Origin of the sequence: Streptomyces katrae, assembly GCF_000717655.1 — a bacterium.
Classification (GTDB): Bacteria; Actinomycetota; Actinomycetes; order Streptomycetales; family Streptomycetaceae; genus Streptomyces; species Streptomyces katrae_B.
In genome coordinates this window covers 113,006-339,758 of the sequence record NZ_JNZY01000001.1, presented here as the reverse complement: position 1 = coordinate 339,758, position 226,753 = coordinate 113,006, and the positions used below count along the sequence as shown (strand labels likewise).

213 protein-coding genes and 7 pseudogenes (2 of these 220 cut by a window edge) are annotated in these 226,753 nt (G+C 71.7%); 99 read left to right on the top strand and 121 right to left on the bottom strand.

Translation table 11 applies throughout. The annotated features are described in order from the left end of the window. Positions 1-333, top strand: the 3' end of a protein-coding gene (locus IF09_RS0101650) for an alpha/beta hydrolase (protein ID WP_051831992.1). Its footprint begins 1,263 nt before the window's first position; only the last 333 of its 1,596 coding nucleotides appear in the window; the start codon falls outside the window, past its left edge; its stop codon occupies positions 331-333. 52 nt (positions 334-385) lie between these two features. Here IF09_RS0101650 and moeZ read toward each other — a convergent pair whose 3' ends face one another. From moeZ to IF09_RS0101615, 7 genes are all read right to left on the bottom strand, one after another. Then, positions 386-1,564, bottom strand: coding sequence for an adenylyltransferase/sulfurtransferase MoeZ (gene moeZ / locus IF09_RS0101645; protein WP_030291201.1), 1,179 nt, complete (start codon positions 1,562-1,564; stop codon positions 386-388). 78 nt (positions 1,565-1,642) lie between these two features. Continuing rightward, positions 1,643-2,392, bottom strand: coding sequence for a spherulation-specific family 4 protein (locus IF09_RS0101640; RefSeq protein WP_030291199.1), 750 nt, complete (start codon positions 2,390-2,392; stop codon positions 1,643-1,645). Beyond that, entirely contained in the window at positions 2,380-3,435 is a 1,056-nt protein-coding gene (locus tag IF09_RS0101635) for an NAD-dependent epimerase/dehydratase family protein (protein WP_030291197.1), read from the bottom strand. The genes IF09_RS0101640 and IF09_RS0101635 overlap by 13 nt, the downstream gene beginning before the upstream one ends. A gap of 124 nt (positions 3,436-3,559) precedes the next feature. Then, positions 3,560-4,456: a hypothetical protein gene (locus tag IF09_RS0101630; RefSeq protein ID WP_051831991.1), complete on the bottom strand. Its 897-nt coding sequence runs from the start codon at positions 4,454-4,456 to the stop codon at positions 3,560-3,562. Then, the gene (locus tag IF09_RS0101625; protein WP_078612992.1) at positions 4,453-6,201 is read right to left on the bottom strand and encodes a DUF3492 domain-containing protein; all 1,749 of its coding nucleotides are present in this window, start codon (positions 6,199-6,201) and stop codon (positions 4,453-4,455) included. Before IF09_RS0101625 ends, IF09_RS0101630 begins: the two co-directional genes overlap by 4 nt. A 273-nt stretch (positions 6,202-6,474) precedes the next feature. Continuing rightward, on the bottom strand, positions 6,475-7,614 hold the full coding sequence (locus IF09_RS0101620; protein WP_078613008.1) for a DUF3152 domain-containing protein: 1,140 nt from the start codon (positions 7,612-7,614) through the stop codon (positions 6,475-6,477). 347 nt (positions 7,615-7,961) lie between these two features. Next, complete coding sequence (locus IF09_RS0101615) at positions 7,962-8,948, bottom strand: alpha/beta fold hydrolase (protein ID WP_030291182.1); 987 nt, start codon at positions 8,946-8,948, stop codon at positions 7,962-7,964. A 145-nt stretch (positions 8,949-9,093) separates the two neighbouring features. On the opposite strand from IF09_RS0101615, the gene IF09_RS0101610 reads away from it, so the two are divergent. The 4 genes from IF09_RS0101610 to IF09_RS0101595 all read left to right on the top strand — a co-directional run bounded on the left by IF09_RS0101610 (position 9,094) and on the right by IF09_RS0101595 (position 10,997). Beyond that, complete coding sequence (locus IF09_RS0101610; RefSeq protein ID WP_030291180.1) at positions 9,094-9,309, top strand: hypothetical protein; 216 nt, start codon at positions 9,094-9,096, stop codon at positions 9,307-9,309. A 203-nt stretch (positions 9,310-9,512) separates the two neighbouring features. Next, positions 9,513-10,169 (top strand): TetR/AcrR family transcriptional regulator, encoded by a 657-nt coding sequence (locus IF09_RS0101605; protein ID WP_030291179.1) that lies wholly within the window; start codon positions 9,513-9,515, stop codon positions 10,167-10,169. Between the two features lie 167 nt (positions 10,170-10,336). Next, on the top strand, positions 10,337-10,564 hold the full coding sequence (locus tag IF09_RS0101600; protein ID WP_030291177.1) for a DUF3107 domain-containing protein: 228 nt from the start codon (positions 10,337-10,339) through the stop codon (positions 10,562-10,564). 130 nt (positions 10,565-10,694) lie between these two features. After that, positions 10,695-10,997, top strand: a complete 303-nt coding sequence (locus IF09_RS0101595; RefSeq protein WP_030291175.1) for a hypothetical protein — start codon at positions 10,695-10,697, stop codon at positions 10,995-10,997. A gap of 134 nt (positions 10,998-11,131) precedes the next feature. Here the strand turns inward: IF09_RS0101595 and IF09_RS0101590 are convergent, their stop codons facing one another. Further along, entirely contained in the window at positions 11,132-11,890 is a 759-nt protein-coding gene (locus IF09_RS0101590) for a ferritin-like fold-containing protein (RefSeq protein ID WP_030291173.1), read from the bottom strand. A gap of 452 nt (positions 11,891-12,342) precedes the next feature. Here IF09_RS0101590 and IF09_RS0101585 point away from each other — a divergent pair, with 452 nt between their 5' ends. The 3 genes from IF09_RS0101585 to IF09_RS46205 all read left to right on the top strand — a co-directional run bounded on the left by IF09_RS0101585 (position 12,343) and on the right by IF09_RS46205 (position 15,640). Beyond that, positions 12,343-14,430 carry a DEAD/DEAH box helicase gene (locus IF09_RS0101585; protein ID WP_030291172.1) on the top strand — a complete coding sequence of 696 codons (2,088 nt, stop codon included), beginning with the start codon at positions 12,343-12,345 and terminating at the stop codon, positions 14,428-14,430. A 103-nt stretch (positions 14,431-14,533) separates the two neighbouring features. Then, on the top strand, positions 14,534-15,391 hold the full coding sequence (locus IF09_RS0101580) for an alpha/beta fold hydrolase (RefSeq protein ID WP_030291170.1): 858 nt from the start codon (positions 14,534-14,536) through the stop codon (positions 15,389-15,391). A 96-nt stretch (positions 15,392-15,487) separates the two neighbouring features. Further along, positions 15,488-15,640: a hypothetical protein gene (locus tag IF09_RS46205; RefSeq protein ID WP_166663124.1), complete on the top strand. Its 153-nt coding sequence runs from the start codon at positions 15,488-15,490 to the stop codon at positions 15,638-15,640. Positions 15,641-15,721: 81 nt separating this feature from the next. Here IF09_RS46205 and IF09_RS0101570 read toward each other — a convergent pair whose 3' ends face one another. From IF09_RS0101570 to IF09_RS0101555, 4 genes are all read right to left on the bottom strand, one after another. Further along, a complete protein-coding gene (locus IF09_RS0101570; protein ID WP_030291168.1) occupies positions 15,722-16,327 on the bottom strand; it encodes a MarC family protein in 606 nt (201 codons plus the stop codon). Positions 16,328-16,388: 61 nt separating this feature from the next. Continuing rightward, the gene (locus IF09_RS0101565; protein ID WP_030291164.1) at positions 16,389-17,255 is read right to left on the bottom strand and encodes a PHP domain-containing protein; all 867 of its coding nucleotides are present in this window, start codon (positions 17,253-17,255) and stop codon (positions 16,389-16,391) included. A 118-nt stretch (positions 17,256-17,373) separates the two neighbouring features. Then, complete coding sequence (locus IF09_RS0101560) at positions 17,374-18,015, bottom strand: DUF6758 family protein (RefSeq protein WP_037633637.1); 642 nt, start codon at positions 18,013-18,015, stop codon at positions 17,374-17,376. 61 nt (positions 18,016-18,076) lie between these two features. Then, complete coding sequence (locus IF09_RS0101555) at positions 18,077-18,661, bottom strand: suppressor of fused domain protein (protein WP_030291161.1); 585 nt, start codon at positions 18,659-18,661, stop codon at positions 18,077-18,079. 377 nt (positions 18,662-19,038) lie between these two features. Here IF09_RS0101555 and IF09_RS0101550 point away from each other — a divergent pair, with 377 nt between their 5' ends. Then, positions 19,039-20,154, top strand: coding sequence for a magnesium and cobalt transport protein CorA (locus IF09_RS0101550; protein WP_030291158.1), 1,116 nt, complete (start codon positions 19,039-19,041; stop codon positions 20,152-20,154). 55 nt (positions 20,155-20,209) lie between these two features. Next, entirely contained in the window at positions 20,210-20,722 is a 513-nt protein-coding gene (locus IF09_RS0101545) for a hypothetical protein (RefSeq protein ID WP_030291156.1), read from the top strand. Between the two features lie 37 nt (positions 20,723-20,759). On the opposite strand, the gene IF09_RS0101540 is transcribed toward IF09_RS0101545, so the two are convergent. Continuing rightward, entirely contained in the window at positions 20,760-21,548 is a 789-nt protein-coding gene (locus tag IF09_RS0101540) for a hypothetical protein (protein ID WP_234320852.1), read from the bottom strand. A 216-nt stretch (positions 21,549-21,764) separates the two neighbouring features. Here IF09_RS0101540 and IF09_RS0101535 point away from each other — a divergent pair, with 216 nt between their 5' ends. The 3 genes from IF09_RS0101535 to IF09_RS0101525 all read left to right on the top strand — a co-directional run bounded on the left by IF09_RS0101535 (position 21,765) and on the right by IF09_RS0101525 (position 24,924). Next, positions 21,765-23,036 carry a magnesium transporter MgtE N-terminal domain-containing protein gene (locus tag IF09_RS0101535; protein ID WP_030291154.1) on the top strand — a complete coding sequence of 424 codons (1,272 nt, stop codon included), beginning with the start codon at positions 21,765-21,767 and terminating at the stop codon, positions 23,034-23,036. A gap of 121 nt (positions 23,037-23,157) precedes the next feature. Further along, a complete protein-coding gene (locus IF09_RS0101530; protein WP_030291152.1) occupies positions 23,158-23,721 on the top strand; it encodes a DUF1003 domain-containing protein in 564 nt (187 codons plus the stop codon). Between the two features lie 87 nt (positions 23,722-23,808). Beyond that, complete coding sequence (locus IF09_RS0101525; protein ID WP_030291150.1) at positions 23,809-24,924, top strand: Mrp/NBP35 family ATP-binding protein; 1,116 nt, start codon at positions 23,809-23,811, stop codon at positions 24,922-24,924. Positions 24,925-24,982: 58 nt separating this feature from the next. Here the strand turns inward: IF09_RS0101525 and IF09_RS0101520 are convergent, their stop codons facing one another. The 5 genes and pseudogenes from IF09_RS0101520 to sigE form a co-directional block, all read right to left on the bottom strand. Continuing rightward, positions 24,983-25,747, bottom strand: coding sequence for a hypothetical protein (locus IF09_RS0101520; protein ID WP_030291148.1), 765 nt, complete (start codon positions 25,745-25,747; stop codon positions 24,983-24,985). A 165-nt stretch (positions 25,748-25,912) separates the two neighbouring features. After that, positions 25,913-26,356 (bottom strand): sec-independent translocase, encoded by a 444-nt coding sequence (locus tag IF09_RS0101515; RefSeq protein ID WP_030291146.1) that lies wholly within the window; start codon positions 26,354-26,356, stop codon positions 25,913-25,915. A 106-nt stretch (positions 26,357-26,462) separates the two neighbouring features. After that, the gene (locus IF09_RS0101510; RefSeq protein WP_030291144.1) at positions 26,463-27,791 is read right to left on the bottom strand and encodes a trypsin-like peptidase domain-containing protein; all 1,329 of its coding nucleotides are present in this window, start codon (positions 27,789-27,791) and stop codon (positions 26,463-26,465) included. A 335-nt stretch (positions 27,792-28,126) separates the two neighbouring features. Beyond that, positions 28,127-28,585, bottom strand: a pseudogene (locus tag IF09_RS39820) (zf-HC2 domain-containing protein); the annotation flags it as partial. Then, positions 28,582-29,361: an RNA polymerase sigma factor SigE gene (sigE, locus tag IF09_RS0101500; protein WP_199920381.1), complete on the bottom strand. Its 780-nt coding sequence runs from the start codon at positions 29,359-29,361 to the stop codon at positions 28,582-28,584. The pseudogene IF09_RS39820 and the gene sigE, both read right to left, overlap by 4 nt. A gap of 217 nt (positions 29,362-29,578) precedes the next feature. Between sigE and IF09_RS0101495 the strand changes: the two genes are divergently transcribed. Next, positions 29,579-30,241 (top strand): O-methyltransferase, encoded by a 663-nt coding sequence (locus tag IF09_RS0101495; protein WP_030291138.1) that lies wholly within the window; start codon positions 29,579-29,581, stop codon positions 30,239-30,241. A 26-nt stretch (positions 30,242-30,267) separates the two neighbouring features. Here IF09_RS0101495 and IF09_RS46705 read toward each other — a convergent pair whose 3' ends face one another. Beyond that, complete coding sequence (locus IF09_RS46705) at positions 30,268-30,630, bottom strand: phosphatase PAP2 family protein (RefSeq protein ID WP_234320850.1); 363 nt, start codon at positions 30,628-30,630, stop codon at positions 30,268-30,270. 423 nt (positions 30,631-31,053) lie between these two features. Next, positions 31,054-31,221 carry a DUF3117 domain-containing protein gene (locus IF09_RS42505; RefSeq protein ID WP_003966491.1) on the bottom strand — a complete coding sequence of 56 codons (168 nt, stop codon included), beginning with the start codon at positions 31,219-31,221 and terminating at the stop codon, positions 31,054-31,056. Between the two features lie 333 nt (positions 31,222-31,554). Between IF09_RS42505 and IF09_RS0101480 the strand changes: the two genes are divergently transcribed. Beyond that, the gene (locus IF09_RS0101480) at positions 31,555-32,358 is read left to right on the top strand and encodes an enoyl-CoA hydratase/isomerase family protein (protein ID WP_030291136.1); all 804 of its coding nucleotides are present in this window, start codon (positions 31,555-31,557) and stop codon (positions 32,356-32,358) included. Between the two features lie 32 nt (positions 32,359-32,390). On the opposite strand, the gene IF09_RS0101470 is transcribed toward IF09_RS0101480, so the two are convergent. Then, complete coding sequence (locus tag IF09_RS0101470) at positions 32,391-32,966, bottom strand: DNA-3-methyladenine glycosylase I (RefSeq protein WP_030291134.1); 576 nt, start codon at positions 32,964-32,966, stop codon at positions 32,391-32,393. Then, positions 32,963-33,310, bottom strand: coding sequence for a DivIVA domain-containing protein (locus tag IF09_RS0101465; protein ID WP_030291133.1), 348 nt, complete (start codon positions 33,308-33,310; stop codon positions 32,963-32,965). Before IF09_RS0101465 ends, IF09_RS0101470 begins: the two co-directional genes overlap by 4 nt. Positions 33,311-33,392: 82 nt before the next feature. Here IF09_RS0101465 and folP point away from each other — a divergent pair, with 82 nt between their 5' ends. Next, positions 33,393-34,253: a dihydropteroate synthase gene (folP, locus tag IF09_RS0101460; RefSeq protein ID WP_030291132.1), complete on the top strand. Its 861-nt coding sequence runs from the start codon at positions 33,393-33,395 to the stop codon at positions 34,251-34,253. 69 nt (positions 34,254-34,322) lie between these two features. On the opposite strand, the gene IF09_RS0101455 is transcribed toward folP, so the two are convergent. Together IF09_RS0101455 and dapE are read right to left on the bottom strand one after the other, a co-directional pair. Then, on the bottom strand, positions 34,323-35,081 hold the full coding sequence (locus IF09_RS0101455) for a TIGR00730 family Rossman fold protein (RefSeq protein WP_030291130.1): 759 nt from the start codon (positions 35,079-35,081) through the stop codon (positions 34,323-34,325). A 64-nt stretch (positions 35,082-35,145) separates the two neighbouring features. Next, entirely contained in the window at positions 35,146-36,225 is a 1,080-nt protein-coding gene (gene dapE / locus IF09_RS0101450) for a succinyl-diaminopimelate desuccinylase (protein ID WP_030291128.1), read from the bottom strand. Positions 36,226-36,311: 86 nt separating this feature from the next. On the opposite strand from dapE, the gene IF09_RS0101445 reads away from it, so the two are divergent. Both IF09_RS0101445 and IF09_RS0101440 read left to right on the top strand, forming a co-directional pair. After that, a complete protein-coding gene (locus tag IF09_RS0101445) occupies positions 36,312-37,268 on the top strand; it encodes a hypothetical protein (protein ID WP_030291126.1) in 957 nt (318 codons plus the stop codon). A 239-nt stretch (positions 37,269-37,507) separates the two neighbouring features. Next, positions 37,508-37,903, top strand: coding sequence for a hypothetical protein (locus IF09_RS0101440; protein ID WP_030291124.1), 396 nt, complete (start codon positions 37,508-37,510; stop codon positions 37,901-37,903). An 88-nt stretch (positions 37,904-37,991) separates the two neighbouring features. Here the strand turns inward: IF09_RS0101440 and dapC are convergent, their stop codons facing one another. Further along, complete coding sequence (gene dapC, locus IF09_RS0101435) at positions 37,992-39,086, bottom strand: succinyldiaminopimelate transaminase (protein ID WP_030291121.1); 1,095 nt, start codon at positions 39,084-39,086, stop codon at positions 37,992-37,994. 122 nt (positions 39,087-39,208) lie between these two features. Beyond that, the gene (gene fdxA / locus IF09_RS0101430) at positions 39,209-39,535 is read right to left on the bottom strand and encodes a ferredoxin (RefSeq protein WP_030291119.1); all 327 of its coding nucleotides are present in this window, start codon (positions 39,533-39,535) and stop codon (positions 39,209-39,211) included. Between the two features lie 117 nt (positions 39,536-39,652). On the opposite strand from fdxA, the gene IF09_RS0101425 reads away from it, so the two are divergent. Continuing rightward, complete coding sequence (locus tag IF09_RS0101425) at positions 39,653-40,639, top strand: GNAT family N-acetyltransferase (RefSeq protein WP_030291117.1); 987 nt, start codon at positions 39,653-39,655, stop codon at positions 40,637-40,639. Then, on the top strand, positions 40,636-41,427 hold the full coding sequence (locus IF09_RS0101420; RefSeq protein WP_030291115.1) for a transglutaminase-like domain-containing protein: 792 nt from the start codon (positions 40,636-40,638) through the stop codon (positions 41,425-41,427). The genes IF09_RS0101425 and IF09_RS0101420 overlap by 4 nt, the downstream gene beginning before the upstream one ends. A gap of 56 nt (positions 41,428-41,483) precedes the next feature. Here the strand turns inward: IF09_RS0101420 and IF09_RS0101415 are convergent, their stop codons facing one another. The 23 genes and pseudogenes from IF09_RS0101415 to IF09_RS0101300 form a co-directional block, all read right to left on the bottom strand. Further along, entirely contained in the window at positions 41,484-42,101 is a 618-nt protein-coding gene (locus IF09_RS0101415; protein WP_030291114.1) for a response regulator, read from the bottom strand. Beyond that, positions 42,098-43,258 carry a sensor histidine kinase gene (locus IF09_RS0101410; RefSeq protein ID WP_030291112.1) on the bottom strand — a complete coding sequence of 387 codons (1,161 nt, stop codon included), beginning with the start codon at positions 43,256-43,258 and terminating at the stop codon, positions 42,098-42,100. Before IF09_RS0101410 ends, IF09_RS0101415 begins: the two co-directional genes overlap by 4 nt. A gap of 4 nt (positions 43,259-43,262) precedes the next feature. Continuing rightward, positions 43,263-44,018, bottom strand: coding sequence for an ABC transporter permease (locus IF09_RS0101405; protein ID WP_030291110.1), 756 nt, complete (start codon positions 44,016-44,018; stop codon positions 43,263-43,265). After that, positions 44,018-44,964: pseudogene (locus IF09_RS39810) on the bottom strand (ABC transporter ATP-binding protein). The gene IF09_RS0101405 and the pseudogene IF09_RS39810 overlap by 1 nt, the downstream one beginning before the upstream one ends. 167 nt (positions 44,965-45,131) lie before the next feature. Further along, complete coding sequence (locus tag IF09_RS0101395; protein ID WP_030291108.1) at positions 45,132-47,105, bottom strand: peptidoglycan binding domain-containing protein; 1,974 nt, start codon at positions 47,103-47,105, stop codon at positions 45,132-45,134. A 205-nt stretch (positions 47,106-47,310) separates the two neighbouring features. Beyond that, positions 47,311-47,694, bottom strand: coding sequence for a DUF6113 family protein (locus tag IF09_RS0101390; protein ID WP_030291106.1), 384 nt, complete (start codon positions 47,692-47,694; stop codon positions 47,311-47,313). Beyond that, a complete protein-coding gene (gene mshB / locus IF09_RS0101385; protein WP_030291104.1) occupies positions 47,691-48,587 on the bottom strand; it encodes an N-acetyl-1-D-myo-inositol-2-amino-2-deoxy-alpha-D-glucopyranoside deacetylase in 897 nt (298 codons plus the stop codon). Before mshB ends, IF09_RS0101390 begins: the two co-directional genes overlap by 4 nt. Positions 48,588-48,611: 24 nt before the next feature. Continuing rightward, complete coding sequence (locus IF09_RS0101380; protein WP_030291103.1) at positions 48,612-48,806, bottom strand: hypothetical protein; 195 nt, start codon at positions 48,804-48,806, stop codon at positions 48,612-48,614. A gap of 366 nt (positions 48,807-49,172) precedes the next feature. Next, positions 49,173-50,243 carry an ABC transporter ATP-binding protein gene (locus IF09_RS0101375; RefSeq protein ID WP_037633628.1) on the bottom strand — a complete coding sequence of 357 codons (1,071 nt, stop codon included), beginning with the start codon at positions 50,241-50,243 and terminating at the stop codon, positions 49,173-49,175. Beyond that, the gene (locus IF09_RS0101370; protein ID WP_030291099.1) at positions 50,236-51,210 is read right to left on the bottom strand and encodes an ABC transporter ATP-binding protein; all 975 of its coding nucleotides are present in this window, start codon (positions 51,208-51,210) and stop codon (positions 50,236-50,238) included. Before IF09_RS0101370 ends, IF09_RS0101375 begins: the two co-directional genes overlap by 8 nt. A gap of 11 nt (positions 51,211-51,221) precedes the next feature. After that, positions 51,222-52,166: an ABC transporter permease gene (locus tag IF09_RS0101365; RefSeq protein ID WP_418953010.1), complete on the bottom strand. Its 945-nt coding sequence runs from the start codon at positions 52,164-52,166 to the stop codon at positions 51,222-51,224. A 49-nt stretch (positions 52,167-52,215) separates the two neighbouring features. Beyond that, complete coding sequence (locus IF09_RS0101360; RefSeq protein WP_030291095.1) at positions 52,216-53,139, bottom strand: ABC transporter permease; 924 nt, start codon at positions 53,137-53,139, stop codon at positions 52,216-52,218. Between the two features lie 30 nt (positions 53,140-53,169). Beyond that, entirely contained in the window at positions 53,170-54,804 is a 1,635-nt protein-coding gene (locus IF09_RS0101355; protein WP_030291093.1) for a peptide ABC transporter substrate-binding protein, read from the bottom strand. 190 nt (positions 54,805-54,994) lie between these two features. Continuing rightward, positions 54,995-55,895 (bottom strand): annotated as a pseudogene (locus IF09_RS39805) (GNAT family N-acetyltransferase). A gap of 193 nt (positions 55,896-56,088) precedes the next feature. After that, the gene (locus IF09_RS0101345; protein ID WP_037633625.1) at positions 56,089-57,141 is read right to left on the bottom strand and encodes an ABC transporter ATP-binding protein; all 1,053 of its coding nucleotides are present in this window, start codon (positions 57,139-57,141) and stop codon (positions 56,089-56,091) included. After that, positions 57,134-58,189, bottom strand: a complete 1,056-nt coding sequence (locus IF09_RS0101340) for an ABC transporter ATP-binding protein (RefSeq protein WP_030291089.1) — start codon at positions 58,187-58,189, stop codon at positions 57,134-57,136. Before IF09_RS0101340 ends, IF09_RS0101345 begins: the two co-directional genes overlap by 8 nt. Positions 58,190-58,202: 13 nt before the next feature. Then, positions 58,203-59,159 (bottom strand): ABC transporter permease, encoded by a 957-nt coding sequence (locus IF09_RS0101335; RefSeq protein ID WP_030291087.1) that lies wholly within the window; start codon positions 59,157-59,159, stop codon positions 58,203-58,205. Then, the gene (locus IF09_RS0101330; protein ID WP_030291085.1) at positions 59,152-60,099 is read right to left on the bottom strand and encodes an ABC transporter permease; all 948 of its coding nucleotides are present in this window, start codon (positions 60,097-60,099) and stop codon (positions 59,152-59,154) included. Before IF09_RS0101330 ends, IF09_RS0101335 begins: the two co-directional genes overlap by 8 nt. 94 nt (positions 60,100-60,193) lie before the next feature. Next, on the bottom strand, positions 60,194-61,816 hold the full coding sequence (locus IF09_RS0101325) for a peptide ABC transporter substrate-binding protein (RefSeq protein WP_030291083.1): 1,623 nt from the start codon (positions 61,814-61,816) through the stop codon (positions 60,194-60,196). A 905-nt stretch (positions 61,817-62,721) separates the two neighbouring features. Further along, the gene (locus tag IF09_RS46700) at positions 62,722-63,207 is read right to left on the bottom strand and encodes a hypothetical protein (RefSeq protein WP_234320848.1); all 486 of its coding nucleotides are present in this window, start codon (positions 63,205-63,207) and stop codon (positions 62,722-62,724) included. Next, the gene (locus IF09_RS46695) at positions 63,150-64,601 is read right to left on the bottom strand and encodes an AfsR/SARP family transcriptional regulator (RefSeq protein WP_234320847.1); all 1,452 of its coding nucleotides are present in this window, start codon (positions 64,599-64,601) and stop codon (positions 63,150-63,152) included. Before IF09_RS46695 ends, IF09_RS46700 begins: the two co-directional genes overlap by 58 nt. Before the next feature lie 44 nt (positions 64,602-64,645). Further along, complete coding sequence (gene typA, locus IF09_RS0101305; protein ID WP_030291075.1) at positions 64,646-66,550, bottom strand: translational GTPase TypA; 1,905 nt, start codon at positions 66,548-66,550, stop codon at positions 64,646-64,648. Positions 66,551-66,878: 328 nt separating this feature from the next. After that, positions 66,879-69,311: an ABC transporter family substrate-binding protein gene (locus IF09_RS0101300; RefSeq protein ID WP_030291074.1), complete on the bottom strand. Its 2,433-nt coding sequence runs from the start codon at positions 69,309-69,311 to the stop codon at positions 66,879-66,881. A 348-nt stretch (positions 69,312-69,659) separates the two neighbouring features. Here IF09_RS0101300 and IF09_RS0101295 point away from each other — a divergent pair, with 348 nt between their 5' ends. The 6 genes from IF09_RS0101295 to IF09_RS0101270 all read left to right on the top strand — a co-directional run bounded on the left by IF09_RS0101295 (position 69,660) and on the right by IF09_RS0101270 (position 76,810). Beyond that, complete coding sequence (locus IF09_RS0101295) at positions 69,660-69,890, top strand: hypothetical protein (protein WP_030291073.1); 231 nt, start codon at positions 69,660-69,662, stop codon at positions 69,888-69,890. Positions 69,891-70,007: 117 nt separating this feature from the next. Continuing rightward, positions 70,008-70,829 carry a hypothetical protein gene (locus IF09_RS0101290; RefSeq protein WP_030291070.1) on the top strand — a complete coding sequence of 274 codons (822 nt, stop codon included), beginning with the start codon at positions 70,008-70,010 and terminating at the stop codon, positions 70,827-70,829. Position 70,830: 1 nt separating this feature from the next. Continuing rightward, positions 70,831-72,777, top strand: coding sequence for a fumarate reductase/succinate dehydrogenase flavoprotein subunit (locus IF09_RS0101285; protein ID WP_030291068.1), 1,947 nt, complete (start codon positions 70,831-70,833; stop codon positions 72,775-72,777). After that, a complete protein-coding gene (locus IF09_RS0101280) occupies positions 72,774-73,547 on the top strand; it encodes a succinate dehydrogenase/fumarate reductase iron-sulfur subunit (protein ID WP_030291067.1) in 774 nt (257 codons plus the stop codon). The genes IF09_RS0101285 and IF09_RS0101280 overlap by 4 nt, the downstream gene beginning before the upstream one ends. A gap of 408 nt (positions 73,548-73,955) precedes the next feature. Next, the gene (locus tag IF09_RS0101275; RefSeq protein ID WP_078612989.1) at positions 73,956-76,061 is read left to right on the top strand and encodes a TPM domain-containing protein; all 2,106 of its coding nucleotides are present in this window, start codon (positions 73,956-73,958) and stop codon (positions 76,059-76,061) included. 32 nt (positions 76,062-76,093) lie between these two features. Then, entirely contained in the window at positions 76,094-76,810 is a 717-nt protein-coding gene (locus tag IF09_RS0101270) for a PspA/IM30 family protein (protein ID WP_030291063.1), read from the top strand. A gap of 152 nt (positions 76,811-76,962) precedes the next feature. Here the strand turns inward: IF09_RS0101270 and IF09_RS0101265 are convergent, their stop codons facing one another. From IF09_RS0101265 to IF09_RS0101235, 7 genes are all read right to left on the bottom strand, one after another. After that, positions 76,963-79,584, bottom strand: coding sequence for a SpoIIE family protein phosphatase (locus IF09_RS0101265; RefSeq protein ID WP_030291062.1), 2,622 nt, complete (start codon positions 79,582-79,584; stop codon positions 76,963-76,965). A 149-nt stretch (positions 79,585-79,733) separates the two neighbouring features. Beyond that, a complete protein-coding gene (locus IF09_RS0101260) occupies positions 79,734-80,162 on the bottom strand; it encodes an ATP-binding protein (protein ID WP_030291061.1) in 429 nt (142 codons plus the stop codon). 163 nt (positions 80,163-80,325) lie between these two features. After that, positions 80,326-80,757 carry a (deoxy)nucleoside triphosphate pyrophosphohydrolase gene (locus IF09_RS0101255; RefSeq protein WP_051831990.1) on the bottom strand — a complete coding sequence of 144 codons (432 nt, stop codon included), beginning with the start codon at positions 80,755-80,757 and terminating at the stop codon, positions 80,326-80,328. 30 nt (positions 80,758-80,787) lie between these two features. Then, positions 80,788-80,973, bottom strand: coding sequence for a hypothetical protein (locus tag IF09_RS0101250; protein ID WP_030291059.1), 186 nt, complete (start codon positions 80,971-80,973; stop codon positions 80,788-80,790). Between the two features lie 394 nt (positions 80,974-81,367). Then, positions 81,368-82,120, bottom strand: a complete 753-nt coding sequence (locus IF09_RS0101245; RefSeq protein WP_030291058.1) for a GntR family transcriptional regulator — start codon at positions 82,118-82,120, stop codon at positions 81,368-81,370. A gap of 150 nt (positions 82,121-82,270) precedes the next feature. Next, positions 82,271-83,398, bottom strand: coding sequence for a DUF4190 domain-containing protein (locus IF09_RS0101240; RefSeq protein WP_030291056.1), 1,128 nt, complete (start codon positions 83,396-83,398; stop codon positions 82,271-82,273). Between the two features lie 124 nt (positions 83,399-83,522). Next, a complete protein-coding gene (locus IF09_RS0101235; RefSeq protein WP_030291054.1) occupies positions 83,523-85,106 on the bottom strand; it encodes a S8 family peptidase in 1,584 nt (527 codons plus the stop codon). Between the two features lie 210 nt (positions 85,107-85,316). Between IF09_RS0101235 and IF09_RS0101230 the strand changes: the two genes are divergently transcribed. The 3 genes from IF09_RS0101230 (at position 85,317) to IF09_RS0101220 (ending at position 88,382) form a co-directional block, all read left to right on the top strand. Continuing rightward, on the top strand, positions 85,317-86,426 hold the full coding sequence (locus IF09_RS0101230) for a threonine synthase (RefSeq protein ID WP_030291049.1): 1,110 nt from the start codon (positions 85,317-85,319) through the stop codon (positions 86,424-86,426). A 167-nt stretch (positions 86,427-86,593) separates the two neighbouring features. After that, complete coding sequence (locus tag IF09_RS0101225; protein WP_030291047.1) at positions 86,594-87,403, top strand: isocitrate lyase/PEP mutase family protein; 810 nt, start codon at positions 86,594-86,596, stop codon at positions 87,401-87,403. Positions 87,404-87,446: 43 nt separating this feature from the next. Continuing rightward, the gene (locus tag IF09_RS0101220) at positions 87,447-88,382 is read left to right on the top strand and encodes an EamA family transporter (protein WP_030291045.1); all 936 of its coding nucleotides are present in this window, start codon (positions 87,447-87,449) and stop codon (positions 88,380-88,382) included. An 18-nt stretch (positions 88,383-88,400) separates the two neighbouring features. Here IF09_RS0101220 and IF09_RS0101215 read toward each other — a convergent pair whose 3' ends face one another. The 4 genes from IF09_RS0101215 to IF09_RS0101200 all read right to left on the bottom strand — a co-directional run bounded on the left by IF09_RS0101215 (position 88,401) and on the right by IF09_RS0101200 (position 92,134). Beyond that, the gene (locus IF09_RS0101215; RefSeq protein ID WP_030291043.1) at positions 88,401-89,198 is read right to left on the bottom strand and encodes a trypsin-like serine peptidase; all 798 of its coding nucleotides are present in this window, start codon (positions 89,196-89,198) and stop codon (positions 88,401-88,403) included. Next, positions 89,195-90,262, bottom strand: a complete 1,068-nt coding sequence (locus tag IF09_RS0101210; RefSeq protein WP_234320846.1) for an alpha/beta hydrolase — start codon at positions 90,260-90,262, stop codon at positions 89,195-89,197. Before IF09_RS0101210 ends, IF09_RS0101215 begins: the two co-directional genes overlap by 4 nt. Positions 90,263-90,461: 199 nt before the next feature. Beyond that, positions 90,462-91,547: an alpha/beta hydrolase gene (locus IF09_RS0101205; protein ID WP_051831989.1), complete on the bottom strand. Its 1,086-nt coding sequence runs from the start codon at positions 91,545-91,547 to the stop codon at positions 90,462-90,464. A gap of 149 nt (positions 91,548-91,696) precedes the next feature. Continuing rightward, entirely contained in the window at positions 91,697-92,134 is a 438-nt protein-coding gene (locus IF09_RS0101200; protein WP_030291039.1) for a MarR family winged helix-turn-helix transcriptional regulator, read from the bottom strand. 79 nt (positions 92,135-92,213) lie between these two features. On the opposite strand from IF09_RS0101200, the gene IF09_RS0101195 reads away from it, so the two are divergent. Continuing rightward, positions 92,214-93,224 (top strand): SMP-30/gluconolactonase/LRE family protein, encoded by a 1,011-nt coding sequence (locus tag IF09_RS0101195; protein WP_037633609.1) that lies wholly within the window; start codon positions 92,214-92,216, stop codon positions 93,222-93,224. A 104-nt stretch (positions 93,225-93,328) separates the two neighbouring features. Here IF09_RS0101195 and IF09_RS0101190 read toward each other — a convergent pair whose 3' ends face one another. Together IF09_RS0101190 and IF09_RS0101185 are read right to left on the bottom strand one after the other, a co-directional pair. Beyond that, the gene (locus tag IF09_RS0101190; protein WP_030291036.1) at positions 93,329-95,500 is read right to left on the bottom strand and encodes a DEAD/DEAH box helicase; all 2,172 of its coding nucleotides are present in this window, start codon (positions 95,498-95,500) and stop codon (positions 93,329-93,331) included. Positions 95,501-95,576: 76 nt separating this feature from the next. Beyond that, the gene (locus IF09_RS0101185) at positions 95,577-96,023 is read right to left on the bottom strand and encodes a copper-binding protein (protein ID WP_030291034.1); all 447 of its coding nucleotides are present in this window, start codon (positions 96,021-96,023) and stop codon (positions 95,577-95,579) included. 141 nt (positions 96,024-96,164) lie between these two features. Between IF09_RS0101185 and IF09_RS0101180 the strand changes: the two genes are divergently transcribed. The 3 genes from IF09_RS0101180 to IF09_RS45420 all read left to right on the top strand — a co-directional run bounded on the left by IF09_RS0101180 (position 96,165) and on the right by IF09_RS45420 (position 97,706). Further along, positions 96,165-96,734, top strand: a complete 570-nt coding sequence (locus IF09_RS0101180) for an RNA polymerase sigma factor (protein ID WP_030291032.1) — start codon at positions 96,165-96,167, stop codon at positions 96,732-96,734. Then, the gene (locus IF09_RS0101175; RefSeq protein ID WP_030291030.1) at positions 96,731-97,420 is read left to right on the top strand and encodes a zf-HC2 domain-containing protein; all 690 of its coding nucleotides are present in this window, start codon (positions 96,731-96,733) and stop codon (positions 97,418-97,420) included. Before IF09_RS0101180 ends, IF09_RS0101175 begins: the two co-directional genes overlap by 4 nt. 109 nt (positions 97,421-97,529) lie before the next feature. Further along, positions 97,530-97,706, top strand: a complete 177-nt coding sequence (locus IF09_RS45420) for a hypothetical protein (protein ID WP_158709893.1) — start codon at positions 97,530-97,532, stop codon at positions 97,704-97,706. Between the two features lie 67 nt (positions 97,707-97,773). Here IF09_RS45420 and IF09_RS0101165 read toward each other — a convergent pair whose 3' ends face one another. The 4 genes from IF09_RS0101165 to IF09_RS0101150 form a co-directional block, all read right to left on the bottom strand. Beyond that, positions 97,774-98,178 (bottom strand): hypothetical protein, encoded by a 405-nt coding sequence (locus IF09_RS0101165; RefSeq protein ID WP_158709892.1) that lies wholly within the window; start codon positions 98,176-98,178, stop codon positions 97,774-97,776. Continuing rightward, on the bottom strand, positions 98,171-101,413 hold the full coding sequence (locus tag IF09_RS0101160) for a M36 family metallopeptidase (RefSeq protein ID WP_158709891.1): 3,243 nt from the start codon (positions 101,411-101,413) through the stop codon (positions 98,171-98,173). Before IF09_RS0101160 ends, IF09_RS0101165 begins: the two co-directional genes overlap by 8 nt. Before the next feature lie 131 nt (positions 101,414-101,544). Further along, entirely contained in the window at positions 101,545-102,126 is a 582-nt protein-coding gene (locus tag IF09_RS0101155; RefSeq protein ID WP_030291024.1) for a hypothetical protein, read from the bottom strand. 290 nt (positions 102,127-102,416) lie between these two features. Then, positions 102,417-102,668 (bottom strand): hypothetical protein, encoded by a 252-nt coding sequence (locus IF09_RS0101150; RefSeq protein ID WP_030291022.1) that lies wholly within the window; start codon positions 102,666-102,668, stop codon positions 102,417-102,419. A gap of 108 nt (positions 102,669-102,776) precedes the next feature. Here IF09_RS0101150 and IF09_RS0101145 point away from each other — a divergent pair, with 108 nt between their 5' ends. Then, entirely contained in the window at positions 102,777-103,358 is a 582-nt protein-coding gene (locus IF09_RS0101145) for a Uma2 family endonuclease (RefSeq protein ID WP_030291020.1), read from the top strand. 111 nt (positions 103,359-103,469) lie between these two features. Here IF09_RS0101145 and ychF read toward each other — a convergent pair whose 3' ends face one another. Continuing rightward, on the bottom strand, positions 103,470-104,558 hold the full coding sequence (gene ychF / locus IF09_RS0101140) for a redox-regulated ATPase YchF (protein WP_030291018.1): 1,089 nt from the start codon (positions 104,556-104,558) through the stop codon (positions 103,470-103,472). 159 nt (positions 104,559-104,717) lie between these two features. Here ychF and IF09_RS0101135 point away from each other — a divergent pair, with 159 nt between their 5' ends. Further along, the gene (locus IF09_RS0101135) at positions 104,718-105,242 is read left to right on the top strand and encodes a DUF6542 domain-containing protein (protein ID WP_324606832.1); all 525 of its coding nucleotides are present in this window, start codon (positions 104,718-104,720) and stop codon (positions 105,240-105,242) included. Here the strand turns inward: IF09_RS0101135 and ppgK are convergent. After that, positions 105,239-105,985: a polyphosphate--glucose phosphotransferase gene (ppgK, locus tag IF09_RS0101130; protein ID WP_030291014.1), complete on the bottom strand. Its 747-nt coding sequence runs from the start codon at positions 105,983-105,985 to the stop codon at positions 105,239-105,241. The two genes, IF09_RS0101135 and ppgK, sit on opposite strands and share 4 nt — an antisense overlap. Positions 105,986-106,011: 26 nt before the next feature. Further along, positions 106,012-107,016: a 4-hydroxy-3-methylbut-2-enyl diphosphate reductase gene (locus IF09_RS0101125; protein ID WP_030291012.1), complete on the bottom strand. Its 1,005-nt coding sequence runs from the start codon at positions 107,014-107,016 to the stop codon at positions 106,012-106,014. A gap of 86 nt (positions 107,017-107,102) precedes the next feature. Here IF09_RS0101125 and IF09_RS0101120 point away from each other — a divergent pair, with 86 nt between their 5' ends. The 4 genes from IF09_RS0101120 to IF09_RS0101105 all read left to right on the top strand — a co-directional run bounded on the left by IF09_RS0101120 (position 107,103) and on the right by IF09_RS0101105 (position 110,847). Further along, entirely contained in the window at positions 107,103-108,473 is a 1,371-nt protein-coding gene (locus IF09_RS0101120; RefSeq protein WP_106974964.1) for an APC family permease, read from the top strand. A gap of 109 nt (positions 108,474-108,582) precedes the next feature. Beyond that, on the top strand, positions 108,583-109,830 hold the full coding sequence (gene xseA / locus IF09_RS0101115; protein WP_030291010.1) for an exodeoxyribonuclease VII large subunit: 1,248 nt from the start codon (positions 108,583-108,585) through the stop codon (positions 109,828-109,830). A gap of 55 nt (positions 109,831-109,885) precedes the next feature. After that, the gene (locus tag IF09_RS0101110) at positions 109,886-110,131 is read left to right on the top strand and encodes an exodeoxyribonuclease VII small subunit (RefSeq protein WP_030291008.1); all 246 of its coding nucleotides are present in this window, start codon (positions 109,886-109,888) and stop codon (positions 110,129-110,131) included. Between the two features lie 125 nt (positions 110,132-110,256). Next, positions 110,257-110,847 (top strand): malonic semialdehyde reductase, encoded by a 591-nt coding sequence (locus tag IF09_RS0101105; RefSeq protein ID WP_030291006.1) that lies wholly within the window; start codon positions 110,257-110,259, stop codon positions 110,845-110,847. A gap of 108 nt (positions 110,848-110,955) precedes the next feature. Here IF09_RS0101105 and IF09_RS0101100 read toward each other — a convergent pair whose 3' ends face one another. Continuing rightward, positions 110,956-111,480 (bottom strand): DUF4245 domain-containing protein, encoded by a 525-nt coding sequence (locus tag IF09_RS0101100; RefSeq protein ID WP_234320860.1) that lies wholly within the window; start codon positions 111,478-111,480, stop codon positions 110,956-110,958. Between the two features lie 212 nt (positions 111,481-111,692). Between IF09_RS0101100 and glpX the strand changes: the two genes are divergently transcribed. Then, the gene (gene glpX / locus IF09_RS0101095; RefSeq protein WP_030291004.1) at positions 111,693-112,724 is read left to right on the top strand and encodes a class II fructose-bisphosphatase; all 1,032 of its coding nucleotides are present in this window, start codon (positions 111,693-111,695) and stop codon (positions 112,722-112,724) included. 94 nt (positions 112,725-112,818) lie between these two features. On the opposite strand, the gene IF09_RS0101090 is transcribed toward glpX, so the two are convergent. Further along, a complete protein-coding gene (locus IF09_RS0101090) occupies positions 112,819-113,217 on the bottom strand; it encodes a WhiB family transcriptional regulator (RefSeq protein ID WP_030291002.1) in 399 nt (132 codons plus the stop codon). A gap of 223 nt (positions 113,218-113,440) precedes the next feature. Continuing rightward, on the bottom strand, positions 113,441-114,136 hold the full coding sequence (locus tag IF09_RS0101085) for a DUF1707 SHOCT-like domain-containing protein (RefSeq protein WP_030291001.1): 696 nt from the start codon (positions 114,134-114,136) through the stop codon (positions 113,441-113,443). 151 nt (positions 114,137-114,287) lie between these two features. On the opposite strand from IF09_RS0101085, the gene IF09_RS0101080 reads away from it, so the two are divergent. Together IF09_RS0101080 and IF09_RS0101075 are read left to right on the top strand one after the other, a co-directional pair. Next, on the top strand, positions 114,288-115,955 hold the full coding sequence (locus tag IF09_RS0101080; protein ID WP_030290999.1) for a fumarate hydratase: 1,668 nt from the start codon (positions 114,288-114,290) through the stop codon (positions 115,953-115,955). A 391-nt stretch (positions 115,956-116,346) separates the two neighbouring features. Next, positions 116,347-117,120 carry a glycerophosphodiester phosphodiesterase gene (locus tag IF09_RS0101075; protein WP_030290998.1) on the top strand — a complete coding sequence of 258 codons (774 nt, stop codon included), beginning with the start codon at positions 116,347-116,349 and terminating at the stop codon, positions 117,118-117,120. A 92-nt stretch (positions 117,121-117,212) separates the two neighbouring features. Here the strand turns inward: IF09_RS0101075 and IF09_RS0101070 are convergent, their stop codons facing one another. Then, the gene (locus IF09_RS0101070) at positions 117,213-118,742 is read right to left on the bottom strand and encodes a ricin-type beta-trefoil lectin domain protein (protein ID WP_030290995.1); all 1,530 of its coding nucleotides are present in this window, start codon (positions 118,740-118,742) and stop codon (positions 117,213-117,215) included. Between the two features lie 105 nt (positions 118,743-118,847). Between IF09_RS0101070 and IF09_RS0101065 the strand changes: the two genes are divergently transcribed. The 4 genes from IF09_RS0101065 (at position 118,848) to IF09_RS0101050 (ending at position 125,427) form a co-directional block, all read left to right on the top strand. Beyond that, positions 118,848-120,251 (top strand): class II fumarate hydratase, encoded by a 1,404-nt coding sequence (locus IF09_RS0101065; protein ID WP_030290994.1) that lies wholly within the window; start codon positions 118,848-118,850, stop codon positions 120,249-120,251. A gap of 103 nt (positions 120,252-120,354) precedes the next feature. Then, entirely contained in the window at positions 120,355-121,050 is a 696-nt protein-coding gene (locus tag IF09_RS0101060; protein WP_030290992.1) for a DUF402 domain-containing protein, read from the top strand. A 798-nt stretch (positions 121,051-121,848) separates the two neighbouring features. Further along, complete coding sequence (locus IF09_RS0101055) at positions 121,849-123,909, top strand: SpoIIE family protein phosphatase (protein WP_234320859.1); 2,061 nt, start codon at positions 121,849-121,851, stop codon at positions 123,907-123,909. A gap of 57 nt (positions 123,910-123,966) precedes the next feature. Next, a complete protein-coding gene (locus IF09_RS0101050; RefSeq protein ID WP_030290987.1) occupies positions 123,967-125,427 on the top strand; it encodes a catalase in 1,461 nt (486 codons plus the stop codon). Between the two features lie 68 nt (positions 125,428-125,495). Here IF09_RS0101050 and IF09_RS0101045 read toward each other — a convergent pair whose 3' ends face one another. Then, a complete protein-coding gene (locus IF09_RS0101045; protein ID WP_030290986.1) occupies positions 125,496-127,733 on the bottom strand; it encodes a transglycosylase domain-containing protein in 2,238 nt (745 codons plus the stop codon). 230 nt (positions 127,734-127,963) lie between these two features. Here IF09_RS0101045 and IF09_RS0101040 point away from each other — a divergent pair, with 230 nt between their 5' ends. From IF09_RS0101040 to IF09_RS0101030, 3 genes are all read left to right on the top strand, one after another. Next, the gene (locus tag IF09_RS0101040) at positions 127,964-128,875 is read left to right on the top strand and encodes an SPFH domain-containing protein (RefSeq protein ID WP_037633598.1); all 912 of its coding nucleotides are present in this window, start codon (positions 127,964-127,966) and stop codon (positions 128,873-128,875) included. Between the two features lie 29 nt (positions 128,876-128,904). After that, positions 128,905-129,162 (top strand): hypothetical protein, encoded by a 258-nt coding sequence (locus IF09_RS39795; RefSeq protein ID WP_037633712.1) that lies wholly within the window; start codon positions 128,905-128,907, stop codon positions 129,160-129,162. Positions 129,163-129,315: 153 nt separating this feature from the next. Continuing rightward, positions 129,316-130,635, top strand: coding sequence for a serine hydrolase domain-containing protein (locus IF09_RS0101030; RefSeq protein WP_078612987.1), 1,320 nt, complete (start codon positions 129,316-129,318; stop codon positions 130,633-130,635). A 176-nt stretch (positions 130,636-130,811) separates the two neighbouring features. On the opposite strand, the gene IF09_RS0101025 is transcribed toward IF09_RS0101030, so the two are convergent. Then, the gene (locus IF09_RS0101025; protein ID WP_030290980.1) at positions 130,812-131,759 is read right to left on the bottom strand and encodes a hydrogen peroxide-inducible genes activator; all 948 of its coding nucleotides are present in this window, start codon (positions 131,757-131,759) and stop codon (positions 130,812-130,814) included. A 136-nt stretch (positions 131,760-131,895) separates the two neighbouring features. On the opposite strand from IF09_RS0101025, the gene IF09_RS0101020 reads away from it, so the two are divergent. Together IF09_RS0101020 and IF09_RS0101015 are read left to right on the top strand one after the other, a co-directional pair. After that, positions 131,896-132,450, top strand: coding sequence for a peroxiredoxin (locus IF09_RS0101020; protein WP_030290978.1), 555 nt, complete (start codon positions 131,896-131,898; stop codon positions 132,448-132,450). Positions 132,451-132,453: 3 nt separating this feature from the next. After that, on the top strand, positions 132,454-132,990 hold the full coding sequence (locus IF09_RS0101015) for an alkyl hydroperoxide reductase (RefSeq protein ID WP_030290977.1): 537 nt from the start codon (positions 132,454-132,456) through the stop codon (positions 132,988-132,990). Between the two features lie 78 nt (positions 132,991-133,068). Here the strand turns inward: IF09_RS0101015 and IF09_RS0101010 are convergent, their stop codons facing one another. The 5 genes from IF09_RS0101010 to IF09_RS0100990 form a co-directional block, all read right to left on the bottom strand. Next, the gene (locus IF09_RS0101010; protein WP_158709890.1) at positions 133,069-133,587 is read right to left on the bottom strand and encodes a hypothetical protein; all 519 of its coding nucleotides are present in this window, start codon (positions 133,585-133,587) and stop codon (positions 133,069-133,071) included. 148 nt (positions 133,588-133,735) lie between these two features. Beyond that, a complete protein-coding gene (locus tag IF09_RS0101005; RefSeq protein WP_030290973.1) occupies positions 133,736-135,145 on the bottom strand; it encodes an AI-2E family transporter in 1,410 nt (469 codons plus the stop codon). A 108-nt stretch (positions 135,146-135,253) separates the two neighbouring features. Beyond that, positions 135,254-135,970 carry a transglycosylase SLT domain-containing protein gene (locus tag IF09_RS0101000; protein WP_199920386.1) on the bottom strand — a complete coding sequence of 239 codons (717 nt, stop codon included), beginning with the start codon at positions 135,968-135,970 and terminating at the stop codon, positions 135,254-135,256. A 406-nt stretch (positions 135,971-136,376) separates the two neighbouring features. Continuing rightward, positions 136,377-137,693, bottom strand: coding sequence for a PhoH family protein (locus IF09_RS0100995; RefSeq protein ID WP_030290969.1), 1,317 nt, complete (start codon positions 137,691-137,693; stop codon positions 136,377-136,379). Between the two features lie 384 nt (positions 137,694-138,077). Next, positions 138,078-138,839: an isoprenyl transferase gene (locus tag IF09_RS0100990; RefSeq protein WP_030290967.1), complete on the bottom strand. Its 762-nt coding sequence runs from the start codon at positions 138,837-138,839 to the stop codon at positions 138,078-138,080. A gap of 129 nt (positions 138,840-138,968) precedes the next feature. Between IF09_RS0100990 and mgrA the strand changes: the two genes are divergently transcribed. Next, positions 138,969-140,006, top strand: a complete 1,038-nt coding sequence (mgrA, locus tag IF09_RS0100985; protein WP_030290966.1) for an L-glyceraldehyde 3-phosphate reductase — start codon at positions 138,969-138,971, stop codon at positions 140,004-140,006. 131 nt (positions 140,007-140,137) lie between these two features. Here mgrA and IF09_RS44390 read toward each other — a convergent pair whose 3' ends face one another. After that, entirely contained in the window at positions 140,138-140,629 is a 492-nt protein-coding gene (locus tag IF09_RS44390) for a prepilin peptidase (protein ID WP_418953007.1), read from the bottom strand. Positions 140,630-141,495: 866 nt separating this feature from the next. Between IF09_RS44390 and IF09_RS0100975 the strand changes: the two genes are divergently transcribed. From IF09_RS0100975 to IF09_RS0100965, 3 genes are all read left to right on the top strand, one after another. Continuing rightward, positions 141,496-141,873 carry a DUF192 domain-containing protein gene (locus tag IF09_RS0100975; protein WP_051831988.1) on the top strand — a complete coding sequence of 126 codons (378 nt, stop codon included), beginning with the start codon at positions 141,496-141,498 and terminating at the stop codon, positions 141,871-141,873. A gap of 59 nt (positions 141,874-141,932) precedes the next feature. Continuing rightward, the gene (locus IF09_RS0100970; RefSeq protein WP_030290959.1) at positions 141,933-142,550 is read left to right on the top strand and encodes an SMI1/KNR4 family protein; all 618 of its coding nucleotides are present in this window, start codon (positions 141,933-141,935) and stop codon (positions 142,548-142,550) included. Between the two features lie 310 nt (positions 142,551-142,860). Then, positions 142,861-144,144 (top strand): ABC transporter substrate-binding protein, encoded by a 1,284-nt coding sequence (locus IF09_RS0100965; protein ID WP_051831987.1) that lies wholly within the window; start codon positions 142,861-142,863, stop codon positions 144,142-144,144. 171 nt (positions 144,145-144,315) lie between these two features. Here the strand turns inward: IF09_RS0100965 and IF09_RS0100960 are convergent, their stop codons facing one another. Next, the gene (locus IF09_RS0100960) at positions 144,316-144,924 is read right to left on the bottom strand and encodes a hypothetical protein (protein ID WP_030290955.1); all 609 of its coding nucleotides are present in this window, start codon (positions 144,922-144,924) and stop codon (positions 144,316-144,318) included. Positions 144,925-145,066: 142 nt separating this feature from the next. Between IF09_RS0100960 and IF09_RS0100955 the strand changes: the two genes are divergently transcribed. Next, positions 145,067-146,245 carry a serine hydrolase domain-containing protein gene (locus IF09_RS0100955; protein WP_051831986.1) on the top strand — a complete coding sequence of 393 codons (1,179 nt, stop codon included), beginning with the start codon at positions 145,067-145,069 and terminating at the stop codon, positions 146,243-146,245. Here the strand turns inward: IF09_RS0100955 and IF09_RS0100950 are convergent. The 3 genes from IF09_RS0100950 to IF09_RS0100940 all read right to left on the bottom strand — a co-directional run bounded on the left by IF09_RS0100950 (position 146,236) and on the right by IF09_RS0100940 (position 149,385). Next, positions 146,236-146,559, bottom strand: coding sequence for a hypothetical protein (locus IF09_RS0100950; RefSeq protein WP_030290953.1), 324 nt, complete (start codon positions 146,557-146,559; stop codon positions 146,236-146,238). The genes IF09_RS0100955 and IF09_RS0100950 overlap by 10 nt on opposite strands. Before the next feature lie 100 nt (positions 146,560-146,659). Next, positions 146,660-147,514, bottom strand: a complete 855-nt coding sequence (locus IF09_RS0100945) for a polysaccharide deacetylase family protein (RefSeq protein WP_030290948.1) — start codon at positions 147,512-147,514, stop codon at positions 146,660-146,662. A gap of 287 nt (positions 147,515-147,801) precedes the next feature. Further along, the gene (locus IF09_RS0100940; RefSeq protein ID WP_030290946.1) at positions 147,802-149,385 is read right to left on the bottom strand and encodes an MDR family MFS transporter; all 1,584 of its coding nucleotides are present in this window, start codon (positions 149,383-149,385) and stop codon (positions 147,802-147,804) included. A gap of 119 nt (positions 149,386-149,504) precedes the next feature. Between IF09_RS0100940 and IF09_RS0100935 the strand changes: the two genes are divergently transcribed. After that, positions 149,505-150,083, top strand: a complete 579-nt coding sequence (locus tag IF09_RS0100935; protein ID WP_030290944.1) for a TetR/AcrR family transcriptional regulator — start codon at positions 149,505-149,507, stop codon at positions 150,081-150,083. A gap of 133 nt (positions 150,084-150,216) precedes the next feature. Here IF09_RS0100935 and IF09_RS0100930 read toward each other — a convergent pair whose 3' ends face one another. After that, on the bottom strand, positions 150,217-150,765 hold the full coding sequence (locus tag IF09_RS0100930) for an ATP-binding protein (protein ID WP_234320845.1): 549 nt from the start codon (positions 150,763-150,765) through the stop codon (positions 150,217-150,219). A 208-nt stretch (positions 150,766-150,973) separates the two neighbouring features. On the opposite strand from IF09_RS0100930, the gene IF09_RS0100925 reads away from it, so the two are divergent. Next, positions 150,974-151,825 (top strand): helix-turn-helix domain-containing protein, encoded by an 852-nt coding sequence (locus IF09_RS0100925; RefSeq protein WP_030290940.1) that lies wholly within the window; start codon positions 150,974-150,976, stop codon positions 151,823-151,825. An 11-nt stretch (positions 151,826-151,836) separates the two neighbouring features. After that, positions 151,837-152,028 carry a hypothetical protein gene (locus IF09_RS0100920; protein WP_030290938.1) on the top strand — a complete coding sequence of 64 codons (192 nt, stop codon included), beginning with the start codon at positions 151,837-151,839 and terminating at the stop codon, positions 152,026-152,028. 164 nt (positions 152,029-152,192) lie between these two features. Here the strand turns inward: IF09_RS0100920 and IF09_RS39785 are convergent, their stop codons facing one another. Together IF09_RS39785 and IF09_RS0100910 are read right to left on the bottom strand one after the other, a co-directional pair. Then, positions 152,193-152,825: an alpha/beta fold hydrolase gene (locus IF09_RS39785; protein ID WP_234320844.1), complete on the bottom strand. Its 633-nt coding sequence runs from the start codon at positions 152,823-152,825 to the stop codon at positions 152,193-152,195. Between the two features lie 87 nt (positions 152,826-152,912). Beyond that, a complete protein-coding gene (locus tag IF09_RS0100910; protein ID WP_030290936.1) occupies positions 152,913-153,338 on the bottom strand; it encodes a nuclear transport factor 2 family protein in 426 nt (141 codons plus the stop codon). A 109-nt stretch (positions 153,339-153,447) separates the two neighbouring features. Between IF09_RS0100910 and IF09_RS0100905 the strand changes: the two genes are divergently transcribed. Together IF09_RS0100905 and IF09_RS0100900 are read left to right on the top strand one after the other, a co-directional pair. Next, positions 153,448-154,005, top strand: coding sequence for a TetR/AcrR family transcriptional regulator (locus IF09_RS0100905; RefSeq protein ID WP_030290934.1), 558 nt, complete (start codon positions 153,448-153,450; stop codon positions 154,003-154,005). Between the two features lie 40 nt (positions 154,006-154,045). Beyond that, entirely contained in the window at positions 154,046-154,492 is a 447-nt protein-coding gene (locus IF09_RS0100900; RefSeq protein ID WP_030290932.1) for a hypothetical protein, read from the top strand. Here the strand turns inward: IF09_RS0100900 and IF09_RS42490 are convergent. Continuing rightward, positions 154,489-154,749, bottom strand: a pseudogene (locus IF09_RS42490) (OmpA family protein); the annotation flags it as partial. The gene IF09_RS0100900 and the pseudogene IF09_RS42490 sit on opposite strands and share 4 nt — an antisense overlap. A gap of 9 nt (positions 154,750-154,758) precedes the next feature. Here IF09_RS42490 and IF09_RS0100895 point away from each other — a divergent pair. Next, positions 154,759-155,424: pseudogene (locus IF09_RS0100895) on the top strand (glycosyl hydrolase family 18 protein); the annotation flags it as partial. Between the two features lie 140 nt (positions 155,425-155,564). Beyond that, positions 155,565-156,902, top strand: coding sequence for a M14 family metallopeptidase (locus tag IF09_RS0100890; RefSeq protein ID WP_030290929.1), 1,338 nt, complete (start codon positions 155,565-155,567; stop codon positions 156,900-156,902). A 47-nt stretch (positions 156,903-156,949) separates the two neighbouring features. Here IF09_RS0100890 and IF09_RS0100885 read toward each other — a convergent pair whose 3' ends face one another. Beyond that, on the bottom strand, positions 156,950-158,497 hold the full coding sequence (locus IF09_RS0100885; RefSeq protein ID WP_030290927.1) for a tetratricopeptide repeat protein: 1,548 nt from the start codon (positions 158,495-158,497) through the stop codon (positions 156,950-156,952). Between the two features lie 233 nt (positions 158,498-158,730). On the opposite strand from IF09_RS0100885, the gene IF09_RS0100880 reads away from it, so the two are divergent. After that, positions 158,731-158,910 (top strand): hypothetical protein, encoded by a 180-nt coding sequence (locus tag IF09_RS0100880; protein WP_030290926.1) that lies wholly within the window; start codon positions 158,731-158,733, stop codon positions 158,908-158,910. Between the two features lie 9 nt (positions 158,911-158,919). Here the strand turns inward: IF09_RS0100880 and IF09_RS0100875 are convergent, their stop codons facing one another. Both IF09_RS0100875 and IF09_RS0100870 read right to left on the bottom strand, forming a co-directional pair. After that, entirely contained in the window at positions 158,920-159,330 is a 411-nt protein-coding gene (locus IF09_RS0100875) for a RidA family protein (RefSeq protein WP_030290924.1), read from the bottom strand. After that, entirely contained in the window at positions 159,327-160,109 is a 783-nt protein-coding gene (locus tag IF09_RS0100870) for an IclR family transcriptional regulator (protein WP_030290920.1), read from the bottom strand. The genes IF09_RS0100875 and IF09_RS0100870 overlap by 4 nt, the downstream gene beginning before the upstream one ends. 125 nt (positions 160,110-160,234) lie before the next feature. On the opposite strand from IF09_RS0100870, the gene IF09_RS0100865 reads away from it, so the two are divergent. The 5 genes from IF09_RS0100865 to IF09_RS0100845 all read left to right on the top strand — a co-directional run bounded on the left by IF09_RS0100865 (position 160,235) and on the right by IF09_RS0100845 (position 165,100). Then, positions 160,235-161,515, top strand: a complete 1,281-nt coding sequence (locus tag IF09_RS0100865; protein ID WP_030290919.1) for an alanine racemase — start codon at positions 160,235-160,237, stop codon at positions 161,513-161,515. Positions 161,516-161,522: 7 nt separating this feature from the next. Then, positions 161,523-163,094: an N-acyl-D-amino-acid deacylase family protein gene (locus IF09_RS0100860; RefSeq protein WP_030290917.1), complete on the top strand. Its 1,572-nt coding sequence runs from the start codon at positions 161,523-161,525 to the stop codon at positions 163,092-163,094. Positions 163,095-163,177: 83 nt separating this feature from the next. Then, the gene (locus IF09_RS0100855) at positions 163,178-164,188 is read left to right on the top strand and encodes a YdcF family protein (protein ID WP_030290915.1); all 1,011 of its coding nucleotides are present in this window, start codon (positions 163,178-163,180) and stop codon (positions 164,186-164,188) included. Between the two features lie 87 nt (positions 164,189-164,275). Beyond that, positions 164,276-164,461, top strand: coding sequence for a hypothetical protein (locus IF09_RS0100850; RefSeq protein ID WP_030290913.1), 186 nt, complete (start codon positions 164,276-164,278; stop codon positions 164,459-164,461). 162 nt (positions 164,462-164,623) lie between these two features. Continuing rightward, positions 164,624-165,100 (top strand): nitroreductase/quinone reductase family protein, encoded by a 477-nt coding sequence (locus IF09_RS0100845; RefSeq protein ID WP_030290908.1) that lies wholly within the window; start codon positions 164,624-164,626, stop codon positions 165,098-165,100. Positions 165,101-165,159: 59 nt separating this feature from the next. Here the strand turns inward: IF09_RS0100845 and IF09_RS0100840 are convergent, their stop codons facing one another. Then, positions 165,160-165,636 (bottom strand): macro domain-containing protein, encoded by a 477-nt coding sequence (locus IF09_RS0100840; protein ID WP_030290906.1) that lies wholly within the window; start codon positions 165,634-165,636, stop codon positions 165,160-165,162. Between the two features lie 310 nt (positions 165,637-165,946). On the opposite strand from IF09_RS0100840, the gene IF09_RS0100835 reads away from it, so the two are divergent. Together IF09_RS0100835 and IF09_RS0100830 are read left to right on the top strand one after the other, a co-directional pair. After that, the gene (locus tag IF09_RS0100835; RefSeq protein WP_030290905.1) at positions 165,947-167,158 is read left to right on the top strand and encodes a pyridoxal phosphate-dependent aminotransferase; all 1,212 of its coding nucleotides are present in this window, start codon (positions 165,947-165,949) and stop codon (positions 167,156-167,158) included. Between the two features lie 100 nt (positions 167,159-167,258). Then, entirely contained in the window at positions 167,259-167,678 is a 420-nt protein-coding gene (locus tag IF09_RS0100830) for a hypothetical protein (RefSeq protein ID WP_030290904.1), read from the top strand. A 184-nt stretch (positions 167,679-167,862) separates the two neighbouring features. On the opposite strand, the gene IF09_RS0100825 is transcribed toward IF09_RS0100830, so the two are convergent. Continuing rightward, on the bottom strand, positions 167,863-168,297 hold the full coding sequence (locus IF09_RS0100825) for a hypothetical protein (RefSeq protein WP_158709889.1): 435 nt from the start codon (positions 168,295-168,297) through the stop codon (positions 167,863-167,865). A gap of 143 nt (positions 168,298-168,440) precedes the next feature. Here IF09_RS0100825 and IF09_RS0100820 point away from each other — a divergent pair, with 143 nt between their 5' ends. The 4 genes from IF09_RS0100820 (at position 168,441) to IF09_RS0100805 (ending at position 172,968) form a co-directional block, all read left to right on the top strand. Beyond that, positions 168,441-169,517 (top strand): substrate-binding domain-containing protein, encoded by a 1,077-nt coding sequence (locus tag IF09_RS0100820; protein WP_030290898.1) that lies wholly within the window; start codon positions 168,441-168,443, stop codon positions 169,515-169,517. 13 nt (positions 169,518-169,530) lie between these two features. After that, positions 169,531-170,718: a toxic anion resistance protein gene (locus IF09_RS0100815; RefSeq protein ID WP_030290896.1), complete on the top strand. Its 1,188-nt coding sequence runs from the start codon at positions 169,531-169,533 to the stop codon at positions 170,716-170,718. Further along, entirely contained in the window at positions 170,715-172,340 is a 1,626-nt protein-coding gene (locus tag IF09_RS0100810) for a substrate-binding and vWA domain-containing protein (RefSeq protein ID WP_051831984.1), read from the top strand. Before IF09_RS0100815 ends, IF09_RS0100810 begins: the two co-directional genes overlap by 4 nt. Positions 172,341-172,425: 85 nt before the next feature. Then, positions 172,426-172,968 (top strand): hypothetical protein, encoded by a 543-nt coding sequence (locus tag IF09_RS0100805; RefSeq protein WP_037633591.1) that lies wholly within the window; start codon positions 172,426-172,428, stop codon positions 172,966-172,968. A 118-nt stretch (positions 172,969-173,086) separates the two neighbouring features. Here the strand turns inward: IF09_RS0100805 and IF09_RS0100800 are convergent, their stop codons facing one another. Further along, positions 173,087-174,913 carry a phosphoenolpyruvate carboxykinase (GTP) gene (locus IF09_RS0100800; protein WP_030290887.1) on the bottom strand — a complete coding sequence of 609 codons (1,827 nt, stop codon included), beginning with the start codon at positions 174,911-174,913 and terminating at the stop codon, positions 173,087-173,089. 240 nt (positions 174,914-175,153) lie between these two features. Between IF09_RS0100800 and trhA the strand changes: the two genes are divergently transcribed. After that, on the top strand, positions 175,154-175,834 hold the full coding sequence (gene trhA, locus IF09_RS0100795; RefSeq protein WP_106974969.1) for a PAQR family membrane homeostasis protein TrhA: 681 nt from the start codon (positions 175,154-175,156) through the stop codon (positions 175,832-175,834). Positions 175,835-175,894: 60 nt separating this feature from the next. On the opposite strand, the gene IF09_RS0100790 is transcribed toward trhA, so the two are convergent. The 6 genes and pseudogenes from IF09_RS0100790 to IF09_RS42485 form a co-directional block, all read right to left on the bottom strand. Continuing rightward, a complete protein-coding gene (locus tag IF09_RS0100790; protein WP_030290882.1) occupies positions 175,895-178,348 on the bottom strand; it encodes a galactose oxidase-like domain-containing protein in 2,454 nt (817 codons plus the stop codon). Between the two features lie 38 nt (positions 178,349-178,386). After that, on the bottom strand, positions 178,387-179,610 hold the full coding sequence (locus IF09_RS0100785; RefSeq protein WP_030290881.1) for a glycosyltransferase: 1,224 nt from the start codon (positions 179,608-179,610) through the stop codon (positions 178,387-178,389). A gap of 6 nt (positions 179,611-179,616) precedes the next feature. Continuing rightward, on the bottom strand, positions 179,617-181,350 hold the full coding sequence (locus IF09_RS0100780) for an ArnT family glycosyltransferase (RefSeq protein WP_078612986.1): 1,734 nt from the start codon (positions 181,348-181,350) through the stop codon (positions 179,617-179,619). Continuing rightward, positions 181,347-182,672: a glycosyltransferase gene (locus IF09_RS0100775; protein WP_051831983.1), complete on the bottom strand. Its 1,326-nt coding sequence runs from the start codon at positions 182,670-182,672 to the stop codon at positions 181,347-181,349. The genes IF09_RS0100780 and IF09_RS0100775 overlap by 4 nt, the downstream gene beginning before the upstream one ends. 236 nt (positions 182,673-182,908) lie before the next feature. Next, positions 182,909-184,963, bottom strand: coding sequence for a thioredoxin domain-containing protein (locus IF09_RS0100770; protein WP_030290876.1), 2,055 nt, complete (start codon positions 184,961-184,963; stop codon positions 182,909-182,911). A 341-nt stretch (positions 184,964-185,304) separates the two neighbouring features. Continuing rightward, a pseudogene (locus IF09_RS42485) lies at positions 185,305-185,921 on the bottom strand (transposase family protein). Between the two features lie 463 nt (positions 185,922-186,384). On the opposite strand from IF09_RS42485, the gene IF09_RS45415 reads away from it, so the two are divergent. The 3 genes and pseudogenes from IF09_RS45415 (at position 186,385) to IF09_RS42475 (ending at position 188,179) form a co-directional block, all read left to right on the top strand. Next, a complete protein-coding gene (locus tag IF09_RS45415) occupies positions 186,385-186,852 on the top strand; it encodes a hypothetical protein (protein WP_158709888.1) in 468 nt (155 codons plus the stop codon). A gap of 203 nt (positions 186,853-187,055) precedes the next feature. Further along, on the top strand, positions 187,056-187,634 hold the full coding sequence (locus IF09_RS42480) for a hypothetical protein (RefSeq protein WP_234320843.1): 579 nt from the start codon (positions 187,056-187,058) through the stop codon (positions 187,632-187,634). Then, positions 187,631-188,179, top strand: a pseudogene (locus tag IF09_RS42475) (transposase family protein). The gene IF09_RS42480 and the pseudogene IF09_RS42475 overlap by 4 nt, the downstream one beginning before the upstream one ends. A 157-nt stretch (positions 188,180-188,336) precedes the next feature. On the opposite strand, the gene IF09_RS0100760 reads toward IF09_RS42475, so the two are convergent. Beyond that, a complete protein-coding gene (locus IF09_RS0100760; RefSeq protein ID WP_030290874.1) occupies positions 188,337-188,957 on the bottom strand; it encodes a hypothetical protein in 621 nt (206 codons plus the stop codon). Positions 188,958-189,008: 51 nt separating this feature from the next. Beyond that, the gene (locus IF09_RS0100755) at positions 189,009-189,731 is read right to left on the bottom strand and encodes a DUF4344 domain-containing metallopeptidase (RefSeq protein WP_078612984.1); all 723 of its coding nucleotides are present in this window, start codon (positions 189,729-189,731) and stop codon (positions 189,009-189,011) included. Between the two features lie 146 nt (positions 189,732-189,877). Here IF09_RS0100755 and IF09_RS0100750 point away from each other — a divergent pair, with 146 nt between their 5' ends. Then, a complete protein-coding gene (locus IF09_RS0100750) occupies positions 189,878-193,117 on the top strand; it encodes a tetratricopeptide repeat protein (protein WP_030290870.1) in 3,240 nt (1,079 codons plus the stop codon). Positions 193,118-193,223: 106 nt separating this feature from the next. On the opposite strand, the gene IF09_RS0100745 is transcribed toward IF09_RS0100750, so the two are convergent. Then, on the bottom strand, positions 193,224-193,454 hold the full coding sequence (locus tag IF09_RS0100745; RefSeq protein WP_030290865.1) for a hypothetical protein: 231 nt from the start codon (positions 193,452-193,454) through the stop codon (positions 193,224-193,226). 2 nt (positions 193,455-193,456) lie between these two features. Further along, positions 193,457-194,338 carry a mycothiol conjugate amidase Mca gene (gene mca, locus IF09_RS0100740; protein ID WP_037633585.1) on the bottom strand — a complete coding sequence of 294 codons (882 nt, stop codon included), beginning with the start codon at positions 194,336-194,338 and terminating at the stop codon, positions 193,457-193,459. A 120-nt stretch (positions 194,339-194,458) separates the two neighbouring features. Here mca and IF09_RS0100735 point away from each other — a divergent pair, with 120 nt between their 5' ends. Together IF09_RS0100735 and greA are read left to right on the top strand one after the other, a co-directional pair. Further along, complete coding sequence (locus tag IF09_RS0100735; RefSeq protein ID WP_030290861.1) at positions 194,459-194,884, top strand: DUF4307 domain-containing protein; 426 nt, start codon at positions 194,459-194,461, stop codon at positions 194,882-194,884. A gap of 136 nt (positions 194,885-195,020) precedes the next feature. Continuing rightward, positions 195,021-195,518 carry a transcription elongation factor GreA gene (greA, locus tag IF09_RS0100730; RefSeq protein ID WP_030290859.1) on the top strand — a complete coding sequence of 166 codons (498 nt, stop codon included), beginning with the start codon at positions 195,021-195,023 and terminating at the stop codon, positions 195,516-195,518. 67 nt (positions 195,519-195,585) lie between these two features. Here greA and IF09_RS0100725 read toward each other — a convergent pair whose 3' ends face one another. The 3 genes from IF09_RS0100725 to ilvA form a co-directional block, all read right to left on the bottom strand. Continuing rightward, complete coding sequence (locus IF09_RS0100725) at positions 195,586-196,443, bottom strand: ABC transporter permease (protein ID WP_030290857.1); 858 nt, start codon at positions 196,441-196,443, stop codon at positions 195,586-195,588. Next, complete coding sequence (locus IF09_RS0100720) at positions 196,440-197,519, bottom strand: daunorubicin resistance protein DrrA family ABC transporter ATP-binding protein (RefSeq protein WP_030290855.1); 1,080 nt, start codon at positions 197,517-197,519, stop codon at positions 196,440-196,442. The genes IF09_RS0100725 and IF09_RS0100720 overlap by 4 nt, the downstream gene beginning before the upstream one ends. Before the next feature lie 201 nt (positions 197,520-197,720). After that, positions 197,721-198,956 (bottom strand): threonine ammonia-lyase, encoded by a 1,236-nt coding sequence (gene ilvA, locus IF09_RS0100715; protein WP_030290851.1) that lies wholly within the window; start codon positions 198,954-198,956, stop codon positions 197,721-197,723. A 291-nt stretch (positions 198,957-199,247) separates the two neighbouring features. Here ilvA and IF09_RS0100710 point away from each other — a divergent pair, with 291 nt between their 5' ends. The 3 genes from IF09_RS0100710 (at position 199,248) to IF09_RS0100700 (ending at position 200,515) form a co-directional block, all read left to right on the top strand. Further along, positions 199,248-199,769, top strand: coding sequence for a MarR family winged helix-turn-helix transcriptional regulator (locus tag IF09_RS0100710; RefSeq protein ID WP_051831981.1), 522 nt, complete (start codon positions 199,248-199,250; stop codon positions 199,767-199,769). Between the two features lie 69 nt (positions 199,770-199,838). After that, positions 199,839-200,267, top strand: a complete 429-nt coding sequence (locus IF09_RS0100705; RefSeq protein WP_030290840.1) for a sigma factor-like helix-turn-helix DNA-binding protein — start codon at positions 199,839-199,841, stop codon at positions 200,265-200,267. Beyond that, entirely contained in the window at positions 200,264-200,515 is a 252-nt protein-coding gene (locus IF09_RS0100700; protein ID WP_030290839.1) for a hypothetical protein, read from the top strand. Before IF09_RS0100705 ends, IF09_RS0100700 begins: the two co-directional genes overlap by 4 nt. 42 nt (positions 200,516-200,557) lie before the next feature. Here IF09_RS0100700 and IF09_RS0100695 read toward each other — a convergent pair whose 3' ends face one another. Beyond that, positions 200,558-201,715: a cystathionine gamma-synthase gene (locus tag IF09_RS0100695; protein ID WP_030290837.1), complete on the bottom strand. Its 1,158-nt coding sequence runs from the start codon at positions 201,713-201,715 to the stop codon at positions 200,558-200,560. A gap of 83 nt (positions 201,716-201,798) precedes the next feature. Between IF09_RS0100695 and IF09_RS0100690 the strand changes: the two genes are divergently transcribed. From IF09_RS0100690 to IF09_RS48405, 4 genes are all read left to right on the top strand, one after another. Then, entirely contained in the window at positions 201,799-202,905 is a 1,107-nt protein-coding gene (locus IF09_RS0100690) for a hypothetical protein (protein WP_030290835.1), read from the top strand. 158 nt (positions 202,906-203,063) lie between these two features. After that, positions 203,064-203,729: a peptide-methionine (S)-S-oxide reductase MsrA gene (gene msrA, locus IF09_RS0100685; protein ID WP_030290833.1), complete on the top strand. Its 666-nt coding sequence runs from the start codon at positions 203,064-203,066 to the stop codon at positions 203,727-203,729. Between the two features lie 108 nt (positions 203,730-203,837). Next, positions 203,838-204,191, top strand: coding sequence for a hypothetical protein (locus tag IF09_RS0100680; RefSeq protein WP_030290831.1), 354 nt, complete (start codon positions 203,838-203,840; stop codon positions 204,189-204,191). Between the two features lie 115 nt (positions 204,192-204,306). Beyond that, positions 204,307-204,459, top strand: a complete 153-nt coding sequence (locus IF09_RS48405; RefSeq protein WP_418953006.1) for a hypothetical protein — start codon at positions 204,307-204,309, stop codon at positions 204,457-204,459. Positions 204,460-204,469: 10 nt separating this feature from the next. Here IF09_RS48405 and IF09_RS0100670 read toward each other — a convergent pair whose 3' ends face one another. Then, on the bottom strand, positions 204,470-205,516 hold the full coding sequence (locus tag IF09_RS0100670; protein WP_030290829.1) for an NAD(P)-dependent alcohol dehydrogenase: 1,047 nt from the start codon (positions 205,514-205,516) through the stop codon (positions 204,470-204,472). 164 nt (positions 205,517-205,680) lie between these two features. Here IF09_RS0100670 and IF09_RS0100665 point away from each other — a divergent pair, with 164 nt between their 5' ends. Next, a complete protein-coding gene (locus IF09_RS0100665) occupies positions 205,681-206,604 on the top strand; it encodes a helix-turn-helix domain-containing protein (protein ID WP_030290827.1) in 924 nt (307 codons plus the stop codon). Here the strand turns inward: IF09_RS0100665 and IF09_RS0100660 are convergent. The 3 genes from IF09_RS0100660 to IF09_RS0100650 all read right to left on the bottom strand — a co-directional run bounded on the left by IF09_RS0100660 (position 206,594) and on the right by IF09_RS0100650 (position 209,387). Continuing rightward, positions 206,594-207,565, bottom strand: a complete 972-nt coding sequence (locus tag IF09_RS0100660; RefSeq protein WP_051831979.1) for a GNAT family N-acetyltransferase — start codon at positions 207,563-207,565, stop codon at positions 206,594-206,596. The two genes, IF09_RS0100665 and IF09_RS0100660, sit on opposite strands and share 11 nt — an antisense overlap. A gap of 97 nt (positions 207,566-207,662) precedes the next feature. Beyond that, entirely contained in the window at positions 207,663-208,934 is a 1,272-nt protein-coding gene (locus tag IF09_RS0100655; protein WP_030290824.1) for a L,D-transpeptidase, read from the bottom strand. Positions 208,935-209,081: 147 nt separating this feature from the next. Beyond that, entirely contained in the window at positions 209,082-209,387 is a 306-nt protein-coding gene (locus IF09_RS0100650) for a hypothetical protein (RefSeq protein WP_030290823.1), read from the bottom strand. Positions 209,388-209,533: 146 nt separating this feature from the next. Between IF09_RS0100650 and IF09_RS0100645 the strand changes: the two genes are divergently transcribed. Continuing rightward, entirely contained in the window at positions 209,534-209,896 is a 363-nt protein-coding gene (locus tag IF09_RS0100645; protein ID WP_030290821.1) for a hypothetical protein, read from the top strand. Positions 209,897-210,022: 126 nt separating this feature from the next. Here IF09_RS0100645 and hutH read toward each other — a convergent pair whose 3' ends face one another. The 5 genes from hutH to IF09_RS0100620 all read right to left on the bottom strand — a co-directional run bounded on the left by hutH (position 210,023) and on the right by IF09_RS0100620 (position 215,851). Next, a complete protein-coding gene (gene hutH, locus IF09_RS0100640) occupies positions 210,023-211,564 on the bottom strand; it encodes a histidine ammonia-lyase (protein ID WP_030290819.1) in 1,542 nt (513 codons plus the stop codon). 84 nt (positions 211,565-211,648) lie between these two features. Further along, on the bottom strand, positions 211,649-212,764 hold the full coding sequence (locus tag IF09_RS0100635) for a GGDEF domain-containing protein (RefSeq protein WP_030290817.1): 1,116 nt from the start codon (positions 212,762-212,764) through the stop codon (positions 211,649-211,651). 86 nt (positions 212,765-212,850) lie between these two features. After that, positions 212,851-213,633 carry an enoyl-CoA hydratase/isomerase family protein gene (locus IF09_RS0100630; RefSeq protein ID WP_030290816.1) on the bottom strand — a complete coding sequence of 261 codons (783 nt, stop codon included), beginning with the start codon at positions 213,631-213,633 and terminating at the stop codon, positions 212,851-212,853. A 24-nt stretch (positions 213,634-213,657) separates the two neighbouring features. Further along, the gene (locus tag IF09_RS0100625; protein WP_030290814.1) at positions 213,658-214,842 is read right to left on the bottom strand and encodes an adenylate/guanylate cyclase domain-containing protein; all 1,185 of its coding nucleotides are present in this window, start codon (positions 214,840-214,842) and stop codon (positions 213,658-213,660) included. A gap of 130 nt (positions 214,843-214,972) precedes the next feature. Next, complete coding sequence (locus tag IF09_RS0100620) at positions 214,973-215,851, bottom strand: biotin--[acetyl-CoA-carboxylase] ligase (protein WP_030290812.1); 879 nt, start codon at positions 215,849-215,851, stop codon at positions 214,973-214,975. A gap of 131 nt (positions 215,852-215,982) precedes the next feature. Here IF09_RS0100620 and IF09_RS0100615 point away from each other — a divergent pair, with 131 nt between their 5' ends. The 4 genes from IF09_RS0100615 (at position 215,983) to IF09_RS0100600 (ending at position 218,706) form a co-directional block, all read left to right on the top strand. Then, positions 215,983-217,578, top strand: coding sequence for an acyl-CoA carboxylase subunit beta (locus IF09_RS0100615; RefSeq protein ID WP_030290811.1), 1,596 nt, complete (start codon positions 215,983-215,985; stop codon positions 217,576-217,578). A gap of 15 nt (positions 217,579-217,593) precedes the next feature. Then, the gene (locus tag IF09_RS0100610) at positions 217,594-217,800 is read left to right on the top strand and encodes an acyl-CoA carboxylase epsilon subunit (protein ID WP_078613001.1); all 207 of its coding nucleotides are present in this window, start codon (positions 217,594-217,596) and stop codon (positions 217,798-217,800) included. Positions 217,801-217,895: 95 nt separating this feature from the next. Further along, positions 217,896-218,027, top strand: coding sequence for a morphogenic membrane protein MmpB (gene mmpB / locus IF09_RS47845; RefSeq protein WP_267882133.1), 132 nt, complete (start codon positions 217,896-217,898; stop codon positions 218,025-218,027). A gap of 61 nt (positions 218,028-218,088) precedes the next feature. Beyond that, positions 218,089-218,706 carry a Maf family protein gene (locus IF09_RS0100600; RefSeq protein WP_030290809.1) on the top strand — a complete coding sequence of 206 codons (618 nt, stop codon included), beginning with the start codon at positions 218,089-218,091 and terminating at the stop codon, positions 218,704-218,706. On the opposite strand, the gene IF09_RS0100595 is transcribed toward IF09_RS0100600, so the two are convergent. Continuing rightward, on the bottom strand, positions 218,687-219,202 hold the full coding sequence (locus IF09_RS0100595; RefSeq protein ID WP_051831977.1) for a hypothetical protein: 516 nt from the start codon (positions 219,200-219,202) through the stop codon (positions 218,687-218,689). The genes IF09_RS0100600 and IF09_RS0100595 overlap by 20 nt on opposite strands. 387 nt (positions 219,203-219,589) lie before the next feature. Between IF09_RS0100595 and IF09_RS0100590 the strand changes: the two genes are divergently transcribed. Then, on the top strand, positions 219,590-221,344 hold the full coding sequence (locus tag IF09_RS0100590) for an acetyl/propionyl/methylcrotonyl-CoA carboxylase subunit alpha (RefSeq protein ID WP_030290806.1): 1,755 nt from the start codon (positions 219,590-219,592) through the stop codon (positions 221,342-221,344). 182 nt (positions 221,345-221,526) lie between these two features. Here the strand turns inward: IF09_RS0100590 and IF09_RS0100585 are convergent, their stop codons facing one another. Both IF09_RS0100585 and IF09_RS0100580 read right to left on the bottom strand, forming a co-directional pair. Beyond that, a complete protein-coding gene (locus IF09_RS0100585; protein WP_078612981.1) occupies positions 221,527-222,477 on the bottom strand; it encodes a DeoR/GlpR family DNA-binding transcription regulator in 951 nt (316 codons plus the stop codon). A gap of 175 nt (positions 222,478-222,652) precedes the next feature. After that, the gene (locus IF09_RS0100580; RefSeq protein WP_030290802.1) at positions 222,653-224,092 is read right to left on the bottom strand and encodes an NAD(P)H-quinone dehydrogenase; all 1,440 of its coding nucleotides are present in this window, start codon (positions 224,090-224,092) and stop codon (positions 222,653-222,655) included. A gap of 196 nt (positions 224,093-224,288) precedes the next feature. Here IF09_RS0100580 and IF09_RS0100575 point away from each other — a divergent pair, with 196 nt between their 5' ends. The 3 genes from IF09_RS0100575 to IF09_RS0100565 all read left to right on the top strand — a co-directional run. Further along, positions 224,289-224,726 carry a gamma-glutamylcyclotransferase gene (locus IF09_RS0100575; protein WP_030290800.1) on the top strand — a complete coding sequence of 146 codons (438 nt, stop codon included), beginning with the start codon at positions 224,289-224,291 and terminating at the stop codon, positions 224,724-224,726. Positions 224,727-224,886: 160 nt separating this feature from the next. Further along, the gene (locus IF09_RS0100570) at positions 224,887-225,693 is read left to right on the top strand and encodes a purine-nucleoside phosphorylase (protein ID WP_030290798.1); all 807 of its coding nucleotides are present in this window, start codon (positions 224,887-224,889) and stop codon (positions 225,691-225,693) included. A 50-nt stretch (positions 225,694-225,743) separates the two neighbouring features. Next, positions 225,744-226,753 carry the 5' portion of a phospho-sugar mutase gene (locus IF09_RS0100565; protein ID WP_030290796.1) on the top strand. It continues 646 nt past the right edge of the window, so 1,010 of the gene's 1,656 nt are visible here — the first part of the coding sequence; the start codon lies at positions 225,744-225,746; the stop codon falls past the right edge of the window.

The following is a 226,753-nucleotide window of genomic DNA, read 5'->3' as shown; positions in this document are numbered from 1 at the left end:
ACCGACTGGCCGGTCCCGGGCGCCTGGGAGACCCCGGACGTCTCGGCCCCCGGCGCCGCGCCCGTCCTGGTGATCGGCAACACCGGCGACCCGGCCACCCCGTACGAGGGCGCCCGCAAGATGGTGGAGCGGCTCGGCCCCGGCGTCGGTGTGGAGCTCACGTACAAGGGCGAGGGGCACGGGGCGTACAACAGCGGCGACAAGTGCGTGCAGCAGGCGGTGAACTCCTACCTGCTGGACGGGAAGGTCCCCGCCGCCGACACGGTCTGCACCGCTTCGCCGAACCCCTCCGGGACTCCCGTCGCACCGGAGCCCCGGTCACAGGGCGCCTGACGCACCGGGGGGCCGTTCCGCGGCTGCGCGGAACGGCCCCTCCGGGACGTGACTAGTAGACCGGCTTCTCGGGCTCGATCTGGTGGACCCAGCCGATCACGCCGCCGCCGACGTGGACCGCGTCCGCGAAGCCCGCCGACTTCAGGACCGCGAGGACTTCCGCACTGCGGACACCCGTCTTGCAGTGCAAGACGATGCGCTTGTCCTGCGGGAGGTCCTGGAGGGCGGTGCCCATCAGGAACTCGCCCTTGGGGATCAGCTTCGCGCCGGGGATCGACACGATCTCGTACTCGTTGATCTCGCGGACGTCGATGATCTCGATCGGCTCGTCGTTGTCGATCCACTCCTTGAGCTGCTTCGGAGTGATCGTGGAGCCGAGCGCCGCCTCCTGCGCCTCCTCCGACACGACGCCGCAGAAGGCCTCGTAGTCGATGAGCTCGGTGACCGTCGCGTTCGGGCCGCACACCGCGCAGTCGGGGTCCTTGCGGACCTTGACCTGGCGGTACTGCATCTCCAGGGCGTCGTAGATCATCAGGCGGCCGACCAGCGGCTCGCCGACGCCGGTGAGGACCTTGATGGCCTCCGTCACCTGGATGGACCCGATGGAGGCGCAGAGCACGCCCAGCACGCCGCCCTCGGCGCAGCTCGGGACCATGCCCGGCGGCGGGGGCTCCGGGTACAGGCAGCGGTAGCACGGCCCGTGCTCGGACCAGAAGACCGAGGCCTGGCCGTCGAAGCGGTAGATCGAGCCCCACACGTACGGCTTGTTCAGCAGTACGCACGCGTCGTTGACGAGGTAGCGCGTGGCGAAGTTGTCCGTGCCGTCGACGATGAGGTCGTACTGGCTGAAGATCTCCATCACGTTCTCGGCCTCGAGCCGCTCTTCGTGAAGGACCACGTTCACGTACGGGTTGATGCCCAGCACGCTGTCACGGGCGGACTCGGCCTTGGAGCGGCCGATGTCCGACTGGCTGTGGATGATCTGGCGCTGCAGGTTCGACTCGTCGACCTCGTCGAACTCCACGATGCCCAGCGTGCCCACACCGGCCGCGGCCAGGTACATGAGGGCGGGGGAGCCGAGTCCGCCCGCACCCACGGCCAGCACCTTGGCGTTCTTCAGGCGCTTCTGGCCGTCCATCCCGACGTCGGGGATGATCAGGTGACGCGAGTACCGGCGGACCTCGTCAACGGTGAGCTCAGCAGCTGGCTCGACCAGGGGTGGCAGCGACACGGGGACTCCAGGGTCATCCCCGCGGGCGCGGGGAGCATTTGTAGGTTGTTCTGTCGCGTAACACTGCCACGCCCCTTTTCATTCCGAGACACCCGTCCCGATCCGCGAGACGATTTCGTCCCAGTACGCGGGCATCGAGGCCCACGGATCGCGCCCGGCGGCGCCTCCCCGGTCCGTGAACCAGACCGTGCCGGCGCCCTGCCAGCGGGCGATCCGGACGGCCTCCTCCAGGTGCGTCCGCGGCACCCCGTGGACCAGGTGGCAGAAGCGCTCGGGCGGGTACTCGGCGGTCCACTCCGCCACCTGCGACCAGCGGTAGTCCGCCCAGGCCCCGGAGAAGGTGACCAGCTGGTCGGCCGCCTCCGCATAGCCCTGGTGCGGGTGCGTGCCGTGTCCCAGCACGATACGGAGGCCGTCGCCGAGCCCGCGCAGGGTGTCGGCGACCCGGCGCACCTCGGCCAGTTCGGCCTCGTCCGCCGGGGCGTCGGCCAGGTAGAAGCCGCCCACCCGGTACCAGTCGAGGAAGCGGTGGGCGTCGGAGACGAGCTCGCCGAACGACCGCGTCCCGTCTCGCATCGCGAGATGACCGAGCACGGTGCCGCCGGCCTCCCGGAGCTTGGCGGCAGCCTCCGTGCAGTGCGGGTCGGGCCGGCCGCCCGGCCCGTCCGTGACATTGAGCACCGTCCAGTGCAGCGGGGTCCCGGGCCGGGTCAGCTCGGCCCATTCGACCGGGGCGAGCAGCGGGTGGGCGTAGCCGGGGGCGCCGAGGCCGAGGCGGCCCGCCCCGGTCGCGGCGGCCGCCGTGGCTGCCGTCGTCAGATGCGGCACGCCGCCTCCATCCAGATGTCCGCGAGGGACTCCTCCAGGTTGATCCGGGGCCGCCAGCCGAGCCGGTCCCGGGCCGTGCGCACGTCGGCCTGCTGCCAGGCGCCGCAGCCGTCGGGGTACGGGTACGCCGGCGCCGCGCCGCCGGCGGCGAGCTGTTCGGCCGTCGCCTCGGAGCGCGGGGCGCCGATGGCGGCGAGCCCGGGCGAGCGGCCCTGGGGCCCGAGCCCGTGGCCGACGCCGTGCCCGGCGCCGTGACCGGGTCCGTGGCCGTGTCCCTGCCCGTGCTGCGGTACGTCGAGCTCGTGCAGGGCGCCTCCGTACCCGGCGACCCGGGCCAGTACCGCCGCCGCGTCGCGCAACCGGACCGCGCGCCCGGTGCCGATGTTGACGACGCCCTGGGCGGCGGAGAGCGAGGCGGCGTGCACGGCCCGCGCCACGTCCCGTACGTCCACGAAGTCGCGCTGGACCCCGAGCCCGCTGAGCTTGAGCTCGCCGTCCCCGTTCTGCATCGCGCGCCGCATGGCCTCGGCGAGCCGGCCGAGCGGGGATCCGGCGGGTGTGCCGGGTCCGACGGGCGAGAAGATCCGCAGGACGACCGCGTCCAGCCCCGAGCCGAGCACCAGCTCGGTGGCGGCGAGCTTGCTCACGCCGTACGGTCCGCCCGGTCTCGGCACGGCGTCCTCGGCCGTGGACGATCCGGGCTGGCTGGGACCGTACTCGGCAGCGCAGCCGAGCTGGACGAGGCGGGCCCCGCAGCCGCTGCGGCGCAGGGATTCACAGATGGTGGCCACGGCGACGGTGTTGTGCCGGGTCAGCTCCCGGGCCCCGCCGCGGGTGGCGCCGGCGCAGTTGATGACGACGCCCGGATGGACGGCGTCGAGGAACCGGGTGAGGGCGCCGGGGCTGCCGGTGGCGAGGTCGAAGCGGACGTCCGCGTCGTCGCCGCGGCCGAGGGCGGTGAGCTGGACGGCGGGGTCGGCGAGCAGCCGGTCGGCGACGTAGCGACCGAGGTATCCGTTGGCTCCGATCAGCAGCACCCTCATCGCGCGGTCCCTCGGTTGGTTGGCTGGCCGGTCATCCTGTGTCTCCTTGGTCGATGGGCAGGGGGGTCGGGGGTAGGGGTGGGTACGGCTCCGGAAAGCGGCGGCGGTAAGGGGACGCTCCGGCTCAGGACCGGGCGTGCGCGGACGCGCGGGACAGCACGAGGACGGCGTGTACGAGGAGCCCCGCGGCGGCGGCGGTCACCGCCGGCGGGGTCGGGACCAGGGCGAGGGCCAGGGCTGCGGCGACGGGCCCGCGCGGGGCGCCGTGCACGAGCAGCAGCCGGGTCAGGAAGAGCAGTACGGCGAGCGGTACGGCCACGCCCGGCGGGGTCCCGGCGAGCGCGGCCGCCCCCGCGGCGGTCGCGGCGAAGGCCAGGGCGGTCGCGACCAGCAGCGGCCGGGCCCGGTCGGCGAAGTCCTCCAGGGCGCGGCTGGCGGCGAGCCGGCTCCGGGCGCGGGCGGCGTACGCGGCGCCGACCAGGTGGCCGGGGGCCGCGGCCAGTGCGAGTCCGACTCCGAGGGGCGTCCCGTGGCGGTGCACCGCCCAGCCGACGACGGCCGCGGCGAGCAGCAGCGCGGCGTACGGGAACCGCCCCGCGGCGGCCCGCCCCGTCCGCCGGGGCCACACCAGGGCGGCGACGGTGGCGAGTACGGCGACGGGCCCGGCGTACGGAACCCCGGCGGCAGCCGCCCCGAGCGCGAGGGCCCCGGGGAGCAGGGCGTACCCGAAGCCGCGTAACGCCCGGGCGTCGGACGGGCGGACGGCACGGGGCGCGGCCGGCTCGTCCCCGCGCGGGGTGCGGGCGTAGAGCTCCTCGGCCAGCGAGAACACGTCCCGGTGCCGGAAGCGCGCGGCGGTGCGGTCGGTGATGCCCTGCACCTCCAGCCCGGCGGCGATCTCCAGCGGGTCCACGGCCCGCTCGCAGAGCGCCCGGTGCCGGTGCAGCAGTGTCTTGACGGGATCCCCGCCGGCCCTGCGGCGGGGGGCCGGGGCGACGGGGGCGGCTTCGTCCAGGGTCATACCGTCGCCTCCGTGGTCGTGGTGGTGGCCGGGGTCCGGGCCTGAGCCGGGCCGGCGCCGCCCGGAGCCTCGCCCGCGCCCGGACCCGCGCCCGGCGCGCCGGCCGGGGCCGCCGGTGCCCGGTCCGCAGCCGCGGCCGCAGCGGCCCAGGTGGGGCTCGTCCAGTGGCCCGGGACCCGGGCCTCGGGGGGCTGCTCGAAGGGGATCCCGCCGTCGGGCCGTGCCGGTCCGCGGGCCAGCAGCCGCAGGTAGATCTCCTTGAAGGCGGCCACGTTCTGCTCGACGGTGAACAGCTCCAGGGCCCGGGCCCGGGCGGCCGCGCCGAGCCGTTGGGCCCGCTCGGGGTCCCTCAGCAGCGACAGGCAGGCGTCGGCCAGCGCCCGCGGATTGCGCGGCGGGACGACGAGGCCGGTGCCGCCGATGACCTCGCACACGCCGCCGACGTCGGTGGACACGGTGGCCCGGCCGCAGAGCATCGCTTCGGCGAGGTTGATCGGGAAGCCCTCGATCACCGAGGACAGCACGACCACCCGCCCGCAGCCGTAGGCGTCGGCCGGCGAGGGGGCCTCGGGCCCGCCGATCTCCTCGAAGGTGACGGGGTTCTCCCCGGCCGTGACGGCGTCGGCGGCCTCGTCGGGGAAGAGCTGCGCGGCGAGCGAGCGGCAGTCGGCGAGGTAGCCGGGGACCACGGCGGTCGCGAAGATCCGCAGCCGGGTGTCCGGGGCGGCCCTGCGCACTTCGGCGAAGGCGTGCAGCAGCGCGATCAGGTCCTTGGCGGGCTCCATCCGGCCGACCCAGACCAGGGTGTCCGGGTCCCCGCAGTCCGGGTCCTCGCCGACGGCGGCGAATCGGTCCGCCTCCATCCCCGGGTACACCGTCTGCAGCCGGTCCCGTGTGGCGCCGCAGCGCTCCTGCCAGCGCCGGGCGTGCGCGTTGCCGGGGGTCAGGAGGTCGGCCCGGGCGTAGATCTCGGCCGCCAGCCGCATGTGGAAGGCCGCGAGCAGGGCCCGGACGGCGGGCCGGGGGGCGCCTCGGCCCGCTCCCGTGCCCCCGGGGCCTCCCTGCCCGGGGGAAGCGTCCGCCGAGTGCTCCAGGTAGTGGGCCCGCAGCTGGACCCCGTACTCGGTGACCAGCAGCGGGACCCCGAAGAAGCGTTTGGCCAGCAGGCCGGGGAGCGCGGCCACCCCGCCCGCGGCCGCGTGGCAGACGTCGACCTCGCGCAGGTCCTCGTACCAGTCGAGGGACAACGGCCGCAGCAGCCGCTCCAGTTCGTCGACGAAGTCCAGCAGGTCGGCCACCTGGGCGCGCTGGACGGAGCGCAGCGCGCCGGGGGCCCGGCAGGCCGACTCCACCGTCCGGACCGCGGTCTCGGAGCGCAGGGCCGCGTACAACCCGCCCTGTTCCCGGGCGAGTTCGGCGAGCCCGTACAGGCCGGCGGCGAAGCGCTCGGGCTCGCCCGCGCAGATCCCGCGGACCAGGTCCTTGAAGCACTCGGCGAAACGCCGGCGCTCACGCCGGGAGTACGTGCGGCCGTCGTCCGCCGGGGCCCAGAGCGGGGCGGTCCAGACGCGGGTGACGTGCTCGGGGAGGACGACCCGGCCGCGCTCCTCCTGCTCGGCGCTGCGGCTCAGTGCGTAGAGCTCGAACTCGTGCTGCGGCAGCCCGCGGACCAGCCGGTCGCACCACAGCCTCGCCTCTCCCGTCGCATACGGATAACCACCTTCCGTGAGCAGTCCGATCCGCACGAGTGGCACCCCCGATCTCCCGTCCAGGCGGTCGCCGTCTGTCCGGTGACCCGCCGCGGGAAACTCAAGCGGATATGCCGATGACGCGACGGACGGTTGTCCGTCGCGCCACCGGAAGGGGTGAAGAGTCGTAACTTTCGCCTGCGGCCCGCGTTCGAGCGCGCTACAAAGGGCCTGCGGCCCTCGTACCTCTCGCGCCCCTCACGGCTCTCCCGCTCGGCGCGGAGCGGACGGGCCGGGCCCGACACGGCGGCAGCTCGCCGCCCCCGGTGGTCAATTGCCGGGGAACACCCAGGGGTTGGGCTTGCACTGGATGCCGCCGATGTCCAGCGACTTGGTCTGCTGCTGCATGATCGGCGCGAGCGAGCCCGGAGTCTGACAGTTCACGTGCCCGTGCCCGAGCCGGTGTCCGACCTCGTGGTTGATGAGCATCTGCCGGTACGCGAACATCTGGTCCGCGCCGTACGTCGGCGAGCCCTGCGCCCAGCGGAACGCGTTGATCATGACCCGCTCGGTGGAAGCGGAGTCACAGCTGACGTTGTCGACGGTGGTGTCCAGACCGGACTTCTCGCACCACACGCCGGTGGTGCCGGGGCTGGCCAGCGTGATGACGAAGTCGGCCTCGCCGCCGGGCACCCGCTCGAAGGTCTTCGTCCCGCCGTGGCCCCAGCTGCGGTCGTCGTTGAGGGTGCGGTGGACGGCCTCGGCGAACAGCTGCGCGTCCAGGCCGAGCCCCTGCTCGACGTCGACCCGGTAGCGGATCTTCTTGCCCTTGCCGGGCGCCGGAGCCACACCGGGGACGGTGTCGAAGGTCCCGGGTCCCTTCAGCTTCTCGTCGATGGGCAGCTGCTGGGCCATCTTCTGCTCGTACGAGAGCTCCACGGCGGGTGCGGCCGACGCGGCGGGTGCGGCCGGGGTCGCCCTGCCGTCGGAGCGGGAGGCCGGGGACCGGCCGGGCTCGGCGCGCTTCGGGTTGTCGCCGGCGGCCCGGGCGGTGGGCGAGGAGCCGCTGTCGCCGTCGGTGGCCATCTGCACGGCGACGACGACGGCGAGCACGGTGGTGACGGCCGCGGCGGCCATTCCGGTGTACGCACGCACCTTTCGCCCGCGACCGGTCCCGGTCTGCTCCTCGCCGGGTTCGGCGGGGGCGGCGGGCGCGGCCGGAGCCAGGGGCTCTGCAGGCGCCACCGGCGGCGCCGCAGCAGCCGCGGTCATCGGCGCACGGGGTCCCGGCACCAGGCCGTGCGTGCCGGTGGAGGTGAAGGGGTCGGCCGGGGGCTGCGGGAGGGTCACCTGCGGGAAGCCGACCGCGGGGGTGCCGAAGGCCGGCGTGTCGCTGTCCATGACGGCGGCGGCCGAACGGCGCGCCCGCGGTACGCCGTGCCAGTCCCCGTAGACCGCGTCGGGCCCCACGCCCCAGGCGCCGCCGGGCTCGCGCTGCTCGGGGTGGCCGCCGCGCGGTTCCTCGTACGGGAACTGCTCCTCGTGCGGGAGGGCCTCCTGGTGTCCCGGGGCCTCCTGGTGCCCCTGGTGTGGCGGGTACCCGTACCCCTGGTACGGAGTGTGCTCCTGGTGCGGAAGGCGCTCCTCGTACGGAGGGTGCTGCTCCCTATACGGCGGGTACTCGGTGTACGGCGGCTGCTCCCCGTACGCCACGTGCTCCCCGGACGGGAAATCCGCTGCGGGTTCCGCCACCGGTGCCGGGCGGACAGGGGCGGGGGCCGGAGCGGGCCCCTTGCGACTATGTCGTCCCACGGTCCTCAGCCTCTGCCGTCTTCGGTTTCGGTATCCCGGTCGGTGTCGTGCAGCAGCTCCCGGAAGGCGTTCGCCACGACCTCTGGGTATTCCATCATCGCCACGTGGCCGGCCTCGGGCAGGGTCAGCAGCCGTGAACCCCGGAAGGACGCCGCCGCCTTCTGCGCCATACGGTACGAGACCAGCTGGTCCCGGCCACCGTAGACCAGCAGGGTCGGCGCGAGTACCCGCTGTGCCTGGCGCCACAGCCCGTGCTGCCCGCCGAGGGTGTAGGCGTCGACGATGCCGCGCGAGGACCGGGTCATCGCGTCCCAGAAGTACGGCAGGGCCATCCGCCGCTCCATCTCCGCGACGGCGTGCCCGAAGCCCTCCGGCGTCACCCGTGAGGGGTCCCCGTAACAGAGGACGGTCACCCCCCGGGTGCGTTCCTCGGCCGTCAGCCCGCGGGTCAGCCGGCCGAACAGGGAAGCCATCCCGGGAACGGCGAGCAGCGCGGTCGGCACGGCCGACCTCTGCACCCGCAGCTCGGGCAGCGCGGGCGAGACCAGCGTGAGCGTGCGCACCAGGTCGGGGCGGACGGCCGCGACCCGGGTGGAGACGGCGCCGCCGAGGGAGTTGCCGAAGAGGTGCACGGGGCCCCGGCCGGCGGCGTCGAGGTGCCGGATGACCGCGCGGGCCAGCGCCGTGACCGAGTAGTCCCGGTCGGCGGGCGGCGGGGACCAGCCGAAACCGGGCAGGTCGAGGGCCTCGCCGTCGACGGTGTCCGCCAACTGCAGCATGAGGTCCGACCAGTTCGTCGACGAACCGCCGAGTCCGTGTACGAACAGCGCGGGGGGCAGATCCGTGCGCCGCGGGGGCCGCGACCGGACGGCGAGCTCCAGTCCGGGCAGCACGGCGGTGCGCAGCTGCTCCCCCTCGGCGACGTGGACGGCTCCCACCTGGGGGGACGGCTCGGATGTGGATCGCACACCCGGCAGCTCGGTCGAAGACATGCGGCCAATGTTACGAGACGATCACGTCCGGACTCTTGTGTTCGGCGTCACAGATGCATGGGATCCGCGTAGCGGGGTATTCGCGATCCTCCTAGGCTCGTACATAGGGCAGGCCCACGAGGGGTGAGGGAAGAAGGGGAGCCACATGACCGTCGACCCCGCAGAGCCGGAAACCTTCCAGGAACGATTCCGGGAAACCCTCGATGCCGAGGCGCCCGAGGCCGATGCGGCGGAGCAGCTGGCCGAGTTGCAGCCCGATGACGACGACCGGGTCACCGGGGTGGACCGCGACGAGGCTGCGGACGGGGACGCCGTCGAGCAGGCGCGGGTGGTGACCCTGGACGAGGACGACTACCGCTGACTCCCCCGGGGCCCGGCGGCCCCGGAGGCGGCCCCAGCTCGAAGCTACCGCGCGGTACCCGTGCCGAGCACCGCTGACCAGCGCCTCCGGGCGGTCCGAACAGCGAGAAAACTCGGCTTCGACCCTACAGATTCGGTTACCGAAAAGTACGATGGCGGCGCGGCGCAGAGCGCACTGTGTTCTTAGAGAAAGTGGGAGGCGGCGTGACAGCCATCGAGCAGACGGAGGCAGCGCGGCCCCGGGGCACGCGACTGCCGCGCCGAGCCCGACGCAACCAGCTCCTGGGCGCGGCCCAGGAGGTCTTCGTCGCGCAGGGCTACCACGCGGCGGCGATGGACGACATCGCCGAGCGTGCCGGAGTCAGCAAGCCGGTGCTGTACCAGCACTTCCCGGGCAAGCTCGACCTCTACCTGGCGCTGCTGGACCAGCACTGCGAGGCCCTGCTGCTCGCCGTGCGCACGGCGCTCGCGTCGACGACGGACAACAAGCTGCGCGTGGCCGCGACCATGGACGCCTATTTCGCGTACGTGGAGGACGAGGGCGGCGCGTTCCGGCTGGTCTTCGAGTCCGACCTGACCAACGAGCCGGCGGTGCGCGAGCGCGTCGACCGTGTCTCGCTGCAGTGCGCCGAGGCCATCTCCGACGTGATCGCCGAGGACACCGGCCTGTCCAAGGACGAGTCGATGCTGCTCGCCGTGGGCCTGGGCGGGGTCTCGCAGGTCGTGGCCCGTTACTGGCTCTCCAGCGAGAGCCCGGTCGCCCGCGACACGGCGGTGGGTCTGCTGACCTCCCTGGCCTGGCGCGGCATCGCCGGCTTCCCGCTGCACGGCACGGAGGGCGGGCAGGCGGCGCAGGCCTGACCTCGTCCCGTCGGGCCGGCCCGCCCCGTCGGCCCGACGCGGTCTGACGTGGCCGCTGTTCGCTGCGAGCGTGTCCGGACCGCCGCATTCGCGTCCCCTCTCCGGGCTAATGTGGACCGGTACGGCGCGGCTGATCGCGCACAACCGACCATCGGAGGGACAAAGCCGTGGAGGTCAAGATCGGCGTGCAGCACGCACCCCGGGAGATCGTGCTGGAGAGCGACTTGAGCGCCGAGGAGCTGGAGCGCATCGTCACCGCCGCGCTGACCGGTTCGGAGCCGCTGCTGAGCCTCACCGACAACAAGGGCCGCAAGGTCCTGGTGCCGTCCGACCGCCTGTCGTACGTCGACCTGGGCGAGCCGAGCGTGCGCAAGGTCGGTTTCGGCGCGCTCTGACGCAGCGCGACCGGCGTCCGAGAACTGGGTGGAACGGCCCGGTGGTTGATCCCACCGGGCCGTTTCCCTTTCTTCCGCTTCGGGTAGGACCGCAGTGAACCGGTTTGCCCCTGACCTGCGGGAGGCCCACATGCTGCTGATGGAAGCGCTCGGCTCTGCCCTCCTGGGCCTCGCCCTGGCCGGAGTGGCCGTGCGGGTGCTGGCACAGCGGCTGCCGTCCCCGAGAGTGGTGCTGGTCAGCGGGATGCTGGGAGCGCTGTTCGGGGCCTATCTCACGCAGTTCGCGCTCGGCCCGGGGCACAACACGCTGACCGCGACCCTCATCGGCTCGGTGCTGGTGTCCGCGGTGGTGCTGTCGCTGCTGCTGCGTCCCGGCGGAGGGCCCCGGCGCTCATCCCACCGGGCTCCGTTTTCGCTCCCGTCGCAGGGCTGACCGGTCCCCGGACTCCTCTGGCCCCTCGGACTCCTCGGACTCGGACTCCTCTCAGTGACCACGTACGTCGGCCCCGTCGCGGGATTCCGCGCCGGGGCCGACGTACGGGCACGTGGGGACGAGCAGGTAAACGATCAGGCGGCGAGGCCCAGTGCGGCCATCCGCTTCGTGTGCGCCTTGGTGATCCGGGTGAACATCTCGCCGACGGCCGCCAGGTCGAAGCCGGCCGCCATCCCGTCCACGCCGCCGACCAGCATCGTGGAGAGCGCGTCGCGCTCGGCGACCACGCGCTGCGCCTGCGAGAGCGCCTCGCCCATCAGCCGGCGGGCCCACAGTGCGAGCCGGCCGCCGCAACGCGGGTCGGCCTCGATGGCGGCGCGCACCTTCTCGACGGCGAAGCCGCCGTGGCCGGTGTCGTCCAGCACGCTCACGACCAGGGCGCGGGTGTCGGTGTCCAGGTGGCTGGCGACCTCGCGGTAGAAGTCGCTGGCGATCGAGTCGCCGACGTAGGCCTTGACCAGGCCCTCCAGCCAGTCCGACGGTGCGGTCTGACGGTGGAAGTCGTCGACGCCCTTGGCGAAGGGCTCCATGGCGGCGGTGGGCTCGGCGTCGATAGCCGCCAGCCGGTCGCGCAGCCGCTCGAAGTGGTGGAACTCCGCGGAGGCCATCTTCGCGAGCTCGGCCTTGTCGTCGAGGGTGGGTGCGAGCTTCGCGTCCTCCGCGAGGCGCTCGAAGGCCGCGAGTTCTCCGTACGCGAGTGCGCCCAGCAGGTCCACGACGGCGGCCCGGTACTGCGGCGAGGCGGAGGCGGTCGCCCAGTCCTGGGCAGCGATCCCGGTCGCCTGGGCGGCGGCGCCGTCGTCGGAGGGCGATGCGTTTTCAACGGTCGACATGCTCCGCACAATAGCCCGCCGGAACGCCCTGCAAGGCACCGCATGCGGTCACCAGCGGTCCGCCCAAACGCGGCTACCAGGTGAATTCACCCGACACAGCTGCGCGATTCCGGGGTACAGTGGTAATGCGCCTGCCGGATACTCGGCGGGCCATCCGAATGAGGATGCCCGGTCGGTGGCCCGATCGGCTCCACCCGACCGCCCTCGGCGTGATGCGTACGTCCATGCGTACCGCCTCTCCACGAGGGGCCCCCTCAGCGGCACAAGCGCTTGAGCGAAGGCTAGTGGTCCCGCGCAGCTTCGTATGTACGTTGCAGTACTGCAAGCCAGGCACGGTACGACCCCCCTCGCCGCCTCGCGCCGCGTCTCACAGAAGAGGCAGCACCCTGACTACGTTCCGAGACCTCGGGATCTTTCCCGAGACGGCCGAAGCCCTTGAGGCCGTCGGCATCGTGTCCCCCTTCCCGATCCAGGAGATGACCCTCCCCGTCGCCCTTTCCGGCACGGACGTCATCGGCCAGGCGAAGACCGGAACCGGCAAGACGCTCGGTTTCGGCCTTCCGCTGCTGGAGCGGGTCGTCGTCCCCGCGGACGTCGAGGCCGGCCGGGCCACGCCCGCGCAGCTCACCGACTCCCCGCAGGCCCTCGTCGTCGTCCCGACGCGCGAGCTGTGCACCCAGGTCACCAACGACCTGCTGACCGCGGGCAAGGTCCGCAACGTCCGCGTCCTCGCCATATACGGCGGCCGCGCGTACGAGCCCCAGGTCGAGGCGCTCAAGAAGGGCGTCGACGTGATCGTCGGCACCCCGGGCCGCCTGCTCGACCTGGCCGGTCAGCGCAAGCTCGACCTGTCGCACGTCAAGGCCCTCGTCCTGGACGAGGCCGACGAGATGCTCGACCTGGGCTTCCTGCCCGACGTCGAGAAGATCATCAACTACCTGCCGGCCAAGCGTCAGACGATGCTGTTCTCGGCGACCATGCCGGGCGCGGTCATCGGCCTGGCCCGCCGGTACATGACGCAGCCGACGCACATCCGCGCCACCTCGCCCGAGGGTGAGGGCGTGACCGTCGCCAACATCAAGCAGCACGTCTTCCGTGCGCACAACATGGACAAGCCGGAGCTCGTCTCCCGCATCCTGCAGGCCGAGGGCCGCGGGCTGGCCATGATCTTCTGCCGTACCAAGCGCACCGCGGCCGACATCGCCGAGCAGCTGGAGAAGCGCGGCTTCGCGTCCGGAGCCGTCCACGGCGACCTGGGCCAGGGCGCCCGCGAGCAGGCGCTGCGCGCGTTCCGCAACGGCAAGGTCGACGTGCTGGTGTGCACCGACGTCGCCGCGCGCGGCATCGATGTCGAGGGCGTCACCCACGTCATCAACTACCAGACGCCGGAGGACGAGAAGACCTTCCTGCACCGCGTGGGCCGCACCGGCCGCGCGGGCAACAAGGGCATCGCCGTCACCCTGGTCGACTGGGACGACATCCCGCGCTGGCAGCTGATCAACAAGGCGCTCGAGCTGGACTTCCACGACCCGGTCGAGACGTACTCCACGTCTCCGCACCTGTTCGAGGAGATGAACATCCCGGCCGGCACCAAGGGCATCCTGCCGCGCGCCGAGCGCACGCGGGCCGGCCTGAAGGCCGAGGACCTCGAGGACCTGGGCGAGACCGGCGGCCGCGGTGGCCGCGGTGGCCGTGGCCCGGCCGCCGCCGCTGCTGCTGCTGCAGTGGTCGAGGACCGTCCCGCCCGTACGCGCACCCCGCGCCAGCGCCGCCGTACGCGCGGCGGGGCCGAGCTCGGTGCCGAGGACGCTGCCGTCACCCCCGTGGTCGAGGCCGAGGCCCCCGAGGCTCCGGCCGGCGACGAGCCGCGCAAGCCGCGGCGCCGCCGGACGCGTTCCGTGACGACGGCTGTCGCCGCTGCGGCTGCCGTGGCCGAGGCGGCCCCGGCCGCGACGGTCGTCGAGGCCGCCCCGGTGGCCCCGGTCGTCGTCGAGGCTCCCGCCGAGGAGGCCCCGGTCAAGGCGCGCCGGACCCGGACCCGCAAGGCCGCCGAGGCGCCGGCCGCAGCCGAGCCGGAGGCCCAGCAGCTTCCGCCGGCCGAGCCGGTCAACGCCGAGCCCGTCAAGGCCGAACCGGTCAGGGCCCGCCGGGTCCCGACCCAGAAGCCGGTCCTCGCCCAGGTGACCCCGATCGCCGAGGCTCCGGCCGCGGAGACGGTGGTCAAGGCCCGCCGGACCCGGACCCGCAAGGTCGTCGACGCGGCCCCGGAGCCGGACTTCCAGGTGGCCCCGCCGGTGGAGCCCCCGGTGAAGGCCCGCCGCACCGCCACCACCCGGACCCGCAAGGTCGCGGAGGCCGCTCCGGTCGCCGAGGCCGCCGCGGTGGCCGAGGAGGCCCCGGCCAAGCCGAAGCGCACCCGGACCCGCAAGGCCGCCGCTGCCGTCGTCGAGGCTGCGGCCGCGCCGGCCGCCGAGGAGGCCCCGGCCAAGCCGAAGCGCACCCGGACCCGCAAGGCCGTCGCGGAGACCGCGGAGGCCTGATCCCCCGCTCCGCCGTCCGGTGGCCCCGGTCCCCTTCCCAGGGGGCCGGGGCCATCGGCGTACCCGGGCTGGACAGGCCCTTACGGGCCGGTAACCTCTGGCCATGAGCAAGCCGCCCCGCCTCACGCTGCCGTCCGGTGCCCGCGCGCACGTCCTGTCCACCGCCCGCGGCGGGTTCGCCGTGCACGAGGCCGGCGAGCCGGTCCGCGGCACCGCCCTGCTGGTCCCCGGTTTCACCGGCAGCAAGGAGGACTTCATCGGCCTCCTCGAGCCGCTGGCCTGCGCCGGGTACCGGGTGGTCGCGGTCGACGGGCGTGGCCAGCACGAGAGCCCCGGACCGCGCGAGGAATCGGCGTACGCGCTGGAGGAGCTGGCGCTGGACGTCCTCGCCCAGGCCGCCGCGCTGGGCGGGGGTCCGGTCCACCTGGTCGGCCACTCGCTGGGCGGGCTGATCGCGCGGGCCGCCGTACTGCGCGACGCGGCGCCCTTCGCCTCCCTCACCCTGATGAGCAGCGGGCCCGCCGCGATCTCGGAGGCGCAGCAGGAGCGCACGAAGCTGCTGGTCGCCGCGCTGGAGGCGATGCGCGAAGACATGGCGGGCGTCTGGACGGCGATGCGGTCGTTCGACCCCGAGGACGCGGTGCCCGACACCCCCGAGCTCGCGGAGTTCCTGCGCGGGCGGTGGCTGGCCACGGTGCCCGAGCAGCTGATCGCCACGGGCCGGATCCTGGTCTCCGAGCCGGACCGGGTGGACGGACTGCGTGGCGTGGACCTGCCCAAGCTGGTGCTGTCCGGCGAGGTCGACTCGGCATGGCCGGTCCCGCTGATGGACGACATGACACATCGACTGGGCGCCGAGCGGGTTGTCGTACGGGGTACCGAGCACTCCCCCAATGCGGAGAACCCACAGGTCACAGCGGGTGCGCTGGCCACGTTCTGGGATGCCCACCCCCAGGTTTAGTTAGCGAATGAAAAAATTTCCTTAGCGTAGGGAATGTTTGCCTCTTACACTTCGTTGGAACAGTGCAAGGAGAACACTGACGAAGGGAGAAGCCCCATGCGCTTCGAGATTCTGCGCCTGGACGATGTCGACGGATCCGCCGTGGACAGCACCGTCGTGGACGCGGCCTCCGTCAACCGGATCGTGCAGCAGGCGGCCGCCGTAGGCCAGCGCATTCTGATCCGACCGGCCGAGAGTGCGTCCTCCTGACACCTCCGCACAAAGACGTCGACGCCCCCGCACCGATCCGGTGCGGGGGCGTTCGCGTACGCGGAGCCGGCCGGGCGCCGGTCAGGCGCCGTGCACGACCTGGAGCACGCCGTTGATGATCTGCTGGACGGCGATCGCGGAGAGCATCATGCCGGCGAGCCGTGTCACGAGGACGACGCCGCCGTCCTTGATGACCCGGATGATCACGAGCGAATAGCGCATCGTGAGCCACAGCACGACGTGCATGGCGATGATCGCCAGCCAGACCGAGACCTGGCCGGTGACGCCGTCCGCCTTCTGCACGGCGAGGATGACGGACACGATCGCACCGGGACCGGCCAGCAGCGGCATGCCGAGCGGGACGAGGGCGACGTTCACGTCCTTGGTCTGCTTGGGCTCGTCGGTCTTGCCGGTGAGCAGGTCGAGCGCGATGAGCAGGAGCAGCAGACCGCCCGCGATCATCAGCGCGGGGACGGAGACGTGCAGGTAGTCCAGGATCTGCTGGCCGCAGACACCGAAGACGGCGATGACGCCGAAGGCCACGCAGACGGCCTGCCAGGCCATGCGGCGCTGCACCTTGGCGGGGCGGCCGGAGGTCAGGGCGAGGAAGATCGGCGTGATCCCCGGGGGGTCCATAATCACAAAAAGCGTGAGAAATAGGGATCCGAAGACGGCGAAGTCGAACACAGTGATGCCTTGCAGGAGAGAGGGGTGTCACGAAGAAAGAAGAAGGGGCGGCGAGACGCGGTTACGCGCCGTTCGCTCCGCCGGCGCCCGGAACGGGGAAGGCCCCCGTCGCGCGGCGCGTGATCTCGCCGTAGATCTCGGGGTCGGTCGTGTACTCCCCGAGGCGGCAGGTCTTGCGGCTGCCGTGGTAGTCGCTGGACCCGGTCGCGAGGAGTCCGAGGTTGCCGGCCAGGGCGCGCAGCCGCGCGCGCGTGTCGGGGTCGTGGTCCATGTGGTCCACCTCGATCCCGTCCAGGCCTGCGGACGCGAGCTCGGCTATCGCGGACTCGGGCACGCACCGGCCGCGCTTGACGGCTGCGGGGTGCGCGAAGACGGTGACCCCGCCGGCCGCCTTGACGAGGCGGACGGCCTCGAACGGGTCCAGCTCGTGCTTCTCGGCGTACGCGCGGCCGCCGTCGGCCAGCCAGTCCGGCGTGAACGCGTCGGACACGGTGGGTACGACGCCCAGCTCGACGAGCGCGGTGGCGATGTGCGGCCGCCCGACGGAGCCTTCGCCGGCGATCCGGGACACCTGCTCCCAGGTGACGCCGACGCCGAGCTCCCGGAGCTTGCCGATCATGGCGTGGGCGCGCGGGGTGCGGTCGTCGCGGACGAGCTCCCGCTCCCGCGCCAGTGCGGGCTCCTCGGGGTCGAAGAGGTACGCGAGCATGTGCATCCCGATGCCGTCGAGCCGGCAGGACAGCTCCATGCCGGTGACGAGGGTGAGCCCGTGCGGCACCGCGGCGAGGGCTTCGGCGTATCCCCCGACGGTGTCGTGATCGGTGATGGCGACCACGTCCAGCCCGGCGGCGGCCGCATTGCGGACCAGCTCGGCGGGGGTGTCGGTCCCGTCGGAGGCCGTGGAGTGGGCGTGCAGATCGATGCGCACGGCCGGGGCTCCAGGGGTCTCGCGGGTACGGGGGGACACCCCAGGATACCGCCCGCCTGCCGCGCGGGCGCCACGCCACCCGACGCCCGGCCCCGGCAGGGGCCTTGGGGATGTCCGGCTACGGACCCAGGACGCGCGGGCTCAGGGCGCCGCACGGGAGGAGTTCGACCTCGGCGCCCGCGTCCCGCAGGTCCGTCAGCACCAGTTCGTCGTACATCAGCAGGCCCGACTGCTCCGGCCAGACCACGGCCCACAGCCACAGCCCGCGCGCCTCGCCGGCGAACACGGCCCGGTCCTCCGGGGCTCCCTTCACGTGCCACAGCGGCGTCGGGCGGCCCGCCGCGACGACCTTGGCGTGCGGAGGGGCCGAGACGTCGATGTACGTACCGGGGTCGGGCCCGTCGATCCCCGCGTAGCGCGCGCCGAGGCCGACCCCCAACTCCTCGGCGACCAGCAGCAGCTCCCCGATCCCGCCGAGCGGTCCGGGACCCGAGCAGGCCACCGCCGTCGCGCGGCCCCCGCTGCGGTCGTCACCGGCCGCCGCCACCCCGGTGAACAGCCACCCCACCGGCAGCGGCCACGGCATCCACACCGGCACCTCCGCCCGGTTCACCACGACGCCCAGGCCCTCGACGCTGGGTGGGATGACGGGCTGCAGGGGGTGCACCGTGCCATGCACCGCACACTGCCACGAGTCGGAGAAAAGCCCGGGCGCCCTGACCCGGCCACCGCACTTCGGGCAACTTGGTTCGCCCCTCATAAGAAGCCACGCTCCTCCCCGCCCGGCGCCCCGTCAAGACACGATCACCCGTCCGGATGTCTCAGTCCAGCGCCACGGCGGTACGAAGAGGATCCCGCAGATCCGTGCCGTGCGACAGCCAGCGTTCCTGCAGCGCCGCCGCGCCGTGCACGCGCTTCCACGCGGCCTCGTTCGCCGTCATCGGCAGGAGGGGGAGGAAGTGCACCGGGTCCATGGGCGCGTCGAGTTCCAGGTCTTCGACCAGTCCGCCCGGCTCCGCGACGAGTACGGAGGTGAAGGGCGCCCCGTCCCACAGCGGGCCGCCGACGTCGAGCGAGGCGCCGGGGGCCACGACCAGCCCCTCCACCTGCGGCGAGGCGCCCAGCACCGCCAGGGGCCGCAGCAGCTTGTCGGTGGGCGCCAGGCCCGCCCGTACGGTCAGCACGAGCTCGGCGCGCGGTCCGCGCAGCGGGTCGGCGACCACGGCGGTCGGGTCGGCCATCGGGTGCGCGGACATGCCGAGGGTCGCGTACCGCACGAGGTCGCCCTCGGCGAAGCGGAGTACTTCGATGCGGTCGGTGCCGAGGAAGGTGACGGCGGCGCGGGCGTCGGGTTCGCCGAGTGCGCTGCGGAGCCGGGCTTCGACGAGAGCCAGAATTTCTGCCATGAAGCGAGCATAGAACTCGTATGAGGCGGGTAAAGGGCGGGTCTTGACCATCCGTCGGCTGATAATGTTGACCGCTGGTCGGGGCCACACTCCTGAGGAGTTGTTTCGGGGCGTCCGACGACAGGACGTCCTCCACGGGGGACCGGCCGGAGGAGGTGGGGCTGCAATGGATCGAAGTCGATCGTGCAGTACCAACCGCTCTTCCACTCCCGGTACGGGCACGTTCCAGCCCGTTTGATCATCTGATCAGTCGAAGAGCGACGGCAGAACTTTGTCCTCCCGTCCTGTTCCTTCCGTCTGCCCGGCCCTGCCCGCCGGCGGCGGCGGAAGGCCTCCCACCCGTACGGTCCGCAGCCGTGCGTGCGAAGGAGCCTGCCATGTCGATGCTGCCCTACCTGCGTGCCGCCGTACGTCCGGCCCTGCGCAGGTCCACCCCGGCCCAGCCCGGCTACGACACCACCCGCGACCCGTCCGCGAGCAGTGCGGTCGTCGACTGCGCCGTGTACCGCGACGGCCGACGCGCCCTGGGATCGGCCCGTCTGACGCCGCGTGAGGCCATGGCCCGGGTGCGCGAGGGCGGTGGCTTCGCGTGGATCGGCCTGCACGAGCCGACCGAGGCGGAGTTCGCGGGGATCGCCGCCACGTTCGGGCTGCACCCGCTCGCCGTGGAGGACGCGGTGCACGCGCACCAGCGGCCGAAGCTGGAGCGCTACGACGACACGCTCTTCACCGTCTTCAAGACCATCCACTACGTGGAGCACGCCGAACTGACCGCCACCAGCGAGGTGGTGGAGACCGGCGAGGTGATGTGCTTCACCGGCCCGGACTTCGTCATCACGGTCCGGCACGGCGGCCAGGGCTCCCTCAAGGGGCTGCGCCACCGGCTCCAGGACGACCCCGGGCTGCTGGCCGTGGGCCCTTCCTCGGTCCTGCACTCCATCGCCGACCACGTCGTCGACGGGTACATCGCGGTCGCGGCGGCCGTCCAGGACGACATCGACGAGGTGGAGAGCGCGGTCTTCGCCGCACCCGCAAAGGGCGGTGCGCGCGGCGGCGACGCGGGTCGCATCTACCAGCTCAAGCGCGAGGTACTGGAGTTCAAGCGGGCCGTCGCCCCGCTGCTGCGGCCGATGGAGCTGCTGAGCGAGCGCCCGATGCGGCTGGTGGACCCGGCCATCCAGAAGTACTTCCGCGACGTCGCCGACCACCTGGCGCGGGTGCACGAGCAGGTCGTCGGCTTCGACGAGCTGCTGAACTCGATCCTCCAGGCCAACCTGGCCCAGGCGACGGTCGCCCAGAACGAGGACATGCGCAAGATCACCTCCTGGGCGGCGATCATCGCCGTCCCGACGATGATCTGCGGGGTCTACGGGATGAACTTCGAGCACATGCCGGAGCTCCAGTGGCGCTACGGCTATCCGATGGTGATGGCGACGATCGTCGGCATCTGCTTCACCATCCACCGCGCCCTGCGCCGCCACGGCTGGCTTTAGAGGGTGCCTTGAGGCTTCGCCGTCGGCTCCGGGGGCACCCCCTACTCTGGTGCGCATGACTCTCAGCACGCTCGACCTGGCCCTCGTCGAGGAGGCCACCAAGAAGTCCGGCCTGATCTGGGTCCGCGGCTCCGGGGCCGACCGGGCCCTGTGGCACGCCTGGGTGGACGGCGCGGCCCACGTGCTGGGCGACGGCCCCGGTGAGCAGCCGTTCCCGGGTCTCGCGGACGGCGCGGCCGCCGAGGTGACCGTACGCAGCAAGGACAAGGGCGGCCGGCTCGTGGCCTGGACCGCGACCGTACGGGAGCTCGCGCCCCGCGGCGAGGAGTGGCAGGCCGCCGTCGCCGAGCTCAAGGGGAAGCGGCTGAACGCGCCCGACTCGGAGGAGATGACCGAGCGGTGGGCGCGCGAGTGCCGGCTGCTGCGGCTCGAGCCGGTGACGGCGAGCACCGACCTCCCGGGCGGATCGCTTGCCGCGGCCCCGCTGGGCTCGCCGGCGGTCACCCGCCGCCCCATCCCGGCCGCCCTGCCGAAGCTGCTGCTCAAGCGGAAGAAGGCGGCCCGCTAGGGACGGTCCTATTTCTTGGGGCCTTCCGGGCGCTCGGCTACTTCGTCGGGTTCGACCCCTGGCCGGAGGCCTTGCTCGGGGCCGGGGCGGGCGCCCCGCCCTGATCCTTGGTCGTCGGCATCTGGGACCCGTAGTCGACCGTCTGGTCCTGCGCGGGTGCCTCCAGCGGGAACGCCTTGCCCCACTCGGCGAGGTCGACCCGGCCGGCCCCGCCGGCCCGCTCCAGGCGCAGCGGGTACGGGGTCCCCTCCAGGGAGACCGACAGCTTGCCGCCCTTGCCCTTGTCCGCCGTGACCAGGACCGCTCGGGTGGGCCCGACCTTGGTGTAGTCGCCCTTGGCGAGCTTGCCGTCGAGTCCGAGCAGCCCGTCGAGCAGGACGTGCATGTCGGTGAACCCGCGGAACTGCTTGTACGTGGGGTCGCTCTCGGGCACCTTCACGTACTTGTCGCCGAGCTTGCCGGCCGAGTCGGACTTGCCCCAGAAGGCGGCACTCGCCTTGAGGTAGAGCTGCTCCCCGACCCGCAGCACCTGGAAGGTGTCCTCCTGCGACTTCACCTCACCGGAGCCGCCGTCCTTCCCCAGCCGCATGTCGAGCGTGAAGGACTTGCCGCCGCTGACGAGCGTGCCGGACAGGTGGACCGAGTCTGCGGCGCCGGCCGCGGCCTTGGCCTTGTCCTCGATCTGGTCGGCGGAGAGCTTGCCGACCCCGTTGGTGCCCTCGTCGGGGTCCGCGCCGCAGCCCGCGCCGGTGACGGCCAGGCCCGCGAACAGGACACCGGCGAAGGCCGCCCGGCGCAGCCGTGCGGCGGGGAGGTAGGCGGTCACGGGCAGGTGCCTCTCGTCGTGCGTCTTCGAGCAGCAGGCAGCGTACCCGCCCGTAGCGACCGTGCCGGGCGGGTGGTCGGCCTACCCGGGCACGCCCGGCCGGCCCGCCTCCCCAGGCTGCGCACGGGCGGACCGCCCCACCAGGACGGTCTCCCGCGGCACGGGCTAGCCTGAGGGGCGGCAGGACTGAGGATCGACGCTCTAGGAGGCGCTCGCATGGCTGGTGGCGCCCCGCGGATCTTCGTCTCGCATCTGTCGGGTGTGCCCGTTTTCGACCCCAACGGCGACCAGGTCGGCCGCGTCCGCGACCTCGTCGCGATGCTGCGCGTCGGAGGCCGTCCGCCGCGGCTGCTGGGCCTGGTGGTCGAGGTGGTCAGCCGGCGCCGGATCTTCCTCCCGATGACCCGGGTGACGGGCGTGGAGTCGGGTCAGGTCATCACCACCGGCGTCGTCAACATGCGGCGCTTCGAGCAGCGGCCCACCGAGCGGCTGGTCCTCGGCGAACTGCTGGACCGCCGCGTGAAGCTGGGCACCACCGGCGAGGAGGTCACCGTCCTCGACGTGGCCATCCAGCAGCTGCCGGCCCGCCGCGACTGGGAGATCGACAAGATCTTCGTACGCAAGGGCAAGGGCGGCGCGCTGCGCCGGCGCGGCGAGACCCTGACCGTGGAGTGGTCGGCGGTGACCGGTTTCTCGCTGGAGGAAGAGGGCCAGGGCGCCGAAAGCCTGGTGGCCACCTTCGAGCAGATGCGCCCGGCCGATGTGGCGAACGTCCTGCACCACCTGACGCCGAAGCGGCGCGCCGAGGTGGCCAACGCCCTCGACGACGACCGTCTCGCGGACGTCATGGAGGAGCTGCCCGAGGACGAGCAGGTGGAGATCCTCGGCAAGCTGAAGGAGGAGCGCGCCGCCGACGTCCTGGAGGCGATGGACCCGGACGACGCGGCCGACCTGCTCTCGGAGCTCCCGGAGGACGACAAGGAGCGGCTGCTGACGCTGATGCAGCCGGACGACGCGGCCGACGTGCGCCGTCTGCTGTCGTACGAGGAGAACACCGCGGGCGGCCTGATGACCACCGAGCCGATCGTGCTGCGCCCCGACGCGACGGTCGCGGACGCGCTGGCCCGCGTACGGCAGGCGGACCTGTCGCCGGCGCTGGCCGCACAGGTCTACGTGTGCCGGCCGCCGGACGAGACGCCGACGGGCAAGTACCTGGGCACGGTGCACTTCCAGCGGCTGTTGCGGGACCCTCCGTTCACGCTGGTGAGCTCGATCGTGGACGCGGGCCTGCCGCCGCTGCGTCCGGACGCCTCGCTGCCCCAGGTGACGAGCTATCTCGCCGCCTACAACATGGTGGCGGTACCGGTCGTCGACGAGAGCGGTTCGCTGCTGGGCGCGGTGACCGTGGACGACGTACTGGACCACCTGCTGCCGGACGACTGGCGGGAGACGGACTACCACGCCGAGGAGGTCCCGGGTGCCCGGTGAGCGACGGGGTGAGCCGGCGCGCGAACGCCGCCGCGAGCAGATCCGCGTGCGGCGCGAGCTGGCGCGCGAGCACGCCCGCGAGCACGCGCGCGAGCAGGGGCTCACGGGCCGCGAGGAGGAGTTGGCCGAGCGGTTGCGGGCCAGGACGGCCGCTTCCGCGACCGGGTCGACCGCGCTGACCCGGTCGCCCCGGGGGCGGTTGGACCAGCCCCGGACGGACCGGCGCAGGCTGCTGCCGGTCTACGACCCGGAGGCGTTCGGGCGGCTGTCGGAGCGGGTGGCGCGGTTCCTCGGCACGGGCCGGTTCATCGTCTGGATGACGCTGGTCATCATCCTGTGGGTGCTGTGGAACATCTTCGCGCCGGACCACCTGCGCTTCGACCAGTACCCGTTCATCTTCCTGACGCTGATGCTGTCGCTGCAGGCCTCGTACGCCGCCCCGCTGATCCTGCTCGCGCAGAACCGGCAGGACGACCGGGACCGGGTGAACCTGGAGCAGGACCGCAAGCAGAACGAGCGCTCCATCGCCGACACCGAGTACCTGACCCGGGAGATCGCCGCGCTGCGGATGGGTCTGGGCGAGGTCGCGACCCGCGACTGGATCCGGTCGGAGTTCCAGGACCTGATCAAGGAGATGGACGAGCGGCGGCTATTCCCGCTCGAGAGTGACGAAGGCGACCGCTAGCGGCCTTTCCTGAGGCAGGCTACCGAGCCGTACCATCGGGGCATGGCTACCGACACAAGCTCCGCCGCCGTGCCTGAGCAGGATGCGATCCTCGACGCGCTGGCGACGGTGAACGACCCCGAGATCCACCGGCCGATCACCGAGCTCGGCATGGTCAAATCGGTGGAGATCGGCGACGGCGGCGACGTCGCCGTCACGGTCTACCTGACGGTGTCGGGCTGTCCCATGCGCGAGACGATCACCAAGAACGTCACCGAGGCCGTCGAGCGGGTCGCGGGCGTCACGTCGGTCGCCGTCACGCTGGACGTGATGAGCGACGAGCAGCGCAAGGAGCTGGCGGCCACGCTGCGCGGCGGGACCGCCGAGCGCGAGGTCCCGTTCGCCAAGCCGGGCTCGCTGACCCGCGTCTACGCGGTCGCGTCCGGCAAGGGCGGCGTGGGCAAGTCGTCCGTGACGGTGAACCTGGCCGCGGCGATGGCCGCGGACGGCCTGAAGGTCGGCGTCGTGGATGCGGACATCTACGGCCACAGCGTGCCGCGCATGCTCGGTGTGGACGGCCGCCCGACCCAGGTCGAGAACATGATCATGCCGCCGTCCGCGAACGGCGTGAAGGTCATCTCCATCGGCATGTTCACCCCGGGCAACGCGCCGGTCGTGTGGCGCGGTCCGATGCTGCACCGGGCCCTCCAGCAGTTCCTGGCGGACGTGTTCTGGGGCGACCTGGACGTGCTGCTGCTGGATCTGCCGCCGGGTACGGGTGACATCGCGATCTCCGTGGCGCAGCTGGTGCCGAACGCGGAGATCCTGGTCGTGACCACCCCGCAGCAGGCTGCGGCCGAGGTCGCGGAGCGGGCCGGCTCGATCGCCGTGCAGACGCACCAGAAGATCGTCGGCGTGGTCGAGAACATGTCCGGGCTGCCGTGCCCGCACTGCGACGAGATGGTCGACGTGTTCGGCTCGGGCGGTGGCCAGAAGGTCGCCGACGGCCTCACCAAGACGGTCGGCGCGACGGTCCCGGTGCTCGGCTCCATCCCGATCGACGTACGGCTGCGCGAGGGCGGCGACGAGGGCAAGCCGGTCGTCCTGTCCGACCCGGACTCCCCGGCCGGTGCGGCGCTGCGCTCGATCGCGGGCAAGCTGGGCGGCCGCGCCCGCGGCCTGGCCGGCATGTCCCTGGGCATCACCCCGCGCAACAAGTTCTGACCCGCACCGTACGACGTGAAGGGCACCGCCGGCCGCGGTGCCCTTTCCCGTACCCGGGCTACTCGTACGACGCGATGTCGCCGATCACCGAGAAGCCGAGCCCGTACGCGCTCATCCCCCGCCCGTACGCGCCCAGGTGCACGCCACCCGGCGTGGAACCGGCGAGCACCCAGCCGAACTCCGACTCGCGGTAGTGGAACGGCGTCGGCTCCCCGTCGACCGGGAGCGAGAGCGTCGACCAGTCCGCGCCGTCGAGGTCGTCGGCGAGCTCCCACGCGGCCTCGGTCTGCTGGTCGAGCCAGTCGTCGCGCAGGGTGTGGTCCATCTGGCCGGGCCAGCTGTACGCCAGCAGTCCGGAGCCGGCCAGCCAGGCCGCCGAGGAGACCGAGGTGGCCTCCAGGACTCCGGTGCCGTCGCTGCTGCGGCGCAGCGGGTTGCTCGCGACGGTGACGACCACCGCGAAGCGCTCCTTCTCGCCGGTGGCGAGCTCCCCGCGCGCGGAGGGCTCGTCGCCGTGGCCGGTGGAACCGTGCTCGACGCTGCCGTCCGCGCCGGTGCCCACCTGCATGAGCCAGCGGGGGCCGGTGAAGGCTCCGTCCAGCCCGTACCAGGGAAAATCGGCCCGCAGGTACCCCTCGGCCGTCCGGCGGCCCGTGGAGACGGGCGCGGCGGCCTCCTGGGGCTGCGCGGCGGCGGGCTGCGGTGATGCAGCCGCCGGCTCTGCCGGTGCGGCGGCTGGTTCCGCCGGTTCTGCTGGTGCGGCGGCGGGAGCGGGCGCCTCGGCGGGCTGCACCCCTACCCGGCTACTGCTCGTCGTCTCCATCGATGCGGCCTCTCGTTCCGTGGGGTCCGGAACGCGCCCTCCCCCACATCTCGTCGGGGGGACCCCCACCCTGGGGCGTCCTGGGTCCGGACTCATGGAGGATAGCCACCGGACCCCGGATCACCGGGGAAGGCTCGAATCAGGGGGTGTCTTGTCGGACACTCCCTAGGTGGCGTCGGCGTCGTAGGGGGTGCGCTGTTCGGCGGCCGGGGCGGCGGGCTTCTTCAGCAGGTCCGGGCCGGTGGCGGCGGGCGCGGCGGAGGTGCCGGCGGCGGCCGGGGCGGCCGGCTCCCTGCTGTTGACGGCGTCCGTGACGTCGTTCAGCTCCTTGCGGAGATCGAAGGTGCTGCGGATCTCCTTGAGGTCCTCGTTCTCGCTCAGCTGCTTGCGGATGAACGTCTTCGGGTTCAGGTCCTCGAACTCGAAGTCCTTGAACTCGGGACCGAGTTCGGAGCGGATGTCCTGCTTCGCACTGTCGGAGAACGCGCGGATCTTCCGGATGACCCCGGTGACGTCCTGGATCACCTTCGGCAGTTTGTCCGGGCCGAAGACGAGGATGGCGAGCACCACGATCGTGACCAGCTCGAGTGCGCCTATGTCGTTGAACACCTTGCCGCTCCTCGGCTCTCTTCACTTCGGGCCACGACACACGGTACCCGGCGTTGCCGACGGGCCCCTACATCGGTGCGCCATCGGCCTGGGATTCTCCGTATGGTCATGATCCGTTCGCCGAACCGAGGACGAGTTCCAGGGTGCGCTCCCGGCCGTCGCGCAGCACCGTCAGGGTGAGCGGATCACCCGGGCGGTGGGCCCGGATCTTGATGACGAGCTCGTCGCCGCCGTGCACGCGGACGCCGTCCACCTTGGTGATCACGTCGCCGCCCTGGATCCCTGCGCGGGCACCCGGGCCGTCGGCGGTGACGGCCGGCTTGCCGCCCTCGCCCTTGGTGGCGACGCGGGCCCCGTCGCCGGTGTACTCCATGTCGAGGGTGACGCCGATGACGGGGTGGGTGGCGCGGCCGGTGCGGATGAGCTCCTCGGCGACGCGCTTGCCCTGGTTGACCGGGATGGCGAAGCCGAGCCCGATGCTGCCGCTCTGCTTCGCGCGCTCCTCGCCGTCTCCGCCTGCGTCGGCCCCGCGGATCGCACTGTTGATGCCGATCACGCGGGCCTTGGCGTCGAGGAGGGGGCCGCCGGAGTTGCCGGGGTTGATGGGGGCGTCGGTCTGGAGGGCGTCGACGTAGCTGATGTCGCTGCCGTCGCCCTTGTCGCCGCCCGCGGTGATGGGCCGGCCGGTGGCGCTGATGATGCCGGCGGTGACGGTGTTGGAGAGGTCGAAGGGCGCGCCGATGGCCACCACCGGGTCGCCGACCTGCACGTTCTCGGAGTTCCCGAGGGAGAGCGGCTGCAGGCCCCGTACGCCTTCGACCTTCACGACGGCCAGGTCGTAGCCGCTGTCCCGGCCGACCAGTTCGGCGGCGACGCTCTCGCCGGTGCTGAAGGTGACCGTTATGTCCTTGGCGTCGGAGACGACGTGGTTGTTGGTGAGGATGTGGCCCTGCGGGTCGAGCACGAACCCGGTTCCGGTACCGCTGCCGCCGGTGCCGCGGACGTGCAGGGTCACGACGCCGGGCAGCGCGGTGGCGGCGATCCCGGCGACGCTGTCGGGGGCCCGGCCCTTGCTCTCCACGGCGGCCTGCGGGAGTTCGAGGCGGGTGCTGGTCTGCCGTTCGGCCAGGACGCCGAGCCAGCCGCCGATGCCGCCGGCGAGGAGGGCCGTGCCGAGGCTGAGGGCGACGGCATGCCGGAGCCGGATGCCGCGCCCGCCGGGCGCTTTCCCCTGGTCGGCGACCTGGAGCGGCCGCTCGCCCCACGGGTCGTACCGCGGCCCCGGCACCGTCGCCTGGGGCGCGGGCCCGTCCGCCGGATCGGAGCCTGCGCCCGGTTCCGCCGCCGGCCCGGGCTCCGCCCCGGCCGCTGCGTCGGGGCCGGCTGGGCGGCTCCACCACGACGGAGCCGTGTCGGACTGCTGCTGGTCGGCCATGGGCACTCCCCGGGGTACCTGTAGCACCGCCGGGCGGCGCATCTGCCGCAGATTCAACCAGGTCCCCGGCCCCTCGGGGGCCACACCCCCGCTTCCCGGACCCCGCCGGCCTGGGGTGCCTCCCAGCGGTAGCTGGGGGAGGGGCTTCGACGACACCCCCTAAGGCGTCAGCGGGTCAGGGAGACCGGGCGGGGCGAGGCGGAGATCGAGGGGTGGACCGGTGGCAGCGGGCCGGTGGGACGCGGGCCGGCGACGAACCCGGGGCTCGGCGCCCGGTCCCGGACCACCGCATCGGCCACCGACACCGCGGGACCGGGCCGCGTCGCCGGGGCCTCGCCGCGCACGTTCGGCTCGAGGGTGTCGACCGGCAGCGAACCGCCCAGCGCGATCGCGGCCAGCGAGACCGCCCCGGCCGCCACGAACGCGAAGCGGCGGCGCGGCCGCCCCACCTCGTGGATGCGGAAGCCCTGCTGCGGTGCGGTCGGCGGCACGTACCCGAAGAGCTCCGCCCCCGGCGGACTCTGCGGACCCGGCGGACCGGACGGCCCGTCGGGACCGTCGCCCGGCAGCCCCTGCAACCGGGCCAGCAGTCCGGCCGACAGCGGCGGCGGCGCGCTCTCCACGAAAAGACTCTTCACACGGCGCTGCGCATCGGCCTCGGCCTTGCACTTGGCACACGTGGCCAGATGCGCCAGGACCCGCTCGCGCGCGTCATGGCTCAGCTCCCCGTCGACCAGCGCGGCGAGACGGTCGCCCAGGTGCTGTTCGGCAGGAGACGGACTGACTCCGCTCACTCGGCTCCGCCCTCTCCCCCGGCGCCCGGCGCGCCCACCGCCACTCCCGCCAGCGCCCGCTGCTCGGCACGGGCCTCGGGAGACCGGTGCTTGAGCGCCTTGCGCAGATGCGAACGGCCCCGGTGGATACGGCTGCGCACGGTGCCGAGCTTCACTCCCAGCGTGGCGGCGATCTCCTCGTACGAGAGGCCCTCGATGTCGCACAGCACCACGGCCGCGCGGAACTCGGGCGCAAGGGTGTCCAGCGCCTGCTGCACGTCCGCGTCGAAGTGGGTGTCGTGGAGGACCTGCTGCGGGGACGGCTCACGGCTCGGCAGCCGCTCGGCCGCGTCGTCGCCGAGGGCGTCGAAGCGGATCCGCTGCTTGCGGCGGACCATGTCCAGGAACAGGTTGGTGGTGATCCGGTGCAGCCAGCCCTCGAACGTGCCCGGCGTGTACGTGGACAGCGAGCGGAAGACGCGGACGAAGACCTCCTGCGTCAGGTCCTCGGCGTCGTGCTGGTTACCCGTCAGACGGTAGGCAAGGCGGTAGACCCGTGCACTGTGTGTGCTGACGATCTCCTCCCATGAGGGAGGGGTCCACGCCTGGGTGCCCGCATCGGCGGCAAAGGTCGCGGTGGTTGCGGTCGCGGCAACGTGGAAGCGGTCAGCAATGTTGGTCACGGATTTCGGCTCACCCGCCGACCAGAGGAGGCGTCTGAATACGCCTCCACGATCCACAGGCGCAGCCGCACCTCCCCTATCGGCTCTGGTGGTGTCCAGTGGAGTCCCTACCATAGCCACCCCTCCCGTCAGCTCCGGATAAGCATTTTTGCATTAACTTTGCACGTGCCTTCGACACGCCGGGCCGTCGATCTGCCCGGTGCCGTCCCCATCTATCCCGGCTGCGCCCCGCCCTTACGCCCCCTTTTGCCTCGCTGGGTGTTTCCGCCGCCGTTTTCTTCAACGCCCGGTCCCATCTGCGGGTTCCCGACGTCAACGGATACAGTCACCGTTGCGCCAACTATGGGGACAGGAGAGGGTCATTACCGGCAACCGGCAGACGAGCTGGGCGTTCGCCGACGCGTTTGTCGCCGAGGACGACGCTCTGCGGTGGGCCCGCGACCGGGCCAGGGAAGCGGGCCTGCGCTCCGTCTCCCCGGGCACCGGGGCCGCGCTGCGCCTGCTCGCCGCCACCGCGGACGCCAAGGCGGTCGCCGAGATCGGCACCGGCACCGGCGTCTCCGGCATCCACCTCCTCCACGGCATGCGCCCCGACGGGGTGCTGACCACCGTGGATCCCGAGGCCGACCGGCAGGCCTTCGCCCGTCAGGCCTTCCGCGCCGCCGGATTCGCGGGCAACCGCGCCCGGTTCATCCCCGGCCGCGCACTCGACGTGCTCCCCCGGCTCGCCGACGGCGGGTACGACCTCGTCTTCTGCGACGGGGACCCGTCCGAGTCCCTCGACTACCTCGCCGAATCGTTGCGCCTGCTGCGCCCCGGCGGGCTGGTGTGCTTCGAGGGGGTCTTCTCCGACGGCCGCACCGTCGACTCGGCGGCCCAGCAGGTCGAGGTGATGCGCGTACGGGAGCTGCTGCGCAGCGTCCGGGAGAGCCCGGCACTGGAGGCGGCCCTGCTCCCGGTGGGCGACGGCCTGCTCTGCGCGGTCCGGCGCTGAGGCCCTCGCGACTCGGCGGGACCGGCTCAGCTCAGGAGCAGGAAGGTGAGCGCCGACGCACCGCCCAGCGCCGTGCCGGCGAGGAGTTGCGCCGGGGTGTGCGCCCGCAGCACCAGCCGGGACCAGGCGACGGCCGCGGCGATCAGGGCCGCCGGGAGCACCCGCGGGCCGAAGACGAGCAGCAGGATCATCGCGGCGCCGCCGGCCACCGACATGTGGATCGATATCTGCCAGCCGATCGTCACCAGCAGGGACGACACGAGGCCCACGAGCATCGCGACGACGAGCGCGAACACCTCGCCCGGCGCGCCGAGGAAGCGCAGCAGCGTGACCCCGGCGACCACGGAGACGAGGCTCAGGGCCATCGGGACGACCCGCTGCCCGCGCACCCGGATGTGCTGGTCGGTCAGCGCCCCCCCGCCGGACGCCGGAGGCGATGATCCCGATCGGGACGACGCCGCAGAACAGGGCGGCGAGCAGGCCCCAGCCGAGACCGGTCCACGACGCAGTGCTGTGCCATCCGATGAGCAGCAGCAGGGCGACGACCATGTTCGCCGGCGCCAGTCCGTCGGAGACGACGCGGGCGGCCTTCTGGCGGGGAGTGCAGTCGGCGAAGGCCGGCGGCGCGGGCGGGGAGAAGGTCACGACGGGCTCCGCGGGGCGCAGGGTTCGGTGCGGGACGAGGCCCCTGGAGTCGAGGCCCCCCGCAGACCCGTCCCCGGACACGACACAACGCTGCCCCGGCCGCTCATCGCGGTCGGGGCAGCGCAGAGTATGCAGAAAAAGCAGAAGGTGGCAGTGCTGTCAGCGGATCAGCCGACGACCTTCTTCAGGGCGTCACCCAGGGCGTCCGCCTCGTCCGGAGTCAGCTCGACGACAAGCCGACCGCCGCCCTCGAGCGGTACGCGCATGACGATGCCCCGCCCCTCCTTGGTGACCTCGAGCGGGCCGTCGCCCGTCCGCGGCTTCATGGCCGCCATGCTCGTTCCCCTTCCTGAAACCAGCTCATCGTCAGCCGACGGCCCCATTCAGGCGCCTGGAACCCGGCATCGAACACATTGCTTCCTGGCCATTATCCCGCATGTCAGGACCCGATGACCAACATCGGCAGGGAACGCTTGCGCAACGCGCTCGGCCAAAACCACTCATTTCGGGGACGTGCCTGCGATACTTCGCCGCCGCACCCGGCGTGTGCCCTCCGCTTTCTTTGACGCACATCACATGCCCCGGGACGGTCCGGTCCGCCATGCTGGCCCTTGCACCGGCCGGTACCGGCCGGTAGCCAAGCCCGCGACGAAGGGGGACCCCCTGCCATGGCCGACAGCGTGCTCTACGAAGTGACCGACGGACTCGCAAAGATCACGATCAACCGTCCCGACGCCATGAACGCGATGAACACCGAGGCCAAGGTGGCGCTCCGCGACGCGGTCCAGGCGGCGGCCGCGGACACGGCCGTCCGGGCGGTGCTGCTGACCGCGGCCGGCAACCGGGCGTTCTGCGTCGGCCAGGACCTCAAGGAACACATCGGGAACCTGGCGGCGGACCGCAAGAACGGGTCCTCGCTGACGATGAGCACGGTCGCGGACCACTACAACCCGATCGTGCGCGCCCTGACCGAGATGCCCAAGCCGGTGGTGGCGGGCGTCAACGGCGTCGCGGCGGGAGCGGGCTTCGGCTTCGCGCTCGCGGCGGACTTCCGGGTCGTCGCCGACACGGCCTCCTTCAACACCTCCTTCGCGGGGGTGGCGCTCACCGCGGACTCGGGCGTCTCCTGGACCCTCCCCCGCCTGATCGGCGCCTCCCGGGCCTCCGACCTGCTGCTCTTCCCCCGCTCCGTGAAGGCGCAGGAGGCGTACGAGCTCGGCATCGTGAACCGCCTGGTCCCCTCGGACTCCCTGCACGCCGAGGCCGAGGCGGTGGCCCGCACGCTGGCGGCCGGCCCGACGGTGGCCTACGCGGCCCTGAAGGAGTCCCTGGCCTACGGCGCCGGCCACTCGCTGGCGGAGGCCCTGTCCCACGAGGACACCCTGCAGGCCCGCGCGGGCGCCTCCGAGGACCACTCCATCGCCGTCGAGGCCTTCCTCGCCAAGCAGCCGCCGAAGTACCTGGGCCGCTGAGCCCCGGCCCGCCTGCCCCCGCCGTCCCCGCCTCAGGCGGGGGTACGGGCGGCGCAGGCGGCCAGGTGGTCGTTGACCAGCCCGCAGGCCTGCATCAGGGCGTAGGCCGTCGTGGGGCCGACGAAGCGGATCCCGGCCTTCTTCAGGGCCTTGGACAGGGCCGTGGACTCGGGCGTCACCGCCGGGACCTCCGAGATCGTCGCGGGGGCCGGGCGGCCCGGCTCCGGCGCGTGCGACCAGATCAGGGCGTCCAGCTCGCCCGGCTCCCACCCCGCCAGGACCTTCGCGTTGGCGAGCGTGGCATCGATCTTGGCCCGGTTGCGGATGATCCCCTCGTCGGCGAGCAGCCGCTCCGCGTCGGCCGGGCCGAATTCCGCGACCTCGGCGATCACGAACCCCGCGAAGGCCTTGCGGAAGCCCTCCCGCCGCCGCAGGATCGTCAGCCAGGACAGCCCGGACTGGAAGGCCTCCAGGCACAGCCGCTCGTACAGGGCGTCGTCCCCGTGCACCGCTCGGCCCCACTCCGTGTCGTGGTACGCGATGTAGTCCTCGGTGGCCAGCGCCCAGGGGCAGCGCAGGTCCCCGTCCGGACCCGCGACGGCCGTCACTGCTCCTCCTTGTGCAGGTCGACCGCGCCGGCCTGCGCCTGCGCGCGGCTGTGCGCGGCCGCGGCCGTGAGCTCCGCGATCCGCGCGTCCCGCTCGGCGAGCTCCGCCGCGAGCCGCTCCAGTACGTCGTCCACCTCGGCCATGCGGTACCCCCGCGGGGCGACCGGCAGCCGCAGTGCGTCGATGTCGGCCCGTACGACCGGGCGGCTCTCCGGCAGCGCGTCGGCCACCCGGTCCGGCTCCGCGTCCGGCAGCACGGCCTCGGAACCACCGCCCACCACGGCCAGGGTGACCGCGGCGACGACCACGACCAGCGCGATCAGCAAGAACCAGAACACGAGCAACTCCCTGAGAGACATCGGGCCACCGGCCACCAGGTTAAGGTCGCAGCGAGGCGCGAGGGCCGCCGGAGGAGGAAAGAACGGGATGCTGCGACTGGGCAGGCGCGAGTTCGACACCCACGAGCCGGTGATCATGGCCATCGTGAACCGGACTCCGGACTCCTTCTACGACCAGGGCGCGACGTTCCGCGACGAGCCCGCGCTGGACCGGGTCGAGCAGGCGGTCGCCGAGGGCGCCGCGATCATCGACATCGGCGGGGTCAAGGCGGGCCCGGGCGAGCACGTGGACGCGGCCGAGGAGGCCCGGCGCACGGTCGGCTTCGTGGCGGAGGTACGGCGCCGCCACCCGGACGTGGTGATCAGCGTCGACACCTGGCGGCACGAGGTCGGCGAGGCGGTCTGCGAAGCCGGGGCCGACCTCCTGAACGACGCCTGGGGCGGCGTGGACCCGAAGCTGGCGGAGGTCGCCGCCCGGCACGGCGTCGGCCTGGTCTGCACCCACGCGGGCGGGGTCGAGCCGCGTACCCGGCCGCACCGGACCACGTACGACGACGTGGTGGCGGACATCCTGCGCGTCACGGTGGGCCTCGCCGAACGGGCCGCCGCACTCGGCGTCCGCCGGGACGCGATCATGATCGACCCGGGCCACGACTTCGGGAAGAACACCCGCCACTCGCTGGAGGCCACCCGCCGCCTGGGCGAGATGACGGACACGGGCTGGCCGGTGCTGGTCTCGCTGTCCAACAAGGACTTCGTCGGCGAGACCCTCGACAAGCCGGTCAAGGAGCGCCTGCTGGGCACCCTGGCCACCACGGCCGTCTCCGCCTGGCTGGGCGCCCAGGTCTACCGCGTCCACGAGGTCGCGGAGACCAGGCAGGTCCTGGACATGGTCCGCTCGATCCAGGGCCACCGGCCGCCCGCGGTGGCGCGCCGCGGACTGGCCTGAGCCGCAGCAGTACCGAAGTGAAGCGGCGCCCCCGGCGGTCGCCCGCCGGGGGCTCGCGTGGCGGCGCGGCTACTTGCCGACTTCCTTGGTGACGAGCGCGATCGCCTCGTCCACGTCGTCCGTGACGTGGAACAGGTAGAGGTCGCGCTCCGAGGCCTTGCCCTGCGCGATCACCGTGTTCTTGAGCCAGTCGATCAGGCCGGACCAGTACTCCGACCCGAACAGCACGATCGGGAACCGGGTGATCTTCTGGGTCTGGACGAGGGTCAGCGCCTCGAACAGCTCGTCCAGCGTGCCGAGTCCGCCCGGCAGGACCACGAAGCCCTGGCTGTACTTCACGAACATCGTCTTGCGGACGAAGAAGTACCGGAAGTTCAGCCCGAGGTCCACGTGCTGGTTGAGCCCCTGCTCGAAGGGCAGCTCGATGCCCAGGCCCACGGAGATGCCGTTGGCCTCCCGGGCGCCCTTGTTGGCCGCTTCCATCGCGCCCGGGCCGCCGCCCGTGATCACCGCGAAGCCCGCCTCGACGAGCGCGCTGCCGATCTGCACGCCGGCCTCGTACTCCGGCGAGCCGGCGGGCGTACGGGCCGAGCCGAACACGCTGATCGCCGGCGGCAGCTCCGCCAGCGTGCCGAAGCCCTCGATGAACTCCGACTGGATGCGCAGGACCCGCCAGGGATCGGTGTGCACCCACTCGGAAGGCCCGGCCGAATCCAGCAGCCGCTGGTCCGTCGTACTGCCCGCCTGCACCTGGCTCCGCCTGCGCAGCACCGGCCCGAGCTGCTGCTCCTCGGGCCGACGACGAGCGTTGCCATCGGGGTTGCCCATGATGTGCTCCCTCCTGCTGATCGTTGGATCAGGGTAGGCGCACAAAGGTGACGAGAAGCGGAATTCAGGAGGTCAGCCAGGCGCGGAGTCGTTCTTCGCAGTGCAGGATCGCCTTCGTCTCCACGCGCTCGTCCACCTTGTGGGCCAGCAGGGCGTCGCCAGGGCCGTAGTTCACCGCCGGGACGCCGAGGGCGCTGAAGCGGGACACGTCCGTCCAGCCGAACTTCGGCATGGCGCGCCCGCCGACCGCCTCCATGAAGGCCGCCGCCGCGGGGTGGGAGAGGCCGGGGAGGGCGCCGCCCGAGAAGTCGTCGATCACGAACTCTTCGACGCCGCAGTCCTCGAAGACCTCCCGGACGTGGGCGATCGCGTCGTCCATGCTGCGGTCGGGGGCGAAGCGGAAGTTCACGGTCACCGTGCACGCGTCCGGGATGACGTTGTTGGCGACGCCGCCCTCGATGCGGACCGCGTTGAGGCCCTCGTGGTACTCGAGGCCGTCGATGACGGGCTTGCGGGGCTCGTACGCCGCGAGTTTGGCGAGAATCGGGCTCGCCGCGTGGATGGCGTTGGAGCCCATCCAGCTGCGCGCGGAGTGGGCGCGCTCGCCGGAGGTGCGGAGCAGGACGCGCAGGGTGCCCTGGCAGCCGCCCTCGACCTCGGCGTTCGACGGCTCCAGCAGGACCGCGAAGTCGCCGGTCAGCCAGTCGGGGTGGGCCCCGGCGACCTTGCCCAGGCCGTTGAGGTCGGCGGCGACCTCCTCCTGGTCGTAGAAGACGAAGGTGAGGTCCCGGTTGGGCTCGGGCACGGTCGCGGCGATGCGCAGCTGTACGGCGACGCCGGACTTCATGTCGGTGGTTCCGCAGCCCCACAGGACGTCGTTCTCGTCCAGGCGGGACGGGACGTTGTCGGCGATCGGCACCGTGTCGAGGTGGCCGGCGAGCACGACGCGCTCGGCCCTGCCGAGGTTCGTACGGGCCACGACGTTGTTGCCGTACCGGTCGACCGTGAGGTGCGGCAGGGCCCGCAGAGCGTGTTCCACCAGGTCGGCGAGGACCTTTTCGTCGCCGCTCACGGACGGGATGTCGACGAGCCGGGCGGTCAGCTCGGCGGCGTCCAGGGTGAGGTCGAGCTCGGATTCGGACATGGCTCTGACCCTAACGCCCCGGGCTGCGACGAACGTCCCACGTCCGGCCGGTGGACGCGTCACATGGCTCAAGTACGGTGGGCGGCGTGTCCAAGAGCGATCACCCCCGCCCTCGCCGCCGCCGGCCGCTGCTCAAACTCGCCGGTGCGTTCGTGCTGCTCGCGCTGATCGGCTATTTCGCCGTGCAGTACGACTCCACGAACGGCGGTGGCGGCGCCCCGCACTGCACGGCCGCCATGCGGACGAGTCCGGCCCTCGTCGACATGACCCCCGAGCAGGCGGGCAACGCGGCGACGATAGCCGCGGTCGGCGTGGCCAAGGGCCTGCCGGACCGGGCCGTGACCATCGCGCTGGCGACCGCGATGCAGGAGTCCGGGCTGCGGAACCTGCCCCACGGCGACCGGGATTCGCTGGGCCTGTTCCAGCAGCGGCCCTCGATGGGCTGGGGCACCGAGCAGCAGATCATGGATCCGGTGTACTCGGCCGGGATCTTCTACGAGCGCCTCGTCGCGGTGAAGGGGTACTCGCGGCTCCCGCTGACGGAGGCCGCGCAGCAGGTGCAGCTCAGCGGCTTCCCCCAGGCGTACGCGAAGCACGAGCCGGACGCGACCGTCCTGACGGCCGCCTTCGCCGGCGACGGCGAGCTGACGTGCGGCGGGCCCGCGCCCACCGCACCGGGCGACCCGGAGAAGGTGCGCACGGAGCTCACCCGGATCTTCGCAAAGGACAAGCTGCACTCCGCCCCCGCGCAGCCCCGCCGGACGCCGGTCGCGGGCCAGGAGGTCAAGGAGGCCGAGGTGACCTTCGTCGAGAAGCAGGACGGCGGCGCGTCCGCGGCGCGCGGCAGCAAGGCGATGGCGGGCTGGGCGGTGGCCAACTCGCGGGGCATGGGCATCGTGCGCGTTTCGTACGGCCCGAACGGCTGGGTGGCGGGCGCGGCCAAGGGCAAGTGGCAGCAGAAGGGCGGGAAGGGCGGCAAGTCGCGCTCCGGCGATCCCTACGGTGCCGAGCACGACGAGGTACGGATCTTCGTGGCCCGCTGACACGCCCGTCGCGCGGTGCGGTCGCGCGTACGAGACGTCCCCCGCACGGGGGTGACCCGACGGGCGGCCCGATCCACCCCCGGGAGGACGGAAGCCCTGGTCGGCGCCCATTCAATGGGCTTTTCCCGGAAGCCGATTAAACGATGCGTTACTGATCCTTTACCCGGTGGCTCCGCAACTCCACCCGCCCCCCGAGCGGTTGTACACGGCGTACTCAGCCGCTACCGCTTAGGAGCATCATGTCCCTCCCCCTGACCCGCCGGATCGCCCGTACCGCGCTGCTGCTCGCAGCCGGGGCAGCTCCCGTGGTCGGTGCGGCCGGCGCGGCCAGCGCCGCGGGCCTGGAGTCCGTGCCGCAGCTGGGCGCCCTCACCAGCCCGGACGCCGAAGCCACCGCGGGCGACGTGGTCGGCGCCGGTGAGGCCGCTGCCACCACCGCGACGGACACCGCCGCCAAGGCCGTACCCGGCGCCCCCGCCCAGGTCACCGACACCGCGGGCACCCTGCTCGGCGGGCTCCCGGCCAAGGGGCTGCCGACCGGGAACCTGCCGACCGACGCCGTGCCCGCCGGCGACCTCACCAGCGCGGTTCCCACCCAGGGGCTGCCGCTGGGCGGCCTCCCCCTGGGCGGCTGATCCGCCGCAAGCACGAACGCCGAGGGGCCGGGAGCACGAACTCCCGGCCCCTCGGCCTGTGCAGGGTGCGGACGGACCCGGCGCCGGATCAGGCGAGGCGCTTGACCGCCGCCTCGACGCGCTCGTCCGTGGCCGTGAAGGCGACGCGGACGAACTGCGCTCCCGCCTCGCCGTAGAAGTCGCCCGGCGCGGCCAGGATGCCCAGCTCGGCGAGGTGGGCGACCGTCTCCCAGCAGGGCTCGTCCCGGGTCACCCACAGGTACAGGCTGGCCTCGCTGTGCTCGACCCGGAAGCCGTGCGCCACCAGGGCCGCCCGCAGCGCCTCGCGCCGCGCGGCGTAGCGCACGCGCTGCTCCTCGACGTGCGCGTCGTCGCCGAGCGCGGCGACCGTGGCCGCCTGCACCGGGGCCGGGGTCATCATGCCGCCGTGCTTGCGGATCTCCAGCAGTTCGCCGAGCACGTCGGCGTCACCGGCGATGAACGCCGCCCGGTAGCCCGCCAGGTTGGAGCGCTTGGAGAGGGAGTGGACGGCGACGATGCCCTCGTACGAGCCGCCGCAGACGTCGTCGTGCAGGACGGAGACGGGCTCGGCCTCCCAGCCGAGCTCCAGGTAGCACTCGTCGCTGAAGAGCAGGATCCCGTGCTCGCGCGCCCAGGCCACGATCCGGATCAGGTCTTCCTTCGGGATGACCTTCCCGGTGGGGTTGGACGGGGAGTTGAGCCACAGCAGCTTCACGCCGGCCGGGTCGAGGTCCGCAGGGTCGTCGTAGACCACGGCTTCGGCGCCGCACAGCCGCGCCCCGACCTCGTACGTGGGGTACGCGAGCCGCGGGTAGGCGACCTTGTCGCCGGCGCCCAGGCCCAGCTGGGTCGGCAGCCAGGCCACCAGCTCCTTGGAGCCGACGACCGGCAGGACGTTGCGGTGCCCGGCGGCACTCGCGCCGAGGCGGCCCTGCAGCCAGCCGGTGATCGCGTCGCGCAGCGCGACGGTGCCCCACACCGTGGGGTAGCCCGGGGAGTCCGCGGCCGCGACGAGGGCGTCCTGGATCAGCCGCGGGACCGGGTCCACGGGCGTGCCGACGGACAGGTCGACGATGCCGTCCGGGTGGGCCGCCGCCGTCTTCTTGTACGGCTCCAGCTTGTCCCAGGGGAAGGCGGGAAGACGTGCGGATACTGCGGCCACGGTGTTCTCTGCTCTCTACTGGTGCTGGACGTGCTGGACGTACGGCCAAACGACTCGGTCCCGCGCGGCACGGGGGCCGTACGGGACCGGAGCACGCGTTCTGCCGTGTGGGGCAGTGGCCGTCAGTGGCCTTCGCCCATGGGCGGCAGTGCGGCGATGAAGGGGTGATCGCGCTCGATCAGGCCCAGCTTGGAGGCACCACCGGGCGAACCGAGCTCGTCGAAGAACTCGACGTTCGCCTTGTAGTAGTCCTTCCACTCTTCCGGAGTGTCGTCCTCGTAGAAGATGGCCTCGACCGGGCAGACCGGCTCACACGCACCACAGTCGACGCACTCGTCCGGGTGGATGTACAAGGACCGCTGGCCCTCGTAGATGCAGTCGACGGGGCACTCTTCGATGCATGCCTTGTCCTTGACGTCGACACAAGGCTCCGCGATGACGTAGGTCACGCTCTCGTTCCTCCTCGGTAGGGCTTTCCATATCGCGCGGGAGCGCGGCGTCGTCGATGCCCACGCCTAGTATCTCCGTTCCCGGGCACGATCCGAACAGGAGGGGCGGACAGAGCTGTGGAAATCACTGCCGGTGGGCTGCTGGAGATCCGTATCACCCCAGCTGACGTGGGTAAACGTGTCTCTGTACGACGGGTGGAGAGTGGCTCGAGAGGGTCACCGTCGTTCACCGACACGGTAGGGGTTCTCACATCCTGGAACCAGGGTGTGCTGACGATCACACGAAAGAGCGGCGAGTCCGTCCACATCGCGGAATCGGCGCTGGTGGCGGGCAAGATCGTACCGCCGGCCCCGGCCCGGCGGCGGGGTCCCGCGGCCTCTTTCGAGGAGCTGGCGCGCGTCGGGGCGCGGGCCTGGCAGCCGCTGGAGAGCGAGCCGCTGGGCGAGTGGACGCTGCGGGCGGCCGGCGGGTTCACCCGGCGGGCCAACTCCGTGCTGCCGCTCGGCGACCCGGGGGCCCCGCTGGACGAAGCACTCGCGCGAGTGACGTCCTGGTACGCGGAACGTGAGCTTCCGGCGTACGTCCAGACGGCGACGGGGGCGGTGGGCACCCAGGAGCTGCTGGGCGCGGAGCTGGAGCGCCGGGGCTGGGTGAACGAGGTGTCGGCGGAGGTCCGGATCGCGGCGCTTGCGCCGATCGCGGACGTGGACACCGCCGCCACCGCCCCGGAGATACGGCTGACCCGTACCCCGGACGAGGAGTGGCTCGGGCGGTACGGGCGGGTCAAGGACCCGGAGGTGGCCCGGCGGGTGCTCGTCGCGGGGCCGTCGGTGTGGTTCGCGACGCTGCCCGGACGGGCGATCGGGCGGCTGGTGGTGGACGGCCGGTGGGCCGGCTTCGCGGCGGTCGAGGTCGACCCGGAGCACCGGCGCGCGGGGCTGGGCACGGCGGTGATGGCGGTACTGGCCCGGCAGGCGCTGGAGGAGGGCGCGTCGGCGGCGTGGCTGCAGGTGGAGGCGGACAACGCGGGGGCGCGGGCGCTGTACGACGGCCTGGGCTTCGCGACGCACCACGCGTACCACCACTTCCGGGCGGCGCGATGAGCGCGGAATCCCGGGAGCGGTTCGCGCAGGAGGCCCGCTCGGAGCGGCCCGACCTGGCGCTGCTGTGCCTGCTGCTCGCCGCGGAGGCGGACCCGGAGCTGGACGAACGGGTCATGGACTGGGCGCAGATCGAGCTGGACCGGCTGGCGGGGATGCTGCCGTACGGACTGCGCGGCGGGAAGGCGTGGGCCTCGGCGGTCACCGAGCTGCTGGGCGGCCGGATGGGCTTCCACGGCACCCCCGCGGACTACGACCGGCTGTCGTCCTCGCTGCTGCACGAGGTGCTGCGGCGGCGCCGGGGCCTGCCGATCCTCCTGTCCGTCGTCTGGCTGGAGGTCGCGCGGCGGGCGGGTGCGCCGGTGTACGGGCTGGGGCTGCCGGGGCACTTCGTGGTGGGGTTCGGGGACCCGGAGGAGGGGCTGGTGGTGGACCCGTTCGCCGGGGGCGCCTCGCTGGGCGCCGGTCCGGCGGAGCTGGCCGCGGAGCCGCGGACGCCGGCCCGGACGCTGGACGTCGTCCTGCGGATCCTGAACAACATCAGGGCGTGGGCCTCGGCCCGGCCCGAGCAGTCGGGGGTGGCGCTCTGGGCGCTGGACCTGTCGCTGCTGCTGCCCTCGCATCCGGCGTCGCTGCGGTACGAGCGGGCCAAGCTTCTGGTGGAGCGGGGGGAGTTCGCCTCCGGCGCGGCGGAGCTGGAGGCGTACGCGGTGGTCGTCGACGCGATCGATGCGCAGGCCGCGGCCCGGATCCGCTCGGAGGCCCTGTCCGCCAGGGCACTGCTGAACTGACCCGGGCTCCGCGCCGGACCCGCCCCGCGCCTCAACCGCCGACGGGGCTGGAGGTGCTACAGCCAGCCCTTTTCGCGGGCCGTGCGGATGGCTTCTGCGCGGTTGCGGGAGGCCAGTTTCTGGATCGCCGTCGAGAGGTAGTTGCGGACCGTGCCCTGGGACAGGTGGAGGCGGGCGGCCAGTTCGGCGTTCGTCGCGCCGTCCTCGGCGGCGCGCAGGACCTCCCGTTCCCGGCCGGTCAGCGGGTTCGCGCCCTCCGCAAGGGCCGCCGCCGCCAGCGTGGGGTCGATGACGCGCTCGCCCGCCAGGACCTTGCGCACCGCCTCCGCCAGCTGCGCGGCCGGGGCGTCCTTGACCAGGAACGCCGAGGCCCCCGCCTCCATCGCGCCGCGCAGGTAGCCGGGGCGGCCGAAGGTGGTCAGGATGACGATCCGCAGGTCGGGGAGGGCGGCGCGCAGGGCGGCCGCCGCCTCTATCCCCGTCATGCCCGGCATCTCGATGTCCAGGAGGGCGACGTTCACGTCGTGCGCGCGGGCCGCCGACACGACCTCGTCACCGCGGGCGACCTGGGCCAGCACCTCGATGTCCGGTTCCAGGCCGAGCAGGGCCGCGAGGGCCTCACGGACCATGGACTGGTCCTCGGCGAGGAGGATCCGGATGGGTCGTGGGGTCATGATCCCGATCCTAGGGGGACTCGCGCCAGCAGCCGGAACCCCGTCTTGCCTGCCGGACCGGCGGTCAGCGTGCCGCCCACCGCCTCCAGGCGTTCGGTCAGGCCGGTCAGGCCGTTGCCGGGGGCCACCGGTCCGCCGCCGCCGTCGTCCGACACCATCAGCTCCACGAACCGGCCCGCCAGCGTCTGCCGGGTCTCCAGCGTGACCGTGCACCGCTTGGCCCCGCTGTGGCGGACCACGTTCGTCACCGCCTCGCGCAGCGACCAGGCCAGGGCGGACTCCGCCTCCTCCGGGAGGTCGTCCACCGGCTCCGCCGGAAGGTCCGCCAGCACGGCCGCCGCCGTCAGAGCGGTCCGCGCACCGGCCAGTTCGCCGGGCAGGGTCGCCCTCCGGTAGCCGCTCACGGCCTCCCGTACGTCCACCAGCGCCTGCCGGCCGACGCGCTCGATGTCGGCCACCTGCTGGGCCGCCGCCTCGGGCTGCGCGGGCAGCATCCGCCCCGCCAGCTCGCTCTTCAGCGTGATCAGGGACAGCGAGTGGCCCAGCAGGTCGTGCAAGTCGCGGGCCATGCGCAGGCGTTCCTCGTTCGCCGCGAGCTGCGCCACCGTGGCCCGGGCCTGGCGCAGTTCTATCGTGGTCTGGATCAACTTGCGGACCCCGACCATCGCGAACCCGCCCATCAGGGCCGGGACAACCAGCCCGGCCAGGTAGGCGTCCCAGCCGGGCAGCGCCGGGGCCACCACCATCATCAGCGCGGTCGCGCCCGGCACCGTCCAGCGGGAGATCTCCGCCGGCAGGGCGGCGCCGGAGGAGATGGATACGTACACGAAGAGCACGAGCCACTCGCGGCCCAGGGCCAGCGACAGCACCGTGGCCTGGGTGGTGAGCACCGCGACCGAGAACAGGACCCGGCGGACCGGCATCTGCCGGTCCGGGTGGAACACCAGCACCAGGTACCAGGCGACGAAGGCCGCGAGGCCCAGCCCGCCGAGCAGCCGGGCCCCGGTGCTGTGTCCCCCGCTGACCAGGTCGGTGACGGGGGCACTGAGGTAGAAGAGCCAGATGGTGATCCAAAGGCTCTTCACCACCTTGTGCGTGGCGGTTTCCGGTGCCCGTCCGATGCGGCCCAGGCCTTCGGATTCCTGCGTCAGTGCCACGGGTTCAAGCCTTCAGTGAGTCCTTGCGGTACAGCCAGGCGGCCGCACCGGTGAACAGTACGAAGTACACCGCCAGGATCGCCACGTCCTTCAGGTGCGGTGCGCCCCCGAGCTCGATGGCCTGGCCGAGGCCCGCGTACGCGCGGGTCGGCAGCCACTCGCAGATGTCCTGCAGCCACTGCGGGAAATTGGCCGTCGGCATCCACAGGCCGCCGAGGATCGAGAGGCCGAAGTAGCACAGCATCGTGATCGGGCGGACGGTGTCGCCGCTCGCGAGGTAGCCGATCGCGACGCCGAGGGCAGCGAAGACCAGGCTGCCGGCCCAGATGGACACGGTGAGGGCGAGCCACTGCCAGGCGTCGAACCGGACGCCCTTCACGCCCGCGGCGACTGCGAACACGACGAGGATGGCGGGCAGGGAGAGCACCCCGGCGCTGGCCGTCTTGCCCAGGACGTAGCCGCGGCCGGGCAGGGCGGTCAGCCGGAGCTGGCGGACCCATCCCTTCTCGCGCTCCTTGGCGATGCGCTCGCTGTTGCCCATCAGGACGGCCGTCAGGGCGCCGAAGGAGGCCATGGCGACCATGTAGAAGGCGGGCATGGTCAGTTCCGTGCCCATGACCTTCGTCGTGCCGTCCAGGGTGCCGCCGAGCATCAGGAACAGCGCGGCCGGGTAGAGGACGGTGAAGAACAGGTACTTCTTGTTGCGCAGGGCTCGGCTGATCTCCAGCTTGATGAGCCGGAGCGTTCCGGTGGTCGGCATTACTTGGCCTCCTCGGCCTCGGTGAGGGCGATGAAGGCCTGCTCCAGGCCCAGCCCGGCGACTTCCAGGTTCCGGGGGTAGAGCCCCAGGGTGTACACGGCGTGGACGGTGGCGTCGGCGTCGCGCGACTGGAGCCGAACCGTTTCGCCGTGGCGTTCGTACGAGGTCAGGTACGGGAGGGCGCGCAGCGCCGCCTCGTCCACCGGCGCGTCCGCGGCCAGGTCGAAGGCGATCCGGCGGGCCCCGGCCCTGGCCTTGATCTCGGCGGCCGTGCCGTCGGCGAGCAGCCGGCCCTTGTTGAGGACCAGGACCCGGTCGGCGATCGCGTCGGCCTCTTCCAGGTAGTGGGTGGCGAAGAGGACGGTGCGGCCCTGGGCGGCCTGGTGGCCCAGAAGGCCTGGCGGGAGGTGACGTCCATGCCGGTGGTCGGCTCGTCTAGGACGATCAGGTCGTTGTGTCCCGCGGTGGCGAGGGCGAAGCGGACGCGCTGCTCCTGGCCGCCGGAGAGCTTGTTGACCATGCGGTCGGCGATCTCGGTGATCCCGGCGCGGCCGAGCACCTCCTCGACCGGGTGGCGGCGGGGGTGCAGGGCGCAGCCGAGGGCGACGATCTCCCGTACGGTCACGTCCTCCATCAGGCCGCCGCTCTGCAGCATCGCGCCGACCCGGCCGGCCGCGACGGCCTCGCGCGGGGTGGTGCCGAAGAGCCGGACGCTGCCGGAGTCGGCGGGGCGCAGGCCCAGCAGCAAGTCGAGGGTGGAGGACTTGCCGGCGCCGTTGGGGCCGAGCAGGGCGACGGTCTCGCCGGGGTGGAGTTCGAGGGAGAGGCCGTCGACCGCGCGGACCGCGCCGTAGTTCTTGGTCACGTCGTGGAAGGCCACCACGGGGCCGGCGCCGGGTCCGGTGTCCTGTGCGGCGGTGGTGTGCGCCGAAGTCGTCGTCGTCATGACGGAAGATTCCCCCGTGCGGGGGTGCGCGCGGCAGTGTCTGGCGTCGTGAACGGCGGATGACGGATGTCATGCGGTCGGCGTGACGGCCCCTGCGTCCGGGCCCGCGGCGGACGTGGCGGAGCCCCCGCCCGGAGGTCGGACGGGGGCTCGGTGCGGCCCGGCCCCTAGTTGGGGTTGGTGTTGATGGTGGCGGTCCGCTCGGCCGTGGTCTTGCCGCGCAGGGCCGTGCCGAGGGCGCCGGCGACGTCCTGCGGGGTGACAGGGGTCTTCTCGCCGGTACCGCGCGTGATCAGGACGCCGTCGAAGGTGTTCCCGTACGTCGCCTTGAGCGCTTCCAGGTCGTACTTCTCGACCAGGTGCCCGTCCACGACCTGCATGCTGAGGATCTTGGGCAGGGACTTGGCCCCGAAGGGGATGGACTTGGTCCCGGCCTTGACCGTGGCGGGGGCGGACATCGCGGGCTCCGCGAACTCCTTCATGACCCGGTCGAGTTCGGCCTGGTCGATGACGGGGTTCTTGGTGGCGACGGGGAGTTCGACCGGGGCCGACTTGCCGGTGGCGACCATGTCGCGGAAGGCCTTCTTGACCAGGTCCGCGGAGGCGTCCGCGTCCAGGGTGGAACCGGGCTTGCCGGGGACGGCGACGGCCTTGCCCGTGTCGAACTTGATGGTGCCCTCGGTGGCGGTGCCGGCGGTTCCGGCCAGCTCCTGGAGCGCGACCTGGAGCTTCTCCTCGTCGATCGGCATCACCGGGTCCGCGATGCGCTCGTTGCCGAGGAGCGAGCCGATGACCGTGACGGGGTTGTAGTCGCTGCCCGCCGCGTTGCGGACGGTCGTCTGGGCGTCCAGGCTCAGGCCGGCCTTCTCGGGCTTGAGCTCGACCTGCTTGCCGCCGACGGCGAGCGTGAGCGGGGTCGCGGCCCGGTTGCCGAAGGCCGTCTGGAGCTTGCCGACGGCCTCGTCGCGGCTGCCGCTGATGTCGACGCCGAGGACGGTGGTGCCCTTGGGGACGTCGGAGTGGTTGAGGAGCAGCCCGGCGCCGTAGGCCACGCCGAGCAGGGCGATGAGGCCGCTGCCGAGGAGGACCAGCTTGGAGCGGCCCTTCTTGATCTTGGTCGGCGTTGCGCTGGCCGGCTTCGGGCGCGCGGGGGCGGCCGGTGCCGGAGCGGGGACCGGGGTCGGGACCGGCGGGAACGGTTCGTCCAGCTCCGGGCCGGGCCAGCGGGGAGCCTCGCCGCCGTGGGGGGCGCCGAGCGGGGCGGTGCCGAGCGCGGGGCCGCCGGTGGGGCCCGCCGGGGCGCCGGGGCCGCCGGGGCCCGCCGGGCCGACCGGGCCGCCGTACGCGGGGAACGGCTCGGTGACGGGGCCGCCGTCACCGCCGCCGTAGCCGGGGGGGCCCGGGGGCGTGCCGACGCCGGGGCCGCCGGGCCGCCGGGGCGCGAGGGGCGCGTCGGGGCCGGGGCCGCCGGTTCCGTAGCCGGGGCCGGCGGGAGCGGGCGGCCGGGCGAAGCCCTGGGCGGGCGTGTCGAAACGGGGACCGGCCGGGGCGGCCGTACGCGGGCCCGCGGGGCCGGGGACACCCGGGGCTCCCGGGGCGAAGCCGGACACCGGAGCGCCCGGAGCTCCCCCGGCGGGCGGCGCCGGGGTACGGGTGGGCAGCGCGGGCGCAGGGCCCGCCGCGGCCGGGGTACGGGTCGGCAGCGCGGGGGCCGGAGCGGGCGCGGGCGCCGCGGCGCCCGGCTTGCGGGGCGCGAACCAGTTGCTGGCCGGCTCCTCCGGCTCGGGGGCCGGCGCGGGCTCCGCCGCGGCCTGCTCGGCGGCGGCCTCGGCCTCGGCCTCCGGCTCGGCGGCGGCAGCCGCCACGGGCTTGCGTACGACCACCGGCGGGATCGGCCGCGAACCCGGGATGTTGATCCGGATCCGGGTCGTCAGGGTGGTCTCGGTCTTCGGCCCGTCGGTGTCGGGCGTGGACGGGTTCGAGGTCACAGGGTTCTCCTCCGAGGCAGTCGCCGCGCCGGGCCCGGACGGCACGGGCAGGGACGGGTGCTGGCCGGTTCCGTACGGCGGTGTACCCGAGGGGTAGGCGGCTCCACCGCGCCCCTGGGGCCCGGAGGACGAACTGTCGGTTTCACGACTCAAGGCAGGTTCTCCCGGTTGGCTCCGCCGCCCGCGTGCCGTGCGCGGGCAGCTCGGCGGCCCGACCACCATACTGGCCGTCGCCCTCGCGCAACTGTCCTGGGGGAATCAGGGGTTCCCCTTCGCTCCCTCCAAGGACCTTCCGAGCGGGCCGGGAGGCCCGGCCCAACCCCCGTGAACGCGCACCTCGACGGAGTTCAACGGCACGTCACTTGCCGGACTGCGCGGCCGAAACCGGCCCCTCGAACGGGCCGCGCAGCGTGGCACACATCACAGCCAGCACCGTCCCGCCCAAAAGGTAGGCGTACATACCGATTCCGGACGAACCGAGCAGGAAGTCCCCCTCGGGGCGCGGGACGCCGAGCAGCACGTACGCGAGGAACCAGCCGATCACACCTGCGCCCACCCCGAGCCCGGTCCCGACGGCGATCCGGCCGCCGAGGAACAGCCCGAAGAGCGCCAGCAGTCCCAGCAGCAGCCCGCCGGGGAACCACAGGTCCACGACGAGCCAGCCGGCGATGCCGGTCAGCACACCCGCCACCAACAGGCCGAGCAGGACGGCGATCCGCGTGGGCGTCAGGGTCCCGGTCATGCCTGCACCCCCGCGAACAGGTCGTGCTCGCGCTCGCCCGCCGGGGCGCCCGGCCGGCCCGCGGCCAGTTCGTAGTACTCGCGGGAGAACAGCGGCTGCGCGAGGTCGTTGGAGAGGGCGAAGAAGGGCCCCTCCACGGCGATCTGGGTGGCGTGGGCGCGCATCGCGGCAGCCTTGGCCGCCACGAACGCCCCGTCGGCCCCGATCTCGGCGGTGATCTTCTCGTCGGCGACGACACCGGGCACGTCGTCCGGCGAAGCCAGCCCCGGGAAGGGCAGCTTGGCCCCGGCCGCCTGCAGCCGGGCGAAGCCCTCCTCGACCACCGAGCGCGGGACCCGGTTCCAGTAGATCTTCCCGGTCTCCCACGGGTCGCCGAGGTCCCGGCGGTACGTGGCCTCCGCGGCCAGCTCCGCGCCGCGCATGGCGACCCGGTGGGCCTGGATGTGGTCGGGGTGCCCGTAACCGCCGTCGGGGTCGTAGGTGACGAGCACCTGCGGACGGACCTCGCGGATGACCTCGACCAGGTGGGCGGCGGCCTCGTCCACGTCGGCGGACCAGAAGGAGCCGGGCCGGCGGTTCTGCTCGGCGCCCATCATCCCGGAGTCCCGGAAGCGGCCGGGGCCGCCGAGGAACCGGTGGTCGGTGACCCCGAGTTCCTCCATGGCGGCGGCGAGCTCGCCGATGCGGTGGGCGCCCAGGGTGTCGTCGCGGTCGGGCGCCAGGTGGGCGAGCCCGGGCGGGATGACCTCGCCCTCCTCGCCGAGGGTGCAGGTCACGAGCGCGACGTGGGCACCCTCGGCCGCGTACTTGGCCATGGTGACGCCGTTGTTGATCGACTCGTCGTCCGGGTGCGCGTGCACCAGGAGAAGCCGACGGGCGGGAAGACCGTTCATGGGGCCAAGACTACGAGGACCGGCCTACAACTTGAGCCCACTGATCATGCTGGCCACGTTCGTGGTCAGCTGGCTGAGGGTCGGCGCGATGGTCGAACTCGCCAGATAGAACCCGAGGAGCACACAGACAACGGCGTGTCCCGCCTTCAGGCCCGACCGGCGGACCAGCAGGAAGACGACGATCGCCAGCAGCACCACGGCCGAGATCGAGAGTGCCACGGCGTTTCACCTCCACGTCGAGCGGACATCGGTACGCGTACTCGTACTCAGTGCTCGGCGGAGTCATACCCACCGTGCGCTACGGATCATAACTATCCGTACCAGCGCATCGATCGAATTCCGGCAGCACGAGGGGCGCACGCCGCGCATGCACAGGGTCACGGGGGAGGCCGGCCGGGGAGCCTGTACGCCTCCCCGGCCGGCTGTCGGCACCCGCACGGCCGCACGGGACCCAGGCTGCACGCCCCAGATCTCGGGACAGAAACGGTCAAGTTGCCTGCGTGTAAACCGCGTTGGCAGGAAATCGGCCCTGACGGAGCGAATCCGCGCGGGGTGGCCGGATTTCACCCCTCGGGAATGCGCCGGTCACTCCTTCACCGGCGGGGCCGCCGGGGCGGGAGGCGGGGGGAGCTCGCCGGGAGGCGGGACGACCTGCTTCTCCGCCGCGAAGTGGCAGGCCGAGGGGTGGGCCGCCGGGCCGGACGGGAAGGCCTCCGGGACGGCCAGCAGCGGGACCTCGTCCGTGCAGCGCTGCTGCGCCTTCCAGCAGCGCGTGCGGAACGGGCAGCCCGAGGGCGGGTTGGCCGGTGAGGGCACGTCGCCGGTCAGGATGATCCGCTCGCGGTGAGCGCGGGCCTGCGGGTCCGGGACGGGTACGGCCGACAGCAGGGCCTGGGTGTAGGGGTGGGTCGGATGGTCGTAGATCTGGGTGTCGGTGCCGATCTCCACCACCCGGCCCAGGTACATCACGCCGACCCGGTCGGAGATGTGCCGCACGATCGAGAGGTCGTGCGCGATGAAGACGTACGACAGGTCGAACTCGTTCTGGAGGCGTTCCAGCAGGTTGATCACCTGGGCCTGGACCGAGACGTCGAGCGCGGAGACCGGCTCGTCCGCCACGATGACCTCCGGCTGGAGCGCGAGCCCGCGGGCGATGCCGATGCGCTGGCGCTGACCGCCGGAGAACTGGTGCGGGTACCGGTTGATGTACTCCGGGTTCAGCCCGACCACGTCGAGGAGCTCCTGGACCTTGCGGCGCCGGTCGCCCTTCGGAGCCACCTCGGGGTGGATGTCGTACGGCTCCCCGATGATGTCACCGACCGTCATGCGGGGGTTCAGCGAGGTGTACGGGTCCTGGAACACCATCTGGATGTTGCGGCGGACGGCCCTGAGCGCCTTGCCGGACAGCTTGGTGATGTCCTCGCCCTTGTACGAGATCGCGCCGGCCGTCGGACGTTCCAGGTTGACCAGCATCTTGGCGACCGTGGACTTGCCACAGCCGGACTCGCCGACGATGCCGAGGGTTTCGCCCCGGGCGAGGCCGAAGGAGACCCCGTCGACCGCCTTGACCGCGCCGACCTGCTTCTTGAACAGGATGCCCCGGGTCAGCGGATAGTGCTTGACGAGGTCCCTGACCTCCAGGATGGACTCAGCCACCGAGGCACTCCTTCCAGAAGAAGCACGCGCTCGCGCGGTCCGGGCCGGCCTGCGCGAGCGGCGGGACGTCGGTGCGGCAGACCGCCCGCGCCATCGGGCAGCGCGGGTTGAAGGCGCAGCCGGGCGGGATGGCCAGCAGATTGGGCGGCAGGCCCTTGATCGCGTACAGCTCCTGGCCCTTCTGGTCCAGGCGCGGGATCGAGTCGAGCAGACCGCGGGTGTACGGGTGCGCGGGCGCGGCGTAGATCTCGTGGACGGGGGCCGCCTCGACGATCCGGCCCGCGTACATGACGGCGATCTTGTCGGCGACGTCCGCGACCACGCCGAGGTCGTGGGTGATGAGGATGAGACCCATGTTGAGCTCGCGCTGGAGCTCGGCCAGCAGGTCCATCACCTGGGCCTGGACGGTGACGTCCAGTGCCGTCGTCGGCTCGTCCGCGATGATCAGGGAGGGTTCCAGGGCCAGCGCCATCGCGATCATGATGCGCTGGCGCATGCCGCCCGAGAACTGGTGCGGGTAGTCCCCCACCCGGTCCTTCGCCGCCGGGATCTTCACCCGGTCCATCAGCTCGACGGCCTTGGCCTTGGCGGCCTTGCGGGACATCCCGCGGTGGACCTCGTACATCTCGCCCAGCTGGGCTCCCACGCTGAGCACCGGGTTCAGGGAGGACAGGGCGTCCTGGAAGATCATCGCCATGTCGGCGCCGCGGATCCTCCGCCGCTCCTCCTCCTTCATCTTCAGCAGGTTCCTGCCCTTGAAGAGGATCTCGCCGCCCGCGATCCGGCCCGGCGGCACGTCCAGGATGCCCATCACGGCCTGCGCGGTCACCGACTTGCCCGAGCCGGACTCGCCGAGCACGGCGAGCGTCTCGCCCTCGTCCACCGAGTAGTTGACACCGTTGACGGCCTTGGCGACTCCGTCCCGCGTACGGAACTCCACATGGAGGTCGCGGACTTCGAGCAGCATGTGCCCACTCCTCAGCGCAGCTTGGGGTCGAGGGCGTCGCGCACCGCGTCGCCGAGCATGATGAACGCGAGCACGGTCAGGCTCAGCGCGCCCGCCGGATAGAGCAGCATGTGCGGGGCGTTGCGGATCTGCGAGGCCGCGTTGGAGATGTCGATGCCCCAGGAGACGGTGGGCGGGCGCAGGCCGACGCCGAGGAAGGACAGCGTGGCCTCCAGGGCGATGTACGTGCCCAGGGCGATGGTGGCGACGACGATGACGGGCGCGACGGCGTTGGGCGCGACGTGCCGCAGCAGCATCCGGCCGTTGCCGGCGCCGAGGGCCCGGGCGGCCTGGACGTAGTCGTTCTGCTTGGCGGTGATGACGGAGCCGCGGCCGATGCGGGCGATCTGCGGCCAGCCGAGCAGGACGATGAAGCCGACGACCGGCCAGACGGTGGTGCTGGTGACCACGGACAGGAAGACCAGGCCGCCGAGGACGACGGGGATACCGAAGAAGATGTCCGCGACCCGGGAGAGCAGCGAGTCGCCCCAGCCGCCGAAGAACCCGGCGAGCCCGCCGAGCACCGAGCCGAGCAGGGCGGCGCCCAGGGTGGCGCAGACGCCGACGGTGATGGAGGCGCGGGCCCCGTAGACGGTACGGGTGTAGACGTCGCAGCCCTGGGTGTCGTAGCCGAAGGGGTGGCCCGGGGCGGAGCCCTGCTGGGACTTGGACAGGTCGCACTGCAGCGGGTCGCCGCTGGCGATGAGCTGCGGCCAGATCGCGATGATCACGAGGAAGAGGATCATCAGCGAGGAGATGATGAAGACGGGGTTGCGGCGCAGCTGGTGCCAGGCGTCGGACCACAGGGAGCGGGCCTTCTCGCCCGGGCCGGTGGGCGCGTCGCCGAGCTTCTTCTCGAGGCTCTCGGCCTCCTCGATCGCGAGGTCTATGGGCCCTCCCTGGCCGGTGGGTGCCATGGCCTCCCCCTCTGCGGGCTGCAGCGGGTCGAAGACGGGCTCGTTGCGCTCAGGCATAACGGATCCTCGGGTCCAGGACCGCGTAGAGCAGGTCGACGAGCAGGTTGGCCAGCAGGAAGACGATGACGAGGATGGTCACGAAGCCGACGACCGTCGGGGAGTTGTTGCGCAGGATGCCCTGGTAGAGCTGGTATCCGACGCCGTGGATGTTGAAGATCCGCTCGGTGACGATGGCGCCGCCCATCAGGGCGCCGATGTCGGTGCCGATGAAGGTGACGACGGGGATGAGCGAGTTGCGCAGCAGGTGGCGGGTGACGACCCGGTGGCGCGGCAGGCCCTTGGCGACGGCGGTGCGCACGTAGTCGGCCTTGACGTTCTCGGCGATGGAGGTGCGCGAGAGCCGGGTGACGTACGCGAGGGAGACCAGCGCGAGCACGATGCCGGGCAGGATCAGCTCGTTGAAGGGGGCGTCCGGGGAGACGGTGGGCCGGACCCAGCCCCATTCGACGCCGAAGAGGTACTGGAGCACATAGCCCGTCACGAACGTCGGTACGGAGATGACGACGAGGGTGAGCACCAGCACGCTCGTGTCGACGGACTTGCCCCGGCGCAGCCCGCTGATCACGCCGAGGGTGATGCCGATGACGATCTCGAAGAAGATCGCGACCATGGTCAGGCGCAGGGTGACGGGGAAGGCCGAGGCCATCAGCTCGGTGACGGGCTGGCCGTTGAAGGCCGTGCCGAAGTCGCCCTGGAAGATCTGGCCCATGTAGTGGAGGTACTGCTCCCACAGCGGGCGGTCGAGGTAGAGGTCCCTGCGGATGCGCGCGGCGGTGGCGGGGTCGGGCGCCTTGTCGCCGAAGAGGGCCGCGACCGGGTCGCCGAGCGCGTACACCATGAAGAAGATCAGGAACGTGCTGCCGATGAACACCGGGATCATCTGGAGCAGCCGCCGGATCACATAACGTCCCATGGACTGCTCCAGGATCGATCCGACGGAGGGTCAGCTGACCTTGATCTCGTTGTAGACGGGGACGCTGAACTGGTTGAGCGCCACGTCCGTGAGCCGCTCGGCGTAGCCGGCGCTGCCGTTCTGGTACCAGAGCGGGATGGACGGCATCTGCGCGACGAGGATCTTCTCGGCGTCCTGGAACTTCACGATGGCCTTGGCCGCGTCGCTCTCCTGGTTGGCCTCGTCGACGAGCTTGTCGAAGTCCGGGTTGCTGAACTTCCCGTAGTTGGAGGAGGCGCCGGTGTAGTAGAGCGGCTGGAGGAAGTTCTGGATCAGGGGGTAGTCGGCCTGCCAGCCGGAGCGGAAGGGGCCGGTCAGCTTGAAGGAGCTCTGCTGGTTGCGGAAGTCGGCGAAGGTGCCGATGGGGTTCACCGTGCAGACCGGGCCCTCGCCGAGCGCGTTGTTGATGCTGTTGCAGACGGCGTCCATCCAGTCGCGGTGCGAGCCGGTGTCCACGTTGGACGTCAGCGTGACCTTGCCGCCGGGGAGCCCCCCGGCGTCCTGGATGAGCTTCTTGGCCGCGGCCGGGTCGTACTTGCAGGCGTCGCCGCAGAGCGTGGCGCTGAAGCCGCCCTTCTCGCCGAGGGCCGGGGAGGTCCAGTCCTTGGCGGGGGTGCGGGTCTCGCGGAAGATCTGCTTGGTGATCTCGTCGCGGTTGATCGCCATGGAGATGCCGCGGCGGACGTTCTCCATGCCCTCCTTGCTCCACTGCGGGTCGTACAGCGGGAAGGTGAGGGTCTGGATGATGAGGGCCGGCTGGTTGATGTACCGGTCGCCGAGGTCGTTCTTGACGTTCTTCAGCTGCTGCGCGGGGACGTCGTCGACGAGGTCGAGGTTGCCGGAGATCAGGTCCGTGTAGGCGGTGTTGTTGTCGGTGTAGACCTTGAGGTCGACTCCGCCGTTCTGCGCCTTGTCCTCGCCCGGGTAGCCGGCCCAGGCGCGCAGCTTCATGCCGGTGCCCTTGGTGTACGAGTCCACCGTGTACGGGCCGTTGCCGATCGGCTTGTTCAGCCAGCCGGCGTGGTCGGTGAAGAAGGCCTTGGGCAGCGGGGAGAAGGCCTGGTAGCCGAGGGTCTCGGGCCACGTGGAGAACTTGTTCTTCAGGGCGACCGTGAAGGTCTTGGCATCCTTGACGACCAGCCCGGACATCGTCTTGGCCTTGGGCTGGCCGGACGCGGGGTGGACGTCCGCGTAGCCGACGATGTCGGAGAAGAACGGCGAGTTGTTCTGCTTGTTGCGCACGTCCGCGCCGTAGTTCCAGGCGTCCACGAAGGACTGCGCGGTGACCGGCTCGTCGTTGCTGAACTTCCAGCCGTCCTTCAGCGTGACGGTGAAGTTCTGGCTGTCGGTGGTCTCGATCTTCTCGGCGAGCATGTTGACGGCCTCGCCGGTCTTCGGGTCGTACCGCTTCAGGCCCCGGAAGAGCATGTCGAGGACCTTGCCGCCCTGCACCTCGTTGGTGTTGGCCGGCTCCAGCGGGTTCTGCGGGTCACCCCACGAGGAGCTGACGATCCCGGTGTCGCCACCACCGCCTCCGCCGCTGTCGCTGCCGCCGCCGCAGGCCGTCGCCACGAGGGCGACGGCCACTGCACATGCGGCCCACTGGGCCTGGATGGCTCCACGCATGGAGTGCCTCCTGTGACTCCTTCCCCCGGACGGATCCGGGGGACTTCTCACTCGGTTCCGTGGAACCTCGCGACGGCCAAGCCCTGACCGCTGCCCGAAGGCAGGGCCACAGCGTACCCGCCAATGTCACCCCATGTGTCGCTCCGTGCACTCCCGGTGAACTCGATTGCACCCCTGCGTCTCGTGCCTGTCACCCGCACGGGTGCAAACTCAGCTCCCAGGTGTCGACCGCGTAGTGCAGGCCCATGCCGTGCGCCTCGTAGAGCGCGAGGGCGCCGGTCTCGTTGTGGATGTCCACCCCGAGGGCCGACGGTGTCCCGGCCGCGGGCCGCGTAGGCGGCGAAGCCGTGGCGCAGCAGGAAGCCACCGATGCCGCGGCCGCGCAGGTCCGCCCGGACGCCGATGTGGCTGATCCAGCCCATGCTGGTGCGGTCGTCGCGGCTCAGCAGGACGCCCACGTCGCCCTCGCCGGGCAGGTTCGCGATCCAGACCAGCGACCAGTCGAGGCGGCGGGCGTCGAGGTGGTCCGGCCAGGCCTCGTACGGGCGCTGCGCGTGGCCGAAGTGGGCGGCGAAGGTCTCCTCCACCAGGGCGTGGGCCCGGCGGCGGTCGGCCTCGTCGGCGGCGCAGTCGCGCAGGGCGAGCCCCTCGGGCGGGGCGGGGACCTCCCCCCGGCCGCTCAGGGCGCGGGTCATCACCTGGTAGCCGCGGCCGGGCAGCAGGTCGGCGTCGAGGGTGGGCTTCACGTTGAGCTGGAGCCGCAGGGCGGCCTCCTGCGCGCCGGCGGCGAGCTCGCGGGCCCGGACCTCCATCAGCTCCAGCAGCCGGACGGCGGCCTCGCGGTGGCCGGGCAGCACGTAGTGGTCGGCATCGACCCTGCCGGGTCCGGAGTCGGTCCACACCAGGGCGTACGCGACGAGCCGGCCGCCCTCGAAGGCCGGCCAGGAGTCCCTCGCCAGGTCGACGTCGGGGTGGCGGAGGTCGGCCTCGACGGTCCCGAGGTCGGTCTCCGGTCTGCCGATCTCGAAGACGTCGACGGCGTTGAGCAGGGCGCAGATGTCGGACGCGTCGCCCTGCGGGCCGTACGGCAAGCATGCGCCGGCCCCGGTGGTCGTACGTGGTCTCGGCCATCCGGACGCTGTCCGCCCGGCCGCGGCGGCGCCGCAACTCCCTTTCGGCGTACCGCCGTACGCAAGGGCGTCGCGTACGGGGGCGCGTACGCAAGGGCGCCCGGGCCGGAGGAATCCGGTCCGGGCGCCCTTGACTGCGTACGGCGGTGCGGGATCAGACGGCCAGGATGGCCTTCTCCTCCGCGAAGTGGCACGCCGACTCGTGCGCGGCCGGGGTGTTCACACCCTGGAAGCGCGTCGGGATCGCCAGCAGCGGCTCCTCCGTGGCGCACCGCTCCTCGGCCTTCCAGCAGCGGGTGCGGAAACGGCAGCCCGAGGGCGGGTTGGCCGGGGAGGGGACGTCACCGGTCAGGATGATCCGCTCGCGGCCCTCGCGGGCCTGCGGGTCGGGGACCGGGACGGCCGACAGCAGCGCCTGGGTGTAGGGGTGCGTCGGGTGCTCGTAGATCTGGGCGTCGCTGCCGATCTCGGCCATCTTGCCCAGGTACATGACGCCGACGCGGTCCGAGATGTGCCGGACGATCGACAGGTCGTGCGCGATGAAGACGTAGGACAGGTCGAACTCGTCCTGGAGCTTCTCCATCAGGTTGATGACCTGCGCCTGCACCGACACGTCGAGCGCGGAGACCGGCTCGTCGCAGATGATGATCTCCGGGTTGAGCGCGAGGCCGCGGGCGATGCCGATGCGCTGGCGCTGGCCGCCGGAGAACTGGTGCGGGTAGCGGTTGATGTACTCGGGGTTGAGGCCCACGACGTCCAGGAGCTCCTGGACCTTGCGGCGCCGGTCGCCCTTCGGAGCCACCTCGGGGTGGATGTCGAAGGGCTCCCCGATGATGTCGCCGACCGTCATGCGGGGGTTCAGCGAGGTGTACGGGTCCTGGAACACCATCTGGATGTTGCGGCGGACGGCCTTGAGGGCCTTGCCGGACAGCTTGGTGATGTCCTGGCCCTTGTAGAAGACCTCGCCTGCGGTGGCCTTCTCGAGGCTCATCAGCAGCTTGGCGACGGTGGACTTGCCACAGCCGGACTCGCCGACGATGCCGAGGGTCTCGCCCCGGTAGAGGTCGAAGGAGACCCCGTCGACCGCCTTGACCGCGCCGACCTGCTTCTTGAACAGGATGCCCTGGGTCAGCGGGAAGTGCTTGACCAGGTTGCGGACCTGGAGGATCGGCTCTCGCTCGGTGGCGTTCTTGGTGAGCTCAGCCATGGATCTGCTCCTTCCAGAAGTGGCACGCGCTGCCGCGGCCGGGCAGCTCGGTGCCGTCCTGCTCGGTCACCGGGTGCAGGACCGGCACGTCGGTGCGGCAGATGTCCTGCGCCTTGGGGCAGCGCGGGTTGAAGGCGCAGCCCGACGGGATGTTCAGCAGGTTGGGCGGCAGACCCTTGATCGCGTAGAGCTCCTGGCCCTTCTGGTCCAGGCGCGGGATCGAGTCGAGCAGACCGCGGGTGTACGGGTGCGCGGGGCGGCTGTAGATCTCGTGGACCGGGGCGGTCTCGACGATCCGGCCGCCGTACATGACGGCGATCTTGTCCGCGACGTCGGCGACGACGCCGAGGTCGTGGGTGATCAGGATCAGGCCCATGTTCATCTCGCGCTGGAGCTCCGCGAGCAGGTCCATGACCTGGGCCTGGACCGTCACGTCGAGGGCCGTGGTCGGCTCGTCGGCGATGATCAGGTCGGGCTCGAGGGCCATCGCCATGGCGATCATGATGCGCTGGCGCATACCGCCGGAGAACTGGTGCGGGTAGTCGCCCACGCGCTCCTTGGCGGCGGGGATCTTCACGCGGTCCATGAGCTCGACGGCCTTGGCCGTGGCGTCCTTCTTGGACATGCCGCGGTGGACGCGGAACATCTCGCCGAGCTGGGCGCCGACGGTGTGCACCGGGTTCAGCGAGGACAGGGCGTCCTGGAAGATCATGGCGATCTTCGAACCGCGGATCTTGCGGTACTCCTCGGCCGGGAGCTTGAGCAGGTCCGTCCCCTGGAAGAGGATCTCACCGCCCGCGATCTTGCCGGGGGGCATGTCGAGGATGCCCATGATGGCCTGCGCCGTCACGGACTTGCCCGAGCCGGACTCGCCGAGGACCGCGAGGGTCTCGCCGGCGTTCACGGAGTACGAGACACCGTTGACGGCCTTGGCGACACCGTCGCGGGTGTGGAACTCGACGTGCAGGTCGCGCACTTCGAGCAGGGGGGTCCCCTCCGGCGCCGAGCGCGGCGCGGGGACGGTCGAGTTCTTGCTGATGGTAGTCAACGTACGCCCTTCCTCAGCGCAGCTTCGGGTCGAGGGCGTCGCGCACCGCGTCGCCGACCATGATGAACGCGAGCACGGTGACGCTCAGCGCGGCGGCCGGGAAGAGGAGCACGTGCGGGGCCTGCAGCCAGCGGACGGAAGCGTCGCTGACCATGAGGCCCCAGGAGATCTCCGGGGGCTGGACGCCGATGCCGAGGTACGACAGGGCCGCCTCGGCGGAGATGTACACACCCAGGCTGATCGCACCGACCACGATGACGGGGGCGATGGCGTTCGGCAGGATGTGCCGGAGCGTGATGCGGAGGGTGCCGGCGCCGAGGGCGCGGGCGGCGACCACATAGTCGTTGTTCTTGTTCTGCAGCACCGAGGAACGCATGATGCGGAAGATCTGCGGCCAGCCGAGGATCGCGAGCACCAGGGAAACCGTCCAGGCGTTGCCCGGCAGGGCGGACATGATCAGCATGCCGCCGAGGAGGAGCGGGATCGCGAAGAAGATCTCGGTGAAGCGGGACAGGAAGCTGTCCAGCATGCCGCCGGCCCAGCCGGCCAGCAGGCCGAGGGCACCGCCGACGACGACCACCAGCGTGGTGGTGACGATGCCGACGATCACCGAGTTGCGGGCCGCCCACACCGTACGGGTGTAGACGTCGCAGCCCTGGATGTCGTAGCCGAACCAGTGGTCGCCGCTCGGCTTCTTGAGCGAGTCCTGGAGCTTGCAGGCCGTGGCGTCGAAGGGGCTGCCGTCGGTGAACCACTGCGGGAACGCGGAGATGACCAGCATGCAGACGACGAGGAACGCACCGATCAGGAAGACCGGGTTGCGGCGCAGGTCGCTCAGGGCGTCGGACCAGAGGCTGGCCTCGCGGTCCTTCTTCTTCTTTCCGCCGTCCTTGACCGCGGCGCCGGCGGAGGTGGCTCCGGCGAGCTGGGTGTCGGTCATCGAGTCCTCCACCGTAGTTGTGTCACGCATAGCGGATCCTCGGGTCGAGCACGGCGTAGAGCAGGTCCACGAGCAGGTTGCCGATCAGGTAGACGAGGACGAGGATCGTCACACCGCCGACCACGACCGCACCCTGCTTGAGGTACACGGACTGGGCGAGCAGGCCGCCGACTCCGTGGATGTTGAAGATCCGCTCGGTGATGACCGCACCACCCATGAGGGAGCCGAGGTCGGCGCCCAGGAAGGTGACGATCGGGATGAGGGCGTTGCGCAGTGCGTGGTTCACGACGACGCGGCGGCGGGGCAGGCCCTTCGCGGTCGCGGTGCGGACGTAGTCGGCGCGCATCGTCTCCATCAGGCTGGTGCGCGTCAGGCGGGCCACGTACGCGAGGGACGTGGAGGCCAGGACGAACGCCGGCAGGAGGTAGGCGCGGATCCCGTCGTTCTCGTTGAACGAGACGGGGAAGAAGTCGATGCCCCAGTTGTTCTTCAGCTGCACGCCGAGGGTCAGCTGCAGCACGAAGCCGGTGACGAAGACGGGGATGGAGATGACCATCAGCGTGGAGATGAGCACCAGCTGGTCGAGGAACTTGCCGCGGCGCAGGGCGGCCATGACACCGGCCAGCACGCCGACGACGGCCTCGATGACGAACGCGACGAGGGCCAGGTTCACCGTGTAGGGGAACGCCTCGGAGAACAGGTCGAGGACCTTGCGGCCGGTGAGGGTCTCACCGAGGTCGCCCTGGAACACACCGGTGATGTAGTTCCAGTACTGCAGCAGGAACGGGTCGTCGAGGTGGTACTTGGCGCGCAGCATCGCCGTGACGAGCGGGTCTGCCTTCTTCTCGCCGGCGAGCAGCTGGATCGGGTCAGCGCCCGGCATGGCGAACGTCAGCGCGTAGATCAGGAACGTGGCGCCGATCAGTACAGGGATCGCCTGTATGAGTCGGCGGATGAGGTAGCGGCCCATCAGACCTCCAACAGAAGAACAGGGGGAAAGGGCGGGCAGACGGAAACCTGATTCCGCCTGCCCGCCCCCGGGATCCCCTTAGTGAAGAGGGGTGTTAGTTGAGCTCGACGTTCGCCAGGTCCATGCGGCCCTGGGCGTCGACCTCGACGTTCTTCACGGTCTTGGAGTAGGCCGAAGAAGACATGTACGTGAAGACCGGGATGTACGGCAGGTCCTTGATGATGATGTCATCGGCTTCCTGGTACAGCTTCTGGCCCTGAGCGGCGTCGGTGGCCTTGTCGGCCTCGGCGAGCTTCGCCTCGAACGCCTCGTTCACGTAGTGGCCGTAGTTGGAGCCGTTCTCGATCGCGACCTTCGAGAAGATCGGACGGAGGTAGTTCTCCGCGGCCGGGTAGTCCATCGACCAGGCCATGCGGAAGCCGCCCTTGTACTTCGAGGCGCCCAGGTCGTCCAGCATGTCGCCGAACTTGGCGTACGGCTTGGCGGTGACCTCGATGCCGAGGTTCGCCTTCAGCTGGTTGGCGACGGCCTCGATCCACTCCTTGTGGCCGCCGTCGGCGTTGTAGCCGAGCTCCATCTTGTTGCCCGGAACACCGCCCGCCTGGGTGTAGAGCTCCTTGGCCTTGGTCGGGTTGTAGGTCCCGGCCTCGCCCAGCGCGCCCTTGCGGTAGCCCGGGATGATCGGGCTGATGAAGTCGTCGGCCGGCTTGCGGGTGCCGTTGAAGATGGTCTTCGTGATGGCGTCCCGGTCGATGGCCATGGAGATGGCCTTGCGGATCTCCACCTTGCCGAACGCCTCGGGGTTCTGCTCCAGCGGGAGACCGATGTAGCCGACGCCGGACTCGGGCTTGTAGATGTAGCGGTCGCCGAACTCCTGGGAGACGGTGGCCATCGCCGAGATCGGGAGCTTGTCGACGATCTGGATGGTGTCGGCGCGCAGGTCGTTGTACGCCGTGTCCAGGTTGTCGTAGATCTTGAAGGTGACGCCGTCGAGCTTGGCGCGACCCTCGCCGGGGAACTTGTCGTACTTCTTGATCTTGATCTGCTTGTTGTGCTCCCAGGCGCCGTCCATCTGGAACGGACCGTTGCCGATCGGAGCCTCGCCGAACTTCTTCGGGTCGGCCTCGAACGCCTTGGGCAGCGGGTAGAAGGCGTTGTAGCCCAGCATGGTCTTGAACTGGGAGAACGGGTCCTTCAGGGTGACGGTGAAGGTCTTCTCGTCGACGACCTTCAGGCCCTTGAGCTCCTTGGCCGTGGGCTTCTTGTCCTTGCCCGGCGCGAGCTCGTCGGAGCCCTCGATCTTCGAGAAGAACGGCAGGCCCTCGGCCGCGTTGTCCTGGTTGGCGCCCCAGTTCCAGGCGCGGACGAAGGACGCGGCGTCGACCTTCTCGCCGTTGTGGAAGGTGTAGCCGTCCTTCAGCTTGATGGTCCACGTCTTCGAGTCCGTGGTGTCGATCGACTCCGCGACCGCGAGCTTCGGCTCGTTGGTCTTGTTGTCGTAGTCCACGAGGCCGACGAAGAGGGCGTTGAGAACCTCGGCGCCCTCGGACTCTGCGGTGTTCTGACCCACCAGGCCGTGCTGCGGCTCGCCGAGCACCACGGTGATGTTTCCGCCGGACTTACCGGCGTTCGAGTCCTTGCTGGTGCTGCATGCGGTGGCGGCCATCGCCACGATGACGGCACCCGCGACCCACTTGGCGCTCGTTGCTCCGCGCATGGGTAATTGCCTCCTCAGGAGTCACTGTGGATACGTGAAGGACCCGGCCCCGCTGACACCCCTGACAGCGAAATCCGGCCCCATCGTGTGTGCTCGTGAGTCGACGCTCCCCACAGCGTGTGACCCATTGACCCGAGCTCAATGGAGCCATCCTCGGGGACCGCCAGACCGTAAACCACACTTAAGTGGTCTCGTTTTCACAACATCACCACCTGGCGAAAACCCGAAATCCGGACAAACGGATAGGAGACAGACACGTGCGAAACGGACGGTTGGCGCACCTTCCGGAGAGCGGTGCACGGTATCCGGACGCAAGAACGAGTCAATCCGGTTGACAAACGCGAACGGGCCCGGCGCGGTCAAAGGCCCATCAGGGCCCGGACCTCGTGCCGGCGGGCCGCGCCGAGGGACTCGTACACCTCGAGGGCCTGCGCCCAGGCCCGGAGGGTTCCCCCCTCGTCGCCCGCCTGCCGCAGGGCGTGGCCGAGGACCAGGAGGGTCTCGGCCCGTCCGATCCGGTGCCCGGCCTCCGTCTGGATGTCGAGAGCCCGGTTCGCCCGGCGGGCGGCCCTCTCGAACCCCCCTCGCGCCAGGTCCAGTTCCGCGAGCAGTGCGCGGACCGCGCCTCGAAGAGGCGGTACCCGCTCGCGGTGGCCAGGGCCCGGGCGGTCTCCGCGTGCTCCCCGGCCTCGCCGTGCCGGCCCAGCCGCAGGCTGCTCTCGGCCAGCCCGGTCAGGGCCCGCAGCTCCGGCGTGCGGGCATCGCACCGGCGGGCCAGCTCGGCCGCCTGCCGGAAGTGCCGCAGGGCGACGTCGTGACTGCCCAGGCTTTGCGAGAGCAGGGCCCGGCCCGTGTGCAGGTACGACTCGGCGCGCAGCTCCCCCGTCGCCAGTTCGAACCCCTGCTCAATGTAGTCCAGAGCGGCAGACCGGTCGCCGGCCGAGCTCGTGCAGGATCGCCCCCGGGTTGCCCAGCGTGATCGCCTCGCCCAGCCGGAAACCGGTCGCGCGGCACAGGTCCGCCCCCCGCAGGCCGTGAGCCAGCGCCTCCTCCAGCCGGCCCCCGTACCAGAGCGCGAGGCTCAGGCTGTTGTGGGTCGCCGCCTGTCCCTCCGCCGAGCCCGTCCTGCGGTACAGCTCGAGCGCCCGGCCGTCGTGGAAGGTGCTCTTCTCGTAGTCGCTCCGGTTCAGGTAGGCACTCGACAGGCTCCGGTGGGCCGTTGCCTGCCCGGCCGGATTCCCGTCCGCCTCCGCGGCGACCAGCCCGGCCGAAGCCACGGCGAGCCAGTCGGCGGCGTAGGCGCGCCGCATCATGTACGGGCGGAGCGCGTCGGCTAGGCTCCAGGCGAACCGCCACGACCCCAGGTCCGTGGCCCGCTGTACGAGGGCCACGGTGTTCGCCCGCTCGGCGTCCAGCCAGGCGATCGCCTCGAGGGTGTCCGCGAAGACGAGGCCCCGGCCGCCGTGCTCCACCGGCAGCCGGATGGCCTCCGGCTGGAACATCCGGGCCGCGGTGTCGACGCTGCCCAGATACCAGTCGTGCAGCCTTCCAGCGCGGCCGCCCGCTCCTGGGGCCCGTCCTCTTCCTCGCCCCGTTCCAGCGCGTACGCGCGCAGCAGGTCGTGGAAGGCGTACCGGTCCGGCGCGTGCTCCTCCAGGAGATGGGTCCGGGTCAGCCGGGCCAGGAGCTGCGAGGCCTCCGGAAGTCCGGCACCGGCGAGCGCTGCCGCCGCCGGCAGGGGGACGTCCGGGCCCGGGACGAGACCGAGCAGCCGGAACATCCTGGCGTCGGCCTGCGGGAGTGTGACGTAGGACATGTCCAGCATCCGCTTGCCCGTGCAGAGCGAGCGGTAGAGGGCGGCCGCCCGGGACTCCTCGGCGGGGATGTGCTGCGCGGGCACGCCGAGCGCCTGGAGGAATCCGCTGAGCGCGTCGAGGGGCCGGAGCGGCTGGCCGGCGGCGTGGCCGCAGAGGTTCACGTACAGCTGTCCGTCCGGGAACCGGTCACGTCTGCGGTGGCCCCAGTGGACGGCCAGGGAGGTCTTCCCCGCCCCGGCCTGCCCGGTGACCAGACCGATCCGCACCGCGCCCGACGCGTCGTCCCCACCGACCGGCAGCAGCGTGTCGAGGCGCCGGAGCGCATCGGTCCGGCCGGTGAACACCGGGGTGGAAGCGGGCAGCTGGGCGGGGAGGGCATGCTGCCGAGAGGGGGCCGCCGTCCCCTCGGCCGCCCCTGCCGACACCGTCCGGCGGGGCCGGGGGTCGAGGAGCCCGGGGTCGTCGGCCAGCACCCGGCGGTGGAGCGCGCGCAGCTCCGGGCCGGGCTCCAGACCGAGTTCACGGACCAGCTGCGCCCGCGCGCGCTGGTACGCGGTGAGTGCCTCGCCCCGCCGTCCGCAGCGGTACAGGGCGAGCATCAGCTGGCCGTACAGCCGCTCGCGCAACGGGTTCCGGGCGATGGCGGACTCGATGTCCACGAGGACGGCCGTATGCCGGCCGAGGCGGAGTTCCGCCTCGATCCTCTGCTCGAAGGCGGCCCTGCGGGAGTCGTCGAGCCGTGGCGCCTCGACCTGGGTCAGCTGCTCCGCACGGCTGCCCGCCAGGGCTTCTCCCCGCCACAGGGCCGGCGCGGCTCCCAGCCGGGCGGAGGCCGCGGCGTCGTCCCCCCGCTCCGCCGCCTCGGAGTGAACTCCGCCAGGATGGTCGAATTCGGTCCCGCATTCATGAGGCGGCTGTCCCGGGTTTTGTCCTGGCCGTCGCGGGCACGAAAAAGCCCGGCCCCGCACGGAGATCCGTGCGGGGCCGGGCTGTGAGCCGTACTGCGCAGGTGTTACTTGCCGGACTTGGCGCGCGACGCGGTGCGCGAGCGCTCCTTCTGGTCCAGGACGACCTTGCGGATGCGGACGGCCTCCGGGGTCACCTCGACGCACTCGTCGTCGCGGCAGAACTCCAGGGACTGCTCCAGGGAGAGCTTGCGGGGCGGGACCACGTTCTCCGTGTTGTCCGCGGAAGCCGCACGCATGTTGGTGAGCTTCTTCTCCTTGGTGATGTTCACGTCCATGTCGTCGGAGCGCGAGTTCTCGCCGACGATCATGCCCTCGTACACCTCGGTGCCGGGGTCGGTGAACAGGACGCCGCGCTCCTGCAGGTTGATCATCGCGAACGGCGTGACCGAACCCGCGCGGTCCGCGACCAGCGAACCGTTGTTACGGGTCACCAGCGGGCCGAACCACGGCTCGTAGCCCTCGTGGATGGAGTGCGCGATGCCGGTACCGCGGGTACCCGTCAGGAACTCCGTACGGAAACCGATGAGACCGCGCGACGGGACCACGAACTCCATGCGGACCCAGCCGGAGCCGTGGTTCGACATGTTGTCCATGCGGCCCTTGCGGACGCCCATGAGCTGCGTGACCGCGCCCATGTGCTCCTCGGGGACGTCGATCGTCATGCGCTCGACCGGCTCGTGCACCTTGCCGTCGATCTCCTGCGTGACCACCTGCGGCTTGCCGATGGTGAGCTCGAAGCCCTCGCGGCGCATCTGCTCGACCAGGATGGCGAGCGCGAGCTCACCGCGGCCCTGGACCTCCCAGGCGTCGGGACGCTCGGTGTCGAGGACGCGGAGCGAGACGTTGCCGACCAGCTCGCGGTCGAGGCGGTCCTTGACCTGGCGGGCGGTGACCTTGCGGTCCTTGACCGCGGACTTGGCGTCCGCGCCCTTGCCCGTGCCACCGCGGCCGACCAGCGGCGAGGTGTTCGTACCGATGGTCATGGAGATCGCCGGCTCGTCCACCGAGATCAGCGGCAGGGCGATCGGGTTCTCCGGGTCGGCCAGGGTCTCGCCGATCATGATGTCGGGGAAACCGGCGACCGCGCAGATGTCACCCGGGCCCGCCACCTCGGCCGGCTTGCGGGTGAGCGCCTCGGTCATCATCAGCTCGGTGATGCGGACGTTCGAGATGGTGCCGTCACGCTTGATCCACGCGACGGTCTGGCCCTTGCGGAGCTCGCCCTGCTCGACGCGGACGAGCGCGATGCGGCCCAGGAAGTTGTCGGCGTCCAGGTTGGTGACGTGGGCCTGGAGCGGGGCCTCCTCGTCGTACACCGGAGCGGGGACGTGCTCCAGGATGGTGGAGAAGAACGGCTCCAGGCTGTCGCTGTCCGCGGGGACGGTGCCGTCCTCGGGCTTGGTCAGCGAGGCGACGCCGTCACGGCCGCAGGCGTAGACGATCGGGAACTCGATCTGGTCCTCGTCCGCGTCCAGGTCGAGGAAGAGGTCGTACGTCTCGTTGACGACCTCGTCGATCCGGGAGTCCGGACGGTCGGTCTTGTTGATGCAGAGGATGACCGGCATCTTCGCCTGCAGGGCCTTGCGCAGGACGAAGCGGGTCTGGGGCAGCGGACCCTCGGAGGCGTCCACCAGCAGAACGACGGCGTCCACCATCGACAGACCGCGCTCGACCTCACCACCGAAGTCGGCGTGGCCGGGGGTGTCGATGATGTTGATCGTGATCGGGGCCCCGCCGTCCTTGGGGTGATACTTCACCGCCGTGTTCTTGGCGAGGATCGTGATGCCCTTCTCACGCTCCAGGTCGTTCGAGTCCATCATGCGGTCGTCGAGGTGCTGGTGGGCGGCGAAGGCACCGGCCTGCTTGAGCATGGCATCGACGATGGTCGTCTTGCCATGGTCGACGTGGGCGACGATGGCGACGTTACGGATGTCGTGGCGCGTGGGCACTTCGGCGCTTCTCCCGGGATCGTGGATGGCGTCGCGTACGGTCCGGCACGCGCGCCTCGACCGGGCGGAAAACCTGCCACGGCCTTACCCCATGGTACGTCGCGTGGCGGGAACCGCTCGCCGGGGGGTCTGTCAAGAGGCCGGACGACTGAGAAGGACCGGGTGTGGGGTGGGGTGTCCCGGCCGTTCGTCCTGCGCGTTTGCTGCGGGTCAACAGGCTTGGTCAATGGGTATGACACGACCTTGCCCGCCGGAGATCCGGCGGGCAAGCGACTTGAGTCACATCTGAGCTTGTGAGCCGAAGCTCAATCTGTCTGGCCCCGTTTTGTCACTTCTTCTTCTCCTGCTTTTCCTTGGCGCCTTGAGCCTTCTTCCAGCCGATGTCCTGGAAACGGGGGGTGCCGAGGCCGAAGGCGCCGGCATTGGCCAGGTTCGGCTTGGCGGCCACCAGCTCGGGGCGCTGGTACAGCGGGATGGAGCCGGCGGCGGCCCAGATCCGGGCGTCTGCCTTGCGGATCAGCTCGCGCGAGGCCTCCTCGTCGAGCTCGCCGAGCGCCTGGTCGAACAGCTGGTCGATGTGGTCGGTGCCGACCCGGGTGTAGTTCTGTTCGACGAGGAGCGAGCCGTCGGCGGCCGGCTCCGGCTTGGCGAAGATGGGGCGGGCGTCGGTGGCCGGGTAGGCCGTCGCGGGCCAGGAGTAGAGCGCCAGGTCGTACTGGCCCGAGGCGACGTGGTCCTTGAAGAAGCTCTCGTCGGCCACCTTGGTCAGCTCGGTGTGCACGCCGACCTTCTGCAGCATCTGGGCGATCCGCTCGCCGACCGTGCGCAGGGCCTCCGAGCCGGGGCCGGACGGGAGGACGAAGCGCAGCGAGAGCGCCTTGCCGTCCTTGGCCAGCATGTTTCCGGAGGTACGGGTCTGCTTGGCCGGGGCCGGCGCCGGGCTGGGGCTGGTCCCGGCCTTGCCGGGATCGGGGGCGGCGCCGTCGCGGGCGGGGCCGCTCTTGGCGTCGGCGGAGTCGGCGGCGTCGGCGGAGCCCGCCGGGTCCGCCGGGTCCGCCGCGTCCGCCGTGTCGGGGGCGTCGGCGCCGAGGGCCTCGGCCTGGGCGAGGAGGGCGGCCCGCTGCTCGTCCGCCAGCCCGGCCGCGGCCAGGACCGGGGAGAGGCGCTCGCCCCGGGCGCCCTGGGCGAGGGGGTCGGAACCCTGGTCGCCCTGCGCGGACGTGTCCGTGTCCGTCCTGATCGCGGACCTGACCGCCGGGAGCCCCCGGTCCAGGCTGTCGCCGTTGCGCTCGTCGGTCTCGCCCACGATGTAGAGGCCGTCGTTGCCGGTGCCCGGACCCGACGGGGTCTTCGAGTCGTCCTCCGCGTTCTCGGAGCCGGCCTTGGCTCCCGCCGGCTCGGTGATCTTGCCGCCGCGGCGCCAGCCCGCGTCCGCGAGGAGGGCCTCGGCCGCGTGGATGTCCTTGCCGCCGAGCGCTTCGCTGTTGTCCGCGTACGCCCGCTGCCCGGCCAGCGCCACGTGGCTGCCGACCGGCTTCGCCGGCAGGCCCAGCGGCTTCAGTACGATCTCGGCCAATTCCTTGCGGTCCAGCGCCCTGGCCACGGCCCGCCGGACCCGCTCGTCGGCCAGCGGGCCGGCGGCCCCGTTCAGGGCGAGCTGGGTGTAGGCCGGCTCCAGGGACTTGCGGACCGTGAAGGTGCGCAGGGCCGCCTGCTCGTCGGCGTACTTCTTCGCCGCCTCAGCGTCCTGCGCGCGGTTCTCCCGCTCCGTCGTCGCCTTGCCCTCGTCGTCGGCGCCGTACGCGACCGCCCACGACAGCGTGGCCTCTGCCGGGGTCACCGAGGCGCCCGGTCCGTGCGCGGCGGCCCCGCCCGAGCCCCGGGTGCGCTCCGCGTCCCGGCGGGCCAGCGCGATCCGGTCGGCGCCCGCGCGGTCGATCTCCGCCAGGTCCACCTTGCCGGCGGCCAGCGCGGCCGGGCGCTGGGTCCGCGGCACGGCGGTCAGGACCAGCGTGTCCAGCTTGGCCGGCCGGCCCCACCAGCGGGCGCTGCGGGTCAGGGCGACGGTGCCGGTCTTCTTGTCGACGGCCCCGAGGTTGAAGGGCCCCGCCGTGACCTTGAGGGTGCCGCGGGCGCCCTCGTTGAAGGCGTCCGGGGTGCCGGTGACCTGCTTGGGGTAGAGCGGGGAGAACAGGGAGCGCCAGTCGGTGTACGGCTTGGCGAAGGTGACCTTGACCTCGAGGTCGGTCTTGCCGCGCTCGATCTTCTCGATCCGGTCGTAGCCGGCGTTGCGGGCCGTCCAGTACGCGGAGTCCTTGCCGTTCAGGGCCCGCCACTGCGCCACGAAGTCGGCGGCGCCGATCTCGCGGCCGTCGCTCCACACCGCCTGCTGGTTCAGCTTGTACAGCACGACCTGCTTGGGCTCGCGCTCGACGACCTCGGCCTTCTCGAGGAAGTCCGGGTTGGCCACCGGCCGGCCCTTGCCGTCCAGCGTGAACAACTGGGGCAGCACCGCCCCGGCGATCCGGTGGGTGGTGGCGTCCGCATCGGCCTGGAAGGTGTTCAGGGTGTCCGGGAGGCTGTCCACCGCCCAGCGCAGCACGCCGCCGTCGGCGACCTTGTCGCGGGCCGTGGCCGCGATGTCCTGGCCGGCGGCCACGGGACCGCCCTCGTCGTCACCAGCGCCGCAGCCCGCGAGCAGCGGCAGTGCGAGGACTCCCGAGGTCAGGAGCGCCAAGGACCTGCGCCTTCTCTGGGACATGGGTGGTACCTCCGGGGCGGGGCGTGAAAGGGGCAGCTTGATCACGTTTGGCGGTATATGGAGCTGATCACACTGGGTGCCGCAACACACTGAAATCCACAGGCCGCCGCACCTCTCGCAGCCGGCCCTCGCCACGCCGCGAACCCCACCCGTGCGGACCAATCCCCTTGCGTCACGGACGGGCGTTCCCTCGGAAGAGGGATCAAAATGGAAGCAGGGAGGGGCGCACGGATTGCGCCTGCGCGCCCGCAATCGCTGCACGTCCCTTCACAACGGGGGACGGGAGGCGCGACACTCGCAGGCGCACATGAGCGTTGCCACCGCAACCAGCGGAAGTGAGGGCAAGTCATGTCCCTGCAAGACGATTTGACCGCCGTACGACGCAACCTGAACGAGCTGGTCCGCTCGGTCGAGCGGCTGGAGCGAGACGTCGAGGACGCAGCCCGGCAGGCCCCGGACACACCGCGGGCCCCACGCCGGGAGGGGATGGTCACCGTTCCGGACACCCCGTACGACAGCTCGCTGTGGAAGGACGTCGACGACGAGGGTCTCGGCGCCCGCGACCGCCGGGCACCCTGACCCTGGCGTACGCGGCCCCGCACCCCGCACGCGCCGGTACCCCCGCACCCCACCAGGCCCAGCCGTCCGCGGCTGGGCCTCGTGGGTCATCCGTCATCACTCCACCCGGAGTCCCCTTTGGCCACAGGCACGGAACCACCCCGGCAGCTGACCGGCGTCCACGACGCCTCCCGGGCCGCGATCGCCGCCCGGCACCTGCGCACCGACCGGTGGTGGCTGGCCCCCGCCGTCACCGCGGCCGGACTGCTCGCCTTCATCGTCTACTCGACGTGGCGGGCCTTCGCCAACGCCGACTACTACGCGGCCCCGTACGTCTCCCCGTTCTATTCCCCGTGTCTCGCGGAGAACTGCCAGGAGATGCGCGACGGCCCCAACCTGGACCTGTTCGGCAGCTGGTGGGGCCTGTCCCCCGCCCTGCTGATCCTGATCTTCCCGCTCGGCTTCCGGCTGACCTGCTACTACTACCGGAAGGCCTACTACCGGGGCTTCTGGGCCTCGCCGCCCGCCTGCGCCGTCGCCGAACCGCACGCGAAGTACACCGGCGAGACCCGCTTCCCGCTGATCCTCCAGAACATCCACCGGTACTTCTTCTACGCGGCGCTGCCGGTCGCGGGCATCCTCACGTACGACACGGTGCTGACCTTCCGCGACGAGCACTACGACTGGGGCCACATGGGCCTCGGGACCCTGCTCTTCGTCGTCAACATCGCGCTGATCTGGGCCTACACGCTCTCCTGCCACTCCTGCCGGCACATCATGGGCGGCCGTCTGAAGCACTTCTCCAAACACCCGGTGCGCTACCGGCTGTGGGGCTGGGTCAGCCGGCTCAACACCCGCCACATGCTGCTCGCCTGGGCCTCGCTGATCAGCGTCGCCCTGTGCGACTTCTACGTGTACCTGCTGGCCAGCGGCGCCTTCAACGATCCGAGGTTCTTCTGACATGGCTCAAGTCGACCGGCAGCAGTGGGACGTGGTCGTGGTCGGTGCGGGCGGCGCCGGGCTGCGGGCCGCGATCGAGGCGCGCGAGCGGGGCAAGCGTACGGCCGTGATCTGCAAGTCCCTGTTCGGCAAGGCCCATACGGTGATGGCGGAGGGCGGGATCGCCGCCTCCATGGGCAACGTCAACGAGGGCGACAACTGGCAGGTGCACTTCCGCGACACCATGCGCGGGGGCAAGTTCCTGAACCAGTGGCGGATGGCGGAACTCCACGCGAAGGAGGCCCCCGACCGGGTCTGGGAGCTGGAGACCTGGGGCGCGCTCTTCGACCGCACCCCGGACGGGAAGATCTCCCAGCGCAACTTCGGCGGGCACGAGTACCCGCGCCTCGCGCACGTGGGCGACCGGACCGGTCTGGAGCTGATCCGAACCCTCCAGCAGAAGATCGTCCAGCTCCAGCAGGAGGACTTCAAGGAGTTCGGGGACTACGAAGCCCGGCTCAAGGTCTTCCAGGAGTGCACGGTCACCAGGGTGTTGAAGGAAGGCGAGCGAAGCGGGACGGGGGGCCCTCCCGGCCGAAAGCCCGGGGGGAGGGTCTCGGGGGCCTTCTGCTACGAGCGCGAGTCCGGCCGGTTCTTCGTCCTGGAGGCCCCGGCGGTGGTCCTGGCCACGGGCGGGATCGGCAAGTCCTTCAAGACGACGTCCAACTCCTGGGAGTACACCGGCGACGGTCACGCGCTGGCGCTGCTCGCGGGCGCGCCCCTGCTGAACATGGAGTTCGTGCAGTTCCACCCGACCGGCATGGTCTGGCCGCCCTCGGTCAAGGGCATCCTCGTCACCGAGTCGGTGCGCGGCGACGGCGGGGTGCTGCGCAACAGCGAGGGCAAGCGGTTCATGTTCGACTACGTCCCGGACGTCTTCAAGGAGAAGTACGCGGAGTCCGAGGAGGAGGGCGACCGCTGGTACGAGGATCCGGACCACAACCGGCGTCCCCCCGAGCTGCTCCCCCGCGACGAGGTGGCCCGGGCCATCAATTCCGAGGTCAAGGCGGGCCGCGGCTCCCCGCACGGCGGGGTCTTCCTCGACGTGTCCACCCGGATGCCGGCCGAGAAGATCAAGCGGCGGCTGCCCTCCATGTACCACCAGTTCAAGGAGCTGGCGGACGTGGACATCACCGCCGAGCCGATGGAGGTCGGCCCGACCTGCCACTACGTGATGGGCGGGATCGCGGTCGACTCCGACACCGCGGCCACCGTCGGGGTCCCGGGCCTGTTCGCGGCGGGCGAGGTCGCGGGCGGCATGCACGGCTCGAACCGGCTCGGCGGGAACTCCCTGTCCGACCTGCTGGTGTTCGGCCGGCGGGCCGGGCTGCACGCGGCCGAGTACGCCACGGGCCTCGCCGAAGCGCGGCCCGCGGTCTCCCAGGCGGAGATCGACGCGGCCGCCGCGGAGGCGCTGGCCCCGTTCCACGCCGCCGAGGGCGCGGAGAACCCGTACACGCTCCACCAGGAACTCCAGACGACCATGAACGACCTGGTCGGGATCATCCGCCGCGAGGGCGAGATGGCCGAGGCCCTGCAGAGGCTGGCGGGCCTGCGCGTACGGGCGGCCCGGGCCGGGGTCGAGGGACACCGGCAGTTCAACCCGGGCTGGCACCTCGCCCTGGACCTGCGGAACATGCTGCTGGTCAGCGAGTGCGTGGCCCGCGCGGCCCTGGAACGCACCGAGAGCCGCGGCGGGCACACCCGGGAGGACTGCCCGTCGATGGAGCGCGACTGGCGCCCGGTGAACCTGTTGTGCCGTCCGGTCGACCCGGCGCCCGAGGACCCGGCCGCCGACCGGATCTCCCTCGTCCGGACCCGGACCGAACCCATCCGCCCCGACCTGCTCGCGCTCTTCGAGAAGGAAGAGCTGGTCAAGTACCTCGCCGAAGAGGAGCTGTACGAATGAGTACGTACGACGCGAGCTTCCGGATCTGGCGGGGCGACGCGGAAGGCGGGGAGCTGCGGGACTTCACCGTCGAGGTGCACGACGGCGAGGTCGTCCTGGACATCGTCCACCGGCTGCAGGCCACCCAGGCCTCGGACCTGGCGGTGCGCTGGAACTGCAAGGCGGGCAAATGCGGCTCGTGCAGTGCGGAGATCAACGGCCGGCCCCGGCTGATGTGCATGACGCGCATGTCGACCTTCGACCGGGCCGAGACGATCACGGTCACGCCGTTGCGCGCGTTCCCGGTCGTCCGGGACCTGGTCACGGACGTGTCCTTCAACTACGAGAAGGCGCGCGAGGTCCCGGCCTTCGTCCCGCCGCAGGGGGTGGCTCCGGGGGCGTACCGGATGCAGCAGGTGGACGTGGACCGCTCGCAGGAGTTCCGGAAGTGCATCGAGTGCTTCCTGTGCCAGGACACCTGCCACGTGGTGCGCGACCACGAGGAGAACAAACCCGCCTTCGCCGGTCCCCGTTTCCTGATGCGGGTCGCCGAGCTGGACATGCACCCGCTGGACGCGGCGGCGGAGGCGGGCCTGGACCGCAAGCGCACGGCCCAGGAGGAGCACGGGCTCGGCTACTGCAACATCACCAAGTGCTGTACGGAGGTCTGCCCCGAGGGCATCAAGATCACCGACAATGCGCTGATCCCGCTGAAGGAGCGGGCGGTGGACCGCAAGTACGACCCGCTGGTGTGGCTGGGCAACAAGATCCGCAGGCGTGCTGACCTGTAGCGCCCCCGGCCGTTCATTGCGCAGGACAATGCCCCCTGGGAGAACGACGCATGACGTGATGTCAGGGGGCTTTGCGCTGCGGGTGGGGATCGGCTGGCCGGCCGGTACCGGCCGGCCAGCGGCTGGGCCGGGGCGGCATGGGCCGGATGTTCGGCACGCCCGCGTACACGGCGCCGGAGCAGTGGCGGGGCGAGCGGGTGGGCGCCCGCCCTCGCACTGCCCTGACCGGCCGGGTGCACGTCCTCCCGGCCCGGCGCTCCAGGAGCGCCCGAGAGGGGGCCCCGGCCACCAGCCCGGCCCGGGGCCGGCGGGGCAGCCGGGCGCTGCGTCCCGCGAGCCTCCCTGCCTGCCCAGACCGGCTGGGTGCTCCGGTCGCGGGGGCCGGAGTGTGGTCATAGCCTCCGGAATGTGACTCCGCCGAAGCGACGACCCACCGCCGCCGGGATCTCCGTACGGGCCGGGCTCGTCCTGGCCGCCGCGCTGCTGGGGCTCGGCGGCTGGGGGGTGACCGGGGCGCCGGCCGCTCGGGCCGACGATCCCGTCAGCCTGTCCCGGCAGGGGCAGATCACCGACCGCGTGGGCGCCCTCGGCGACCGGAAGGCCGCCGTCACCGCCGCGCTGGACAAGCTGTACGCGGACCACCGGATCCAGCTCTTCGTGACGTACGTGCACGATTTCTCCGAACGCTCCGCCCAGAGCTGGGCGGACGCCACCGCGCAGAAGAACGGCCTCGGCCAGGACGACCTGCTGCTGGCCGTGGCGACCGGGGCGCGCCAGTACGCCTATTCGGCCGATGTCGACTCCGGGTTCACCGAGGCGCAGCTCGCGGATGTCGCCCGTACGGCCATCGAGCCCGCGCTGAAGCAGAACGACTGGGCGGGCGCCGCGATCGGCGCCGCCGACGGGTACGGCGCCGTGCTCGGCGGGAAGCCCGTACCCGTGCCCACGATCACCCCCGGCGTGGCGAATCCCGGCGGCGGTGCGGGCGGCGAGACCGGGGCCGGCGACTTCGTGCTCCCGGTGGTCGTCGTCGGCGCGGCCGGCGCCCTCGGTGCGTACGCGTACAGCCGCCGCAAGCGCAAGGGCGGCGCCGGCCGCAGCGGTACGACGGGCTGGGGCGCGCAGCCCGCGACCACGACCGCCCTCCCGCTGCCCGAGCTGGACGCCAAGGCCAAGGCGCTGCTGGTGGAGACCGACGACGCGATCCGTACCAGCACCGAGGAGCTCGGCTTCGCCTCCGCGCAGTTCGGGGACGCGGCGGTCGGCACGTTCACCGAGGCCGTGGCCCTCGCGCAGAGCGAGCTGACGGCCGCGTTCCGGCTGCGCCAGCAGCTCGACGACGCCTCCCCCGAGGACGACCCCACCCGGCGGCGGATGCTGGACGAGATCGTGGCCCGCTGCACGGAGGCGAACCGGCGGCTCGACGCGGAGTCGGCGGACTTCGACCGGCTGCGGGACCTGGAGAAGAACGCCCCCCAGGCCGTGGCGACGGTGGAGGCGCACGTGCGGGCGCTGACGGGCCGTACGACGACGGCCGTGGCCACCCTGACCGCGCTCGCCGGGCGCTACGCGGACTCGGCGTCCGCGCCGGTGGCCTCCAACGCCGGACAGGCCGAGGACCGGCTGCTGTTCGCGACGACCAGCCTCGGCGAGGCCCGGGCGGCGCTCGAGAGCGGCGACAACGGGAAGGCCGCCGTCCACGTACGGGCCGCCGAGGGCGCGGTGGACCAGACGGCGACGCTGGTCGACGCGGTGGAGCGGCGGGCGCAGGAGCTGGCGGAGGCGGCCGGGAAGCTGCCCGGCGCGCTCACGGAGACGGAGACCGACCTCGCCGATGCCCGCGGCCTGCTGACCGGCACCGCCGAGGGGGCCTCCACGGCGGACCTGCGCGGCCGGATCGGCCGGGCGGAGGCGGTCCTGGCCGACGTACGGCGGGCGCAGGACGCCGGCCGGTACGACCCGATCGACGCGCTGCGCCGGGTCGAGGAGGCCGATGCCGTCCTCGACGAGGCGCTGGCCGGGGCCCGGGAGCGCGAGGCGGGCAGCCGGCGGGCCGCGGCCCTGCTGGACCAGGCGGTGCTCTCGGCGCGCAGCGCGATCGGCGCGGCGGCGGACTACATCACCACGAGCCGGGGCGCGGTCGGCAGCCAGGCCCGTACCCGGCTGGCGGAGGCGCAGCGGCGCATGGAGCGGTCGGCGGCCCTGGCGGGCTCGGACCCGGCGGCGGCGCTGGCGGAGGCCCAGCAGGCGGACGGGCTGGCGCGACAGGCGCAGCAGCTGGCCGAGCAGGACGTACGGGCGTACCAGGACCCGTACGGCGGCGGGCAGCGCCAGCAGGGGGGCGGCATGGGCGGCGCGGTCCTCGGCGGGATCATCCTGGGCGAGATCCTGCGCGGCGGCCGCGGGGGCGGGGGCTTCGGCGGCGGGTTCGGGGGCTTCGGGGGCGGGGGCCCGGGCCCCGGCTCGTTCGGCGGCGGCGGGACCCGCGGCCGCATGGGCGGCGGCCGCTTCTGACCCACTCTCCCTCACTCCGTGAAAGGTCACCGATGAGCAAGCAGACCGTCCTCGGCCGCGTCACCCAGCTCGCGAAGGCGAACATCAACGCGCTGCTGGACCAGGCGGAGGACCCGCAGAGGATGCTGGACCAGCTGATCCGCGACTACACGGACAACATCTCGGAGGCGGAGCAGGCGGTCGCCACGACGATCGGCAATCTGCGGCTGCTGGAGGCGGACCACAAGGAGGACGTGGAGGCGGCCTCGGAATGGGGCGGCAAGGCGTTCGCCGCGAGCCGGAGGGCGGACGAACTGCGGGCGTCGGGTTCGGCGGCGGATGCGGACCGGTTCGACAACCTGGCGAAGGTGGCCCTCGGCCGCCAGCTCCGGTCGGAGAAGGAGGCGAGGACGGCGGAGCCGGCGATCGCCGCGCAGACGGAGGTCGTGGAGAAGCTCAAGTCCGGGCTGGACGCGATGAAGAACAAGCTGACCGAGCTGACGGCCAAGCGGGACGAGCTGGTGGCCCGGGCCAGGACCGCGCAGGCGCAGAACACCATGCTGGACGCGGTGAAGAGCATCGACGTCATGGACCCGACGAGCGACATCGCCCGCTTCGAGGACAAGGTCCGCCGGGAGGAGGCCAGGGCCTTGGGCCGGCAGGAACTGGCGGCGTCCTCCCTGGACGCCCAGTTCGAGGCCCTTGACGACCTCGACAAGGCATCGGAGATCGAGGCCCGCCTGGCGGCGTTGAAGTCCCGGGCCGCCTAACGGGTTCCGCTGCGCGGGCTTTCTCAACCGCCCCGCCCTTTCACCGTTTCTCCCCCAGCCACCGCTGGGAGGTGCCCCACGGGCAGAGCCCCGGTTTCGGGGAGGGGCGGGGCGGGGAGCGGCTCCGCGCTGCGGGACCCGTTCGCCGGGGTTCAGCCGTACATGCTCAGCAGCTGCTCCGCCGAGAGTTCCGAGACGGCCTCGGCCGCCGCGCCCGGGAGCGGGAGCTCGAACCAGACCGTCTTCCCCCGGTGGGTGCGGCGCGTGCCCCAGCCCGCCGACAGCATGCCGACCAGCTGCAGCCCCCGCCCGCCCTCGTCCGTGTCGCGCGCCCGCCGCCGCCGCGGCTGGACCAGGTTGCCGTCCCAGACCTCGCACACCAGCGTCCGGTCCAGCAGCAGCCGCAGCCGGATCTCGCCCTCCCCGTACCGCAGGGCGTTCGTCACGAGCTCGCTCACCAGCAGCTCGGTGGTGTCCAGCAGCCCCTCCAGACCCCATGCCGGCAGCTTTCCCCGCGCCAGCTCCCGCGCCCGGCCCACCGACCGCGCCTCGCGCGGCAGCTGCCAGTCCCCCACCGCTTCCACCGGCAGCCCCTGCACCCGCGCCATCAGCAGCGCGATGTCGTCCTCACCGTGCCGCGTGTCCAGCGTGTTCAGCACGTGGTCGCACACGTCCTCCAGCGGCCGCACCGGGTCGGACAGTGCGTCGCGCAGCCCCCGCAGCCCTTCTTCGAGCGGGTGGTCCCGCGATTCCACCAGCCCGTCCGTGTACAGCGCGAGCAGGGCCCCCTCCGGGAGGTCCACCTCGACCTCCTCGAACGGCTCTCCGCCCACTCCCAGCGGCATCCCGGGCGGTACCTCCAGCAGCAGTGCGGGCCGCGGCGGGGCGCCCGGCTCCGCCGGTTCCACCAGTACGGGCGGCATGTGGCCGGCGTTGGCGATGGTGCAGCGCCGGGTCACCGGGTCGTAGACGGCGTACACGCAGGTCGCGAGGTACACCTCGGAGCGGTCCGCGTCCCGCGAGTGCAGGGCCGCCCGGGAGGCCTGCTGGGAGCCGCCGGGCGCGCCGAGCCCGCGGGCGATCTCGTCCAGCGCCGTCAGCACCTCCGCCGGTTCCAGGTCCAGCAGCGCCAGGGTCCGTACGGCGGTGCGCAGTTCGCCCATCGCGACGGCCGCCCGCAGCCCGCGGCCCATGACGTCGCCGACGACCAGCGCCGTGCGGTGCCCGGGCAGCTCGATGACGTCGAACCAGTCCCCGCCGACCTCGGTGGCCGCGTTCCCCGGCAGGTACCGGCAGGCGATGTCCAGGCCGGCCGCCTCGGGGTCCCCGGGCGGCAGCAGGCTGCGCTGCAGTATCAGGGCCCGCTCGTGCTCGCGCCGGTAGAGGCGGGCGTTGTCGATGCAGACGGCGGCGCGGGCGGCGAGCTCCACGGCCACCGCCCGGTCCCGTTCCCCGAAGGGCTCGCTGCCCTTCGTACGGGAGAACTGGGCGAGCCCGACGACGGTGTCGTGCGCGACCATCGGTACGACGAGCGTGGACTGCACGAGGTCGTCCGCTCCGCCGCCCTCGATCAGCCGCGGCCGCGCGGTGCGCAGGGCGAGGGCGCCCGGCGAGGCCGCCGGGTAGCGGTGGATCTCCCCTACGGAGACCAGCGCGCCCGGGCCGGACAGCGGGGCGTCCGACACGGCCGAGGCGAAGGCGACGCGCCGCAGGGGCGCGGAGGGCGCCCGGCCGGGGCCCAGCCCGGGCGGCAGTGAGGGCACGCCGGGACCCTGCGGGCGGGCCGGCCGGTCGTCGTCGCCGAGCAGCAGCCCCTGGTAGAGGTCGACGGCGGCGAGGTCGCAGAAGCCCGGGACGGTCACGTCCAGGAGTTCGCGGGCGGTGGTCTCGAGGTCGAGGGAGTTCCCGATGCGGTGCCCGGCCTCGTTGAGCAGGGCGAGGTTGCGCCGGACCCCGGCGGCCTCGCGGGCGGCGAGGTGGCGGCGGGTGACGTCGGTGCCGAGCCCCGCGACGCCGATGGGGCGGCCGGTGCCGCCGTGGACGCGGTAGAGGTTGATGGACCAGTGGCGGTGCTCCCGGCTGCCGGGGGCGGCGCCGGTGATCCGGAGGTCGGTGACGGAGTCGCCGGTCTCCAGGACCCGCCGCAGGGCCTCGGCCATCCGGTCGGCCTCCTGGGGCGGGAGGTAGTCGTGGACGGTGCGGCCGCGGTGTTCCTCGACGGCGCCGCCGAAGACGGTCGCGAAACGGCGGTTGGCGCGCTGCACGGTGAGGTCCGTGCCGAAGAGCAGGAAGCCGAAAGGAGATTGGCCGAATATGGCCTGCGAGGCGGCGAGGTCGGATTCGATCCGGCGCAGCGCACGTACGTCGACCACGACGCACAGCGCGGCCCGCTCTGCGGTCTCGGTCTGGGTGGGCATCACATAGATCTCGGCCACGCCGTGCGCGCCGTTCCCGCCGGGGATCCGGAAGGGGACGAGGCCGGTCCATTCCTTGCCGTCGAGGATCTCGGCCACCCTGCGGTGCCCGCCGGCGCGCAGCTCCGGCGGCATGAAGGCGTCCACCGGGTCCCGGCCCACGGCCTGTGCGGCGGTCAGCCCGAACAGCTCCTCGGCGCGCAGGCTCCACTGGTCGATGAGCCCGTCGGGTCCGATGGAGAAGGACGCGACCTTTATGTAGTCATATATCGAGCCAGGCGGGCTGCTGTGCCACAGGGAGTCGTGCCATGTCTCCCCGGGCACACGGGCCTGATGTGCCTGCGCAGGTATCTCGCTCACGCGACCGTCCCCTCCAGCTCACCGCAACCGGACCGGCCATGACCGAAGTATTCAGCACCACGGCCCCGCACGGCACGGCGTTCACGATCACAAAAAGGTCCCGACTATTTCGAGCCATGTCCTGTGATCGTCGGCCATCCTTCACCTTGTTACTCACCAGGAAGTGCCAACTCGAACCACACGGTCTTGCCCGATTTCCCGTGCCGCGTCCCCCAGCGCTGCGCGGAGGCGGCCACCAGGTGAAGACCCCGGCCCCCCTCGTCGTCCGGCTTCGCGACCCGTTCACGGGGCGGATCCGGAAGCGGATCGGAAACCTCCACCAGCAGGGCGGCGCCCCCCGTCACACTTCCACTGGCCGGATTGCGCCGCACCAGCCGGACGCCGATGGGACCGGAGGCGTACCTCAGTGAATTGGTGACCAGCTCGCTGACCAGCAGGACGGTGACGTCGCCGACGGAGTCCAGGCCCCAGGATCCGAGCGTGCCGCGCACGGCGTGCCGGGCGGTGCGTACGACTCCGGGTTCGGCGGGGAAGGCCCACTCGGCGCATTCACCGTCTGTGTCGATCACGCCGATCACTTCCCGGGCCGGCATCGACCCCAGTCCGATTCATCAGGGACAGAGCCACGAGGGGCAGTACACGATAGGGACTAATAGCGACATACCCGATATTCGGGGCGTCGTACCACCCGATCCTTCACGCACCGGCGCACTGTGGCGCAGACGGCCCAGCGCCCGCGCGTCACGCACCCCCGTGCGACCTGGCGTGCTGCTCGTCGCGCTCGGCGCGCAGACGGCGTCCGGCCTCGGCGACCGCCGGCCGGTCCTGCTCGAGCCAGTCCACCGAGTCGAGCTCCTCGGGTCCGAGCCAGCGCAGCTCGTCGTGGTCCTCCAGCGGTGCGGGTTCGCCGGACAGCAGCCGTGCGGTCCACACGTGCAGGACGAGCCCGGGCCTGAGCGGCCACTCCCCCGGGATCCGCTCCAGCGGCTCGGCCTCCACGCCGAGCTCCTCGCGCAGTTCGCGTACGAGCGCCTCGGGCACGGACTCGCCCTGCTCGGCCTTCCCGCCCGGCAGCTCCCAGCGTCCGGCCAGCTCCGGGGGTGCGCTGCGGCGGGCGGCCAGCAGGCGGCCCTCATGACAAAGGGCTCCGCCCACGACCACTCGTACCGTCATGGGGCGGAGCCTATGTCAACACAGGGACGCTCAGTTCGTCGTGGCGGTCTGACCGATCCGCTCGACCCAGTACAGCTGCTTGTGGCCCCCGTCTTCGAGGCTGTCGACGACCGTCTGGGCCTCGGCCCGGGTGGAGTACCGGCCCACCCGGTAGCGGTTGCCGTTGTCGTCCTGACGTATGACCAGCCATGGGAGCAGGGCACCGCTGTCGTTCATCGCGTTTCACCCTCCGCCGATGTACCTGCCCAGGAAACCGCATTGCGCATATGCCCGAGCTTACGCCCGACCTTTACGGAGCGGATACGGTTTTTCACGAAGAGGTACCTCGCAGGCGTACGCATCCGGCCACGCGTACGAGCGGGCCGTGTGCGCCGGTTCAGAACCGGCGCACCACAGGACACTCCACGCGCTCAACGGGCGCGGAACGAGGGCGAGTCCTGCCGCGACGAAGGCGGCGAAGCACAGCAGGCCGCGGCCCGGACGCCGGACGGCCCGGAGAAGGGCGAGGACCGGGGCGACGGGAGCGATCACCATCGCGCCGAAATCCGCCGGGTGACACCCCGTCACCCGTGGGCGGTTCCCCGGGGCCGTGGCCCCCGGGGAGCGCCGCTCACCGGACCGGCAGGTGGTACGACAGGCGGTAGCGGTCCGCCGGGACCACCACGTCGGCCGTCTCGACCGCCAGTCCGGACGCGAAGTACGTACGGCCGATCACCAGGACCACATGGCCCGGCACCCCGCCCAGCAGCATGATCTCCTCGGCCAGGCCGGGCCGCGCCCCGACCTCCTCCACCACGTTGTCCACGACGACGTCGATCGCGGCCATCCGGTCGACGACCCCCATGCCCCCGAGCGGCCCCTCCTCCGGCAGCATCACCGGTGTCCGGCCCGTGACCGCGAGCGGCTCCCAGGAGGTCGACAGCATCATCGCCTCCCCCGCGTCGCGGAACACGTACCGCGTCCGCATCACCCGCCCGCCCGGCTCGATGCCGAGCCGCTCGGCGATCTCCGCCGGCGCCGCCGCCTGCTCGCTGCTGGACTCCCAGGTGCCCCGGGCGCCGGCTTCCGCCTGCTCCTGCCGGAACGGCGTCGACGTCCCGCCCGTGCGGTATCCAGAGCGGGCGACCCGCCTCGGCACGGGCTGCTCCCGTACGTACGTACCCGACCCGGACCGGCCCTCGACCAGCCCCTCCGCCATGAGGACCTTGCGCGCCTCCAGCGCCACGGTGTCGGAGACCCCGTACTCCTCGCGGATCCGGGCCTGCGAGGGGAGCCGCGCGTGCGGGGGCAGGGACCCATCGACGATCTTCCGTCGCAGATCCCCGGCGACGCGCAGATAGGCCGGCTGCTCACCGAAAGTCACTGGCCACTCCCATCAGGTTGACAGACAGCTACACCCTGGCAACCGACGGTTGTAGACCGCAAGCAAGGGCCAGAGTTTCACCCGAAGTGATGAAGCCAGGTCACTGAAACCCGTTACCGCGCGTTACCACACGCTACCCTCGACAGCTCCTCACACTGCGGCCGAAGGGGGCCCGTCCGAGTCGCCGTCCACTTCACCCTCCGAGTCGCCCGGCCGCCGCACGAGCCAGTCCGGCACCCGGGTCGACAGCCCGTACGCCCCGCGGAGCGCCTTCTCCGTGTCCACGGACAGCGCACCCGAGGCCGCGTCCCACGCGTCCTGGAACTCCGCCGGCTTCGTCGCCTTCGCCGCCCGCTGCCACGCGGCCCGCGCCGCCTCCACCTCCTTGAGCTGCGCCCGCACCGGCCCGGCCAGCTCGGGCCGGGCCTTCACCCCGTCCAGCAGCCCCGCCTCCGCGGCCAGCGCCCGGTCGACCGCGCGGGCCCACTCCCGGTACTGCGGCAGCGCCTCGTCGATCTCCTCCTCCGGCCCGCCCCCCAGCGCCAGGTCGGCCTCGTTCATCACGTGCAGGAAGGCCACCTGCTCCGGCTTCAGCGTCCCGGCGTCCTTGCGCAGGCTGCCGCGGTGCTCCCGCTCCGCCGTGCCGATGACGCAGAGCAGCCGCCGGTCGCCGCCGCTCCACCCTTCGCGCGAGGGCGCGAAGTAGAACATCTCCGCGTACGGGGGCAGCGCCCACGTGTCCATCGCGTACGCGTCCTGCGCCTTCCAGCACGCGTCCGTCGCGGTCTTCTTCAGCTCGGGCCCGCCCGGGAACACCTCGTCGTCGAACCGGGTCGAGGAGGTGACCTCGCCCTCGTGCACCTCGGTGCAGGCGATCCGGTAGATCAGCGGGCTCTCGTCGAGCAGGTCGCCGCCGGGGACGTTGAAGCAGTCGCCCGCGCGCATGTCGTCCACGGCGGTCAACTCGCCCTCGACGCCCTCGAATCGCTCGAGCGTGTCCAGCCGGTCGAACAGCCGCTCCGCCACCCGGTCCGCCGCGAAGACGACGGCGGCGGTCATCACGAGCGACACCACCAGACCCGTGATCGCGAGCGCTCTGCCCCGCTCCCCCTTCCGCGCGATCTGGACGAGCGCCACGATCCCGAAGACGACCCCGAGCGGCGGCACGCACAACAGCCCGACCAGCAGCGACGCGAGCGCGAAACCGTTGAGGGCGGGCTCCCGGTACGCCGGCTGCGGGGGCGGAGCGGGCCAGTAGGGCGGGGGCGGGGTGCTCACGGGGCGTGGGGCTCCATCAGGGGGGCGCGAACGAATGCGCGAAATAGTACGCAGCGGGGGCGACCGCCGTGACGGTCGCCCCCGCAGTTCACCGCGGCACCGTGCCGCGTTCACTCCCGGTGGGTCAGAACTGGAGCGCCCAGGAGTCGATCTTGCCGGTGTCGATGTTGGCGTTGTCGTTCACGCGGAGCTTCCACACACCGTTGGCGACCTCCGAAGAGGCGTTGACGGTGAAGGTCTTGATGATGTTGTCCGCGCTGCCGCCGCTGCGGTTGTGCAGGGTGTACACGGAGCCGTCGGGGGCGACCAGGTCGACCTTCAGGTCCCCGATGTACGTGTGCTTGATGTCGACCGAAACGCTCAGCGCCGCCGGGGCGTTGCCGGAGACGCCGCTGACGGTGAGCGGCGACTCGACGGTGGCGTTGTCGTTGATCGCGTAGTCCGCGGTGTTCTCGAAGCGGGTGCCCGGGTTCGGCGGGGTGGTGCCGCCGCCCACGTAGAGCAGGCGGTTCGGGGAGCCGGAACCGGGGCCGGTCACCACGTTCGGGGTGGCCGCGGCCACCAGGGCCGCGGAGACCTGGGCCGGGGTGCTCGAGGGGTTCTGCGAGAGGTGGAGGGCGGCCGCGCCCACGACGTGCGGCGTGGCCATCGAGGTGCCCGAGATGGTGTTGGTGGCGGTGTCGCCGGTGCCCCACGAGGAGGTGATGGAGGAGCCCGGGGCGAAAATGTCCAGGATCGAGCCGTAGTTGGAGTAGCTGGCCTTGGCGTCGGTGCTGGTGGTGGCGCCGACCGTGATGGCTTCGGCGACGCGGGCCGGGGACTTGGTGCTCGCGTCGGTGGACTCGTTGCCCGCGGCGACGCCGTACGTGATGCCGGAGGCTATGGAGTTGCGTACGGCCGTGTCGAGCGCGGAGTCGGCTCCGCCGCCGAGCGACATGTTCGCCACGGCCGGCTTGACGGCGTGCTGGGTCACCCAGTCGATGCCGGCGACGACCTGCTCCGTCGTACCGGAGCCGTTGTTGTCGAGGACGCGGACGCCGACGATCTTGGCCTTCTTGGCGACGCCGTACGAGGTGCCCGCGACGGTGCCGGCGACGTGCGTGCCGTGGCCGTGCCCGTCCTGGGCGGTGTTGTCGTTGTCGACGGCGTCGTAGCCGTAGGAGGCGCGGCCGCCGAACTCGCCGTGGGTGATGCGGACGCCGGTGTCGATGATGTACGCGGTGACGCCCTCGCCGGCCTTGTCCGGGTAGGTGTAGCTGTTGTCGAGCGGGAGCGGGTGCTGGTCGATGCGGTCCAGGCCCCAGGACGGCGGGCTGGGCTGGGTGCCCTGGGCGCCGTCGACGGTGAACGTCCGGTTCTGCACGACGGACTTGACCGCCGGGTCGGCGGCGAGCTTCCTGGCCTGCGCCTCGGAGACCTTGACGGAGTAGCCGTTGAGGGCGGCGCTGTAGGTCCGGCCGATCGTCGCGCCGTAGCGCCGGGCGACGGCCTTGCCGCTGTCGGCGGTGGAGCGGGCGGCCGAGTCCTTCAGGGTCACGATGTAGCTGCCGGCGACCGAGCCGGGCGCACCGGCGTTCTCGATGACGCCCTGGGGGCCGTTGTCGGCCGCGGAGGCGGGTAACGCGGCGGCCGCGCCGAGCGCGAGGGCCACGACGGCGGTCGCGCTCATGCCGGCGAGTTTCCGGCGGGTGTGACGCATCACGGACATACGAGGGGTCCTCCTCATAGGTGGTGCATTGCGGGGGGTGGGGCGGCAGAAAGGACATGGGTTAAGACATGTGCATGACAACCCTTTCGGGGTTTGCCCGGCTGCCGCCTCCGAAAGGTTGACCCACGCGTTCGCCCCACCACAAGAGGCCGGCGAACGCGTAACATCCGTGCCACACAACGGCCATGAATGAGCAAAGGCGCTCTGCACATGACGCACGCACTGCCCGGCTACGTCTGCCCCGAGGACGCCACGCGCGCGGACGCCCGGACGGCGCCCTGGTGCTGCCCGCTCTGCGGTGGACCGTGGGATCTCGACTTCACGCCGGATCCGGCCAGTCCGCTCGAACCGGCCGCCGGACCCAACTCGCTCTGGCGGTTCGGGTCCGTGCTGCCGCTGCCGGGGGCGTTCTCCGTGACGCTGTCGGAGGGGAACACCCCGCTGGTCCCGCTCGGTGAGCGAATTCACGCCAAGCTGGACTTCCTGATGCCGACGCTGTCGTTCAAGGACCGGGGCGCGGTGATGCTCGCGGAGCTGGCCCGGCGGCTGGCCCCGGAGCGGGTGGTCGCGGACAGCAGCGGGAACGCGGGGACGGCCGTGGCCGCGTACTGCGCGCGGGCCGGGCTGACGTGTGAAGTTTTCGTGCCCGAGGGCACGTCGGAGAAGAAGACGGAGCAGATGCGGGCGCACGGGGCGGCGGTCCGCGTCGTGCCGGGCGGCCGGGAGGCGACGGCGGTGGCGGCCCGGGAGGCGGCCGACCTCCCGGGGGTCTTCTACGCGAGCCACGTCTTCAACCCGTACTTCCTGCACGGGACGAAGACGTACGCGTACGAGGTGTGGGAGGAGCTCGGCGGCCGGCTCCCCGAGACCCTCGTCGTCCCCGTCGGCAACGGCACACTGCTGCTGGGGGCGGCGCTGGCGGTGGAGGAGCTGGCCCGGCGCGGGGTGAAACCGCCGGCGCTGATCGCGGTACAGGCGGAGGCGGTGTCCCCGCTGGCCACGGCCTTCGCGGCGGGCGCGGAGGACGCCGGCCCGGTGGAACAGCGGCCCACCCTGGCCGAGGGCATCGCGATCCCGGCCCCGCCGCGGGCCCGGCAGATCCTGGCGGCGGTCCGCAAGTCCGGCGGCACGTTCCTGACGGTCCCGGAGCCGGCCCTGCGCGCGGCCCGGCAGGACCTGGCCCGGCGCGGGCTCTTCGTGGAACCGACGGCGGCGGCCTGCTGGGCGGCAGTGGGCCCGCTCGCCCCCGCGGACCCCCTCCAGGGCCGCACTACGGTCCTCCCCCTCTGCGGAGCAGGCCTGAAGGGGGGCCTGGCGTAGTCCGGCCCCGGCCCCACCCGTTCCGGCCCCCCGCCGGCCGGTCCAGCCCCGCCGGCGTCCGAGGCGCGGGAGGCAGGGGCAGCGCCCCCGGCAACGGCGCCGCGGCCGCCCCGTACACGGCGGGAAATCGCCAGCCGCGGCCCGGCCCGGTCTGCTGAACTGGGCCCATGACCCACATCGTTGATCTCGCCCGCGGCTTCGCCGCACTCCACACCCCCGCCGCGCCGCTGTCCCTGGCCAACGCCTGGGACGTCGTCAGCGCCCGCCTCGTCGAGGCCGCCGGCGCCCCCGCCGTCGCCACCACCAGCGCCGGCGTCGCCTGGTCCCTCGGCGCGCCCGACGGGGACGCCCTGACCCGCGACCGCGCCCTGGACCTCGTCGCCCGCGTGGCCGCGGCCGTCTCCGTCCCGGTGACCGCGGACATCGAGGGCGGCTTCGGCGCCGACCCCGCCGGGGTCGGCGAGACGGTCACCGGGGTGCTCGCCGCCGGCGCGGTGGGCATCAACATCGAGGACGGCACCCGCGACGCCGCCGACCACGCGGAGCGGGTGGCCGCGGCCCGGGCCGCCGCCGACACCGCCGGGGTCCCGCTGTACATCAACGCCCGCATCGACACGTTCCTCTTCGGCCTCGGGGAGGAGGCGAACCGCCTCGACGAGACCCTCGCCCGCGCCGCCGCCTACCTCCGCGCGGGCGCCACCGGCATCTTCGTCCCCGGCGTCACCGACCCGGCGACCGTCACCGAGCTGGTCAAGGGCATCGACGCCCCGCTCAACGTCCTCGTCGGCCCCGGCGCCCCGTCCGTCGCCGAGCTCGGCGCCCTCGGCGTCGCCCGCGTCAGCCTCGGCTCCTCGGTCGCGTCGGCCGCGTACGACGTGGTCCGCCGCGCCGCCGAGGAGCTGATCGCGGGCGGCACGTACACCGCGCTCGACGCCTCCCTCCCGTACGGGGAGCTGAACGCCCTGCTCAAGGGCTGAGACCCAGGAAGCTTGTACGCGCCAATGACCCTAGGATCCCGTCATGCGCACCTCGGAGACCGCTGAGAGCAAGCCGCCGGAATCCACCGCCCGCAGGGTCACCGGCGCGGTCTGGTTCGCGCTCGCCCTCGTCTACGTCCTCTGGGGCTCGACGTACCTCGCCATCCGCGTGGTCGTCCAGACCATGCCGCCCTTCCTGTCCGCCGGCGCCCGGTTCATCGCGGCCGGCCTGCTGCTGCTCGGCCTCGTCGTCTGGCGGTACGGGCCGGCCGCGCTCCGGGCCACCCGGGCCCAGGTCGGTTCGGCGGTCGTGGTCGGCCTGCTGCTGATCCTCGGCGGCAACGGCCTCGTCGTGCTCGCCGAGACCGAGGTGCCCTCCGGCCTGGCCGCGCTGCTCATCGCGGCGGTGCCGATGTGGCTGGTGGTGCTGCGGACCGCCACCGGCGACCGGCCGCCGCTGCGCACGCTGGGCGGCGTACTGCTGGGCTTCGCCGGGCTCGCGGTGCTGACCAGTCCGGGCATCGGCGGTGCGGTGGCGCTCTCCGGGGTGCTGCTGGTGCTGCTGGCGTCGGTGCTCTGGTCGCTGGGCTCGTTCTCCGCGTCGAAGCTGTCGCTGCCGGGCAACCCGTTCACGGGCAGCGCGTACCAGATGCTCGCGGGCGGGGCCGGCGGCATCGTCGTCGGCCTGCTGCGCGGCGAGCACCGGGGGCTGGACTGGGCCGGCTACTCCACCGCCTCGTGGCTGGCGCTGGGCTACCTCGTCGTGTTCGGCTCGCTGGTGGCGTTCACGGCGTACGCATGGCTGCTCCAGTCGGCGCCGCTGTCTCTGGTCGCCACGTACGCGTACGTCAACCCGGTCGTCGCCGTCGCGCTGGGTGCGCTGATCCTCGACGAAGCCCTGACCTGGCCGATCCTGGTCGGCGGTGCGGTCGTCGTCGTGGCGGTGTGCGTGATCGTCAGCACCGAGCGCAGACTGTAGCGGGGGCCGGGCCCGGGCTCAGTCCCGCGCGGCCTGCTCGTACAGCGCCTTGGCCTTCTCGTCGAACAGGGCGGCCGTGGAGTCCACGTCCGTCTCGCCGCCGCTCAGCACCCCGATCAGCCGCCCCGGATGGCCCGGACCGCCCCGGTCGGCGATCCAGGGGCTGCCGCTGGTGCCCGACCAGAAGCCGGCGCAGCCGATGTACAGCATCGCGGGGTCCTCCTGGTCGTGGCTGGTCTGCGTGGTGCAGGAGACGGGCTTGTTCTGCGGATTGCGGTCCGACTCCGGATAGCCGACCACCGTCACCTCGCGCTCGTACCCGGAGGTCCAGTCGGGCTTCGGGGCCTCCTCGGCACCGCCGACCGCCTGCTGGACCGTACGGCCGTCCTCGTCCGGCTCGATGCTGAGGAAGGCGAAGTCGGCGGTGTCCTCGCCCCATCTGGTCCAGCGCTCGTCCACGTGCACCGCGCGGACCTTCCACACCCCCAGGGGCTGGCGGCCCGCGCCCTCCCCCGTGAAGGCGGGGGCGAAGGAGAGGTCGCCGATGGCCCGGCCGTCGGGGGCGACCGCTCCGGGCTCGCCGTCCTCGCCGGCCGGGGCCACACAGTGCGCGGCGGTCGCGACGACCGTGCCCTTGGGGCTGTCGACGACGCTCGCCGTGCACCAGTGCTCCCCGTTCGCCATGAGCACGCCGACGCCGGGGAACGCGTGCACCGCGTTCGCGTCCACGTCCGTCGCCGCGAGGAAGCCGACGGCCAGCGCCGCCGCCACCCCGGCGGCGGCCGCCGCCGACACACCCTTGACGACTACGTTCATCGCACGCCGGGGTCGGGCGTCGGTGCCGACATGACCTTGCTGATCCACTCCAGAGCGCCCTCCCTCATACCGCGGACGTACGACTTCCCGTTGTGCTCACCATCCTGGATCACCTGCAGCCGGGTGTGCACGGGGCCCTTTCCGTACTCCTTCATGAACCTCTCGGCCTTCTCCCGGCCGTTCTCCTTGGTGCCGATCTGGAAGTTGATGTACACGTCCGGACCGCCGTCCTTGATCAGCTTCTCGGCGAGCTTCTCGGGGTTGTTCTCGTCCATGGCCTGCGTGTTCCCCTTCCACAGCGGGGAGTCGGGGACGATGTCGACCCCGCTGGCGATGGCCGCCTTGAAGCGGTCGGGGTACTTCAGGACGTGCTTGAAGGCGCCGAATCCGCCCGCGGAGGAGCCCATGAAGGCCCACCCGTCCCGGGAGGTGAAGGTCCGGAAATTGGCCTTCGTGAAATCCGGGATGTCCTCGGCCATCCAGGTGCCCATCTTGGGCTCGCCGGGGATGTCCGAGGCGTCGAAGTGGTGCTTGGTGTCCGCGTTGTGCACCGGCATGATCAGGATGAAGGGCAGGCTCGTACCCGCCTTCGCCCCGTCGCTGACGGCCTTCTGGAGGCCGAGGCCGGGGCCCGTCCCCCAGTAGTTCGTGGGGTAGCCCCGGCCGCCGGGCAGGGAGATCAGAACCGGGAAGGCGCTCTTGGCGTACCTCGGCTCGTCGTACTCCTTCGGGACCCACACCCACACGTCACCGGTGAACCCGGACTTCGCGCCGGTCAGGGTCGTCCGGCCGATCTGCGTGCCGTCGGGCAGCCGGTGGGTCCGGACGAATTCGGACTTCGGCCCGGTCGGCATGCTCACCCCCTGCCGGATCTCCTCGGCCGCGGCCGACTCCTGCACCTTCCCGAAGGAGACCGGATCCCCTATGTCCGAGAAGAGCCCGTACTTGTACGCCGCCGCACCGCCGCCGGCGGCGAGCGTGAACGCCAGCGCACCGCCGATCAGAAGCCTGCGCAGGCGCTTGGGGCGGCGTCGGCCCGTGGTCAGCGGGCCTTCCTCGGTCATGAGGCCGCCATCACCCTGAAGCTGGTCATGCTGCACGGATTTGTCCCGTTCCTTCTCCGGCGCTCCCGAAGAGCGCGGGTCGGACCGATCGGTCCCCCTTACACCCCTTACAGAGGTGTCAACGATCGGATGGGTTGCCTGGGACCGGCGGGACGTGGCGTCCACCACCCCGGCCCCGGGCTCCGTGCGTACGGCCTGGTCAGCCGGTCGCGGGCTGCGGGCCCTTCAGCACCTTGCTGATCCACTCCAGGGAGCCTTCCTTCATGCCCCGGACGTAGTGCCAGCCGTTGTGCTCGCCGTTCTGGATGTCGCGGATGGTCGTCTTGACGGGGCCCTTGCCGTACTGCTGCTGGAACCTGGCCATCCGCTCCTTCCCGGTCTCCTTGGTGCCGACCTGGAAGTTGATGTAGACCTCGGGGCCGTTGCCGTCGATCAGCTTCTTCGCGAGCTTCTCGGGGTTGTTCGCGTCCATTTCCGCCTGGTGGCCCTTCCAGAGCGGGGAGTCGGGAACGATCTCGCCGCCGCTGGCGATCACGGCCTTGAACCGGTCCGGGTACTGCAGGACGGTCTTCATGCCGACGAAGGCGCCGGAGGAGGAGCCCATGAAGGCCCAGCCGTCGCGGGACTTGTACGTCCGGAAGTTGGCCTTGGCGAACGCCGGGACGTCCTCGGCGATCCAGGTGCCCATCTTGGGCTGGCCGGGGATGTCGGCGCCGTCGTAGTAGTACTTGCTGTCCGGGTTCAGCACCGGCATGACCACGATGAACGGCAGGCTCGTCCCGGCCCGGACGCCTTCGCCGATGGCCTTCTGCAGACCCAGGCTGCGGTCGGACCAGTAGTTGCTCGGGAAGCCGTTGCCGCCGGGGAGCGCGATGAGCACGGGGAAGGCGCTCTTCTCGTACTTCGCCTCGTCGTACTCCTTGGGCGTCCACACCCAGACGTCGCCCTCGAAACCTGACTTCGCGCCCGCGAGGCGGGTCTTCGCGATGATCGTGCCGTCGTCGAGCTTGGCGGTCTGCTTGAAGTCGGACTTCGGGCCGGTCGGCAGGAGTACGTCCGGATCGCCGGTCGGCGTGGGAGGGGCCGACGGCGCGCCCGGGGACGGCTCGACCGCGTCGGGAGCGGCGGACGCAGGGGCCTTGCCGAAGCTCACGGAGTCACCGTCGCCGGAGAACCACTCGAGCTTCCAGGCGGCGAAGCCTCCGGTGCCGAGCAGCAGCACGAAGGCCACGACGGCGGATATCCATATCGCCCGGCGGGAACGCCGGGGCGGGTCTTGGTGCACGAACTTCGCTCCGAACGGTCATGACTGCCCCAGGTCGGGACAGAACGGCTGGGTTCCATGAGTCCTGATGCGCGAATCCCGCGGACAGTTCCAGAACCCGGCAAGAACACGGTCGGAATACGGCTCGCCCGGAACCTCGGCAGCAGAACTCACCTCTGGGCGTCGAGCGCCTCCGCGCACCGCCCCAGCAGGCTGATCAGCTGCTCCCGCTCCTGCGCCGAGAACGCGGTGGCGAGCGCCCGCTCCACCCGTACGGCGCCGGCGTCGGCGAGCTCCATCGCGGCCCGGCCCTCGTCCGTGAGCCGGGTCTCGATCACGTTGCGGTGCCACTCGTGCGGGGTGCGCTCGATGAGCCCGCGCTCCTGGAGGTTCTTCAGCACGGTGTTCATGGTCGGCGGCGTCACCCCGCACAGCCGGGCGAGCCCGGCCGCGGAGATGCCCGGCTTCTCGGCGAGCCAGAGCAGCGCGGCGTACTGCGGAACCGTTACTGCGGCGGGCTTGAGCGCAGCGTTCTTGGCCGCGAGAAGCGCCTGCTCGGCGCGCTTGACGTGCGAGCCGATGCGCTCCTCGGGAGGCATGGAGGTCATTCGTGCATCCTAAGGCCCTTGCAAGCATTAGAGCTCTAACTTATCTTCGTGTTCAATCCATCGGAAGAGGACACACGCTGTGCTGAAGAAGATCCTGCCCGCCACGCTCCTGACCCTGACCACGGCGCTCACCCTGGGCGCGGTCCCGGCCGCGCAGGCTGCCCCGGCCGCCTCCCCGGCTTCCGCCCCGGTCGCCTCCCCGGCCTCCGACGGCCGTGTCTCGACGGCCTTCACGCTGCCCGGCGAGAAGGTCTACCCCGAAGGCATAGCCACCGACCCCCGCAACCACACCGTCTACGTCGGCTCGTACGCGGACGGCACCGTCTACCGGGCCCGCCCCGGGCAGCGCACCGCCGAGGTGTTCCTGCCCGCCGGCACCGACGGCCGCCACACGGCGAACGGCCTGCGCGTCGACGCCCGCGGCCGCCTGTGGGTGACCGACTCCACCTCCGGGGTCTCCGTCTACGACACCGTGTCGCGCAGGCGCCTGGCCCACTTCGAGGTCGCGGGGGCGGGCGGGCTGTTCGTCAACGACCTGGCCATCACCCCGGACGGCACCGCCTACCTGACCGACAGCATCCGCTCGGTGATCTACCGCGTCACCCCGGCCCAGCTGGCGGCCGGCTCGGGCGCGCTGCTCCCCGCGTACGACCTGAGCGGGCACCTCACACCGTCCCCGGCGGGCAGCTTCGCCCTCAACGGGATCGTCTCGGACCCGGCGGGCCGCTTCCTGCTGGCCGTGGACATGACCGCGGGCGACCTCCACCGCATCGACCTGCGCACCGGCGTGATATCCCGCGTCGCCCTCCGGGGCGGCGACCTCACCCACGCCGACGGCCTCGACCTCGCTCCCGACGGCACCCTGCGGGCGGCCCACAACACCACGAACACCCTGACCCGGTGGCGCCTGAGCCCCGACGGCACCCGGGCCCGGCTGATCCGGACGATCACGGACCCGTCGCTGCAGATCCCGACCACGCTGAGCCACACCCCGGGCCGCACGCTCGTGGTCCGCTCCCAGTTCGACAAGGGCGGCCCGATGGGTCCGGGCACGCCGACGTCCTTCACGATCGCCTCGGTCTCCTTCTAACGTCGCTGGGGGGCACCTCCCAGCGGTAGCCGGGGGGAGACTCCGTCCGGCGACCCGGTGGTCCGGCGGCCCGCCAGGGCCTGCGCCGTCAGTGGGCGGCGCCTTCAGCGGGCGGCACCGAGCCGGGCCTGTTCCTCCTCGACGATGCGCCGGGCCAGCGAGGTGTCCGAGACGTCGACCGCCTCGGGCGCCGACTCCGCCACCACGCTGCGCCTGGCGTACGCGTCGAAGAGCCGCGCCTTGCGCTCCAGCACCTCCAGCATCCGCTGGTCCACCCCGTCCGTTGCCAGCAGCCGGTGCACCCGTACGGCACGCACCTGCCCCATCCGGTGCGCGCGGGCCACCGCCTGCTGCTCCATGGTCGGCTTGACCTGCGGCTCGCAGAGGATCACCACGGACGCCGCCTGCAGGTTGATCCCGATGCCGCCCGCCTCGATCTGCGCGAGGAGTACGGCGTGCCCGGCCGCCGCGCCGAACCCGTCGACGAGCCGCTGCCGGCGCTCCGGCGGCACGCTCCCGGAGATCGGCCCGAAGAGGCGGCCACCGCATGCGTGCGACGGTCGGCCGAGCGCGTCCTCGACCGCCCCGAGCACCTCGCGGAAGGAGGAGAACACCACGACCTTCAGCCCGTTGGCGGCCGCGTCCGCCACCAGTTCGCGCAGCCGTTGCAGCTTCGCCGACTTCTCCGGCTTCGCGTACGCGGCCCTGCGCATCGCCATGAAGTTGCCGGCCCGCACCGCCGCCCGGTAGGCCTCCCGGTCGGCGGCGCTCAGCTCCTCCCACTCGTCGGTCCACTGGAGTTCGGGCAGCTCGGCGAGTACGTCGCGCTGGTTGCGCCGCAGGTACGCGGGCGCCACCGCCTTGCGGAACGCCTTGGACCCGGCGACCGTGTCGACGTCCCCGGTCCCGGAGACCGCCTCGGGCTGCAGGAGTCGTACGAGACTGCGGAACTCGGAGACCCGGTTCTCCATGGGGGTGCCCGTCAGGAAGAGGACGTACGTGCAGCGGGCGGCCCAGGCGGCGACGGCCAGGGAGCGCTGCGCGCGCGGGTTCTTGACGTGGTGGGCCTCGTCCACGACGAGCATCCCCAGCTCCCCGGCCGCGGGTTCGGGGAATCCGGTCAGCGCCTGGAACGTCGTCACGGCCACCCCGCCCTCCCCCCGCCAGTCCGCGAAGGCGTCGTGCCGGCCGGGGCCGTGCAGGGCGACCGCGCGCAGGGTGCTGCGCGCCTCGATCTCGCGGGTCCAGTTGATCAGGACGCCGGCCGGGCAGACCACGAGGAAGTGGCGCTGCCCCTGCGCGGCGAGGTGCGCGAGGGCGGCGAGCGCCTGGATCGTCTTGCCCAGCCCCATCTCGTCGCCGAGGATCACCCGCCGCTGGGCGAGGGCGAAGCGGGCGCCGAAGGACTGGTAGCCGCGCAGCGAGACCCTGCGGTGGGTGTCGTCGAGGTCTTGGGTGCGGACCCGTTCGGCCAGCGCCTCGGGCAGGAACCCCTGGGCGGCGGCCGGGCCGGGGCCGCTCCCGGCGCGCTCGGTGAGCTCCGCGAGCAGCCCGTAGTACTCGGCGGAGCGCAGCTCGAAGCCGACCCAGGCGGCCGCCTCGTCGGCTGGGCCGCGCAGCAGGTCGACCGAGGCCTGTCCGAGTAGTACGGGCACCCCGTTCCCGGCGGCCTCCGCGGTCAGCCGGCCGATCTCCCCGACGGCGGCCAGGGCCCGCTCCCGCCGCTCCCGTCCCGCGAACCACATCCGCAGCCGGCCCGCGGCGGGCCCGGCGTCGGCGAGCAGCGGCCCGAGCCCGGCGTCCAGCTGCCGGGCGGCCGCCACGGCCCGGCGGGCTTCGGGCCCGGCCTCGACGAGGAGCTGCAGGGCGGTCACGAGCGCGGTGGTCCGGGGTTCGGGGCGGTCCACGTCGAGCTGCACGGCGACGGTCTCCCCGACGGCCTCGGCGAGCTGCCGGGCGGCGCCGAGCGCCTGGTCGGCGGTCTGCTGCCCGACCCCGGGGATCTGCCGCAGCCGGGGGCGTCCGGCGTCCAGCACCTGCTGCACGGTGTCGAACCCGGCCGCCTCGATGGCGGCGACCCGCAGCCGCCCCTCGGTGACCTGGGCCAGCCGGTCGACGGGGATCCGCTGCAGTTCGAGGCGGGCCAGTTCCGCGTGGATCGGCGCCCAGGCCTCCCGTACGGCTTCGACGGCCCGCCGGTGGTCCGCCAGCAGCGCGCCGGCCGCCGCGTGCAGCCGCTCGCCCGCGTGGATCGCCTCGGCCGCCCTGTGCCGCATGCCCCTCCCCTCGACCGGTCCCGGCTGCGCTGCCGGGTAACGAATGCACGCAACCTACCGCCGTTCGGCGGGGCCCTCAGTAGCCGTTCACGGCGCCGCCCACGGTGATCTCCGTCTTCATCCCGAGGTCCTTGTGCCCGTCGACGGGGCAGTAGAGCTCGTACGTACCGTCCTTGAGGGTGATGTCGAACTTCCCGCTCTGCCCCGGTGCCAGGGTCGGGGAACTCTGCTCCCCGCCCGGTCCCTCGACCTCCAGGGCGTGCTCGTGGTGGCCGGTGTTCTTGACGGTGAACGAGTGGGCCCCGGCCTTGAACGTCTTCTGGGACAGGGTGATGTGGAAGTCGCTGAGCTCCGCCGTGACCTGCGTCGCGGCGGGCGCGGGTGGGGGTGGGGCGGCGGGCGCCGCCGGGCCGTTCCCGGCTCCGCCGGCGCCGCCCCCGCAGGCGGCCGACAGCCCCGCGAGTGCTCCGGCCGCCAGCCCCAGCCCCGCGCGCGCGGTCCGGGTGGTGCGTGTCCTTGTCATGGCAGGGATACGGCCGGCCGGCGCCGGGAGATTGGCGACGGGGCCGCAGGCCGGGGGGAGGAGGACAATGAAGGAGTGCTTCCGCGCGAACCCGAACCAATCCATTCGGGGAGGCCGAACGTATCCCCTGATGTGCAGAGAATGGGCCTCCCGCTCGGACGTGCGCCGGACGAGGCACTGCTGTCGGGCCTGGCGACGGGTGATCCGGAGATCGCCGTCGCGTTCGTCCGCCGCTTCCAGCGCACGGTGTTCGGCGTGGCCGTCGCCGTCGTCGGGGATGCGCAGCTCGCCGAGGACATCGCACAGCTGACGTTCGAGCGGGCGTGGCGGCACGCCCAGGTCTACGACGCGCGCCGCGGTTCGGTACGGACCTGGCTGACGGCGATCGCACACCATCTGGCGATCGACGCGGTCCGGGCCCGCCGGGCCAACCCGGTCGCCCCGGAGGACCTGGACGCCCTCCTCGACATCGTGACGCAGACCCCGGAGCAGCAGGCGCTGGCCGCCGAGACGTCCGCCGGGATACGGACGGCAGTGGCGGCCCTGCCGAGGGAGCAGGCACGCGCCCTGGTGATGGCTGGGATCTACGGGATGACCGCGCAGCAGGTCGCCGAGATGGAGCGGATCCCGCTGGGGACGGCGAAGACGCGGATCCGGACGGCCATGCACAAGCTGCGCAGGACCCTGGGGGCCGAGGAGAGCCGGCGATGAGCGAGATGACCTGCGAGCAGCTGAGGGAGCTCGACGCCGAACTGGCGTTGGACGTCCTTCCGGCCCGGGAGCGCGCCCGTGCGGTCGCCCACCTGGACCGCTGCCCCGGCTGCCGGGTGCACATCGAGCAGCTGGCGCTGGTAGGCGACGGGCTGCTGGGCCTGCTGCCGGGTACGGAGCCCCCGGTCGGCTTCGAGAGCCGCGTCACGGCCGGTCTCCAGCCGGCGCCGCCGTCTCCCCCGAAGCCCGCGCCGGTGCGGCGCCGGCTGCTGCGACCCCGGGTCGCGGCTGCGGCGGCGGCCCTGGTGGTGGCGTGCGGCTTCGCCGGCTGGGCGGCGGGCACGGCGATCGAGCAGGCCTGGCGGCCCGCGACGCCGACGGCCGACGCGAACGCCCAGCTGCTGCAGGCGCCGCTGATGGCGGACGGCGGGGAGGTGGGCCGGGTCTTCGCCCATCCGGGCCAGCAGGGCTGGGTGTACATGTCGGTGGACCTGGAGAGGGCGACGCCGGAGGTCAGCTGCGTGCTCGACAACAAGGACGGCACGACGACCCGCCTCGGCACGTTCTCGCTCCAGGGCGGCTACGGCTACTGGGTCGCGGCGGCCGACGTGAACCCCACGACCCTCGCGGGCGCCAGTCTCCTCACCCCGGACGGCACGCTCCTCGCGAAGGCCAGCTTTGCCTGAGCCATCACTGTGCGTAACCCTTCGACATGCGCGAGTCACCACCCGGTGCCAGGGTGGTGGACGTCCCCCAGTGGACGTCCCCTCACCCTCTTCGAGGAGCGAAACCGGCATGGTCAAGAAGCAGCCGCCCCAGGACAAGGCCAACAAGCTCAAGGAGCAGGCCAAGCAGAAGATGCAGGAAGCCAAGAGCCAGGCGAAGAACCCGGACCGCACGTCCGAGGACATGGACATGGACATGCCCCAGGACCGCCCCCGCCCGTCGGGCTCCTCCGAGTCCCAGTACTAGCGGCCCCCACGAGGCGCGCCCGGCTCCCCCGGGCGCGCCTTGTGCGTTCCGTGGCCGACCGGTCGGCTCACGGGACCACGAAGGTCACGGTGGCCGGCGGGGCGGTGGGGCGGGGGACGGTGATGTTCGTCGTGCCCCGGCGGACCGCGCGCAGTTCCCATGCCCGGTGGCCCGTGGCCGTCACGTTGCTGATCGGGATCAGCAGTACCGACTGGCCCTGCGCGGTGGGTTCCGGGCCGCCCTCCGGGAGGGGGAGGCGGAGCTGGGCCGTCTGCCCGACCTCGAGCCGGCCCGTGAAGCCGTCGTCGGCCCCGGTGAGTACGCGGCCCTGCGCCGGCGTCGGTGCGCCGGCTGCCGTGGCGCCCGTACCGCCCGGGTCATGCGCCGCTTTCGCCGGCGGGCGGGCCCGGCCGCCCCCGCACCCGGTGAAGAGCGCGAGGGCGGCGAGGCACACCAGGCGCCGGTCAGCCACCATCACGCACGTTGAACCGCAGCAGGACGTCGACCTGGGACAGCAGCTGGTTCCGCGTCGACGCCGGGTTGTTGCAGACCGCCTCGGCGCGTGCCATCGCCTCTCCGAAGGTCGAGTCCGTCTTCCAGTCGCCGTTGGTGTCCACCGGCGTGGCCAGGTCGTACGACCCGTTCGCGAAGTTGAGCCATGCCGCGAGCAGCTGCTGGGACACCAGCGGCCTCGGCTGCGGGGAGCCCGGGCTCAGGATCGCGTACGCCTGGGCCTCGGTCAGCGGCCCGTACACCGCGCTCATGAACGAGGCCACGCCCAACAGGCAGGCCCGCTGGTCCGTCGTGAACCGGTTCTGCGCCCGGCCCTCGTACTCGCCCGTCCAGTACGCCTGGTTGCGCGCCCGCAGCGCATTGCCGGTGGTGACGACGGCCGCCGTGTCGGAGACGGTGCCTGCGTCGTCGTCCCGGCCGGTCAACGTCAGCGTGGACAGGCAGGCGGCCGGGTACGCGTGCGACTTCGCCGCCGTCACGTTGCGTGCCTGGACCGAGGGGCTCGGGTCCGGGTCGGTGGCCGGCGGGTTCACCAGCGAGACCAGGTCGTCCGAGGCCCCGTCCCCCCACAGCCACGTCAGGTCCAGGTCGTCGCTTCCGGGGTCGGTCGACGTGCCCTTCACGGTGATCGGCGTGCCGGCGTGGGCGATGAAGGCCTTCTGCCCGTTGTACGTCGTCCGGCCGTCGGCCGAGATCGCCGCGTTCGGGTCGGTGTTGGTGATCGTTGCCTCGAGCGACCGGCAGGAGTTGGTGTCGTCGTCGCTTCCGCAGACCTCGATCGTGAAGATCCCGTCGTCCCCGTAGGTGTGCGCCGCGGTGAAGCCCAGGGTCGCGTCGGGACGTACGTTCTCCGGCGTGCCGGCCAGCGCCTGCGGGCCCGCTCCGTCGCCCCAGTCGACCGTGGCGGTCAGCGGGTCGAGCCAGCCCGGGTCACCGATGCCGCCCGTCAGGGTGACCGGGCCGTTCTCCGCGGCCGGGGGCACCGACTCCAGGGACACGGCCGGCGCGGCGTTCTCGACGGTGACCGTCGTCGAGTCGGTGTCGATGTTGCCGGCGCCGTCCGTCACCCGGAGCCCGACGGTGAAGACGCCGTCCTGGCCCACCCGGCCGAAGGTCGCGCCGGCCCCGGTGGCGTCGTCGTACTGCCCGTCGTTGTCGAGGTCCCACGCGTACGTCGTCAGGTTCCCGGCCGAGGACGCGCTCCCTTTGGCGGACCCGGCGGCGCTGAGCGTGACGTCCGTCCCCTCGCCCGTCGTGTACGGGCCGCCGGCCTTCGCGGCCGGCCGGCAGGCGGCCGGGACGGTCTCGTCGGCCGTCACGGTGGTCTGGTCCGCGCTCGACGCGGCGGCCTCGCCCATGCCGCGGCCGGCGAAGACCCGCCACAGGAGGCACTGGTTCGCACCCGCGCTGTCGGTCATGTCGGCGGCCAGGATGCCGTCGCGCGCGTCGAGGTAACTCGGCGCGGAGACGGTGTTCTTCATGCCGTCGATGACGAGCTGCTGGGTGAACGCGACGCCCTTCGCCTCGCGGATGTCGTACATCGTCGCGGCCCAGATCTCGCCGTTGCGGTGCACGCCGCGGGCCGGGCGGAACGTGCCCCACTTCTCGGTGGACGTGTCGTACGCCTGCGTGCGGATGCCGGTGGCGGTGTTGCCGGTGACGTACTCGCCGACCGTCGCGTCGCCCCACTTGAGGAAGGAGATCGTGTCGCTCCAGCCCTCCCCGAGGGCGCCGGTCTGGGCACCGGCGCCGAGGTTGCCGCCGCCGACGAGGCGGTTGGACACGCCGTGGCCGTACTCGTGCGCGATGACGTCGCCGTCGAGCGAACCGTCACGCCACGGCCGGCCCGGCGACTGCCACATGTACATCTGCATGCGCGGGCTGGCGCCGTCCCCGGGGGTGCCGAAGTTGGCGTTGTTCGTGCACCGGATCGCGTTCGGCGGCGTGCTGTTGTCCAGGCAGCCGAGGTCCCAGCCGTCCTGCGCCTCGGCCAGCACCGGGTCGTGGCCCGAGCCGCCGCGACCGAAGTTGTCGACCTGGAAGTTCCGCGACGCCTCGTCGAACCCCAGGCCGTAGAGGTAGTCGTGCATCACGTTGGTGTAGTAGAAGAGCTGCGTGACGACGGGGTTCACGTCCGCGTCGAGGTTGGCCTGCGTCGCGCTCGCGTTGGTGCGCCAGGTGTCGTTGAACGTGTAGTCGAAGTGCTGGTGGGCGGGGTCGCCACTGGCCGGGGACTGCGGGCGCAGCGCGTCGTTCCCGGTGTCCGGCACCGTGTTGTCGCCGTCCTCGTCCCGGTACGCGTGGGCGTTGTTGCCCTGCGTCAGCCGGTCCGCCACCCAGGAGCCGTCGCGCCCGGTGAACGGCGTGACCGTACGGGCGGCGCCGGCGGCGTCCGGGTGCTGCGCCGTGAAGACGGTCCCTTCGGGGCCGGCGTGGTGGTACCGGCTCTCGCGGCTCAGCACCGTGCCGTCGGCGGCGTCGACCACCGTCTGGTACCAGGACGTACCGGAGACCTCGATGTCGGTGAGCCAGGCCGGGCGCAGCTCGCGGCCGGAGTCAGTGGGGAACCACACCAGCTCGGCGGTCACGTCGTTGGGCTTCGTGAGCCTCTTGGCGTAGACGTTCTTGAACCTCTGCTTGCCCTTGTCGCGGTTGTCCGTGCCCGTCAGCTCGTGCTGGGCCCTGGCGCCCTGGGCCTCCGCCGCGTGGTCCAGGGCCTGCCTGGCCGTCAGCTCGACCCTGCCGGCCGGCTCGGCGGTCACGACGGCGCCGCCGAGGATGACGAGGCGGCCGCGCTTGTCGACGGTGGCGGTGAGGAGCCCGCCGTGGACGCGCATGCCGTCGATGACCTGACCGATCGTCACCTGTTGCGCCCCGTTGTGCTTGGTGGGGTACGTGGAGACGACGACGAGCTGCGCGGCCTGCTCGGCGGTGAGCCCGAACTCGCCCCGGTGGTCACGCACGTAGGCGAGCGCGACGTGCTCGGGAGCCCGCTTGGAGGGCGGGGTCAGATAACCACCGGAGTTGAAGATCATCCGGGCGTGTCCGGTCGCGGGGTCGCGCCGTACGGTCGGATCGGCCGGGTCGTCGATCCCCGGCGGCGCGGCGGCGGCCAGACCCGGCGACAGGGCCAGGAGCAGGCTCGCGGCGGTCACCGCGGTCCACAGCCTCGTGCGGAATCGCCATCTGGTCACGGCCTGAGCCTCCCAAGCGCCAACGCTCCCCCGGGTCTGCCGTCGAGACCGCACGCGCTCCGTGACCCTACTCACCAAGATCCACCGGTCAACGAGGCTCTCCGCCCGCCCCCACCCACGCCCCCGTTTGCCTACGCCGACGGAGGCCGAACCTCCAGGATCTCGGCCGTCCCGCCGGCCACTGCCGTCTCGTACAGGGTGATCCGGGCGCCGGGCGCGAGGTGCCTCCACCGCTCCGCGGTCAGAGGCAGGAGCCGCACCGGAGCCCGAGCGCCGGGCGCGAGGTCACCGGCGAACTCGACCCACAGCCGGGCGATGTCGAGTTCACGCGCTCCGTCGTCCCTCCGGTTGCCGATGTCCCACATCGGCCGCAGCACCCCCGCTCCGGGAATCGGCGTACGCCGGAACGTCTCACCGGCCGGCCGGAGCACGAGATCGGCCCGGATGACGCCCAGCCGCGCCTCGGCGCCCCGCCACCGGCACCACTCCCGGCTCCGTTCGAACCCCATCATGTCGGCCGCGCGCTCCAGGTCGTCCCAGAACCCCGGTGGCGCCGACCACGCGCCACCCAGCCCTTCCAGCAGGTCGAGCGCGACCTCCCACTCGTCGTGCGCGAGGTACTCCCAGACCTCGGACACCGTGACGTCGTCCTCGGTGGCGACCCCTTCCGGTACCAGCAGCGAGGCGGCCTCGAGCATCCCGACGACATCCATGCGCCGATTATGGAGCAGCGGCACAACGCCGCCTCCCGACGGCCGCAATCCCTAGGGCTGGTGGTCTGGGTCGTTCACGTGGGTCACCGGTCCCCCGTTTACGAGACTCAGCTGCTCCAGGCTTCGCGGACCGTTGCGGACAGCACAACGGCCGACCCGCGTTCTCGCCGGTCAGGCCGCCTATGCGTTTGCGATCACACGTGGAAGCGGAACGTGTGGCGTGGAGCTCTGACCTGCGCAAACGCGGTTCTGGGCGGTCCAAGTCAGCACCGAATCAGCACGGGATTACGTCATCCATCACGCGAGAGCCTGAGGGTCCCGGCCCGCTCGGCCCCCAGAGTGGTCTGGAGCGGAGGACTCGCCGAGATGCTCACATTGCGGGCCTGCTCCCGTTGGGCCTTCTCCGTGACGGCGTTGGCGTGGGCAACCGCCCTCGTCTGACGCTGCTTGTAGACGAGAGCCCAAGACGCGGCCGTCGTGGAGAAGACGAGAGCCGCCACGGAAATGCCCACCGTGCCGATCTGAACAACCGAGTCGCTCATGACCGGATGCCAGGCAGATGGCTGGTTACAGCGTGGAAAGTTGCCGAAAATCATCTGGCTGAGATCGTTGGCTCTCCAGCCTGAGCTTCAGGCCGCTACCGTGAAGCCATGACCGCACTGCCCGACTGGATGCGCCCGCCGCGCGCGGAAGGCTGGTTCGCGGAGGACCTCGACCGCCTCCCCGAGGCGCCCCGCCACACCGAGCTGATCGACGGAGCCCTCGTCTTTATGATGGCGCCCCAGAGGTGGTGGCATGGCCACCTCGTCACGATGCTCACGGTCGCACTCATGGAGCAGGTGCCCGCCGACACCAGAGTCGGCCGCGAGATGACCATCAAGCTCGACCCGCGCAACCGTCCCGAGCCGGACCTGCTGGTGACGACGGCCGACTTCGACGGTGACCGCACCTGGTTCGCACCAGAGGACGTTCAGCTCGTCATCGAAGTCGTCTCCCCCGAGTCCGCCCATCGCGATCGCACAGTAAAGCTCCGCAAGTACGCGGAGGCCGGTATCCCGCACTACTGGTGCATTGAGGACGAACGCGGGGCACCCGTCGTCCACGTCTACGAGCTCGACGAACCCACCGGCGCATACGCGCCCGCCGGGATCTTCCGAGGCACCCTCCAGCGCCCCGTCCCCTTCGAGGTCAGCCTGGACCTCGACAAGCTCACACCGCCCCTAAGAAGCTGAAAAGCCAGCACCAAGTCAGCGCGGGAATGCAGAAGGGGGCGGACTCGTCAGAGTCCGACCCCTTCCGGCCTGCGCGGTTGACGAAACTAGCTAACGTCTAGCAATAAACGACTACACGTTGAAGCGGAACTCGACCACGTCGCCGTCCTGCATGACGTAGTCCTTGCCCTCCATGCGGGCCTTGCCCTTGGCGCGGGCTTCGGCGACCGAGCCGCAGGCGACCAGGTCCGCGAAGGAGATGACCTCGGCCTTGATGAAGCCGCGCTGGAAGTCGGTGTGGATCACGCCGGCAGCCTCGGGGGCCGTGGCGCCCTGCTTGATCGTCCAGGCGCGGGTTTCCTTCGGGCCGGCCGTCAGGTACGTCTGCAGGCCCAGGGTGGCGAAGCCGACGCGGCCGAGGGTGGCCAGGCCGGGCTCGTCCTGGCCGACCGACTGGAGGAGCTCGAGGGCCTCCTCGTCGTCCAGCTCGGAGAGGTCCTGCTCCAGCTTGGCGTTCAGGAAGATCGCCTCCGCCGGGGCGACCAGGGCGCTCTGCTCCGCCTTGAAGGCGTCGTCCACCAGCTCGTCCTCGTCCACGTTGAAGACGTAGAGGAACGGCTTCGTGGTCAGCAGGTGCAGCTCGTGGAGGAGGTCGCCCTGCTCCGTGCCCTTGGTGATGCCCTTGGAGAAGAGGGTGTCACCGCCCTCGAGGATCTTCTTGGCCTCGACCACGGCCGCCAGGACCGCGACCTTCTCCTTCTGGAGGCGGGACTCCTTCGTCAGGCGCGGCTCGGCCTTCTCGATGGACTGGAGGTCGGCGAGGATCAGCTCGGTGTTGATCGTCTCGATGTCGTCCTTCGGCGAGACCTTGCCGTCGACGTGCACGACGTTCTCGTCCTTGAAGGCACGGATGACCTGGCAGATCGCGTCCGACTCACGGATGTTCGCGAGGAACTTGTTGCCCAGGCCCTCGCCCTCCGAGGCCCCGCGGACGATGCCCGCGATGTCGACGAAGTCGACCGTCGCCGGGAGGACGCGCTGCGAGCCGAAGATGCCGGCGAGCACGGCCAGGCGCGGGTCCGGGACGCCGACGACGCCGACGTTCGGCTCGATGGTGGCGAACGGGTAGTTGGCCGCCAGCACGTCGTTCTTGGTCAGGGCGTTGAACAGGGTCGACTTGCCGACATTCGGCAGGCCGACGATTCCGATCGTGAGCGACACGTTGGCGACTTCCCGTAGCTGGAGGGGGCGGCGGCCCGGGAGTGGGCCACCGGACAGTTTACTTTCAGATGAGTGGCAGTCGTTGTACGCGTGTCCCCACCCCGATACCGCGCTCGGCCCGCCTAGCTTGGTGGGGTGGAGCAATACAGGACGCGTTCGGTGGATCACCCGCAGCGACAGCAGCAGCCGGAGCGGCAGCAGCCGCGGCGCCCGGCCCCGACCGTCGGCGCAGTGCCCGCCCAGGGCGGCCTGCCGCGGCCCGCGCCGGCCCGGCGGCTGCCGCGGGCCAGGCGGCTGCCGCGGGCCCGGCTGACCGGGCTCGGCGGGGGGCTGTTCGCCTGCGTCGCGATGACCCTGGTCGCCGGGATCGCCTGGCTGCTCTTCGGCGGCTCGCTGCTCGCGTACGGGCTGCTCTTCCTGCCCGTCGCGGCCGCCACCGCCCTCTGGGTGCGCCCCGCCGACCTGATCACCGCGCCGATCTCCGCGCCGATCGCCTTCGCCGTCGGAGTCTGGCCCGTCGCCGGCGGCTCCGGCGGCTTCGGCGCGGAGCTCATGGGCATCGTGTCCGCCCTGTCGCTGCACGCCGGCTGGCTGTACGGGGGGACCCTGATCTCCGCGCTGATCGTCGTCGTACGGAAGGCCGTGCTGATCTCCCGGCGCAGGCTCCCCCGCCGGACCGCTTAGCTGCTCGATCCCCGCGCCGCCATCGCCGCCCCCACGATGCCCGCGTTGTTCTGGAGCTTCGCCGGGACGATCTCGGCCCGGACGTCCTGGATCAGCGGGAGGAACTTCTCCGGCTTGCGGCTGACGCCGCCGCCGATGATGAAGAGTTCCGGCGAGAAGAGCATCTCCACGTGCTCCAGGTACCGCTGCACCCGGTGCGCCCAGCGCTCCCAGGTGAGCTCCCCGTCCTCCTTGGCCTTGACCGACGCCCGCTTCTCCGCGTCGTGGCCCTTCAGCTCCAGGTGGCCGAGCTCCGTGTTCGGGACCAGCCGGCCGTCCGTGAACAGCGCGCTGCCGATGCCGGTACCCAGCGTCAGCATGATCACCGTGCCGCCGCGGCCCTTGCCCGCGCCGTACGTCATCTCCGCGATCCCGGCGGCGTCCGCGTCGTTGAGGACCGTGACGGGCTGGCCGCCGAGCCGCTGCGACAGCAGGGTCGCCGTGTCGACGCCGATCCACGCGCTGTCCATGTTGGCCGCCGTGCGGGTGACGCCGCCGGTGACGACGCCCGGGAACGTCACCCCCACCGGGCCGTCCCAGTCGAAGTGGCGCACCACCTCGACGACACAGCCGGCCACCCCGTCGGGGATGGCCGGCTGCGGTGTCAGTACCTTGTGGCGCTCCTGCGCCAGCTCGCCACGGTCCAGGTCCGCGGGAGCACCCTTGATCCCGGAACCGCCGATGTCCACACCGAAGATCTGCATGGACTCACCGTACGAAACGAAACGGGCTACTTCTCGGCGACCAGCGCGGCCGCTTCGGCGCGCAGGTCGCGGCGCAGCTCCTTCGGCAGCGAGAACACGATCGACTCCTCGGCGGTCTTGACGATCTCCACGTCCTCGAAGCCGCGCGCCGCCAGCCACTCGAGGACCTCCTCGACCAGCACCTCCGGCACCGAGGCGCCCGAGGTCAGGCCGACCGTGCCGACGCCCTCCAGCCAGGCCTCGTCGATCTCGCTCGCGAAGTCGACGAGGTACGCGGCGCGGGCGCCCGCGTCGAGCGCGACCTCGACCAGCCGGATCGAGTTCGAGGAGTTCTTGGAACCGACGACGATGACCAGGTCGGAATCCGCGCCCATCACCTTGACCGCGGCCTGGCGGTTCGAGGTGGCGTAGCAGATGTCGTCGCTCGGCGGCGAGACCAGCAGCGGGAACTTGGTCTTCAGCGCGTCGACCGTCTCCATGGTCTCGTCGACCGAGAGGGTGGTCTGGGAGAGCCAGACGACCTTCGACTCGTCGCGCACGACGACCTTGTCCACGTCGTCCGGACCGTCCACGATCGTGATGTGGTCCGGGGCCTCGCCGGAGGTGCCGATGACCTCCTCGTGGCCCTCGTGGCCGATGAGGAGGATGTCGAAGTCCTCGTTCGCGTACCGGATCGCTTCCTTGTGCACCTTGGTGACCAGCGGGCAGGTCGCGTCGATCGTCGCGAGCTTGCCGGCCGCCGCCTCCTCGTGCACCACCGGCGCCACGCCGTGCGCGGAGAACATCACGATGGAGCCCTCGGGCACCTCTTCCGTCCGCTCGACGAAGATGGCGCCCTTCTTCTCCAGCGTCTGCACGACGTACTTGTTGTGCACGATCTCGTGCCGGACGTAGACCGGTGCACCGTACTGCTCGAGGGCCTTCTCGACGGCGATCACGGCTCGGTCCACGCCCGCGCAGTAGCCGCGAGGGGCGGCGAGCAGGACGCGTCGGGAAGCGGGAGCAGGTGCGGCAGCAGTCATGCGGTCCATCGTACGGGGGTCTCCGGGAGGCCGGGCGTCGCCCGTTCGGCACAGACTGGGTCGAACGTGCGAACCGACCGCCCCTCGGAGGAATGATGGCGTCCGTTACGGAGCCCAGTACGGCGCCGCAGCCGGCCCTCCGGCGGAGCCTCGGATTCCGGGACCTGGTCGTCTACGGGCTCCTCTTCATCGCCCCGATGGCCCCGGTCGGGGTCTTCGGCACCCTGGACGCGAAATCGCACGGCGCCGTCGCCCTCGTCTACGTCTTCGCGACGGTCGCGATGGCGTTCACGGCGTTCTCGTACGCGCAGATGGTCCAGGTGGCCCCGCAGGCCGGCTCGGTGTTCACGTACGCGCGCAAGGGGCTCGGCGAGGGGGCCGGGCTGATCGCCGGCTGGATGGCCATGCTCGACTACCTGCTGATCCCGGCCGTCGCGTACCTCTTTTCGGGCATCGCGATGAACGCGCTGGTCCCGGAGGTCTCCCGGTGGGTGTGGACGGCGCTGGCCGTGCTGGTGACCACCGCGCTGAACCTGTGGGGCGTACGGGCCGCCGCGCGCGTGGGTTTCGCCGTGCTGGCCATGGAGATCGCGGTGCTGCTGGTGTTCGCGGTGGCCGCGGTGACGGTGCTGGTCCGGGACGGGGCGCAGCGCGGCTGGCTCTCGCCGCTGACCGGAGACGGCACGCCGGGCTTCTCCCTGACGGCCGTCCTGGGGGCGGTGTCGGTGGCGGTCCTCTCGTACCTCGGCTTCGACGCGATCGCCTCCTTCGCGGAGGAGGTGACGGGGGGCTCGGCGCGGGTGGCGCGCGCGGTGCTGCTCTGCCTGGCGCTGGCCGGGGTGCTGTTCATCGCGCAGAGCTACCTGGCGGCGCTGCTGATGCCGGTGTCCTCGGCGCAGCTGGCCGCCGAGCCGGCGCAGCAGGGGCCGGCCTTCTACGACGCGGTGGACTCCTCGGTCGGCCCGTGGCTGCACGACCTGGTCGCGGTCAGCAAGGCGATCGGGGCGGCTTTCGCGGCGCTCGCCGGGCAGGCTGCGGCGGGCCGGCTGGTGTTCGCGATGGCGCGGGAGCGGCGGCTGCCGGGGGCGCTCGCGCGGACCTCGGACGGGACTCCGCGGCCGGCCCTGCTGGTGGCGGCGACGATCACGCTGATCGCGGCGGTGTGGGCGGCCCGCCGCGACGACGGGCTCGACCAGCTGGTCTCGGTGGTGGACGTCGGGGCGCTGGTGGCGTTCACACTGCTGCACGCCTCGGTGGTCGGCTGGTTCGTGGTCCGGCGCGGGGCAGGAGCTCCGAACTGGTGGAGACACCTCGTGGTGCCGGTGCTCGGCGCGGCGGTGACCGTGGCGGTGATCGTCGAGGCGGCCTGGACGGCGCAGGTGGTGGGAGCGGTGTGGCTGGCGGTGGGCCTGGGGGTGCTGTTCGTCCAGCGCGGCCGGCGGCCGGACGGCGACACCGTGACCTGACCCTGAGACGCGACACCGCCACCGGACCCGGACCCGGACCCGGACCGCGAAACACGACACCATCACCCGACCCTGAGACGCTGTCAGCCCGGGCGGCTAGCCTTCGTGCATGGGTCTGAATACGTCGGCTGACGCGCCGCTGCCGGTCGGCCAGGTGTCCCGGCTCATCGGGGGCTGGATCGACAGGCTCGGCCAGGTGTGGGTGGAGGGGCAGATCACGCAGCTCTCGCGGCGGCCGGGGGCGGGGGTGGTCTTCCTGACGCTGCGCGACCCCTCCCACGACATCTCGCTCAGCGTGACCTGCTACCGCCAGGTCTTCGACGAGGTCGCGGACGCGGTGACGGAGGGCGCGCGGGTCGTCGTACTGGCCAAGCCGGAGTGGTACGCCCCGCGCGGGCAGCTGTCGCTGCGGGCCACCGAGATACGGCCCGTCGGCATCGGCGAGCTGCTCGCCCGGCTGGAGAAGCTCAAGCGGTCCCTCGCCTCCGAGGGCCTGTTCGCGCTGGACCGCAAGAAGCCGCTGCCCTTCCTGCCGCAGCTGATCGGGCTGGTGGTCGGGCGGGCCTCGGCGGCCGAGCGCGACGTACTGGAGAACGCCCGGCGGCGCTGGCCGGCGGTCCGCTTCGAGGTCCGGAACGTCGCCGTCCAGGGGGTGAACGCGGTGCCCCAGGTGATCCGGGCGGTCAGGGAGCTCGACGCCCTGGACGAGGTCGACGTGATCATCGTGGCCCGCGGCGGCGGCAGCGTGGAGGACCTCCTCCCGTTCTCCGACGAGGAGGTCGTACGGACGGTCGCGGCGGCCCGGACGCCGGTGGTCTCGGCGATCGGGCACGAGCCGGACTCCCCGCTCCTGGACCTGGTCGCGGACCTGCGGGCCTCCACGCCCACGGACGCCGCGAAGAAGGTGGTCCCGGACGTCGGCGAGGAGCTGGAGCGGGTACGCCAGCTGCAGGGCCGGGGGCTCCGGGCGGTGCGCGGGCTGCTCGACCGGGAGGAGCGGGGGCTCGCGCAGGCGCTCGCCCGGCCCGTCTTCGTCCATCCGCAGCGGATGGTCGAGACCCGCGAGGCCGAGCTGGAGGCCCTGCTGGGCCGCACCCGGCGCACCCTCGGCCACCTGCTGGACCGGGCGGATTCGGAGCTGGCCCACACCCTGGCGCGGGTGGTGGCGCTGTCCCCGGCGGCGACGCTGGAGCGCGGGTACGCCGTACTGCAGCGGGCGGACGGGCACGTGGTGCGCTCGCCGGAGGACGTCTCGGCGGACGAGGCGCTGCGCGCGCGGGTGGCGGAGGGCGAGTTCTCCGTACGGGTCGCGCAGGTCGCGCAGGTCGCACCGGACGCCGGGCAGCGCGGGGAGTGAGCCGCGCGCCCCGCACCACATATTCGATGCACGGCACACACAAGGTGGGACGGGAATGACTGAAACAGATACCTCGTTGGGGTACGAGCAGGCCCGGGACGAGCTCATCGAGGTCGTTCGCAAGCTGGAGGCCGGCGGCACCTCCCTCGAGGACTCGCTCGCGCTCTGGGAGCGCGGCGAGGAGCTCGCGAAGGTCTGCCGGCACTGGCTGGAAGGGGCCCGCGCCCGGCTCGACTCGGCGCTGGCAGCCCGCGAAGCGGGGGCCGACGGGGGTGGCGGGAGTGACGAGCGGGACGCCTGAGGCCGGGCCGGAAGCGAGGCCAAACGTGATCCGAGTCACCTCGATGCCCATTTAGTTGAAAGTTCTACAACTTTTGGCTTAATGTCGGGACATCGCTTCACCTCCGTATGGAAGAAGGCTTTCCGATGTCTCTCGTTCTTGACTCCGCCGCTCAGGACCTGCTGTTCCGCGAGGCCCGCACCGCCAACTCGTTCTCCGACGAGCCGGTGACCGAGGAGCAGGTCCAGGCGATCTACGACCTGGTCAAGTACGGCCCCACCGCCTTCAACTCGACGCCGCTGCGCATCACGCTGGTCCGCTCCCCCGAGGCCCGCGAGCGCCTGGTGAACCTCATGATGGAGGGCAACCAGGCGAAGACCGCCGCCGCGCCGCTGGTCGCGATCCTCTCCGCGGACAACGAGTTCCACGAGGAGCTCCCGACCCTGCTGCCGCACTTCCCGCAGGCCAAGGACGCCTTCTTCAGTGAGCGCCCGGTCCGCGAGCAGGCCGCCGTGATGAACGCCGCCCTGCAGGCCGCGTACTTCATCGTCGGCATCCGCGCCGCCGGCCTCGCCGCCGGTCCGATGGGCGGCCTGGACTTCGCCGGCGTCCAGAAGGAGTTCCTGGACGACGACCACACCCCCCTGATGGTGGTCAACATCGGCAAGCCGGGCGAGGACGCGTGGCACCCGCGCGGCCCGCGCCTGAGCTTCGACGAGGTCATCACCACCGTCTGAGTCCTGACCCGGACATACAGAAGGCCGCTCTCCCGGGATTCCGGGGGAGCGGCCTTTTTGCAGGTCGGCGCTTGTACGGGGCCGGCGGGCCGGCGGGCGTACGGTCGGCTACTGCGCGGCACCCTGCTTGAACTCCAGCGCCGCCGCCATCGTGCCGAGGTCCTCGAAGGAGGCCGTCCCGGTCACCACCGTGACGTAGCCCTGCTCCTGCCGGACGAGGGCGTCGTACTTCTCGCCCTCCCAGCGCTCCCAGGCCAGGTCGCCGACCTGCTGCGTCTGCCCGGTGGCCTTGGCCTGCTGCGTGAGGACGGCCAGGTGCTTGGCCGAGGCGTCGCTGGACTGCTCGATCGCGACGTACTGCCCCTGGCGGTCCAGGAAGCCCAGGTGCCAGGCGTTCGCGGCCTTGCGGTCGAACGTCACCGACGTCGCGCGCCACTGCGCCGGGAGCCCCGCGGGGGCCGCCACCGGGTACGGCGCCGCGCGCCGGGCGGTGATCGTCTCCACCCGGTAGTCGACCACGTGTGTCGGATCGGCCTTTTCGTCATGGGGGACGAAGATGTAGATCCCCGCGACGACGACACCGATCACCGCCAGCGACCGGACCATGTCCCAGACCGTCTGCTTGCCCTTCATACCTGCCACGCCACCATCGTCCCCCATGGCCGGGAGCGATCTCCGCCGGGGTCCGCGCGGCGACCGCGGGGGCCCGCAAGATGTCCGCTCACGCCAATCGCCTGACCGATATTCCGCTCATACGTGACCCGGTCTGCTCAATTTGTCGACGTACCGATAGAGTTCCAGCACCCTCACTTCCCGGCCGTCGCCGTACAGAAAGGTGCGCTCCGATGACCGAGCACAACCTGCCGCCCCAGCTCGAAGTCTCTCCGGAGGCCCCCGACCGCAACCTCGCCCTGGAACTCGTCCGGGTGACCGAGGCCGCCGCAATGGCCGCCGGCCGGTGGGTCGGGCGCGGCGACAAGCTCGGCGCCGACGGCGCCGCGGTCAACGCGATGCGGACCCTGATCTCCACCGTCTCGATGAACGGCGTCGTCGTCATCGGCGAGGGCGAGAAGGACGAAGCCCCGATGCTGTTCAACGGCGAGCGGGTCGGCGACGGCACCGGTGCCGAGGTCGACATCGCCGTCGACCCGATCGACGGCACCACCCTGAACGCCAAGGGCATGCCGAACGCCATCGCCGTGCTCGCCGCCGCCGACCGCGGCACCATGTTCGACCCGTCCGCGGTGTTCTACATGGAGAAGCTGGTCACCGGTCCCGAGGCCGCCGACTTCGTCGACATCAACGCCCCCGTCTCGGTGAACATCCGCCGCGTCGCGAAGGCCAAGAACATGGCCGTCGAGGACGTCACGGTGATCATCCTGGACCGCCCCCGCCACGAGGGCATCGTCAAGGAGATCCGCGAGACCGGCGCCCGGATCAAGTTCATCTCGGACGGCGACGTCGCGGGCTCGGTCATGGCGGTGCGCGAGGGCACCGGCGTGGACCTGCTCCTGGGCATCGGAGGCACCCCCGAGGGCATCATCTCGGCCTGCGCGATCAAGTGCCTCGGCGGCACGATCCAGGGCAAGCTGTGGCCGAAGGACGAGGCCGAGCGCCAGAAGGCCATCGACGCGGGCCACGACCTGGACCGGGTCCTGCACACCGACGACCTGGTGTCCGGCGAGAACGTCTTCTTCGTCGCCACCGGCATCACGGACGGCGAGCTGCTGCGCGGTGTCCACTACCGCTCGGAGACCGCGACCACGTCCTCGCTGGTCATGCGCTCGAAGTCGGGCACGATCCGGAAGATCGACTCGACCCACCGCCTGTCGAAGCTGCGTGCGTACAGCGCGGTCGACTTCGACCGCGCGAAGTAAGGGCCGACGGACGGGCCGGCCGGCGGCCGGCACAGCGAGAGGGGCGTTACCGCGTGCGGCGGTAACGCCCCTCTCGTCGCGTGCGTACGGGCCCTCAGCCCGCGGCGGCTATCGGCCCGGCCCCCGGCGCCTGGCGCAGTTCCGCGGCCCGGCGCCGGCGGCGGGCCAGCACCACCCGCCGCTCGGCGGCGGTGAGCCCGCCCCAGACCCCGTACGGCTCGGGCTGGAGCAGTGCGTGTTCGCGGCAGGCGACCATCACCGGGCAGCGCGCGCAGACGCGCTTGGCGGCCTCCTCGCGGGAGAGCCTCGCCGCGGTCGGCTCCTTGGAGGGCGCGAAGAACAGCCCCGCCTCGTCCCGGCGGCACACCGCCTCCGCGTGCCATGGCCCGTCCTCTTCCCTCGCCGCCACCCGCGGCTTCGGTACGGCGGCCGGACGCGCCTGGAGGGTCTGTACGGCGGCTACCTGCAGGGACTGATGCGGCGGATGCTGCACGGTCTACTCCTGACGACGTATACGCAAGCGAGAGACGATGCACCTGTCCCTACCCGCTGTACGCGCCCCTAAGCACTGCGTGGAGCAAGCGCGCCACGGTGGGGAACTTCGACCGAAACCCGACGCACCGCCCGGCGCGAGCGGCGGCGGCATCCACGTCGGCGCCCGCGCCAGGGAACGGACGCCCGTTGCGTACCGCTGACCGGCACTGCCGATCCCGGGGCTACCCCTCCCGGCGCTTGCGGAGCCTGAGGGCCAGGTCGACCAGGCGGGCGCCGGCCTTGGGCCGGGCCTCGATGTTGCCCAGCAGCGCGAAGCCCCGGACGATCACCACCGGCGCGTTCGGATCGGTGGTCCCGGCGCGGCCCTCGCCGTGCACCTCGAAGTTGCCGAGGACCCCGCTGCCGTAGCCGCGGAGCGTCACGTTCTCCGGGACCAGGATCTCGACGTTGCCCAGCACGCTCGTCACGTTGACCTCGGTGACCTGCTGCTCGAAGACGGCTTCGGTGAGGTCGATGCCGACGTCACCGAGCACGGAGACCACGCGGGTGTGCGCGCCCGGCCGCCAGCGGCCCTTGCGGGTGGCGCTGCTGCACACGGCGACCACGGTCTCCGCAGCCTCCGCCCGGCCGGCCGGCGCCGGACGCGCCGGTCCTGCCGGGGCCTGTGCGTACGCGGGCGTCGCGGGCGCGGCGCCGGGCGCGGGCAGGTCCCGTACGAGGACCTCGAGCTCCCCGACCGTCTTCCCGGCGTACAGCGAGTCCAGGCGCTCGGAGTGCTCCTCGGCGGTCAGCCGGCCCTCGGCGAGGGCGTCGGCCAGGATGTGCGCGATCCGGTCGCGGTCGGCGTCGGAGGCCCGCAGCTCGGCGGGGGCGGCTCCGGTGGCGGCAGGCGCGGCGGGCTTCTTTTCCAGGTCCACGTCAGCCAGCATAGCGATACGCGATAGATCGCGATAGTCGCCAGTGAGCCTTACCTCACAGACACAGCCCGGGACGGAGGTCCTACGCTGGATAGCCGCGCTGCCAAACCGGTCGCCAGCGCCGTCTGCCGAGTGAGGAATGACTGCCGTCATGCCAGAGTTTGCGTACACCGACCTGCTGCCCCTGGGCGAGGACACCACCCCCTACCGGCTGGTGACCTCGGAGGGCGTCTCGACCTTCGAGGCCGACGGCCGTACGTTCCTCAAGGTCGAGCCGGAGGCGCTGCGCAAGCTCGCCGAAGAGGCCATCCACGACATCCAGCACTTCCTGCGCCCCGCGCACCTCGCGCAGCTGCGCCGGATCATCGACGACCCCGAGGCCTCGTCGAACGACAAGTTCGTCGCGCTCGACCTCCTCAAGAACGCGAACATCGCGGCGGCGGGCGTCCTGCCGATGTGTCAGGACACGGGCACGGCGATCGTGATGGGCAAGCGCGGCCAGAACGTGCTGACGGAGGGAGCCGACGAGGCGGCCCTCTCGCGCGGCATCTACGACGCGTACACCCGCCTGAACCTGCGCTACTCGCAGATGGCCCCGCTCACGATGTGGGAGGAGAAGAACACCGGCTCGAACCTGCCCGCGCAGATCGAGCTGTACGCGACGGACGGCGGCGCGTACAAGTTCCTCTTCATGGCCAAGGGCGGCGGCTCGGCCAACAAGTCGTTCCTCTACCAGGAGACCAAGGCGGTCCTCAACGAGGCCTCCATGATGAAGTTCCTGGAGGAGAAGATCCGCTCGCTGGGCACCGCGGCCTGCCCGCCGTACCACCTGGCGATCGTCGTCGGCGGCACCTCCGCAGAGCACGCGCTGAAGACCGCCAAGTACGCCTCGGCGCACTACCTGGACGAGCTGCCGCGCGAGGGCTCCCCCCTCGGCCACGGCTTCCGCGACGAGGCGCTGGAGCAGCAGGTCTTCGAGCTGACCCAGAAGATCGGCATCGGCGCGCAGTTCGGCGGCAAGTACTTCTGCCACGACGTCCGCGTCGTGCGCCTCCCGCGCCACGGCGCGTCCCTGCCGGTCGCGATCGCCGTGTCCTGCTCGGCGGACCGCCAGGCCACCGCGAAGATCACCGCCGAGGGCGTCTTCCTGGAGCAGCTGGAGCGCGACCCGGCCCGCTTCCTGCCGGACACCACCGACGAGCACCTCAGCGACTCCTCGGACGTCGTGTCCATCGACCTGAACCAGCCGATGGACGAGATCCTGGCGACCCTGACCAAGCACCCGGTCAAGACCCGCCTCTCCCTGACGGGTCCGCTGGTCGTGGCGCGCGACATCGCGCACGCCAAGATCAAGGAGCTGCTGGACTCGGGTGCGGAGATGCCGCAGTACCTGAAGGACCACCCGGTCTACTACGCGGGCCCGGCGAAGACCCCCGAGGGCTACGCCTCGGGCTCCTTCGGCCCGACCACGGCCGGCCGCATGGACTCGTACGTCGAGCAGTTCCAGGCGGCGGGCGGCTCGAAGGTCATGCTGGCCAAGGGCAACCGCTCGCAGCAGGTGACGGACGCGTGCGGCACGCACGGCGGCTTCTACCTGGGCTCGATCGGCGGCCCGGCGGCGCGCCTGGCCCAGGACTGCATCAAGAAGGTCGAGGTCCTGGAGTACGAGGAGCTCGGCATGGAGGCGGTCTGGAAGATCGAGGTCGAGGACTTCCCGGCGTTCATCGTCGTGGACGACAAGGGCAACGACTTCTTCACTTCGCGTGAACCCGAGCAGCCGACGTTCACCAGCATCCCGGTCCGCGGCCCGGGCCTGTAGTACGACGGCCCGAGGGCCCCTCCCCCCGGTGCTTCGAAGCCATGGGTCCGCGCTCGGCTCAGCTGCGTCAGGGTGAGGCCCATGACCTCGCGGACGGCTTTGAGCGGCACGCCGTACGGGCCGCCGGCTTCCAGGCGTTCCGTGCCGTCGCGGGCGGTGATCTCCTCGCGGATGAGGTCCGGGGCCGGGCCCCGGCCGCCGTCGCACGCCTGTGTTGCGGACACCGGGCAGTAGTGCTGCCGCTCCCAGCGCAGGCGGCCGTCGACGACGCCCTGCCACGACTCGTCCTGGCAGGACGCGCAAGGCTCGCAGTGCAATGTCACGAAGTGTTCGGCCATCGGTGCAGCATGCTGCACCGGGCCGGTCACCGCATGCGGATAACGTCTGATCCATGAATCGGCAGTACGCGCAGTCCTTCACCGCCCGCGACGTGCGGGTCATCGCCCATCGGGGGGCCTCCCACGAGCACCCCGAGCACACCCTCGCCGCCTACCGGCAGGCCATCGCCGACGGCGCCGATGCGCTGGAGTGCGACGTACGGCTGAGCGCCGACGGGCGGCTCGTGTGCGTGCACGACCGGCGGGTGGAGCGGACCTCCGACGGGCGCGGGGTCGTCTCCGCCATGACGTACGAGGAGCTGGCCGGCCTCGACTTCGGCCGCTGGAAGGGCGAGGAGCACCGCGGGGCGCAGGTGCTGCTCTTCGAGGACCTGCTCAAGGAGGCGCTGGCCGCCGACCGGCCCGTCGGGCTGGCCGTCGAGACGAAGCACCCCACCCGCGCCGGTGGCCGCCTGGAGGCCGAGCTCGTACGGGTCCTGAAGGACCACGGGCTGGCCGGCGGCTCCGACGGCCGCATCGAGGTGATGAGCTTCTCCCGCAACGCCCTGACCCGGCTGAACCGGCTGGCTCCCGGTCTGCCCGCCGTCTACCTGATCGAGCGGCGGCTGCGGCCGGCCCGGCCCCCGTTCGCGGGGCACGCCGGGCCCGGTATCGACCTGCTGCGCAAGGATCCGGGGCTGGTGGCGCGGCTGAAGGCCAAGGGGCTGCGGGTGCGGGTCTGGACGGTCGACGAGCCGGAGGACGTGGAGCTGTGCCTGCGCCTCGGCGTGGACACGCTGATCACCAACCGGCCCCGCGAGGTACGGGAGTACCTGAACGGCCTGTGACCGGCCCTGCGTACGGCCACCCGGCCGGGGTGCGCCGGCCGGGTGTGGGGGGTTCGGTGCGTGTGCAGGTGCGGGTCTGCGCGCTGTGCCCTCTACACGAAGCGCTGGTTCGCCGAGCCGTTGCAGGTCTGCAGGCGCAGCTGGTCGTGGGCGGCGGCCACGGTCAGGCACATGCCTTGGGCGGCCGCGGGGCGCAGGGTGGCGCCGTCGCGGACCCACTGCTGGTTCGCGCCGCCGTGGCAGTTCCAGAGGATCAGGCCGGTGCCCGCGCCGTAGTTGGCGCCCGGGGCGTCCAGGCAGCGGTCGTGGGTGAGCTCGATGTGGACGGACTTCTTCGCGGAGTCGTACCACCAGCCCTGGTTGCGGCTGCCGTGGCAGTCCCAGCCGATGACCTTGGTGTCATTGGCGCTGGCGCCGCCGTTGGAGTCGAGGCAGTTGCCGGTCGCCTCGTTCTTCAGCGGCCGGTACAGGTCGTCCCAGGCACCGGCCTGCAGGACCGGGGTGCCGGTGCTCGCAGGGTCGGCGCAGGAGGCCTCGCGCAGGCCCGAGTCGTAGAGCTGGGTCAGACAGGACGCGAAGGCGCCGTGGCCGCGGTAGTTGGGGTGGAAGGACTGGCGGGCGGTGTTCTCGTCCCACGGGAAGTGGTCGCCGAGGTCCAGGTAGAGGCCGCGGGCCCAGGCGTCCTCCATGCACACCTCGTGGCCTTGGAAGAGCCGGGAGTTGTCCAGGTACGTGGCGCCCGAGGCCAGGGCCGCCGCGCGCATGCCCTTCTCGAAGGTGGGCACCGCGTAGTTGCGGCCCCAGGCGGCGTCGGAGTCGTAGCCGGCGCAGCCTCCGGGGAGCTTGCCGGGGAAGTTGGGGTTGTCGTAGAAGTCGGGGCCGATGGGGCTGGGGTAGCCCATCACGACGAGCTTGTAGTCGGAGTCGGCGTAGCCCGCGTCGCGCATGACGGTCTTGAGGTCGGCGACGGTGGACTCGACCTTGGGCTTCAGGCCGTCGACGCGCGCCTGCCAGCCGGGGCCGTACTTGGGCTCGCACGTGCCCTGGCTGAGCACCCAGCGGGTCACGCAGTCGGTCATGACGGGGCCGAACTGGAGGTCGTCGTTGGCTCCGGCGACGAGCAGCACCATCTTGATCTTCGTGTTGCGCGCCTTGACGGCCAGGCTGTCGCTCTGCACCAGCTCGTCGGCGTACTGCTTGCTGCCGCCGATCCGGATGTTGCCGGTGTAGCCGCCGGAGCAGGCGACGTTGAAGGTCAGGTCGGCCGGGATGCCGGTGCGGTGGATCGCGGAGTCCGGCGAGCGGTGGCACTGGTTGTTCGGGGTGTTGGTGGCCGGGTCGTAGTTGCCGACGCCTTCGCCCGAAATCTCGCTGTCGCCGAGCGAGATCAGGCCGGTCTTGCGCTCGTTCAGCGGGCGGATCGCCGGGTCGCCGTAGATCTTGACGGCCTCCGCGGCGCGGACGGCCTCCAGCTCGGGCGAGAGCGGGGTGGCGGCCGCTGCGGGGCCGGTCGCGGCCTGGGCCATGGGGGTGATGGCGGTGACGCCCCCGAGGGCGGCCGCGATCGCCGCGACGGCGGCGACGGTAGATCTGAGCCCGGGTTTCGTACGTACACGTGTCATGAACGTCTCCCCTGTCGGTGTTACCCACGGTATTTACTGGCCGGTAGGGGACTTGGGAACACTTCGAACAAGACAATTGCTCAACTTTTTGAGGAGGCAACGAACATGACCGACGATCAGAACCAGGGCGCCTATCGGACCGAGCACGACTCGATGGGCGAGGTGCGGGTGCCCGTGCACGCCAAATGGCGAGCTCAGACCCAGCGCGCGGTGGAGAACTTCCCCGTCTCCGGGCAGCGTCTGGAGCGCGCCCACATCGAGGCGCTCGCCCTCGTCAAGGCTGCGGCCGCCGCGGTGAACGCGAAGCTGGGGGTGGTGGACGAGGACATCGCCGGGGCGATCCGGTCCGCCGCCACCGAGGTGGCCGAGGGGCGCTGGGACGAGCACTTCCCGGTCGACGTGTTCCAGACCGGGTCCGGGACCTCGTCCAACATGAACGCCAACGAGGTCATCGCCACCCTGGCCGGCGAGCGGCTCGGCCGCGAGGTCCACCCCAACGACCATGTCAATGCCTCGCAGAGCTCCAACGACGTGTTCCCGTCGTCCATCCACATCGCCGCGACCGCCGCCGTCACCCGCGAACTGATCCCGGCCCTGGAGCACCTCGCCGCCGCCCTGGAGCGCAAGGCCGCCGAGTTCGCCGGCGTGGTCAAGGCGGGCCGCACCCACCTGATGGACGCCACCCCGGTGACGCTGGGCCAGGAGTTCGGCGGGTACGCCGCCCAGGTGCGCTACGGCGTCGAGCGGCTGCGGGCGGCGCTGCCCCGGCTGGCCGAACTGCCGCTGGGCGGAACCGCCGTGGGCACCGGCATCAACACCCCGCCCGGGTTCTCGGCCGCCGTGATCGCCGAGGTGGCCGCGGCGACCGGACTGCCGCTGACCGAGGCGCGCAACCACTTCGAGGCGCAGGGGGCGCGGGACGCGCTGGTGGAGACCTCGGGGATGCTCCGCACGATCGCCGTCTCGTTGACCAAAATCTCCAACGATCTGCGCTGGATGGCCTCGGGACCGCGGACAGGATTGGCCGAAATCAATCTCCCTGATCTCCAGCCGGGCTCCTCGATCATGCCCGGGAAGGTCAATCCGGTGGTCCCGGAGGCCGTGCTCATGGTCGCCGCGCAGGTGACGGGGAACGACACGACCGTCGCGGTGGCGGGCGCGGCGGGCAATTTCGAGCTCAATGTGATGCTCCCCGTGATGGCGAAGAACCTCCTGGAATCGATCCGGCTGCTCGGCAGCGCGAGCCGCCTGCTGGCCGACCGCACGATCGACGGGATCACCGCCAACGAGGCGCGGGCCAGGGAGTTCGCCGAGTCCTCCCCCTCCGTGGTGACCCCGCTGAACCGGTACATCGGCTACGAGGAGGCGGCCAAGGTCGCCAAGAGGGCGCTCGCGGAGCGGAAGACGATCAGGGAGGTCGTACTCGAGGCCGGCTACGTCGACCGCGGCGACCTGACGCTGGAGCAGCTGGACGAGGCGCTCGACGTCCTGCGGATGACCCGGCCCTGAAAACGTTTCCCCAGGAGGGCCGGATTCGGTCGTTTCCCGTCCCCGCACACCTCCGTGACCTGCACCGCAGCGGGCGCAGGGGCCCCCGCCCTAAGATCTGCGCATGACAGGTACCGGAGGCCGCGGGGGCGGCGACGCGCAGGGCATCCGCTGGCGGCCCGGGGAGCAGATCCTCTGGCGCTACCGCGACCACGCCCCGGGCCTGAAGGGCGCGGTCCACATCTGCCGTCCGGTGACCGTGGTGCAGGACACCGACGAGCTGCTGGCGGTGTGGATGGCCCCCGGCACCGAGTGCGTCAAGCCGGTGCTGGCCGACGGCAGCCCCGTCCACGAGGAGCCGCTCGCCACCCGGTACACCGCGCCGCGCACCACCGTACGGTCGCGCTGGTTCGGCGCCGGCGTGCTGAAGCTGGCCCGGCCCGGGGACGCGTGGTCGGTGTGGCTGTTCTGGGAGCGCGGCTGGCGGTTCAAGAACTGGTACGTGAACCTCGAGGAGCCGCGGACCCGGTGGTCCGGCGGGATCGACTCCGTGGACCACTTCCTGGACATCTCCGTCTACCCGGACCGCACGTGGAAGTGGCTGGACGAGGACGAGTTCGCGCAGGCCCAGCGGTCCGGTCTGATGGACGCGGGACAGGCCCGCCAAGTGCAGGTCGCGGGGCGTGCCGCGGTGGACGTGATCAAGGCGTGGGGGGCTCCGTTCTCCGACGGCTGGCAGGACTGGCGGCCGGATCCGGCCTGGGGAGTTCCGGCCCTTCCCGAGGACTGGGACCGCACTCCTGCGCATATGACCTCATGAGACCCTTGATGCGCCCCCGGGGTTCAAACGTAAGATCTCCCTCCGCGGGTCGCGCGCGGAAGGCGCGCTCGGCAGCACATCCGTAAATGTCGTGCCGTACGCGGGACTTGACCGGAGGTCAACGCAGGGCGAGAGGTAACGAGCGGGACGCGGTACCGCGGGGTGATGGTGTCCCCGCCGCTGAGCGGGTATACCGCGACTGACCGAGTTGAGTGCAGCGCACATCGAGCGCAAACGGACGGAATTCCACGCGTGACGGAGTACCCCACCTCGCAGGAGGGCCCGCAGCCTGCCGCGGCCGCCGCGACACCGGCCCCGGGCGGCTCCACCATGCCTGCCGCCTCCGGCGGTGCGGCGGAGGAACTGGGCCACGGCAAGGCCCCCGTCCCCGCCGCCGAGGCCGTACGCGGTTCGGCCGCGGCCGGCGACGACCCGGTCCGCGCGCATGCGGAGGGCGCCGGACGGGCCTCGGACGTCCCGCGGCCGCGCGGCGAGGGTGTCCCCGCCCCGCAGGACGGCACGCCCCGCCCGGGCCGCAGCCGCTCGCGCGCCGCCGCGGCGCAGGGCGCGGCCGGCCGCCGCGCCCGCGACGGCGAGGCGGCCCGCAACGCCGCGCGCGAGACCGCGGCGGGCGGATCGCGGCGGCGCGACGGCGAAGCCGCACGGAACGCCGCGCACGCGGCGGCCGCCCCCGACGAGGACCCTGCGTCCGCGGCCCTGCCCGCCGGGCGGGCCCACGAGGCCCGGGTCGGCGACCAGGACCGGCAGGCCGACGGCCAGGACCGGCAGGCGCCCGTGATGCCGGGCGGCTCCCGCCCCCGCGAGACGCCCCCGGCCCCGGACGGGACCACCACCTCGGCCCGCGCCCGTGAAACCGGGCCTGACGCAGCGGCAGCCGCCGGGCGGGCCGGTGCAGCCCGGGCCGGCGCCGCCCCCGGGAACGCCCCCGCGAGCAGTGAAGCCGGGGCCGACGACGCCGGGCAAGGCGCCGCAGCCGACGGCCAAGCCGGTGCGGCCGGTGCCGGCGGCACGGCGTACGAAGGGCAGAGTTCCGCTGTGGCCGATGTCCTCGGCGGGAGCGCGCCCCCGCCGGACGGCGGGACGGCGCGGCGCGAAGGGGACCGGCTGCGCTTCGTCGGGGCCGCCACCCGGCGGATCGCCCGCGGCATCGACCTCGACGAGATCGTGCTGGGACTGTGCCGGGCCACCGTGCCGACGTTCTCGGACGCCATCCTCGTCTACCTGCGCGATCCCCTGCCGGTGGGCGACGAGCGTCCCGTCGGCCCGGTCGTTTTAAGGCTGCGCCGTACCGACCGGCTCCGGCCGATCGACGATCTGACCGGAGCGGAAGGCGCCGGGGCCGCGGGGGCCGCAGGGGAGCTCGACTTCAGCCAGCTGCCGATGGTCGGCCCGCAGGGTGACCTGCCCGCGGCCGAGCTGTGCGAGATCCGCACCGGCGGGGCGCTCGCCGAGGTCCTGCGCGGCGTACGGCCCGTCTTCGGGTCCGCCGCAGGGGCCAAGGACGCGCTGGCGGAGCTGCTCGGCTCGGAACACCCCGTACCGCGCGGCCAGCGGGCCATCCTCGCGCCGCTGCGCGGCCGCCGTCGCGTCATCGGCGCGGCGGTGTTCCTGCGCAGCCCCGAACGGCCCGCGTTCGAGCAGAACGACCTGCTGGTCGCCGCGCAGCTGGCCACGCACACCGCGCTCGGCATCGACAAGGCGGTCCTGTACGGCCGCGAGGCGTACATCGCCGACGAGCTCCAGCGCACCATGCTCCCCGACAGCCTCCCCCAGCCCACCGGCGTGCGGCTCGCCTCGCGCTACCTGCCCGCCGCCGAGACGGCCCGGGTCGGCGGCGACTGGTACGACGCCATACCGCTGCCCGGAAGCCGGGTCGCACTCGTCGTCGGTGACGTCATGGGCCACTCCATGACCTCCGCAGCGATCATGGGCCAGCTCCGCACCACGGCCCAGACCCTGGCCCAGCTGGACCTGCCGCCCGCCGAGGTCCTGCACCACCTGGACGAGCAGGCCCAGCGCCTCGGCTCCGACCGGATGGCGACCTGCCTTTACGCGGTCTACGACCCCGTCTCGCACCGGATCACCATCGCCAACGCCGGCCACCCGCCGCCCGTGCTGCTGCACCTGGGCGGCCGCGCCGAGGTGCTCCGCGTGCCCCCCGGCGCCCCCATCGGCGTCGGCGGCGTGGACTTCGAGGCCGTGGAGCTGGACGCCCCCGCCGGGGCCACCCTGCTGCTGTACACCGACGGCCTGGTGGAGTCCCGGCTGCGGGACGTGTGGACCGGCATCGAGCAGCTCCGCGAGCGGCTCGCCACCACCGCCCAGCTGACCGGCCTGGACCATCCGCCGCCGCTGGAGGCCCTGTGCGACGACGTGCTGGACATGCTCGGCCCGGGCGACCGGGACGACGACATCGCGCTGCTCGCGGCCCGCTTCGACGGGATCGCGCCCAGTGACGTGGCGTACTGGTTCCTGGACCCGGAGGAAACCGCTCCGGGCCGGGCCCGCCGGTTCGCCCGCCGCGCGCTGACCCGGTGGGGCCTGGAGGAGCTCCAGGACTCCCTCGAGCTGCTGGTCAGCGAGGTGGTCACCAATGCCGTGCGGTACGCCGAGCGGCCCGTGACGTTGCGCCTGCTGCGGACGGACGTACTGCGCTGCGAGGTCGGCGACGACTCCCCGCAGCTGCCCCGCCAGCGCCGCGCGAGGGACACCGACGAGGGCGGCCGCGGGCTGTTCCTGGTCAACCGGATGGCCCGCCGCTGGGGCGCCACCCGGCTGAGCAGCGGAAAGGTGGTCTGGTTCGAGCTCCCGTTGCCGGGGGCGAACGATCGGCGTTGACTGGGTAGGCGCGAGGGGGGAGCCAGGGGGAGCCGGCCGCCCCTCGGGAGGACCCTCGTGACCCAGGACGCGCAGAAGATCCCGTACACGACGGACAACGCCGGGATCCCGGTGGAGAGCGACGAGCACTCGCTCACCGTGGGCCCCGACGGCCCGGTCCTGCTCCAGGACCACTACCTGATCGAGAAGATGGCCCAGTTCAACCGGGAACGGGTCCCCGAACGGGTGGTGCACGCCAAGGGCGCAGGCGCGTACGGCGTCTTCCAAGTGACCAACGACGTCAGCCAGTTCACCAGGGCCGACCTGTTCCAGCCGGGCCGCCGGACCGAGATGCTGGCCCGTTTCTCCACGGTCGCCGGCGAGCAGGGCTCACCGGACACCTGGCGGGACCCGCGCGGATTCGCCCTGAAGTTCTATACGGACGAGGGCAATTACGATCTGGTCGGCAACAACACGCCGGTCTTCTTCGTGCGCGACCCGAGCAAGTTCCAGGACTTCATCCGCTCGCAGAAGCGCCGTCCCGACAACGGGCTGCGCGACCACGACATGCAGTGGGACTTCTGGACCCTGTCCCCCGAGTCCGCGCACATGGTGACGTGGCTGATGGGCGACCGGGGCATCCCGAGGTCGTACCGGCACATGAACGGCTACGGCTCGCACACCTACCTGTGGGTCAACGGCGGCGGCGCGAAGTTCTGGGTGAAGTACCACCTGAAGACCGACCAGGGCGCCGAGTTCCTCACCCAGGCCGACGCCGACCGCCTCGCGGGCGAGGACCCCGACGCCCACCGCCGCGATCTGTTCGAGTCGATCGCGGGCTCCGAGCCGCCGAGCTGGACGATGAACATCCAGGTCATGCCGTTCGAGGATGCAGCGGACTACCGGTTCAACCCGTTCGACCTGACGAAGGTGTGGCCGCACGGCGACCACCCGCTGATCGAGGTCGGCCGGATGACCCTGGACCGGAACCCGGAGGACTACTTCGTCCACATCGAGCAGGCGGCCTTCGAGCCCTCCAACCTGGTGCCGGGCATCGGCCCGTCTCCGGACAAGATGCTGCTGGGCCGGCTGTTCTCGTACCCCGACACCCACCGCTACCGGATCGGGGCGAACTACGCCCAGCTCCCGCCGAACCGGTCCCGCGCGCAGGTCTCCTCGTACGCGAAGGACGGCGCGATGCGCTTCGAGCCGTCGGCCGCGGCCCGCCCGTACGCGCCGAACTCGTACGGGGGGCCGGCCGCCGGCTTCGACCGCTTCGGCGAGCCGGCCGGCTGGGCCTCGGCGGGCGAGATGGTGCGGGAGGCGTACTCCCTGCACCGCGAGGACGACGACTGGGGCCAGCCGGGCACGATGGTCCGGCGGGTGCTGGACGACGCGGCCCGCGACCGGCTCGTGGCGAACGTCAGCGGGCACCTGAAGGACGGGGTCAGCGCTCCGGTGCTGGCACGTGCCGTGCAGTACTGGCGCAACATCGACAAGGCGGTCGGCGACCGGATCGCGGCGGCGGTCCAGGGCTGAAGCGAAAACACCGCCGCCCCGCAGCATGGATCTGCGGGGCGGCGGTGTGCCGGATCCGGCGGTGCGCGCTACGGGAGCGTGATCGGCGGGCTCTTCGTCGGGTCCGGACTCTTCGTCGGGTCCGGACTCTTCGTCGGGTCCGGGCTCTTGGTCGGGCTCTTGGTCGGGTTCGGCGAGCTCTTGCCCGGGTCCGGGGAGTTCTGCGACGGCGAGACGGGGGCCGACGGCGAGCTGGAGGCCGAGGAGCTCGACGACGGGGAGCTGCTGCGGCTCGGCGCCTGCGGGGCGCCCATCTTCGCCTCGGAGAGGTCGAACTCGGCCGTGTTCACGCCCTTGAGCGCGGCCAGCGTGTACGCCTTCCAGATCTCGGCCGGGAAGCTGGAACCACCCGCTCGGCCACCGCCCGCGGTACCGGTCAGGGTGACCTGCTTGGCCGTTCCGGGCTCCTCGCCGAACATCGCGACGACGGTGACGAGCTCCGGCGTGTACGCGGTGAACCAGGCGGCCACGTTGGACTCGGTGGTACCGGTCTTGCCGGCGGCCTCGTAGGCGGAGCTCTTGACGGCCTTGCCGGAACCCTCGTTGACGACGCCGGTGAGCACCTTGGTCACCGTGTCGGCGGTCTCGCGGGTGATGGCCTGGCTGCCCACGGACTCGACGGGCTTGAACTCGCGGGTGGCGTGCTTGGCGCTCTTGATGACCGTCGGGGTGATCTTCTTGCCGTGGTTGTCGAAGGTGGCGTAGACGCCGGCCATCTCCAGGGTGTTGGCGCTCATGGTGCCGAGCGACATGGCCGGCTTGTCCTCCGGCCAGCCGTCACGGTCCTTCATGCCGAGCTGCAGCGCCGTCTTCTTCACGTTCGGCGGGCCCACGTCCACGATCATCTGGGCGTACACCGAGTTCACGGAGGAGTTGGTGGCCGCCTGGACCGTGAGGAGCGGGTCGCCGTAGTTCGTGTTGTCCTGGTTCTGCGGCGCGAACGGGGTGTCGCTGCCGACGACCGGGCGCTTGCTGGTGCCGTCGTAGAGCGCGTTCGGGGTGATCGGCTTTCCGTCGTGCGTCGTGGACTTGTTCTCCAGCGCGGAGGCGAGCACGATCGGCTTGAAGGTCGAGCCGGGCTGGAAGTCCTGGCGCAGGGCGTTGCTCGCCCAGTGGTCGCCGAGGCCGGTGCCGCCGTACATCGCGACGACCGCGCCGGTCTTCGGGTCCACGGAGGTGGCGCCGGCCTGCACGCTCGCGTCGACGGGCCGGTCCTTGCGGTCGAGCTTGGACTCCAGCTCGTCCTGGACGGCCTTCTCCAGCGCGGCCTGCTTCTTGGGGTCGATGTTGAGGGTGATCTCCCAGCCACCGGCCTGCAGCATGGAGCTGGTCATGCCGGTCTGCCGGCGCAGCTCCGCGTCGGCCGCCTGCTTCAGGTAGCCCTTCTGGCCCTCCATGCCGGGGGCGGCCTTGGGCTTGATCGGCATCGGCAGCTGGAGGTCCTTGCGCTTCGCGGGGTCGAGCGCCTTCATCTCGACCATGTTGTCGAGCACGCCGTTGAAGCGGATCTTGACCAGCCGCGTGCCGTTCGGGCCCGCGGTCGCCAGGTCGTAGTCGCTGGGCGCCTGGAGGACGGCCGCGAGGTACGCACCCTGCTCCAGGGTCAGCTTGTCGACGTCGACACCGTAGTACGCCTGGGCGGCGGCCTGGATGCCGTACGCGCCGCGCCCGAAGTAGCTGGTGTTCAGGTACCCCTCGAGGATGTCGTCCTTCTCCATGCGCCGGTCGACCTTGAGGGAGATCACCAGCTCCTTGAGCTTGCGGGTCGCCGTCTGGTCCTGGTTCAGGTAGAAGTTCTTGACGTACTGCTGGGTGATCGTCGAACCGCCGGCCTTGCCCTTGCCGGTGACCGTGTTGAACAGGCCGCGCCCGATGCCGAGGAAGTCGACACCGCGGTCCTTGTAGAAGGACTTGTTCTCGATCGCGATGAAGCCGGTCTTGACGTCTTTCGGTACCCGGCTGATCGGCACGATCTCGCGGTTCATCTGGCCGTCGCGCGCCATGATCGAGCCGTCCGCGTACTTGTACACGTTGCTCTGCTTGAGGGCGTCGGCGTTGGGGTCGGGCTCGTCCACCCAGAAGTAGAGGGCGACGAGCGCGCCCATGCCGAGCAGGAGCAGCCCGAACAGCGTCCCCAGGATCTTCTTCCAGGTGAAGAAGCGACGTATGCCGGTCGGCTTGCCGGTGCGCCCCTTCCCGGTGGCGCGCCCGCGCGGCGCCCGTCGCGCACTGCGCTGCTGCGCCTTTCGCGCTTCTGCTCGGCCCATCGCTCCCGCTCCGCTCGATTTCCCCCCCGACGTCAGCTCAGAAAGCTAACACCGCAGGTTGTGACAAAGGTTGGCCAACCATGGCCAATATCGGTCAATTCGGACGTGAGAATCAGCACCCACATCAAGGGAACCGACGCGCGGCAAGCCCATAGGGTTGCGGCAGCCCCAAAAAGTGATATCACTTTGCTAAGCGGCTCGACCGGCCGCGACCAAGCGAAACGGGGCAGATGATGACGAACACGGCGGCAACCGCTGGCGCGGTACGGGAGTTCACGGCGCGCAGCATGGGCGGCGGACTGGCCCTGGTACTGGGGCTGTTGGGCGCGGTGGCCGGCGCGGGCCTGATCGCCCTCGGCGTGACCGCCGACGGCACGGTGATGCACGCGTCCCTGATACCGGCGGGCGTCCTGCTGATCCTCGTCGCGGTCATCTCGATGAGCGGGCTGAACACGGTGGCCCCGGGCGAGGCCCGGGTGGTCCAGCTGTTCGGCCGGTACCGGGGAACGATCCGTACGGACGGCCTCCGCTGGGTCAACCCGCTGACGTCGCGCGAGACGATCTCCACCCGGGTCCGCAACCACGAGACGGCCGTCCTGAAGGTCAACGACGCGTACGGCAACCCGATCGAGCTGGCGGCCGTCGTGGTGTGGCGGGTGGAGGACACCGCACGGGCGACGTTCGAGGTGGACGACTTCACGCAGTTCGTCGAGACCCAGACCGAGGCGGCGGTCCGGCACATCGCCATCGAGTACCCGTACGACTCGCACGAGGAGGGCGGGCTCTCGCTGCGCGGCAACGCCGAGGAGATCACCGAGAAGCTGGCGCTCGAACTGCACGCGCGGGTGGAGGCGGCCGGCGTCCGCATCATCGAGTCCCGGTTCACGCATCTCGCGTACGCTCCGGAGATCGCCTCCGCGATGCTCCAGCGCCAGCAGGCGGGCGCGGTCGTGGCGGCCCGCAAGCAGATCGTCGAAGGGGCGGTCGGCATGGTCGAACTGGCCCTGACCCGCCTGGCGGAGGAGGACATCGTGGACCTGGACCCGGAGCGCAAGGCCGCCATGGTCTCGAACCTGATGGTGGTCCTCTGCGGCGACCGGGCGGCCCAGCCGGTGGTCAACGCGGGCACGCTCTACCAGTGAGCCCCGCCGACGAGCCGCAGGACCCGGCGCTGGGACAGGGTCCCGGCGAGGGCCGGGGCCAGGAACGGGCCCCGCGCGGGGGGCGGCAGGCGCGCAAGCAGGTGCTGCTGCGGCTCGACCCGCAGGTGTACGACGCCCTCGCGCGCTGGGCGGGCGAGGAACTGCGCAGCGCCAACGCACAGATCGAGTTCCTGCTGCGGCGGGCCCTGTCGGAGACGGGCCGCCTCCCGGGCGGGGCGGCCCCGATACGGCCGCGCGGCCGCCCGCGCAGCGCGCCCGACTCCTGACGGCACCACGGTGAGCGTGTGGGGGCGTACCCCTGTCGGGTATCTCCGGCCGACCAGGCCCTCAGGCCGGAGATACCCGCAGGCCCGCCCGCCGGCACTCGCAAGGGTCCGCCCCGACCTGCCGGAACGGGCGCCCCTGCCCACAATGGACGCATGAGGACCTCCCGAACCGGACCCTCGCGCCCTGCCCGCCGTACGGCTGTGCTGGCACCCTGCGCGGCCCTGCTGATCGCGGCCGGCGCCCTTCCCGGCGGTGCGACGCCCGCCGTGGCGCTCGAGGATCCGTCGGCCGCGCCCGCCGCGACGGCGAGCGCCGACCCCACCCCCGCTCCTTCGGCACTGAAGCCGATCGATCCGGCCGCGCTCCAGGCCGCCGTGGACCGCGCGGCGAAGAAGCTCATGGTGCCCGGCGCGGTGGTCCTGCTCCGCACCCCCCAGGGGACCTTCCGCGCGACCGTCGGCACCACGGAACGGGGCACGGCCGAGCCGCCCGACACCGGCGTCCACTTCCGGATCGCCTCCAACACCAAGACGATGACGGCCGCCCTGATCGCGCTCCTCGCCCAGGACGGCAAGCTCCGGCTGAGCGATCCGGTCTCGGCCTACGTTCCGGGGGTGCCGGGCGGTGGGAAGATCACCATCGCCGAGCTGCTGAAGATGCGCAGCGGGCTCTACAACTACACCAACGCCCCCGAGCTCGCGGCCGCCCTCGACGCCGACCCTGCGAAGGCCTACACCCCGCAGGACGTCCTGGCCATGGCCTTCCGCCGGCCGCCCAACTTCGCGCCCGACGCGTCCTACGAGTACTCCAACACCAACTACGTCCTGCTGGGCCTCGTCGCCGAGAAGGCCGGCGGCCGCCCCCTGGCCCGGCAGTTCCAGGACCGGCTGTTCACCCCGCTCGGGCTGAAGGGGACGTCACTCCCCGGCATCCGCGACGTGTCGCTCCCCGAGCCCTACGCGCACGGCTACATGTACGGCGGGACCTCGTACGCGATGGTGGACAAGCCCTATCCCGCCGCGATGCGCGAGGCGGCCCGGGCGGGGAAGCTCGCGCCCCTCGACTACACCCACCAGAACCCCTCGTACGCCCACGCCGCCGGCGGAGCCGTCTCCACCGCGGACGACCTGGCCACATGGATCAGGGCGCTGGTGACGGGCAAGATCCTCGGCTCCGCGGCCCAGCAGCAGTGGCTGCGCAGCCCGCAGGCCGAGGACCCGAAGGCACCCGACGGCCAGAAGTACGGCTACGGCATCGCCTACCAGCGCTTCGCCCCGAACGCGGCGATGTACTACCACGGCGGTGAACTCCCGGGCTTCAACTCCTTCATGGGCCACGACCCGGACAACGACGTCACGCTCGTGATCTGGACGAACCTGACCCTGTCGCCCGACGGCCGCATGACCGCCCAGGCCCTGCTGCCCACCCTCCTCAACCAGATCTACACCGGGCTCGCCCTCCCCACGGTCTAGGTCTTCGGCCCCAAGAGATTCGGACCATGTCCCGCTTCCCGGAGAACGGCCTCGTCGAGGTCGAGGGGGTCCTCACCGGGCATAGGGGTGGGCTTCGGCGTCGCGCTGCTGCTGGTCACCACCGGAGGGACGCCGGGCGTGCGCAGGCCCGTACGCCCGCCCCCGGCCGGTCCGCCCTAGTCGGCGGGCCACACCGGGAGCGGGCGTACGGCTTCGCGCAGGGCGCCCGCGATGGCCCGGAACTCCTCCTGGCGGGCCGTGCCCGTGCGCATCGCGAGCGCGATCCGCCGCGACGGTGCGGGCTCGGCGAAGTACCCCGTGGCCAGGTACTCGTTGCGGGCGGTCTCCAGCCGCAGCGCGGTACGCGGCAACAGCGTCACCCCCAGTCCCCCGGCGACCAGTTGTACGAGGGTGGAGAGCCCGGCGGCGGTCGTGGTGACGTCCGCCCCGTCGCTCCGGCCCGCCTCGCGGCAGATGTCCAGGGCCTGGTCGCGCAGGCAGTGCCCCTCGTCGAGCAACAGCAGTTGCAGGCCCCGCAGTTCTTCGCGCGGGATGTCCCTGAGCCCGGCGAGCGGGTGCTCCCGGGGTGCGAGGAGGACGAAGTCCTCGTCGAAGACGGGCAGTTCGGTGACCCCGGGGACGCCGAGCGGGACCGCGAGGAGCAGCAGGTCGAGCCGTCCGCCGGCCAGCCCGTCCAGCAGCGAGGAGGTCTGCTCCTCGTGCACCTGGAGGTCCATCCGCGGGTAGCGCCGGTGGAACAGCCCGAGGACGGTCGGCAGCAGGTACGGGGCCACCGTCGGGATCACCCCGAGCCGCAGGATCCCGGTGAAAGGGGCCCGTACCGCCTCGGCCTCCTCCAGCAGCCCGCCCATGGCGTCGAGGACCGCCCGGGCCCGGGCCGCGATCCGCTCGCCCGCCGGCGAGAGCAGCACCTTGCGGGTGGTGCGCTCCAGCAGCTGCACGCCGAGGGCCTCCTCCAGCGCGGAGACGGCGCCGGAGAGCGCCGGCTGGCTCATTCCGATGGCCGCCGCGGCGTCCCGGAAGTGCAGGTGCTCGGCGACGGCCGCGAACGCGCGCAGCTGCGCGAGCGTCGCCTGCTTCGCTCCCCTATTACCGACAGCCACTGATAGGCACCTCCGATCACCCGCCTCGAGTCTAGCTATTTCCGTAATCAATCCTGCTGTGCCAGCATGTGAGATCCGTCCAACCCCCTCGGAAAACCCCCAAAAGGGCTATTTTCCACTTCTGCAAGGAGAGCACGTGCTCACTGTCGGTGACAAGTTCCCCACCTACGATCTGACCGCTTGCGTCTCGCTCGAGGCCGGCAGCGAGTTCGCCCAGATCGACCACAAGACCTATGAGGGCAAGTGGCGCGTGGTGTTCTTCTGGCCGAAGGACTTCACCTTCGTCTGCCCGACCGAGATCGCCGCCTTCGGCAAGCTGAACGAGGAGTTCCAGGACCGCGACGCCCAGGTCCTCGGCGTCTCCGGCGACTCCGAGTTCGTCCACCACGCCTGGCGCAAGGACCACGCCGACCTGCGTGACCTGCCCTTCCCGATGCTGGCCGACTCCAAGCACGAGCTCATGCAGGCCTGTGGCGTGCAGGGCGAGGACGGCTTCGCGCAGCGCGCCGTCTTCATCGTCGACCAGAACAACGAGATCCAGTTCACGATGGTGACCGCCGGTTCCGTGGGCCGTAACCCCAAGGAGGTCCTGCGGGTCCTCGACGCCCTGCAGACCGACGAGCTGTGCCCCTGCAACTGGAACAAGGGCGAGGGCACCCTGGACGCCGGCGCGCTGCTGGCCGGTGAGTGACGGATGTCCCTCGACACCCTCAAGTCCGCCATACCGGACTTCGCCAAGGACCTGAAGCTGAACCTCGGCTCGGTCATCGGCAACAGCGGCCTCCCGCAGCAGCAGCTGTGGGGCACGGTCCTGTCCTGCGCGATCGCCGCCCGCTCCCCGCGCGTCCTGCGTGAGCTGGAGCCGGAGGCGAAGGCGGCCCTGTCGCCGGAGGCGTACACCGCCGCCAAGTCCGCGGCCGCGGTCATGGCGATGAACAACGTCTTCTACCGCACGCGGCACCTGCTCTCCGACCCGGAGTACGGCACGCTGCGCGCGGGCCTGCGGATGAACGTCATCGGCAACCCGGGCGTGGAGAAGGTCGACTTCGAGCTGTGGTCGCTCGCCGTCTCCGCGATCAACGGCTGTGGCCAGTGCCTGGACTCGCACGAGCAGGTCCTGCGCAAGGCGGGCGTCGACCGCGAGACGATCCAGGAGGCCTTCAAGATCGCCTCGGTGATCCAGGCCGTCGCGGTCACCCTCGACGCCGAGGCCGCCCTCGCCGCCGAGTAGTCCTCCTCGTACGTGAACGACAGGGCCCCCGCAGCCGTCCCGGCAGCGGGGGCCCTGTCGTTCACCTGCGCCGGTCGTTCACTTGCGCAGGGCCGTCATCAGGGCGCGCATGTCCTCGATCATCGCCGCCTGGACGGCGTCCTCGTCCGGGTCCGGCTCGTCCTGCTCCCCGAACCATTCGACGGTGATGGTGAAGACGGCGCCCCCGTCGAGCACTTGGAGCCGTGAGCCACCGACCCGCCGGGTGAGCAGCGCCCGCTCGCCGAGCCCGGGGACCTGCTCCACCTCGCCGCCTGAACTCGCCATGCCCCCGATGCCCCTGAGGCCGGCGGGGTCCGCGCCGAACTCCGTGCGGGGATCGGTCTTCTTGTGCAGCGCGACCGCCACCTCGGCCCCGTACGACATGTGGCCCTCGGCGAACCGCCCGCCGTGCACGCAGTACGCCCAGTCGAGCGCGGGGTGCTCGCCGTGGCGCGCGTAGTCCCCCGTGAGCTGCACGGTGGCCGCGGACACCGCGGTCAGCTTCACCTTGCACAGGTCCTCGGCGTGCCGGTACGAGATCCGCGGCACGGTGGCGGCGAAACGATCCTGCGCCACCAAGGCCCCCGCCCAGACGGCCGAGGCCACCACGGCCCCGCCGAGGGCCCATAACCAGGCCGTACGGGGCCCCCGTACGCGCTCGCGCGGGGCGTCGGGCTCCTGCGCCGGCGCGGCCGGCCGGCCGGAGTCCCAGTCCCCCTCGAGCTCAGGCTCGCTGATCACGCCCGGCCTCCCGCGCGGCCTGCTCGAACGCCGTCGAGCCGTGCGGGCCGGGGCCGATCGCCGCCGCACCGTGCAGGAGCTGCTCCCGGGAGTAGGCCCGCAGGTAGACGACCACCGTGTTGGTGACGGCGACCAGCGGGACGGCGACCACCGCTCCGCCGATGCCCGCGACCATGCCGCCCGCGGCCACCGACAGCACCACCGCGAGCGGGTGCACCCGTACCGCCCGGCCCAGGATGAAGGGCTGCAGCACGTGCCCCTCGATCTGCTGCACGGCCAGCACCACGGCCAGCACCATCAGCGCGGTCCACGGCCCCTGGGTCACCAGGGCGACGACCACCGCGAGGGCGCCGGAGACCACCGCGCCGACGAGCGGGATGAAGGCGAACAGGAAGATGAAGACGGCCAGCGGCACCGCCATCGGCACCTTGAGGAAGTAGATGCCGAGGCCGATGAAGATGGCGTCGATGAGCGCGACGAGCACCGTACCGCGGACGTACGCCGTCAGCGTGCGCCAGGCGCGCGGACCGGCGCCCGCCACACCGGGGCGGGCGGCGGCCGGGACCAGGCCCTGCACCCAGGTCCAGATGCGCTTGCCGTCGTAGAGCAGGAACAGGGTCGAGAACATCGCGAGCAGGATGCCCGTGAGCACCTCGACGAGGACCGTCACGCCCTGGAGGCCGGCGGAGGTGATCTGCTCGGTGTTGGTGCCGATGGTCTCGCTGAGGTTCTTCGCGATGTCGTTGATCTGCTTCTCGGTCACGTGGAACGGACTGTCCAGTGCCCAGAGTTTGAGCTCGTTGATGCCGTCGCGGACGCGGGCGGAGAGGTCGTCGAGGTTCTCCATGACCTGCCAGACCACGAACCAGCCGACCAGCCCGATGACCACGAACCCGAGGATCGCGGTGACGGCGGTGGCGAGCCCGCGCGGCAGCCCGAGCCGGCGCAACCGGACCACGAAGGGCTGGAGCAGCGCAGTGACGAGCAGGGCGGCGGCGAAGGCGAGGACGACCAGGCGGACTTCGCTGATCACCTTCATCACGACCCAGAGCATCCCGGCGAGCAGCAGCAGCCGCCAGCTGACCTCGGCGGCGACGCGCATGCCCCACGGGACGACGCTCACCGGGTCGGGACGCCCGCGCACGACGGGCGGGTGCGGGTGGCCGGGCTGCCCGGCGGGAGCGGTGGGCTCAGGGGTGGGCGCCGGGGCTGCCGGAGTCCCCGCAGCGGCCCCCGCACCGGCGCCCGTAGGGGCGGCGACCGCAGCGGCGACCGGGACCGGAGCGGCGTCGATGGTCTCCGCCTCGACCTCGGCACGCCGCGCCTGGAGCTGCGCCTCCATGCGGCTCAGCCTGTTCCCGAGCCGGCCGAGCCAGCCTGCCCTCTTCGCCATGATCTTCCCTTCCCCCGCCCGTGGACACACCTCGAAAGACCGTACACGCGAGGAGCCCCGCACCGTAGGACGGTGCGGGGCTCCCCGGGGTTGAGCGGGTGGCCGGTACTAGTACCAGCCGTTGGCCTGGTGGAAGCTCCAGGCGCTGCACGGGCTGCCGTAGCGCCCGTTCATGTAGTTGAGGCCCCACTGGATCTGGGTGGCCGGGTTGGTGCGCCAGTCGTCGGCGACCGAGGACATCTTCGAGCCCGGGAGCGCCTGGACCAGACCGTACGCGCCCGAGGACGAGTTCACGGCCTTGTAGTTCCAGGTGGATTCCTGGTTGATGATGTTCGAGAAGCACTGGAACTGCCCGGCCGGGACGATCTGGCGGGCGATGTCCTTGACCTGGGCGACCGTGTAGGAGCTCTGGACGGCGAAGTCGCCGGCACTGCGGGACGCGGAGCGGCTGGCGATCTGCTCCTTCTCCTCGCGGTCCTTCTTCGCCTTCTCGTCGGCGGCCTTCTGCGCCTCGGCCTTCTTGGACTTGGCGTCCTCGGCGGCCTGGATGCGGGCGGCTTCCTCGGCGACGCGCTTGGCGTCGGTGTCGGCGCCCTGGGCGATGGCATCGGCCTGCTGCGTCAGGGACGCGTTCTGGACCTGTGCCTGCTCGCCGACCGGGATGTCGGCGAGGAGGGTCGCCCCGGACGCGGTGGTCTCGAGATCGTTCGAGGCGGGGTCGCCAGCGGCAACGCCCACGACTGCGCCGACGGTGGTGACTGCGGTGGCCGAAGCCACAGCGAATCCCCGGACCGAGATCCGGCTCACACGGTGTCCTTCCAGCAGCGTCCGCAGTGACCGGGCGGGCGCAATAGTGCCCCTCGACACTGGCCTCCGTGGTGCTGCGATCACTGGAGGCGCGGGCCCGTGGGCAACTCCCTTGCGGGGGCTGCCGCGTGGTGCTCGGGCGGCATACGGCGAACGACTGTGGAGTTGTGGTGCTGCTTGCACCTCCCGTCGTAGTAACGGGAGATACAGGTGTGCCGTATGCGGGGCCTGACGGAAAACAGACTCTGCCGGACCCCGACACCGCAAGGCAATTATCCGTTGCGTGGGAAAGGTCACACCTGGGATGTTGCCGTTGGTTTGCCCAAAGGGCTGTGCAGCACGACGCCGCCCGGCTAGGCTCTCGGGCCTTTGCCGGGCGGCGCCAACTCACTTTCCCGCTATGGGGGTTTTACCCCCTTCGCTCCTACAGGGACTCGAGCATCTCGGTGACCAGCGCGGCGATCGGGGAGCGCTCGGAGCGGGTGAGCGTGACGTGCGCGAAGAGGGGATGCCCCTTCAGCTTCTCAACGACAGCCACCACTCCGTCGTACCGGCCGACCCGCAGGTTGTCCCGCTGGGCGACGTCGTGGGTCAGAACAACCCTCGAATTCGCTCCGATTCGGGACAGAACGGTCAGCAGGACGTTCCGCTCCAGCGACTGCGCCTCGTCCACGATCACGAAGGCGTCGTGCAGCGAGCGGCCGCGGATGTGCGTGAGCGGCAGGACCTCCAGCATCCCCCGGTTCAGCACCTCCTCGATGACCTCGCGCCCGGCCACCGCCGAGAGGGTGTCGAAGACCGCCTGCGCCCAGGGGCTCATCTTCTCGGACGCGTCCCCGGGCAGGTAGCCGAGGTCCTGGCCGCCCACCGCGTACAGCGGCCGGAAGACCATCACCTTCTGATGCTGCCTCCGCTCGAGCACCGCCTCCAGGCCCGCGCACAGCGCCAGCGCCGACTTTCCGGTGCCGGCCCGGCCGCCCATGGAGAGGATCCCGATCTCCGGGTCGAGCAGCAGGTCGAGGGCGATGCGCTGCTCGGCGCTGCGGCCGTGCAGCCCGAAGGCCTCGCGGTCGCCCCGTACGAGCCGGACGTTGCCGTCCGCGGTGACCCGGCCCAGGGCCTTGCCGCGCTCGGACTGGAGGACCAGCCCGGTGTGCACGGGCAGTTCGGCGGCCTCCGGTACGTACAGCCGCTCCTCGGAGTAGAGCAGGTCGACCTGCTCCCCGGACAGCGCGAGCTCACTCATGCCGGTCCAGCCGGCGTCGGTGATCGCGAGCTCCGCCCGGTACTCCTCGGCGAGCAGCCCCACGGAGGAGGCCTTGATGCGCAGCGGGAGATCCTTCGAGACGACCGTGACGTCGTAGCCCTCGGCCTGGAGATTGCGGGCGACCGCGAGGATCCGCGAGTCGTTGTCCCCCAACCGGAAGCCGGCCGGCAGGACACCGGGGTCGGAGTGGTTGAGCTCGACACGAAGGCTGCCGCCCAGATCGCCCAGCGGGATGGGGGCGTCGAGGCGACCGTAGCGAACCCGGAAGTCGTCGAGCAGGCGCAGGGCCTGACGGGCGAAGTAGCCGAGTTCGGGATGGTGCCTCTTTGCCTCCAGCTCGGTGATCACCACGATCGGGAGCACGACCTCGTGCTCGTCGAACCGCTTGATCGCGTTGGGGTCTGCCAGCAGGACGCTGGTGTCGAGGACGTAGGTCCGCCTGTCGGGCAGGCGGCGCTTTGTGCTGGTCACCACGGAAGGACGTACCCCCTCGGAAGAGGTCGGGCCATGAAGACCGGACCGGTCATCGGCACCCATGCCGGGGCCGATTTCCGGCCCTCCCATTCGTCCGTGCGAACCGCACGTGCGTCCTGGCGCAAAGGGCCTCCCGGGCGGACGACCCCATGCCGTCCGCTGAGACTCGACACCCGTGGATCGGGCATCGACCTGAAAGGGATATTCCCCGATCAGGCCCGGCCATGCCATGGCATATGACGGACGCTCGGTGAATCCCTGGTGAAGGCCTTGCAGGAAGGACGGCCTGGGCCGGGGGGACCCCCCGGAATACGGCGACGGCGCGCCGCCGGAGGTCCGGGGCGCGCCGCGAGAGGTTCCGAAAAGTGCCGTGCCGAGGGGGCGTCAGGCGCCGTAGCGGCGGTGGCGGGCGGCGTAGTCGCGCAGCGCCCGCAGGAAGTCGACCTTGCGGAAGGCCGGCCAGAACACCTCGCAGAAGTAGTACTCGGAGTGCGCGCTCTGCCACAGCATGAACCCGGAGAGCCGCTGCTCGCCGCTGGTGCGGATGACCAGGTCCGGGTCGGGCTGGCCGCGCGTGTAGAGGTGCTCGGCGATGTGGTCGATGTCGAGGATCTCGGCGAGCTCCTCGAACGAGGTGCCCTTCTCCGCGTGCTCGAGCAGCAGGGAGCGGACCGCGTCGGCGATCTCCTGGCGGCCGCCGTAGCCGACGGCGACGTTGACGAGTATCCCGTCGATGTCGTGGGTGGCCTGCTCGGCCTCCTTCAGCACCGACTGCGTCTGCGCGGGCAGGATGTCGAGGTTGCCGACGTGGTGGACGCGCCAGCGGCCGTCCGCGGCCAGTCCCCGGACCGTGTTCTCGATGATGTTGAGCAACGGGCGGAGCTCGACCTCCGGCCGGTCCAGGTTGTCCGTGGACAGCATCCACAGGGTGACGACCTCGACGTCGGTCTCGGTGCACCAGCCCAGCATCTCGGAGATCTTGTCGGCCCCCGCCTGGTGGCCCTGCTCCGTCGTACCTCCGGACGCCTTCGCCCAGCGCCGGTTCCCGTCCAGGATCACGCCGATGTGCTTGGGCGACGCGTCATGGTCGAGGCGGCCTTCCACCCGGCGTGCGTAGAGCCTGTACACCAGGTCGCGCAGCTTCACGATCTTCCAGCCCCTCCGTGCAATGCCCCCGTGCGAAATGCGGTCCTTCCCCCGAGGCCGCCACATTACTGCGCGGCGGGATCGGGTACCCAACTCGGTCTGTCACAAGTCCGTGATAGGGAGGACAACGTGACTGATAACAATCCCTATCGGGCAGAGCCCTCACGCTACGACTCCATGCAGTACCGGCGCACGGGCCACAGCGGCCTCAAGCTCCCCGCCATCTCCCTCGGCCTCTGGCACAACTTCGGTGACGACAAGTCCCTCGAGTCCCAGCGGGCGATCCTGCGCCGGGCCTTCGACCTCGGCGTCACCCACTTCGACCTGGCGAACAACTACGGCCCGCCCCCGGGCTCGGCCGAGCTGAACTTCGGCAAGATCTTCGCGCAGGACTTCGCGTCCTACCGCGACCAGCTCATCCTCTCCACCAAGGCCGGCTACTTCATGCACGAGGGGCCGTACGGCGAGTGGGGCAGCCGGAAGTACCTGATGAGCTCGCTCGACGCCTCGCTGAAGCGGATGGGCGTGGACTACGTCGACATCTTCTACTCGCACCGCTTCGACCCGGAGACCCCGCTGGAGGAGACCATGGGCGCGCTCGCGTCCGCGGTCCAGCAGGGCAAGGCGCTGTACGTGGGCGTGTCCTCGTACACGGCCGAGCAGACGGCCGAGGCCGCGCGCATCCTCCGCGAGATGGGTGTCCGCCCCCTCATCCACCAGCCCTCGTACTCCATGATCAACCGCTGGACGGAGGAGGACGGCCTGCTGGACACCCTGGAGGAGGCCGGCATGGGCTGCATCTCCTTCGCGCCGCTCGCGCAGGGGCTGCTGACCGGCAAGTACCTGAAGGGCATCCCGGAGGACTCGCGGGCCGCCGCGGGCAAGTCCCTGAACCCGGACCTGCTGTCGCAGGACGTGGTCCGCCGCCTGGCCGGCCTGAACGAGATCGCGGCCCGCCGCGGGCAGTCGCTGGCGCAGCTGGCGCTGAACTGGGTGCTCCGGGACGAGCGGATGACCTCGGCGCTGATCGGCGCTTCGAGCGTGTCGCAACTGGAGCAGAACGTGGCGGCTCTGGGCGGTGCGCCGCTCTCGGAGGAGGAGCTGAAGGAGATCGACTCCTTCGCGGTGTCCACCCCCGGCACCAACATCTGGGCCCAACGCGGCTGACCTGCGCTTTTACTCGGCCCGCAGGGGAAACAAAAAACGGGCCGGTCCGTGGGGGGGATACGGACCGGCCCGAGGGGGGGGTTCCACCATAACCCTTCGTAAAGCGTGATGCGTGCATCGGCGCAAGATGATTACGCTCCGAAACCACCCAGCAGCACTCCGGTGAGGGCTCCGGCGGCCATGAAGGGGCCGAACGGAAACGCCGTCCGGCGGCCTCCGGGGCCCCGCAGCACAAGGGCCAGCCCGTACAGGGCGCCGTAGAGGAACCCGAGAAACGCCCCGACGGCCCATACCCCCCAGCCGTACCACCCAAGGATGACCCCGAGCGCGAGCGCCAGCTTGACGTCGCCGAAGCCCATGCCGGCGGGGTTGATCAGGAACAGCAGGAGGTACGCCCCTGCGAGCGCGGCGCCACCGAGCAGCGCGCCGCGCCAGTTCCCACCGGCGCCGGGCAGCAGTGCGGCTCCCCCGAGCCCGGCGGCGGTGGCACCGGCCAGGGGCAGGGTGAGCAGGTCGGGCAGCCGCTGCACGCCCAGATCCACCAGGGCCAGCAGGAGCAGCACGGGCACCACCCCGACGAACACCACCCCTTCGGGCCGCCCCCCGACGGCTCCCCCCACCACGCCGCACACCACCCCGGCCAGGCCACCGCTCCACGCAACGGACGGCCCATACCGGTGCGACCGCCTTGCCGGCGCGGGATCCGCCTGCGGCTGCGCAGCGCGATCCGGCTGACCACCTCGCCCAGGCAGCCCCGGCTCCCGCCGGGCGGTGCCGTCGGCCGTGCCCCGACCCGGGAGCCCCGGCTCCCGCTGCCCGGGGCGAGCCCCCTGACCGGCCGCCCCGGCCGGCCCGGGCTCCCGCTGCGCTGCGCCGTCTCCCCGCCCCGACCTTCCTCCGTTCCCCGGGCTCCGCCCGGACCCGCGCCTCGAACGCCGACGGGGCTGGAGTCGCCCTCCGGGCCACCCGGCCCGCCAAGGTGCCGGGCGAGGCCGAAGCCGCCCTCCGGGCAACTCGGCCCGCAGGGGTGCCGGGCGGAGCCCGTGCACGCCTGTCGCCTCGGGGCACGATGCGGCCCCGCCGCACCCTCCGGCCCCGCCGGCGTTCGAGGCGCGGGAGTCAGGGGGCCGGCCCCCGGCAGAGGCGGCGCGCCCGGCGTCCGTGCCGGTGGCTCCGTCCGGCCCCGCCGGAGGCCCGAGGGTCTGGTGGCGGCGCCCTCCGCAGCGGCTCGGTGCACGCGACGAAGCCCGCGCAGCGGGGTGGCAGCGGGGCAGGCCCAGCCAGCCGCGGATCGGGTGGCCCTCGGGGCAGCGGTCCCGCCACGGCTCGTCCGGCTCGACCGACAGGCGATACGCGGCCCGCGGCAGCATCAGACCCGCAGCCACGCCGTAGGCCACTGCGGCGGCGGTGATCGCGAACAGGCCCATCCGCCGACGGTAGGCGCAGACGCCCCCACCCGCATGGGCCCGGGGGCCCTACCCTGGCCGGCATGACCACCAGCCACGGCCTGCTCCGCCTCGGGCCGGACCGGGACCCGGTGCCCCTGGAGATCGCGGCCTCCTACCGGGCCCGCACCCGCGGCCTCCTCGGCCGCGACGGCATACCCGGCGCCGCCCTGCTCCTCACCCCCGCCGGGAGCGTGCACACGTTCCGGATGCGGTTCGCGATCGACGTGGCGTACCTCGACCGCCGCCTGCGCGTCATCGCCCTGACCACCATGCCCCCCGGCCGGCTCGGGCTCCCCCGGCTCCGCTCCCGGCACGTTCTGGAGGCCGAGGCCGGCGCCATGGCCGCCTGGGGCCTACAGATCGGCTCCCAGCTCCACATCGAGGGTCCGGCCGGCCCGGACCGTCTCAACCGCCGCTAGGCCCCGCGCGCCCCCGGCGGTAGGTTGGGGCGGTTGAGCTGGGGTCTCAGGGGAGCGGCATGACGGAGAACGCGCGGATCAAGGCGCTGGAGCAGATCATGCCGGCGACGCACGGCGCCGACGAGGACATCGACTGGCCGGCCGCCGAGGCCACGTGGCACACCCGGTTTCCGGCCGATTTCATCGCCTTTATGGGCCGCTTCGGCGCCGGCTCCATCAACGGCGAGGCCAGCATCCTCCTCCCCCTCCCCAAGCCCGGCCTCCAGTGGGACCCCGCCGAGATGGCCGAGGAGACCGACAACGCCCGCCAGCTCTGGGAGGCGGAGGGCGGCCGCGCCGCCTTCGGCGTGGATCCCGAGGCGATCATCGCCTGGGGCGTCACCGGCGGCTCCGACATCCTCTGCTGGCTCACCACCGACCCCGATCCGGACCGCTGGCCCGTCCTGGTGGTCGGCCGGCACACCGCCGACGCCTTCGCCGTCTACCCGTACGGCATGGCCGAGTTCCTGTACCGGCTCTGCTCCGACGAGTTCGACGTGAGTCCGGTCAGCATCACCTTCTGGGACGGCGGGCACCTCAGCTTCGTGCACTGGCGCAAGGCCCAGCGCCGTTGGCAGGAGGGCCGCAACCCGGAGACGGGCGAGCCCGACCCCTACGCGGGCGAGTTCGCCGACTGAAAGGTCCCGGGCACACCGCCCCCTGAGCCGATCCGCTGACCTGATCCGCGCCCCCGTCCCGTTCCGCAGCCCAATGCGCCGGAATCGGGCCTTTCGGCATGTCTACGCGCGTCCGATTTGTTGATCACATATCGGAAAACACCAGCCGGAAAGGCCGCACTTGGAGCATTGACCACAAGTTCTGACCCAATGGAATCAACCGCCCTTCCGCAGGAGAGAATTCCGGCCAACGGGCCACGGACGGACACCCCGGCCCGGAGCAACTCATAAGCAGTAACGGGACTCAAAAGAAATTCAGAGGAATACACCCGTGCGACGAAGAATCTTCGGCACGGGCGCGACCGCGGTCGTGCTCGGTCTGCTGATCCCGCTGGCCGGATGTGGCGGTTCAGACAACGACGCAGGTGGCAGCGGCACGCTCCGCCTGGTCGCCGCGGAATACGGTGACAGCCAGGCCACCAGTTCCAAGGCCTTCTGGGACAAGGTCACGGCCGATTTCACCAACGCCAACCCCGGCCTCAAGGTCGAGGTCCAGCTCCTGCCGTGGGCGGACATCGACCGCGAGGTCACCCGTATGGTCAAGTCCGGCAATGCGCCGGACATGGCCCTCATGGGCTCGTACTCGGACTTCGCGGCCCAGGACAAGCTCTATTCCGCGGACGAACTCCTCACAGTGACCGCCGAGGCGAACTTCCTGCAGCCGCTCGCCGAAGCCGGCTCGGTCGGCAGCACCCTCTACGGCCTGCCCTGGGTGGCGAGCAGCCGGCTCCTCTTCTACAACCAGGGCCTCTTCAAGCAGGCCGGCGTCAGCGAACCCAAGAACTGGTCCGACCTGAAGTCCGCCGCCAAGGCGCTCAAGGACAAGGGCGTGAAGTACCCGTACGCCCTGCCCCTGGGCCCGGAGGAGGCGCACGCCGAGGCGATGATCTGGGAGCTGAGCAACGGCGGCGGCTACGCCGACAGCGCCGGCAACTACAACCTGGCCTCCGACCAGAACATCGAGACCTTCCGCTGGCTGAAGGACAACCTGGTCGGCCCCGGCCTGACCGGGCCCGTCCCGCCGTCCCGGCTCAACCGCGCCGACGCCTTCGCCGCGTTCGTGCGCGGCGAGGTCGGCATGCTGAACGGCTACCCGCAGCTGCTCCACGAGGCGCGCGCCAAGGGCATCGACGTCCGCACCACGACCATGCCGGTCTCGGAGACGCTCGGCTCCGGGGAGACCCCGCCGGCCGTGGGTGTCGCCGACTGGATGATGGCGTTCAAGCAGAACGGCAAGCGCGCCGAAATCGGCAAGTTCCTGGACTTCATCTACAAGGACAAGAACCTGTCGGACTTCGCGGGCCGCTACCACCTGCTGCCCTCGACCGTCTCGGCCTCCCGCAACCCCTCCGGCGCCGGCCTCGACAGCAACGACCAGTTCTTCCTGACCGCCTTGCGCGGAGCCCAGCTGTACCCGGTGAACGACCCGTCGTGGGTGACGGTCAGCGACACCATCAAGCGCAACATCGGGCGCGCCGTGGAACCGAACGGCGACGCGAAGTCCGTCCTCGAGGAGATCGCCGCGAAGGCGAACGAGGCCGGAAAGAAGCACTGAAACTCTGAACTTCCCGCCCGACACGGGACTTTCGTCCCTGCCGCATCGCACCCCGTGCGGCAGAATGGCTGCCACGGCTCTTGATCCAAGGCCTCGGACCAGTCGCCCGCCGCGTACTCACAAGGTGCACGGGGCGGCCGGCCCTCTCCCGCCCCCCTGCCCGCCTCCGGCTCAGACCTTGCCGTTCTCCGTCGAGAACGCCGTCCGGTACTGCTCACAGCTGGAGTCCCAGCGCAGCGTCCCCGTGAGCGTCCCGTAGCCCGAGCGCGTGACCGACCACTCCACCGTGTAAGCACCGGTGTCACAGGCGATCCGCTTTCCGCCCTCGACCTTGGCGCGCCCCGTCGCCGGCCGGTCCGCCAGCTCCTGGCGCACCTCGACCGCCTTGGCGTGGTCCGCGGAGCGCAGTACGGCGTGCACGACGATCGGGTGCCTGCCGTCCTTGGTCGTCACTGCCTTCTTCACCAGCTGCGAGTCCGACACCGCCCAGCCGAAGTCGAACGAGGGCTGCCAGCCCAGGGACTTGGGGTCGGCGACCTGCCGCTCGTACTCGGAGGCGCCCGAGGGGCCGGGGCGGGTCACCGTCCTGTACCGGATCCCGGGGTGGAAGCGGAGCTGTCCTTCCAGCTTGTGCATCTCGTCCTTGGTCCACTGCGACTTCATCGCCTTCTCGCCGCCGGCCGGGTCCTGCAGGTACGGACCGTCCGCGGCGGTGGCGGGCTGGCCGAGGGCCGCTGCGGCGGTGGCGAGGGCGACAGCGGCGATGCGGGTGCGCTTCATGCCCCGCCCAACGGGGACCCGCGGCGGGCTGCAACGAGGCCGCGCGGGCTTTCACCCGTACGGGGCCCGCGCTCCGGAATATCGCATGATCATCTTCCGTTCCAGCGAGTGAAGCGACGACACCGAGCGACAGGGAGTCCCGATGAGCGGGCGTGCGGGTGCGGGTGCGGGTGCGGGTACGAACGTGTACGGCACGGTGGCGGCGGGCTGGGAGCCCGTGAGAGAGGAGTTCGAGGCCTTCGTCGCGGCCGAGGCGCACTCTCCCGAGGCGCAGCTGGCGGTGTACCGGGACGGCCGCCGCGTCGTGGACCTGTGGGCCGGCGAGGACACCGGCGCCGACACCCTCACCGGGGTCTACTCGATCACCAAGGGCGGCGCGCACCTGGTGGTGGCGCTGCTCGTGCAGGAGGGCGTACTGGAGCTGGAGCGCCGTGTCTCGGAGTACTGGCCGGAGTTCACGGGCGGCGGCAAGGAGCGGCTGACGGTGCGGCAGCTGGTCTCGCACCAGGCCGGACTGGTCAACAGCGCCGAGGGCTTCGACTACGCGGAGATCGCAGACGACGCGCTGATCGCGGCGCGGCTGGCCGGGCAGGAGCCGTACTGGGAACCGGGGACGGCGTACGGGTACCACGCCTTCGTGATCGGCGCGCTGATCGGCGAGGTGGTGCGGCGGGCCACGGGCAGGTCCCTCCAGGAGGTGTTCGAGGAGCGGATCCGCGCGCCGTACGGGCTGGACCTGTACATGGGCCTGCCGCAGCAGCTGGAGGGCCGCTGGAAGCCGGTCCTGGAGATGCTCCCCACGCCCGAGCAGCTGACGGCGATGGCCGGGGCGGCCGTGCCGGAGCTGCTGCCGGTCGCCTTCAATGCGCACCGGGATCCGGCGATGGACCTGCTGGAGTACGGCAACCACCCGAAGGTGAAGGCGCTGGGCCCGGCGTCGGCCGGCGGCATCGGCACGGGGCGCGGCGTCGCGGGGATGTACGCGGCCGCGATCAGCGGGCTGGACGGCCGGCCTCCGCTGCTGAAGCCGGAGACGGCGGCCGAGTTCGCTCGGCCCCACACCCCGGGCGAGGACCGGGTGACCGCCGAGACGGACCACTTCGGGCTGGGCTTCGAGCGGCAGCACGCGGTGGGCCCGCAGGCTTTCGGGCACTGCGGCGCGTCGGGCGGGCTGGGGTGGGCGGACCCGGCGACGGGGCTCGCGTACGGGTACACGCGCCGCCGGTTCGCCTTCCCCGGCGGGGCCGCGCCGGAGAACGGCCGCCTGACGGCGGCGGTGCTGCGGGCGGCCGCGGCAGCGGGGGCGACGGGTCAGGCCTGACCCGTTTCGAAGCGGCTGATGCGGCCGTCGCCGGTGACGGTGAACCGCCATGCGGTGCGCATCTCGCCCCACGTGTCGTTGCGGTAGTTGGCGACGAGGGCACGGCCGCCGTCGGCCTCGGTCTCGATGTCCATGTGGCCGTTGGAGGACCAGATCTCCTTCTCGGCCCACTGGGTGAGGTCGCGGTCGGAGCCGTCGTCGGACATGGTCGCGCCCTCGGCGAGGACGGCACGGAAGGCGCTCTGGTCACCCGCGTTGACGGCGGTGACGAAGGCGCGGACGATGGGGTCGGTCAGCTGGTTCGGCGCGATCACGCGGAGCTCCTGGCGGTCGTACGGGCTGTGTGCGCGACCAGGGAACACCGTGGGCGGCGGCGGGACGGCGACCTTCACCCGTTCGCCGCCGGACGGCGTGTCAGGAGGCGTCCGGGGCGGTGCGGACGGGGAAGCCGGTGGGTCGGCCCTGGTCCTTGAGCCAGGCGAGCACCTGGTCGAGGGCCGCGACGGTCTGGGCACGGTTGCCGCCCCCGTCGTGGAAGAGGACGGTCGGGCCGTTGCCCATCTCGGACTTGACCGCGTTGACGATGGCGGCGACGCCCGGCTTCCCGAAGTCCTTGGTGTCGACGTTCCATCCGAGCGGGCGCATGCCGTGCGCGGCGGCGATGCGGCGGCTGTCGGGGGTGAACGCGCCGCCGGGGGCGCGGTAGTACGCCACCTCGGCGCCGCCGCCCGCGGCGTCCTCGATCATCTTCTTCGCGTCCAGGATCTGCTTCTCCTGGTAGTCGACGGGCTTCCTGTCCATGGCCGTGTCGTGGTTCATGGTGTGGTCGCAGAGCCGGTGGCCGCCCGCGACGACCCTCTTGACGAGGTCGGGGTGGGCCTTGGCCTGCGGCCCGATCATGCAGAAGGTCGCCTTCACGTCGTACTTCTTCAGCACCTCGAGGACCTTGGGGGTCCACTGGGGGTCGGGGCCGTCGTCGATGGTGATGTTGACGGCGTTGCCGCCGCTCTCGGAGGCGTGCGCTATGCCGTCGGGTATCCGCGACTGCGGCGCGTCGCCGCCGCCTGTGCCTTGGGCGCCGCCGCCTTTCGCGCCGTCGTCCGAACCGCCGCCCGTGCCAGCGGTGTCGGTCTGGCGTGCCGCGTTCCCGGGCCGGGCGGGCCCCGGTTCCACGAGGGCCGTCACCCCCCACACCGTCCCGGCCACTGCGGCGGCCGCGGCCACGACCACTGCCCCGGCCCGGATGCCCTGCCTGTTCGCGCGCGCCATGAAGCCCATGAACCGTCCCCTCCCCATCCGCTCTTGTGTGCGCTCTGCACTCCAGGACGACCCGCGAAGCGATGGGGTTCCCACTCATTCCCCCATAAAATCCAGTTAATATGACCTTGGTCCTTGATCGCCCCGATTTGAACCCCACCTGAAACAGGGCGGAACCACATCAACCTCCCCTGTATCACCCGCGTTCACCGAACCCATGGGTACCCGGCTTCGGCGCAGCAAAAAGCCCGGCCCCGGCGGAAATCCGCCGGGGCCGGGCTGGTGAACGCAGGGCGTGGTCAGTGCGAGAAGGACTCCTGCGGAGCCTGCGCCGCCTTGTCGCCGCCCGCGTCGGCGCCCTGGGCCGGGCCCGCACCCCGCAGCGGGACCTCCTTGACGAACCAGGCGGCCGCGAAGCCCAGTACGGCGACGACCGCGCCCAGGAGGAACGCCGAGTGCGTACCGGCGGCGACCGCGTGCTGGTAGGCGTCGCGGACGGCCTCGGGCAGCTTTGCCAGGCTGGCCGCGTCGAGCTGGGCCGAGCCGGCGGCCTGAGCGGCCTGCGGGCCGAGGCGCTCGCTCATGGTGTCCGTGACCCGGCTGGTGAACAACGAGCCCATCAGGGCGACGCCGAACGAGCCGCCGAGCGTACGGAAGAGGGTGGCCGAGGAGGACGCGACGCCCATGTCCTTCATGTCCACGCTGTTCTGCGCGACGAGCATGGTGATCTGCATCAGGAAGCCGAGGCCGGCGCCGAGGATCGCCATGTAGACGCCGGACATCAGTCGGCTAGTGTCGGTGTCCATCTGCGCGAGCAGGAAGAGCCCGACGACCATGAGCGCGCCGCCGATGATCGGGAAGATCTTGTACTTGCCGCTGCTCGTGGTGATCCGGCCCGCGATCAGCGAGACGGCCATCATCGAGAGCAGCATCGGGAGGAGCAGCAGGCCGGAGTTGGTGGCGGAGGCGCCCTGGACCGACTGCTGGAAGAGGGGGAGGTAGAGCACGCCGCCGAACATCGCGAAGCCGACGAGGAAGCCGATGACCGACATGAGCGTGAAGTTGCGGCTGCGGAAGATGTGCAGCGGCATGACGGGCTCGGCGGCCTTGGTCTCGGCGAAGAGGAAGGCGGCGATCGACACGACGCCGACGACGATCAGGCCGATGATCTCCCCGGAGCCCCAGGCGTACTCGGTGCCGCCCCAGGTCGTGACCAGTACGGTCGAGGTGATGGCGACGGTCAGCAGCGCGGCGCCCAGGTAGTCGATCTTGCCCTGGGCCTTCTTCTTGGGCAGGTGCAGGACGGCGCTGACCATGGCGAGCGCGACGGCGCCGAGCGGCAGGTTGATGTAGAAGGACCAGCGCCAGCCCAGGTGGTCGGTGATGGTGCCGCCGACGAGCGGTCCGCCGATCATGGCGAGGGCCATCACGCCGGCCATCATGCCCTGGTACTTGCCGCGCTCGCGGGGCGGGATCAGGTCGCCGATGATCGCCATGACACCGACCATCAGACCGCCGGCGCCGAGGCCCTGGATGGCGCGGAAGCCGATCAGCTGGCCCATGTCCTGGGCCATGCCGCTGAGCACGGAGCCGATCAGGAAGATGACGATGGACGTGAGGAAGGAGCCCTTCCGTCCGTACATGTCCCCGAGCTTGCCCCAGATCGGGGTGGAGGCCGCGGTGGCCAGGGTGTACGCGGTGACCACCCAGGAGAGGTGCTCCAGGCCGCCGAGCTCACCGACGATCGTCGGCATCGCGGTACCGATGATCATGTTGTCGAGCATGGCCAGGAGCATCGCGATCATGAGTGCCATGAGGACGACTCGGACGCTGCGCGGCTTCACCTCCTTCGAGATTCCCGCCGCGTTCGTGTTTAGAGCCATGTCCACTCCCCGTTCACTCACATGCTCCGGACCCTTACTTGCCGCCCGGCTAGTTCACTACACTGGGGAAGGTAGACCCGTCACTAGCCGGGCGTCAAGTAAGTAGTTTGGGGAGAGCCATGTCCAGCAGCAGTCCGCCGGCGCGCCGCGGCAACACGCGCCAGCGCATCCAGGACATCGCACTGGAGCTCTTCGCCGAGCAGGGGTACGAGAAGACCTCGCTGCGCGAGATCGCGGAGCGGCTGGACGTCACGAAGGCGGCGCTGTACTACCACTTCAAGACCAAGGAAGACATCATCATCAGCGTCTTCGAGGACCTGACGAGGCCGATCGACGAGCTGATCGACTGGGCGAAGCAGCAGCCGCCGACGCTGGACATGAAGCGCGAGGTGCTCCGGCGCTACAGCGAGGCGATGGCGGCGGGCGCGCCGCTGTACCGCTTCATGCAGGAGAATCAGGCGACGATGCGGGAGCTGAGCATCGGCGAGACGGTGAAGCGCCGGCTGTTCACGCTGGTCGAGCTGCTCCGCACGGAGGACGGGCCCCTGACGGACCAGGTGCGGTGCGTGAGCGCGCTGTTCACGCTGCACGCGGGGATGATGTTCCTCCAGCACGTGGAGGGCGACCCGGAGGAGACCCGCCTGGCGGCCCTGGAGGTCGCCACGGACCTGATCACGCAGGCGCACGAGGCATCCTGACACCGCCTTCCGGGCACGAGAACGGGCGCTCGACCGTTCCGGGCGCGGGCGGGCCGAGGGCGGCCCGCGGGCATGGTGGAGATGACCTCCGGTCGCCATCCGGGAAATGCCCTTCGGTGCGACCGGCCCGGTCTCATCCCGGGCGGTGGCCGGATCGCCCACCGTCCGGTTCGCCGTAGCCGAGGGCACCGGCCCGGGGAAGCGACGCCCAGGTCCGGGTCCCGCCGTCCGGCTCCCGGGACTCCCCGAAGCCCCAGGCCCCGCCGCACTCGCGGACGACGACGGCCATGAGCCGCAGGGCCGCCCGCCGCCGGGCCTCGCAGTGGGCGGCCAGCCGGGGGTGGGAGTGGGCCGCGTGGCCGTCGTAAACGGTGAGCCGCAATGCATCGTCCCGATACCGAACAGAGAGGTAGAGACTCCGCCCGGGGTCCAGATGCCAGGATGCGGCGAGAAGTTCACCGGTGACCTGCTCGGCGGCGACCGCGATCGCATCCAGCCGGTGCGCGTGCAGGGCGGACCGTACGGTCCGGCGGGCGATCTGCGCGCTGTACGCCTCGCCGGGCACGGTAAGGCTGCACGTCAGCGCGTCCGGCGGGGGCGGCTCGTCCCCTGCGGGCGCTTCCGGCGAGGCCGGGCAGCCCGTGAACCGGCCCTGGGCCGACTGCATGAAGGGATTGAGCATCGCGAACTCCCTGTGGTTGCGAGTGGCTCCGCCGCGGGGTGGTGGCCCGTCGCCGCAGCATGCGCATGCCGTAGCGATGCACTTCAACTCCCGTTGCGTGAGCGGTGCGTTACCCAATGTAGCGTGAGCGGGCCAAATTTGGCCCTCCCGACGGGAGAAGTCAGCCTCTCGTGGCCAGAGAGGCGCTTAAGGCGCAAGACTTCACGGCATGACCGCGAGGACTGCCACGACAGAGCGCCAGAAGAGGTTGGGGTACGAGCTACGCAGGATGCGTACGGCTGCCGGGGTTTCGGCCGAGTTTGCAGCCGGGCTGCTTGGCGTGGACCGGGGAGCCATCTCCGCCATGGAGTCAGGTACGCGCGCCATCTCGGCCGAGCGTCTGCGGACGCTGGCCTGTAACTGCGAGGTGACCGATGAGCTGTACCTCTCAGGGCTGATGGAAATGGCGCAGCCCACCGGGCGCCAGTGGTGGGATCGCTACCGGGGTCAACTCCCGCAGGGCCTCCTGGACATCGCGGCAATGGAAGCTCACTGCACCCGCATGCGGGGCGCCTACTCCATTCACATGCCCGGGCTTCTACAGACCTCAGACCATGCACTCGCCGTATTCCGGATGGTCATTCCTCCCCTGCCGGAGCACGAGGTCGCACTGCGGCTGGCACTGCGCATCGAGCGCCAGCAAGTCCTGGATCGTGAGAACGCACCCGAGTTCGTAGCCGTGGTGCATGAAGCCGCCTTGCGTATGCAGTTCGGCGGGCGCGCCGTCTTGCGTGCTCAGCTCGACCACTTGCTCAACCGGTCCGAGCAGGACAATGTGACGGTGCTCGTTCTTCCGTTCGACGCGGGAGGCTTCCCGGGTGCCGGGCAGACCGTGATTTACGCGGAGGGCCCGACAGCGCAGCTAGACACCGTTCAGGTCGACAACTCACATGGCCCTGACTTCATCCATGCGGAGGCACAACTCCTGAAGTACCGCGCCCACTTCGCTCTGATGGAAAGCCTGGCCTTGTCCGCCGACGCCTCCCGGGACCTCATCCGAACCGTCGCAAGCCAGCTGTGAGAGGGGACTCCATGACCACCGTGACCTGGGAAGAGCCGTTCTGCGGGGAAGGCAATTCCTGTTACCGGATCGGGGTGGACGGGGAGGGCGGGAGCTACATCGCCGTGGCCGGTCAGGAGGACGCGTACCTCAGCGACACGGCGGACGCGCTCCGGCAGATGATCCGGGACATCAAGGCGGGCAAGGCCGACCACCTGCTGTAGGTGACCACCGCGGAACTCGGCGCCTACGGCCCCGAGGACCGGATGAACGCCGTGAGGTCGTCGGCATAGCGGTCCGGGAGGGGTGAGGTGGGGGACGTGGCCGTCCCCCACCAGCGTCCGCATCTGCGCACGGCCGCCGAGCGCGGTGGCGAGCTTGCCGACGATCACCGGGAACCACGGCGGGCTCTCGCTGCCGAAGGTGAGCAGGGCAGGGCCCTCGTAGCCGGAGAGGCGGGCGAGGTCGAGGCTCGCCCAGTCCGGGTCGCCGTGTTCGTCCAGGAAGGTGGGCGCGTTCGCTGTGAACGTCTCGCGGAACGGTTCCGGCAGCAGCTCCCAGCCGCCCGGTCCGATGACGACGTCGTCCACGAACCGCTTGCGCCGACGGCGGCCTCCATGGCTTGGAGCACCGGGCGCAGCTCCCGGTCCTCGTCACCGACGATGCCCATGAGCTCGTGCGCGGCCAGGCTGCGCAGCAGCTCGGGGCGACGGGAGGCCAGGCCGAGCGCCGTCGAGGCCCCGAAGGAGTTCCCGGCCACGTGGGCCGGCGCGCCGAGGGTCTCGATGAGCGACGCGAGGCCGTCCTCGTCCTGCCGCCGGCTGCCCCGGCCCGGCGGGCGCTCGCTACGGCTGTGGCCGCGCCGGTCGTAGACGAGTACGCGGAACGACTGCGCGAGGCGGGGGACGACGAACCGCCAGGGCTCGTGGTCGACCCACGAGCCGTGGACCAGGACCAGGGGTTCACCCTCGCCCACGACCTCGCAGCAGAGGTCCACGCCGTTCACACGAGCCCGCGCCACGCCGAGTCTCCTCACCTGGGACACCGGGGGCCGAGGGCCCGCGCGGAGACATACCGCGGGCCGGCGAACGGCACACCTCCCCGCGGGTCACCAGGTGAGGCGGCGGTCCTCGGCGGTGATCGGGATGTCGTTGATGCTGGCTTCGCGGCGGCGCATCAGCCCGTCGCGGTCGAACTCCCACTGCTCGTTGCCGTGGCTGCGCCACCACTGGCCGGCGGCGTCGTGCCACTCGTACTCGAAGCGGACGGAGATCCGGTTGTCGGTGTACGCCCAGAGCTCCTTGCGGAGCCGGTAGTCGAGCTCGCGCTCCCACTTCTCGGTGAGGAACTCCCGGATCTCGTCGCGGCCGCTGAGGAAGCGGTCACGGTTGCGCCAGAACGAGTTCTCGGTGTAGGCGAGGGCGACGCGTTCGGGGTCGCGGCTGTTCCAGGCGTCCTCGGCGGCCTGGACCTTGGCCCGGGCGGATTCCTCGGTGAACGGCGGCACGGGCGGGCGTACTGCGTGGTCGGTCATGGGCGCACCTCGGTCGGACGGAGGGGATGGAGAACGATCGTTCTCAACAGGGAGCGACGATAGAGAACGACCGTTCTCTGCGCAAGCGGTTCTGGGCTACGCTGCCTTCATGAACGACGAAGAGGCCCGCACCCGGCTGCTGGACGCGGCGGAGGCGCTGTTCTACGCGGAGGGCATCCAGGCCGTCGGCATGGACCGCATCCGCACGGAGTCGGGGGTGCCGCTCAAGCGGCTCTACAAGGTCTTCCCGGCCAAGGAGGCCCTGGTCGCGGCCTATCTCGAGCGCCGCGACCGCCGCTGGACGGCGAGCCTGCGCGGCGCGGTGGCGGATTCCGCCGATCCGGTCGAGGCCGTCTTCGACTGGCTGGCCCAGTGGTTCTCGGAGCCGGACTTCCGGGGCTGCGCCTTCCTGAACGCGTACGGGGAGCTGGGCGCGGGCCCCGCCGGGGTCCTGGACGTCGTACGCCGCCACAAGGCGGGGCTGCGGGAGCTGCTGGCGGAGCTGGCCGGCCCCGGCCGCGAGGAGCTCGCGGACCAGCTGCTGATCCTGGTCGAGGGCGCGACGGTGGTGGCGGCCCTGACCCCCGGCCCGGAGCCGGCCCACCGCGCCCGCGAGGCGGCGTCGGCGCTGCTGCTCGCCCGGGAGGGCGGGCGTGCGATAGATTGAACGCGTTCAATTCATTGCGGAGCAGAGTGCGGGGGCGGCCATGACCGCGACGGAACCGGCCCGAAGGGGCAGCGGAGCCCGGAGCCGCCGACTGCGCGCCGCCCACCCCTGGCAGACCAAGATCGCACTGGCGGCTCTGATCCTCCCGGCGCCGGTCACGCTCGCGTTGCTCGTCGGGGGCGTGCCGGCGTTCCGGCCGGCCGTGACCGCCGTGTCGTTCTCGGTGCCTCTGCTCTTCCGGGCGGACCGGGCGCGGTTCACGACGTCCTGCGTGGTCCTCGGCATCGCGCTGGCGGGGTGGTCGATCCTCGGCGCGTGGGAAGGCACCTTGATCTTCTTCCCTTCGGCGCTGCTCCTGCTGTGCGCGGCGTTCGCGGATCCGCGCGAGCACCAGGGACCGGCCACGGCCGTGACCGCGCTCGCCTGCCTCCTGGCGGTGGTCCCCGGGTTGTTCTTCGCCGGCTGCCTGGCGGGACTCGTCCTCTAGCTGCCGCCGGCGGCGGTGGTGCGGGGGAAGGTGATCTCGACGCGGCGGTTCTTCTTGCGGCCTTCCTCGGTGCCGTTGTCGGCGATCGGGTAGTCCTCGCTGTAGCCCCGGACGTCGTAGATGACGCCGGGGCTGGTGACGGTCTTGGCGAGCTCCGCCTGAACGGCGTCGGCGCGCTGCTTGGAGAGCTCCTTGCCGTGCTCGTAGCTGCCCTGGTCGTCGGTGAACCCGAAGACCCGGACGCGGGTCGCCTTCTGGGTGTTGACGGCAAGTCCGTCATCCTCTCGATCGGCGGCGAGAAGGGCACCATCTCGGTCAACGACTCGGCCTCCGCGAACAACCTGGCGAATTCGGCGTACGCGCTGATGCAGGAGTACGGCTTCAGCGGGATCGACATCGACCTGGAGAACGGGCTCAACCCGGCCTACATGACGCAGGCGCTGCGCTCGCTGTCTGCCAAGGCCGGCCCCTCGCTCGTCATCACGATGGCCCCGCAGACCATCGACATGCAGTCGACGGCGGGCGGCTACTTCAAGACGGCGCTGAACATCAAGGACATCCTCACCGTCGTCAACATGCAGTACTACAACAGCGGCTCGATGAACGGCTGCGACGGCAAGGTCTACTCCCAGGGCTCGGTGGACTTCCTCACCGCGCTGGCCTGCATCCAGCTCGAGGGCGGCCTCGACCCCTCGCAGGTGGGCATCGGCGTGCCGGCCTCGCCGAGCGGCGCGGGCAGCGGGTACGTCTCCCCGACCATCGTGAACAACGCCCTGGACTGCCTGACCAGGGGCACGAACTGCGGATCCTTCAAGCCCTCGAAGACCTACCCGGGGCTGCGCGGCGCGATGACCTGGTCGACCAACTGGGACGCCAAGGCGGGGAGCGCTTGGTCCAACTCGGTGGGGCCGAAGGTTCACGGCCTGCCCTAGGCGGTACGTGTGGGAGTGGCCGTCCCGGCGGGTGGCCGTCCGGCAGATTTGGCCGGAATGCAGTCCTTGACCGGGACATGCCATAAGAGCACGCTGTGCGCGTCCGCACGGCTACCCCACACTCCCACCCAGGAGAACGCATGCGGCTCCACACCCGACGCAGGGCCGCCGTCACGGCGGCCCTGCTCGCTCTCGCGCTCGGCGCACCCGCCTACGGCATGAGCGCGACGGCGGCCCCACCGCCCACACCGTCGACCGCCACCCAGGACGAGTCCGTCGTCCAGTACGAGGTCAAGGGCCCGTCCACCGCGGCCGAGCGAACGGCCCTGCTCCGTACGGGCGTCTCGATCGACGAGGTCGACGCCCGCTCGGTCGTCGTCAGCGCCGACCCGATGCAGGCCAAGGAACTGCGGGCGCTCGGCTACAAGCTGACCGCGCTGCCCGGGCCGCCGGACCGCTCCGAGCGGGGCGTGGCGGCGAGCCCGATGGACTTCCCGTCCAAGGACTCGATGTACCACAACTACGCCGAGGCGAACACGGAGATCGACCAGCGCATCGCGCAGTACCCCTCGATCATGAGCAAGAAGGTGATCGGAAAGTCGTACCAGGGCCGGGACATCGTCGCCATCAAGATCAGCGACAACGTCGCGACCGACGAGAACGAGCCCGAGGTGCTCTTCACGCACCACCAGCACGCCCGCGAGCACCTGACCGTCGAAATGGCGCTCTACCTGCTCAAGGAGTTCGGCTCCAAGTACGGCAGCGACACGCGGATCACCAACATGGTCAACGGCCGTGAGATCTGGATCGTGCCGGACCTCAACCCGGACGGCGGCGAGTACGACATCGCGACCGGCTCCTACCGCTCCTGGCGCAAGAACCGGCAGCCGAACTCGGGCTCCTCGTACGTCGGCACCGACCTGAACCGGAACTGGAACTACAAGTGGGGCTGCTGCGGCGGCTCCAGCGGCAGCAAGAGCTCGGAGACCTACCGCGGTGCGGCCGCCGAGTCCGGGCCCGAGGTGAAGGTGGTCTCGGACTTCGTCCGCAGCCGCGTGGTCGGCGGCAAGCAGCAGATCACCGCCGCCATCGACTTCCACACGTACAGCGAACTGGTGCTCTGGCCGTTCGGGTGGACGTACAACGACACGGCGCCGGGCCTTACGGCCGACGACCTCGCCGTGTACAAGACCATCGGCACGAGCATGGCCAACAGCAACGGCTACACGCCGGAGCAGTCGAGCGACCTGTACATCACGGACGGGACGATCGACGACTGGCTGTGGGGCAACCAGAAGATCTTCGCCTACACCTTCGAGATGTACCCGTCCGAGACGGGCGGCGGGGGCGGCTTCTACCCGCCGGACGAGGTGATCGACCGCGAGACGGCACGCAACCGCGACGCCGTCCTGCAACTGCTGGAGAACGCGGACTGCATGTACCGCTCGATCGGCAAGCAGTCGCAGTACTGCACGTGATCTGAGGGCTCGCCCGGGGGCGCCTCACCGCCAGGGGGGCGCCCCGCTCAGCGTTCGGACGGACCGCTCGGCAGGGCGGGTACCGCCGACGCCGCGACCCGGAGGAGCTTGCGGGTTCGCTCGACGTCCGGGTGCCCGGACCCGAGCACCCGGACGCGCGCGCGGTGGACCTCTTCGATGAGCGGGCGGGCCGCATCCGCCCCGTCGAGCCCAAGCACCGCGTACGCGAGGGCCAGCCGTGTCAGCAGCGTATGGGGGTGTTCGGCGCCCAGCACCCGGATCCGCGCATCCCTTACCTCCTCGTACAGCAGCCTGGCGGTCCGCGGGTCGCTGTGATGCGTCACGACGGCCAGGTTGTGGCCGATGGCCAGCGTGCGGTGATGCTCGGGTCCCAGGGCCTTGCCGGCGCGTTCGTGCAGGTTTCTGAGCATCTCCGTGGCGGCGAGCACGTCCGCGGCCGCCAGGGTGAGGCCCAGGATGTTGCCGGCGGAGAGACTGTCGGGGTGATCAGCGCCCCTTACGCGGACGGATTCGCGGTAAGCCTCCTCGGCCAGTTCGAGCGCGAGGCGCCGGTCTCCGTCGGCGAAGACGAGCCGGGCGTGCAGAGCCCGCGCGCGCAGGGTCAGCGGGTGCGCCCGGCCCAGGCGATCGGTGGCGTCGGCCACGAGATCCTCCAGCCGCACCCGGCTACACGCGGCGCACCGTGTGTCCCTCCAGTACGAGTTCGTCTCGGTGATCCGGGCACCCATCACCACGGGGTGGTGCTCCCCGTACTCCGCCACGAGGTCGGGCAGCAGGCGGGACAACTGGTCCCCGGCCTCGTCGGCCTCGCCGACCCGCAGGGCAGCACGGGCCCCGCCGAGCCGGGCGAGCAGCGCGATCCGATCGTCCGAGCCGTCGCGGGTGAGCTCCCGGTAAAGTCTGCGCCCCTCAGCCGGGTCTCCGGCGGCCGCCGTCCAGGCAGCCAATCGCAGGACGGCGAGCCGGCTGAACGGGTGCTTCTCGCCGAGGGCCGCGCGGCAGTCGGCCAGGAGGGCGGCGGTCAGGTCCCGCGCCGTGTACGGGTCCCCCGCCGCCCCGGTCCAGAAAGCGGCCACGTGCCGGACGGGGAGCGACCCCGGGTCCTGCGGCCCGCGCGTCCCCTCGACGCAGCGCTGGAGTTCCCACGCGACATCGCAGGCCTGGCGGTACATGCCCAAGGCCGCGAGTTCACTGATGACGGCGGCCATACGGGACGTGCGCCGGTCTCCGAGCCAGGCGACCTCGGTATCGCCCCCCCGTCCCGGTTTCGCGAGGGCGCCGTCCCAGCCGAACAGTCCTTCGGTTCCTGTGGCCTTCGGCGGCGAGGCACCGGCGCGGTCCCGGTCGTCGAGCGCCTCCCAGCGGCGCTGCCAGGCCGCCCGGTCCCGCCACGGGGCGGCGGACGGGTGGTCCTGCGCGGTGTTGGCGAGCAGGATCGCGACCAGGTGCGCGAGCAGCCCGGTGCACTCCTTCCCGGCCCTCTTGTCCGCCTTGCCCAGCAGGTCCGACACGGTCGACCTGGGCAGGCAGGCGTCCCTCTCCTTGGCCGCGTCCCCGATCTCCCGGTAGCTCATCCCGGCGGCTTCCTTCAAGGACCGGAGATCCGAGCGGAATTGGCCCCATGAGTCGTTCATGGCGCCGATTTTCCCGGACGTCCGGACGGTGCGGGCCGTTTCCGGGACGCACGCGGCGCCGTCCGGGACGGGGCCGTGACTTCCCGGAACGCGCTGCGCCGGGCCGGGACATGATGGCCTGTGGCTCCACCGGCCGTGGACAGGCCCCGGCCGTGATGCGAAGGAGCCCCGCCATGCCCGCGTCCCCGTCCCGGTCCGAGTCCACGCCCCCGCGCCCCCGCCCGTACTTCGAACTGCGTGTCGGCACCTTCGAGATGAGTCTCGCCCGGCGTCCCGCGCGGCTGATCGGCTGGATGGGCTCCGCGCTCGTTTCGGGGGGCGGGGTATGGCTGGGCGTCAACTGGCCGTTCTGAGGGCCGCGGTCAGCCGAGGACGGCGAGGGCGTCGATCTCGATGAGGAGGCCGGCGGGCAGGCCGACGTAGACGGTGGTGCGGGCGGCCGGGGCCTCCTTGAGGCCCTGTTCCTCGAAGTAGGCGTTGTAGAGGGCGTTCATCTCGGCGAAGTGGCCGGTGTCGGTGAGGTAGACGCGGATCATCATCACGTCGTCCCAGCCCGCGCCGCCGGCTTCCAGGACGGAGCGGACGTTCTCCAGCGTCTGGAGGGTCTGCTCGCGCAGCGTCGGTCCGGCGGGGGTGGGCGCCCGGCCCTCCACGTGCGGGAGGAAGCCGACCTGGCCGGCGACCTGGAGGATGTTCCCCTTGCGCACGCCGTGCGAGAACTTCGCGGGCGGGGTGGTGTGGGCGTCGGTCGTGAGGGCGGTCTTCTCGGTCACGGGGTGTCCTCGTCCTTCTCTGGGGAGCCGGGGTGCTCCGGGGAGCCGGAGTACTCGCGGCTGACGGTGTCGGCGGTGCGCAGGACCAGCGGCAGCAGTTCGAGCAGGCCCTCGGCGGGGACGACCACGCCGGGCGCGGAGACGGACAGCGCGGCGACCACCCGCCCGTCCGGCCCGCGCACGGGTGCGCCGACGCAGTTGATCGACTCCTCGTGCCCGCCCAGGTCGGTGGCCCAGCCCTGTTCCCGTACGAGGTCCAGCTCGCGCAGGAAGGCCTGCGCGTCGGGGGTGGAGCGGGCGGTGTAGCGGGGGTAGTCGATGCGCTCGGCGAGGCTGCGCCGCTCGGCGTCGGGGAGGTCGGCGAGCAGCAGCTTCGCGACGGCGGCGACGGTGAGCGGGACGGGCTTGCCGATGCGGGAGTACATCCGGACGGGGTAGCGGCTGTCGACCTTGTCGACGTAGACCACCTCGTCGTCCTGGTGGAGGGCGAGGTGCACGGTGTGCCCGGTGAGCCGGTTGAGCTCGACGAGGTGGGGGTGCGCGACGGCGCGGACGTCCAGGTTCTCCAGGGCCTGCCCCGCCAGCGCGAAGAGCTGCGCGCCGAGGCGGTAGCGGCCGTCGGGCTGGCGGTAGACGAAGCCGTGCTCGTGCAGGGTGCGCAGCAGGCGCAGGGCCGTGCTCTTGTGCACGCCGAGCTCCTCGGCCACCTCGCCGAGCCCCGCCGCGCCCTTCGCGAGCAGCGGCATGATGCGCAGCGCCCGCTCCACCGACTGACTCACGCCACGCCCTTCCGGAACCCTGGACGCGCTGCGGGACGTTGACCCTTCACACCAGGAATGTTAGACAGCCACCAGCACAGCACGCAACGAGCGTTGCAGCACATGCAACGCAAGGAGGAATCCGCATGGGCACCGACGCAGTCCGCCGGCTCGCCGACGAACCGGTCGACCACCGGTTCAAGGGGCTGCCGCCCGACGCCGAGCAGGCGAAGCTCACGGTCGGGCAGCTGGCCGCCGAGAAGCGGGACCTCTACACGGGCGGCTTCACCACCCCCGTCCTCACGCTCGACGCCGACGCGCTGGAGCACAACCTCACGGCCCTCGGCACGTACGCCGCCCGGCACGACCTCGCCTTCGCCCCGCACGGCAAGACCTGCATGGCGCCGCAGCTCTTCCAGCGCCAGCTCGAACACGGCGCCTGGGGCATCACCGCCGCCGTCCCCCACCAGGCCCGCGTCTACCGCGCCTTCGGCATCCAGCGGATCTTCCTGGCCAACGAGCTCGTCGACCCGGCCGCCCTGCGCTGGGTGGCCGCCGAGCTCGCCGCCGACCCGGAGTTCCGCTTCGTCTGCTACGTCGACTCCGTGCGCGGGGTCCAGCTCATGGACCGGGCCCTGCAGGGGCAGGGCCAGGTCGTCGACGTCGTCGTCGAGCTCGGCGCCGGCGAGGGCGCCCGTACCGGCGCGCGGACCGACGAGGACTGCCGGGCCGTCGCCGACGCCGTGGCCGAGGCCGCCGCCCTGCGCCTCGTCGGCATCGCCGGGTACGAGGCAGAGGTCCCCGGCGCCGACCCGGACTCCGTCCACGCCTACCTGCGCCGGATGACCGCGCTCGCCGTCGAGTTCGACCGGGCCGGGCGGTTCGCGCCCGGCGTCGAGGAGATCGTCGTCAGCGCCGGCGGCTCCGCCTGGTTCGACGCCGTCGCCGACGTGTTCGCCGAGCTCCCGGAGCTGTCCCGGCCGACGCTGCGGCTGCTGCGCTCCGGCGCGTACGTCTCCCACGACCACGGCTGGTACACCCGCCTCACCCCCTTCAACCGCGTCCCGGAGGAGGGCGGCCTGCGTCCCGCCTTCCGGCTCTGGACCCAGGTCGTCTCCCGCCCCTCCCCCACGCAGGCCTTCGTCAACGCGGGCAAGCGCGACATCGCCTACGACCTCGGCCTGCCCGAGGCCGAGCTCATCCGCGACGCCCTCACCGGCGAGGAGCGCCCCGCCACCGGCGTCCGCGTGGTCAGACTGTCCGACCAGCACGCCTGGCTGGAGACCGGCTCCGCGGACGGGGTGAACGTCGGCGACTGGGTGGCCCTCGGCATGTCCCACCCCTGCACGATCTTCGAGAAGTGGCCGCTGATCCCGGTCGTCGCGGCCGACGGGACGGTCACCGACTACGTGCGCACCTTCTTCTAGCCGCGCCGTGGACCTGGTCATCCGCGGAGCCCGCGTCGTCGACGGCACGGGCGGGCCCTCGTACACCGCCGACGTCGGCGTGCACGGGGGCCGGATCGCCGAGATCGGCCGGATCCGCTCCGGCGGCCGGCACACCGTCGACGCGCACGGCCTCGCGCTGGCTCCCGGCTTCGTCGACATGCACGCCCACAGCGACCTCGCCCTGCTCCGCGACCCCGACCACAGCGCCAAGGCCGCCCAGGGCGTGACCCTCGAGGTCCTCGGCCAGGACGGGCTCTCGTACGCGCCCGTCGACGACCGCACGCTCGCCGAGGTGCGGGCCGCCATCACCGGGTGGAACGGCGCGGGCGAGGACATCGAGTTCGACTGGCGGGACGTGGGCGGGTACCTGGACCGGCTCGACCGCACCGGCATCGCCGTCAACGCCGCGTACCTCGTCCCGCAGGGCACCGTCCGCGCGTACGCCCTCGGCTGGGACGACCGCCCGGCCACCCCCGCCGAGCTCGACCGGATGCGGGCGCTCGTCGCCGAGGGCCTCGCGCAGGGCGCCGTCGGCATGTCCTCGGGGCTCACCTACACCCCCGGCATGTACGCGTCCGGCTCCGAACTGACCGAGCTGTGCCGCGTCGTGGCCGGGTACGGCGGCTACTACTGCCCGCACCACCGCTCGTACGGGCGCGGCGCACTCGGCGCGTACACCGAGATGGTCGAGCTGAGCCGGGAGGCCGGCTGTGCGCTCCATCTCGCGCACGCCACCATGAACTTCGCGGAGAACGAGGGCCGGGCGGGCGCGCTCCTCGCCCTCCTCGACGAGGCCCTCGCCGCCGGGGCCGACATCACCCTCGACTCGTACCCGTACACCCCGGGCTGCACCACCCTGGCCGCGCTCCTGCCGAGCTGGGCGAACGAGGGCGGCCCGGAGGCCGTCCTCGCCCGCCTGCGCGACGACGCCGAGGCCGAGCGCATCCGGTACGCGCTGGAGGTGACCGGGGCCGACGGCTGCCACGGCGTCCCCGTCGACTGGACGACGATCGAGATCTCGGGGACGGCTGACCCCGCGCACGGGGCGTACGTCGGCACGCGCCTGCGGGACTGGGACACCGCGCGGCGGCTGCTGGTGGAGGACCGGCTGGGGCCGACGATCCTCCAGCACGTCGGCCACGAGGAGAACGTCCGGGCGATCATGCGCCACCGGGTCCACACCGGCGGCTCCGACGGCATCCTCCGGGGCGCGAAACCGCATCCGCGGGCGTACGGCACCTTCCCGCACTACCTCGGGCGCTACGTGCGCGAGCTCGGCGTGCTCTCGCTGGAGGAGTGCGTGGCCCACCTGTCCGGCCGCCCGGCGGCCCGACTGCGCCTGCCCGACCGGGGGTTGGTGCGCACGGGCCACCGCGCCGACCTCGTCCTGTTCGATCCGGAGACGGTCGCGGCCGGGTCGTCGTACGAGAACCCGCGCGCGCTGCCGGCCGGCATCCCGCACGTGCTGGTCGACGGCCGGTTCGTGATGCGGGACGGGCGCAGGACGGACGTCCTGGCCGGCCGGTCGGTCCGCAGGACGCCGTACCGGGGCCGTTGAGGCGGCGAGGCCGGCGAGTCCGGTGAGGCCGCTCAGCCGTTGGGTCCGTTGGGGGTTCGGGCCGTCCGCCTACGATGGGCGGCATGCTCGCTTTCGTCCCCGCCGCGCTCTTCTTCGTCCTCTTCTGCGTGAGCGTGCGGGAGGACCGCCGGCGCTTCCGGAACGCGGTCCTGCTGGGCCTCACCCTGATGTTCGGGTCGACGGGCCTGCTGTTCCAGATACCTGAGCTGCCGTCACCGCTGGACGCGATGGCGGTGCTGCTGGTGCTGCTCGTGCCGACGGTCGGCACGCTCGTACTCGGCGGCTACCTGATCCGCAACGGCCTGACGATGATCCGCAAGGAGGGCCGCAGCCCGACCAACATGCTGTCCATGGCGGCGGGCCTCGGGATCTTCGCGCTGATCGCGCTGGTCCTCGGGGTGGCCGGCCGGGGCTCGCGCGTCGTGGACACGATGGTGGCGGGCCTGATCATGCTCGTCGGCTACGTCTCCTTCCTCTTCCTCTGCTTCCTCACGTACGCCTTCCTCTACGGGCGGATCACGGTGCGCGGCGACGTCGACTACGTGGTGATGCTGGGCTCCGGCCTCATCTGCGGCGAGCGGGTACCTCCGCTGCTGGCCTCCCGCCTGGAGAAAGGCCGACAGATCCACGCCGCCCAGGTGGCCCGCGGTGGCCGGGTGCCGCTGCTGCTGGTCTCGGGCGGACAGGGGACGGACGAGAGGATGTCGGAGGCGCGGGCGATGGCCGACTGGCTGATCGCGCAGGGCGTCCCGGAGGAGCAGATACGGCTCGAGGACCGCTCCCGTACGACGAAGGAGAACCTCGCCTTCAGCCGCACGATCATGCTCGAGGCGCACCCCGGCTACCGCTGCGTGGTCGTCACCAACAACTTCCACGCGTTCCGGGCCGCCATGACGGCCCGCAGGGCCGGGGTGAACGGGCAGGTGCTCGGTTCCCCGACGGCGACGTACTTCTGGCCGAGCGCCACCCTCCGCGAGTTCGTCGCGGTGTTCTGGGAGCACCGGGCGGTGAACCTGAGCATCTGCGCCTCGATAGTCGCCCTGACGGCGTTCGCGGCGGTCGCCTCGGCGTGACGGCGCGGGCCGGTGCCCTGCAGGTGCGTTCATGGCGATGCCGCCGGAGGATGTAGGGGATCGGGGGACATTCCGAGGAGGTAACCGATGGACAGTGAATCGGACCAGCAGCCCAAGCGGCCGGCCAAGCTCTTCAGCGGCGGGGAACGGCCGTACGACCCCGAGGACCTCGTGATGGTGCAAGGCATGGAGCCGACTCCGGAGCGGCTCGAGAAGGCGCGCCAGCTGATCGAGAAGGAGGGCCCGGCGGTCATCGAGCGCTACCTCCCGTAGCGCGGACGGTAGCGCGGCACGAAAGCTGCTGGTGGCCCCGGTCCGGGGGCCGCACTCCCGGACCGGGGCCACACGTCGGCTGCGCCGGCCCGAGGCCGACCGCATCCAGAATCGATGAAGGATCGTTAAGCCTCGCGGGGGCCCTGACTCGGAGGCACCGCCATGCAGACGATCACCATCGACTGGGACCACCCCACCGACCCGAAGCCGGGGCGCGAACGGGATCACGTCCGGGAGCACGTACGGGAGTACGTGACGACCGGCGGACTCGACGGCCATCTGTGGCACGGGGTCCCCACGCTCCTGCTCACCACGGTCGGCCGCACCACGGGCCGGACCGCCCGGACCCCGCTGATCTACGTCGAGGACGCGGGCCGCCACATCGTGCTCGCCGCGGACTGGGGCGCCCCGGAGCACCCGGCCTGGTACCGGAACCTGGCCGCCCACCCGGAGGTCCGCCTCCAGGTCGGCCCGGCCGTCTTCCAGGCCACGGCCCGTACGGCCTGCCCGGTCGAGCGGGACGTCTACTGGCCCGCCATGACGGCCCTGTGGCCCCTGTTCGACGACTACCGGACGGCGGCGGCTCCCCGGGAGATCCCGCTGGTCATCCTGGAGCCGGCCCCCGGCCGCTGCGCCTGAGGCCGTCCGTACGGATCACGCCCCGCATCGGACCGGCCGGCCCGGCGGCCGGTCCGCGCTCACTCGTGGTCATAGACCGTCACGGGCACGTCCCGCGCGGACAGGGCCCGGGTGATCAGCGGTTCGATGCGGGCCCACTTGCCGCCGGCGAGGCCGCAGCCTATGCGGGGCATGTGGACCGAGGCCTCCCGTTCGAGCGCGTGCCCGGCGAGCGCCGCCAGGCAGCGCTCCACCGCGTCGTAGCGGATCGGGGGGCCGCCGCTGCCCGTGCGTATGCCGCGCTGGCCGACCATGTTGGCCACCCAGACGTCCGGCTCCACCTGGACCAGCCGGACCGCACCCAGCCCGAAGTCGTTCCCGCTGCGGCCCCGGTGCCAGGCCCGGTACGCCTTCTCGGGCTCGGGCCAGCGCTTCGAGAGCGCCACCACGAAGCCCTTGCCCCAGCCGCCGATGTCGTTGCAGACGTGCGCGATGATCTTCGGCCCCTTGGCCTGCGGGCTGGTCGCGTCCCCCGCGATGGTGCGCAGATGTTCCATGTTCCGCCCCTTTCCCCCACCCACCACGGTACGGGCGGTCACTGACATCGGTACGCCGGCGGCGCCCGGGGGCCCCGGCCCTGTTCGAGCCCCGTACGCGCGCCCGAAGCGACGAGCGTGACGAGCGCAACACCGCCGCCCGCCCGCTCGCGGCCCCCACCGATTCCGCAGGCGGGAGCGCCGTGGTGCCGCCGTTTCCAAGGGTGGATCGGGCCGCCACCGTCCCATCATGCGAAACGGGACATATCGCTCCTCTGATCCCGCACCGAATACCTCGGCGGAGCGCCCGTACGGCCCGTAAGCTCCCGTCATGCAGGTGATCCAGTCAACGAAACTCGCCAATGTCTGCTACGAGATCCGCGGCCCCGTCCTCGAAGAGGCCATGCGGCTCGAAGCAGCAGGTCATCGCATCCTCAAGCTCAACACCGGCAACCCCGCGGCCTTCGGCTTCGAGTGCCCGCCGGAGATCCTTGAGGACATGCTCCGCAACCTGGGCAACGCCCACGGGTACGGGGACGCGAAGGGGCTGCTCTCCGCGCGCCGCGCGGTCATGCAGCACTACCAGACCAAGGGCATCGAGCTGGACGTCGAGGACATCTACCTCGGCAACGGCGTCTCCGAGCTGATCCAGATGTCGATGCAGGCGCTGCTCGACGACGGCGACGAGGTGCTCGTCCCGGCACCGGACTATCCGCTGTGGACCGCCTCCGTGTCGCTGGCCGGCGGCACCGCCGTGCACTACCGCTGCGACGAGCAGTCCGACTGGATGCCCGACCTCGCCGACATCGAGCGCAAGATCACCGACCGCACCCGCGCGATGGTGATCATCAACCCGAACAACCCGACCGGCGCCGTCTACGACGACGAAATGCTGCGCGGCCTCACGGACATCGCACGCCGCCACAACCTGATCGTCTGCTCCGACGAGATCTACGACCGGATCCTCTACGACGGCGCCACGCACACGAACACCGCCGCGATCGCCCCGGACCTGCTGACGCTCACCTTCAACGGGCTCTCCAAGAACTACCGCGTCGCCGGCTACCGGTCCGGCTGGATGGCGGTCTGCGGCCCCAAGAAGCACGCCGCGTCGTACATCGAGGGCCTGACGATCCTGGCCAACATGCGGCTGTGCGCGAACATGCCCTCGCAGCACGCCGTCGCGACCGCCCTCGGCGGCCGGCAGTCGATCACGGACCTCGTCCTCCCGGGCGGGCGGCTGCTGGAGCAGCGCGATACGGCGTACGACCTGCTGACGCAGATCCCCGGCATCACCTGCGTGAAGCCCAAGGGCGCGCTGTACCTCTTCCCGAAGCTCGACCCGGCCGTCTACAAGATCAAGGACGACCGCCAGCTGGTCCTCGACCTGCTGCGGGCCGAGAAGATCATGGTGGTGCACGGTACGGGCTTCAACTGGCCCGAGCCCGACCACTTCCGCATCGTGACGCTGCCGAACCCCAAGGACCTGGCGGACGCCGTGACGCGGATCGGCAAGTTCCTCGACGGATACGGCCAGCCCTAGGGAGGGCTCGCCAGGCACGAGGCACTCGATACCGGATCGAGCACAACTTTAGAACGGATCCAATGTAGGATGGCCTCCTGACCACGCAGGAGGCCCCCTCATGTACGAGCCGATCCGCACGAAGCCGGTCGTCCACCGTCTGGGCGGCCGCCATTCCGACGCCCACGCCGGCGGCTATCCGCACAGCAGCCGCGCCGAAGCTCTGGACACCCAGCTCGCCGGGCACCTGGCGGCCCTGCTGACCGTCACCGACGAGCTCGGCCTCGACGGCGCAGCCGCCCGTATCGCCGCCCAGGTGACCCGGCTGCGGGGCGGCGCGGAGCCCACGCGGGCGCCGCGCGCCGACATCGCCGGGGCCGCCGAGCTCACCGCCCTGCACCGGCGGGCCCATGACCTCGCCGGCCGCGCGCTGGTCGTCGCCGCGTCCCGCGCCGACACCACCGTCGCGATCCTCGCCGCCGAGCGCATGGACGCGCACGCCGCCGCCCTGGCCTCGCAGAACCTGGCCGGCAGCCTCTGATCGGCCCCGGTCCGGGGCCGCGGAGGCTCCGGACCGGGCGCCACCGCCCTGGCCGGGCCGGGGTATGGCCGGGCCGGCCCCTCGGGGCCGTGTCCGGTGTGCCGCTGCGCGGGGCTCGTGCCCCACCCGCCCTTCCACCGCTCCCCGGACTATGCCCGGACCCGCGCCTCAAACGCCGGCGGGGTCAGAGGACGCCGACGGGGCTCCATGGGGTGAAGTCCGCGGCGGCGACTCCGCACCAGGGGGTTGTTGCCGGGGGCCAGAGGGGGCCCAGGACTTCGGCGTGTTCCGTGACGGCCGGGGCTACGCCCGGGACCTTGACCAGGGCCTGGGCGGAGCGGGTGGCCGGGTCCGGGGCGGCCTTTTCGCGGAACTCGACCGTGACCACGTACGCGCCCGTGCCCTCGGGGCGGCCCGTCACCTCCACCGTCGCCACCACACGGCGGCTGCCCGGGTCGATCCGGCAGCCGGTGACCCGTACGTCCTCCACCGCCGGTCGCGGCGGCGCCGCGCCCGGCTCGCCGCTGGCCCAGACGTACAGGCCCAGCGGGGCGAACACCAGCAGACCGGCCACGACCATCAGGCCGACCGCCCAGCCCTGCCACTTCAACGCGCTCACGCCCATGGGACGATCCTCCCGGCCTGCCGCCCCGCCTGCCAGCACCGGCCGATCCACACAGCATTTCGAAGTGGGACCGCCTGGCCACCTGGCGTTCACTCAACTTCGCGCGGAATGTGGGTTTCCGCGAGCACGCTGCACCCGTGAGACGCATCCTAGGAATCGCCCTGGCGGTCCTCCTCCTCGGCGGCGTGGTCGCCGTCGCCCTCGCCGGAGGAGACAAGACCCCGCGCACGGCAACGAAGACCGTGAAAGGCGTCATCGGATCCGAGAAGTCCGAATACTTCCGCGATCCCGACGTCGTCAAAGCCCTGGCCGACAGGGGCTACACCGTGAAGACCGAAACGTCCGGCTCCTGGGCCATGGACCAACTCGCCCTCAGGCACTTCGACTTCGCCTTCCCCAGCAGCAGCGAACCCGCCCCGGAGATCGAGGCCGCGGCCGGCGTCAAGGGAGCCCAGACCACCAAGCCCTTCTTCTCGCCGCTCGTCGTCATCGCCCGCTCCAACGCCGCCAAGGTGCTCGCCGACAACCACCTCGCCAAGATGACCGGCAAGAACTCCGGGACCCTCCTCATGGGCCCCTACCTCAAGGCCGCCGACGAGAAGCGCAGCTGGCAGCAGCTGTCCGGCTCCGCCGCCCACGCGGAGCTGACCGGCACCGTGTTCATCAAGACCACCGACCCCGCGACGTCCAACTCCGGCGCGCTCTTCCTGGCCGCCACCTCGAACGTCGCCAACGGCAACAACGTGGTCTCCGACCAGGCAGGCATCGACCGCACCGCGCCCCTGATGCAGAAGCTGATCTCCGTCCAGGGCGCCCTGGAGCCGAGCACCGACGACCCCTTCCGGGCCTTCATCTCCGGCAGCGGCGAACCGCTCATCCTCGCGTACGAGTCCCAGGTGGCCTCCCTGCTCCAGCAGAATCCGGTTCCGGGGGACATGGTGGTGCTCTACCCGGACACCACGGTCAACTCCCCGCACACCTTCGTGCCGATCAGCGAGAACGCCAAGGAGCTCGGCGCCCTCCTCGCCACCGACCCGAAGCTGCGCGAGCTGGCCGTCCGGCACGGGTTCCGGCCGCAGAACGGCGTGCCCGAGTTCACCGCGGCCACCGCCGCACACGCCGCGTACCTCAACCCGGAGCTGGCCGGCATCCGCCAGGTCAGCGCACCGACCGTCAAGATCCTGATGGCGCTGGCCGCGCGCGCCAAGGGCTAGGGGGGCTACGTACATGACTCTGACACCACCGGAGGACGGCCCGCTCGTCCTCACCGCCCCCGAGCCCGTCGCCCCCGTCAAGCGGGAGCAGGCTTCGGGCCTCGTACCGCTCCAGGACGGGGTGCGCGAGGAGATGGCCCGCCGGGCCGGGGAGTACGTCGGCTCGCTCGCCGGGATCGACCCCCGCTCCCCCGAGTTCGCGAGCCGCATCGGCGAGATCTCCGGGCTCGGCGCCGCCGACATCCGCAGCGCCGCCCAGCAGTCCAACCGGATGCTCGAGCGGGCCGTACGCTCCCTCGGCTCCGACGGGGGCGGCGACGCCCAGGCCCGCGTCGCGGGCTCCCTGGTCGAGCTGCGCCGCACCGTGGAGGACCTCGACCCGCGGGACACGCCCGCCAAGGGCGTCAAGGCGCTCCTCGCGAAGCTGCCCGGCGGCAACAAGTTCCGCGACCACGTGGCCAAGTACGCCTCGTCGCAGGCCACCCTCAACAAGATCGTGGGCGCGCTGCGCGGCGGCCAGGACGAGCTGCGCCGCGACAACGCGGCCCTGCACACCGAGCGGGCCCGCCTGTGGGAGACCATGGGCAAGCTGCAGGAGTACGCCGTCCTCACCGAGGCCCTCGACACGGCGGTCGGGCAGCGGATCACCGAGGCCGAGCACAGCGACCCTCAGGCGGCCGACACGATGCGCGCCGACCTGCTCTTCCCGGTCCGGCAGAAGCACCAGGACCTGCTGACGCAGCTGGCGGTGTGCGCGCAGGGCTACCTGGCGATGGACGTGGTCCGGCGCAACAACGACGAGCTGATCAAGGGCGTCGACCGGGCCGCCACCACCACCGTGTCCGCGCTGCGGATCGCCGTGATGCTGGCTTCGGCCCTCGACCACCAGCGCAGGGTGATCGAGCAGGTCAACACGTTGCGTACGACCACCGAGGACCTGATCCGCGGGAACGCGGAGATGCTGTCCACGCAGAGCGGGGAGATCCAGCGGATCGCCGCCGACCCGGCGGTCGGCGCGGAGACGCTGCGTACGGCCTTCGCGCAGATCTACCGGACGCTGGACGCGATCGACACGTTCAAGGTGCAGGCCACCGAGAACATGGCCGCCACCGTCGAGTCCCTGACCGGGGAACTGCAGACCGCGTCGGCCTACCTGGCCCGTACGCGTACCTCCGGCGCCCTGGAAGGCGGGGACCGATGACCGTCCGTGGCGTCCGTACCGCTTCGGTGCGCAGACGGCTTGCGGCGGCGGTCGCGCTGGCCGCGACCCTGCTGGGGGCCTCGGCCTGCACCTCCGACGATCCGGATCCGGCGAAGCCCAGCCGGTCGAGGTACCAGGAGGGCAAGCTGCGGGTGCTGGCCTCCAGCGAACTGGCCGACATGGAGCCGGTGCTGAAGGCCGCGAAGGCCGCCACCGGGGTCACCGTCGAGCTGACCTGGTCCGGCACCCTGGATGCGGCCGAGCAGGTCGCCTCGGGCAAGGCCGACGGCAAGTACGACGCGATCTGGCTTTCCTCCAACGACTATCTGCGGCTGCGCCCCGAGACCGCCGGGAAGCTCAGCAGCGAGACCCCGGTGATGTCCTCGCCGGTCGCGCTCGGCGTCCGGGCGGACGCGCTGGCCCGGCTCGGCTGGAAGCCGGAGGACGTCACCTGGTCGGCGGTGCACGAGGCCGTCGCCGCCGGGAAGCTGTCGTACGGGATGACCGACCCGGTGCGCTCCAACTCCGGTTTCTCCGCGCTGGTCTCGGTGGCCTCCGGGCTGTCGGGCGCGCAGGCGGCGCTGACCGAGGAGGACGTGAAGACGGCCCGGCCGAAGCTGAAGGAGTTCTTCGCCGGGCAGAAGCTGACCTCGGGTTCCTCCGGCTGGCTGGCCACCGCGTACGCGAAGCGCGGGGACGTGGACGCGCTGGTGAACTACGAGTCCGTGCTGCTGTCCATGAACCGGGACGCGAAGACCGGCCTGACGGTGATCCGGCCGCGCGACGGCGTGGTCACCGCCCACTACCCGCTGACCCTGCTGACCTCGGCCCCGGCCGGGGCCCGCGAGTCGGGGCGGGCACTGACCGACTACCTGAGCGGCGCCGAGGCGCAGAAGGCGATCACCGAGAAGACCTTCCGCCGGCCGGTCACGGCCGGGGTGCAGCCTGCCGCAGGGCTGAACGCGGACAAGCGGAGGGAACTGCCGTTCCCGGGCACCCGGTCGGTCGCCGACGGACTGCTGGCCTCGTACGAGAACGAGCTGCGCCGGCCCTCGCGCACGGTGTACGTCCTGGACACCTCGGGCTCCATGGCCGAGGAGGACCGCATCGGGCGGCTGCGGTCGGCGCTCACCGAGCTGACGGGCACGGGCGGTTCGGGGACCGGGCAGCGGTTCCGGGACCGCGAGGAGGTGACGCTCCTGCCGTTCGGCGACAAGGTGAAGGAGGTGCTGACGCACGTCGTCGAGCCGGGCAATCCGGGGCCCGCGCTGGATGCGATCCGGGGCGATGTGAAATCGCTCCGGCCGCAGGGGGGTACGGCCGTGTACGGCAGTCTGAAGGCGGCGTACGAGCACCTGGGGAAGGGCAACGCGGACGCGTTCACTTCGATCGTGCTGATGACGGACGGGCAGAGCGGCGACAAGGCGAAGGACTTCGACTCCTTCTACGCCGGGCTGCCGGACGCGCAGAAGCACACGCCGGTCTTCGCGGTGCTGTTCGGGGACTCGGACCGCAAGGAGCTCGCCCACATCACCGAACTGACCGGCGGTCGGCTCTTCGACGCCACCGGCGGCAACGGATCGCTGGACGGAGCCTTCGAGGAGATCCGTGGATACCAATAGACCCGCCGCCGGCGGGAGAGGGCTCGGCACGCGCCTTCTCGACTACCTGGAATCGAAGAAGAACCTGGCCGGCAGCGCCTGCGGCATGGCCGGGCTGGGCCTGACCCTCACCGGGGTCGCGGGCACGTACTGGCCGGTGGTCGTGGCGGGGCTGTACGGCGCGGGCGCGCTGATCACCCCGCCGGAGCGGCCGGCCCCGCCGGAGCCCGAGGGGCCCACCGCGCAGTTGAACGGCGTACGGGAGCAGTTCGGCCGGCTGCGGGAGTACGTGGCCGAGGTGGAGCTGCCCGCTCCGGCCGGGGGGCGGCTCGCGGAGCTGATGGAGCTGTACGGGGCGCTGCTGGAGCCGGGGTGGGTGGCCGACGTGCTGGCCGCCGATCCGGAGTCGGTGCACGCGCTGTCGCGGGCGATCGAGCTGGACGTGCCGGAGTGCGTGGACACGTACAACCGGACGCGCTGGTGGAACCGGCTCACCCCGGGCGGGGAGTCGCCGGAACGCCACCTGGAGCGGCAGCTGTCGCTGCTGTTCGAGGAGGCGGAAAGCGTGACGGCGGACCTCCGCGAAGCAGAGGCCCGCCGTCAGCAGACGCACACGACCTACCTGGAGGAGCGCGGACAACACTCCTGACAGGTATGACTTTTGGCCGGTGCTGCGGTGGGAACCGCTTGGTCGGGGGCTCCCACAGCGGTGGGCGCCGCTTGGTCGGGGGCTCCCACGTTCATTGGCCCTTCTTCAGGGCGCGGCCTCAGCCCAGGCGCTCGACGAGCGCGTGGTACTGGTCCCACAGCTCCTTGGGAGTGTGGTCGCCGTAGGTGTTCAGGTGCTCGGGGACCAGGGAGGCCTCGTCCCGCCACACCTCCTTGTCGACGGTGAGGAGGAAGTCCAGGTCCTCGGCCGCGATGTCGAGGCCGTCGGTGTCGAGGGAGGCCACGGTCGGCAGGATGCCGATGGGGGTCTCGACGCCCTCGGCCTTGCCGTCGAGGCGCTCGACGATCCACTTCAGGACGCGGCTGTTCTCGCCGAAGCCGGGCCACACGAACTTGCCGGCGTCGTTCTTGCGGAACCAGTTCACGTAGTAGATCTTCGGGAGCTTGGACTGGTCCTTGCCCTTGGCGACGTCGACCCAGTGGCCCATGTAGTCGCCCATGTTGTAGCCGCAGAACGGCAGCATGGCGAACGGGTCGCGGCGCAGCTCGCCGACCTTGCCCTCGGCGGCGGCGGTCTTCTCGGAGGCGATGTTCGAGCCGATGAAGACGCCGTGGTTCCAGTCGAAGGACTCGGTGACCAGCGGCACGGCGGAGGCGCGGCGGCCGCCGAAGAGGATCGCGGAGACCGGGACGCCCTTGGGGTCCTCCCACTCGGGGGCGATCGTCGGGCACTGGGACGCCGGGACGGCGAAGCGGGCGTTGGGGTGGGCCGCCGGGGTCTCGGACTGCGGGGTCCAGGCGTTGCCCTTCCAGTCGATGAGCTCGGCCGGGGGCTCCTCGGTCATGCCCTCCCACCAGACGTCGGAGCCGTCCGGGGTGAGCGCGACGTTGGTGAAGACGGTGTTCGCGTACATCGTCTTCATGGCGTTGGCGTTGGTGTGCTCGCCGGTGCCGGGCGCGACGCCGAAGAAGCCGGCCTCGGGGTTGATCGCGTACAGGCGACCGTCCTCGCCGAAGCGCATCCAGGCGATGTCGTCGCCGATGGTCTCGACCGTCCAGCCGGGGATCGTGGGCTCCAGCATGGCCAGGTTCGTCTTGCCGCAGGCGCTCGGGAACGCGGCGGCGACGTACTTCGCCTCACCCTGCGGCGGGGTGAGCTTGAGGATCAGCATGTGCTCGGCGAGCCAGCCTTCGTCGCGCGCCATGACGGAGGCGATGCGCAGCGCGTAGCACTTCTTGCCGAGCAGGGCGTTGCCGCCGTAGCCCGAGCCGTACGACCAGATCTCGCGGGTCTCGGGGAAGTGCGAGATGTACTTGGTGGTGTTGCAGGGCCACGGCACGTCGGCCTGGCCCTCGGCGAGCGGAGCGCCGAGGGTGTGGACGGCCTTGACGAAGAACCCGTCGGTGCCGAGCTCGTCGAGGACGGGCTTGCCCATGCGGGTCATCGTGCGCATGGCGACCGCGACGTAGGCGGAGTCGGTGATCTCGACGCCGATCGCGGAGAGCTCGGAGCCGAGGGGGCCCATGCAGAAGGGGACGACGTACATCGTCCGGCCCTTCATGGAGCCGCGGAAGATACCTTCCTGCCCGGCAAAGATCTCCTTCATCTCGGAAGGAGCCTTCCAGTGGTTCGTCGGGCCCGCGTCCTCCTCCTTCTCGGAGCAGATGAAGGTCCGGTCCTCGACGCGCGCGACGTCGGACGGGTCGGAGGCGGCGTAGTACGAGTTGGGGCGCTTGCCCTCGTCGAGCTTCTTGAACGTGCCCTTGGCGACGAGCTCCGCGCACAGGCGCTCGTACTCGGCCTCGGAGCCGTCACACCAGACGACCCGGTCGGGCTGGGTGATCGCTGCGATCTCGTCCACCCAGGAGATCAGCTCCTGGTGGGACGTCGGGAGGGAAAGGGGAGCCGCGTTCTCGCGCGCCACGATTGCTCCTTGTTGAGGGGTTGTTTGGTGTTTGCCCCGTGGGGGCTGCGACCCGGACGCTTCGCGCTCCGCTCATCCGGTGCCGACCGCACTCATCTGATCATCCGGTGGATGTGCGCATATGTCCAGGGGGCCTCTCACGTGAGCATCGCCACTCCCGTCAATCTTCCGTAAAGCGCACCAACGGAAACCTACGGACCCGTAGGTAGCATGGCGGCCATGAGTTCTGACGCCGCCGCCATGCCGGTCGACGCCGTACCGGCCGTACCCGACGCCTCCGAGGCACCGGAAGCCAAGCCGCTGATGCGCGGCTGGCTGCACACCGGGATGTTCCCTGCCGTCGTCATCGCGGGCCTGGCACTGATGGCCTTCACCGAATCGACCCGGGCCCGGGTGGCGTGCGGGGTGTACGTCCTCACGGCCTGCCTGCTGTTCGGCGTCAGCGCGGTGTACCACCGCGGCACCTGGGGCCCCCGGGGTGAAGCCATCCTGCGGCGTCTCGACCACGCCAACATTTTTCTGATCATCGCAGGGACCTATACCCCGCTGACGGTGCTCCTGCTCCCGCCCTCCACCGGACGGACGCTCCTGTGGGCGGTCTGGATCGCGGCCGCGGCCGGCATCGCCTTCCGGGTCTTCTGGGTCGGCGCCCCGCGCTGGCTCTACACCCCCTGCTACATAGCGATGGGCTGGGCGGCGGTCTTCTTCCTCCCCGACTTCATGCGCACCGGCGGCATCGCCGTCCTGGTCCTGGTGATCGTCGGCGGGCTCCTCTACAGCGTGGGCGGCGTGATCTACGGCATGAAGCGCCCGAACCCCTCCCCCCGCTTCTTCGGCTTCCACGAGGTCTTCCACTCGCTGACGCTGGCCGCCTTCGTGGCCCACTACGTCGGCATCTCGCTGGCGGCCTACCAGCACTAGGGGGTCGAACCGGTGGAGCCCCGCCGCGGTGCGCGGCGGGGCTCCGTTCTGCCGGGGCGGCTACGTGCAGGCGTAGCCGTCGCCGTCCGGGTCCAGGCGCAGCGGGTCGCTGCCGTTGACCTTCATGCGCCGGGGGTACTGGTGGGAGGCCAGCCAGTCGCAGCGGGCCTTCGTCGTCGCCTTCACCTCCGCCGGGAAGTTCGCCGGGACGCACTGGCTGACCGTGCCGTAGTGCCGGTCGCAGCCGGCGACGCTCGGCGCGACGGGCACCGAGTCCCGCTTGCCGGGGTTCTGCTTGGGGGCCGCCTGCGGCGCGTCCGCGAAGTCGTGGACGTGCGGCGACGGGGCCTCCGCCGTGGCCGCGAGCGCCGACGGGCCGCCCAGGTGCACCCAGGTCGCCACCGACGGGATGCCGTTCGCGTCGACGCCGAAGAGCATGTACCAGCCCGGCGGGGCCAGGTTCGGGTTGCTGGTGACGTTCAGGTCGATGGTCGTGTTGTCGACCACCGACATCGGCAGGTCCACGAACCGCTGGTTCGGGTCCGAGGAGTGCGTGACCGCCGCCGGACGGATCAGCTCCGCCTTGGCGATCGGCCGGTCGACGGTGATCCGCTGCGTGTCCCCGTACACCCACTGCGTGTCGATCACCGAGGTGAGCTTCGGGCGCGCGCCCTTGAACAGGTACGGCGGGGTGTAGATCGACACGTTGTTGTTGTACGTGCCGTTGCCCGGGTTGTCGCCGACCGTCATGACCCGCCCGTCGGGCAGCAGGAAGGCGCCCGAGTGGTACGTCCGCGGGATCGGGTCGGCCGGCAGCCCGGCCTTGTAGGTGTTGGTCACCGGGTCGAAGAACGAGGCCTCGTACACCGGGTCGGCCCGGTCGTGCAGCCCGCCGCCGGTCTCCAGGACCTTGCCGTCCGGCAGCAGCACCGCCGACACGTACATCTTGCCCTCGGCCCCGGTCTGCGCCCGCTTGACGCCGCCCACGTCGACGAGGCCCTGCGGCAGATCAGGACCCGCGGTGTACGCGGGGCTCGGCGCCTTCAGGTCGATCAGCTCGGTGAGCCGGTGGGCCGCCGGGTTCGACTCGTTGTTGCCGCCGCCGATCGTCAGGACCCGCTGGTCCTGCGCGGGCGGGAGCAGCACGCTCGCCGACTCGTCGCGCTCGTCCTTCTTGCGCAGCCCGGGCACGTCCGTGATCGTGTTGGCGTTGTAGTCGTAGAGCGACGCGCCGCTGCCCTGCGTGCCGTTGCCGAAGGTGTGGCTGCCCGAGTAGAAGAGCCGCCCGTCCTGCATCAGGATCATCGACGGGTACAGGCCCCAGTACGACCAGGTCTGGTTGACCTCGTTCATCGGGAGCCACTTGCCCTGCGCCGCCGAGAACTTCTCCGCGGTCACGTTGCCCGTCGAGTCCTCCTTCAGACCGCCGAAGGAGATCACGTCGCCGTTGCCGAGGATCGTCGCCGACGGGTACCAGTGCCCGCCGTTCATGTCGTTGGTCCTCGTGTACGCCTCGGTGGCGGGGTCGAAGACGTAACTGTCCTTCAGCCCCTGGTAGCCGATCTTGCCGTCGGCGGACGGGTACCCCTTGTTGCCGCTCATCACGAGCACCCGGCCGTCCGACAGCTGCACGTGCCCCGCGCAGAACATGTCCACCGGCGTCGGGATCGTCTTGAAGGACCCGTTCGCCGGGTCGTACACGGCCGAGGTGAACGTGCCGGCGTTGAACTGGGCGATGTCGTTGCCCGAGCCCGCGATCAGCAGCACCTTGCCTCCCCCAGAGCCTCCGGCCTGGGAGGTGCCCCCATTCAGGACGACGGCGTGCATCGAGCGCACCGGGTTCTTGGCCGGGATCACCTCCCACTTGCCCTTGGCACACTGCTCGGCCGTGCCCGTGCACCCCGGCTGCGGCGGGGCCGCGCCGACCTCCTCGAGCGCGTAGTCGTCGGTGGTGAGCGTGCCCACCCCGTAGACCGACAGCCCCCACGTGATCTTGTCGGTACCGGGCGGAACGGCGGGCGTACGGACCTCCGTACGCGCCCAGCCGGCGCTGACCGGAGGATTCTGCAGGTCGGTCCAGTACTGCCAGCCCGCGGTGGTGTCGTGGCGGAACACGGTCACCGACACGTCCGGGGTGTTCGACTTGTACCAGGCGGACAGGTCGTACTGCCTGCCCGGCACCACGGTCGGGGCACAGGTGGTGTTCTCCGTGACCAGCGCCTTGCGGTCACCGCTGAGGCGGCGGGTCAGCGAGACCTTCATGGCCTTGGTGCCGCTGTGCGCGTCGGCGACGGTGGCGTAGCTGAAGTCGTTGTCGCCCCAGCCGGACTTCTCCCAGCAGGAGGGCATGTCGTCGCCGGGGGCGCCGGCGGTCTCGAAACCGGAATTGGTGAGCAGATTGGGCGGTCCGGCCGTGGCCTGCTGCGGTGCGGTGAGCAGCAGACCCGCGGTCATCGCCCCGACGGCCAGCAGGGCGGCGCGCCGCCCGGCCTTCCGCCGGATGTTCGCTGGCATGGACGAGTTCCCTTCTGTTCTGTGCGGTTCGGTGCGGCTCAGCTCCTGGTGGTGCGTGCCGTACGACGCGTGCGTGCATGCGTTTGTGCACGCGTACGAGCCTTGCGCGGCAGGTAGACGAGGGCCTCGGTGGCCGCGAACCGCAGGACGAACGTGGCGACCAGGGCGAGGGCGGTGGCGGACAGCACCTCCATGCCGAATCTGCCGACGAACAGGGCGATCAGCGGGATGCGCAGCAGCAGGTCGGCATTGGCCAGCACGGCGAAGCGGCCGATCCGGTCCGCCCAGTGGCGGTGGCGGCGCCGGTCACGGAAGAGCAGGGTCTCGATGAGGGCGAAGTTCCAGAGCACCCCGGCCTGGTTGGCGGCGATCTCGGCCGGGAGGTAGTGCATCCCGGCGTGCGTCAGCAGCCACAGGGCCAGGAGGTTCGGGACGAAGCCGGAGAGCCCGATCAGCCCGAAGCCGATCATCCGGGCCAGCGGGGTCGCCGAGCGCAGCGTGGCCAGGTGGGCCAGGAACCGCATCCCCTCGCGGGCGCTCGACTTGGACTCGCCGCAGTAGCGGTCCTGGAAGACGAACGGCACCTCGGCGACCTCGGCGGGGCGGCAGCGCACCGCCAGTTCCAGCAGGATCTTGTAGCCGAGGGGTTTGAGGGCGTCCGCGGTGACCGCCGCGCGGCGCATGGCGAAGAAGCCGCTCATCGGGTCGCTGATCCCGCGCAGGGCGCGGGGGAACAGCCCCTTGGTGAGCCAGGTGGCGCCGCGCGAGACGGCGATGCGGTAGCTCCCGGCGAGCCCGGCCCGGCTGCCTCCGGGGATGTAGCGGGAGGCGACCACGAGGTCGGCGCCGGTGCGTTCGCCCTCGCCGACGAGCTCGGGCACCAGGTGCGGCGGGTGCTGGAGGTCGGCGTCCATGACCACGATCCAGTCGGTGTCCGCCCGCTCCACGCCCTCGACGACGGCGCCGCCCAGGCCCCCGACCGCCCGCTCCCGGTGCAGGACGGACACCGGGAAGGGCAGGTCGAGCGCGGCCTTCTCGATGACGGCCGGGGTGTCGTCCGTGGAGTCGTCCACGAACAGCACCTCGCAGGGCAGGTGGGCGGGGAGCGAGTCGGCGAGCCGGCTCAGCAACTCGCCGATGTTCCCCGCCTCGTTGAAGGTCGGGATGATGAGGGTGACGCTGCCCGCCTCCTCCTCCCCCTCCTCCGGAACAGGAAATTCCGCTTTGCTGAGGGCATGCGGGGTCCACAGGTCCTCGCTCATGGCCGATCAGCTCCCGTCGACTCGGTCGGTCCTGCGGATCTCGATGCGGTCCTCGCCTGAGCCGAAGACGGCCACCGCGGTTGAATGTTCCAGCGCGGCCTTCACGTTGGGCAGGTCCACCGCGTCCCGGCGGACGGTGGGCGAGGAGACCACGTAGTCGATGTCCCGCCAGCCGCGCGGCAGCGTCTTGGTGACGGCCGGGTCCAGATCGGCCTTGTAGAACCAGATGGCGCCGGGCCCGGGCTCGAAACCGTGGTGGACGGCGTCCAGCCAGAGCGCGTCGTCGACCAGGATCCGGGTGCGCCCCGGGTCGGGCACCTCCCGGCCCAGCCAGGCGGCCGCCTGCCGGTACGGGGCGTTCGCGTCGGCCGTCAGCGCGGTGCGGTTGCCGTCGTACCAGCGCGGCAGCACGTACACCGCGGCGGCCGCGGCGAGTACGCCGACCAGCGCCCGGCGCCCGTACGTCATGGACCGGCGCTCCCCCGGCCTACGGCGGCGGCGCAGCACGGCGTGCGTGACGCTGGCCGCGCCCCCGGCGAGGACCAGCGCGAGGAACGGCAGCGCCTGGATCACGTACATCGCCGGCAGGTAGCCGGACGGCCGCAGGGCGACGGCCGCGAGGATGACGGCAGCGAGCGCCGGGCCGGCGAGCGCACGGGCGGTGACCGACCACCGGACGGTGAGGATCAGGAGGAGCGCCCCGGCAAGTCCGCCGAGCGGCAGGACGGTGTCGTAGTACAGCCAGGACCGGAACACCCCGTTCGAACCGGAGCCGGGGGTGAGGATGAAGCCCGAGCCCGGGCGGCTCATCTGGTACGTGATGCCGTCGATCAGCGAGACGTGCCCGGCGCCGGGCAGCAGCTCGCTGTTGAGCAGCGCGTACAGCGGGTACGAGAGCCCGATGAGCGCGCAGGCCGTGATGGCGCCGGTGAGGGCGAACTTGCGGGTGTCGCGGTGGCTGTGGCGCCACATCGTCACCAGCAGCGCCGGCAGCACCACCAGCATCGTCTCCTTGGTCAGGACGGCGGTGGCGGCCGCGAGTCCGGACCCGAAGTGGTGCCACAGGTGGCGGCTGGGGGACGCGGCCAGGCAGAAGGCCAGCAGCATCCACATCACGGCGAGGTTGTCGAGGAAGATCTCCCGCTGGAGCACGACGGAGAGCGGGGAGAACCCGAAGAGGGCCATCGCCAGTCCGGCCGCCCAGCGCGGCAGCCACAGCCGGCGCGCGAGGACGTAGATCAGCACGGAGCTGACGGCGGAGACGGCGAGCATCGAGAAGCGCATCGGCGCGACGGTCATCCAGTCGGGCACGAACAGGGAGGGCAGGTACGTCAGGCCGGCTATCTGTATCCACCCCAGCGGCGGATGGTCGTACCAGTACGTGTAGTGCGCGAGGCCGTCTCCCTGCTGGACGGCCCATGCCTGGGCGAGGTACGTGCCCTCGTCGTCGCTCAGGGTCGGGAAGTGCGTGATGTTCCAGCCCTGGACGAGGACGATCGCGAGCAGGACCACCCCGCAGAGCAGCAGGTCGGGGCGGGAGGAGCGGAAGCGGACGAGGGGGTGGGCCGGGGCGGGCGGCCGCACCCCGAGGCCGCCGCGGCTGCCGCGGCCGCCGGGGCTGCTCGGGCCGCGCTGGGCGGGGACGCGGGGCTCGGCGACGGTCGTGGCGGCGGAGGCCGTGGCGGTGGTCGTCGCGGCGCCGGACTGGGGATCAGTGGCCGTGGGCAGGGTGGCGGTCACTGGTGGCTGTCCTCTCGGATCGCGGTGGACGCGCCGGCGGCGGAGGCCGCGGCGGTGGCGCTGATCGGAGCGAGGTGGGCGCCGGTGTGGCTGGTCAGCTCCCACTCGTTGCGGCCGCGCTGCTCGCGCCAGACCGCACGGATCGCGGCGCCCGCCAGCATCACCTGGTAGAACGGACCGCCGACGATGAGTTTGAGGTAGTGCACGAAGCGGACGCGCAGGCCGTACTGTCGGCCGAAGTCGTGCAGGCCGACGATCTCGAACACGAACGTCACCATCGCCGTGATCATCGGCAGGAAGGTGATGATCGCGACGCCGACCGGCACGTCGAGGAAGACCGCGACGGCGAAGTTCACCGGGATGATCACCCCGGACGCGGCCTGCATGAACGGCGTCATCAGCGTGTAGCGGGCCAGCCAGCGCTGGCCGCGGCCGGGCAGCTGCTGCCAGTCCTTCTTCCGGTAGACCTGGAGGAAGCCCTGGTTCCAGCGGGTGCGCTGCTTCAGCAGGCTCATCAGCGAGCCGGGCGTCTCCTCACGGGTGACCATGTCGGAGTCGTACGCGACGACCACCTTCTTGCCGACCGAGGAGAGCCGTACGCCCAGGTCGCAGTCCTCGGCCAGGCAGTTCTGGTCCCAGCCGCCGGCCTCGCGGAGCACCTCGGTGCGGACGAAGACGGTGTTGCCGCCGAGCGGGATGAACCCCTTCTCGGCGTGCAGGTGCAGCCGGGAGCGGAACCAGAAGAAGTACTCCAGGCAGTTGCGCAGGCTGTACCAGCTCGAGTGGAAGTTGATGAGCTGGACCCCGCCCTGGACCACGTCGGCCGCGGTGGAGCGGAACGCGTGGTCGACGTGGGCGAGCAGCTCCGGGTGGACCTGGTCCTCGGCGTCGAAGACCCCGACGATGTCGCCCCGGCAGTGCGGGAGGGCGGTGTTGAGCGCCTTCGGCTTGTTCTTCGTCTCGTGGTGGTCGACGACGACCCGTACGCGCTCGGGCGCCTTGGCGGCGGCTGCCCCGGCGACGGCGGCCGTCTCCGGGTCGTCGTGCCCGACGATGACGATGATCTCGTAGTCGGTGTGGCTCGATTCGAGCAGCCGCTCGATCGTGTGCTGCAGGACCGCCTGCTCGTGCCGCGCCGGCAGGAGGAGCGAGAAGGCCAGCCGGCCCTCGCCGTCGGGCCGGTCGAACCGGGTGGAGGCGAGCGTCTCGGGCGTGCGCCACGCGTGCATCTGCCACCACAGCGTGAACGCGGCCATCCAGAAGAGCGCAAACGAAATCATGGATATGACGACAGAGGTGTACAAAACGTCCCCCACAGACATGCCGCGACACCCGGCGGCAATCGGCAAACCCCCCAGGGGATCAAGGCGGGCCCCCCGGCCCGCCCGCCCCTGCTTCCCCCTCGGGCGCACCCCCCAGTGCGCTGTTCCGGCAACTCCCCAGCGACTCCCGAAGACACGAGACTAGGCAGCAAAAATGAAACTCAGGCGCTGCGCAGTTAAAAATGCGTTTCCGAACTTGCCCACAGGTAACCGGAATTGACGGCACTCCGACAGATTCAGGGATGAACCGCGCCCAACTGCTCCGCAAGCTCGACCGGGTCTGTCGTAGGCCGCGCGCAGACGAAATGTCGACACACATACGCCGTGGGAAGGTCGTGCACGAGTGTGCGCTCGGCCAGGAGGGGGAACTCGCCCCCGCTGCCGTCCGCCGCCCGCGGCAGACCGACCGCCACCACAGCCCCGGGAGCCGTCCCCAGCAACGCCGTCCGGTGCAGCCCGGCCAGAGCCGGATCGTCCGGATGCCCCACCACCGCCACCTCGCGCGGACCGTCGAGCAACGCCTCCGCCACCGCGAGCCCGTGCCCGATGAAGCGCGGCACGCGCGGACCCAGCGCGTGCACCACCCCCAGCGCCCGCTCGGCCGCCGTGCGGTGTGCCTGCGAGCCGGTGTGCGCCGCGTACGAGAGGAGCGCGCCGGCCGCGGCCGTCCAGCCGGACGGGGCCGCGGTGTCGGTCGGGTCCTGGGGCCGGCGGATGAGCTGCTCGGCGTCGTGCGCGGTGTCGTAGAGGGAGCCGTCCTCGGCCGTGAACCGGTCCAGGACCAGGTCGACGAGGAACCCGGCGAACTCCAGCCAGACCCCCTCGCCGGTCACGGCCGCCAGCGCGAGGAAGCCCTCGGCGACGTCCCCGTAGTCCTCCAGCACCCCGGCGTTGGCGCCGACGCGCCCGTCCTTGCTGGTCCGGGCCAGCCGCGCCCGGCCGTCCATGTGCACCCGGACGAGGAGGTCCGCGGCCTCGGTCGCCCGCTCCACCAGGTCCGGCCGGTCGAAGTACGCCCCGCACTCGGCGAGGGCCGCGATCGCCAGGCCGTTCCAGGCGGCCACGACCTTGTCGTCCCGCCCGGGCGCGGGCCGCCCGGCGCGCGCCGCCAGCAGCCGCTCCCTGATCCCGGCGATCACGCCGGCGTCCACGACGGGCCCGTCCTGCGGCAGCTGGAGCACCGACGCGCCGTGCTCGAAGGTGCCCTCCTGCGTGACCCCGAAGTACGCGGCGGCCAGGGCCCCGTCGTCCTCGCCGAGCACCTCGTCCAACTGGGCGGGTGTCCAGGCGTAGTACGCGCCCTCCGCATGCTTGCCGGTCAGCGGATCCTCGCTGTCCGCGTCGAGCGCGGAGGCGAAGCCGCCCTCGGCGGTGCGCAGGTCGCGCACCATGAAGTCGGCGGTCTCGAGCGCGACGCGCCGGGCGAGGCCGGAGCCGGTGGCCCGCCAGAGATGCGCGTACACCCGGCACAACAGCGCATTGTCGTACAGCATCTTTTCGAAATGGGGCACGACCCACTCCCGGTCGACGGAGTACCGGGCGAACCCACCCCCCAACTGGTCGTAGATCCCGCCGCGGGCCATGGCCTCACAGGTGTCGGCGGCCATCTGCAGCGCCCCCTCGCCCCCGGTGCGCGCGTGGTGGCGCAGCAGGAACTCCAGGACCATGGACGGGGGGAACTTCGGCGCCCCGCCGAAGCCGCCGCGCACGGCGTCGTACTCGCGGGTCAGCCCGAGCAGCGCCTGCGCCAGCTCCTCGGCGCCGGGGGCACCGGCCTTGCCGTAGTCCAACTGCCGCCCGGCGAGGTCCCGCACGATCCGCTGCGCAACCTCGGCCACCTCCTCGGGCCGCCCGGCCCACGCGGTCCGCACGCCCTCGAGCACCTGCATGAAGGAGGGCATCCCGTGCCGGGGCTCGGGCGGGAAGTAGGTCCCGAAGTAGAAGGGCTCGGCGTCGGGGGTGAGGAACACGGTCATGGGCCACCCACCCTGCCCGGTGGCCGCCTGCACGGCTTCCATGTAGACGGCATCGACGTCGGGCCGCTCCTCGCGGTCCACCTTGATGTTGACGAAGTGCTCGTTCATGTAGGCGGCGGCCAGCTCGTCCTCGAAGGACTCGTGCGCCATGACATGGCACCAGTGGCAGCTGCTGTACCCGACGCTGAGCATCACGGGGAGCCCCCGCTCCCGCGCCTCCGCGAAGGCCTCCGGCGACCAGGGCCACCAGTCGACGGGGTTGTCTGCGTGCTGGAGCAGATACGGCGAGGTCTCGTTCGCGAGGCGGTTCGGCATGGAGCCATCCTCGCGCACCCGGCCTCCGCCCCGCCCATGCGCCACAGGGCAGCGCACGGGTCGGAGAAGGCCCGACTCAGTGCGCGACGGCCTCATGCGGGACTCAGAGCCGATCAACCCCTTGACGGGGTCTTTCTCCAGGGTTCAAACAGGGTCTTGCCCAGTAACCGCAGGGGTCGGCCGTCCAAAATTGGAGCCGTGCCCAGGGCGTGTTCCCCGAGCTAGGACCAGGGTCGCCGGCGGGCACGCGCGGGAACTTCCGATCCACCCTCCCCCTCCAGGGGGTTGCACAAGCGCATGGGGCCGTCACTCGATCGGCCCACAGTGAGCCTTTTCCATCTTCAGTCTGAGCTGGCCTGATGCAGGCAGAGGACAGCCTGGACGAGGCTCGTGATGCGAGTGGTCGAGCATCGCAGCTTGCGCAGCAGTCGCCAGGACTTGAGGGTGGCGACGGCCAAGGGACACGGACCGTGCCGCCGGCTCCGCGGTACGCCTTGTCGGCCCAGCACGGGACGCTGGCCTCGGCAAGAGCATCGATGATGCCGTTCTCGCGAGCAGCGCGGACGTCGTGGACGGCTCCGTGAAGGGCGGGAGATGCCCACAACAGACGTCCGGAAGGTTCGGCGATGACCTGCACATTCATTCCGTGTTTCTTGAGCTTGCCGGAGTAGAAGGGTCGGTCGGCGGCGATCCGGTCGACGGCGGGAGCCTGCCATCCAGCAGGACGTACGCGCTTCGGTGATGTAGCGGTAGGCGGTGGTGGTGCCGATGCCGAACGCGGCCGCGAGTTGGGCGTCGGGGGGCCGTTGCGGAGGTGGGCAAGGGCGAGCAGGGCCTGCCGGCCGGCACTCAGGCGCCGCCATCGGGTGCCGAGCAGCCGGCGGTGTTCTCTCAGGCAAGTGGTGAGGAAGCGCAGGACAGAGCTGGAGAGGTCCACTCGGGAGGGGTAGACAAGCACACGAAGCCCTTGGTGGAGACGGTTCTTCTTGGTCGAAAACCATCTACCAGGGGCTTCGCTACGTTGTCAGCCCAACCACCGCATCCTGCCGACAGGTTGGAAAAGGCTCAAGAACCTCGACAATCCTCATTCTTGCTGGTCAGGGGCATTTTTCGCTTACCTGACCACCTGTCGGACAGCCTGCTTCATGAAGGCGTGACGTTAAGCAGGTGCACACAGATCAAGCCATCTGCTGCAGTGCCTACCGGCGAGACTTGGGGAATCGGTTCGCTGCAAACCGTGGGAAATGGTACAGCTTGCACTGGATCGAGTCGACAAACCAGCCAAAGTGCTCTGCAGCGATGCTTAATGAGATTGACTGCCGTTATTCCCTGGCTGAGGATGCTCCTGGAACTCCCACATGGGGATCCTAGGAGGGGGATGTAGCATGAGGAATTTCGGAAGAGCGATAACTTTCGGCTTCGTGAGCGTGGTACTCGCAGTCTTTGGCATTTCCACCCCAGCAGCCGCAGGTGGTGCTCAGGTTGGCACCGTTACGGGCGACGCTGGCCTTGACGCGACCGCCGGTCTCAAGGTCGGGCAGCCCGTCATCCACAAGCGCGGCGACGGAGTGAAGCCGCCCGCAGAGCTGGGAAACCCCTCTGAATGGGGTGTGGTAAAGATCGAAGTCAATGCGTCGACGAGTTCTTTTCAGCCGCTGGCAAATACCTGCCAAAACGTCACTCGCGGCACCTGGTGCTACGGATGGGACAAGGTCGATCCTGGAAAGAAGTGCTACTCAAACTACATGGCAAGTGTGGAACATAAATCCACAGTGCGTGTAAAGAACGTGGACTACTCCAGCGGCTGGGTGGGTGCAGGTGGAACCTCCTATGCGTATGCATATTCGGGCCTGCAGTACACGTGCTACAGCTACTACTCCAACGCCTAGTTCCCGCGGCGCGGGTTCAAGCCGTCCCAACTGGGGCAGCTAGTGTGCGACTCGGGGCCTGCACGAGGAATCGTGTGGGCCCAGAGTTGTGCCGTCCCTGCATATTTTCCGAATGGATAGGAGAGAGGGATATCAAAGACCTTTCGCTCGCTCGCGCTGTATCCCTGGCGTTGCCGCTAGGGGCTGGCCTGCTACTTGGGCTGGTGGGTCCTTTTGCTGAAAAGTCGGGTAGCCCCGTTGGTGTGGTTGTGGGTGTTATCTTCTCCAGTGGGTGGTCGTGGGCCTGTTTTGCATTTCTGGTGGGATATTTTCGGCAATCAAAAATCGAATCAACCATACTGGCTTCTTTTGGGTTGGCTATCGGTGTAGTCGCTTACTATATTTCGAAAGATTGGGGTTCTGTCGGTCAGGACGGAATGGCGACCGGCGTCTCAAGTGGAGGAACGTCCTCTAAGATCGAAGCGTGGGCATTTTTCGCGTTTGCATTCGGGGCACCTCTTGGGTTCTTGGGTAACGTCGCACGAGTGCCAGGTGTTGGCGGCCTCTTCTTTCGGCTGCTCATCCCACTCGTGGCCTATTATGAGATGTCTATGCGCTTGGCTGACGAGGCACGGGGGCTGGATTCGATTATCGTCAATCTCTGGACGGTGATTCGCGTCATTGCGGTTGTGGCTGCGCTTGCCATGGTGGGTCACACAATCTGGAGCTTTTGGCGCGCTCGGCGTAGTCGTTATTCGAGATCTGAAGAGCGCGATTGCCGAAAAGCTCGTGAGGTGAGCTGATCCCCGCGCTTCTTGTCCGCCGAGCTGGTCGGCACCGCCGGGAGCTCGGTACCCGTTGGCGGCGCCTGAGCGCGGGCCGGCAAGGCCCTGCTCACCGTCGCTCATCTGCGCAACGGCTACACCTATGCTCAACTCGCCGCCGGGTTCGGCATCGGGACCACCACCGCCTACCGGTACATCAACGAGGCCGTCGCGCTTCTGGCCGCCCTCGCCCCCACCCTCGCGGAAGCCATCCGGACATCCGGGCGGCCCGCGAACACGGCATACTCGGCGCTCTCGGCGAGGCCGACATCACCTGCTGGGCGGACGAGGGACACCAGGGTGCCGGAGGCGCCGTCCGGGTTCCCTACCGCGGCCGATGGGAGACGCTCTCCACAGGCCAGCAGGCCGTCAACCGGTCCCACGCGAAGATCTGAGCCCTCGTTGAGCAAGCCGTCGCCACCCTCAAATCCTGGCGGCTCCTCCGCAAGCTCCGATGCTCCGCCACCCGCATCACGCGTCTCGTCCCGGCCGTCCTCACCCTGCACCTGGCCAGCTCAGAGTGAGGTTGGAAAAGGCTCAGTGGCAGCGTGCCGAGCCGGGGCAGCGCGTGAGAGCGGCGGAAAGCGCGAGCGGTGACGAAGTGACCCTGAATCCGGGCTACCTCTTTCCTCGCGCACCCGACGGGACGGCGGCGGGAGCGGGAGGCGGCGTGGCCGGAGGTCAGGTGCGGGTGCACATGTGGATCGACATGGTGCCGGAGGGGTCCATGTGGCGGATGCGGAGTTCGGTGCCGTTGTACGCGATCTCCAGGCGGCCGAACACGTCCTGGGCGCCCATCGGGTACCAGGGCAGCTGGAGTGCGAGGGAGTCCTCCTTGACGGTGTCGGGGACCTTCTCGGCGACGGAGGTGGCGATGTCGGGGTCCGTGAGGTGCTGTGGGCCGGAGAGGACCTGGAGGTCCAGGCGGCCGCGATGCAGGGACCAGCGGCCGGTCCAGGTGCCGGCGATGCCGGACCAGACGATGGTCCAGGTGCCGTCGGGGCGGACGGCGGCCCGGCCGGTGTCCTTGCGGTTCTCGCCGGACAGGGTCGAGCGGATCTCCCAGGAACCCTTGACGAACTCGGCGAAGGCCCGGCCCACCACTCCGGAGGCCGCCGCGGCGGTGGGTGCCGGAGGGGAGGGCGATGGAGAGGGGGAAGCCGCTGCGGGGGGCGGGGTGGTGGGCTTGTCCTTGCCCGTGCAGGCGGACAGCAGCGCCGCGCCCGCGCCGAGCGCGAGGTAGCGCAGGGCGGTGCGGCGGCCGACGAAGCGGGCCGCCGCGCGTATCTCTCGTACCGTCACCAGGTCCCCGGAGTCGTTCAGTTGGATCTTGCACGAGTCTACGGCCGCGCCTCACCTGAGCAGCGGCGCCAGGTCGTGGGTCCAGGCGTCGCGGGCCTGGGGCCAGGTGGGGGTGCAGCCGCGGGTGCGGTCGGCCAGGTCGGCGTGGCGCTCGGGGGCCGCGCCGTGGAGCAGGCAGAGGTGGGCGGCGGCCCGGGCGGCGGGCGGTGCGTGCTCGTCGCGGCCGCCGTCGGGGTCCGGGGGCGTACGGGCGTAGGCCTCGGCGGCGGTGCGGAGCGCCCGTTCGCCGTCCGGGCCCTCGCGGATCAGCATGAGCGCGGCGAAGCGGTCGGCGGCGTCCTCCTCGGCGCGGTCCCCGCCGTACGGCAGGTCGAGCGCGTCGACGAGGGCGTGGCCGGCTTCGTGGTAGAGCGTCTCGGTCATCACGTCGGCCAGTTCCCCGTCCGTCGTGACGAGCTCCCGTTCCTCCGTCAGGTCGTCGTAGCAGAGCTCGATCCGCCGGGTTTCGGGGTCGTAGCCGGAACCCTCCCCGGCGCAGGAGCGGGCGAGGACCGTGACCTGGTACGGGAGGTCGAGGTAGGCGTTGAGGGCGTCGGCCGCGCGCTCCGCCAGTCGCCGCTCGCGCAGGAAGCGGGCGGGGGCGGGGTCGGCCGCCGCCGGTTCCTCGTACCGGGGTACGAATCCGTGTGGCGCGGGCCCGGGCTGTGCGCCGCAGCCGGCCAGGGCGAGGAGTACGGACACGCACGGTACGAGGGTCTTCCACCGTCGGCTCACCGGCCCAGTCTAGAACGTACATATATGCACGCGAGCGACCGGACTTGGGCCAACTCCCTCTGATCTAGCTCAAGTTCCCTCGCGCTCGCGGCTGTCCCGGCGGACACTTGGGGCACGTTGCCGGAGCTCTCTTGAGGGGGATGCCGATGCGGGACAGCCATCGCGACGAGGCCGAGCGGCTGTGGGAGCGGGCCGTGGACGAGGAGGCCCAGCGGGCTGCCGGGACGGGGCAACCGGTTGACAGGGCGGCGCTGCTGGCGCGCGGCCTGGAGGCGCTGGACGCCCTCGCGGCGAGCGCCGCGCAGGAGTACGAGGCGTACGTCCGGGCCCTGGACGAGGCGGCTGCCGGGGACGAGTCCCTCGGCGAGGCCTTCCGGCGCGGGAACACCTCGACGGCCTTGCTCGTGACGGCGGTTGCGGCGGCCGCCGCCGTCGGGGCCGACCTCTCGCTCGGCGTGGCGGCGGGCACGGCCCTGACCGCCGGGGCCGTCACCGGGATCGCCGGGGCGGCGGCCACCGTCGCCAAGGTGACGGCCCTGCACCTGCCCGCCGCGAACCGCCGGGCCGGGGTGCGCGGCCGCCCCGGCGGGCCGGAGCAGCTGAGGCTGCAGTGGCTGACCGCGCTGGAGGTGCGCGGGATCCGCCCGTTCCTGGAGCAGCAGCGCGCGGTGGCCGCCGCGGCGCGGGCGCCCCGGCAGCCCTCCCGGAGCACGACTCCCCAGCTGCGCGGCACCGACCGCAGTGCGGAGGCCCGGCGGCGCAGCGTGCTGGAGCAGTCCTTCGGCCACCTCCCGCAGTCCGGGGCCCTGTTCACGGGCCGGCGGGCGGAGCTGACGCGGATCGCGCAGTGGGTGCAGGCGGCCCGGGCCAGTACGGAGACCCGCCCGGTGGTCGTGGTGCTGCACGGCGAGCCGGGCGTGGGCCGCACGGCCCTGGCGCTGCGGGCCGCGGACGCGCTGCGGGACCAGTTCCGCGGCGCCTGCGTGGTGGACCTGCGGGGCGGCTCGCTCAGCGGGGAGGCGCCGCTGTCGACCCGGGAGGCGCTGCTGCACCTGCTGAACCGGCTGGGCGCCCCGCGCGAGCAGCTGCTGTTCCGCGAGGGGTCCTCGGCGCAGCAGCAGGTACGGCGCCTGGGCGAGCTGTACCACCAGCACCTCCAGGGGCTGCCGGTGACGGTGCTGCTGGACGACGCGGTGGATGCGGCGCAGGTGCGGATGCTGGTCCCGGAGCGGTCGGAGAGCCTGGTGCTGGTGACGGCGCGGGAGCCGCTGGAGCTGCCGGACCTGGCGGCGTGGGTGCACCAGCTGCCGGTGGAGCGGCTGACGGAGCCGGAGGGCGCGGAGCTGGTGCGCGCCGGGGCGGAGGCGGCCGGCGGGGCCCCGTACGAGGAGGAGGATGCGCGGGGGCTGCTCGCGCTCGGCGGCGGGCTCCCGCTGGCCCTGCGCGTCCTGGCCCCGCTGGGGGCTGCACCGGGAGAAGGTCCGCACGGCCCCGGTGGCGCCGATGCGCTGGAGGGTGCCCTCGGCCTGGCTTACGTGCGCCTGCCCGAGGAGCGGCGCCGGCTGCTGCGGCGGCTCACGCTGGCCGGGCGGGCCTCGCTCGGCCCGTCGGCCGCGGCGGCACTGATCGACGCGGACCAGGCGGCGGCCGGCCGGCTGCTGCGCGAGCTGGCGCAGGCGGGCCTGCTGGACCCGGTGCGCGGGGAGCGGTTCCGGATGCACGACGCGGTGCGCTCGTACGCGGCGGCGCGGCTCGCGGCGGACGAGGACCGGGCCGAGGCCTCGGCGGCGCACGGGCGGCTGATCCGGAACTACGCGCAGCTCGCGGACTCGGTGATCCGGATGGTCGACGGGAAGATGTCGACCCGGGCGAACCACTTCGGCGGGCACGGCTTCGCCTCGCTGGACGCGGCGCTGCGCTGGCTGGACGACGAGTCGAGCTTCATCACGGCCGCGCTGCGGCACTCGGAGGACGTGGACCAGCAGGCGGTGCTGGACCTGCTGGGCGCGCTGTGCGACTTCTGCCTGCTGCGCGGCGACCTGTACCGGCTCGGCGAGATCAACGAGCTGACGCAGGCGGTGGAGGCCGCCCGGCAGGGCGAGCCCGGCCAGGGGCGGATGGTCCGCTCGGTGCAGTGGCGTACGGGTATCGCGGCGCGCCAGCTCGGCGAGCTGGACAAGGCCCGCACGACGCTGACCTCGGTGGTCGACCAGTACATCGAGGCGCAGCAGGACGCGGGCGCGGGCATGGCGCTGATCTCGCTCGGCATCACGCTGCACCACCAGGGGCAGCTGCCGGAGGCCGCGGCCCGCATCCGCGAGGCGCTGGTGCTGCAGGAGCCGGACAAGCTGGCCGGCGACCGGGCGTGGGGGCTGCACGCGCTGGCGGCGGTGGAGCGGGACCGGGCGCACCTGGCGGAGGCGATGCAGCTGCTGGAACAGTCGCTGGCCCTGCACCGGGAGAGCGAGAGCGTGCACGGTGAGGCGTGGGCGCATTTCCAGCTGGGGCAGGTGCACCTGCGGCTCGGCGACGTTCCGCGGGCGGAGGCGGAGCTGAAGCTGGCCCTCGAGCTGTACGGGCGGACGCGCGACGAGCGCGGCCAGGCCTGGGCGCTGACCCAGCTGGGCCGGGCCCGGGTGGTGGACGGGGATCCGGGACCGGCGGTGGAGCGGCTGCGCGAGGCGCTGGCCCGGCACCGGGAGCAGGAGGACGCGCGCGGGGAGGCGTGGACGCTGTACTACCTCGGGCAGGCGCTGGAGGAGGGCGGCGAGCGCGACCAGGCGGTGCGGGAGCTGGAGCGGGCCCGGACGATGTTCTCGCGGATGCGGGACGTGTACGGGCTGGCCCACGCCCGGCACCATTCGGGCCGGGTGACGCGCGACCAGCGGGCGGCGCAGACGGGGAACCTGAAGAACTCCGGGTTCGCGCGGCAGCTGCTGGTGGATGCGCGGGCGGATTTCCGGCGGATCGGGCTGGCGCACGGAGAGGCGTGGACCTGCCTGGAACTGGCGGTGGTGGACGCGGGCAACGGCCGGGCGTCGCAGGCTCTGGGGCTGTGCGAGGAGGCGGCCCGGCTGTTCATCTCGTACGGGGACCGGCGCGGGGAGGACTGGGCCCGGTTCCTGCGCTGCACGCTGCTGCCGTACGCGCTCCCGGGCGCGGGCGTGGAGGAGGCCCGGGCGGAGCTGGCCCGGCTGGCCGCGTCGCCGCATCCGATGCGGGACGGGCGCCTGGAGGACAGCCTGGACACCTACGCGGTGGTGCTGGGGCGGGGCGTCGACCCGGCGGAGGGCTGGCAGGCGTGGCGGCTCGCGCTGGTCCCGAACCTGCACTCTCGGGAGATCATGGGCGTCCCGATGCCACCGGCCTCGCCGGCGGCCGTATGACCGCCTGAGCCGTACGGCCCGGCGGCAGGCCCGACCGCAGGCACGCGCAGCCGCCGCCCCACCCGCCCGGCGGGAGGGCGGCGGCGCATGTCCGGGGGACGGCTCCCTACGGAGCCCGGTCCGCGGCGGGGGCTGCGGCTGCCGCGCCCGCCTCCGGGGCTTCCTGGAAGTCGACCTTGCCCATGTGGCGGCTCATCGACTTCATCAGGCCCCACACCGCGAGGGCGAGGGCCGCGAACACGATGAAGCCCAGGACTCCGGGGGTCACCTTGTTCTTGTCGAAGGTGTCACCCGCCAGCGGAAGGAGCTCGGTCAGTGCTGCCTGCGTAGCGTTCATGGCTACGCATTCTCCCGGATGCCCGCGAAGAGGTCGGACTCGGGGAGGGAAGTGTCGACGAGCGACTTGGCGAGCTCGTACTCCTCCGTGGGCCAGACCTCCTTCTGGATCTCCATCGGCACGCGGAACCAGCCGCCGTCCGGGTCGATCTGCGTGGCGTGCGCGATGAGCGCCTTGTCGCGGATCTCGAAGAACTCGGCGCACGGCACGTGCGTCGTCAGCGTCCGCTCGGTGCGCTCGAACTCCTTCCAGCGCTCCAGCCACTCCCCGTACGGGGACTCCATGCCGCGCGCGAGCAGCGCCTCGTGCAGGGCGATGGTGCGCGGCTTGTTGAAGCCCTGGTTGTAGTAGAGCTTCTGCGGCTGGTAAGCGGGGCCGAACTCGGCCTCCGGGTACTTCTCGGTGTCGGCCGCGCCGTCGAAGGCCACCATCGAGATCTTGTGGGTCATGATGTGGTCGGGGTGCGGGTAGCCGCCGTTCTCGTCGTACGTGGTGATGACCTGCGGCCGGAACTCGCGGATCTTCTTCACGAGGCGGCCGGCCGCCTCGTCCACGTCCTCCAGGGCGAAGCAGCCGTCGGGCAGCGGGGGCAGCGGGTCGCCCTCCGGCAGGCCTGAGTCGACGTAGCCCAGCCACTCCTGGTCGATGCCGAGGATCTGGCGCGCCTCGTCCATCTCCTTGGCGCGGACCTCGTGGATGTTCTTCTCGATGTACTCGTCACCCTGGAGCTTGGGGTTGAGGATCGAGCCGCGCTCGCCCCCCGTGCAGGTCACCACGAGCACGGGAACCCCCTCGGACACGTACTTGGCCATGGTGGCCGCGCCCTTGCTCGACTCGTCGTCGGGGTGGGCATGGACGGCCATCAGTCGAAGCTGCTCGGTCAAGACAGGATCCTCTTTAAGTCGTCAGGGCATCGCCTCCTATAGTGACCGAATCGGGGGGTGGAAAAATTCCGGGGCTGCCCCTGGGATGCTGGAGTCCGGCCCTCCCGAAAGGAACGATCGATGAGTGCGGTGCGCGAGGGGCTGCCCGAGGGTCGTTACGGGCGGTCGGCGGACGAGCGTGCGGACCGGAAGCTCAAGATCGTCGGTTCGGTGCTGGGTGTCGGGCTGCTGGCGCTGGTGGGCTGGATCGGCTGGGACTACGTCGCCGGTCAGAGCGTCAGCGCCGAGGTGATCAAGTTCCAGGTGGTCTCCGACACCGAGGTGAAGGTGCACCTGGAGGTGCGCAAGGACGCCTCGGTCACCGGAGTGTGCACGCTGAGCTCCCAGAACGAGGAGCACGCGGAGGTCGGCCGCGCCGACTTCACCTTCGGGCAGAAGGGCACGCGGGTGGACGAGATGCTCTCGTTGAAGACCACCGGCCGCGCGACGATGATCGAACTGGTGGGCTGCCAGGCAGCGACGGGCACCACGCCCACGGCAGACTGAGCTCTTTCCTGCTCACGGGCCCAATGACACACTTCATACACATGGTGTCCTCCCCCTTTTCTTCCCGAATTGTTAGGCTCGTGGTTTCGCCCGCCGCTGGCGGCTATGTAGTCCCCTGTACCGACGAGGAGCACCCGTGACCCAGACGAGCGAGAGCGTCACCTGGCTGACCCAGGCGGCGTACGACCAGCTGAAGGCCGAGCTGGACTACCTCTCTGGTCCCGCACGCACGGAGATCGCCACCAAGATCGCAGCCGCCCGCGAGGAGGGCGACCTGCGCGAGAACGGCGGTTACCACGCGGCCAAGGAGGAGCAGGGCAAGCAGGAGCTCCGTGTCCGCCAGCTGACGCAGCTCCTCGAGAACGCCAAGGTCGGCACCGCACCCGCCGCCGACGGCGAGGTCGCGCCCGGCACGGTCGTCACCATCGCCTTCGACGGCGACGAGGACGACACGATGTCCTTCCTGCTCGCCTCGCGCGAGTACGCGTCCTCCGACTTCGAGACCTACTCCCCGCAGTCCCCGCTGGGCACCGGTGTGATGGGCAAGAAGATCGGCGAGGACGCCGAGTACGAGCTGCCGAACGGCAAGAAGGCCACCGTCAAGATCCTCGACGTCAAGCCCTTCACCGGCTGATCACCCCACGAGATCGAGAAGCCCCCGCCGGAGCGATCCGGCGGGGGCTTTCCCGTTCCTGTGCGCCTTACGCGGTCGCCGAGCGGTATTTGCGGACCGACAGGGTCCGGAAGAGCGCGATGATCAGTACGGACCACAGGACCGACGCGAGCACCGGGTGCTGCATCGGCCAGGCCGCCGGGGCCTCGTACCCCGGCGGGAAGTTGCCGAACAGCCCGCGGGCCGCCTGGACGGTGGCGCTGAAGGGGTTCCACTCGGCGATGGTCCGCAGGAACGTCGGCATGTTGTCGGAGGGGACGAAGGCGTTCGAGATGAACGTCAGCGGGAAGAGCCAGATCAGCCCGCCCGAGGTGGCCGCCTCCGGGGTGCGCACCGACAGGCCGATCAGCGCGCCGATCCAGGAGAACGCGTACCCGAGCAGGAGCAGCAGGGCGAAGCCGGCCAGCACCTCGCCGGCGCTCGTGTGGGTGCGCCAGCCGACGAGCAGGGCGACCACGGCCAGGATGACCAGCGTGAGGGTGGTCTGGACGAGGTCGGCGAGTGTGCGGCCGGTCAGGACCGCCCCGCGGGCCATGGGCAGCGAGCGGAACCGGTCGATCAGGCCCTTGTGCATGTCGTCCGCGATGCCCGCGCCCGCGCCGGCCGTGGCGAAGGTGACGGTCTGGGCGAAGATGCCGGCCATCAGGAACTCGCGGTAGGCGGCGGGCGAGGTGTTGCCGTCGACGCTGATCGAGCCGCCGAAGACGTAGCTGAACAGCACGACGAACATGACCGGCTGGATGACCCCGAAAATTATCATTTCGGGAATCCTGGACATGCGGATCAAATTCCGCTTTGCGATGACCAGGGAGTCGTTGACGCCCTGGACGATGCCGCCGCGCGGGCGCGGTGCCGCGAGCTGCGGGGCCGGGGAGGCGGTGGTCACTGGGCCGCCTCCTTCGATACGGGTGCCGAGGCCGGTTCCGGTGCCGGCGCCGGCGCCGAGGCCGGCACCGATGCCCGGTGGCCGCGGCGGCCCTTGGCGTCCGGCGGGACGCCCTCGCCGTTCTCCTCGTCGGCCAGGGCGGCCGCGTGGCCGGTGAGGGAGATGAACACGTCGTCGAGGGTGGGCCGGCGCAGGCCGATGTCGTCGATCTCGATGCTGCGGGCGTCCAGCTCGCGGATGACCTCGGCGAGCAGCTTGGCGCCGCCGGTGACGGGGACGGTCAGCTTGCGGGTGTGCTCCTCGACGGTGGTCTCGCCCTTGCCGAAGCCGGCGAGCACCGTGCGGGCGTCGGGGATGCGGTCGCGCTCGTGGACGACGACCTCGACGCGTTCGCCGCCGGTCCGGGCCTTGAGCTGGTCGGAGGTGCCGCGGGCGATGACCTTGCCGTGGTCGACCACGCAGATGTCGTGCGCGAGGTGGTCGGCCTCCTCCAGGTACTGGGTGGTGAGCAGCAGGGTGGTGCCGCCGGCCACGAGCTCCTGGATGACGTCCCAGAGCTGCTGGCGGTTGCGCGGGTCGAGGCCGGTGGTCGGCTCGTCCATGAACATGACGGGCGGGCGGACGACGAGTGCGGCCGCGAGGTCCAGGCGCCGGCGCATGCCGCCGGAGTACGTCTTCGCGGTGCGGTCGGCGGCGTCGGCGAGGCTGAAGCGCTCCAGCAGTTCGCCGGCCCGGGCCTTCGCCGCCTTGCCGCTCATCTGGTAGAGCCGGCCGACCATCTGGAGGTTCTCGCGGCCGGTCAGGTACTCGTCGACGGCGGCGAACTGGCCGGACAGGCCGATGGCGCGGCGGACTTCGTTGGGGTGCTTGAGGACGTCGATCCCGGCGACGACGGCCTTGCCGCTGTCGGGCTTGAGGAGGGTGGTCAGGACACGCACGGCCGTGGTCTTGCCGGCACCGTTGGGGCCGAGCAGGCCCAGCACGGTGCCTTCGGGGACATCGAGGTCCACGCCGTCCAGTGCCCTTACCTCGCCGAAGGTCTTGACCAGGCCTTCGGCATAGATGGCGCCTGGCATTTGGGTTCTCCCAGTGTGCATCGGGCCAGCAGAATCGTTACATTCCCACGCAATCCTAGGGACGCCGGGCCGTCCTCGCCCGGCCGTTCGGGTGACATACGCTATCGCGTTATATCGCGTGCCGCTACGGGACTGCCGCCGTTTCGCGGGGGCCGGGCGCCCCGGTTCGGCTCAGCTCGGTTCGGCTCAGCTCGGTTCGGCTCAGCCCATGACCGTGTACCCGGCCGCGTGCAGCGAGCGCGCGACCTCCCTGCAGTGCTCCGGGCCCTTCGTCTCCAGGTGCAGCTCCACCTCCACCTCGGTGAGCCCCAGGCGCGGGTCGGTCCGTACGTGGCTCACGTCCAGCACGTTCGCATCCACCACTGACAACACCCCCAGGAGCCCGGCCAGCGCCCCCGGCCGATCGGCCACGCGCAGCCGCAGCGAGAGGTAGCGGCCCGCCGCCGCCATGCCGTGCCGCAGGATCCGCTGGAGCAGCAGCGGGTCGATGTTCCCGCCGGACAGGACGGCGACCACCGGGCCGCCCCCGCCGTACAGCTCGGGCCGGCTCATCAGGGCGGCCACCGGGCTGCAGCCGGCGGGCTCGACGACGAGCTTGGCGCGCTCCAGGCAGAGCAGCAGGGCGCTGGAGAGGGCGTCCTCGGAAACCGTGCGCACGCCGTCGAGGAGGTCGCCGATGATGTTGAAGGGAATGTCACCGGGGCGGCCGACCTTGATGCCGTCCGCCATCGTGACCGGGTTGTCGATCGAGACCGGGTGCCCGACCCGCAGCGAGGGCGGGTAGGCGGCGGCGCCCTCCGCCTGAACGCCGATCACCTTGACGTCCGGCCGCAGCGCCTTCACCGCGACCGCGATGCCCGCCGCGAGGCCGCCGCCCCCGATGCCGACGAGGATCGTCCGCACCTCGGGGCACTGCTCGAGGATCTCCAGGCCGACCGTGCCCTGGCCCGCGATGATGTCGCGGTGGTCGAAGGGGTGGATGAACACCGCCCCGGTGCGGTCCGCGTACTCCTGGGCCGCCGCCAGGGTCTCGTCGACGACCTGCCCGGACATCCGCACGTCGGCGCCGTACTCCTGCGTGGCCGCCACCTTCGGCAGCGGCGCCCCGACCGGCATGAACACCGTGGAGCGGACGCCGAGGAGGGAGGAGGCCAGGGCCACGCCCTGCGCGTGGTTGCCGGCGCTGGCGGCGACGACGCCCGCGGCCCGCTGCTCGGGGCGCAGGCCCGAGATGCGCACGTACGCACCGCGCAGTTTGAAGGAGCCGGTCCTCTGGAGGTTCTCGCACTTGAAGTGGACCGGGGAGCCGGTGAGGGCGGTCAGGTGCCGGCTGCCTTCCATCGGCGTGACCCGGGCGACGCCCGAGAGCATCTTCTGGGCCCCCCGGACGTCGTCGAGGATGACCTGCGGGACGGGCACGGGCACGCGGTAGTTCATGCCGCCAGTCTCGCAGCCCGCGCGGATCACGGCGGCCGGCCGGCAGCCCGGCCGACGGCCGCCCGGCAACCCGCCCGACGGCCCCGCCCACCGCCCGGCCGCCCGGCCGGCAGCCCGCCAACGGCCCGGCAGGGAAAGCCCACAGGGGGCGAAATCCGGCCATCCGGGACGACCTCGGGGCCTTGGTCCCCGCCGCCCGTACCAGTTCTCGTACGAGACGTACGAGCCGCCCCACGGCCGCGTACTCTGTCCCCCATCCTTGTCGGCCCCACGTGAAGAGAGCTCACGGCCATGCCTTCCACCCCGGCCAATTCCGACCTGCCCACGGCGGCCGAGGCGTCCGCCGAAGCCGGTCTCCTCGACGCGCTCCAGCACCAGGTGGCCGTCTTCGCCCGCCGCGCCGAGCAGACCCGCCTGGGCGGGGTCGGCCAGGCCCGCAACTCGATGGACCGCGCCGCGTACCTGCTGCTGAACCGGCTCGACCTGGAAGGCCCGATGGGCGTCAAGGCGCTCGCCGGCGGCATGGGCATCGACTCCTCCACGGTGACCCGCCAGGTCGCGCCGCTCGTCGACAGCGGTCTGGTCAAGCGCACCTCGCACCCGGAGGACGGGCGCGCCGTGGTCCTCGCGCTCTCCCCTCGCGGCCTCGCCCGGCTCGAGGAGGTCCGCTCCTCGCGGCGCGAGCTGATGGCCCGGGTGACCGAGGACTGGAGCGAGGACGAGCGCGAGTCGTTCACCGTCCTGCTGACCCGTTTCAACGGCTCGCTGTCGGAGCTGATGGGCGCCGTCTCGGAGGCGGGCCCCGCTTCCTGAGCGCGGACGTGAGCCGGGGCCGTCCGACCCCTTGACCGGGGCGGTCCCGCTGCCCGCACTATGTGGCCTGTGGACGACCACCTGCCGGGCGCCTACGCGGAGTTCGAAGCCTTCGTCGCGGGTGCGGCGGGGCGGCTCCTGCATGTCGCCGTCCTGCTGACGGCCGAGCCGGAGACCGGGCCCGCCGCCGCCCGCCGGCTGCTCGCGGACGCGCTGGCCCGTACGTACGCGAACTGGCGCCGGGTGCGCGGCGACGACCCGTACGACCACACCCGCCGGGAGCTGTGCGACGCGTTCGCCCGCACCGGCTGGCGCCACCACGGCGGCCGGGGGCTGCTCGCGCGGCTCGGCCCGCTGGAACGGCTCGTGCTGGTGCTGCGCGTGTACGAGGGCGTTGCGGAGGAGGTCACCGCCGCGCAGCTGGGGATGCCGGTCGAGCGGGTGCGGGTGCTGTGCAACCGGGCCGTGGCCGCGATGCGCTCGCGGGAGGCCGCATGAGCGTCCCCGACCGCAAGGAGGACCAGGTCAGGCGGCTGCTGGAGGGCCCCCACCCGGTGGTCCCGGCCGGGCTGGCGGCCAGTGCCGCGGCCCGCGGGGACCGGCTGCTGCGCCGCCGCCGGGCCCTGCGCCGGGCCGGGTGGGCCCTGCTGTTCGCGGCGGCGGTGGCCTTCGCGGTGTGGGCCTCGCTGGCCCGGCCGTGGGAGATCCCGCCGAGCGGTGTCTCCCCGCCCCTGGAGGGCTGGTGACCACCGCTCGGCGGTTGTTGCCGTAAGAGCCGTACGGGATGCTCAGCCGATGGCCTGGGTCAGGTCCGCCAGCAGGTCGTCGGCGTTCTCGATGCCGACGGAGACGCGGACCAGGTCCGCCGGGACCTCCAGGGCCGAGCCGGCCACCGAGGCGTGGGTCATGCGGCCCGGGTGCTCGATGAGGGACTCGACGCCGCCGAGGGACTCGGCCAGGGTGAAGATCTTGGTGCGGGCGCAGAGGTCGACCGCCGCCTGCTCCCCGCCGACGACGCAGAAGGAGATCATGCCGCCGAAGTTGCGCATCTGCTTGGCGGCGATCTCGTGGCCCGGGTGCTCGGCCAGGCCCGGGTAGAGGACCTTGTGCACCTTGGGGTGGCGGGTCAGCATCTCGGCGATCTTCGCCGCGTTCTCCGCGTGCCGGTCCATGCGGACGGCCAGCGTCTTGATGCCGCGCAGCACGATCCAGGAGTCGAAGGGGCCGGCCACGGCGCCCATCGCGTTCTGGTGGTAGGCCAGTTCCTCGCCGAGCGCCGCGTCGGCGGTGACCAGCGCGCCCCCGACCACGTCGGAGTGGCCGCCCATGTACTTGGTCAGCGAGTGCACGACCACGTCCGCGCCGAGCGCGAGGGGCTGCTGGAGGTAGGGCGAGGCGAAGGTGTTGTCCACGACCAGCTTGGCGCCGGCCGACCGCGCGATGTCGGCGACGACCGCGATGTCGGTGATGCCGAGCAGCGGGTTGGAGGGGGTCTCTACCCAGATGACCTTCGTCTTCGGCGTCAGGGCGGCCCGTACGGACGCCGCGTCGGAGGTGTCGGCCACCGACCACTCCACGCCCCAGCGGGAGACGACCTTCGCGAAGAGGCGGAAGGTGCCGCCGTACGCGTCGTTCGGGATGACCACGTGGTCGCCCGGGGAGAGCAGCGTACGCAGCAGGCAGTCCTCGGCGGCGAGCCCGGACGCGAAGGCGAGGCCGCGCCGGCCGCCCTCCAGCGCCGCGAGGTTCTCCTCGAGCGCGGTCCGGGTCGGGTTCGCGCTGCGGCTGTACTCGTAGCCGCCGCGCAGTCCGCCGACGCCGTCCTGCTTGTACGTGGACACCTGGTAGATCGGGGGCACGACCGCGCCGGTCAGCGGGTCCGCCGTGTTGCCCGCGTGGATCGCGCGGGTCTCGAAGCTCTGGTGCTCGTGGCTGTCGTCGCTCATGAAGCAGAGCTTATGGGGTGTCCGGCCGGACGGCGGGTGGGGGCATTGGCCTATGCGCGGGTGGGTCTGGTTCGCTTGGGGGCATGGAGATTCTGTGGTTCCTGATCGCGCTCGGCCTGCTCGTGGCCGCCTTCAGCCCGTACATACGGCGCCGGCGGGGCGGCGGCGTACGCCTGGTCGCGCCGGGCAGCCCTGACGCGGCCGACCCCGAGAACTACGGTTTCGCCCGCCAGGAGCACCTGGACATCCGCGTCCCCGGCCCCGACGAGGACCTGATGGACGCCCTCGAAGCGGTGCAGCGCAGCGGCCGCTGGCAGGCGGCGTCCCAGCTGCTGGCCGGAACCCCGAAGGAGGGCGAGCTGCGCTGGCAGCGGGTCCAGGCCTTCGGTGGCGCCGCGGCGCTGGAGCTGGTGGAGCGGCCCGGCGTGGGCGCGCAGTGGCTGAAGGCCTGGCGGCTGGAGGCGGAGAAGGACGCGGGCGGCGCACAGGTGCACGCGGAGCTGCTGGTGCAGCAGGCGTGGCGGCACTCGGGCGGCGTGGGCTCCACCGACCACCGGATCATCCTGGAGGAGGCCCGGGAGGCGTGCCGCAAGGCGGCGCTGCTGGCCCCGGGCGACCCCGTCCCGTACATCACGGAGCTGGCCGTCGCGCGGGCGCTCGGCTACTCGGAGGCGGAGTTCGACGCCCTCTGGGCCAAGGTCATCGACCTCGCGCCGGCGCACATGGGCGCGCACCTGGCGGCCCTGCACTACTGGTGCGAGAAGTGGCACGGCTCGCGCGAGCAGGCGGACGCCTTCGCGCACGCGGCGGCGGCCCGTGCCCCGCAGGGCTCGCTGCTGGCGGCGCTGCCGCTGTTCGCGGTGTACGAGCACGTCCCGGAGGTCGTCCTGACAAACTTCTGGCAGGGCGCGGTCGTGACCCGGGCGGTGGAGGGCGCGCTGTACGCGGTGCACACCGCACGCCAGGACGACCCGATGCTGGCGCACGTCCGGCACATGCTGCTGTCGTTCCTGGTGCCGATGGAGCGCTGGGCGGAGGCGATGGAGCAGGTCCGCCACATCGACGGCTACGTGGGCGCCCTGCCGTGGTCGGCCTCCCCGGACCCTGCGGCGCAGTACGCGGTGTACCGCGCCCTGGCGGTGGCGGGCTACGAGGCGAACGGCGGCTCCCCGGCGACGCTGCCGCACTGAGGCGCCTGCGGTCGCTGCGAGGGACTTCTGCGTGCGCCGATCGGTGACGCAGTAGCGGCACGGGGACATGACGGAAGTCTTACGCGGCGGCCGGGGGCGGTCCGGGGGGAATCCCGGCCCGCCCCTGCCCGTTAAGGGGGTACCACTAGGAGGGAATCATGTTCTCGTACCGCCGCACGCCCGAGCTCCCCACCCGCGAGGAGGCCCTCCAGGGCCGCGCGACCCCCCAGTTCCAGCTCCCGGACCGGCACACGGTCCTCGGCAACCCGCTCGCGGGGCCCTATCCGGACGGGCTCGAGACGGCCGACTTCGGCCTGGGCTGCTTCTGGGGCGCGGAGCGCAAGTTCTGGCAGACCCCGGGGGTGTGGACCACGCTGGCCGGCTACCAGGGCGGCTTCACCGAGAACCCGACGTACGACGAGGTGTGCTCGGGGCAGACCGGCCACACCGAGGTCGTGCGGGTGGTCTTCGACCCGGCGCAGGTCTCGTACGCCACCCTCCTGAAGCTGTTCTGGGAGTCGCACGACCCCACCCAGGGCTTCCGCCAGGGCAACGACGTCGGAACCCAGTACCGCTCGGCGGTCTACACCCACTCCGAGGCCCAGCAGGCCGAGGCCGAGGCCTCCCGCGCCGCGTACCAGCAGGTCCTGACGTCCTCGGGCTACGGCGAGATCACCACGGCGGTCCTCCCGGCCACGACCCGCCCCTTCTGGCCGGCAGAGCCGTACCACCAGCAGTACCTGGACAAGAACCCGGACGGCTACTGCGGCATAGGCGGCACGGGCGTCAGCTGCCCGATCGGCGTGGCCAAGGCCAACGGCTGACACTCCGGGCGGCCCTCCGGCGCGGCCCTCACCCTTTCGGGCGGCGGCGCCGGAGTTCAGCTCTGTAGGCTGACTCCGGGGCCCGGAATCTCGCCCATGGGAGCATCCATGACCACGTCCGCTGCCGGGCGGCCGCTCATTCCGCAGCCGCCGTCGACGGTGACCGCCCTGCGCCAGGCCGTCGCGCAGATCGCCCCAGCCGCGCTGCCCGCGTTCACCCGGGAGCCGGACGAGGCGGCGGACCAGTCCCGCCAGGGCTCCGACCTGGCCCCCCTCAGGCGTTTCGTCGCTCAGTGGACGGCATACGTACACATCCAGCGCCAGCCACGGCTCGCCGAGGAACTGCGGCACTGGGAGGACACCGCAGCCACGGGAAGCGCCACCGAGGCCCGGCGGGCTGCCGCCGAAATCGGCCGGATCCTCGACACCGCCCACGCGGCACTCGCCGCCGACGAGCAGTGAGTGCCGACTGGCGCTGGGAGTACGACCCCGATCACGCACACGTCGCGGGCGGAATTCCCTCCCATGTCGTGGCCGAGGTCGAGCGCCTCATGGGGCACTCGTCGATTTGGCGGCCATGGGAGTCGACATCGGCGAGCTGGGCAACGGACCCAGGCCTGGTGGCCTGCGGCGGATGGGCGCGGCTGACGGCTGGTTCTACTTCCTCGCCGCACCCCGCGCCCGGCTGATCGTCGTGGTCCGGATCATTCCGCCCTTCGACGCCCTGTAGCGCCCGCCGGTCAGATCGTCGAGGCGTCGATGACGAAGCGGTAGCGGACGTCGCTGGACAGGACGCGCTCGTAGGCCTCGTTGATCTGCTCGGCGCGGATCAGTTCGATCTCCGAGCCCAGGCCGTGCTCGGCGCAGAAGTCCAGCATTTCCTGGGTCTCGGCGATGCCGCCGATCATCGAGCCGGCCAGGGTCTTGCGGCCGGTGATGACGGAGAACAGGTTCAGCTCGACCGGCTCCTCCGGGGCGCCGACGTTAACCAGCGCGCCGTCGACCTTCAGCAGGTCGAGGTACGCCTCGAGGCCGAGCGGGGCCGAGACCGTCGAGATGACCAGGTCGAAGCTGCCGGCCAGCTTCTCGAAGGTGGTCTCGTCGCTCGTCGCGTAGTAGTGCGAGGCGCCGAGCCGCAGGCCGTCCTCCTGCTTGCGCAGGGACTGGGAGAGGACGGTGACCTCCGCGCCGAGCGCGGCCGCGATCTTCACGCCCATGTGGCCGAGGCCGCCGAGACCGACGATCGCGACCTTCTTGCCCGGGCCCGCCTGCCAGTGCTTGAGCGGCGAGTAGAGGGTGATCCCGGCGCACAGCAGCGGGGCGGCGATGTCGAGGGCGAGGCCGTCGGGGATGCGGACGGTGTAGTTCTCGTCGACGACGACGTGCGTGGAGTAGCCGCCGTACGTCGGGTCGCCCTTCCTGTCACGGGCGTTGTACGTGCCGGTCATGCCCTGCACGCAGTACTGCTCCTGCCCGCGCAGGCAGTACTCGCACTCGCGGCAGGAGTCGACGAAGCAGCCGACGCCGACGTGGTCGCCGACCGCGAACTTCGTGACGCCCCGGCCGACTTCGGCGACGACACCGGCGATCTCGTGGCCCGGGACCATGGGGTAGATGCCCTCGCCCCACCCGTCGCGGACCTGGTGGATGTCGGAGTGGCAGATGCCGGCGTACTTGATCTCGATGAGGACGTCGTGCTCGCCGACGGGGCGGCGCGGGACGGTGGTGCGCTCCAGCGGGGCCTTCGCGGTGGGAGCGGCGTAGGCGGCGGCCTGGGTGACGGACATGGATGAAAACTCCTCGAACGCTGCTGACGGTCTGCGTACAGCGAACGATTCCGCGCCGGACCGCCGGCAGCCACGCCCCTGTCGTGCCTAGGACTGGCGGTCCTACCCCTGGCGGGGTCAGGAACACGGTCCCCGCGCGCCGGCCGCCCGGCGATACTGACGTCATGGACCAGCTTGATCAGCGTGCCGAGCTCGGCGAGTTCCTCCGATCCCGCCGCGCACGGCTGCGCCCCGCGGACGTGGGCCTGCCGGATTACGGGCGCCACCGCCGCGTGCCCGGGCTGCGCCGCGAGGAACTGGCGCAGCTGGCGGGCGTGTCAGTGGCGTACTACACACGGCTCGAGCAGGGACACGGGCAGAACGTGTCGGCGGAGGTGCTGGACGCGATCGCCCGCGCCCTGCGCCTGGACGGCACGGAGACGGCCCACCTGAACCACCTGGCCAGCCCCCGGCCCCGCCGGCACCGCGGCAAGCAGCACCGGGCACAGCGCGTCCGCCCGGAGCTGCGGACGCTGCTGGACGCGATGGAGGGGGTGCCGGCGTACCTGGTGGGGCGGCGTCAGGACGTGATCGGCTGGAACCGGCTGGCGGCCGCGGTCTTCGGGGACTTCGGGGCGCTGCCGCCGCAGGAGCGGAACCTCGTACGGCAGGTGTTCCTGGATCCGGCGACGGCCGACCTGTACGTGGACTGGGAGTGCCGGGCCTGCGAGGTGGTGAGCAACCTGCGCATGTACGCGGGCCAGCACCCGGAGGACGAGCAGCTGTCCGCGCTGGTCGGGGAACTGTCGGTGAAGAACGAGGAGTTCCGGCGGCTGTGGGCGGCGCACACGGTGGCGGACAACAAGACGCACGGGGTGAAGCGGCTGCGGCACCCGCTGGTGGGTGAGCTGGACCTGGCCTTCGAGACGCTGGCGCTGCCGGACGACTCGGCGCAGTTCCTGGTGACCTTCCACGCGCCGCCGGGCTCGCCCTCGGCGGACGCGCTCCGGCTGCTGGCCTCCTGGTCGGCTCCGTCCGCCGCCCCCGTAGCCACTGCCACCCCTCCCGCCCCGTCCTCCGCTTCGTCCCCGGACGGGGCTACAGCTTGATCTGGAAGATGCCCGCCCCGCGTTCGCGGCGGTAGCCCAGGGCGGCGTTCACCGCGCGCATCGGGGTGTTCTCGTCCGCCACCGAGGTGGCGATCTCACGGAGGGCGGGGAAGCGGGCCGTGGCCTCCCCCAGCATGCGGAGTTTGACCGCGCGGCCGAGGCCGCGGCCGCGGTGAGCGGGGACGACCACCGTGTCGTACTGGAGGGCGCGCGGGGCGGCCGGGTCCGGGAGCACCAGGGAGGTGTACGCGGCCACCTCGCCGGCGGGGGTCACCGCCGCGGCCATGAGCATCCGGCCGCCTCGGTCCAGGACCAGCCGCTGCACCGTGTGCAGGCGCTGCGGGGTCCAGGCCGGGGTCTGCTCGTCCATGTCCCCGGTCGGCGCGTCCTCCATCGATCCGTGGGCGACGGCGGCCGCGGCCACCCACGCCTCCGGGACCAGGTCCTCCCAGCACAGCAGCTCGTAGCCCGCCGGGAGGACGTGCTCGGCGCCGGCCGTCCCCGTTGCCACGTCCCGCACGTCCTGCACGTACCAGGCGAGCGGCAGCACGTTCTCGAAGCCCAGCGACTCGGCGAACGCCTGTCCCGCCCCGCCCAGGTCGGCCAAAGTGGAGACGGAGGTGCGGCCCTGGGCCAGCAGTTCCTCGCGGACCCGGTGCCACAGGGCCGTGCCGATCCCCCGCCGCCGCGCGTCCGGACGTACCTGCAGCACGTCCAGCGAAGCGGTGTGCGCATTGCCGGCGTCCGTGAAAAGGAGCAGGCTCGCCACGCCTTCGTCCGCCGCGAAGTGCACGTAGCGGCCGGTGGTCGGCGCCACGCGCAGCCGCCCCGCGATCTCCACCCGGGTCGGTACGGGCAGGCCGGGCAGGTCGGCGGCGTGCGCAGCGGTCAGGACCGATGTCCAGGCGTCCACCTCGGCATCGGTCGGCGGTACGGACAGCTGGGTGAGGGATAACTTCATGACCTGGACCTTAGTCCCCCGGAAACGACGGATGGCGGGGAACCCCCGTCAGGGGCTCCCCGCCATCCGCGGGAGGTCGGCCGGAACCGGGGCGGGGTCAGGAGGCCGCGCCGGCCTTCCAGTCCGCCCAGCTCATGTTCCAGCCGTTGAGGCCGTTTTCCGGCTTGATGGTCTTGTCCGGCGAGTTGACGACCGTGACCACGTCACCGATGAGCGAGTTGTCGTAGAACCAGGCCGCCGGCTGGTTCGGGTCGTTGGCACCCTGGGCGTCGTTCAGACCGACACAGCCGTGGCTCGTGTTCACGCTGCCGAAGATCGAGTCCGCTCCCCAGTAGTTGCCGTGGATGAACGTGCCCGACTGGGACAGCCGCATCGCGTGCGGGACGTCCTTGATGTCGTACTCGCCCTTGCCCTCGCTGTTCTTGAAGCCGACGGTCGAGCCGTCCATCCGGGTCTCCTTGAACTTCTCGGAGATCACCATCTGGCCGTTGTACGTCGGGTTCTCCGGGGAGCCGGCCGAGATCGGGATGGTCTTGAGGACCGCGCCGTCCCGGGTGACGGTCATCTTCTTCGTCTTCGCGTCGACCGTGGAGACCTGGCTGCGGCCGATCTTGAAGGTGGCGGTCCGGTTCTGCACGCCCTGGACGCCGGGGGCGCCCTGCACCCCGTCCAGCGCCAGCTTCAGCGTGACGGTGGAGCCGGCCTGCCAGTACTGCTCCGGGCGGAAGTCCAGGCGCTGCGCGCTGAACCAGTGCCCGACGACCTCCTGGCCGCTGCTGGAGGTGACGGAGATGGCCGCCTGGACCGCCTTCTGGTCCTTGATCGGCTTGTTGAAAGTGATCGAGACCGGCATGCCCACGCCGACGGTCTGGCCGTCGTCCGGTATGAAGGAGCCGACGAAGCTGTTCTCCGGCGAGACGGTGGTGAAGGAGGCGTTCTCGTGCGCCTCCTTGCCGGAGGCGTCCTTGGCGGTCGCCGACACGGCGTACTTCGTGGAGCGCTTCAGCGCGCCGTCCGGCTTCCAGCTCTTGCCGTCGGCGGCTATCTTGCCGGGCACGGCCGCGCCCTCGGAGGTCTTCAGCTCGACCGCCGTGAGGGTGCCGTCACTGACGGCGACGTTGGCCGCGTCGTTCAGGCCGACGTTGGTCGAACCGTCCTTGGGCGTGATCGTTATCTTGGCCTTGGAGGCGTCCTTGGCCGCAGCCGCGTCCACGTCCGACTGGGACTTGCTGCTCGCGTCCCCGCCGCCCTTGGGCTTGTCGTCCCCACCGCCGCACGCCGAGAGCACCAGCACGCCACCGAGGACGGCGGATATGGCCACGAGGGACCTTCTCCGCCGCTTCTTGTCCGTCCTCACACGCCACTCCATCGTTGCCTGAACCCCCGAGCTTCCCCCGGCTGCCGCCGGGTGGTGCCCCGATCAAGGCAGGGAGACACGCCCCCTGCCCCGCACCAGTCAACGCGTTGAAGGCCCGGATCGGTTCCACATTCCGCTTGAATGTGGGCAACCACACGGTCAGGCGTTGTCGGTCGTCTCTTCGTCGAAGTCCCCATCTTCCTCGCCCAGGTCCCACTCCATGGACTCGGGGTCGTATTCGACGGGCTCGCTGCTCCAGGAGGCCTGCGCCAGCTCCACGCCGGGGATCTCCGCGACCAGGTCAGTGGGGTCGACGAGGTACGCGAGCGCCTCCGACTCGTCCTCCCGGACGGCCGACTCCGCGTGGCCCCGCTCCTCGTCCGGCATGAACTCGTCGGCCTCGATGTGCTCGAGTGCGGCTCCGGTGAGGGCCTCGGGGTCGGGCACCTCCAGTACCAAATCCACCCGAAGCCGTACGTATCGTGATGTGTCAGAAGGGTTCATACGACGGAGACTAAGCCCGAGGAAGCCCCGACTTTCCCACGACCCGCCCTTGTCCGTAGCATCACCGCACACGGCCAATTCGCTGCTTCCGCAAGGGGGATCGCACCGTGTCCGCACGTCGACCGCTGCTCACCGCTCTCGGAGCGACCACCCTTCTCGCCGCCCTCTGGTTCGTGCCCTCGGCCAACGCCACCGCACCGGGGTCCGCGGCGCCCGGTTCCACGGCGTCCGATTCCGGTTCCGCCGCGCCGGAGTCCGCGAACGCGCCCGGGTCCGGGGCCGGGCGCGGGTCGGTGACGACGCTCGAGGCCGATCCCGCGGGCGCCTCCCCGCAGACCGCCGGCCAGATGCCCCTCGGGCTCGCCGACACCGGCGGTATCGACACCACCCCGTACCTGCTGGGCGGCACGCTCTGCCTGGGCCTCGGGGCCGGGTTCGTCACGTTCTCCGTACGCCGCTCGCGCGTGTAGGCCCCACGGGCGGACGTCGAAAGCGCCGAATACGCCGAATACGCCGAAGGGCCGGGCCCGGGAAAGGATTCCCGGGCCCGGCCCTTCGCGGCAGCGATGCGGAGCGATGCGGACCAAGCGATACGGCTAGGCCAGCGGACCCGTCACCGGCTCCACCGCGGCGACGAGGCCGCCCGTACGGACGAACGCGTCGGCCGCCGCCAGGTCGGGGGCGAGGAAACGATCCGGCCCGGGACCCTCCACGCCGGCCGCCCGAGCCGCCGCGATGGCCGCCAGGCTGGCCGGGGCCGCGGTGAGCCCGTGGCGCAGCTCGATGGCGCGGGTGGCCGCGTACAGCTCGATCGCGATGATCCGCGTCAGGTTGTCGATGGCGGTACGGAGCTTGCGCGCGGCCGACCAGCCCATCGAGACGTGGTCCTCCTGCATGGCGGAGGACGGGATCGAGTCGGCGGAGGCCGGCACGGCCAGCCGCTTCATCTCGCTGACCAGGGCGGCCTGCGTGTACTGGGCGATCATCAGACCGGAGTCGACACCGGCGTCGTCCGCCAGGAACGGCGGCAGGCCGTGCGAGCGGTTCTTGTCGAGCAGCCGGTCGGTGCGGCGCTCGGCGATGGAGCCGAGGTCGGCCGCCGCGATGGCCAGGAAGTCCAGGACGTACGCGACCGGGGCGCCGTGGAAGTTGCCGTTGGACTCCACGCGCCCGTCGGGCAGCACCACCGGGTTGTCGACGGCGGAGGCCAGCTCCCGCGAGGCGACCAGGGCGGCGTGCGCCATGGTGTCGCGGCCGGCGCCGGCGACCTGCGGGGCGCAGCGCACCGAGTACGCGTCCTGCACGCGCGGGGCGGACTCCTCCTGGAAGTGGCCGGTGAGCCCGGAGCCCTTCAGCACGGCGGCCATGTTCGCGGCGGAGGCGCCCTGGCCCGGGTGCGGGCGGATGGCGTGCAGCTCGGGCGCGAGCACCTTCTCGGTGCCGAGCAGTGCCTCGAGGGTCAGCGCGGCGGTGATGTCCGCGGACTTGTACAGCTTGTCGAGGTCGGCGAGGGCCATGACCAGCATGCCGAGCATGCCGTCGGTGCCGTTGAGGAGGGCGAGACCCTCCTTCTCCCTCAGCTCGACCGGCTGGATCCCGGCCTCGGCGAGCAGTTCGCCGGCGGGGCGCACGACCCCGTCCGGACCCTCGGCGTCGCCTTCGCCCATCAGGGTGAGCGCGCAGTGCGAGAGCGGCGCGAGGTCGCCGGAGCAGCCGAGCGAGCCGTACTCGTGGACGACGGGCGTGATGCCGGCGTTGAGTACGTCGGCCATCGTCTGCGCGACGGACGGCCGGACGCCGGTGTGGCCGGAGGCGACGGTCTTCAGGCGCAGGAACATCAGGGCGCGCACGACCTCCCGCTCGACGCGCGGGCCCATGCCGGCGGCGTGCGAGCGGACGATGTTGCGCTGGAGCTGGGCGCGCAGCTCGGGGCTGATGTGCCGGGAGGCGAGGGCGCCGAAGCCGGTGGACACCCCGTAGACGGGTTCGGGCTTGGCGGCGAGGGCGTCGACGATCTCGCGGGCGCGGGCGAGGGCGTCGAGCGCCTCGCCGGACAGCTCGATCCGCGCGTTGCCGCGGGCGACGGCGATGACGTCCTCGGCGGTGGTCCCGGACGTCCCCACCACGACAGTGTGCATATCCATATTCAGCAGCCTACGGACTGAATCGCTTCATGTCACTAGCAAGTTTCGCGAGGGACCCTTACGCCTCCGCCACAAGGCCTACGCCCGGCCGCGGAAGCGGCGCCGCTCGCCGGCCGCCTCCTGCGGGGCGGCATCGGCCAGCCGGACCACGGCGGTGTCCCGGCCCGCGACGACGGGTTTCGGCGTGCGGGCGGCCTTGGCCTTGTACTGCGCGGCGTCGGCCAGCCGGAACAGCCGCCGGGAGGACTTCCCCGGCCCGATCGGGTCGCCGGTGGACGCGACCCCGCACGCGACACCCTCCCCGAGCTCCAGCTCGGCGGCGCGCAGGCACAGCTCCTCGGTCACCCGGACCACCTCGTCGGCGGGGGGCCCGACGCTCACCAGGCAGAACTCGTCGCCGCCGAGCCGGGCCACGAGCGCGCCGGGCAGCATGGCCCCGCAGAGGCTGAGCACGGACCCGAACCGCTCCAGCAGCCGGTCGCCCGTGGCGTGCCCCAGGGTGTCGTTGACCCTCTTGAGCCCGTTCAGGTCGCACACCACCAGGCTCACCACGGCGGCGTTCCGCCGGTGCTCCTCCAGGGCCTCGTCGAGCCGCATGTCGACGGCGCGGCGGTTGGCCAGGCCGGTCAGCGGATCGGTGAAGGCGAGCCGCCGGGCCTCTTCGAGCCGCTCGTTCTGCGCGAGCCCGGCCGCGACCACCGCCGCCAGGACGGTCGCGAACTCGGCGTCGTCCTCGTCGAAGTCGGGCAGGCCGTCGTCGCGGGCGACGTACAGCTCGCCCCAGGCGCGCCCGCTGAGCACGATGGGCGCGACGACGCAGGTGCCGCGGCCCCGGCGGCGCAGGGCCTCGCCGCGCCGCCCCGGGCGGTTCCCGCCGGCGCTCTCGACCCAGGCGTGCGGGCCGCTGCCGCCGACCCAGCGCTCGTGCAGGAACTCGGTGATCTCGGGGAAGTCGTGGACGGGGTACGACTCGTCCTCGGGGAACGTCTCCTCCCCGGCCCGCAGCTCCCCCTCGTTCACGAGGACCCGCAGCCGGCCCCGCTCGCGCTCCCACGCGGAGATCGCGGCGAACGAGCCGTCCATCGCGAGGCGGGCCCCACGGGCGGCCGCCCGGACACTGTCCCGCGGCGCGCATGCGGCGGCCATGGCCTGAGCCAGGCCCACGACGGCTCGCAGCCGCCCGTCGACTCCCATCACCCCAGGTTAGGGAGTTTCATCCGATTTCGTGCAGCTTGATGCAGGGACCGCGGGACCGGACGCCCCGGCCCCTGCCCCAGCCCCTACTTCCCCGGCCACTGCGGCTTGCGCTTCTCGTTGAACGCCGCCACGCCCTCCGCGCGGTCTCCCGAGAAGGCCACCGTCCGCCAGGCCGCGTCCTCGATCTCCAGGCCGGCCGTCAGGTCCATCCCGTGCCCCAGCCGCAGGGCCCGCTTCGCCGCGCGCAGGCCCACCGGGGAGTTCGCCGCCATCCGGGCCGCGAGGGCAAGCGCTTCGTCCCGGTCCGTGCCCGCCGGCACCACCGAGTCCACCAGGCCCAGCGACAGCGCCTCCGCCGCCTCCACCCGCCGCGCCGTGAAGATCAGCTCCGCCGCCCGCGCCGCACCCACGCGCCGCGGCAGCAGCTGCGTGCCGCCGCCGCCCGGGATCACGCCCACGGAGACCTCCGGCAGGCCGACCACCGCCGTCTCGTCGGCCACGATCACGTCGCACGCCAGCGCCAGCTCGAAGCCGCCGCCCAGCGCGAACCCGTGCACCGACGCGATCGTCGGCATCGGCAGCTCCAGTACGCCCCCGTACGCGCCCCGCGTGGTCGGCCGCTGCCGCACCAGCTCGGCGTCCGACAGGGAGTTGCGCTCCTTGAGGTCGGCCCCTACGCAGAACGCCCGCTCGGCGGCCGACGAGAGCACGACCACCCGCACCGACGGGTCCGCCGCGAGCGCCGCGCAGGCCTCGCCGATGGCCCGCGCCATGTCCGTCGAGACGGCGTTCATCGCCTTCGGCCGGTCCAGGACCAGCTCCGCGACCCCGTCCTCATGCCGGCGCACAGCCACGAACTCAGACACAGAGACCCTCCCGGTTAACGAACGTTACCCGGGGATCTTAGGCTTCCGCCGCGTCAGCGACCAGGGCTCCACGACCCCGAGCCCGCGCACCGGGCGCTGCCACATCGGCTGGAGCGCGAAGCGGTACGTCCCGCCGCCCTCCTCGGCCTCGGCCTCCTTCTCCGAGACCGGCGCCGCGCCCGTCCTGCCCAGTTCCTCCGCCATCGCCCCGTCGACCAGCACCGCGTCCTTCGGGGCTATCGACGTCAGCCGCGAGGCCAGGTTCACGGTGGTCCCGAAGACGTCGCCCATCCGGGTCGTCACCGTCCCGAACGCTATGCCGACGCGCAGCTCCGGCATCTGGGCATCGGCTTCCATCGTCTCGATCAGCCGCAGCGCGATCTCCGCCGCCGTCGCCGCGTCGTCGGCGCAGTACAGGACCTCGTCGCCGAGCGTCTTGATCAGCCGGCCGCCGTGCGCGGCCACCAGGTCCGCGGAGGTCGTCTCGAAGGACTCGACGAGCTCGCCGAGCTCCTCCTCCTCCAGCCGCCGCGTCAGCCGGGTGAAGCCGACCAGGTCCGCGAAGCCCACCGCGAGCCGCCGGTCGACCATCTCCTCGTCGTCCGCCACCTGCACGACCCGGCCGGTGGCCGCCGCCAGCTGGCGGCGCCACACGTAGACGAGGAACTCCTCCAGCTCCGGCAGCAGCAGCTCGACCAGCGGGTACGTGACCTCCGTACGGGTCATTCCCGGCTCGGGCGGCTCCGTCAGCCCCTCCAGGAAGGAATCGATCTGCCATTCCGCCAGCCGGGCGGTGGTCTGCCCGGTGGACCGCGCCACCTGCACGGCCATCGGCTCGCTCAGCAGCCCGGCCTCGACGAGGCCGGCGAGCCGGCGCAGCGCCAGTACGTCCGCCTCGGTCAGGGCCTTGGCCTGGCCGATGTCGGCGAAGCCCATCGCCCGCCAGAAGCGGGAGGCGAGCTCCATCGAGACACCGGCGCTGCGGGCCGCCTGGAAGGGTGTGTACCGGCGCTCCGCGCCCAGGATCAGCTGCTCCAGCCGGATGGCGAGCGGGTCCGCCGTCGGCTGTGCGGTGTGGTCGACCTCGTGGTGGGGAGTGTGCTGGTCGCGCCCGATGGGCGTGCCCGGACCGGTGGACCCCGAGCCGGTGGACCCCTGGCCGCCGGGCCGGGGGGCGGACGCGCTGGACGTAGAGTCGCCGACGGTCAAGGGCCGCCTCCTGTCCATTCCGTGCGCACTGCCCTGCCGAACCGGGTGATCACCGGGAGGACCGGGATCGCCTAAACCATACGGCAGGTGTGCCGTAGCTCACTCCCCACTCCCTGCAGCTGCGGCCGGGCTACCGCACCGACCGCAGATGCACCACGTCCCCGGCCCCCACGGTCTCGTGCCGGTCCTCCGCCGTCCGTACGACGAGCCGCCCGTCCGCGTCCACCGCTTCGGCCGTCCCGGTGAGCGTGCGGCCGCCGGGCAGGTCCGCCCGTACGTGCCGGCCGAGCGTGACGCAGTCCGCCGCGTACGCCTCCTGGAGCCCGCTGGCGGCCGGGTCCCCGCCCGCCGCCCGCCATTGCCCGTACCAGTGCTCCAGGGACCGCAGTACGGCCTTCAGCAGGGGTTCCCGGTCCGTCACGGCGGCCTTCGCGAGGATCAGCGACCCGGCTTCCGGTACGGGCAGCTCGTCCTCGGTGAGGGTGACGTTGAGCCCGATCCCGAGGACGACCCCGTCGCTGACCCGTTCGGCGAGGATGCCGCCGGTCTTGCGTTCCTCCCCCTCCACGGTGATCAGCAGGTCGTTGGGCCATTTGAGGGCCGTGTCCACGCCCGCGGCCCGCGACACCCCGCTCGCGGCGGCCACCCCGGCCAGCAGGGTCAGCCACCCCCACCGCTCCTGCGGTACGGAGTCGCCCGGCTTGAGCAGGACGGAGAAGAACAGCCCGGACCGGGGGGGCGCGACCCAGCTCCGGTCGAGCCGCCCGCGCCCGGCGGTCTGCTCCTCGGCGACGAGCACGGCCCCCTCGGGCAGCTGCCCGGCCCGGGCCGCGAGATCGGTGTTGGTGGACCCGGTGGCGGCGACCACCTCGACCGAGGACCACAGCCCCCCGTCCCCGACGAGGGCCCGCTCCAGCGCGGCGGCGTTCAGCGGCGGCCGGTCGAGGCTCGACCAGCGGCCGGCGGCGGCTCCGGACGGAGCCCCTCCTGATGCATCTGATGGCGTCATGCAACCCACAGTAGGTGTGTCAAACGCCGCACTGCCGAGCGCCATGCCCGCCGATACGCTACGCACCAGTAGCCAGCAGTAGTCAATCAATTGACCAGGCAGTTGACACCACACAGGGAGCCGCGACCCCGATGTCACAACCCTCAGAGCCGATCGACATGCACACGACCGCGGGCAAGATCGCGGACCTGCAGCGCCGCATCGACGAAGCCACTCACGCCGGGTCAGCGCGCGCGGTGGAGAAGCAGCACGCCAAGGGGAAGCTGACGGCACGTGAGCGGGTCGCCCTGCTGCTGGACGAGGGGTCCTTCGTCGAGCTCGACGAGTTCGCCCGGCACCGGTCGACCAACTTCGGGCTGGAGAAGACCCGCCCCTACGGCGACGGCGTCGTCACCGGCTACGGCACGGTGGACGGCCGCCCGGTGGCCGTGTTCTCGCAGGACTTCACCGTCTTCGGCGGGGCCCTCGGCGAGGTCTACGGCCAGAAGATCATGAAGGTCATGGACTTCGCGCTGAAGACCGGCTGCCCGCTCGTCGGCATCAACGACTCCGGCGGCGCCCGCATCCAGGAGGGCGTCAGCGCCCTGGGCATGTACGGCGAGATCTTCCGCCGGAACGTGCACGCCTCGGGCGTCATTCCGCAGATCAGCCTGATCGTGGGCCCGTGCGCCGGCGGCGCCGTGTACTCCCCCGCCATCACCGACTTCACCGTGATGGTCGACCAGACCTCGCACATGTTCATCACCGGCCCGGACGTCATCAAGACCGTCACCGGCGAGGACGTGGGCTTCGAGGAGCTGGGCGGCGCCCGCACCCACAACTCCACCTCGGGCGTGGCCCACCACATGGCCGGGGACGAGAAGGACGCCATCGAGTACGTCAAGAACCTGCTGGCGTACCTGCCGTCGAACAACCTCTCCGAGCCGCCCGCCTTCCCGGAGGAGGCGGACACCGAGGTCACCGAGGCCGACCGCGAGCTCGACGTCCTGATCCCGGACAGCGCGAACCAGCCGTACGACATGCACACCGTGATCGAGCACGTGCTCGACGACGCGGAGTTCCTGGAGACGCAGGCGCTCTTCGCGCCGAACATCCTCACCGGCTTCGGCCGGGTCGAGGGGCACCCGGTGGGCATCGTCGCCAACCAGCCGATGCAGTTCGCCGGCTGCCTGGACATCAACGCCTCCGAGAAGGCCGCCCGCTTCGTGCGGACGTGCGACGCCTTCAACATCCCGGTGCTGACGTTCGTGGACGTGCCGGGCTTCCTGCCGGGCACGGACCAGGAGTACAACGGAATCATCCGGCGCGGCGCGAAGCTGATCTACGCGTACGCCGAGGCCACCGTCCCCCTGATCACCGTCATCACCCGCAAGGCGTTCGGCGGCGCGTACGACGTCATGGGCTCCAAGCACCTCGGCGCGGACCTGAACCTGGCCTGGCCGACCGCCCAGATCGCCGTCATGGGCGCGCAGGGCGCGGTCAACATCCTGCACCGCCGTGCCATCGCCGAGGCGGAGGAGGCGGGCAACGCCGAGGAGACCCGGGCCCGGCTCATCACCGAGTACGAGGACGCCCTGCTGAACCCGTACACGGCCGCCGAGCGCGGTTACATCGACGCGGTGACCATGCCGTCCGAGACGCGGGCCCACGTGGTCAAGGGGCTGCGCCAGCTGCGCACCAAGCGCGAGTCCCTGCCCCCCAAGAAGCACGGCAACATCCCCCTGTAGGAGGTCAGTCCTGTGGTGATCAAGGTCGTCAAGGGGAATCCGACGCCCGAGGAGCTGGCCGCCGCACTGGCGGTGGTCCAAGCGCGCGCGGCGGTGCTGGCCTCGGCACCGTCGGACGCGCCGCGGGTGGCGGACGACTGGTCGGCGCCGGCCCGGGTGGCGCGGCGGACGCTGCCGCAGCCGGGGCCGCGCGCGTGGGCGCGTACCTACTGGCCCGGTTAGGCCGCCTTCCGGTGGTGAAGATGGCGTGAACGGACCGTGGCGCCTGAGTACGCGTACTCAGGCGCCACTCCGGTCGCCGGGGCCAGGATCGAGGCATGCTCTGGTCAGACCCGAAGAACGAGCCGCCGAAGGACATGCGCGACGTGCAGGCGATGGTCCGGCGGATGACCCTGGTGGTCGTCCTCGCGATGGTGGTGGTCGTGTACGTGCTGGGCGTGGGCTTCTAGCCTCCGTGCAGGGTGTCCCGGTGCGTGCCGGGTGCCGGATCCCCGCCCCTACGATGGCGGCATGACTGCTGCTGCCCAGGCCCCGGCCCACGCCCTCGTCCTCGCCTCCGCCTCACCCGCCCGGCTCAACCTGCTGCGGCAGGCCGGGCTGGCCCCGCACGTGATCGTCAGCAACTTCGACGAGGACGCGCTCAGCGCGGAGACCCCCGCCGAGCTGGCGCTGGCGCTGGCCGAGGCCAAGGCGGGCGTGGTGGCGGCCCTGGACGAGGCCGCGGGCGCCTTGGTGATCGGCTGCGACTCGGTGCTGGAGCTGGACGGCGAGGCGCTCGGCAAGCCGGCGGACGCCGAGGAGGCCACCGCCCGCTGGAAGTCGATGCGCGGACGGGCCGGTGTACTGCGCACCGGGCACTGCGTGATCGACACGGCGACCGGGCGTCAGGTCTCGGCCACGGCTTCCACGACGGTCCGGTTCGGCGAGCCGACGGACGCGGAGGTGGCGGCGTACGTGGCGAGCGGCGAGCCGCTGCACGTGGCCGGGGCATTCACGCTGGACGGGCTGTCGGCGCCGTTCATCGAGGGCATCGACGGCGACCACGGGAACGTCATCGGGCTGTCGATGCCGCTGCTGCGCTCCCTGCTGGGCGAACTCGGTGTGTCCATCACGGATTTGTGGGCTTGAGCTCCCCGAGGGGCGGAGGCGGGGCGTCCTGGGCGTCCCGCCCCTCCTGGCCGTCCGGTCCGCCCCCGGCGCCCCCTGCGGGCGCCCCGGCCCCGCCCTGGGCCGCGTAGAGCACCAGGGTCAGGACGAGCAGGCAGAGGATCAGCATCATCACGGCGAAGGCGCCCCAGCCGACCAGGCCGACGGCGAGGGCGCCGAGCAGCCCGTGGGTGACGGCGGCGGTGACGAGCACGATGCGGGCGAAGGTGCCGGGGGCCCGGTCGCGTACGGCCACCACGGCGAGCAGCACGGCGCACAGGAGCAGGAAGGCGCCGATGCCGGCCCCCATCCCGTACGTCGCCAGGGACATGACATCCGGGTCCATGCCGGCGATGGACATCGACTGGTTGTGGGTGGTCCGGCCGAGCACGAAGTGCACGAGAACGAGCACCGCCGCCTCGGCGACGAGCACGACCGCGGCCAGCCCGGCCACGAGTCTGCGCAGCACGACGCCCACGACGACCCACCCCTCCCCACACGTCCCCGGCCACAAGCCTGTTCGACGCCTGGAGGCTACTAACGGGTAAACGTACGGACAAGGGGTCCGGGCAGCTTCGTTACGCGAAGGGCCCCCGTACCGCGGACACGCAAAGAATGTGTGGGCCGTTCGTAGGGACTCGACAAAGAATCACAGGGGGCCGCTGACCCGGCGGACAGAGACCTTGGATACATGACGGGGTTACTGTGCAGTTGGGGATCCCCCTGACCTGGGGCGCCACAAGGGCTTTCCTGCCTGGAGGTGGACTCGAATCACACTGCGTGTGGGCAAGGTCACCACCAGGGAAGGGTCGAAACGCCGTGTGGGCTGTCCCTAAACTCAGCTTGTTTCAAGGAGGGAGCCATCGTGCGCAAGGTGCTCATCGCCAACCGTGGCGAAATCGCTGTCCGCGTTGCTCGGGCCTGCCGGGATGCCGGAATCGCAAGCGTAGCCGTCTACGCCGATCCGGACCGGGACGCTCTGCATGTCCGCGCGGCCGACGAAGCTTTCGCGTTGGGCGGTGACACCCCGGCCGCCAGCTACTTGGACATCTCCAAGGTCCTGCAGGCCGCAGCCGATTCCGGCGCGGACGCCATCCATCCCGGATACGGCTTCCTCTCCGAGAACGCCGACTTCGCGCAGGCCGTGCTCGACGCCGGCCTGACCTGGATCGGCCCGCCGCCGCAGGCCATCCGCGACCTCGGCGACAAGGTCGCCGCCCGGCACATCGCGCAGCGCGCAGGCGCCCCGCTGGTCGCCGGTACGCCGGACCCGGTCTCGGGTGCCGAAGAAGTCGTGGCGTTCGCCAAGGAGCACGGCCTGCCGATCGCGATCAAGGCCGCCTTCGGCGGCGGCGGTCGCGGCCTGAAGGTCGCCCGCACCCTCGAAGAGGTGCCGGAGCTCTACGACTCCGCCGTACGCGAGGCCGTCGCCGCCTTCGGCCGCGGCGAGTGCTTCGTCGAGCGCTACCTCGACAAGCCGCGGCACGTCGAGACCCAGTGCCTGGCCGACAGCCACGGCAACGTGGTCGTCGTCTCCACCCGTGACTGCTCGCTGCAGCGCCGCCACCAGAAGCTGGTGGAGGAGGCTCCCGCGCCGTTCCTGACCGAGGCGCAGAACGCGGAGCTGTACGCCGCTTCCAAGGCCATCCTGAAGGAGGCCGGCTACGTCGGCGCCGGCACGGTGGAGTTCCTCGTCTCCGCCGACGGCCTGATCTCCTTCCTGGAGGTCAACACCCGCCTGCAGGTCGAGCACCCGGTCACCGAAGAGGTCGCCGGCATCGACCTGGTCCGCGAGATGTTCCGCATCGCCGACGGCGAGGAGCTCGGCTACGGGGACCCGGTGCTGCGCGGCCACTCCATCGAGTTCCGCATCAACGGCGAGGACCCGGGCCGCGGCTTCCTCCCGGCGCCCGGCACGGTGACGAAGTTCGTCGCGCCGACCGGCCCGGGCGTCCGCCTCGACGCGGGTGTCGAGTCCGGCTCCGTCATCGGCCCGGCCTGGGACTCCCTGCTGGCCAAGCTGATCGTCACCGGCGCCACCCGCGAGCAGGCGCTCCAGCGTGCCGCCCGCGCGCTGGCCGAGTTCGAGGTCGAGGGCATGGCCACGGCCATCCCGTTCCACCGCGCGGTCGTCGCCGACCCGGCGTTCACCTCGGACCCCTTCCAGGTGCACACCCGCTGGATCGAGACCGAGTTCGTCAACGAGATCCCGGCGTTCGCGGCTCCGGCTGCGGACGACGCCGAAGACGAGCCGGGCCGCGAGACGGTGGTCGTCGAGGTCGGCGGCAAGCGCCTCGAGGTCTCGCTGCCGTCCTCGCTGGGCATGACCCTGGCGCGCACGGCCGCTGCGGGCGGCGCGAAGCCGAAGCGCCGCGCGGCCAAGAAGTCCGGCCCGGCGGCCTCCGGCGACACCCTCGCGTCCCCGATGCAGGGCACGATCGTCAAGGTCGCGGTCGAGGAGGGCCAGCAGGTCAACGAGGGCGACCTGGTCGTCGTACTCGAGGCCATGAAGATGGAGCAGCCGCTGAATGCGCACCGCTCCGGGACGATCGTCGGCCTGACAGCCGAGGTCGGCGCCAGCCTCACCTCCGGCGCCACCATCTGCGAGATCAAGGACTGAGGTCCTTGCACTCCTGACGGGGTTCCCGGGGCCACCGCCCCGGGGACCCCGTTTTTTCGTCTGCGGCGCCGCTGCCGGGGGCCGGCCCCTGGGAACCCCCGCGCCTCAAACGCCGGCGGGGCTGGAAGATCCAGCCCCGCCGGCGTTTGAGGCGCGGGGTCCGGGGCGGAGCCCCGGGGCTCCTACCTGCGCCTCATGTCCGCGACGCGGGGGCGGTCCCCGGCCGCAGCCTGCTCGAGCAGCGAGGCAGGCGCGCTGCGCAGCTGCGCCGACGGCCCCCCACGCCTCTGCACCGGCAGCGGGGACTCCCTGCGCGGGCGCCGGCCCACCATCCCCTCACCGCCGGAGGCAACGGCCCCCGCCACGGTGATCTGCACTCCCTGGTCGGCGAGCGCCTGCAGCTCCGTCGCCGCCCGGTCGTCGTGCGGCGGCGGCTCGTCCGTGACCAGACGGGTCATCACGTCCGTCGGCACGGTCTGGAACATGGTGTCGGTACCGAGCTTCGTGTGGTCGGCCAGTACCACCACTTCCGCCGCGGCCTGCACCAGCGCCCGGTCCACGCTCGCGCTGAGCATGTTGGACGTGGACAGCCCGCGCTCGGCGGTCAGGCCGCTCCCGGAGAGGAAGGCCCGCGACACCCGCAGCCCCTGGAGGGACTGCTCGGCACCGCTGCCGACCAGCGCGTAGTTCGAGCCCCGCAGGGTCCCGCCGGTCATGACCACCTCCACCCGGTTCGCGTGGGCCAGAGCCTGCGCGACCAGCAGCGAGTTGGTGACGACGGTCAGTCCGGGCACCCGGGCGAGCCGGCGGGCCAGCTCCTGGGTCGTGGTGCCCGCGCCGACGACGACGGCCTCGCCTTCTTCGACAAGGCCGGCCGCCACGTCGGCAATGGCGGTCTTTTCCGCCGTCGCGAGATGGGACTTTTGCGGAAACCCGGACTCCCGCGTGAAACCGCCCGGCAATACCGCACCGCCGTGTCGGCGGTCGAGGAGTCCTTCTGCCTCCAGCGCCCGCACGTCCCGCCGTACGGTCACTTCGGAGGTCTGGACGACGCGGGCGAGCTCACGGAGCGATACCGCTCCGTTGGCCCGCACCATTTCGAGAATCAATTGGCGACGTTCTGCAGCGAACACGAAACTGACAGTAACCCCAACGACCGTCTTGTTTCAGCTCCTTGCGCCGGAATACCGAAGTTGTCCATAAAACAGGGCGACTAGTGGTATACGCGTCCGGACGACTGAGTGAACGTCTCTTCACTCACCGGCGACCCACCCCAAGTCCCCTTGCGACGTGCGGCGGTTGCCGTTCTCACGCCTCGCCGGCGGCCTTCCGCGTGTGCAGCTGGCGCGCGACCTCGGCGATCGATCCCGACAGCGAGGGGTACACCGTGAACGCGTTTGCGATCTGCTCGACGGTCAGGTTGTTGTCGACGGCGATCGAGATGGGGTGGATCAGCTCGCTCGCGCGCGGCGACACGACCACACCGCCCACCACGATCCCGGTGCCGGGGCGGCAGAACAGCTTCACGAAACCGTCCCGGATGCCCTGCATCTTGGCGCGCGGGTTGCGCAGCAGCGGCAGCTTCACCACGCGGGCGTCGATCTTGCCGGCGTCCACGTCGGCCTGGGTGTAGCCGACGGTGGCGATCTCCGGGTCGGTGAAGACGTTCGAGGAGACCGTCTTGAGGTTCAGCGGGGCCACCGCGTCGCCGAGGAAGTGGTACATCGCGATGCGGCCCTGCATGGCGGCGACGGAGGCCAGCGCAAAGATGCCCGTCACGTCGCCGGCCGCGTACACGCCGGGCGCGGACGTACGGGAGACCTTGTCGGTCCAGATGTGCCCGGAGTCCTTGAGCCGGACCCCGGACTCCTCCAGGTTCATGTCCTTGGTGTTCGGGATCGCGCCGACGGCCATCAGGCAGTGCGTGCCGGTGATGACGCGGCCGTCGGAGAGGGTGACCTCGACCCGGTCGCCGACGCGCTTGGCGGACTCGGCGCGCGAGCGCCCGATGACGTTCATGCCGCGGCGGCGGAAGACGTCCTCGAGGACGGCGGCCGCGTCCGGGTCCTCGCCGGGCAGCACGCGGTCGCGGGAGGAGACCAGCGTCACCCGGGAGCCGAGGGCCTGGTACGCGCCGGCGAACTCGGCGCCGGTGACGCCGGAGCCCACCACGATGAGCTCTTCGGGGAGCTCGTCCAGGTCGTAGACCTGGGTCCAGTTCAGGATCCGCTCGCCGTCGGGCATGGCGTCCGGGATCTCGCGGGGGTGGCCGCCGGTCGCGATCAGCACGGCGTCGGCCGTGAGGATCGTCTCGGTGCCGTCGGCGGCGGTGACGATGACGTCGCGCGTGCCGTCGATGCCCTGCGGGCCGCCGAGCTTGCCGCGGCCCCGTACGACGCGGGCGCCGGCCCGGGTGACGGAGGCGGTGATGTCGTGCGACTGGGCGAGCGCGAGGCGCTTGACGCGCCGGTTCACCTTGCCGAGGTCGACGCCGACGACGCGCGCGGCCTGCTCGATGTGCGGGGTGTCGTCGGCGACGACGATGCCGAGCTCCTCGTACGACGAGTCGAAGGTCGTCATGACCTCGGCGGTCGCAATGAGGGTCTTGGAGGGTACGCAGTCGGTGAGGACGGACGCGCCACCGAGGCCGTCGCAGTCGACGACGGTCACCTCCGCGCCGAGCTGGGCCCCCACGAGGGCCGCCTCATACCCGCCGGGTCCGCCGCCGATGATCACGATCCGGGTCACGAAAACTCCGCCTCACGTCTACCCGGCCGGCTGCCGCCCCGGCCGGGGCTTCCGGGGGGTCTCCCCGGGGGATGCATTCCGTGCCCCATTGTCCCGCACGCTTCAAGGTGCTTCTCCCCCGGTCCGGCCATCCGTGCGCCGTCCGGGCACCATCCGGGCACGCGGCCATCCCCGCCCCTCCCGTACCCTCGACCTCATGTCGCTCTACGCCGCGTACGCCGGCAACCTCGACCCGCGGCTGATGACGCGCCGCGCTCCGCATTCGCCGCTGCGCGGCACGGGCTGGATCAACGACTGGCGGCTGACCTTCGGCGGTGAGCAGATGGGGTGGGAGGGCGCCCTCGCCACGATCGTCGAGGCCCCGAGGCACCAGGTGTTCGTCGCGCTGTACGACATCGCGCCGCTGGACGAGGACTCCATGGACCGGTGGGAGGGCGTCGGGCTCGACATCTACCGCCGGATGCGGATCCGCGTCCACACGCTGGACGGCGAGGAGGCGGCGTGGTGCTACGTGCTGAACGGCTACGAGGGCGGCCTGCCCTCGGCGCGCTACCTGGGTGAGCTCGCCGACGCCGCCGAATCGGCGGGCGCACCGCACGACTACGTGATGGAACTGCGCAAGCGGCCCTGCTGAGGCCTCCTCTCCCTTTGCGATGGGCCGAACTCGTCCGGTCGGCGCCCGGCCGCGGCGCGTCGGAAAGCGGTCGATTCGGCGGAAACGACAAGGCAACGATCCGAACACCGTGAGCTGCGCCATCTACGCGCGTAGGCAATGCTCGGCTACGCTCGTCTGCGTGAACGCATCTGTTACCGACCCCTTCGCCGACGCCACCGCCGCAGCCGCCCGCCTGCGTGAGCTGACCGGCGCCGAAACCCACGATGTCGCCCTCGTCATGGGCTCCGGCTGGGCCCCCGCCGCAGAGGCGCTGGGCGCACCCGACGCCGAGTTCCCCGTCACCGAACTGCCCGGCTTCCCGCCGCCCGCGGTCGAGGGCCACGGCGGCAAGATCCGCTCGTACAAGATCGGCGACAAGCGTGCGCTGCTCTTCCTCGGCCGGACCCACTACTACGAGGGCCGCGGCGTCGCCGCCGTCGCCCACGGCGTGCGCACCGCCGTCGCCGCCGGCTGCAAGACCGTCGTCCTGACCAACGGCTGCGGCGGTCTGCGCGAGGGCATGAAGCCCGGCCAGCCCGTCCTGATCAGCGACCACCTCAACCTGACGGCCGCCTCGCCGATCGTCGGCGCGAACTTCGTGGACCTGACCGACCTGTACTCGCCGCGCCTGCGCGCGATGTGCAAGGAGATCGACGAGACCCTCGAAGAGGGCGTCTACGTCCAGTTCCCCGGCCCGCACTACGAGACCCCGGCCGAGATCAACATGATCCGCGTCATGGGCGCCGACCTGGTCGGCATGTCCACGGTCCTCGAGGCGATCGCCGCCCGCGAGGCCGGCGCCGAGGTGCTCGGCATCTCCCTGGTCACCAACCTGGCGGCGGGCCTCTCCGGCGAGCCGCTGAACCACGAAGAGGTGCTCCAGGCCGGCCGTGACTCGGCCGCGCGCATGGGCAAGCTGCTGACCCAGGTCCTCGCCCGCATCTGAGGCACCGGAACCGTACGAGAAAAGACCGTACGAGAGACAAGGCGGAAGTAGTGCAGGAACAGGACGACCTGATCACCCGGGCCCGGGCCTGGCTGGCGGAGGACCCGGACCCCGAGACGGCCGAGGAGCTCACGAAGCTCATCGAGGCCGGGGACGTCACGGAGCTTGCGGACCGCTTCTCCGGCACCCTCCAGTTCGGCACCGCCGGACTGCGCGGCGAGATCGGCGCGGGCCCGATGCGGATGAACCGCTCGGTGGTCATCCGGGCCGCGGCGGGCCTCGCGGCCTACCTGAAGGCCCAGGGCCACGCCGGCGGCCTGGTCGTCGTCGGCTACGACGCGCGGTACAAGTCCGCGGACTTCGCCCGTGACACCGCCGCCGTGATGACCGGCGCGGGCCTGCGCGCGGCCGTCCTGCCCCGCCCGCTGCCGACGCCCGTCCTCGCGTACGCCATACGGCACCTGGGTGCCGTCGCCGGCGTCGAGGTGACCGCGAGCCACAACCCGCCCCGGGACAACGGCTACAAGGTCTACCTCGGCGACGGCTCGCAGATCGTGTCCCCGGCGGACACGGAGATCGCCGCGGAGATCGGGCGCGTGGACACCCTCGCCTCGGTCCCCCGTCCGGAGTCCGGCTGGGAGGACCTCGGCGACGAGGTCCTGGAGGCCTACCTGGCCCGTACGGACGCCGTCCTGACCCCCGGCTCCCCCCGGGGCGTGCGGACCGTCTACACGGCCATGCACGGCGTCGGCAAGGACGTCGTGCTGGCCGCCTTCGCCCGCGCCGGCTTCCCGGAGCCGGTCCTCGTGGCCGAGCAGGCGGAGCCGGACCCGGCCTTCCCGACGGTGGCCTTCCCGAACCCGGAGGAGCCGGGCGCGATGGACCTGGCCTTCGCCAAGGCCGCCGAGGCCGGGCCGGACATCGTGATCGCGAACGACCCGGACGCGGACCGCTGCGCGGTGGCCGTCCCGGACGACGCTTCGGCGACCGGCTGGCGCATGCTGCGCGGCGACGAGGTCGGCGCGCTGCTCGCGGCCCACCTGGTCCACAAGGGCGCGAC

Coding starts and splice junctions, on each gene's coding strand:
- IF09_RS0100655 (WP_030290824.1), bottom strand. CDS start 208,934: ATGGAGTGGCGTGTGAGGACGGACAAGAAGCGGCGGAGAAGGTCCCTC.
- hutH (WP_030290819.1), bottom strand. CDS start 211,564: ATGCACACTGTCGTGGTGGGGACGTCCGGGACCACCGCCGAGGACGTC.
- IF09_RS0101215 (WP_030291043.1), bottom strand. CDS start 89,198: ATGAACGTAGTCGTCAAGGGTGTGTCGGCGGCGGCCGCCGCCGGGGTG.
- IF09_RS0101355 (WP_030291093.1), bottom strand. CDS start 54,804: ATGCGTGGAGCCATCCAGGCCCAGTGGGCCGCATGTGCAGTGGCCGTC.
- IF09_RS0101555 (WP_030291161.1), bottom strand. CDS start 18,661: ATGGCAGAAATTCTGGCTCTCGTCGAAGCCCGGCTCCGCAGCGCACTC.
- IF09_RS0101415 (WP_030291114.1), bottom strand. CDS start 42,101: ATGACCCCACGACCCATCCGGATCCTCCTCGCCGAGGACCAGTCCATG.
- IF09_RS0101145 (WP_030291020.1), top strand. CDS start 102,777: ATGACCGCACTGCCCGACTGGATGCGCCCGCCGCGCGCGGAAGGCTGG.
- IF09_RS42505 (WP_003966491.1), bottom strand. CDS start 31,221: ATGGCGGCCATGAAGCCGCGGACGGGCGACGGCCCGCTCGAGGTCACC.
- IF09_RS0100670 (WP_030290829.1), bottom strand. CDS start 205,516: ATGTCCGTCACCCAGGCCGCCGCCTACGCCGCTCCCACCGCGAAGGCC.
- folP (WP_030291132.1), top strand. CDS start 33,393: ATGCTGCGACTGGGCAGGCGCGAGTTCGACACCCACGAGCCGGTGATC.
- IF09_RS0101080 (WP_030290999.1), top strand. CDS start 114,288: ATGCCAGAGTTTGCGTACACCGACCTGCTGCCCCTGGGCGAGGACACC.
- IF09_RS0101545 (WP_030291156.1), top strand. CDS start 20,210: ATGACTCTCAGCACGCTCGACCTGGCCCTCGTCGAGGAGGCCACCAAG.
- IF09_RS0101015 (WP_030290977.1), top strand. CDS start 132,454: ATGTCCCTCGACACCCTCAAGTCCGCCATACCGGACTTCGCCAAGGAC.
- IF09_RS0101615 (WP_030291182.1), bottom strand. CDS start 8,948: ATGTCTTCGACCGAGCTGCCGGGTGTGCGATCCACATCCGAGCCGTCC.
- IF09_RS0100940 (WP_030290946.1), bottom strand. CDS start 149,385: ATGGCTCTAAACACGAACGCGGCGGGAATCTCGAAGGAGGTGAAGCCG.
- IF09_RS0101175 (WP_030291030.1), top strand. CDS start 96,731: ATGAGCGAGATGACCTGCGAGCAGCTGAGGGAGCTCGACGCCGAACTG.
- IF09_RS0100750 (WP_030290870.1), top strand. CDS start 189,878: ATGCGGGACAGCCATCGCGACGAGGCCGAGCGGCTGTGGGAGCGGGCC.
- IF09_RS0101200 (WP_030291039.1), bottom strand. CDS start 92,134: ATGACCTCCATGCCTCCCGAGGAGCGCATCGGCTCGCACGTCAAGCGC.
- IF09_RS0100785 (WP_030290881.1), bottom strand. CDS start 179,610: ATGAGCGAGGACCTGTGGACCCCGCATGCCCTCAGCAAAGCGGAATTT.
- IF09_RS0101185 (WP_030291034.1), bottom strand. CDS start 96,023: ATGACAAGGACACGCACCACCCGGACCGCGCGCGCGGGGCTGGGGCTG.
- sigE (WP_199920381.1), bottom strand. CDS start 29,361: ATGGTAGGGACTCCACTGGACACCACCAGAGCCGATAGGGGAGGTGCG.
- IF09_RS0101105 (WP_030291006.1), top strand. CDS start 110,257: ATGTCTCTCGTTCTTGACTCCGCCGCTCAGGACCTGCTGTTCCGCGAG.
- IF09_RS0101270 (WP_030291063.1), top strand. CDS start 76,094: ATGAGCAAGCAGACCGTCCTCGGCCGCGTCACCCAGCTCGCGAAGGCG.
- IF09_RS0100945 (WP_030290948.1), bottom strand. CDS start 147,514: ATGGCGCGCGCGAACAGGCAGGGCATCCGGGCCGGGGCAGTGGTCGTG.
- IF09_RS0100935 (WP_030290944.1), top strand. CDS start 149,505: ATGTCCAGCAGCAGTCCGCCGGCGCGCCGCGGCAACACGCGCCAGCGC.
- IF09_RS0101225 (WP_030291047.1), top strand. CDS start 86,594: ATGACCCACATCGTTGATCTCGCCCGCGGCTTCGCCGCACTCCACACC.
- IF09_RS0100865 (WP_030290919.1), top strand. CDS start 160,235: ATGGGCACCGACGCAGTCCGCCGGCTCGCCGACGAACCGGTCGACCAC.
- IF09_RS0100665 (WP_030290827.1), top strand. CDS start 205,681: ATGGACCAGCTTGATCAGCGTGCCGAGCTCGGCGAGTTCCTCCGATCC.
- IF09_RS0100845 (WP_030290908.1), top strand. CDS start 164,624: ATGCAGACGATCACCATCGACTGGGACCACCCCACCGACCCGAAGCCG.
- IF09_RS0100930 (WP_234320845.1), bottom strand. CDS start 150,765: ATGCTCAATCCCTTCATGCAGTCGGCCCAGGGCCGGTTCACGGGCTGC.
- IF09_RS0101005 (WP_030290973.1), bottom strand. CDS start 135,145: ATGGCGAAGAGGGCAGGCTGGCTCGGCCGGCTCGGGAACAGGCTGAGC.
- mmpB (WP_267882133.1), top strand. CDS start 217,896: ATGCTCTGGTCAGACCCGAAGAACGAGCCGCCGAAGGACATGCGCGAC.
- IF09_RS0100850 (WP_030290913.1), top strand. CDS start 164,276: ATGGACAGTGAATCGGACCAGCAGCCCAAGCGGCCGGCCAAGCTCTTC.
- IF09_RS0101070 (WP_030290995.1), bottom strand. CDS start 118,742: ATGACACGTGTACGTACGAAACCCGGGCTCAGATCTACCGTCGCCGCC.
- IF09_RS0101595 (WP_030291175.1), top strand. CDS start 10,695: ATGCTGCTGATGGAAGCGCTCGGCTCTGCCCTCCTGGGCCTCGCCCTG.
- IF09_RS0100840 (WP_030290906.1), bottom strand. CDS start 165,636: ATGGAACATCTGCGCACCATCGCGGGGGACGCGACCAGCCCGCAGGCC.
- IF09_RS0100735 (WP_030290861.1), top strand. CDS start 194,459: ATGAGTGCGGTGCGCGAGGGGCTGCCCGAGGGTCGTTACGGGCGGTCG.
- IF09_RS0100905 (WP_030290934.1), top strand. CDS start 153,448: ATGAACGACGAAGAGGCCCGCACCCGGCTGCTGGACGCGGCGGAGGCG.
- IF09_RS0100695 (WP_030290837.1), bottom strand. CDS start 201,715: ATGAGCGACGACAGCCACGAGCACCAGAGCTTCGAGACCCGCGCGATC.
- IF09_RS0101325 (WP_030291083.1), bottom strand. CDS start 61,816: ATGCGCGGAGCAACGAGCGCCAAGTGGGTCGCGGGTGCCGTCATCGTG.
- IF09_RS0100710 (WP_051831981.1), top strand. CDS start 199,248: ATGCCTTCCACCCCGGCCAATTCCGACCTGCCCACGGCGGCCGAGGCG.
- IF09_RS0101345 (WP_037633625.1), bottom strand. CDS start 57,141: ATGGCTGAGCTCACCAAGAACGCCACCGAGCGAGAGCCGATCCTCCAG.
- IF09_RS0100575 (WP_030290800.1), top strand. CDS start 224,289: ATGTCGCTCTACGCCGCGTACGCCGGCAACCTCGACCCGCGGCTGATG.
- IF09_RS0100880 (WP_030290926.1), top strand. CDS start 158,731: ATGCCCGCGTCCCCGTCCCGGTCCGAGTCCACGCCCCCGCGCCCCCGC.
- IF09_RS0100680 (WP_030290831.1), top strand. CDS start 203,838: ATGACCACGTCCGCTGCCGGGCGGCCGCTCATTCCGCAGCCGCCGTCG.
- IF09_RS0101405 (WP_030291110.1), bottom strand. CDS start 44,018: ATGCCGACCACCGGAACGCTCCGGCTCATCAAGCTGGAGATCAGCCGA.
- IF09_RS0101250 (WP_030291059.1), bottom strand. CDS start 80,973: ATGAACGACAGCGGTGCCCTGCTCCCATGGCTGGTCATACGTCAGGAC.
- IF09_RS0100920 (WP_030290938.1), top strand. CDS start 151,837: ATGACCACCGTGACCTGGGAAGAGCCGTTCTGCGGGGAAGGCAATTCC.
- xseA (WP_030291010.1), top strand. CDS start 108,583: ATGGGTCTGAATACGTCGGCTGACGCGCCGCTGCCGGTCGGCCAGGTG.
- IF09_RS0100770 (WP_030290876.1), bottom strand. CDS start 184,963: ATGCCGAACCGCCTCGCGAACGAGACCTCGCCGTATCTGCTCCAGCAC.
- IF09_RS0101365 (WP_418953010.1), bottom strand. CDS start 52,166: ATGGCACCCACCGGCCAGGGAGGGCCCATAGACCTCGCGATCGAGGAG.
- IF09_RS0101510 (WP_030291144.1), bottom strand. CDS start 27,791: ATGGCCGACCAGCAGCAGTCCGACACGGCTCCGTCGTGGTGGAGCCGC.
- IF09_RS0101635 (WP_030291197.1), bottom strand. CDS start 3,435: ATGAGGGTGCTGCTGATCGGAGCCAACGGATACCTCGGTCGCTACGTC.
- IF09_RS0101235 (WP_030291054.1), bottom strand. CDS start 85,106: ATGTCCGTGATGCGTCACACCCGCCGGAAACTCGCCGGCATGAGCGCG.
- IF09_RS0101300 (WP_030291074.1), bottom strand. CDS start 69,311: ATGTCCCAGAGAAGGCGCAGGTCCTTGGCGCTCCTGACCTCGGGAGTC.
- IF09_RS0101390 (WP_030291106.1), bottom strand. CDS start 47,694: ATGACCGGGACCCTGACGCCCACGCGGATCGCCGTCCTGCTCGGCCTG.
- IF09_RS0100830 (WP_030290904.1), top strand. CDS start 167,259: ATGTACGAGCCGATCCGCACGAAGCCGGTCGTCCACCGTCTGGGCGGC.
- IF09_RS0100720 (WP_030290855.1), bottom strand. CDS start 197,519: ATGCCAGGCGCCATCTATGCCGAAGGCCTGGTCAAGACCTTCGGCGAG.
- IF09_RS0101255 (WP_051831990.1), bottom strand. CDS start 80,757: ATGACGGTACGAGTGGTCGTGGGCGGAGCCCTTTGTCATGAGGGCCGC.
- IF09_RS0101295 (WP_030291073.1), top strand. CDS start 69,660: ATGTCCCTGCAAGACGATTTGACCGCCGTACGACGCAACCTGAACGAG.
- IF09_RS0101110 (WP_030291008.1), top strand. CDS start 109,886: ATGACTGAAACAGATACCTCGTTGGGGTACGAGCAGGCCCGGGACGAG.
- IF09_RS0101335 (WP_030291087.1), bottom strand. CDS start 59,159: ATGCGTGACACAACTACGGTGGAGGACTCGATGACCGACACCCAGCTC.
- IF09_RS0101330 (WP_030291085.1), bottom strand. CDS start 60,099: ATGGGCCGCTACCTCATCCGCCGACTCATACAGGCGATCCCTGTACTG.
- IF09_RS0101150 (WP_030291022.1), bottom strand. CDS start 102,668: ATGAGCGACTCGGTTGTTCAGATCGGCACGGTGGGCATTTCCGTGGCG.
- IF09_RS0101580 (WP_030291170.1), top strand. CDS start 14,534: ATGAGCAAGCCGCCCCGCCTCACGCTGCCGTCCGGTGCCCGCGCGCAC.
- IF09_RS0101535 (WP_030291154.1), top strand. CDS start 21,765: ATGGCTGGTGGCGCCCCGCGGATCTTCGTCTCGCATCTGTCGGGTGTG.
- msrA (WP_030290833.1), top strand. CDS start 203,064: ATGTTCTCGTACCGCCGCACGCCCGAGCTCCCCACCCGCGAGGAGGCC.
- IF09_RS0100885 (WP_030290927.1), bottom strand. CDS start 158,497: ATGAGCTACCGGGAGATCGGGGACGCGGCCAAGGAGAGGGACGCCTGC.
- IF09_RS0101030 (WP_078612987.1), top strand. CDS start 129,316: ATGAGGACCTCCCGAACCGGACCCTCGCGCCCTGCCCGCCGTACGGCT.
- IF09_RS0100910 (WP_030290936.1), bottom strand. CDS start 153,338: ATGACCGACCACGCAGTACGCCCGCCCGTGCCGCCGTTCACCGAGGAA.
- IF09_RS0101280 (WP_030291067.1), top strand. CDS start 72,774: ATGAGTACGTACGACGCGAGCTTCCGGATCTGGCGGGGCGACGCGGAA.
- IF09_RS0101045 (WP_030290986.1), bottom strand. CDS start 127,733: ATGGGCCGAGCAGAAGCGCGAAAGGCGCAGCAGCGCAGTGCGCGACGG.
- ilvA (WP_030290851.1), bottom strand. CDS start 198,956: ATGAACTACCGCGTGCCCGTGCCCGTCCCGCAGGTCATCCTCGACGAC.
- IF09_RS0101065 (WP_030290994.1), top strand. CDS start 118,848: ATGACCGACGATCAGAACCAGGGCGCCTATCGGACCGAGCACGACTCG.
- IF09_RS0100890 (WP_030290929.1), top strand. CDS start 155,565: ATGCGGCTCCACACCCGACGCAGGGCCGCCGTCACGGCGGCCCTGCTC.
- ppgK (WP_030291014.1), bottom strand. CDS start 105,985: ATGCAGATCTTCGGTGTGGACATCGGCGGTTCCGGGATCAAGGGTGCT.
- glpX (WP_030291004.1), top strand. CDS start 111,693: ATGACCGAGCACAACCTGCCGCCCCAGCTCGAAGTCTCTCCGGAGGCC.
- IF09_RS0100600 (WP_030290809.1), top strand. CDS start 218,089: ATGACTGCTGCTGCCCAGGCCCCGGCCCACGCCCTCGTCCTCGCCTCC.
- IF09_RS0100745 (WP_030290865.1), bottom strand. CDS start 193,454: ATGAACGCTACGCAGGCAGCACTGACCGAGCTCCTTCCGCTGGCGGGT.
- IF09_RS0100960 (WP_030290955.1), bottom strand. CDS start 144,924: ATGAAGCGCACCCGCATCGCCGCTGTCGCCCTCGCCACCGCCGCAGCG.
- IF09_RS0101630 (WP_051831991.1), bottom strand. CDS start 4,456: ATGACCCTGGACGAAGCCGCCCCCGTCGCCCCGGCCCCCCGCCGCAGG.
- IF09_RS0101055 (WP_234320859.1), top strand. CDS start 121,849: ATGCCGGGCGGCTCCCGCCCCCGCGAGACGCCCCCGGCCCCGGACGGG.
- IF09_RS0100970 (WP_030290959.1), top strand. CDS start 141,933: ATGACGGAGAACGCGCGGATCAAGGCGCTGGAGCAGATCATGCCGGCG.
- IF09_RS0100805 (WP_037633591.1), top strand. CDS start 172,426: ATGGCCGGGCTGGGCCTGACCCTCACCGGGGTCGCGGGCACGTACTGG.
- IF09_RS0101455 (WP_030291130.1), bottom strand. CDS start 35,081: ATGGGCAACCCCGATGGCAACGCTCGTCGTCGGCCCGAGGAGCAGCAG.
- IF09_RS0101060 (WP_030290992.1), top strand. CDS start 120,355: ATGACAGGTACCGGAGGCCGCGGGGGCGGCGACGCGCAGGGCATCCGC.
- dapE (WP_030291128.1), bottom strand. CDS start 36,225: ATGTCCGAATCCGAGCTCGACCTCACCCTGGACGCCGCCGAGCTGACC.
- IF09_RS0101590 (WP_030291173.1), bottom strand. CDS start 11,890: ATGTCGACCGTTGAAAACGCATCGCCCTCCGACGACGGCGCCGCCGCC.
- IF09_RS0100660 (WP_051831979.1), bottom strand. CDS start 207,565: ATGAAGTTATCCCTCACCCAGCTGTCCGTACCGCCGACCGATGCCGAG.
- IF09_RS0101155 (WP_030291024.1), bottom strand. CDS start 102,126: ATGGATGTCGTCGGGATGCTCGAGGCCGCCTCGCTGCTGGTACCGGAA.
- IF09_RS0101040 (WP_037633598.1), top strand. CDS start 127,964: ATGATGACGAACACGGCGGCAACCGCTGGCGCGGTACGGGAGTTCACG.
- IF09_RS0101520 (WP_030291148.1), bottom strand. CDS start 25,747: ATGGAGACGACGAGCAGTAGCCGGGTAGGGGTGCAGCCCGCCGAGGCG.
- IF09_RS0101125 (WP_030291012.1), bottom strand. CDS start 107,016: ATGGACCGCATGACTGCTGCCGCACCTGCTCCCGCTTCCCGACGCGTC.
- IF09_RS0100975 (WP_051831988.1), top strand. CDS start 141,496: ATGACCACCAGCCACGGCCTGCTCCGCCTCGGGCCGGACCGGGACCCG.
- IF09_RS0101550 (WP_030291158.1), top strand. CDS start 19,039: ATGTCGATGCTGCCCTACCTGCGTGCCGCCGTACGTCCGGCCCTGCGC.
- IF09_RS0101220 (WP_030291045.1), top strand. CDS start 87,447: ATGCGCACCTCGGAGACCGCTGAGAGCAAGCCGCCGGAATCCACCGCC.
- IF09_RS45420 (WP_158709893.1), top strand. CDS start 97,530: ATGGTCAAGAAGCAGCCGCCCCAGGACAAGGCCAACAAGCTCAAGGAG.
- IF09_RS46205 (WP_166663124.1), top strand. CDS start 15,488: ATGCGCTTCGAGATTCTGCGCCTGGACGATGTCGACGGATCCGCCGTG.
- IF09_RS0101100 (WP_234320860.1), bottom strand. CDS start 111,480: ATGAAGGGCAAGCAGACGGTCTGGGACATGGTCCGGTCGCTGGCGGTG.
- IF09_RS0100955 (WP_051831986.1), top strand. CDS start 145,067: ATGAGCGGGCGTGCGGGTGCGGGTGCGGGTGCGGGTACGAACGTGTAC.
- mshB (WP_030291104.1), bottom strand. CDS start 48,587: ATGAACGGTCTTCCCGCCCGTCGGCTTCTCCTGGTGCACGCGCACCCG.
- IF09_RS0101420 (WP_030291115.1), top strand. CDS start 40,636: ATGAGCGCGGAATCCCGGGAGCGGTTCGCGCAGGAGGCCCGCTCGGAG.
- IF09_RS0101370 (WP_030291099.1), bottom strand. CDS start 51,210: ATGCTGCTCGAAGTCCGCGACCTCCATGTGGAGTTCCGTACGCGGGAC.
- IF09_RS0101560 (WP_037633637.1), bottom strand. CDS start 18,015: ATGAGGGGCGAACCAAGTTGCCCGAAGTGCGGTGGCCGGGTCAGGGCG.
- IF09_RS0101480 (WP_030291136.1), top strand. CDS start 31,555: ATGGCCGACAGCGTGCTCTACGAAGTGACCGACGGACTCGCAAAGATC.
- IF09_RS0100900 (WP_030290932.1), top strand. CDS start 154,046: ATGACCGCGACGGAACCGGCCCGAAGGGGCAGCGGAGCCCGGAGCCGC.
- IF09_RS0101210 (WP_234320846.1), bottom strand. CDS start 90,262: ATGACCGAGGAAGGCCCGCTGACCACGGGCCGACGCCGCCCCAAGCGC.
- IF09_RS48405 (WP_418953006.1), top strand. CDS start 204,307: ATGGGAGTCGACATCGGCGAGCTGGGCAACGGACCCAGGCCTGGTGGC.
- IF09_RS0101120 (WP_106974964.1), top strand. CDS start 107,103: ATGGCGTCCGTTACGGAGCCCAGTACGGCGCCGCAGCCGGCCCTCCGG.
- IF09_RS0101190 (WP_030291036.1), bottom strand. CDS start 95,500: ATGCGGCACAGGGCGGCCGAGGCGATCCACGCGGGCGAGCGGCTGCAC.
- IF09_RS0101180 (WP_030291032.1), top strand. CDS start 96,165: ATGGGCCTCCCGCTCGGACGTGCGCCGGACGAGGCACTGCTGTCGGGC.
- IF09_RS0100790 (WP_030290882.1), bottom strand. CDS start 178,348: ATGCCAGCGAACATCCGGCGGAAGGCCGGGCGGCGCGCCGCCCTGCTG.
- IF09_RS0100810 (WP_051831984.1), top strand. CDS start 170,715: ATGACCGTCCGTGGCGTCCGTACCGCTTCGGTGCGCAGACGGCTTGCG.
- trhA (WP_106974969.1), top strand. CDS start 175,154: ATGCCGGTCGACGCCGTACCGGCCGTACCCGACGCCTCCGAGGCACCG.
- IF09_RS0100635 (WP_030290817.1), bottom strand. CDS start 212,764: ATGGGAGTCGACGGGCGGCTGCGAGCCGTCGTGGGCCTGGCTCAGGCC.
- IF09_RS0101360 (WP_030291095.1), bottom strand. CDS start 53,139: ATGGGACGTTATGTGATCCGGCGGCTGCTCCAGATGATCCCGGTGTTC.
- IF09_RS0100925 (WP_030290940.1), top strand. CDS start 150,974: ATGACCGCGAGGACTGCCACGACAGAGCGCCAGAAGAGGTTGGGGTAC.
- IF09_RS0100855 (WP_030290915.1), top strand. CDS start 163,178: ATGCTCGCTTTCGTCCCCGCCGCGCTCTTCTTCGTCCTCTTCTGCGTG.
- IF09_RS0101440 (WP_030291124.1), top strand. CDS start 37,508: ATGTCCCTCCCCCTGACCCGCCGGATCGCCCGTACCGCGCTGCTGCTC.
- IF09_RS0100700 (WP_030290839.1), top strand. CDS start 200,264: ATGAGCGTCCCCGACCGCAAGGAGGACCAGGTCAGGCGGCTGCTGGAG.
- IF09_RS0100835 (WP_030290905.1), top strand. CDS start 165,947: ATGCAGGTGATCCAGTCAACGAAACTCGCCAATGTCTGCTACGAGATC.
- IF09_RS0100620 (WP_030290812.1), bottom strand. CDS start 215,851: ATGACGCCATCAGATGCATCAGGAGGGGCTCCGTCCGGAGCCGCCGCC.
- IF09_RS0100775 (WP_051831983.1), bottom strand. CDS start 182,672: ATGTCTGTGGGGGACGTTTTGTACACCTCTGTCGTCATATCCATGATT.
- IF09_RS0101075 (WP_030290998.1), top strand. CDS start 116,347: ATGAATCGGCAGTACGCGCAGTCCTTCACCGCCCGCGACGTGCGGGTC.
- IF09_RS0100690 (WP_030290835.1), top strand. CDS start 201,799: ATGGAGATTCTGTGGTTCCTGATCGCGCTCGGCCTGCTCGTGGCCGCC.
- IF09_RS0101285 (WP_030291068.1), top strand. CDS start 70,831: ATGGCTCAAGTCGACCGGCAGCAGTGGGACGTGGTCGTGGTCGGTGCG.
- IF09_RS0101230 (WP_030291049.1), top strand. CDS start 85,317: ATGACGCACGCACTGCCCGGCTACGTCTGCCCCGAGGACGCCACGCGC.
- IF09_RS0100815 (WP_030290896.1), top strand. CDS start 169,531: ATGACTCTGACACCACCGGAGGACGGCCCGCTCGTCCTCACCGCCCCC.
- IF09_RS0100615 (WP_030290811.1), top strand. CDS start 215,983: ATGTCACAACCCTCAGAGCCGATCGACATGCACACGACCGCGGGCAAG.
- IF09_RS0101610 (WP_030291180.1), top strand. CDS start 9,094: ATGACCGTCGACCCCGCAGAGCCGGAAACCTTCCAGGAACGATTCCGG.